Annotated in this window: 231 protein-coding genes, 2 tRNA genes, 1 other RNA gene and 2 pseudogenes (1 of these 236 only partly in view); 104 read left to right on the top strand and 132 right to left on the bottom strand. The window is 62.6% G+C overall.

The features are described from left to right. Together ACEPP2_RS15220 and ACEPP2_RS15215 are read right to left on the bottom strand one after the other, a co-directional pair. Positions 1-1,298 carry the 5' portion of a putative bifunctional diguanylate cyclase/phosphodiesterase gene (locus ACEPP2_RS15220; RefSeq protein WP_395517066.1) on the bottom strand. Its footprint begins 670 nt before the window's first position, so 1,298 of the gene's 1,968 nt are visible here — the first part of the coding sequence; it begins with the start codon at positions 1,296-1,298; its stop codon lies beyond the left edge, outside the window. A 249-nt stretch (positions 1,299-1,547) separates the two neighbouring features. Beyond that, positions 1,548-1,913 carry a response regulator gene (locus ACEPP2_RS15215; RefSeq protein ID WP_395517065.1) on the bottom strand — a complete coding sequence of 122 codons (366 nt, stop codon included), beginning with the start codon at positions 1,911-1,913 and terminating at the stop codon, positions 1,548-1,550. Positions 1,914-2,080: 167 nt separating this feature from the next. Between ACEPP2_RS15215 and ACEPP2_RS15210 the strand changes: the two genes are divergently transcribed. The 3 genes from ACEPP2_RS15210 (at position 2,081) to ACEPP2_RS15200 (ending at position 3,095) form a co-directional block, all read left to right on the top strand. After that, complete coding sequence (locus ACEPP2_RS15210) at positions 2,081-2,263, top strand: hypothetical protein (protein ID WP_077549460.1); 183 nt, start codon at positions 2,081-2,083, stop codon at positions 2,261-2,263. Between the two features lie 69 nt (positions 2,264-2,332). Continuing rightward, a complete protein-coding gene (locus tag ACEPP2_RS15205) occupies positions 2,333-2,722 on the top strand; it encodes a group II truncated hemoglobin (protein ID WP_395517064.1) in 390 nt (129 codons plus the stop codon). Positions 2,723-2,765: 43 nt separating this feature from the next. Next, positions 2,766-3,095: a DUF423 domain-containing protein gene (locus ACEPP2_RS15200; RefSeq protein WP_395517085.1), complete on the top strand. Its 330-nt coding sequence runs from the start codon at positions 2,766-2,768 to the stop codon at positions 3,093-3,095. Positions 3,096-3,106: 11 nt separating this feature from the next. Here ACEPP2_RS15200 and ACEPP2_RS15195 read toward each other — a convergent pair whose 3' ends face one another. Continuing rightward, positions 3,107-3,328: a hypothetical protein gene (locus ACEPP2_RS15195; RefSeq protein ID WP_052639044.1), complete on the bottom strand. Its 222-nt coding sequence runs from the start codon at positions 3,326-3,328 to the stop codon at positions 3,107-3,109. Continuing rightward, positions 3,309-3,716 carry a DUF2325 domain-containing protein gene (locus ACEPP2_RS15190; protein ID WP_052639045.1) on the bottom strand — a complete coding sequence of 136 codons (408 nt, stop codon included), beginning with the start codon at positions 3,714-3,716 and terminating at the stop codon, positions 3,309-3,311. Before ACEPP2_RS15190 ends, ACEPP2_RS15195 begins: the two co-directional genes overlap by 20 nt. Positions 3,717-3,926: 210 nt before the next feature. On the opposite strand from ACEPP2_RS15190, the gene ACEPP2_RS15185 reads away from it, so the two are divergent. From ACEPP2_RS15185 to ACEPP2_RS15170, 4 genes are all read left to right on the top strand, one after another. Then, positions 3,927-5,288 (top strand): NAD(P)-dependent oxidoreductase, encoded by a 1,362-nt coding sequence (locus tag ACEPP2_RS15185; RefSeq protein ID WP_395517063.1) that lies wholly within the window; start codon positions 3,927-3,929, stop codon positions 5,286-5,288. Positions 5,289-5,302: 14 nt separating this feature from the next. Further along, positions 5,303-6,619, top strand: a complete 1,317-nt coding sequence (gene preA / locus ACEPP2_RS15180; protein WP_077549464.1) for an NAD-dependent dihydropyrimidine dehydrogenase subunit PreA — start codon at positions 5,303-5,305, stop codon at positions 6,617-6,619. Between the two features lie 233 nt (positions 6,620-6,852). After that, positions 6,853-8,766, top strand: coding sequence for a HAMP domain-containing methyl-accepting chemotaxis protein (locus ACEPP2_RS15175; protein ID WP_395517062.1), 1,914 nt, complete (start codon positions 6,853-6,855; stop codon positions 8,764-8,766). A 145-nt stretch (positions 8,767-8,911) separates the two neighbouring features. Further along, positions 8,912-10,573 (top strand): alpha-amylase family protein, encoded by a 1,662-nt coding sequence (locus ACEPP2_RS15170; RefSeq protein WP_395517061.1) that lies wholly within the window; start codon positions 8,912-8,914, stop codon positions 10,571-10,573. Between the two features lie 13 nt (positions 10,574-10,586). Here ACEPP2_RS15170 and rutR read toward each other — a convergent pair whose 3' ends face one another. After that, positions 10,587-11,231, bottom strand: a complete 645-nt coding sequence (gene rutR / locus ACEPP2_RS15165) for an HTH-type transcriptional regulator RutR (RefSeq protein WP_152337843.1) — start codon at positions 11,229-11,231, stop codon at positions 10,587-10,589. Between the two features lie 268 nt (positions 11,232-11,499). Between rutR and ACEPP2_RS15160 the strand changes: the two genes are divergently transcribed. The 4 genes from ACEPP2_RS15160 (at position 11,500) to ACEPP2_RS15145 (ending at position 14,967) form a co-directional block, all read left to right on the top strand. Beyond that, complete coding sequence (locus tag ACEPP2_RS15160; protein ID WP_395517060.1) at positions 11,500-12,753, top strand: Zn-dependent hydrolase; 1,254 nt, start codon at positions 11,500-11,502, stop codon at positions 12,751-12,753. A gap of 40 nt (positions 12,754-12,793) precedes the next feature. Further along, positions 12,794-12,916 (top strand): hypothetical protein, encoded by a 123-nt coding sequence (locus ACEPP2_RS15155; protein WP_395517059.1) that lies wholly within the window; start codon positions 12,794-12,796, stop codon positions 12,914-12,916. Positions 12,917-13,124: 208 nt separating this feature from the next. Beyond that, positions 13,125-14,579: a dihydropyrimidinase gene (gene hydA, locus ACEPP2_RS15150; protein WP_395517058.1), complete on the top strand. Its 1,455-nt coding sequence runs from the start codon at positions 13,125-13,127 to the stop codon at positions 14,577-14,579. Between the two features lies 1 nt (position 14,580). Continuing rightward, the gene (locus ACEPP2_RS15145; protein WP_281976658.1) at positions 14,581-14,967 is read left to right on the top strand and encodes a hypothetical protein; all 387 of its coding nucleotides are present in this window, start codon (positions 14,581-14,583) and stop codon (positions 14,965-14,967) included. Positions 14,968-14,969: 2 nt separating this feature from the next. On the opposite strand, the gene ACEPP2_RS15140 is transcribed toward ACEPP2_RS15145, so the two are convergent. Then, positions 14,970-15,383: a cupin domain-containing protein gene (locus ACEPP2_RS15140; protein WP_077549472.1), complete on the bottom strand. Its 414-nt coding sequence runs from the start codon at positions 15,381-15,383 to the stop codon at positions 14,970-14,972. Positions 15,384-15,492: 109 nt separating this feature from the next. Here ACEPP2_RS15140 and ACEPP2_RS15135 point away from each other — a divergent pair, with 109 nt between their 5' ends. The 7 genes from ACEPP2_RS15135 (at position 15,493) to ACEPP2_RS15105 (ending at position 24,996) form a co-directional block, all read left to right on the top strand. Next, complete coding sequence (locus tag ACEPP2_RS15135; protein ID WP_077549473.1) at positions 15,493-16,284, top strand: ABC transporter ATP-binding protein; 792 nt, start codon at positions 15,493-15,495, stop codon at positions 16,282-16,284. Then, positions 16,274-17,158, top strand: coding sequence for an ABC transporter permease (locus ACEPP2_RS15130; RefSeq protein WP_077549474.1), 885 nt, complete (start codon positions 16,274-16,276; stop codon positions 17,156-17,158). The genes ACEPP2_RS15135 and ACEPP2_RS15130 overlap by 11 nt, the downstream gene beginning before the upstream one ends. Further along, positions 17,155-18,282: an ABC transporter permease gene (locus tag ACEPP2_RS15125; RefSeq protein WP_395517057.1), complete on the top strand. Its 1,128-nt coding sequence runs from the start codon at positions 17,155-17,157 to the stop codon at positions 18,280-18,282. The genes ACEPP2_RS15130 and ACEPP2_RS15125 overlap by 4 nt, the downstream gene beginning before the upstream one ends. 61 nt (positions 18,283-18,343) lie before the next feature. Continuing rightward, a complete protein-coding gene (locus ACEPP2_RS15120; protein ID WP_152337850.1) occupies positions 18,344-19,315 on the top strand; it encodes an ABC transporter substrate-binding protein in 972 nt (323 codons plus the stop codon). Positions 19,316-19,595: 280 nt separating this feature from the next. After that, complete coding sequence (locus tag ACEPP2_RS15115) at positions 19,596-20,792, top strand: efflux RND transporter periplasmic adaptor subunit (RefSeq protein ID WP_395517056.1); 1,197 nt, start codon at positions 19,596-19,598, stop codon at positions 20,790-20,792. A gap of 13 nt (positions 20,793-20,805) precedes the next feature. Further along, complete coding sequence (locus tag ACEPP2_RS15110) at positions 20,806-24,141, top strand: efflux RND transporter permease subunit (RefSeq protein ID WP_395517055.1); 3,336 nt, start codon at positions 20,806-20,808, stop codon at positions 24,139-24,141. A 171-nt stretch (positions 24,142-24,312) separates the two neighbouring features. Further along, the gene (locus tag ACEPP2_RS15105; RefSeq protein ID WP_077549860.1) at positions 24,313-24,996 is read left to right on the top strand and encodes a Crp/Fnr family transcriptional regulator; all 684 of its coding nucleotides are present in this window, start codon (positions 24,313-24,315) and stop codon (positions 24,994-24,996) included. A 19-nt stretch (positions 24,997-25,015) separates the two neighbouring features. Here ACEPP2_RS15105 and ureG read toward each other — a convergent pair whose 3' ends face one another. The 16 genes from ureG to ACEPP2_RS15025 all read right to left on the bottom strand — a co-directional run bounded on the left by ureG (position 25,016) and on the right by ACEPP2_RS15025 (position 37,894). Continuing rightward, entirely contained in the window at positions 25,016-25,627 is a 612-nt protein-coding gene (gene ureG, locus ACEPP2_RS15100) for an urease accessory protein UreG (RefSeq protein ID WP_052639062.1), read from the bottom strand. A 29-nt stretch (positions 25,628-25,656) separates the two neighbouring features. Beyond that, the gene (locus ACEPP2_RS15095; protein ID WP_395517054.1) at positions 25,657-26,328 is read right to left on the bottom strand and encodes an urease accessory protein UreF; all 672 of its coding nucleotides are present in this window, start codon (positions 26,326-26,328) and stop codon (positions 25,657-25,659) included. Between the two features lie 5 nt (positions 26,329-26,333). Next, positions 26,334-26,810 (bottom strand): urease accessory protein UreE, encoded by a 477-nt coding sequence (ureE, locus tag ACEPP2_RS15090; RefSeq protein ID WP_395517053.1) that lies wholly within the window; start codon positions 26,808-26,810, stop codon positions 26,334-26,336. Between the two features lie 21 nt (positions 26,811-26,831). After that, positions 26,832-27,284, bottom strand: a complete 453-nt coding sequence (locus tag ACEPP2_RS15085; RefSeq protein WP_395517052.1) for a GNAT family N-acetyltransferase — start codon at positions 27,282-27,284, stop codon at positions 26,832-26,834. Positions 27,285-27,292: 8 nt separating this feature from the next. Next, positions 27,293-29,002, bottom strand: a complete 1,710-nt coding sequence (gene ureC / locus ACEPP2_RS15080; protein ID WP_395517051.1) for an urease subunit alpha — start codon at positions 29,000-29,002, stop codon at positions 27,293-27,295. Between the two features lie 43 nt (positions 29,003-29,045). Further along, complete coding sequence (locus ACEPP2_RS15075; RefSeq protein ID WP_077549483.1) at positions 29,046-29,453, bottom strand: lysozyme inhibitor LprI family protein; 408 nt, start codon at positions 29,451-29,453, stop codon at positions 29,046-29,048. After that, positions 29,450-29,755, bottom strand: coding sequence for an urease subunit beta (locus ACEPP2_RS15070; RefSeq protein WP_395517050.1), 306 nt, complete (start codon positions 29,753-29,755; stop codon positions 29,450-29,452). Before ACEPP2_RS15070 ends, ACEPP2_RS15075 begins: the two co-directional genes overlap by 4 nt. Positions 29,756-29,774: 19 nt before the next feature. Further along, entirely contained in the window at positions 29,775-30,077 is a 303-nt protein-coding gene (locus ACEPP2_RS15065; RefSeq protein WP_052639069.1) for an urease subunit gamma, read from the bottom strand. A gap of 19 nt (positions 30,078-30,096) precedes the next feature. Beyond that, a complete protein-coding gene (locus tag ACEPP2_RS15060; RefSeq protein ID WP_395517049.1) occupies positions 30,097-30,918 on the bottom strand; it encodes an urease accessory protein UreD in 822 nt (273 codons plus the stop codon). After that, a complete protein-coding gene (locus ACEPP2_RS15055) occupies positions 30,858-32,051 on the bottom strand; it encodes an alpha/beta hydrolase family esterase (RefSeq protein WP_395517048.1) in 1,194 nt (397 codons plus the stop codon). Before ACEPP2_RS15055 ends, ACEPP2_RS15060 begins: the two co-directional genes overlap by 61 nt. Before the next feature lie 320 nt (positions 32,052-32,371). Further along, entirely contained in the window at positions 32,372-33,490 is a 1,119-nt protein-coding gene (locus ACEPP2_RS15050) for a branched-chain amino acid ABC transporter substrate-binding protein (RefSeq protein WP_077549487.1), read from the bottom strand. Positions 33,491-33,632: 142 nt separating this feature from the next. Next, positions 33,633-33,986 carry a DUF6867 family protein gene (locus ACEPP2_RS15045; RefSeq protein ID WP_395517047.1) on the bottom strand — a complete coding sequence of 118 codons (354 nt, stop codon included), beginning with the start codon at positions 33,984-33,986 and terminating at the stop codon, positions 33,633-33,635. A gap of 24 nt (positions 33,987-34,010) precedes the next feature. After that, entirely contained in the window at positions 34,011-34,739 is a 729-nt protein-coding gene (locus ACEPP2_RS15040; RefSeq protein WP_077549489.1) for an ABC transporter ATP-binding protein, read from the bottom strand. Continuing rightward, positions 34,739-35,602: an ABC transporter ATP-binding protein gene (locus tag ACEPP2_RS15035; RefSeq protein ID WP_077549490.1), complete on the bottom strand. Its 864-nt coding sequence runs from the start codon at positions 35,600-35,602 to the stop codon at positions 34,739-34,741. The genes ACEPP2_RS15040 and ACEPP2_RS15035 overlap by 1 nt, the downstream gene beginning before the upstream one ends. Beyond that, a complete protein-coding gene (gene livM / locus ACEPP2_RS15030; RefSeq protein WP_395517046.1) occupies positions 35,602-36,990 on the bottom strand; it encodes a high-affinity branched-chain amino acid ABC transporter permease LivM in 1,389 nt (462 codons plus the stop codon). Before livM ends, ACEPP2_RS15035 begins: the two co-directional genes overlap by 1 nt. Position 36,991: 1 nt before the next feature. Beyond that, the gene (locus ACEPP2_RS15025; protein WP_052639077.1) at positions 36,992-37,894 is read right to left on the bottom strand and encodes a branched-chain amino acid ABC transporter permease; all 903 of its coding nucleotides are present in this window, start codon (positions 37,892-37,894) and stop codon (positions 36,992-36,994) included. 380 nt (positions 37,895-38,274) lie between these two features. Between ACEPP2_RS15025 and ACEPP2_RS15020 the strand changes: the two genes are divergently transcribed. The 3 genes from ACEPP2_RS15020 to ACEPP2_RS15010 all read left to right on the top strand — a co-directional run bounded on the left by ACEPP2_RS15020 (position 38,275) and on the right by ACEPP2_RS15010 (position 40,249). Continuing rightward, a complete protein-coding gene (locus ACEPP2_RS15020) occupies positions 38,275-39,300 on the top strand; it encodes a DUF2793 domain-containing protein (RefSeq protein ID WP_395517045.1) in 1,026 nt (341 codons plus the stop codon). 204 nt (positions 39,301-39,504) lie between these two features. Continuing rightward, positions 39,505-39,780: a CtrA inhibitor SciP gene (gene sciP / locus ACEPP2_RS15015; protein ID WP_007769470.1), complete on the top strand. Its 276-nt coding sequence runs from the start codon at positions 39,505-39,507 to the stop codon at positions 39,778-39,780. A gap of 187 nt (positions 39,781-39,967) precedes the next feature. Beyond that, a complete protein-coding gene (locus ACEPP2_RS15010) occupies positions 39,968-40,249 on the top strand; it encodes a GNAT family N-acetyltransferase (RefSeq protein WP_077549493.1) in 282 nt (93 codons plus the stop codon). A gap of 69 nt (positions 40,250-40,318) precedes the next feature. Here ACEPP2_RS15010 and ACEPP2_RS15005 read toward each other — a convergent pair whose 3' ends face one another. Then, entirely contained in the window at positions 40,319-40,669 is a 351-nt protein-coding gene (locus tag ACEPP2_RS15005) for a flagellar export protein FliJ (RefSeq protein WP_077549494.1), read from the bottom strand. A gap of 419 nt (positions 40,670-41,088) precedes the next feature. Between ACEPP2_RS15005 and ctrA the strand changes: the two genes are divergently transcribed. Next, on the top strand, positions 41,089-41,790 hold the full coding sequence (gene ctrA / locus ACEPP2_RS15000) for a response regulator transcription factor CtrA (protein ID WP_052639081.1): 702 nt from the start codon (positions 41,089-41,091) through the stop codon (positions 41,788-41,790). A gap of 145 nt (positions 41,791-41,935) precedes the next feature. Here ctrA and ACEPP2_RS14995 read toward each other — a convergent pair whose 3' ends face one another. Together ACEPP2_RS14995 and chpT are read right to left on the bottom strand one after the other, a co-directional pair. Further along, positions 41,936-42,298 carry a response regulator gene (locus tag ACEPP2_RS14995; protein ID WP_281976641.1) on the bottom strand — a complete coding sequence of 121 codons (363 nt, stop codon included), beginning with the start codon at positions 42,296-42,298 and terminating at the stop codon, positions 41,936-41,938. A gap of 96 nt (positions 42,299-42,394) precedes the next feature. Further along, positions 42,395-43,042: a histidine phosphotransferase ChpT gene (gene chpT, locus ACEPP2_RS14990; RefSeq protein ID WP_281976640.1), complete on the bottom strand. Its 648-nt coding sequence runs from the start codon at positions 43,040-43,042 to the stop codon at positions 42,395-42,397. A 168-nt stretch (positions 43,043-43,210) separates the two neighbouring features. Here chpT and ACEPP2_RS14985 point away from each other — a divergent pair, with 168 nt between their 5' ends. Beyond that, on the top strand, positions 43,211-43,798 hold the full coding sequence (locus ACEPP2_RS14985; RefSeq protein ID WP_281976639.1) for a DUF1134 domain-containing protein: 588 nt from the start codon (positions 43,211-43,213) through the stop codon (positions 43,796-43,798). A gap of 146 nt (positions 43,799-43,944) precedes the next feature. Then, complete coding sequence (locus ACEPP2_RS14980) at positions 43,945-45,150, top strand: coiled-coil domain-containing protein (RefSeq protein ID WP_395517044.1); 1,206 nt, start codon at positions 43,945-43,947, stop codon at positions 45,148-45,150. A gap of 1 nt (position 45,151) precedes the next feature. Here the strand turns inward: ACEPP2_RS14980 and ACEPP2_RS14975 are convergent, their stop codons facing one another. Further along, entirely contained in the window at positions 45,152-45,979 is an 828-nt protein-coding gene (locus ACEPP2_RS14975; RefSeq protein WP_281976637.1) for a TrmH family RNA methyltransferase, read from the bottom strand. Positions 45,980-45,982: 3 nt separating this feature from the next. Further along, positions 45,983-46,363 carry a hypothetical protein gene (locus tag ACEPP2_RS14970; RefSeq protein WP_281976636.1) on the bottom strand — a complete coding sequence of 127 codons (381 nt, stop codon included), beginning with the start codon at positions 46,361-46,363 and terminating at the stop codon, positions 45,983-45,985. Positions 46,364-46,398: 35 nt separating this feature from the next. On the opposite strand from ACEPP2_RS14970, the gene ACEPP2_RS14965 reads away from it, so the two are divergent. Beyond that, positions 46,399-47,424 (top strand): RluA family pseudouridine synthase, encoded by a 1,026-nt coding sequence (locus tag ACEPP2_RS14965; RefSeq protein WP_281976635.1) that lies wholly within the window; start codon positions 46,399-46,401, stop codon positions 47,422-47,424. A gap of 210 nt (positions 47,425-47,634) precedes the next feature. Beyond that, positions 47,635-48,537 carry an RNA polymerase sigma factor RpoH gene (rpoH, locus tag ACEPP2_RS14960; protein WP_142589773.1) on the top strand — a complete coding sequence of 301 codons (903 nt, stop codon included), beginning with the start codon at positions 47,635-47,637 and terminating at the stop codon, positions 48,535-48,537. A gap of 63 nt (positions 48,538-48,600) precedes the next feature. Here the strand turns inward: rpoH and ACEPP2_RS14955 are convergent, their stop codons facing one another. After that, on the bottom strand, positions 48,601-50,910 hold the full coding sequence (locus tag ACEPP2_RS14955) for a hypothetical protein (protein WP_395517043.1): 2,310 nt from the start codon (positions 50,908-50,910) through the stop codon (positions 48,601-48,603). Between the two features lie 61 nt (positions 50,911-50,971). Further along, a complete protein-coding gene (locus tag ACEPP2_RS14950; RefSeq protein WP_281976633.1) occupies positions 50,972-52,270 on the bottom strand; it encodes an adenylosuccinate synthase in 1,299 nt (432 codons plus the stop codon). Between the two features lie 187 nt (positions 52,271-52,457). Here ACEPP2_RS14950 and ACEPP2_RS14945 point away from each other — a divergent pair, with 187 nt between their 5' ends. Continuing rightward, positions 52,458-53,345: a DMT family transporter gene (locus ACEPP2_RS14945; RefSeq protein ID WP_281976632.1), complete on the top strand. Its 888-nt coding sequence runs from the start codon at positions 52,458-52,460 to the stop codon at positions 53,343-53,345. 39 nt (positions 53,346-53,384) lie between these two features. On the opposite strand, the gene ACEPP2_RS14940 is transcribed toward ACEPP2_RS14945, so the two are convergent. Continuing rightward, positions 53,385-53,939 carry a transglutaminase-like cysteine peptidase gene (locus tag ACEPP2_RS14940; protein WP_281976631.1) on the bottom strand — a complete coding sequence of 185 codons (555 nt, stop codon included), beginning with the start codon at positions 53,937-53,939 and terminating at the stop codon, positions 53,385-53,387. Between the two features lie 276 nt (positions 53,940-54,215). Between ACEPP2_RS14940 and ACEPP2_RS14935 the strand changes: the two genes are divergently transcribed. Then, positions 54,216-54,788, top strand: coding sequence for a transglycosylase SLT domain-containing protein (locus ACEPP2_RS14935; RefSeq protein WP_395517042.1), 573 nt, complete (start codon positions 54,216-54,218; stop codon positions 54,786-54,788). 51 nt (positions 54,789-54,839) lie between these two features. Here the strand turns inward: ACEPP2_RS14935 and ACEPP2_RS14930 are convergent, their stop codons facing one another. From ACEPP2_RS14930 to ACEPP2_RS14905, 6 genes are all read right to left on the bottom strand, one after another. Then, positions 54,840-55,604 (bottom strand): ABC transporter substrate-binding protein, encoded by a 765-nt coding sequence (locus ACEPP2_RS14930; protein WP_281976629.1) that lies wholly within the window; start codon positions 55,602-55,604, stop codon positions 54,840-54,842. 137 nt (positions 55,605-55,741) lie between these two features. After that, positions 55,742-57,169, bottom strand: a complete 1,428-nt coding sequence (locus ACEPP2_RS14925; RefSeq protein ID WP_395517041.1) for an aldehyde dehydrogenase family protein — start codon at positions 57,167-57,169, stop codon at positions 55,742-55,744. Between the two features lie 77 nt (positions 57,170-57,246). After that, positions 57,247-57,861, bottom strand: coding sequence for an alpha/beta hydrolase (locus ACEPP2_RS14920; RefSeq protein WP_395517040.1), 615 nt, complete (start codon positions 57,859-57,861; stop codon positions 57,247-57,249). Positions 57,862-57,887: 26 nt separating this feature from the next. Further along, positions 57,888-58,820, bottom strand: coding sequence for a VOC family protein (locus tag ACEPP2_RS14915; protein ID WP_395517039.1), 933 nt, complete (start codon positions 58,818-58,820; stop codon positions 57,888-57,890). A gap of 134 nt (positions 58,821-58,954) precedes the next feature. After that, positions 58,955-59,644 carry a uracil-DNA glycosylase gene (gene ung / locus ACEPP2_RS14910; protein ID WP_281976625.1) on the bottom strand — a complete coding sequence of 230 codons (690 nt, stop codon included), beginning with the start codon at positions 59,642-59,644 and terminating at the stop codon, positions 58,955-58,957. An 8-nt stretch (positions 59,645-59,652) separates the two neighbouring features. Beyond that, positions 59,653-60,048, bottom strand: coding sequence for a VOC family protein (locus ACEPP2_RS14905; protein ID WP_281976624.1), 396 nt, complete (start codon positions 60,046-60,048; stop codon positions 59,653-59,655). A gap of 197 nt (positions 60,049-60,245) precedes the next feature. Here ACEPP2_RS14905 and ACEPP2_RS14900 point away from each other — a divergent pair, with 197 nt between their 5' ends. Further along, positions 60,246-60,611: a YbaN family protein gene (locus tag ACEPP2_RS14900; RefSeq protein WP_152339618.1), complete on the top strand. Its 366-nt coding sequence runs from the start codon at positions 60,246-60,248 to the stop codon at positions 60,609-60,611. Positions 60,612-60,626: 15 nt separating this feature from the next. Here ACEPP2_RS14900 and ACEPP2_RS14895 read toward each other — a convergent pair whose 3' ends face one another. From ACEPP2_RS14895 to ACEPP2_RS14885, 3 genes are read right to left on the bottom strand one after another with little or no spacing between them, the layout of a single operon-like run. Continuing rightward, positions 60,627-61,418 carry a heme ABC transporter ATP-binding protein gene (locus tag ACEPP2_RS14895; protein WP_395517038.1) on the bottom strand — a complete coding sequence of 264 codons (792 nt, stop codon included), beginning with the start codon at positions 61,416-61,418 and terminating at the stop codon, positions 60,627-60,629. Beyond that, the gene (locus ACEPP2_RS14890) at positions 61,415-62,500 is read right to left on the bottom strand and encodes a FecCD family ABC transporter permease (RefSeq protein ID WP_395517037.1); all 1,086 of its coding nucleotides are present in this window, start codon (positions 62,498-62,500) and stop codon (positions 61,415-61,417) included. The genes ACEPP2_RS14895 and ACEPP2_RS14890 overlap by 4 nt, the downstream gene beginning before the upstream one ends. Beyond that, positions 62,500-63,369 carry a heme/hemin ABC transporter substrate-binding protein gene (locus ACEPP2_RS14885; RefSeq protein WP_395517036.1) on the bottom strand — a complete coding sequence of 290 codons (870 nt, stop codon included), beginning with the start codon at positions 63,367-63,369 and terminating at the stop codon, positions 62,500-62,502. The genes ACEPP2_RS14890 and ACEPP2_RS14885 overlap by 1 nt, the downstream gene beginning before the upstream one ends. Before the next feature lie 163 nt (positions 63,370-63,532). On the opposite strand from ACEPP2_RS14885, the gene ACEPP2_RS14880 reads away from it, so the two are divergent. From ACEPP2_RS14880 to ACEPP2_RS21175, 3 genes and pseudogenes are all read left to right on the top strand, one after another. Next, the gene (locus ACEPP2_RS14880) at positions 63,533-63,880 is read left to right on the top strand and encodes an antibiotic biosynthesis monooxygenase family protein (RefSeq protein ID WP_395517035.1); all 348 of its coding nucleotides are present in this window, start codon (positions 63,533-63,535) and stop codon (positions 63,878-63,880) included. A gap of 7 nt (positions 63,881-63,887) precedes the next feature. After that, positions 63,888-64,412, top strand: coding sequence for a heme utilization cystosolic carrier protein HutX (gene hutX / locus ACEPP2_RS14875; RefSeq protein ID WP_395517084.1), 525 nt, complete (start codon positions 63,888-63,890; stop codon positions 64,410-64,412). A 47-nt stretch (positions 64,413-64,459) separates the two neighbouring features. Then, positions 64,460-64,864: pseudogene (locus ACEPP2_RS21175) on the top strand (GFA family protein). A 6-nt stretch (positions 64,865-64,870) separates the two neighbouring features. Here ACEPP2_RS21175 and ACEPP2_RS14860 read toward each other — a convergent pair. Both ACEPP2_RS14860 and ACEPP2_RS14855 read right to left on the bottom strand, forming a co-directional pair. Beyond that, the gene (locus ACEPP2_RS14860; protein WP_395517033.1) at positions 64,871-65,101 is read right to left on the bottom strand and encodes a hypothetical protein; all 231 of its coding nucleotides are present in this window, start codon (positions 65,099-65,101) and stop codon (positions 64,871-64,873) included. A 116-nt stretch (positions 65,102-65,217) separates the two neighbouring features. Next, entirely contained in the window at positions 65,218-65,403 is a 186-nt protein-coding gene (locus ACEPP2_RS14855; protein ID WP_395517032.1) for a DUF3008 family protein, read from the bottom strand. A gap of 126 nt (positions 65,404-65,529) precedes the next feature. Here ACEPP2_RS14855 and ACEPP2_RS14850 point away from each other — a divergent pair, with 126 nt between their 5' ends. From ACEPP2_RS14850 to ACEPP2_RS14835, 4 genes are all read left to right on the top strand, one after another. Next, a complete protein-coding gene (locus tag ACEPP2_RS14850; protein ID WP_395517031.1) occupies positions 65,530-65,790 on the top strand; it encodes a hypothetical protein in 261 nt (86 codons plus the stop codon). Between the two features lie 102 nt (positions 65,791-65,892). Beyond that, a complete protein-coding gene (locus ACEPP2_RS14845) occupies positions 65,893-66,672 on the top strand; it encodes a nucleotidyltransferase family protein (protein WP_395517082.1) in 780 nt (259 codons plus the stop codon). An 86-nt stretch (positions 66,673-66,758) separates the two neighbouring features. Continuing rightward, positions 66,759-67,445, top strand: a complete 687-nt coding sequence (locus tag ACEPP2_RS14840) for a metallophosphoesterase family protein (RefSeq protein ID WP_142590131.1) — start codon at positions 66,759-66,761, stop codon at positions 67,443-67,445. Positions 67,446-67,496: 51 nt separating this feature from the next. Then, a complete protein-coding gene (locus ACEPP2_RS14835; protein WP_156157143.1) occupies positions 67,497-67,658 on the top strand; it encodes a hypothetical protein in 162 nt (53 codons plus the stop codon). A 9-nt stretch (positions 67,659-67,667) separates the two neighbouring features. Here ACEPP2_RS14835 and lpdA read toward each other — a convergent pair whose 3' ends face one another. The 4 genes from lpdA to ACEPP2_RS14815 are packed head-to-tail and all read right to left on the bottom strand — an operon-like array spanning position 67,668 to position 72,601. Beyond that, a complete protein-coding gene (gene lpdA, locus ACEPP2_RS14830; protein WP_395517030.1) occupies positions 67,668-69,062 on the bottom strand; it encodes a dihydrolipoyl dehydrogenase in 1,395 nt (464 codons plus the stop codon). Between the two features lies 1 nt (position 69,063). Continuing rightward, positions 69,064-70,350, bottom strand: a complete 1,287-nt coding sequence (locus ACEPP2_RS14825) for a dihydrolipoamide acetyltransferase family protein (RefSeq protein WP_395517029.1) — start codon at positions 70,348-70,350, stop codon at positions 69,064-69,066. A 1-nt stretch (position 70,351) separates the two neighbouring features. Then, a complete protein-coding gene (locus ACEPP2_RS14820; protein ID WP_052639111.1) occupies positions 70,352-71,365 on the bottom strand; it encodes an alpha-ketoacid dehydrogenase subunit beta in 1,014 nt (337 codons plus the stop codon). A gap of 3 nt (positions 71,366-71,368) precedes the next feature. Beyond that, positions 71,369-72,601, bottom strand: coding sequence for a 3-methyl-2-oxobutanoate dehydrogenase (2-methylpropanoyl-transferring) subunit alpha (locus tag ACEPP2_RS14815; RefSeq protein WP_281976612.1), 1,233 nt, complete (start codon positions 72,599-72,601; stop codon positions 71,369-71,371). 229 nt (positions 72,602-72,830) lie between these two features. Here ACEPP2_RS14815 and treZ point away from each other — a divergent pair, with 229 nt between their 5' ends. The 4 genes from treZ to ACEPP2_RS14795 all read left to right on the top strand — a co-directional run bounded on the left by treZ (position 72,831) and on the right by ACEPP2_RS14795 (position 79,186). After that, complete coding sequence (gene treZ, locus ACEPP2_RS14810) at positions 72,831-74,660, top strand: malto-oligosyltrehalose trehalohydrolase (RefSeq protein WP_395517028.1); 1,830 nt, start codon at positions 72,831-72,833, stop codon at positions 74,658-74,660. Further along, positions 74,657-77,185, top strand: a complete 2,529-nt coding sequence (gene treY / locus ACEPP2_RS14805) for a malto-oligosyltrehalose synthase (protein ID WP_395517027.1) — start codon at positions 74,657-74,659, stop codon at positions 77,183-77,185. Before treZ ends, treY begins: the two co-directional genes overlap by 4 nt. 403 nt (positions 77,186-77,588) lie before the next feature. Further along, positions 77,589-78,905 carry an NAD(P)/FAD-dependent oxidoreductase gene (locus ACEPP2_RS14800; RefSeq protein WP_395517026.1) on the top strand — a complete coding sequence of 439 codons (1,317 nt, stop codon included), beginning with the start codon at positions 77,589-77,591 and terminating at the stop codon, positions 78,903-78,905. Continuing rightward, positions 78,902-79,186, top strand: coding sequence for a hypothetical protein (locus tag ACEPP2_RS14795; RefSeq protein ID WP_077549531.1), 285 nt, complete (start codon positions 78,902-78,904; stop codon positions 79,184-79,186). Before ACEPP2_RS14800 ends, ACEPP2_RS14795 begins: the two co-directional genes overlap by 4 nt. Positions 79,187-79,234: 48 nt before the next feature. Here ACEPP2_RS14795 and ACEPP2_RS14790 read toward each other — a convergent pair whose 3' ends face one another. The 6 genes from ACEPP2_RS14790 to ACEPP2_RS14765 form a co-directional block, all read right to left on the bottom strand. Further along, positions 79,235-80,092 carry an SDR family oxidoreductase gene (locus ACEPP2_RS14790; RefSeq protein WP_395517025.1) on the bottom strand — a complete coding sequence of 286 codons (858 nt, stop codon included), beginning with the start codon at positions 80,090-80,092 and terminating at the stop codon, positions 79,235-79,237. A gap of 184 nt (positions 80,093-80,276) precedes the next feature. After that, positions 80,277-80,531, bottom strand: a complete 255-nt coding sequence (locus tag ACEPP2_RS14785) for a hypothetical protein (protein ID WP_139346356.1) — start codon at positions 80,529-80,531, stop codon at positions 80,277-80,279. A gap of 87 nt (positions 80,532-80,618) precedes the next feature. Then, positions 80,619-81,017 carry a DUF983 domain-containing protein gene (locus ACEPP2_RS14780; protein ID WP_077549534.1) on the bottom strand — a complete coding sequence of 133 codons (399 nt, stop codon included), beginning with the start codon at positions 81,015-81,017 and terminating at the stop codon, positions 80,619-80,621. A gap of 114 nt (positions 81,018-81,131) precedes the next feature. Beyond that, positions 81,132-81,416, bottom strand: coding sequence for a hypothetical protein (locus ACEPP2_RS14775; protein ID WP_152339603.1), 285 nt, complete (start codon positions 81,414-81,416; stop codon positions 81,132-81,134). A 67-nt stretch (positions 81,417-81,483) separates the two neighbouring features. Then, positions 81,484-82,434, bottom strand: coding sequence for an NAD(P)/FAD-dependent oxidoreductase (locus tag ACEPP2_RS14770; protein ID WP_152339602.1), 951 nt, complete (start codon positions 82,432-82,434; stop codon positions 81,484-81,486). A gap of 100 nt (positions 82,435-82,534) precedes the next feature. Further along, positions 82,535-83,365 (bottom strand): universal stress protein, encoded by an 831-nt coding sequence (locus ACEPP2_RS14765; RefSeq protein ID WP_152339601.1) that lies wholly within the window; start codon positions 83,363-83,365, stop codon positions 82,535-82,537. A 214-nt stretch (positions 83,366-83,579) separates the two neighbouring features. Between ACEPP2_RS14765 and ACEPP2_RS14760 the strand changes: the two genes are divergently transcribed. From ACEPP2_RS14760 to ACEPP2_RS14740, 5 genes are all read left to right on the top strand, one after another. Further along, positions 83,580-86,219 (top strand): cation-translocating P-type ATPase, encoded by a 2,640-nt coding sequence (locus ACEPP2_RS14760; protein WP_395517081.1) that lies wholly within the window; start codon positions 83,580-83,582, stop codon positions 86,217-86,219. 105 nt (positions 86,220-86,324) lie between these two features. Beyond that, on the top strand, positions 86,325-87,503 hold the full coding sequence (locus ACEPP2_RS14755; protein WP_395517024.1) for an HPP family protein: 1,179 nt from the start codon (positions 86,325-86,327) through the stop codon (positions 87,501-87,503). Positions 87,504-87,648: 145 nt separating this feature from the next. Continuing rightward, on the top strand, positions 87,649-87,858 hold the full coding sequence (locus tag ACEPP2_RS14750; RefSeq protein ID WP_077549540.1) for a hypothetical protein: 210 nt from the start codon (positions 87,649-87,651) through the stop codon (positions 87,856-87,858). A 144-nt stretch (positions 87,859-88,002) separates the two neighbouring features. Further along, a complete protein-coding gene (locus ACEPP2_RS14745) occupies positions 88,003-88,488 on the top strand; it encodes a DUF421 domain-containing protein (RefSeq protein WP_077549541.1) in 486 nt (161 codons plus the stop codon). 138 nt (positions 88,489-88,626) lie between these two features. Continuing rightward, positions 88,627-89,835 (top strand): DUF3422 domain-containing protein, encoded by a 1,209-nt coding sequence (locus ACEPP2_RS14740; RefSeq protein WP_395517023.1) that lies wholly within the window; start codon positions 88,627-88,629, stop codon positions 89,833-89,835. A 42-nt stretch (positions 89,836-89,877) separates the two neighbouring features. On the opposite strand, the gene ACEPP2_RS14735 is transcribed toward ACEPP2_RS14740, so the two are convergent. From ACEPP2_RS14735 to ACEPP2_RS14695, 9 genes are all read right to left on the bottom strand, one after another. Continuing rightward, complete coding sequence (locus ACEPP2_RS14735; RefSeq protein WP_395517022.1) at positions 89,878-91,023, bottom strand: c-type cytochrome; 1,146 nt, start codon at positions 91,021-91,023, stop codon at positions 89,878-89,880. Further along, a complete protein-coding gene (gene soxC / locus ACEPP2_RS14730) occupies positions 91,007-92,269 on the bottom strand; it encodes a sulfite dehydrogenase (protein ID WP_395517021.1) in 1,263 nt (420 codons plus the stop codon). The genes ACEPP2_RS14735 and soxC overlap by 17 nt, the downstream gene beginning before the upstream one ends. 86 nt (positions 92,270-92,355) lie before the next feature. Continuing rightward, the gene (gene soxB, locus ACEPP2_RS14725; protein WP_395517020.1) at positions 92,356-94,056 is read right to left on the bottom strand and encodes a thiosulfohydrolase SoxB; all 1,701 of its coding nucleotides are present in this window, start codon (positions 94,054-94,056) and stop codon (positions 92,356-92,358) included. A gap of 68 nt (positions 94,057-94,124) precedes the next feature. After that, on the bottom strand, positions 94,125-94,979 hold the full coding sequence (gene soxA, locus ACEPP2_RS14720) for a sulfur oxidation c-type cytochrome SoxA (protein ID WP_395517019.1): 855 nt from the start codon (positions 94,977-94,979) through the stop codon (positions 94,125-94,127). A 75-nt stretch (positions 94,980-95,054) separates the two neighbouring features. Beyond that, on the bottom strand, positions 95,055-95,384 hold the full coding sequence (gene soxZ / locus ACEPP2_RS14715; RefSeq protein ID WP_142589810.1) for a thiosulfate oxidation carrier complex protein SoxZ: 330 nt from the start codon (positions 95,382-95,384) through the stop codon (positions 95,055-95,057). 26 nt (positions 95,385-95,410) lie between these two features. Beyond that, complete coding sequence (gene soxY, locus ACEPP2_RS14710) at positions 95,411-95,860, bottom strand: thiosulfate oxidation carrier protein SoxY (protein ID WP_077549547.1); 450 nt, start codon at positions 95,858-95,860, stop codon at positions 95,411-95,413. A gap of 25 nt (positions 95,861-95,885) precedes the next feature. Next, positions 95,886-96,350, bottom strand: a complete 465-nt coding sequence (gene soxX, locus ACEPP2_RS14705; protein ID WP_281976603.1) for a sulfur oxidation c-type cytochrome SoxX — start codon at positions 96,348-96,350, stop codon at positions 95,886-95,888. Between the two features lie 122 nt (positions 96,351-96,472). Then, positions 96,473-97,063, bottom strand: coding sequence for a SoxW family protein (locus ACEPP2_RS14700; protein WP_395517018.1), 591 nt, complete (start codon positions 97,061-97,063; stop codon positions 96,473-96,475). A gap of 11 nt (positions 97,064-97,074) precedes the next feature. Further along, on the bottom strand, positions 97,075-97,809 hold the full coding sequence (locus tag ACEPP2_RS14695; protein WP_152339595.1) for a cytochrome c biogenesis CcdA family protein: 735 nt from the start codon (positions 97,807-97,809) through the stop codon (positions 97,075-97,077). Between the two features lie 67 nt (positions 97,810-97,876). Here ACEPP2_RS14695 and ACEPP2_RS14690 point away from each other — a divergent pair, with 67 nt between their 5' ends. Genes ACEPP2_RS14690 through ACEPP2_RS14680 form a run of 3 tightly spaced genes read left to right on the top strand, consistent with a single transcriptional unit; the run spans position 97,877 to position 99,813 of the window. Continuing rightward, the gene (locus ACEPP2_RS14690) at positions 97,877-98,251 is read left to right on the top strand and encodes a thioredoxin domain-containing protein (RefSeq protein WP_395517017.1); all 375 of its coding nucleotides are present in this window, start codon (positions 97,877-97,879) and stop codon (positions 98,249-98,251) included. A gap of 53 nt (positions 98,252-98,304) precedes the next feature. Then, a complete protein-coding gene (locus ACEPP2_RS14685; RefSeq protein WP_077549552.1) occupies positions 98,305-98,661 on the top strand; it encodes an ArsR/SmtB family transcription factor in 357 nt (118 codons plus the stop codon). A 60-nt stretch (positions 98,662-98,721) separates the two neighbouring features. Further along, on the top strand, positions 98,722-99,813 hold the full coding sequence (locus ACEPP2_RS14680; protein ID WP_077549553.1) for a YeeE/YedE family protein: 1,092 nt from the start codon (positions 98,722-98,724) through the stop codon (positions 99,811-99,813). Positions 99,814-99,820: 7 nt separating this feature from the next. Here ACEPP2_RS14680 and ACEPP2_RS14675 read toward each other — a convergent pair whose 3' ends face one another. Then, positions 99,821-100,711: an MBL fold metallo-hydrolase gene (locus ACEPP2_RS14675; protein WP_395517016.1), complete on the bottom strand. Its 891-nt coding sequence runs from the start codon at positions 100,709-100,711 to the stop codon at positions 99,821-99,823. 140 nt (positions 100,712-100,851) lie between these two features. Here ACEPP2_RS14675 and ACEPP2_RS14670 point away from each other — a divergent pair, with 140 nt between their 5' ends. The 3 genes from ACEPP2_RS14670 to ACEPP2_RS14660 all read left to right on the top strand — a co-directional run bounded on the left by ACEPP2_RS14670 (position 100,852) and on the right by ACEPP2_RS14660 (position 102,447). Continuing rightward, a complete protein-coding gene (locus ACEPP2_RS14670) occupies positions 100,852-101,310 on the top strand; it encodes a DUF302 domain-containing protein (protein WP_281976599.1) in 459 nt (152 codons plus the stop codon). 156 nt (positions 101,311-101,466) lie between these two features. Further along, positions 101,467-101,832, top strand: coding sequence for a hypothetical protein (locus ACEPP2_RS14665; RefSeq protein ID WP_395517015.1), 366 nt, complete (start codon positions 101,467-101,469; stop codon positions 101,830-101,832). Further along, on the top strand, positions 101,833-102,447 hold the full coding sequence (locus tag ACEPP2_RS14660; RefSeq protein WP_395517014.1) for a DedA family protein: 615 nt from the start codon (positions 101,833-101,835) through the stop codon (positions 102,445-102,447). An 81-nt stretch (positions 102,448-102,528) separates the two neighbouring features. Here ACEPP2_RS14660 and ACEPP2_RS14655 read toward each other — a convergent pair whose 3' ends face one another. Both ACEPP2_RS14655 and ACEPP2_RS14650 read right to left on the bottom strand, forming a co-directional pair. Continuing rightward, the gene (locus ACEPP2_RS14655) at positions 102,529-103,335 is read right to left on the bottom strand and encodes a DUF2243 domain-containing protein (RefSeq protein ID WP_395517013.1); all 807 of its coding nucleotides are present in this window, start codon (positions 103,333-103,335) and stop codon (positions 102,529-102,531) included. Further along, positions 103,332-103,784 carry a hypothetical protein gene (locus tag ACEPP2_RS14650; RefSeq protein ID WP_077549559.1) on the bottom strand — a complete coding sequence of 151 codons (453 nt, stop codon included), beginning with the start codon at positions 103,782-103,784 and terminating at the stop codon, positions 103,332-103,334. The genes ACEPP2_RS14655 and ACEPP2_RS14650 overlap by 4 nt, the downstream gene beginning before the upstream one ends. 117 nt (positions 103,785-103,901) lie before the next feature. Between ACEPP2_RS14650 and blh the strand changes: the two genes are divergently transcribed. Genes blh through ACEPP2_RS14625 form a run of 5 tightly spaced genes read left to right on the top strand, consistent with a single transcriptional unit; the run spans position 103,902 to position 107,152 of the window. Beyond that, on the top strand, positions 103,902-105,200 hold the full coding sequence (blh, locus tag ACEPP2_RS14645) for a bifunctional sulfur transferase/dioxygenase Blh (protein WP_077549865.1): 1,299 nt from the start codon (positions 103,902-103,904) through the stop codon (positions 105,198-105,200). Next, the gene (bigR, locus tag ACEPP2_RS14640) at positions 105,197-105,532 is read left to right on the top strand and encodes a sulfite-sensing transcriptional repressor BigR (RefSeq protein ID WP_077549560.1); all 336 of its coding nucleotides are present in this window, start codon (positions 105,197-105,199) and stop codon (positions 105,530-105,532) included. Before blh ends, bigR begins: the two co-directional genes overlap by 4 nt. A gap of 2 nt (positions 105,533-105,534) precedes the next feature. Further along, the gene (locus ACEPP2_RS14635) at positions 105,535-105,945 is read left to right on the top strand and encodes a YeeE/YedE family protein (protein ID WP_395517012.1); all 411 of its coding nucleotides are present in this window, start codon (positions 105,535-105,537) and stop codon (positions 105,943-105,945) included. Next, a complete protein-coding gene (locus ACEPP2_RS14630; RefSeq protein WP_077549561.1) occupies positions 105,942-106,373 on the top strand; it encodes a YeeE/YedE family protein in 432 nt (143 codons plus the stop codon). The genes ACEPP2_RS14635 and ACEPP2_RS14630 overlap by 4 nt, the downstream gene beginning before the upstream one ends. After that, positions 106,355-107,152: a sulfite exporter TauE/SafE family protein gene (locus ACEPP2_RS14625; RefSeq protein WP_077549562.1), complete on the top strand. Its 798-nt coding sequence runs from the start codon at positions 106,355-106,357 to the stop codon at positions 107,150-107,152. The genes ACEPP2_RS14630 and ACEPP2_RS14625 overlap by 19 nt, the downstream gene beginning before the upstream one ends. Here ACEPP2_RS14625 and arsK read toward each other — a convergent pair. The 12 genes from arsK to ACEPP2_RS14565 all read right to left on the bottom strand — a co-directional run bounded on the left by arsK (position 107,149) and on the right by ACEPP2_RS14565 (position 117,420). Next, a complete protein-coding gene (gene arsK / locus ACEPP2_RS14620) occupies positions 107,149-108,390 on the bottom strand; it encodes an arsenite efflux MFS transporter ArsK (RefSeq protein ID WP_395517011.1) in 1,242 nt (413 codons plus the stop codon). The two genes, ACEPP2_RS14625 and arsK, sit on opposite strands and share 4 nt — an antisense overlap. Beyond that, on the bottom strand, positions 108,387-109,790 hold the full coding sequence (locus ACEPP2_RS14615) for an FAD-dependent oxidoreductase (protein ID WP_395517010.1): 1,404 nt from the start codon (positions 109,788-109,790) through the stop codon (positions 108,387-108,389). Before ACEPP2_RS14615 ends, arsK begins: the two co-directional genes overlap by 4 nt. A gap of 54 nt (positions 109,791-109,844) precedes the next feature. After that, positions 109,845-110,165: an ArsR/SmtB family transcription factor gene (locus tag ACEPP2_RS14610; protein ID WP_395517009.1), complete on the bottom strand. Its 321-nt coding sequence runs from the start codon at positions 110,163-110,165 to the stop codon at positions 109,845-109,847. Positions 110,166-110,226: 61 nt separating this feature from the next. Beyond that, on the bottom strand, positions 110,227-110,937 hold the full coding sequence (gene arsH, locus ACEPP2_RS14605) for an arsenical resistance protein ArsH (protein WP_395517008.1): 711 nt from the start codon (positions 110,935-110,937) through the stop codon (positions 110,227-110,229). Beyond that, positions 110,930-111,358 carry an arsenate reductase (glutaredoxin) gene (gene arsC / locus ACEPP2_RS14600; protein WP_395517007.1) on the bottom strand — a complete coding sequence of 143 codons (429 nt, stop codon included), beginning with the start codon at positions 111,356-111,358 and terminating at the stop codon, positions 110,930-110,932. The genes arsH and arsC overlap by 8 nt, the downstream gene beginning before the upstream one ends. Continuing rightward, positions 111,355-112,410 carry an ACR3 family arsenite efflux transporter gene (arsB, locus tag ACEPP2_RS14595; protein ID WP_395517006.1) on the bottom strand — a complete coding sequence of 352 codons (1,056 nt, stop codon included), beginning with the start codon at positions 112,408-112,410 and terminating at the stop codon, positions 111,355-111,357. Before arsB ends, arsC begins: the two co-directional genes overlap by 4 nt. Before the next feature lies 1 nt (position 112,411). Continuing rightward, complete coding sequence (locus ACEPP2_RS14590; RefSeq protein ID WP_395517005.1) at positions 112,412-112,939, bottom strand: arsenate reductase ArsC; 528 nt, start codon at positions 112,937-112,939, stop codon at positions 112,412-112,414. Positions 112,940-113,016: 77 nt separating this feature from the next. Beyond that, positions 113,017-113,367 (bottom strand): ArsR/SmtB family transcription factor, encoded by a 351-nt coding sequence (locus ACEPP2_RS14585; RefSeq protein ID WP_395517080.1) that lies wholly within the window; start codon positions 113,365-113,367, stop codon positions 113,017-113,019. A 231-nt stretch (positions 113,368-113,598) separates the two neighbouring features. Then, on the bottom strand, positions 113,599-114,546 hold the full coding sequence (locus ACEPP2_RS14580; protein WP_395517004.1) for a DUF2971 domain-containing protein: 948 nt from the start codon (positions 114,544-114,546) through the stop codon (positions 113,599-113,601). A gap of 203 nt (positions 114,547-114,749) precedes the next feature. Further along, positions 114,750-114,826, bottom strand: a tRNA-Met gene (locus ACEPP2_RS14575). A gap of 133 nt (positions 114,827-114,959) precedes the next feature. Next, positions 114,960-116,156, bottom strand: a complete 1,197-nt coding sequence (mnmA, locus tag ACEPP2_RS14570) for a tRNA 2-thiouridine(34) synthase MnmA (RefSeq protein ID WP_281976587.1) — start codon at positions 116,154-116,156, stop codon at positions 114,960-114,962. A 136-nt stretch (positions 116,157-116,292) separates the two neighbouring features. After that, a complete protein-coding gene (locus tag ACEPP2_RS14565) occupies positions 116,293-117,420 on the bottom strand; it encodes a mechanosensitive ion channel family protein (protein ID WP_077549571.1) in 1,128 nt (375 codons plus the stop codon). A gap of 100 nt (positions 117,421-117,520) precedes the next feature. On the opposite strand from ACEPP2_RS14565, the gene ACEPP2_RS14560 reads away from it, so the two are divergent. Then, entirely contained in the window at positions 117,521-117,940 is a 420-nt protein-coding gene (locus tag ACEPP2_RS14560) for a DUF1810 domain-containing protein (RefSeq protein ID WP_395517003.1), read from the top strand. A gap of 2 nt (positions 117,941-117,942) precedes the next feature. Here the strand turns inward: ACEPP2_RS14560 and ACEPP2_RS14555 are convergent, their stop codons facing one another. After that, on the bottom strand, positions 117,943-118,953 hold the full coding sequence (locus ACEPP2_RS14555) for a TIM44-like domain-containing protein (RefSeq protein WP_395517002.1): 1,011 nt from the start codon (positions 118,951-118,953) through the stop codon (positions 117,943-117,945). Positions 118,954-119,123: 170 nt separating this feature from the next. Here ACEPP2_RS14555 and ACEPP2_RS14550 point away from each other — a divergent pair, with 170 nt between their 5' ends. Continuing rightward, the gene (locus tag ACEPP2_RS14550) at positions 119,124-119,573 is read left to right on the top strand and encodes a DUF305 domain-containing protein (RefSeq protein WP_395517001.1); all 450 of its coding nucleotides are present in this window, start codon (positions 119,124-119,126) and stop codon (positions 119,571-119,573) included. Between the two features lie 58 nt (positions 119,574-119,631). On the opposite strand, the gene serA is transcribed toward ACEPP2_RS14550, so the two are convergent. From serA to ybgC, 13 genes are all read right to left on the bottom strand, one after another. Continuing rightward, the gene (serA, locus tag ACEPP2_RS14545) at positions 119,632-121,227 is read right to left on the bottom strand and encodes a phosphoglycerate dehydrogenase (RefSeq protein ID WP_395517000.1); all 1,596 of its coding nucleotides are present in this window, start codon (positions 121,225-121,227) and stop codon (positions 119,632-119,634) included. A gap of 80 nt (positions 121,228-121,307) precedes the next feature. Then, complete coding sequence (locus ACEPP2_RS14540; protein ID WP_395516999.1) at positions 121,308-122,489, bottom strand: phosphoserine transaminase; 1,182 nt, start codon at positions 122,487-122,489, stop codon at positions 121,308-121,310. A gap of 189 nt (positions 122,490-122,678) precedes the next feature. Next, a complete protein-coding gene (locus tag ACEPP2_RS14535) occupies positions 122,679-123,527 on the bottom strand; it encodes an outer membrane protein (RefSeq protein ID WP_395516998.1) in 849 nt (282 codons plus the stop codon). Positions 123,528-123,703: 176 nt separating this feature from the next. Then, positions 123,704-125,059, bottom strand: a complete 1,356-nt coding sequence (gene glmM / locus ACEPP2_RS14530) for a phosphoglucosamine mutase (protein WP_395516997.1) — start codon at positions 125,057-125,059, stop codon at positions 123,704-123,706. Between the two features lie 212 nt (positions 125,060-125,271). Then, a complete protein-coding gene (gene ftsH, locus ACEPP2_RS14525; protein WP_281976578.1) occupies positions 125,272-127,206 on the bottom strand; it encodes an ATP-dependent zinc metalloprotease FtsH in 1,935 nt (644 codons plus the stop codon). 99 nt (positions 127,207-127,305) lie between these two features. Beyond that, the gene (gene tilS, locus ACEPP2_RS14520; protein ID WP_395516996.1) at positions 127,306-128,640 is read right to left on the bottom strand and encodes a tRNA lysidine(34) synthetase TilS; all 1,335 of its coding nucleotides are present in this window, start codon (positions 128,638-128,640) and stop codon (positions 127,306-127,308) included. 8 nt (positions 128,641-128,648) lie between these two features. Next, a complete protein-coding gene (gene ybgF, locus ACEPP2_RS14515) occupies positions 128,649-129,623 on the bottom strand; it encodes a tol-pal system protein YbgF (protein WP_077549580.1) in 975 nt (324 codons plus the stop codon). Between the two features lie 176 nt (positions 129,624-129,799). Then, entirely contained in the window at positions 129,800-130,339 is a 540-nt protein-coding gene (gene pal / locus ACEPP2_RS14510) for a peptidoglycan-associated lipoprotein Pal (RefSeq protein ID WP_077549581.1), read from the bottom strand. Positions 130,340-130,513: 174 nt separating this feature from the next. Beyond that, the gene (gene tolB / locus ACEPP2_RS14505) at positions 130,514-131,818 is read right to left on the bottom strand and encodes a Tol-Pal system beta propeller repeat protein TolB (protein WP_052639202.1); all 1,305 of its coding nucleotides are present in this window, start codon (positions 131,816-131,818) and stop codon (positions 130,514-130,516) included. A 20-nt stretch (positions 131,819-131,838) separates the two neighbouring features. Beyond that, positions 131,839-132,960, bottom strand: coding sequence for a hypothetical protein (locus tag ACEPP2_RS14500; protein WP_395516995.1), 1,122 nt, complete (start codon positions 132,958-132,960; stop codon positions 131,839-131,841). A gap of 9 nt (positions 132,961-132,969) precedes the next feature. After that, positions 132,970-133,422 (bottom strand): protein TolR, encoded by a 453-nt coding sequence (gene tolR / locus ACEPP2_RS14495; RefSeq protein WP_052639206.1) that lies wholly within the window; start codon positions 133,420-133,422, stop codon positions 132,970-132,972. A gap of 21 nt (positions 133,423-133,443) precedes the next feature. Continuing rightward, positions 133,444-134,163 (bottom strand): protein TolQ, encoded by a 720-nt coding sequence (tolQ, locus tag ACEPP2_RS14490; protein WP_077549584.1) that lies wholly within the window; start codon positions 134,161-134,163, stop codon positions 133,444-133,446. Between the two features lie 210 nt (positions 134,164-134,373). Then, positions 134,374-134,844 (bottom strand): tol-pal system-associated acyl-CoA thioesterase, encoded by a 471-nt coding sequence (gene ybgC / locus ACEPP2_RS14485; RefSeq protein ID WP_395517079.1) that lies wholly within the window; start codon positions 134,842-134,844, stop codon positions 134,374-134,376. A 122-nt stretch (positions 134,845-134,966) separates the two neighbouring features. On the opposite strand from ybgC, the gene ACEPP2_RS14480 reads away from it, so the two are divergent. The 3 genes from ACEPP2_RS14480 to ACEPP2_RS14470 are packed head-to-tail and all read left to right on the top strand — an operon-like array spanning position 134,967 to position 137,946. Next, positions 134,967-136,187 carry an NAD-dependent epimerase/dehydratase family protein gene (locus ACEPP2_RS14480; protein WP_395516994.1) on the top strand — a complete coding sequence of 407 codons (1,221 nt, stop codon included), beginning with the start codon at positions 134,967-134,969 and terminating at the stop codon, positions 136,185-136,187. Next, on the top strand, positions 136,187-137,044 hold the full coding sequence (locus ACEPP2_RS14475; RefSeq protein WP_395516993.1) for a glycosyltransferase: 858 nt from the start codon (positions 136,187-136,189) through the stop codon (positions 137,042-137,044). The genes ACEPP2_RS14480 and ACEPP2_RS14475 overlap by 1 nt, the downstream gene beginning before the upstream one ends. Beyond that, a complete protein-coding gene (locus ACEPP2_RS14470) occupies positions 137,041-137,946 on the top strand; it encodes an NAD-dependent epimerase/dehydratase family protein (protein WP_395516992.1) in 906 nt (301 codons plus the stop codon). The genes ACEPP2_RS14475 and ACEPP2_RS14470 overlap by 4 nt, the downstream gene beginning before the upstream one ends. On the opposite strand, the gene ACEPP2_RS14465 is transcribed toward ACEPP2_RS14470, so the two are convergent. From ACEPP2_RS14465 to ruvC, 7 genes are all read right to left on the bottom strand, one after another. Then, entirely contained in the window at positions 137,933-138,148 is a 216-nt protein-coding gene (locus tag ACEPP2_RS14465; RefSeq protein WP_077549589.1) for a hypervirulence associated TUDOR domain-containing protein, read from the bottom strand. The genes ACEPP2_RS14470 and ACEPP2_RS14465 overlap by 14 nt on opposite strands. A 39-nt stretch (positions 138,149-138,187) precedes the next feature. Next, positions 138,188-139,093, bottom strand: coding sequence for a metallophosphoesterase (locus tag ACEPP2_RS14460; RefSeq protein ID WP_395516991.1), 906 nt, complete (start codon positions 139,091-139,093; stop codon positions 138,188-138,190). Beyond that, positions 139,094-140,134 (bottom strand): Holliday junction branch migration DNA helicase RuvB, encoded by a 1,041-nt coding sequence (ruvB, locus tag ACEPP2_RS14455; RefSeq protein WP_077549868.1) that lies wholly within the window; start codon positions 140,132-140,134, stop codon positions 139,094-139,096. Positions 140,135-140,206: 72 nt separating this feature from the next. Next, the gene (gene ruvA / locus ACEPP2_RS14450; protein WP_395516990.1) at positions 140,207-140,824 is read right to left on the bottom strand and encodes a Holliday junction branch migration protein RuvA; all 618 of its coding nucleotides are present in this window, start codon (positions 140,822-140,824) and stop codon (positions 140,207-140,209) included. A gap of 15 nt (positions 140,825-140,839) precedes the next feature. After that, positions 140,840-141,256: a type II toxin-antitoxin system VapC family toxin gene (locus ACEPP2_RS14445; RefSeq protein ID WP_395516989.1), complete on the bottom strand. Its 417-nt coding sequence runs from the start codon at positions 141,254-141,256 to the stop codon at positions 140,840-140,842. A gap of 1 nt (position 141,257) precedes the next feature. Next, positions 141,258-141,509: an AbrB/MazE/SpoVT family DNA-binding domain-containing protein gene (locus ACEPP2_RS14440; protein ID WP_395516988.1), complete on the bottom strand. Its 252-nt coding sequence runs from the start codon at positions 141,507-141,509 to the stop codon at positions 141,258-141,260. Positions 141,510-141,555: 46 nt separating this feature from the next. After that, entirely contained in the window at positions 141,556-142,080 is a 525-nt protein-coding gene (ruvC, locus tag ACEPP2_RS14435) for a crossover junction endodeoxyribonuclease RuvC (RefSeq protein WP_395516987.1), read from the bottom strand. 202 nt (positions 142,081-142,282) lie between these two features. Between ruvC and ACEPP2_RS14430 the strand changes: the two genes are divergently transcribed. Next, entirely contained in the window at positions 142,283-143,299 is a 1,017-nt protein-coding gene (locus ACEPP2_RS14430) for a hypothetical protein (RefSeq protein WP_395516986.1), read from the top strand. A 102-nt stretch (positions 143,300-143,401) separates the two neighbouring features. Continuing rightward, entirely contained in the window at positions 143,402-144,400 is a 999-nt protein-coding gene (locus ACEPP2_RS14425) for an LLM class flavin-dependent oxidoreductase (protein WP_395516985.1), read from the top strand. A gap of 22 nt (positions 144,401-144,422) precedes the next feature. Here the strand turns inward: ACEPP2_RS14425 and ACEPP2_RS14420 are convergent, their stop codons facing one another. The 8 genes from ACEPP2_RS14420 to ACEPP2_RS14385 form a co-directional block, all read right to left on the bottom strand. Next, positions 144,423-145,169 carry a YebC/PmpR family DNA-binding transcriptional regulator gene (locus tag ACEPP2_RS14420; RefSeq protein ID WP_142590138.1) on the bottom strand — a complete coding sequence of 249 codons (747 nt, stop codon included), beginning with the start codon at positions 145,167-145,169 and terminating at the stop codon, positions 144,423-144,425. A gap of 100 nt (positions 145,170-145,269) precedes the next feature. Continuing rightward, entirely contained in the window at positions 145,270-146,121 is an 852-nt protein-coding gene (locus ACEPP2_RS14415; protein ID WP_395516984.1) for an MBL fold metallo-hydrolase, read from the bottom strand. Positions 146,122-146,219: 98 nt separating this feature from the next. Beyond that, positions 146,220-147,044 (bottom strand): TIGR00282 family metallophosphoesterase, encoded by an 825-nt coding sequence (locus ACEPP2_RS14410; protein ID WP_139346360.1) that lies wholly within the window; start codon positions 147,042-147,044, stop codon positions 146,220-146,222. Between the two features lie 15 nt (positions 147,045-147,059). Beyond that, positions 147,060-147,635, bottom strand: coding sequence for a 5-formyltetrahydrofolate cyclo-ligase (locus ACEPP2_RS14405; RefSeq protein WP_142590139.1), 576 nt, complete (start codon positions 147,633-147,635; stop codon positions 147,060-147,062). Beyond that, on the bottom strand, positions 147,635-148,924 hold the full coding sequence (locus ACEPP2_RS14400; RefSeq protein ID WP_142589906.1) for a hemolysin family protein: 1,290 nt from the start codon (positions 148,922-148,924) through the stop codon (positions 147,635-147,637). Before ACEPP2_RS14400 ends, ACEPP2_RS14405 begins: the two co-directional genes overlap by 1 nt. A 208-nt stretch (positions 148,925-149,132) precedes the next feature. After that, complete coding sequence (locus ACEPP2_RS14395) at positions 149,133-150,167, bottom strand: sensor histidine kinase (RefSeq protein ID WP_152339554.1); 1,035 nt, start codon at positions 150,165-150,167, stop codon at positions 149,133-149,135. Positions 150,168-150,176: 9 nt separating this feature from the next. Further along, positions 150,177-150,620 (bottom strand): response regulator, encoded by a 444-nt coding sequence (locus ACEPP2_RS14390; protein WP_052639238.1) that lies wholly within the window; start codon positions 150,618-150,620, stop codon positions 150,177-150,179. Further along, positions 150,617-152,116, bottom strand: a complete 1,500-nt coding sequence (locus ACEPP2_RS14385; protein WP_152339553.1) for a sensor histidine kinase — start codon at positions 152,114-152,116, stop codon at positions 150,617-150,619. Before ACEPP2_RS14385 ends, ACEPP2_RS14390 begins: the two co-directional genes overlap by 4 nt. A 549-nt stretch (positions 152,117-152,665) precedes the next feature. On the opposite strand from ACEPP2_RS14385, the gene ACEPP2_RS14380 reads away from it, so the two are divergent. Further along, positions 152,666-153,484: an ion transporter gene (locus ACEPP2_RS14380; RefSeq protein ID WP_395516983.1), complete on the top strand. Its 819-nt coding sequence runs from the start codon at positions 152,666-152,668 to the stop codon at positions 153,482-153,484. Between the two features lie 81 nt (positions 153,485-153,565). Here ACEPP2_RS14380 and ssrS read toward each other — a convergent pair. From ssrS to ACEPP2_RS14365, 3 genes are all read right to left on the bottom strand, one after another. Beyond that, positions 153,566-153,724, bottom strand: a non-coding RNA gene (gene ssrS / locus ACEPP2_RS14375) — 6S RNA. A gap of 49 nt (positions 153,725-153,773) precedes the next feature. Then, complete coding sequence (locus ACEPP2_RS14370) at positions 153,774-154,148, bottom strand: cell division protein ZapA (protein WP_142589911.1); 375 nt, start codon at positions 154,146-154,148, stop codon at positions 153,774-153,776. A gap of 23 nt (positions 154,149-154,171) precedes the next feature. Beyond that, positions 154,172-154,444 (bottom strand): DUF4164 domain-containing protein, encoded by a 273-nt coding sequence (locus ACEPP2_RS14365; protein ID WP_052639244.1) that lies wholly within the window; start codon positions 154,442-154,444, stop codon positions 154,172-154,174. 317 nt (positions 154,445-154,761) lie between these two features. Between ACEPP2_RS14365 and tkt the strand changes: the two genes are divergently transcribed. From tkt to ACEPP2_RS14340, 5 genes are all read left to right on the top strand, one after another. After that, entirely contained in the window at positions 154,762-156,744 is a 1,983-nt protein-coding gene (gene tkt, locus ACEPP2_RS14360) for a transketolase (RefSeq protein WP_077549603.1), read from the top strand. 64 nt (positions 156,745-156,808) lie between these two features. After that, positions 156,809-157,813: a type I glyceraldehyde-3-phosphate dehydrogenase gene (gene gap, locus ACEPP2_RS14355; RefSeq protein ID WP_077549604.1), complete on the top strand. Its 1,005-nt coding sequence runs from the start codon at positions 156,809-156,811 to the stop codon at positions 157,811-157,813. Positions 157,814-158,039: 226 nt separating this feature from the next. Then, positions 158,040-159,890, top strand: coding sequence for a potassium/proton antiporter (locus ACEPP2_RS14350; protein WP_395516982.1), 1,851 nt, complete (start codon positions 158,040-158,042; stop codon positions 159,888-159,890). Positions 159,891-159,977: 87 nt separating this feature from the next. After that, positions 159,978-161,174 (top strand): phosphoglycerate kinase, encoded by a 1,197-nt coding sequence (locus ACEPP2_RS14345; RefSeq protein WP_395516981.1) that lies wholly within the window; start codon positions 159,978-159,980, stop codon positions 161,172-161,174. Positions 161,175-161,393: 219 nt separating this feature from the next. Next, positions 161,394-162,290: a fructose bisphosphate aldolase gene (locus ACEPP2_RS14340; protein WP_395516980.1), complete on the top strand. Its 897-nt coding sequence runs from the start codon at positions 161,394-161,396 to the stop codon at positions 162,288-162,290. A 114-nt stretch (positions 162,291-162,404) separates the two neighbouring features. Here ACEPP2_RS14340 and ACEPP2_RS14335 read toward each other — a convergent pair whose 3' ends face one another. Then, the gene (locus tag ACEPP2_RS14335; RefSeq protein WP_172972456.1) at positions 162,405-162,566 is read right to left on the bottom strand and encodes a hypothetical protein; all 162 of its coding nucleotides are present in this window, start codon (positions 162,564-162,566) and stop codon (positions 162,405-162,407) included. 185 nt (positions 162,567-162,751) lie between these two features. On the opposite strand from ACEPP2_RS14335, the gene ACEPP2_RS14330 reads away from it, so the two are divergent. Then, on the top strand, positions 162,752-164,029 hold the full coding sequence (locus ACEPP2_RS14330) for an MFS transporter (protein WP_152337925.1): 1,278 nt from the start codon (positions 162,752-162,754) through the stop codon (positions 164,027-164,029). Further along, complete coding sequence (locus ACEPP2_RS14325; protein WP_395516979.1) at positions 164,026-164,217, top strand: DUF1192 domain-containing protein; 192 nt, start codon at positions 164,026-164,028, stop codon at positions 164,215-164,217. The genes ACEPP2_RS14330 and ACEPP2_RS14325 overlap by 4 nt, the downstream gene beginning before the upstream one ends. A 95-nt stretch (positions 164,218-164,312) precedes the next feature. Here the strand turns inward: ACEPP2_RS14325 and ACEPP2_RS14320 are convergent, their stop codons facing one another. After that, entirely contained in the window at positions 164,313-164,516 is a 204-nt protein-coding gene (locus tag ACEPP2_RS14320) for a hypothetical protein (protein WP_395516978.1), read from the bottom strand. Between the two features lie 35 nt (positions 164,517-164,551). On the opposite strand from ACEPP2_RS14320, the gene rcdA reads away from it, so the two are divergent. After that, positions 164,552-165,061 (top strand): protease adaptor protein RcdA, encoded by a 510-nt coding sequence (gene rcdA, locus ACEPP2_RS14315; RefSeq protein WP_281976554.1) that lies wholly within the window; start codon positions 164,552-164,554, stop codon positions 165,059-165,061. Positions 165,062-165,182: 121 nt separating this feature from the next. Here rcdA and rpmE read toward each other — a convergent pair whose 3' ends face one another. After that, on the bottom strand, positions 165,183-165,404 hold the full coding sequence (gene rpmE, locus ACEPP2_RS14310) for a 50S ribosomal protein L31 (protein ID WP_052639260.1): 222 nt from the start codon (positions 165,402-165,404) through the stop codon (positions 165,183-165,185). A gap of 63 nt (positions 165,405-165,467) precedes the next feature. On the opposite strand from rpmE, the gene ACEPP2_RS14305 reads away from it, so the two are divergent. Beyond that, positions 165,468-167,390: an ABC transporter transmembrane domain-containing protein gene (locus ACEPP2_RS14305; RefSeq protein WP_345742142.1), complete on the top strand. Its 1,923-nt coding sequence runs from the start codon at positions 165,468-165,470 to the stop codon at positions 167,388-167,390. On the opposite strand, the gene ACEPP2_RS14300 is transcribed toward ACEPP2_RS14305, so the two are convergent. The 3 genes from ACEPP2_RS14300 to ACEPP2_RS14290 all read right to left on the bottom strand — a co-directional run bounded on the left by ACEPP2_RS14300 (position 167,371) and on the right by ACEPP2_RS14290 (position 170,354). Beyond that, a complete protein-coding gene (locus ACEPP2_RS14300) occupies positions 167,371-168,402 on the bottom strand; it encodes a peptidoglycan -binding protein (protein ID WP_142589918.1) in 1,032 nt (343 codons plus the stop codon). The two genes, ACEPP2_RS14305 and ACEPP2_RS14300, sit on opposite strands and share 20 nt — an antisense overlap. 3 nt (positions 168,403-168,405) lie before the next feature. Next, positions 168,406-169,449 (bottom strand): flagellar motor protein MotA, encoded by a 1,044-nt coding sequence (locus ACEPP2_RS14295; protein WP_395516977.1) that lies wholly within the window; start codon positions 169,447-169,449, stop codon positions 168,406-168,408. A 104-nt stretch (positions 169,450-169,553) separates the two neighbouring features. Continuing rightward, positions 169,554-170,354, bottom strand: a complete 801-nt coding sequence (locus ACEPP2_RS14290) for an inositol monophosphatase family protein (protein ID WP_281976551.1) — start codon at positions 170,352-170,354, stop codon at positions 169,554-169,556. Between the two features lie 200 nt (positions 170,355-170,554). Between ACEPP2_RS14290 and ACEPP2_RS14285 the strand changes: the two genes are divergently transcribed. After that, positions 170,555-170,893: an SdpI family protein gene (locus ACEPP2_RS14285; RefSeq protein WP_395516976.1), complete on the top strand. Its 339-nt coding sequence runs from the start codon at positions 170,555-170,557 to the stop codon at positions 170,891-170,893. Here ACEPP2_RS14285 and ACEPP2_RS14280 read toward each other — a convergent pair whose 3' ends face one another. Together ACEPP2_RS14280 and ACEPP2_RS14275 are read right to left on the bottom strand one after the other, a co-directional pair. Then, positions 170,894-172,000: a tetratricopeptide repeat protein gene (locus ACEPP2_RS14280; protein WP_395516975.1), complete on the bottom strand. Its 1,107-nt coding sequence runs from the start codon at positions 171,998-172,000 to the stop codon at positions 170,894-170,896. Between the two features lie 8 nt (positions 172,001-172,008). After that, on the bottom strand, positions 172,009-172,662 hold the full coding sequence (locus tag ACEPP2_RS14275) for a thiamine phosphate synthase (protein WP_395516974.1): 654 nt from the start codon (positions 172,660-172,662) through the stop codon (positions 172,009-172,011). 95 nt (positions 172,663-172,757) lie between these two features. Between ACEPP2_RS14275 and ACEPP2_RS14270 the strand changes: the two genes are divergently transcribed. Then, positions 172,758-173,519: a sulfite exporter TauE/SafE family protein gene (locus ACEPP2_RS14270; protein ID WP_281976548.1), complete on the top strand. Its 762-nt coding sequence runs from the start codon at positions 172,758-172,760 to the stop codon at positions 173,517-173,519. Here ACEPP2_RS14270 and ACEPP2_RS14265 read toward each other — a convergent pair. Next, positions 173,508-173,876, bottom strand: coding sequence for a hypothetical protein (locus tag ACEPP2_RS14265; RefSeq protein WP_395516973.1), 369 nt, complete (start codon positions 173,874-173,876; stop codon positions 173,508-173,510). The two genes, ACEPP2_RS14270 and ACEPP2_RS14265, sit on opposite strands and share 12 nt — an antisense overlap. Before the next feature lie 135 nt (positions 173,877-174,011). Here ACEPP2_RS14265 and ACEPP2_RS14260 point away from each other — a divergent pair, with 135 nt between their 5' ends. Continuing rightward, positions 174,012-174,272, top strand: a complete 261-nt coding sequence (locus ACEPP2_RS14260) for an ArsR/SmtB family transcription factor (protein ID WP_052639280.1) — start codon at positions 174,012-174,014, stop codon at positions 174,270-174,272. A 103-nt stretch (positions 174,273-174,375) separates the two neighbouring features. Here ACEPP2_RS14260 and ACEPP2_RS14255 read toward each other — a convergent pair whose 3' ends face one another. Next, complete coding sequence (locus ACEPP2_RS14255) at positions 174,376-174,552, bottom strand: YdcH family protein (protein WP_152339536.1); 177 nt, start codon at positions 174,550-174,552, stop codon at positions 174,376-174,378. A 231-nt stretch (positions 174,553-174,783) separates the two neighbouring features. Between ACEPP2_RS14255 and ACEPP2_RS14250 the strand changes: the two genes are divergently transcribed. From ACEPP2_RS14250 to ACEPP2_RS14225, 6 genes are all read left to right on the top strand, one after another. After that, positions 174,784-174,987: a YdcH family protein gene (locus ACEPP2_RS14250; RefSeq protein ID WP_052639282.1), complete on the top strand. Its 204-nt coding sequence runs from the start codon at positions 174,784-174,786 to the stop codon at positions 174,985-174,987. A 13-nt stretch (positions 174,988-175,000) separates the two neighbouring features. Continuing rightward, complete coding sequence (gene purE / locus ACEPP2_RS14245; protein ID WP_052639284.1) at positions 175,001-175,498, top strand: 5-(carboxyamino)imidazole ribonucleotide mutase; 498 nt, start codon at positions 175,001-175,003, stop codon at positions 175,496-175,498. After that, entirely contained in the window at positions 175,498-176,577 is a 1,080-nt protein-coding gene (locus ACEPP2_RS14240; protein WP_395516972.1) for a 5-(carboxyamino)imidazole ribonucleotide synthase, read from the top strand. The genes purE and ACEPP2_RS14240 overlap by 1 nt, the downstream gene beginning before the upstream one ends. Before the next feature lie 129 nt (positions 176,578-176,706). Next, positions 176,707-176,832 (top strand): type B 50S ribosomal protein L36, encoded by a 126-nt coding sequence (gene ykgO / locus ACEPP2_RS14235; protein WP_003497670.1) that lies wholly within the window; start codon positions 176,707-176,709, stop codon positions 176,830-176,832. Positions 176,833-176,930: 98 nt separating this feature from the next. Continuing rightward, complete coding sequence (locus ACEPP2_RS14230; RefSeq protein ID WP_395516971.1) at positions 176,931-177,521, top strand: tetratricopeptide repeat protein; 591 nt, start codon at positions 176,931-176,933, stop codon at positions 177,519-177,521. Between the two features lie 14 nt (positions 177,522-177,535). Beyond that, entirely contained in the window at positions 177,536-178,546 is a 1,011-nt protein-coding gene (locus ACEPP2_RS14225; protein ID WP_395516970.1) for an alpha/beta fold hydrolase, read from the top strand. Between the two features lie 6 nt (positions 178,547-178,552). Here the strand turns inward: ACEPP2_RS14225 and pyk are convergent, their stop codons facing one another. Together pyk and ACEPP2_RS14215 are read right to left on the bottom strand one after the other, a co-directional pair. Beyond that, positions 178,553-179,992, bottom strand: a complete 1,440-nt coding sequence (pyk, locus tag ACEPP2_RS14220) for a pyruvate kinase (RefSeq protein ID WP_077549614.1) — start codon at positions 179,990-179,992, stop codon at positions 178,553-178,555. After that, a pseudogene (locus tag ACEPP2_RS14215) lies at positions 179,992-180,384 on the bottom strand (DUF1036 domain-containing protein); the annotation flags it as partial. The gene pyk and the pseudogene ACEPP2_RS14215, both read right to left, overlap by 1 nt. A gap of 271 nt (positions 180,385-180,655) precedes the next feature. Between ACEPP2_RS14215 and ACEPP2_RS14210 the strand changes: the two are divergent. The 3 genes from ACEPP2_RS14210 (at position 180,656) to ACEPP2_RS14200 (ending at position 182,134) form a co-directional block, all read left to right on the top strand. Further along, positions 180,656-181,447, top strand: coding sequence for an N-formylglutamate amidohydrolase (locus ACEPP2_RS14210; protein ID WP_139346363.1), 792 nt, complete (start codon positions 180,656-180,658; stop codon positions 181,445-181,447). A 19-nt stretch (positions 181,448-181,466) separates the two neighbouring features. After that, complete coding sequence (locus tag ACEPP2_RS14205) at positions 181,467-181,775, top strand: DUF1244 domain-containing protein (protein WP_077549617.1); 309 nt, start codon at positions 181,467-181,469, stop codon at positions 181,773-181,775. 86 nt (positions 181,776-181,861) lie between these two features. Next, a complete protein-coding gene (locus ACEPP2_RS14200; protein WP_052639299.1) occupies positions 181,862-182,134 on the top strand; it encodes a DUF2312 domain-containing protein in 273 nt (90 codons plus the stop codon). Between the two features lie 144 nt (positions 182,135-182,278). Here the strand turns inward: ACEPP2_RS14200 and ACEPP2_RS14195 are convergent, their stop codons facing one another. Further along, positions 182,279-184,093, bottom strand: coding sequence for a DUF882 domain-containing protein (locus ACEPP2_RS14195; protein WP_395516969.1), 1,815 nt, complete (start codon positions 184,091-184,093; stop codon positions 182,279-182,281). A gap of 187 nt (positions 184,094-184,280) precedes the next feature. After that, positions 184,281-185,858: a sigma-54-dependent transcriptional regulator gene (locus tag ACEPP2_RS14190; RefSeq protein ID WP_152339528.1), complete on the bottom strand. Its 1,578-nt coding sequence runs from the start codon at positions 185,856-185,858 to the stop codon at positions 184,281-184,283. Positions 185,859-186,016: 158 nt separating this feature from the next. Between ACEPP2_RS14190 and ACEPP2_RS14185 the strand changes: the two genes are divergently transcribed. Genes ACEPP2_RS14185 through ACEPP2_RS14175 form a run of 3 tightly spaced genes read left to right on the top strand, consistent with a single transcriptional unit; the run spans position 186,017 to position 189,666 of the window. After that, the gene (locus tag ACEPP2_RS14185) at positions 186,017-187,864 is read left to right on the top strand and encodes a M3 family oligoendopeptidase (RefSeq protein ID WP_152339527.1); all 1,848 of its coding nucleotides are present in this window, start codon (positions 186,017-186,019) and stop codon (positions 187,862-187,864) included. Positions 187,865-187,897: 33 nt separating this feature from the next. After that, on the top strand, positions 187,898-189,055 hold the full coding sequence (locus ACEPP2_RS14180; RefSeq protein ID WP_152337938.1) for an aminodeoxychorismate synthase component I: 1,158 nt from the start codon (positions 187,898-187,900) through the stop codon (positions 189,053-189,055). Next, the gene (locus ACEPP2_RS14175) at positions 189,004-189,666 is read left to right on the top strand and encodes an aminotransferase class IV family protein (RefSeq protein ID WP_395516968.1); all 663 of its coding nucleotides are present in this window, start codon (positions 189,004-189,006) and stop codon (positions 189,664-189,666) included. Before ACEPP2_RS14180 ends, ACEPP2_RS14175 begins: the two co-directional genes overlap by 52 nt. Here ACEPP2_RS14175 and ACEPP2_RS14170 read toward each other — a convergent pair. Beyond that, on the bottom strand, positions 189,663-190,001 hold the full coding sequence (locus ACEPP2_RS14170; protein ID WP_281976536.1) for an Atu4866 domain-containing protein: 339 nt from the start codon (positions 189,999-190,001) through the stop codon (positions 189,663-189,665). The two genes, ACEPP2_RS14175 and ACEPP2_RS14170, sit on opposite strands and share 4 nt — an antisense overlap. A 10-nt stretch (positions 190,002-190,011) precedes the next feature. Further along, positions 190,012-190,734 (bottom strand): SDR family oxidoreductase, encoded by a 723-nt coding sequence (locus tag ACEPP2_RS14165; RefSeq protein WP_077549670.1) that lies wholly within the window; start codon positions 190,732-190,734, stop codon positions 190,012-190,014. 110 nt (positions 190,735-190,844) lie between these two features. Here ACEPP2_RS14165 and ACEPP2_RS14160 point away from each other — a divergent pair, with 110 nt between their 5' ends. From ACEPP2_RS14160 to ACEPP2_RS14130, 7 genes are all read left to right on the top strand, one after another. Continuing rightward, a complete protein-coding gene (locus ACEPP2_RS14160; RefSeq protein ID WP_142587166.1) occupies positions 190,845-191,741 on the top strand; it encodes a LysR family transcriptional regulator in 897 nt (298 codons plus the stop codon). A gap of 191 nt (positions 191,742-191,932) precedes the next feature. Further along, positions 191,933-193,378, top strand: coding sequence for a homospermidine synthase (locus ACEPP2_RS14155; protein WP_395516967.1), 1,446 nt, complete (start codon positions 191,933-191,935; stop codon positions 193,376-193,378). A 143-nt stretch (positions 193,379-193,521) separates the two neighbouring features. Beyond that, positions 193,522-193,887 (top strand): hypothetical protein, encoded by a 366-nt coding sequence (locus ACEPP2_RS14150; RefSeq protein WP_395516966.1) that lies wholly within the window; start codon positions 193,522-193,524, stop codon positions 193,885-193,887. Positions 193,888-194,091: 204 nt separating this feature from the next. Next, positions 194,092-196,074, top strand: a complete 1,983-nt coding sequence (locus tag ACEPP2_RS14145) for a 5'-nucleotidase C-terminal domain-containing protein (RefSeq protein WP_281976533.1) — start codon at positions 194,092-194,094, stop codon at positions 196,072-196,074. A 120-nt stretch (positions 196,075-196,194) separates the two neighbouring features. Next, a complete protein-coding gene (gene hemH, locus ACEPP2_RS14140) occupies positions 196,195-197,229 on the top strand; it encodes a ferrochelatase (RefSeq protein ID WP_281976532.1) in 1,035 nt (344 codons plus the stop codon). A gap of 70 nt (positions 197,230-197,299) precedes the next feature. After that, positions 197,300-198,349, top strand: a complete 1,050-nt coding sequence (locus ACEPP2_RS14135; RefSeq protein WP_281976531.1) for an SPFH domain-containing protein — start codon at positions 197,300-197,302, stop codon at positions 198,347-198,349. Positions 198,350-198,351: 2 nt separating this feature from the next. Then, positions 198,352-198,810, top strand: a complete 459-nt coding sequence (locus tag ACEPP2_RS14130) for an NfeD family protein (protein WP_077549676.1) — start codon at positions 198,352-198,354, stop codon at positions 198,808-198,810. 1 nt (position 198,811) lies between these two features. Here the strand turns inward: ACEPP2_RS14130 and ACEPP2_RS14125 are convergent, their stop codons facing one another. Then, a complete protein-coding gene (locus tag ACEPP2_RS14125) occupies positions 198,812-199,807 on the bottom strand; it encodes a KpsF/GutQ family sugar-phosphate isomerase (protein WP_281976530.1) in 996 nt (331 codons plus the stop codon). Positions 199,808-199,940: 133 nt separating this feature from the next. Between ACEPP2_RS14125 and ACEPP2_RS14120 the strand changes: the two genes are divergently transcribed. Beyond that, on the top strand, positions 199,941-201,449 hold the full coding sequence (locus ACEPP2_RS14120) for an outer membrane beta-barrel protein (RefSeq protein WP_281976529.1): 1,509 nt from the start codon (positions 199,941-199,943) through the stop codon (positions 201,447-201,449). 54 nt (positions 201,450-201,503) lie between these two features. On the opposite strand, the gene galU is transcribed toward ACEPP2_RS14120, so the two are convergent. Further along, the gene (galU, locus tag ACEPP2_RS14115; RefSeq protein ID WP_077549679.1) at positions 201,504-202,388 is read right to left on the bottom strand and encodes a UTP--glucose-1-phosphate uridylyltransferase GalU; all 885 of its coding nucleotides are present in this window, start codon (positions 202,386-202,388) and stop codon (positions 201,504-201,506) included. A gap of 206 nt (positions 202,389-202,594) precedes the next feature. Here galU and ACEPP2_RS14110 point away from each other — a divergent pair, with 206 nt between their 5' ends. Both ACEPP2_RS14110 and ACEPP2_RS14105 read left to right on the top strand, forming a co-directional pair. Then, complete coding sequence (locus ACEPP2_RS14110; protein WP_395517078.1) at positions 202,595-203,809, top strand: lytic murein transglycosylase; 1,215 nt, start codon at positions 202,595-202,597, stop codon at positions 203,807-203,809. A gap of 63 nt (positions 203,810-203,872) precedes the next feature. Next, complete coding sequence (locus ACEPP2_RS14105) at positions 203,873-205,087, top strand: SGNH/GDSL hydrolase family protein (protein WP_077549680.1); 1,215 nt, start codon at positions 203,873-203,875, stop codon at positions 205,085-205,087. A gap of 79 nt (positions 205,088-205,166) precedes the next feature. Here ACEPP2_RS14105 and ACEPP2_RS14100 read toward each other — a convergent pair whose 3' ends face one another. Genes ACEPP2_RS14100 through gltB form a run of 3 tightly spaced genes read right to left on the bottom strand, consistent with a single transcriptional unit; the run spans position 205,167 to position 211,499 of the window. Continuing rightward, positions 205,167-206,621, bottom strand: a complete 1,455-nt coding sequence (locus tag ACEPP2_RS14100) for a glutamate synthase subunit beta (protein WP_395516965.1) — start codon at positions 206,619-206,621, stop codon at positions 205,167-205,169. Between the two features lie 13 nt (positions 206,622-206,634). Then, positions 206,635-206,802, bottom strand: coding sequence for a hypothetical protein (locus tag ACEPP2_RS14095; protein WP_172972337.1), 168 nt, complete (start codon positions 206,800-206,802; stop codon positions 206,635-206,637). Further along, the gene (gene gltB / locus ACEPP2_RS14090; protein WP_395517077.1) at positions 206,799-211,499 is read right to left on the bottom strand and encodes a glutamate synthase large subunit; all 4,701 of its coding nucleotides are present in this window, start codon (positions 211,497-211,499) and stop codon (positions 206,799-206,801) included. Before gltB ends, ACEPP2_RS14095 begins: the two co-directional genes overlap by 4 nt. Positions 211,500-211,853: 354 nt before the next feature. Between gltB and ACEPP2_RS14085 the strand changes: the two genes are divergently transcribed. Then, positions 211,854-212,900 carry a threonine aldolase family protein gene (locus tag ACEPP2_RS14085; protein WP_395516964.1) on the top strand — a complete coding sequence of 349 codons (1,047 nt, stop codon included), beginning with the start codon at positions 211,854-211,856 and terminating at the stop codon, positions 212,898-212,900. Between the two features lie 62 nt (positions 212,901-212,962). Here ACEPP2_RS14085 and ACEPP2_RS14080 read toward each other — a convergent pair whose 3' ends face one another. Beyond that, positions 212,963-213,445, bottom strand: a complete 483-nt coding sequence (locus ACEPP2_RS14080; protein WP_052639338.1) for an Hsp20 family protein — start codon at positions 213,443-213,445, stop codon at positions 212,963-212,965. Between the two features lie 386 nt (positions 213,446-213,831). On the opposite strand from ACEPP2_RS14080, the gene ACEPP2_RS14075 reads away from it, so the two are divergent. Further along, complete coding sequence (locus tag ACEPP2_RS14075; RefSeq protein ID WP_281976525.1) at positions 213,832-214,800, top strand: alpha/beta fold hydrolase; 969 nt, start codon at positions 213,832-213,834, stop codon at positions 214,798-214,800. A gap of 4 nt (positions 214,801-214,804) precedes the next feature. Here ACEPP2_RS14075 and hisN read toward each other — a convergent pair whose 3' ends face one another. Both hisN and ACEPP2_RS14065 read right to left on the bottom strand, forming a co-directional pair. Continuing rightward, positions 214,805-215,581 (bottom strand): histidinol-phosphatase, encoded by a 777-nt coding sequence (hisN, locus tag ACEPP2_RS14070; RefSeq protein ID WP_395516963.1) that lies wholly within the window; start codon positions 215,579-215,581, stop codon positions 214,805-214,807. Positions 215,582-215,824: 243 nt separating this feature from the next. Beyond that, the gene (locus tag ACEPP2_RS14065; RefSeq protein ID WP_395516962.1) at positions 215,825-216,709 is read right to left on the bottom strand and encodes an N-formylglutamate amidohydrolase; all 885 of its coding nucleotides are present in this window, start codon (positions 216,707-216,709) and stop codon (positions 215,825-215,827) included. 179 nt (positions 216,710-216,888) lie between these two features. Between ACEPP2_RS14065 and cpdR1 the strand changes: the two genes are divergently transcribed. The 3 genes from cpdR1 (at position 216,889) to ACEPP2_RS14050 (ending at position 217,768) form a co-directional block, all read left to right on the top strand. Next, positions 216,889-217,251: a response regulator CpdR1 gene (gene cpdR1, locus ACEPP2_RS14060; RefSeq protein WP_052642173.1), complete on the top strand. Its 363-nt coding sequence runs from the start codon at positions 216,889-216,891 to the stop codon at positions 217,249-217,251. Positions 217,252-217,354: 103 nt separating this feature from the next. Continuing rightward, positions 217,355-217,429, top strand: a tRNA-Val gene (locus ACEPP2_RS14055). 165 nt (positions 217,430-217,594) lie between these two features. After that, the gene (locus ACEPP2_RS14050) at positions 217,595-217,768 is read left to right on the top strand and encodes a DUF1328 domain-containing protein (protein ID WP_065814535.1); all 174 of its coding nucleotides are present in this window, start codon (positions 217,595-217,597) and stop codon (positions 217,766-217,768) included. A gap of 27 nt (positions 217,769-217,795) precedes the next feature. Here ACEPP2_RS14050 and ACEPP2_RS14045 read toward each other — a convergent pair whose 3' ends face one another. After that, positions 217,796-218,536 (bottom strand): DUF1003 domain-containing protein, encoded by a 741-nt coding sequence (locus ACEPP2_RS14045; RefSeq protein WP_244665695.1) that lies wholly within the window; start codon positions 218,534-218,536, stop codon positions 217,796-217,798. Between the two features lie 75 nt (positions 218,537-218,611). Between ACEPP2_RS14045 and ACEPP2_RS14040 the strand changes: the two genes are divergently transcribed. After that, a partial coding sequence (locus tag ACEPP2_RS14040; RefSeq protein ID WP_395516961.1) for a mannose-1-phosphate guanylyltransferase/mannose-6-phosphate isomerase occupies positions 218,612-219,966 on the top strand: 1,355 nt, incomplete at its 3' end.

Below are 219,966 nucleotides of genomic sequence, written 5' to 3'. Positions count from 1 at the left end.
AGCGCCTCGAAGCCAATGGCACGCCCGTCGCGGTCGACGATCGGCTGGTATTCGAGGTGGAACGCGTCCTCGCTCTCCACCGCCCGCAACCGGTGCGCAACGGCCGCGGCCTGGCGGTTTTCCTCGGCGTGCAGGTCGGAGAAGATCGTGACCGCGCCCCGGTCGTTCTGCTTCAGATAGTAAAGCGCAAGGTCCGCCTTCTCGTACAGCTCGCCGGCGGTGCCGCCCGCTTCGGGGAAGCGGGAAAGCCCGCAGGTGGCAGAGACGGTGACGCTCCCCTCCTCGAACACGAAGGCCGGCACGAGCGCGTCCAGCGCCTCCCGGCAGGTCTTCTGCAACTCCTCGTCGGAGCCAGGGGCCGGAAGAATCAACGCAAACTCGTCGCCGCCGAGCCTTGCCAGCAGCGCGCTCTCCGGAAGGCTCGACGACAGCCGGGAGGCGACCTCCTGAAGCAGGCGGTCACCGACGCTGTGGCCGAAGATGTCGTTGACGGGCTTGAAGCCGTCGAGGTCGAGAATCCCGACCGCAAAGGGTTCGTTGCCGGACGCCGATGCCGTGATCTGCTGCTCGAGTCGCTCGAAGAAACAGCGCCGGTTGGCCAGTCCTGTCAGCGCATCCTCGTTCGCCATCTGGCAGATGGTCCCGTTGAGCGACTGCAACTGCCGATGCTGTGCGGCAAGTTCGATCTCCTTCTCGACCCGCTGGCGAAAATCGGAGTGTGACCGCTGCATCACCACCATCATGCCGCCCATCACCAGCAGCATGTTGAGCGCGATTGCCCGGAAGACCTCATGCTCCTGGATCCCGAGGAAGACGATCGTCGGGATCACGACGAGCATGAATATGGCAGGCGCCACCTGCTTCAACGGTCTCAGACAGGTGATAACCGCAATGATGGTGATTCCGGTAAAGAAGGTATTCTGGCTTCTCGCATAGGCATCGCCGTAGCCGAAGAGCAGCAGTGACCAGACGGAAATGGCGACGCCGAGCGTGCAGGCAAGCCAGACCACGGTACGCAACGACCGCTCGATCACCTCGTCGGTGGGGATCCTCTTGCGCGCCCGCATCATCTTGATGGCACGCAGAACACAGATCACGACGAAGGCGGCGGGAAGCCAGATTGTCAGGACTGCGGGAGCCTTGTCCACATGCGTGAGCGCGAGCATCACCATGTTGATGACGACGATGCCGTACATCAGGGGAACCTGGCGGGAAAGCTCCGCATACTGAGCTCGCCGGAACTCCAGGCTGTCGGAACTCGTATCGAAGAAGGCAATGACCTTACGCAAGAACTGCATCAGCTGCTCCCGAGCCTATCCGCTTGGGATCCTAAGGCCCGACAAGGATGAAAGAGAGGGAGGAACACTCTCGATGCCACCCGGGCCAAGCGTCATCTGCCGCCGGCCCTCATGGCACCTTGCAGCCCTGGGGGGAGAACATCAGACAAACGTTAAAAAAGCAGTTTGCGATATGTCGCAAAAGTCGACGAATTCGTCCGAAAAATGTTCGCTTGAGGATCGTTGATGCAGAAAAGCGGTCGATGGGCGCTAGTTTGCAAGCATCCTGTGCATGGTGCTGACGATCTGGGCGGGGTCATAGGGTTTGCTGAAAAAGCAGCTCTCGGCGGGAATCTCCTCGAGCGTGACCTTCCGGTATCCGGACGTGACGATGATCTTCAAGGGCGGCCAGCGGTCGAGGATATAGGCGGCCAACTTGATCCCGTCCATGCCGCCGGGCATGTCGACGTCGGTGAAAACGAGGCGGATGCCCGTGTTCTGTGTCAGGATCTCGATTGCCTCGGTGGCATTGCCGGCTTCATGGACATGGAAGCCCGCATCGTTGAGCGTATCGACGATATCGAAACGGAGAATGGGTTCATCTTCGACGACGAGCACGGGTATGCGTGAAGGCATTTTTTAGCGGTCCCCTCAGATCTGACCGAGGCCATCTTTGCGCCTCCGTCCTGCCCTGAAACCGCCGGTTCAGTCTTACGTTCCTCCTCAAGCGGAAAAATCACCGCCTCTCTCGCCCGGAACCAAGCGTGGTGGGATGCGGTTGATGGGACCGGAAGGAGACCGTGATGAACAAGGACAGACAGGCGCAGGACGCTATCGAACAGCGTGAGCCGACGACCAACGACAAGACCGACAAGAACCCGGAAGGGCCGCACGCCCGCAAGGGTCTGACCGATCCGGAAAAGACGCCCGGTACAGGTTCGCTGCCCGACGATGCCGCCAAGGAGGCCGATGTCGGACCCGACTGACTGCGACGTCCCGGCGCTTGCCTCACCCCGACCTGACGGCTAGAGGAAGGCGAACGGACAGGAACCGGGATGTCGCGCGAGACAGTTACCCTTTACGAGGCAATCGGCGGCGAGCCGACCGTCAGGGCGCTGACGCGGCGCTTCTACCATTTGATGGATACGCTGCCGGAGGCGGCCCGCTGCCGCGCCGTGCATCCCCCGAGCCTCGAGGGCAGCGAAGCCAAGCTCTATGACTATCTGACCGGCTACCTTGGCGGGCCGCCCGTCTATGTGCAAAAGCATGGGCATCCGCGGCTGCGCTCCCGGCATTTCGCAGCGCCCATCGGCCCCGAGGAAACGGCGGAATGGCTCCTCTGCTTCCGCCGTGCTCTGGACGAAACGGTCGACAACCCCAAGCTCTGCGACATTATCTGGCCGCCGATCGAGCGCCTTGCATACCATATGCAGAACAAGGAATAGGCCATTGGAAAGATTCGACAATCTGCGGCCGTTGATTCTGTTCATGAGCGGCATCTTCGGGGCAGCCGGCGTGGGATTGGCGGCCGCGGCGAGCCATGGGAGCGACGCGCGGCTGCTTGGCACGACGTCGATGATGTGTCTGGTTCACGCCCCCGCCCTCGTCGCGCTATATGCGGTTGGGCGGCGGGTCAGAACTGCCACGCTCGCAGCCTTGGTGATCGGGCTCGGTACGCTCGTCTTTGCCGGTGACCTGCTCGCGCGGCACTTCCTCGGCAGCGGACTGTTTCCCATGGCCGCACCGACCGGCGGCACGACCATGATCCTTGGCTGGTTGATCGTCGCCGCCGGAGCCTTCCTTCGTTCCGAAGGATAGCTCGCAGCCACCTATCGGCGGAAGGCGAGAATCCGGGCGGGTGCGTCCGATGCAACCTCACGTTCGACATCGCGGCGTTGGCGGTCTCGCAAGGTGACGACATTCGTCATGTCGGACGTCGGCTCATTCTGCGTCAACAGCGCATAAAGCTCGGGCACCAGACCGTCACCGGTCTGTTCGGCGAGCTTGTGGAGCCCGATGAACAGGCTTGCGTCAGGACGTTCTTCTCTCATCATTGCGTTCCTTCATGGTCTGCAGCGCGCGCTCCAGGCTCGACTTCGAGCCATTACGCAGCGGGACGAAGGTCTTTCCGAACTTCTTGCATCCGGTCTTCACCCTCAGACACGCATCGTGGCTGATACAGTCGATGGGGCAGAAGACGCAGTCGACGGAGGGCAGCACCGTATCGATGCGCGAGACGGCTTCCCTCAAGCCCCCGTCATGATGAATGAGTTCCGCGCCGTGTTTGCTGGCGATCTGGCGAAGGTGGGCGACCTGGCAGTCGCGCCCGCCGACATAGAGAAAGCTGCGGATATCGAGAGCGGATTGCTCCTGCGCGGCCTGGACGCTGGCGCCATCGCTATTGCCGCTGTTGCCCTTGCGCTTCTGCTTCTTCGCCATGCTCACATCCCTCTCGATTCAGTGGCCTCAGCCCCCTCGACGGCGGGACCTTATTTAACTTGATAATCACAGGCAAGATTAAAGTTGATAACAGTCGTCAAGTTATAGAACTGCTCGCTCCCGCCGATTTATTTACCGTTTGATAAAAATTCGGCCTGTGGTAGCCTGCTTCCAATAGTTGTCCATAAAGCCATAAAAGAGGGAACTCAGATGGAACGACTGGGAAGCGGGATACAGGCTGGCCGCCTGTCGCCCGACGAATACGCATCCAATTTTTCCGACCTCCACCCGCGCCTCGACAAGCATGAGGCGCTGGTCGCAGCCGACCGCTGCTACTTCTGCTACGACGCGCCGTGCATGACGGCCTGTCCCACCGCCATCGATATCCCGCTGTTCATCCGGCAGATATCGACCGGCAACCCCCTCGGCTCCGCCAAGACCATCTTCGACCAGAACATCCTCGGCGGCATGTGCGCCCGCGTCTGTCCCACCGAAACGCTGTGCGAACAGGCCTGCGTGCGCAATACCGCAGAGGATCGGCCGGTCGAGATCGGCAAGCTGCAGCGCTACTCAACCGACATCGCGATGGAGATGAACCGCCAGTTCTACCACCGCGCTGCCCCGAGCGGGCGACGGGTGGCGGTGGTCGGTGCCGGCCCTGCAGGCCTTGCCTGCGCCCACCGGCTTTCCATGCATGGCCACGACGTCGTAATCTTCGACGCGCGTGAGAAGGCCGGCGGCCTCAACGAGTACGGGATCGCCACCTACAAGGCGACCGAGAACTTCGCCCAGCGCGAGGTAGAGTATATCACCGCGATCGGCGGGATCGAGATCCGAACGGGGCAGATGCTCGGGCGTGACTTCACCCTGGGGGAACTGACGAGCAATTTCGACGCCGTCTTCCTCGGCATGGGCCTTGCCGGCGTCAACGGCCTCGGCATCGAGGGCGAGGATCTCGCGGGCGTGGAGGATGCGGTCGACTTCATCGCGGCACTGCGCCAGGCCACTGACAAGGCACAGGTTCCGATCGGCCGCAGGGTCGTCGTCCTCGGCGGCGGCATGACGGCGATCGACGCCGCGATCCAGGCAAAGCTGCTCGGCGCCGAAGAGGTGACGATCTGCTACCGCCGCGGCAAGGAGAACATGAACGCCTCCGGCTACGAGCAGGATCTCGCCACCGCCAACGGCGTCATCATCCGTCACTGGCTGGCACCGAAGCGCATCATCGGCAAGGACGGCCAGGTGGCCGGTATCGAGGTGGAATATACGGCGATCCGCGACGGCCGGCTCGTCGGCACCGGGGAGACCGGCGTCATCGCGGCCGACCAGGTGATGAAGGCGATCGGCCAGACCTTTGTCGGCGCGACGCTGGGTGCGCTGCGGATGGAAGGCGGCAAGATCGCCGTTGACGTCGAAGGCCGCACCTCGATCGACGGTGTCTGGGCCGGCGGCGACTGCACCGGTCACGGAGAAGACCTCACGGTGTCCGCAACCGCGCAGGGGCGCGATGCGGCAGAGAGCATCAACCGAGCCTTCGCTGCCGCCGCCCGTCCGGCTGTAGCGGTCGCCTGAGGGGAGGAAGAACCATGGCAGACATCCGCAACAACTTTGTCGGCATCAAGTCGCCCAACCCCTTCTGGCTGGCGTCGGCTCCGCCGTCCGACAAGGCCTATAACGTCGAGCGCGCCTTCAAGGCCGGCTGGGGTGGCGTCGTCTGGAAGACGCTGGGCGCCGAAGGCCCGCCGGTCGTCAACGTAAACGGCCCCCGCTACGGCGCTATCTGGGGTGCCGACCGGCGCCTTCTCGGACTGAACAACATCGAGCTGATCACCGACCGCGACCTCTACGTGAACCTGCGCGAGATGAAGGAGGTCAAGAAGAACTGGCCGGACCGGGCGATCGTCGCCTCCATCATGGTGCCCTGCGAGGAGGAGGCCTGGAAGGCGATCCTGCCGCTCGTCGAGGAAACAGAGGTGGACGGCATCGAGCTCAACTTCGGCTGTCCGCACGGCATGTCGGAACGCGGCATGGGTTCCGCGGTCGGGCAGGTCCCGGAATACATCGAGATGGTGGTGCGCTGGTGCAAGCAGTACACCCGCATGCCGGTGATCACCAAGCTGACGCCGAACATCACCGACATCCGCTACCCTGCCCGCGCTGCGAAGGCGGGCGGCACGGATGCCGTGTCGCTGATCAATACCATCTCGTCGATCGTCTCGGTCGACCTCGACAACTTCGCCCCGGTTCCGACCATCGACGGGCGAGGCAGCCACGGCGGCTATTGCGGCCCGGCGGTGAAGCCGATCGCGCTCAACATGGTGGCTGAGATCGCCCGCGACCCGGAGACTTACGGCCTGCCGATCTCCGGCATCGGTGGAGTGACGACCTGGCGCGACGCGGCGGAATTCCTGGCGCTCGGGGCGGGCAATGTGCAGGTCTGCACGGCAGCAATGACCTACGGCTTCAAGATCGTGCAGGAGATGATCACCGGTCTCTCCGACTGGATGGATGCCAAGGGCCACCGGACCCTCGACGACATCTGCGGCCGCGCCGTCAGCAACGTCACCGACTGGCGCTACCTCAACCTCAACTACGTGGCAAAGGCCCATATCGACCAGGAGCTCTGCATCAAGTGCGGGCGCTGCCACATTGCCTGTGAGGACACGTCCCACCAGGCAATCACCTCTCAGGTGGACGGCATCCGCCATTTCGAGGTGATGGAGGACGAGTGCGTCGGCTGCAACCTCTGCGTCAACGTCTGTCCGGTCGAGAACTGCATCACGATGGAGCCGCTGGCGGCGGGCGAGCTGGACCAGCGCACCGGCAAGGTGGTCGAACCCACCTACGCCAACTGGACGATGCATCCGAACAACCCGATGGCCGCCCCGGTGGCCGCGGAATAGAACCTCCCGCGACGGGAGAGGTTCGCGGCTTGTCGCCGCGGCCTCTCCTGCTCGTCGCGCCGGAACAGGCAGCAGCACACGGCCATGCCGCCCAAGGTTGTTGCAGTGCGAAGCATGTCCTCCCGGTTTTAACCAAGGCTTAGGCCAAACCTGACATCCGTTGGCTGAACTCTGCGGCAGGCTCCAATCCCGCCGGCAGGCTTCGCGCGTCAACGCCTGTGCAGGATCACGCCATGTTTTTCAAGGACCTAAGCATTTCCAAGAAGATTGGTCTTCTTGTCGTCGTCATGGGGATTTCGTCCCTGATCATCGCCACCGTATCCGGCAGCGGCCTCTACGGGCTGCAGCGGGATCTGATTGCCGTGGGCGCTAAGGAGGAAGTCGCCCGTGAGGCCATGGACCTGCGGGTCGACATCATCGCCATCAGCCGCATGACCTACCAGCTGGCAGCCGCGCCGGAGAAGGCCGCGGACTTCCGGGCTGAAACCGACAAGCGGACAGCCGAAATGCTCGCGCGGCTCCCGAAGATCGAATCGACCGCCGACGCGGCCGAAAAGGAACAGCTGAAGACGATCCGCGCGGCGCTGGACAATTACTTCAACGAAATCCGCTCCATGGTCGCGACCGCAGAAGCCAACCCGGGCGACACAGCAGCGATTGGCTCGGCGCTTGCTAAGGCACTGGCCGGACAGAAGGTGGTGACGGACACGGTCAAGGTCTACAGCACCTATTCCGGCGAAGCGCTGGCAAAGGAACGCCTCGAAGCGGTCTCCTCCTCCACCACCGCAATGATGCTCGCTGCAGTGGCCGCCGTCCTCTCCATCGCGGTCGGCGCGGGTTTCAGTATCCTAGTGGCGCGCAAGGGGATCGTCTTGCCCATCCGCTCGTTGACGCAGGCGATGAGCCGCCTTGCCCAAGGGGACCTGCAGGGCACGACGATCGATGCCGAGCGCAAGGACGAGATCGGCGAGATGGCACGCGCCGTCGATGTCTTCCGCAACAATGCGCTTGCCATGCAGGAACTGAAGGCACAGGAAGCGGCGCTTCACGAGCGCAGCAGCGACCTGCAGTCCAGCATTGCCGCCGTCGTGGCCTCCGCCGTCGCCGGCGACTTCTCCGGCCGCATCAGCAAGGACTACCAGAACGAGGATCTCAACCGCTTCGCCGGCAGCGTCAACCAGCTCGTTGCCAGCGTCGACAGCGCCGTCACGGAGGTCCGCCGCGTGATCGCCGCACTCGCCGATGCCGACCTGACGCAGAGCATGAATGGCACCTTCCACGGCGCCTTCGCCGAACTGCAGGCCAATGTGAACGCCACCATGGTGACCTTGCGGGGGACCATGAACAACGTCCGCGGGGCTGCAACGACGATCAACGACAACTCCGCGGAGCTCAGCTCTGCCGCAACCGACCTTTCCAAGCGCACGGAGCAGCAGGCGGCGGCGCTGGAGGAAACGGCGGCGGCGCTCGACGAAATCACCGCGACCGTGCGCGCTGCCTCCTCGCGGGCAAACGAAGCCCGCGACATGGTCTACGAGACGCGCCAGAGTGCGGCCAAGTCCGGCGAGATCGTTCGCAGCGCCGTCGATGCCATGGGACGCATCGAGGATTCCTCCAACAGGATCAGCCAGATCATCACCGTGATCGACGAGATCGCCTTCCAGACGAACCTCCTGGCTCTCAACGCCGGCGTGGAGGCGGCCCGTGCGGGTGAAGCCGGTCGAGGCTTTGCCGTCGTCGCCCAGGAGGTCCGCGAACTGGCACAGCGCTCCGCCAATGCCGCCAAGGAGATTAAGACCCTTATCACCGCTTCGGCATCGGAAGTGGAAGGCGGCGTCTCGCTCGTCCGCTCCACGGGCGATGCACTCTTGGAGATCGAGAACCTCGTCAACCGCGTGAATGGCCACGTCGAGTCGATCGCCACCGCCGCCCGCGAACAGGCGACCGCCCTTGCGGAGATCAACTCCTCGGTCAACCACATGGATCAGATGACGCAGAAGAACGCAGCCATGGTGGAAGAGACGACGGCCGCCAGCGCAACATTGGCGCAGGAGAGCGCGCAACTGCAGTCGATGCTGGCGAACTTCCGGCTCGAAGGCCAGCACCAGCCGGCCATTGCAGGCCGCCGGATGCGCAACGCAGCCTGATTCCGCGGAAGATCAGCAAACCACGGCCCGGAGCACCGCTTCGGGCCGTTTGCGTTTGTGCCCCCAGGCAAGTGGCTTCCGAACAGACGGGAACAAACCTCCCCTGCTCCACATTGCCACGAGGTCTGCCTCAAGGAGAGCAATCGTGATCAGCGACCTCTGGTACAAGAACGCCGTCATCTACTGCCTGTCGGTCGAGACCTTCATGGATTCCAACGGCGACGGCGTCGGGGATTTCGAGGGACTGTCGCGCCGGCTTGACTACCTCGCGGGACTTGGCGTCAATGCGATCTGGCTGATGCCGTTCCAGGTCTCTCCCGGGAAGGATGACGGCTACGATGTTGCAGATTACTACAACATCGACCCGCGCTACGGTACGCTGGGTGATTTCGTCGACTTCACCCATGGCTGCAAGCAGCGCGGCATCCGGGTACTGATCGATCTCGTCGTCAACCACACCTCCGACCAGCATCCCTGGTTCCAGTCGGCCCGTAGCGATCCGGATTCGCCCTATCGCGACTGGTACCTGTGGTCGAAGAAGAAGCCGGCAAATGCCGACGAGGGAATGATCTTTCCCGGCGTCCAGGAAAGCACATGGACCTATGACGAGAAGGCGGGCGAATACTACTTCCACCGGTTCTACGAGTTCCAGCCGGACCTGAATACCGCCAATCCGCACGTCCAGGCGGAGATCCTCAAGATCATGGGCTTCTGGATCCAGCTCGGCGTCTGCGGCTTTCGCATGGACGCTGTCCCCTTCGTGATCGCCGAGAAGGGTGCGGACATCAAGAAGCCGAAGGAGCAGTTCGAAATGCTGCGTACCTTCCGCGAGTTTCTGCAGTGGCGGAAGGGGGATTCGATCATCCTCGGGGAAGCGAACATACTGCCGAAGGACAACATCAAGTACTTCGGCGACGATGGCGACCGCATCCAGATGATGTTCAACTTTCCGGTCAACCAGTCGCTGTTCTATGCGCTGGCGAGTGGCGACACGGAACCGATGGTCGCCGCCCTGGAGCAAACGCGCGAGAAGCCGCACACTGCGCAGTTCGGCATGTTCCTGCGCAACCACGACGAACTCGATCTCGGGCGTCTGAGCGAGGATCAGCGGCAGGCGGTCTTTGCGGCCTTCGGGCCCGAGAAGCACATGCAACTCTACGACCGCGGCATACGCCGGCGGCTCGCGCCGATGCTGGGCGGCGACCAGCGCCGTCTGGAGCTTGCCTACAGCCTGATGTTCTCGCTGCCGGGAACGCCCGTCATCCGCTATGGCGACGAGATCGGCATGGGCGACGACCTGGACCTGCCGGAGCGCAACTGCGCGCGGACACCGATGCAATGGTCTGACGAACCCCAGGGCGGCTTCACCACAAGCGACAAGCCGGTACTGCCGGTGATCTCCAAGGGACCTTTCGGCTTCGAGCACATCAACGTCGCGGAGCAGCGGCGCGATCCGGAATCCCTTCTCAACTGGATGGAGCGGCTGATCCGCATGCGCAAGGAGGCGCCGGAGATCGGCTGGGGTGACTATACCGTCCTTGATCCCGTAAAGCCGGGTGTCCTCGCCATACGTTACGACTGGCGCAACAATTCCGTCCTGATCGTCCACAACCTGAAGCCGGAGCCGGTGGAAATCCATCTCGACGTCGGCTGTGGCGAGCACGGCAAGCTGCTGATCGATATTGCCGATAGCGAAAGCAGCGAGGCGGACGGCAAGGGACGCCACCGCCTGCTGCTGGAGGCCCATGCCTATCGCTGGTTCCGGGTCGGCGGCCTGGACTATCTGCTGCGCCGAACGGAGCTTTGAACACCGTCCCTGTTCAAGCCTTCTTCGGGCGAAGCCCTTCGAAGAACAGCTGTTCCAGGAACCGCGCCGCGTCCTCGAAACGCCCCTCGCCCGCGCGGCTTTCGCCTAGAACGGCACGCACCTGGACATCGAAATCGGCATAGTGCTGCGTCGTCGCCCATATCGCGAAGATCAGGTGATAGGGATCGCAGCGCGCAATCTTGCCGTTCTTGATCCAGCTTCGGATCACCTCCGCCTTCTCGTCGACCAGCGCCTTGAGCGGCCCGGTGAGATCGTCTTCGATATGGGGAGCGCCCTGCAGCATCTCGTTTGCAAAGAGCCGGCTCTCGCGCGGGAAATCCCGCGACATCTCGAGCTTGCGGCGGATATAGGACCGGATTTCCGCCTCCGGATCGCCTTCCGCGTCCAGCGCCTTCAGCGGCTCCAGCCAGGTGAACAGCATGCTCTCCAGGAGCGTCCGATAGATCGCTTCCTTCGTGCGGAAGTAATAGAGGAGGTTCGGCTTCGACATTCCGGCCGCTTCGGCGATCTGGTCTATGGTGGCACCGCGGAAGCCATTCGAGGAGAATACCTCCAGTGCGGCGTCCAGGATTCGCTCCTCCTTTTCCTCCTGGATCCGCGTCCGCCGCTGCGTCTTCGCCGCCCTCGGTACTGCCATGCTCTCGCTGCCCCCAGTCCCGCCACGATCCCCCGCCACGATCCCCACGTCCCGACGCACATCACCTTTTCACCCATCGGTGAGATTCGCGATTTTTCGTCTTGAGTGGCGGCGCGGAAATTGTATGTTTTTACCAACCGGTCAAATTATCAGCGACAAGTCCAACAAAGGCAATGCTGAGTTTCACTGTCGACGGGGCAGGAAATAAAGAACCGGCGGGAACAGAATAGGCCGCAAGGGCGGTCCAAAACAGGTGAGGATGTAGCTGATGGTGGCAGCACCCGGCGAGAACCTGCGTATCAATGGCGACAGGTTGTGGGATTCGCTCATGGAAATGGCGAAGATCGGCCCCGGCATTGCCGGCGGCAACAATCGCCAGACGTTGACGGACGCGGATGCCGAGGGACGCAAGCTGTTCAAGGCGTGGTGCAACGACGCCGGATTGACCATGGGTGTCGACCAGATGGGCACCATGTTCATGACCCGCGCCGGCACCGATCCCGACGCCCTACCGGTCTATATCGGCTCGCACCTCGATACGCAGCCGACCGGCGGCAAGTATGACGGAGTCCTCGGCGTGCTCTCCGGCCTTGAGGTCGTTCGCACGCTCAACGACCTCGGCATCAGGACCAAGCATCCGATCGTCGTCACCAACTGGACGAACGAGGAAGGCGCACGCTTCGCGCCCGCCATGCTCGCCTCCGGCGTCTTTGCCGGTATCCATGACCTCGACTATGCCTATGCGCGCAAGGATCCGGACGGCAAGACGTTCGGCGACGAACTGAAGCGCATCGGCTGGGTCGGCGAGGAAGAGGTCGGCGCGCGCAAGATGCACGCCTATTTCGAATATCATATCGAGCAGGGTCCGATCCTTGAGGCCGAGAACAAGCAGATCGGCGTCGTCACCCACTGCCAGGGACTCTGGTGGCTGGAGTTCACGCTGACCGGCCGGGAGGCTCATACGGGCTCCACGCCAATGAACATGCGCGTCAACGCCGGGCTTGCCATGAGCCGCATCCTCGAAATGGTGCAGGACGTGGCGATGGCCGAGCAGCCGGGCGCCGTCGGCGGTGTCGGGCAGATGTTCTTCTCGCCGAACTCGCGAAATGTGCTGCCGGGTAAGGTCGTCTTCACGGTCGACATCCGCACCCCGAGCCAGGAGAAGCTCGACCGGATGCGCGCGAAGATCGAGAAGCAGGCGGCCGAGATCTGCGACAAGCTCGGCGTCGGCTGTTCGGTCGAGGCCGTCGGACATTTTGATCCGATAACCTTCGATCCGGTTCTCGTTGGTCGCGTCCGGGAAGCGGCGGAGAAGCTCGGCTACAGCCACATGGATCTCATCTCCGGTGCGGGCCACGACGCATGCTGGGCCGCCAAGGTGGCACCGGCCACGATGATCATGTGCCCCTGCGTCGGCGGCCTGTCGCACAACGAGGCGGAGGAAATCTCGAAGGAATGGGCGAGCGCCGGCGCGGACGTGCTGTTCCACGCGGTGCTGGAAACCGCGGAGATTGTCGAGTGAACGGCGCTTCTCTATATTCGCATCGTGGAAGGATGACGCGATGTCCGACAAGGTTACGAACGGGCTTATCTTTGAAACGCTCAAGCGGATCCAGGAAACGCTCGCGCTGCACACCCAATATCACCTTGAGACCAAGGAACGGCTGGGACTGGTCGAGTATTAGGTGGGGGGCCTCACCGCGCAGTACGCAAGCCTTTCGAAGCGCTTGGATCATGTGGATGAGCGCCTTACCCGAATTGAGAAGCGCCTCGACCTCGTCGAGGTCTGAGCGAGAAGACAACCACAGCAGACGACGAAGACGACGATAGCATAGGGCCTCCGGCCCGATGCGGCCGGTGGTCCCCCAAGAAAAAACCAGAGGGAACGGGACCATGAGCACAGTGATCAAGGGCGGAACCATCGTCACCGCCGACCTGACCTACAAGGCCGACGTCAAGATCGACGGGGGCAAGATCGTCGAGATCGGCCTCAGCCTGTTCGGCGACGAGGTTCTGGACGCGACGGGCTGCTATGTCATGCCGGGCGGCATCGATCCCCATGTCCACCTCGAAATGCCCTTCATGGGCACCTACTCGGCCGACGATTTCGAGAGCGGCACGCGGGCGGCGCTTGCCGGCGGCACGACGATGGTCGTCGACTTCTGCCTGCCTGACCCGGGCCAGTCCCTGCTTGATGCGCTGAAGCGCTGGGACAACAAGTCGACCCGCGCCAATTGCGACTATTCCTTCCACATGTCGGTCACCTGGTGGGGCGAACAGGTCTTCAACGAGATGAAGGCGGTGGTGCTGAACCACGGCATCAACACCTTCAAGCACTTCATGGCCTACAAGGGCGCACTGATGGTGAACGACGACGAGATGTTCGCCTCCTTCCAGCGCTGTGCCGAACTCGGCGCCCTGCCCCTCGTCCATGCCGAGAACGGCGACGTCGTCGCCGCCATGCAGCAGAAGCTGATGGATGAGGGCAATGACGGGCCGGAGGCGCACGCCTACTCGCGCCCGGCTTCGGTCGAGGGCGAGGCAACCAACCGTGCCATCATCATTGCCGACATGGCCGGCGTTCCGCTCTATGTCGTCCATACCTCCTGCGAGCAGTCGCACGAGGCGATCCGTCGGGCCCGGCAGAACGGCATGCGCGTCTACGGCGAGCCGCTGATCCAGCACCTGACGCTCGACGAGAGCGAATATTTCGACAAGGACTGGGACCATGCGGCCCGCCGCGTCATGAGCCCGCCCTTCCGCAACAAGCAGCACCAGGACAGTCTCTGGGCAGGCCTTGCTTCGGGCTCGCTGCAGGTCGTGGCGACCGATCATTGCGCCTTCACCACAGACCAGAAGCGCACCGGCATCGGCGACTTCCGCAAGATCCCGAACGGCACCGGCGGGCTGGAGGATCGCATGCCGATGCTCTGGACCTATGGCGTCGCGACCGGCCGCATCACCATGAATGAATTCGTCGCGGTGACGTCCACGAACATCGCCAAGATCCTCAATGTCTATCCGCGCAAGGGCGCCATCCTCGTCGGCGCCGATGCCGATATCGTCGTCTGGGACCCGAAGCGCTCGAAGACGATCTCCGCGAAGACCCAGCAATCCGCGATCGATTACAACGTCTTCGAAGGCAAAGAGGTTACCGGCCTGCCGCGCTACACCCTGACACGCGGTGTGGTGGCCATCGAGGAGAGCACGGTCAAGACACAGGAAGGCCATGGCAAGTTCGTCAAGCGCGAGCCCTTCCAGGCGGTCAACAAGGCGCTCTCGACCTGGAAGGAACTGACGTCGCCGCGCAAGGTGGAGCGCACGGGCATTCCGGCGAGCGGGGTGTGAGATGACCTCCCCCACTCGCCGTCCGATCACCATCGCTGGGGCCTGCGTCCTTCTTGGCGGATCGGCAGTGGCCGCAGAGCTACCGATCACCGGAAGCTACGGCAACGTTGAAAGTTGCGCCTATGCGCTTCGCGGCGAAAGCTCCGGCTCGGATGACTTTTTTCTACTGACGAAAGACGCCGTCACTACGGCCGTTGCCCATTGCAGGTTCCTCGACGTCAGGCCCAGAAGCGACAAAGGCTTCGACGTCACGGCACAATGCGAGGAAGAAGGATGGACCGAGGATCTGGCGCCGTTTGAGATCGAGATCGAGATGGTGGAACCGGAGAGCTACGTCCTCAACATCGATGACGGTTCGCAGTGGGGGCCGCTGGCACTATGCAGATAGCCTCAAATCTCCACCAGCCCATCCAGTTCCGGGAGGAGCACAACGCTCTCCTGCTCGTTGGGATCTGTCCGGGCGATGATCGCCGTGCAGGGGGTGTTGGAGAGATTAGCGGGCAGATGCGGCACGCCGGCGGGGATGTAGAAGAGTTCGCCGGCATGGACGACGACGTGGTGCTCCAGCCGGTCGCCGTACCAGGTGTGCGCCGAGCCGGAGAGCATGTAGATCGCCGTCTCGTGGCTCTGGTGCAGATGCGCCTTGGCGCGCCCGCCCGGCGGAATGGTCAGGAGGTGCATGCAGATGCCTGTCGATCCGACTGTCTCCGCCGCAATGCCTTCGAAGTAGCTGAGCCCCTGCTTGCCGTCATAGGTGGAGCCCGGCTTCACGATCCGGCAGGTGGGCTTCGATGACGCGTCCATGGACTTCCTCCCTTGACCGGCAGCCGGCATCGCCAGGCGCCCTCTCGCCTGCAATCATAACACGCACTCGCGTTTTCGCATCCACAGAACTCATGACTGGCCGCATCCCATGAATGCTTCTCCCGCCTCCGTCGTATCCGCCAGGAAACTCGGCCTCACCTTCCAGACCAGTGACGGGCCGGTGCACGCGCTTTCCGACGTCGACCTGGAGGTGGAAAAGGGAGATTTCGTCTCCTTCATCGGCCCCTCCGGCTGTGGCAAGACCACCTTTCTACGGGTCATCGCCGACCTTGAGAAGAATACGGCGGGAGAGATCACCATCAACGGCATGACGCCGGAGGAGGCCCGCAAGTCGCGTTGCTACGGCTATGTTTTTCAGGCCCCAGCGCTCTACCCCTGGCGGACGATCGAGAAGAACGTCGCCCTGCCGCTCGAGATCATGGGTCATGGAAAGACGGAGCAGCAGGAGCGCGTCCGCCGCACGCTCGACCTCGTCAACCTCTCCGGTTTCGGGAAGAAATACCCGTGGCAGCTGTCGGGTGGCATGCAGCAGCGTGCCTCCATCGCCCGCGCGCTCGCCTTCGACGCCGACCTGCTGCTGATGGACGAACCTTTCGGGGCCCTCGACGAGATCGTCCGCGACCACTTGAACGAACAGCTCCTTAAGCTCTGGGCGGCAACGGAAAAGACCATCTGCTTCGTCACCCACTCGATCCCGGAGGCGGTCTACCTCTCCACCAAGATCGTCGTCATGTCGCCGCGGCCCGGCCGGGTGACCGACGTGATCCACTCGACCCTGCCGCGTGAACGGCCCCTGGAAATCCGCGAGACGCCGGAATTCCTGGAGATCGCCCATCGCGTGCGGGAGGGACTGAGGGCGGGGCACAGCTATGAGGAGTGAGACGTTCGCCTCCCGCGTCGGCCCCGTTCTGACCATCGTCGCGACCATCATCGTGATCTGGTACGCAGCTGCGGTCTGGATGAACGCGCCTTTCCAGCGCGATCTGGACCGGCGCGGCGACGTCACCTCCACGACCATGGAATTCATCGTCAAGACGCTGTCGCAGCCGAAGCCGATAGTACCGGCGCCGCACCAGGTGGCGCAGAATGTCTTCGAGAATACCTTCCTGCGCAAGGTGACCAGCAACCGAAGCCTCGTCTACCATTCGTGGATAACGCTATCATCAACGCTCGCGGGGTTCGCCTTCGGAACGCTGCTCGGCGTCCTGATCGCGGTCGGCATCGTGCATGTGAAGGCGCTCGACCGCAGCCTGATGCCGTGGATCATCGCTTCTCAGACAGTGCCGATCCTTGCGATAGCCCCGATGGTGGTCGTCGTGCTGGCGGCAATCAACGTCACCGGTCTGATCCCGAAGGCGCTGATCTCCACCTACCTGTCGTTCTTCCCGGTGGCCGTCGGCATGGTGAAGGGCCTCCGCTCGCCGGACATCATCCAGCTCGACCTGATGCGGACCTATAATGCCAGCCGGTGGCAGACCTTCTGGAAGCTTCGGGTGCCCGCCTCCATGCCCTTCCTTTTCACCTCCATGAAGGTCGCGGTTGCCGCCAGCCTCGTCGGCGCGATCGTCGCCGAGCTTCCGACGGGTGCCGCCGCCGGCATCGGCTCGAAGCTGCTCGCCGGTTCCTATTACAGTCAGACGATCGACATGTGGGCCGCCTTGATCGCGGGCTCCCTGCTGGCGGCGATGCTCGTCACCATCGTGGGGGTCGGCGCCCGGTTGATCGACCGGAGAATGGGAGTGAGGCCGGCATGACCTACCTCCTCCGCTCCTGGCAGGGCAGCATTGCCCTTCTTCTCTGTCTTCTCGCAGTAGCGCGATTGCCCTTGCTCGCGACCGGCGCATCGACACCATTCGCTGCCGGAGGGACGATACCCATCCTGTTGCTGATCGCGGTCGGCGCCCTCGCCTCCTTCATGCGTATCAGCCGAGGTGCAAGGGCATTGATCCTGTTCGTCACGGCGCATACCGCTGCCTGGCTGCTGATCGGCGGCATTTCCGGCAACGAGGGCGATGCCCGCCTGTCCTATTTCCTGCTGATCGCGGCAAGCTGGCTCCTCGGCTGGCGGTGCATTTCGGAACTGGCGGAAATCCGGCCGTACAGCCGGCAGACCATGATGGCACTGCGGCTGCTGATCCCGGCGATCTTCGGCGCCTGGGTCCTCATTCTGTGGGAAGCCATCACCCGCGGTGCCGGCGTTCCCTTCATCCTGCTACCTCCACCGTCGGCGATCTGGGACCGGATCGTCAGCTCTGTGCCGATCCTCGCGGCGGACGTGCGACAGACCATCTTCAAGGCCGTGCTGTTCGGCTACGTGGTCGGATGCGCCGCCGGCTTCGCGGTCGCAATCCTCGCCGACCGGATCTCCTTCCTGCGACGTGGCCTGCTGCCGATCGGGAACCTCATGTCGGCGCTTCCCATTATCGGCGTGGCACCGATCATGGTCATGTGGTTCGGTTTCGACTGGCAGTCGAAGGCCGCCGTCGTCATCGTCATGACCTTCTTCCCCATGCTGGTGAACACGGTGGCCGGGCTCGGCGCCTCCGGCTCCATGGAGCGCGACCTCATGCGTTCCTATGCCTCGGGATACTGGCAGACGCTCGTCAAGCTGCGCCTGCCCGCCGCCATGCCCTTCATCTTCAATGCGCTCAAGATCAACTCCACCCTGGCGCTGATCGGCGCGATCGTGGCGGAGTTCTTCGGCACGCCGATCGTCGGCATGGGCTTCCGGATCTCGACCGAGATCGGCCGCATGAATGTCGACATGGTCTGGGCGGAAATCGCCGTTGCGGCGGTCATCGGATCGGTCTTTTATGGTGTCGTGGCGCTCGCGGAGCGAGCAACGACATTCTGGCATCCGTCTAACCGTGGTGGCTAGACGCATCCGCCTTCCGCAACGACGGAGGGCGGCAAAACCTCAGAGGGAAAGGATAACAACAATGAGAAATATCCTTGTTGCATTGATGGCGAGTGCGATGTCGCTTGCAGCCGTTCAGGTGGCTTCGGCCGCCGACATCACCCTGCAACTGAAGTGGGTGGCCCAGTCGCAATTTGCTGGCTACTACGTCGCCGAAGACAAGGGCTTCTATGATGAGGAAGGCCTTGACGTCGAGATCAAGGCCGGCGGCCCCGACATCGCACCGGAACAGGTGATCGCCGGCGGCGGTGCCGACGTCATCGTCGCCTGGATGGGCGGCGCGCTGGTCGCCCGCGAAAAGGGCGTGCCGCTCGTCAACATCGCCCAGCCCTACCAGAAATCCGGCCTGCAACTGATTTGCCCGAAGGACGGACCGATCCAGACCGAGGCCGACTTCAAGGGACACACGCTAGGTGTCTGGTTCTTCGGCAACGAGTATCCGTTCTTTGCCTGGATGAACAAGCTCGGCCTCTCCACCGAAGGTGGTCCGGACGGGGTGACGGTCCTGAAGCAGAGCTTCGACGTGCAGCCGCTCGTCCAGAAGCAGGCGGACTGCATCTCCGTCATGACCTATAACGAGTACTGGCAGGCGATCGATGCCGGCTTCAAGCCGGAGGACCTGGTGGTCTTCAACTATACGGAGATGGGCAACGATCTGCTGGAGGATGGCCTATACGTTCTGGAGGACAAGCTTGCCGATCCGGAATTCAAGGAAAACATGGTGAAGTTCGTCCGCGCCTCCATGAAGGGCTGGAAATACGCCATGGAGAACCCGGACGAAGCTGCGGAGATCGTCATGGACAACGGCGGCCAGGACGAGAACCACCAGAAGCGCATGATGGGCGAGGTCGCCAAGCTGATCGGCGACGGCACCGGCAAGCTTGACCCGGCCGTCTATGAGCGAACCGCAAAGGCGCTTCTCGACCAGAAGATCATCACCAAGGAACCTGAAGGCGCCTATACCGCCGAGATCACCGACGCGGCCATGCAATAACGGCTAAGGTATACTTTATGACAGACAAGCAACGCGCGGCCTCCGCCGCGCGTTGTTACGTAATACATAACAAAATGTAATGAGAACAATAACCGAACAGGCTTGATTTGCGGGCTGGAGGATCATAGAAACGTCAGCCGATGAAACTTCCGGGCCGCTCTTGCAAGCCTTTCTGCCCGGCACCAATTGTAAATCGATTTTGACCGTCGAGGGTCAGAAAAATTCTTCCCGCATGATGGCGGGGCCGATTGAACCCATTGCCTAACTGGATCCCGTACGCATGCTTCGCACGTCTCTTCGCCTGGCCTGTATCATACCGGCTGCCCTGTTCTCTCTTGCTGCACTCCCCGGTGCGGCACAGGAGAACGCTCAGCCGGCAGCCACACCCGAGGCTACCCTGCCGTCGATCATCGTCACCGAGGCGGTAGAGCGGGAACTGACCGACCGCGTTATTGCTACAGGAACGATCCGGGCCGTGCAGGAGGTCTACGTCCAGCCGCTCGTGGATGGCTTGTCGATCCGCACGCTGGAAGCCGATGTGGGCGACGAGGTCGAGGCCGAGCAGGTTCTCGCGACGCTGAATGAAGACACGCTGATCCTGCAGAAGAGCCAGTTGGAAGCCAACAAGGCAAAGGCCGAGGCCGGGCTTGCGCAATACCGCGCCCAAGTCGTCGAAGCCCAGGCCAACCTGGATGACGCCATACGCCAGCGTGACCGCGCAACGAGGCTGGGGAAGACCGGCACCAGTTCGGTCGCCGAAGTCGAACGGGCGACGGCGGCCGCCGAAGTGGCCGAAGCGCGCCTCCAGGCAGCACAGCAGGCCATCTCGGTGGGCGAGGCGGACATCAAGGTTGTCGAGAGCCAGATTGCCGACATCGACCTGAAGCTCGCCCGGACCGCGGTGAAGACCCCTGTTGCCGGGATTGTCTCGGCGCGCAATGCAAAGATTGGCGCGATTGCCAGCGGCGCCGGCGAACCCCTCTTTACCGTTATCCGCGACGGTGCTCTCGAACTCGTCGCCGAACTGACCGAAACGGACATCCACAGAATCGAGCCCGGCCAGCGGGCGATGATCGCTATTGCCGGCGGCCGCACCAAGATCGAGGGCGAAGTGCGCCTCGTATCGCCGACGGTCGATCCTGTCAGCCGGCTCGGCTATGTGCGCATCGACATTGACGAGAAGAGCGGCGCGCGCGCCGGGATGTATGGCAACGCCGAAATCATCATCGATGAGAAGACCGCCCTCGCCTTGCCTCTTTCCGCAGTGACAACAGCACGTGACGGCTCGTACGCCCGCAAGGTGGAAGACGGGGTCGTGAAGCAGGTCGAGGTAGCCATCGGCATTCAGGATGGCGGCTTCGTCGAGGTGACAAGCGGGCTGGCAACTGGCGACATGGTCGTCGAGAAGGCCGGTGCCTTCGTGCGGGATGGTGACCGGATCAAGCCGGTGCCCGCTGCATCGACCGTGTCGAACTGATCGAGGACGAAAGATGAACTTCTCCGCCTGGTCGATCCGCAATCCGATCGCGCCGCTGCTCGGCTTTGCGCTGCTGCTCTTCATGGGGCTGCAGTCCTTCTACTCGCTGCCCATCACGCGCTTCCCGAACATCGACGTTCCTGTCGTCTCCGTCACCGTCGCACAGAGCGGCGCGTCGCCGGCCGAACTCGAGATGCAGGTGACGAAAGAAGTCGAGGACGCCGTCGCCTCCATCAGCGGAGTGGACGAGATACAGTCCACAGTGACCGACGGCCAGTCCCAAACCGTCGTGCTCTTCCGCATCGAGAAGCCGACGGACGAAGCCGTTCAGGACACGAAGGATGCGATTGACCGCATTCGCAGCAATCTTCCTGCGAGCGCCGAGGAACCGGTGGTCTCGAAGATCGACGTCGAAGGCCAGGCGATCCAGACCTTCTCCGTCACCTCCCCGAACATGACGCTCGAGGAGCTGTCCTGGTTCGTCGATGATACGATCAAGCGTGAACTGCAGGGACAGCCGGGGATCGGCCGTATCGACCGTTATGGCGGCGCTGACCGCGAAGTCCGCGTCGCGCTCAACCCCGCGAAACTGGATTCCTACGGCATCACCGCAGTCGACGTGAACAGCCAGCTTCGCGGCACCAACGTCGATCTTGGGTCCGGCCGCGGCCAGGTGGCTGGCAACGAACAGACGATCCGTACGCTCGGCGATGCCCGCACCGTTACGCAGCTCGCAGATACCACGATCGCGCTTTCCGGCGGCCGCTTCGTCAAGCTGTCTGAACTTGGCGCCATCACCGACACCTATGAGGAACCGAAGTCCTTCTCACGCTTCAACGGCTCCCCGTCGGTGACGTTTGCCGTCTTCCGCGCCAAGGGTGCAAGCGAGGTCTCGGTTGCGGAGACGGTGGCGGAAAGTCTTGAAACGGTTCGCGCCGCCCATCCCGGCGTCACGATCGAGATGGTCGACGATTCCGTCTACTTCACCTACGGCAACTACGAGGCCGCGCTTCATACACTGATGGAGGGCGCGCTTCTCGCCGTCATCGTCGTGATGCTCTTCCTCCGCAACTGGCGGGCGACGATCATTGCAGCCGTGGCCCTGCCCCTTTCCGCCATCCCGACCTTCTGGGTGATGGACCTGCTCGGCTTCTCGCTGAACCTCGTCAGCTTCCTGGCGCTGACGCTCGCGACGGGGATCCTCGTCGACGACGCGATCGTCGAGATCGAGAACATTGCCCGTCACATCAAGATGGGCAAGACGCCCTATCGCGCCGCGCTGGAGGCCGCCGACGAGATCGGTCTTGCGGTGATAGCGACGAGCTTCACCATTATTGCCGTCTTCGTGCCCGTGTCCTTCATGCCGGGCATTCCGGGCCAGTACTTCATCCAGTTCGGCTTGACGGTCGCCTTCTCCGTCTTCTTCTCGCTGATGGTGGCGCGTCTGATCACACCGCTGATGGCCGCCTACTGGATGCGCGCCGAAGACGCGATGGAGGACCACCAGGACAATGACGGCCGGTTGATGAAGGCCTATACGCGCCTCGTCACCGGCACGACGCGCAAGTGGTATATGCGCTATGCGACGCTGCTTGGCGCCATTGCCTTCCTGGTTGGATCGATTGCGTTGCTGAGCCAGGTGCCGGGCAGCTTCATGCCGCCGGAGGACTCATCGCGCATCGTGCTCTCCGTCGAACTGCCGCCGAACGCGACACTGGACGAGACCGCCGCAACCACCGACGTCATCTACGATGCCGTCCGCGACATCGACGGCGTCGAGAGCGTCTTCATCCTCGGCGGCGCGTCGCCCAAGGGTGATCTGGAACTGCGCCGGGCGACGGTTCGCGTGATCCTGCAGAACATCGACCACTCGCTTCTGAAGACCCTGGTTAACAAGGGCCTTGGCGGCATTCCGCTGCTGGGCGACCTGGTTCCCAAGATCCCGGACCACGGCCGCACCCGGCCGCAGTGGGAGGTCGAACGGGAATTGTTCGAGAAGGTGCGGACCATTCCGGACGTCCGCATCTCCAAGCTCAATGACCGCGCGGAGCGCGAACTCAGCTTCAACTTCCTCTCGTCCAGCGAGCAGGACCTGAACGAAGCCGTGAGCCTCCTGGAGTCGCGGCTGCGCGCCTCGCCGATCCTCGCCAATGTCAGCTCGGAAGGTGCTCTGCCGCGGCCGGAACTGCAGATCCGCCCGCGCAAGGATGAAACGGCCCGGCTCGGCATCACGCCGCAGCAGATCGCCGAAACGGTCCGCGTCGCAACCATCGGCGACATTGACGCGCAGCTTGCCAAGATGTCGATCGACGACCGGCAGATCCCGATCCGAGTCCAGGCATCGCTCGACCTGCGGCGGGACCTCGCGTCTATCCGCGCGCTGAAGATCAAGACCGCGTCCGGCGAGACGGTACCGCTCTACAGCGTGGCCGACATCGACTATGCGGAAGGCCCGAGCTCGATCAAGCGCAACGACCGAAGCCGCGTCGTGGCGATCGGCTCCGACGTTCCCTTCGGGACCGCGCTCGATACCGCAACGGAGGAGTTCAAGCGCATTGTCGATGCGACGGAGCTTCCGGCGACGGTGCGGCTGGCGGAGAGTGGCGACGCCAAGGTTCAGGCCGAGATGGTCCAGAGCTTCGGCAATGCCATGCTTCTCGGCCTGCTGATGGTACTGGTGGTGCTGATCCTGTTGTTCAAGGACGTCATCCAGCCGTTCACCATCCTCTTCTCGCTGCCGCTCGCCATCGGCGGCGTGGCGGTGGCTTTGATCATCACCCAGAACTCGCTCTCCATGCCGGTTCTGATCGGCATCCTGATGCTGATGGGGATCGTCACGAAGAACGCCATCCTGCTGGTGGACTTCGCGATCGAGATGCGCCGCCACGGGATGGAGCGGGTTCATGCCATGGTGGAAGCCGGCCGCAAGCGTGCCCGGCCGATCATCATGACGTCCATCGCCATGTCGGCCGGCATGCTGCCGTCCGCGCTCGGCGTCGGCGAAGGTGGCTCCTTCCGTTCCCCGATGGCGATTGCGGTGATCGGCGGCATCATCGTCTCGACCGTCCTGTCACTGGTCGTGGTGCCTGCCTTCTTCCTGATCATGGACGACGTATCGCGACTGCTCGGCCGCATCTTCGGCGGCATGTTCGGCAAGAAGGAGGAGGAAGCCGTGAGCCTCTCGACTGAGGAGCTCAGCCGCCGTGCGCACGAGGCCGCCTCTTCGATTGCGACGCTCGAGGAACGCCTCGCTTCCATCGAGAAGCAGAAGGGCGCCAATGACGACAAAGCGTCCGGTACCTCACCCGGGTCGAACGTCATGCGAATGACGCCATGGGCTGCAGAATAGCCTAAAGAGCGATACCAACTGAAAAGGCCGGGTGAGAACCCGGCCTTTTCCGTTCATGGGAACCGCTTTCCTGTTTGATCGATGTCAAAGGCATTCTTGTCGCAGATGCTAGATTTGGTTCCAGGATTCCACGAGCAACCGCCTATCGCGATGGAAAAACCGACGGTCACCATGAACAAGAGCCTGAGAGTGAATAGCCGCGACAAAGCCGTTCTGGTTCGGGCGCCGTTCATGGCCGGCCTGAGTGGGGAAGCGCTGGTGAAGATGCTGAACGCGGCGTCCATTTCCAGCGCCCCCGCCCGCCATATCGTCTTCCGCGAAGGCATGACCGCCGACCATTTCTACTGCGTGCTTTCGGGCTACGTCCGCCTCTACCGCCTGAACCGGGAAGGCCGCGAAGCGGATATCCGTATCTGCGGTCCGGGCGACACCTTTGCGGAATGCCTGATCTACGGCGACGACATCTACCGCTTCAATGCACAGACGGCCGAAAACACGACACTTGCCCGTTTCGAGATTCGCACCGCGCGCCACTTGGCCGAGCAGGAGCCCGATATCGCCAAGGCTCTGATGTCCTGTCTGTCACACCATCTGCTGACGACGATGGACTGCGTTGCGAATGACCGTCTACACACCGCTCCGCAACGCGTGGCCGAATACCTGCTGAAGGCCTGTCCCGTAGATGGCGGTCCGGCATCCGTCCGCCTGCCGTTCCAGAAGAGCCTTCTCGCCGGCATGCTGGGCCTGGCGCCCGAGGCCCTGTCACGCGCCTTCTCATCCCTGCGTCGCGCCGGTGTCACCGTCCGCGGTCGCATCATCCAGATCAGCGACGTGAAGTCGTTGCGGGACGTCTGAAGGATGGGCTACGCCGCCTTCAGAGGCCACCGTTCTCCTTAAGGAACCGTACCACGTGATCGACGCCGTCGCCGCGCTTCAGGTCAGTGAAGAGATGCGGCTTGGCCTCCCGCATCCTGTGGGCGTCACGGTCCATCACGTCTAGATCGACGCCGACATAGGGTGCCAGGTCCTTCTTGTTGATCACCAGCAGGTCTGAACGCGTGATCCCCGGCCCGCCCTTGCGCGGGATCTCCTCGCCCTGGCAGGTGGAGATCACGTAGATGGTAAGGTCGGCGAGATCCGGTGAGAAGGTGGCAGCCAGGTTGTCTCCGCCGGACTCGATGAAGACGACATCCAGGTCGGGGAAGCGCTCGTTGAGACCTGCGATTGCCTGCAGGTTGATCGTCGCATCCTCTCGGATAGCGGTGTGCGGGCAGCCTCCGGTCTCCACCCCGACAATACGGTCGGAAGACAGCGCCTGCATCCGCACCAGCGCCTCGGCGTCTTCCCGCGTGTAGATGTCGTTGGTCACCACAGCGACGGAATAGTCCTCGCGCATCGCCTTGCAGAGCTTTTCCGTCAGCGCGGTCTTGCCGGAGCCAACAGGGCCGCCGATGCCGACGCGCAACGGTCCGTTCGCAGATTTCATCATCTTGTCCTTTCCTCGACAGGCCTTCGTCAGGATCGAAAGAGCCTGGAATGCTGGGTCTCGTGCTTGAGCGAGGCGATCTCCGCCTGGATGGCTGCGGTGCCGAGCGCATCCAGCGTGCTGGCGGAGGCGCGACGGCAGACATCTAGGATGCGCCGCTCCCGTTCAGCCAGTATCGCCAGCCCCTGTGCCTGCCCGCAGGCACCCAAGCGGATAGCGGCCGAAATGGCCTGCGAAATTGCTGCATGCAGGAAAGCCGCCAGCGCGTCCTCAAGCGGCACGGCATGGGCAGCGGCAATCGCACCCACCGCCACCGGAAACGGCACGTCTTGCGGTAGCCGTCCGAGAACCTCATGGGACCAGGCGGTTGCAGCTGCAGCAAAGGCCTTTCCCAGCGACAGCGTTTCAAAGTGTCGCTCGCTTGAACCGGCAAGTGCCAGCCCCAGTTCGGATAGCTCCCGTAGCGCTTCTGTGTCAGCATGGCTCCGCCAAGCCTCGGCGAACAGGATCGCGTCATTCCAGAGGCTGCCATGGCCGAGGATCGTGTCGAGCCAGGGCGCCAGGTCGTCCGCATCCTTCACCAGTCCGTCATGCACGGCCCGCTCGAGCCCGCCCGACCAGGCAAAGCTGCCGATCGGGAAGGCGGGCGACATCCACGCCATCAGGCGAAGCAGTGCCTGCGTCTGCAGCCCCTCACCCATCTGGCTCAATCGTGCGCATGGGGATGATCATGTCCGTGCGAGTGCCCGCCTTGGGCGTGGTAGGCACCGCGAACAGGATGGAAGGGTTCCTCGACCTCGCCGACCGTCGCACCAAGCCCCTCCAGCATCTTGCGGATGACATGGTCGCGCAGGATGAGGATGCGCTCCTCCTCGATCTGCGCCGATAGATGCCGGTTGCCCAGGTGCCAGGCGAGCTCCGTGAGATGCAGGCGGTCCCGCGCGGTGATCTCGAAGAGCTTCTCCGGCGCGGCGGCGATCGCAACATTGCTGCCGTCCTCGAGGATCAGCCGGTCGCCTTCGGCAAGCAGCACCGGCTCCTTGAGGTCCAGCATCACCATCTCGCCGTTGGTAAGGTGAAGCACCTTGCGGCGGAGATGCCGCAGGTCATGCGGCAAGGCGATCGTGTCGACCGGAGGATCGGTGATGACACCGGCATGGTGGTAGGCGGTGATGCGTTGCATGCGTTCATCCTTGAGCGAGGATCATGTGCCCAGTGGCTTGCGGAAGTAAATAACCCGTTCTGTCTCGACAAAGCCCCACTGTCGATGGGCAAGATGGGAGGAGGTGTTGTGCATCTCGGCGTCCGAACAGAGCTCGATGAAACCTCTGGCCCGAAGATCGGACTCGATCTGGGCCAGCAGCAGGCCAGCAATTCCCATTCGCCTGCTGCGCTCTTCAACGAATATTCCTTCGAGAAACGGTACCGGCGTTGAGGTACAGCCATTGGCATAGGCACGGATCGAGACCTCCGCAAAGGCTACGAGCGCGCCGTCGGGGCTGAACGCACCGTAGCCGGCACCGACCTGCCCGCCCAGCATCTCCTCTATCTCGACCAGATGCGCGTCAGCCGGTTGATCCGGCCACAGGGCTTGCCGCAGCTTTGACCACGGCTCCCCGTCGAGGGACGTCAACGCTCTGACAGATACAGGTTTCAAGGTCATCCTCAGAACAGGAAATAGCGCTGCGCCATCGGCAGGACGGTCGCCGGCTCGCAGGTCAAGAGCTCGCCATCGGCACGCACCTCGTAGGTTTCCGGGTCGACCTCGATATTGGGCGTCAGAGAATTGTGGATCATCGACGCCTTGGAGATGCCGCCACGTACGTTCTTCACCGCGACCAGCTTCTTTGCCACGCCGAGGCGTTGCGCGAGCCCGGCATCGAGCGAAGCCTGCGAGACGAAGGTGACGGAGGAATTGGTCCTGAGCTTGCCGTAGGCGGCGAACATCGGCCGGTAGTGCATCGGCTGCGGCGTCGGAATGGAAGCGTTCGGATCACCCATCGGGGCCGCTGCGATGGACCCGCCGAGCAGCACCATTTCCGGCTTCACGCCGAAGAAGGCGGGGTTCCACAGTACCAGATCCGCCCGCTTGCCGACTTCCACGGACCCGATCTCGTGGGATACGCCATGGGCGATCGCCGGGTTGATCGTGTACTTGGCGATATAGCGACGGACGCGGAAGTTGTCGTTCTCGCCCGTCTCCTCCTTCAGTCGGCCGCGCTGGCGCTTCATCTTGTCGGCCGTCTGCCAGGTGCGGATCGCCACCTCACCGACACGGCCCATGGCCTGGCTATCGGAAGAGATGATCGAGAAGGCACCGATATCGTGCAGGATGTCCTCCGCCGCGATCGTCTCCTTGCGGATGCGGCTTTCTGCGAAGGCGATATCTTCCGGGATCGACGGCGACAGATGGTGGCAGACCATCAGCATGTCGAGGTGTTCGGCAAGCGTATTGACCGTGTAAGGCCGGGTCGGATTGGTCGAAGATGGGATGACGTTCGGTTGACCGCAGACCTTGATGATGTCCGGCGCGTGGCCACCGCCCGCCCCTTCCGTATGGAAGGCGTGGATGGTGCGTCCCTTTATTGCCGCCACCGTGTTCTCGACGAAGCCGGACTCGTTCAGCGTGTCCGTGTGGATCATCACCTGCACGTCGTATTCGTCGGCGACCGTCAGGCAGTTGTCGATCGCCGCCGGTGTCGTGCCCCAGTCCTCGTGCAGCTTCAGCGACGAGGCGCCAGACAGGATCATCTCCTCCAGCGGCGCCGGCAGCGATGCATTGCCCTTGCCGGCGAGCGCAAGGTTCATCGGGAAGGCATCGAAACTCTCGATCATCCGTTCGATGTGCCAGGCGCCGGTGCAAGTCGTGGCGAGAGTGCCATGGGCAGGACCCGTGCCGCCGCCCAGCATGCAGGTGAAACCGCTCATCAGAGCTTCCTCGATCTGCTGCGGGCAGATGTAGTGGATATGCGCGTCCATGCCGCCGGCGGTCAGGATCTTGCCTTCACCAGCGATGGCCTCGGTCGAGGGCCCGACAATGATGCTCACGCCCGGCTGGGTATCCGGATTGCCGGCCTTGCCGATCGCGTGGATGCGGCCGTCCTTGAGGCCGATATCGGCCTTGTAGATGCCTGTGTGGTCGACGATCAGCGCATTGGTAATGACGGTGTCGACAGCGCCTTCGGCGCGGGTCGCCTGGCTTTGCCCCATGCCGTCGCGGATCACCTTGCCGCCGCCGAACTTCACCTCCTCGCCATAGGTGGTGAAGTCCTTCTCCACCTCGATGAAGAGTTCGGTGTCGGCGAGCCGCACCTTGTCGCCGACGGTTGGGCCGAACATGGAGGCGTAAGCGGCGCGGGAGATCTTGTGGGGCATGAAGAGACCTTTTGAGGACGTGTTGAGCCGGCCGGATTGCGCGTCAGTTGCCGCCCATGAGATCCGTCTGTTCCTTCAATTGCAGCGTTCGCTGCCGTGTCAGTTCCGCCTGGCAGCCATAGATGAGCATGGGTTCCATGCTGCCGCCCCGCGCTTGGTAGCCACGGAAGGTACACTGAGCATCACGGAAGGCGATCCACGCGCGCTGCGCCCTTACCAGCGCCTCCTCGGCTCCGGCCATATCCGAAGCTTCCGCATCCCAGGCTTTCATGACTCGGCGCGATTCCTGATATTGTGCATTCAGCTGTTCATCAGCCTCCTGCCATGCCTGAGCCTCGCACTCGTTCAGCTGCCACTGTACCGAGGTATTCGCACAGTCGAACTCGGCATCCTCCTGGGCGAGCGCGGATGCCGCCATCAGCATCGCCGACAACATCACCAGCTTCTTCATAGCGGCCCCATGACCTTCTGCTGGAAACCGAAAACCTTACGCGATCCGGACAGCGGGATCAGCGTCACCTGCCGGGTCTGGCCCGGCTCGAAGCGGACCGCCGTGCCGGCGGGGATATCGAGCCGCATGCCGCGGGTCATCTCACGCGGAAAGGAGAGCCCTTCATTGGTCTCGAAGAAATGGTAGTGGCTGCCGACCTGGATCGGGCGGTCGCCGGTATTCGAGACCTCGATTGTGATCGTTGGCGCACCGGAATTCAACTCGATTTCACCAGCAGCAGCAATGACTTCGCCCGGGATCATGAATCAGCCTCGCACCTGTTTAACGTATCGGTTCATGTACGGTGACGAGCTTCGTACCGTCAGGGAACGTCGCCTCGACCTGCACGTCGTGGATCATCTCCGCGACACCTTCCATCACCTGGCTGCGGGTGATGACGTGGGCGCCCGCCTCCATCAGATCCGCCACGGAGCGGCCGTCGCGTGCCCCTTCTACGACAAAATCCGTGATCAGCGCGATCGCCTCCGGATGGTTGAGCTTGACGCCGCGCTCCAGCCGCCGCCGCGCCACCATGGCGGCCATGGATATCAGCAGCTTGTCTTTTTCCCTGGGGGTGAGGTTCATCTTGGTCCTGCGCTTGCCGTCAAATGTTCCAGACCTTCGGCACCGGCGCGCCGTTTCGCAATACGGCAATTACCGGTACCAGCACTTTTCTGAGTTCGAAGCCGCTCGGAGCGATCATCCGGACAATAAGCTTGCCTTGCCAACAACTGGCACCGCCATTGCCGTTGCCGAGCACCTCGCGCACCTTGGCCAGCATAGCCTCCGCCAGAGGTCCGGCATAGAGGATCGTGGCAAAGGCAGTCTCGCCACCGAGGGTGGCATTCGCGGAGCCGACCAGATCGATCTCGCCATCAAGCCGCATCTCTTCCGCGTGCAGCAGGCGACCGCCCTGCCGCACGCGCCAGCGATCCCGGAAGAGACCGTGACGGAGCCGCTCGCCCATCGCCTGCCGTCCCATGAGGACGGCTTCGACGGCGAGGAACTCTGCCGTCTCGTGAAGATCGACGTCAAGCCGCCGGCTGAGGGAGGATTGGTCGAATAGGATGGTTTCCTGCGGCAGCCAGTGAAGGCTCGCATTGGCGCCGGCGGCGAGCCGGGTGGTCACGGAGGCAGTGCCGGCAGAGGCCTTGTAAACCTTCTCATTCGCCTGTGTCGTGACTGTCAATCGGGTGGAATCAGAGGCGGCGACGGACCATTCGATCACGTCGCCGCCCGTCAGTCCCCCTGACGTATTGATGAGGATCGCCTCCATATCGGGCGAGAATGTTTCGGGAAGGCGAATTTTTGCGCAGCCTTCCTGGTAGAACTCGGAAAGCCGCGTCCGCCCGTCGAGAGGCTTGGTTACAAGGCGTCCCTTACCCCCTGCGCGCTGCGGCGCATATTGCTCGGCTGGCTGCTGCAATTCGTCCCCTGAAGATCACCGTTCACAGCACAATCGGAAGCAACAGCCGTGCCAGTCTTCATGATGGCCGGCGCTGCCTCCGCGACGATATTGCGCTTGTCGGCTTCAAGGAAGAATTCCCACATCCGCGGAGCCGGATCAACAGACGGATCGAAGGCTGACGCCTTGACCACCGACGCGACCTGCACGACGCCGGACTGCGAAGAGGAGGACGAGGCCGAAGCCATCATGCCTTCGGCAGGCGCAGTCTTCGGCCAGGCATGCGTACCATTGGCGTAGACATAGGCAGCAATGCGCGCGCCGGCCTTACAGGTATCGTAGAGGCGCTGCGTGACGTCGCCGACCGTATGGGTCACGGCGTCGCCCGTGCAGCCATCCATCTGGCTCCAGCGCTGCAGGGCAGTGAGGAAACCGTATTGCCAGTAGGGTTTGCCGCCACCAGCATAGGGATTGGCATCGTCCTTCTCGCCGGCGAAGGCAATGATCGACATCGGCCGGGACGGAGCGCAGGTTGCCCCATCAGGCTTCCACTGCCCGTCCACGTTCACAGGCGCCCCTGCCCTCAAGGAATGGACGAAGCCGGCGGCCGCGAAATCGCTGCGGCCACTGCAGATGTATTGCGAGAGCATCCGCCCGCCGCCCGAATAGCCGGAAGCATAGATGCGGCTGCGGTCGACGCAAGCCGCCTGCTCGACAGCCTTGACCGCGGCACCAATGAAGGCGACTTCGTCAAGTCCGCCCTCCTGCGTCGTCACCAGCGGCACGTTCCAGGCGTGGGTTCCATCAAAGGCCCCCGCAAGGCTGCCCTGCAGGGCCACGACGATGAAACCCTCCTTTTCCGCCACCTGGTCCCACGAACTGCGCTTCAACTGCCCGACGGGGTTGCTGTGACTGCCGTGGAAGTCGAAGACCACCGGAACCTTCTCGGTCCCGGCATAGGACGACGGTACGAAGATGACACCGGTACGATCAGCGTCCGTCGACTGGACCGTGAACTCATGCCGGCCCGGCTGGATTGGCTGGCCGCATCCATCAGCAAGCGCGGCGTTTGCGCCCAAGAAAAACGCTCCTGCGGCGATCAACCTGGCAAGAGCGGCGGAACCGGAAAAACCATCAATGCGTGCAAATGCCATCAAGCGCCTCGCTAGCGGGGTGCAGGGTTTCAACTCTCTGCGGCCTGTTGGATAACTGACGCGGTGATAGCATTCATTAGGGAATGGTGAAACGATTAAAACGAATGGAAGCTATGCGAATATTGACCCGCTAACAGTAATAGCTCGCCATTCTTTCGCCTCAACTTGGACATTGGAGAAACTGGAACTCAGATTGGTCAAATTCATCGATGACCGGCGGAACTGCATCTGCCGGCTCCAGACTCCGAGCACTAACCACATGAAACCGAAAGGCCCAGCTTGCGCCGGGCCTCCAGAAATTCGGGAACTGCGTGCTACGATCAGTCTTCCTTCTGGAAGTAGCTGTAGTTGCCGTCGTCGCCCTTCTTCCACTCGTACATGACGTAGCCCGGAAGCTTCGGGTCGCCCTTCTCGTCGAAGCCCATGTCGCCCAGAGCGGTCGGGAAGGTATTAGCCTTCATCGCTTCGGCAACGGCTTCCGGATCGTTGGAGCCAGCGGCCTTGGCTGCGCCTGCGATCACCTGCATGGAGGCATAGGAGTAGAGTGTGTAGGCTTCCGGTTCGAAGCCCGAAGCACGGAACTTCTCGACCAGTTCCTTGTTCTGCGGCGCCAGACGCGGGTCGGGGCCGAAGGTGTTGAGCGTGCCTTCGACGGCATCGCCGGCGATCGAGGCGAGCTCGTTGGAGACGATGCCGTCACCCGAAACGAGTGTGGCGTCGAGGCCCTGGTCGGCAGCCTGGCGGATGATCAGGCCGGCTTCCGTGTGGAGGCCGCCCCAGTAGATGATCGAAACACCGGCTTCCTTCATCTTGGCGATGAGGGCGGAGAAGTCCTTGTCGCCGGTGTTGACGCCTTCGCGGACGACTTCGGTGACGCCGGCAGCATTCATTGCCTTCTTCGTTTCTTCGGCAAGACCCTGACCGTAGGGGGTCTTGTCATCGATGATCGCGATCTTGGCGTCCTTGAACTTTTCGGCAAGGTAAGCACCGGCGATCGAGCCCTGCTGGTCGTCACGGCCGCAGGTGCGGAAGGTGTTCCAGAGGCCGCGCTCGGTGAAGGTCGGGTTGGTCGATGCCGGCGAAATCTGCAGGATGCCGTTCTCGGCATAGACTTCCGAAGCCGGGATCGAGACGCCGGAGTTGAAGTGACCGACGACGAACTTGACACCATCGGCGACGAACTTGTTCGCCACGGAGATACCCTGCTTCGGGTCGGAGACGTCGTCGCCGAGGACGATGCGGACCTGTTCGCCGTTAAGGCCGCCGGCAGCATTGATCTCTGCAGCCGCCTGCTCGGCACCCTTCTGGAGCTGCGCACCAAAGGCAGCGTTCGGACCGGTGAACGGACCACCGACGCCGATCAGCACGTCAGCCCATGCGCTGCCGCCAAAAGCGACCACAGCTGTCAGTGCGACGGCCGAAAGAAGAGACTTCTTCATCATGTTACTCCCAGTTTTTATAAGCGGGTTGGGTTGAGAAAGCCTGCGCGATACCCACCATTATCGCGCCGGAAACTGTTCCACTCTAAGGTCTTGTCACGGTTGAACCTTTCCCCAATGTGAGGCCAGTTTTCCGTGACTGTCAATCTTTCTTCTTCCATGAGAAAGCTGAGGTGCGTTCGTAGAGCCAGTAGTAGTTGTTGACCATCTGGCGGGTGCGAAAAACGCGGAATCCGATCGTCGAGAATACCAGCAGCAGCACCACGTCGATGACGTAGAAGAAGGGGCTGATAAACGGTCCCTGGAACAGGGCGTAGTGAAGGAACCGCATCACGATCGCGAGCAGCAAGGTGTAGACGATGACGGTGGGATAATTGTCCCACCCCTCGGCCACAGCCTTTCCAGTCCGCCACGCGGTCCAGAAGCCGATCAGCAGGACCAGTCCGCGCAGGACGTAGCGAACGCCGGTATCCGTTTCAAAGAATAAACCTTGCATTTCAATCTCTCCCAGTCGCGCCGATCAATGCCGGCCACCCTCGAGGTAGGCAGCGCGCACTTCAGGATTCGTCAGCAGTTCCTTGCCGGTTCCAGACATGGTCACCTTTCCGTTGACCATGACATAGGCACGATCCGACAGCTTCAGCGCGGCAAAAGCGTTCTGCTCCACGAGGAAGACCGTCAGTCCCTCTTCCTGGTTGAGTTTCTTGATGGCTTCGAAGATCCCCTTGATGATCAGCGGCGCGAGCCCGAGCGACGGCTCGTCGAGCAGGAGGAGCTTCGGCCGCGCCATCAGCGCGCGCCCGATCGACAGCATCTGCTGCTCGCCGCCGGAAAGCGTGCCGCCACGCTGGCTCTGCCGCTCCTTCAGGCGCGGGAACAGGGTGAAGATCTTCTCGACGTCCTCGTTGAAGTATTTGAGGTTGTCGAGCCCGGCGCCCATCTGCAGGTTCTCGTAGACCGTCATGCGCGGGAAGATGCGCCGGCCTTCGGGTGACTGCGCAATGCGACGCCGTGCAATGAGATGCGTCGGCTGCTGCGTGATATCCTCGCCATCGAAAATAATCGAGCCGTGGCGGGCCTGCGGGCTGCCGCAAATCGTCATCATCAACGTCGACTTGCCGGCGCCATTGGCGCCGATCAGGCTCACGATCTCGCCACGGTTGACATGCACGTCGACGCCGTCAAGCGCGCGGATATTGCCGTAGAACGTCTGTACGCCCTGGACTTTGAGGAGAGGTTCATCAGCCATCAGATGGTCCCCTCATCCAGTTTTTCCTCGATTTCTTCAACTTCATCATCCTCGACGCCGAGATAGGCCGCGATGACCTTCGGGTCGTTCTTTACGTGGTCCGGCGTGCCATCGGAAATCTTCTGGCCGTATTCCAGCACCACGACATGGTCCGAGATCTCCATCACCACCGACATGTCGTGCTCGATCAGCAGGATCGAGACACCCTCGTTGCGGATGGAGTGCAACAACGCGTTCAACGCCGCCGACTCGCGCGGATTAAGCCCCGCGGCCGGCTCGTCCAGGCACAGAAGCTCCGGTCCCGTACACATGGCGCGGGCTATCTCCAGGCGACGCTGAGCGCCATAGGGTAGATCGCCCGCAGGATCATCGGCTCGCTCGGTGAGATCCGCCTTGTCCAGCCAGTACTTTGCCTTGTCGATCGCCGCAGCCGATGCCTTGGTATAGGCGGGCAGGCCAAGAAGACCGAGGATCGTGTAGCCGGATGCCTTCATCAGCGCGTTGTGCTGCGCCACGAGAAGGTTCTCCAGAACCGTCAGCCCGGAGAACAGGCGGATGTTCTGGAAGGTGCGGGATACCTTCGCGACCTTGGTGATCTCGAAGTCCCGAAGCCGCTCGAGAAGATAGGTCTCGCCGTCCTTCTGCTGCAGGGTGATCATGCCCATGGTCGGCTTGTAGAAGCCGGTGATGCAGTTGAAGACGGTGGTCTTTCCCGCCCCGTTGGGGCCGATCAGGGCGGTGATTTCGCCCCGGCGGGCCTCGAACGAGAAGTCATTGATGGCCATCAGGCCGCCGAACTTCATCGACAGGTGGTCGACCTTGAGGATCGTGTCGTTGTTCATGCTGTTCGTTCCGAGGGTCATCAGCCGTGGCCCTCCTTGGTAAAGCTGCCTGAGACCGCCTTGCGCTCCTTGAGGAAGGCCGTCGGCTGACGCGAACCGACCAGACCGCGTGGCTTGAAGACCATGACGGTGATCATCGCCAGTCCGAACAGCAGCATGCGGTAGAGTTCCGGCGTGAAGTCCGGCCCGAAGACATGCTTCAGGAACTCCATCTCGCGCAACAGTTCCGTACCGCCGACCATGACGACCGCGGCGATGGCGATGCCGGTGAGCGAGCCCATGCCGCCAAGCACGACGATCGCGAGGATGACCGCCGATTCCAGGAAGACGAAGCTCTCGGGTGAGACGAAGCCCTGCCGGGTTGCGAAGAAGGCGCCGGCGAAGCCACCGAACATGGCACCGATGGCAAATGCCGTCAGCTTCGTGGTCACGGTGTTGATGCCGAGCGAACGGCAGGCGATCTCGTCCTCACGCAAGGCTTCCCACGCGCGGCCGATCGGCATGCGGCGCAGCTTGATGCTCACATAGGCGGTCAGCAAGCAGAGCGCCAGGATCAGGTAGAACAGGAAGATCTTGTAGTAGGCAGAGGACATGGAGAGTCCCCACGCCTTGGTGAAATTGTTCGCTGCTCCGACGTCGAAGGACCAGATGCCGAAGAAGGATGCTTTCGGGATACCGGAGATACCAAAGGTGCCCCTGGTCACGTCCGTCCAGTTGATCAGCACGAGGCGGATGATTTCGCCGAAGGCGAGCGTCACGATGGCAAGGTAATCGCCCCGCAGGCGGAGCACCGGAAAGCCGAGGATGATGCCCCAGAAGGCGGCAAGGATGCCCGACAACGGCAACAGGACCCAGAAGGACAGGCCGAAATGCTGGGAGAGCAAGGCGTAGGAATAGGCGCCGACGGCATAGAAGGCGACATAGCCGAGGTCGAGGAGGCCGGCGAGGCCAACCACGATATTCAGGCCCCATGCCAGCATGACGTAGATGAGGATCTGGATGCCGAAGTTGTCGACATATTTGAGTGATCCCTGCGTTCCGGCGAGCGTCACCGCCACAAAGGGATAGATCAGCATGCCGGCGAGCGCGATCTTGAGGAAGTGCGTGTGGAAGAACCCCTTCTCGTCGGATACTTCCGGGACCCCCGCCTTGGCTTTGGCGAGCTTTCGCTTGTCAAGGTGCGGCTTCACGAAGGCCACGACGACGAAACGGCTAACCGCGGCAACGATAACGAAGATCGCCAGCAATCCCCACCGGGTGCGCCAGACCAACTGGTTGTTGATGTTCTGGTAGGTCTCGATGCCGACATAGAGAAGGAAGAGGCCGAAGGCCATGGCGCCCGCGAAGAGCGCTTCCTTCAGGGCCTTGCTCATGAGGCCCGTGTTTTCGGAAGTGGAAGCCTGCGACATGTCAAACCTTCTCCACTTCCGGACGACCCAGAATGCCGGTCGGCTTGAAGATCAGCACGAAGGCGAGCAGCGCGAATGTTGCGACGTCCTTGTAGGCGATCGTGAAATAGGCAGACCAGAGCGATTCAATGAGACCGATCAGCAGGCCGCCGAGGACAGCACCCGGAAGGGATCCGATCCCGCCGAGAACGGCAGCCGTGAAGGCCTTGACCCCTGGGATAAAGCCGTCGTTGAACGTCGCGACACCGTAATACATGAGGTACATCGTGCCGGCGACGGCAGCGAGTGCGGCACCCATCACGAAGGTGATCGAGATCGTGCGATCCACGTCCACGCCGAGAAGCGCCGCCATTTTGCGATCCTGCTCCGTGGCGCGCTGGGCACGCCCGAGTGGCGTCTTGTTGACGATGTACCAGAAGATCGTCAGCAGAACCGCAGTGACGGCGATGATGATGATCTGTTTCAAGGAGATGGTGATCGCGCCGAAATGGTAGACATCGGTCACGAGCGACGGGATCGGCTTGTTGCGCGGTCCCTGCGTCACCTGGATGAAGTTGGACAGCACGATCGACATGCCGATCGCCGTGATCAGCGGCGCCAGGCGGAACGAGCCGCGAAGAGGCCTGTAGGCCACGCGCTCGATCGTCCAGTTCCACAGGCTGGTCATCAGCATGGCGACCACCAGCATCACCAGCAGCGCCAGCGCGACGGGCACGCCAGCGATGAATGAGGTGAGGATAAGGAAGACGATCAGTGCGGCGAAGGCGCCGAGCATGAAAATGTCACCATGGGCAAAGTTGATCATGCCGATGATGCCGTAAACCATCGTATAGCCGATTGCGATCAGGCCATAGATGGATCCAAGCGTCAGCCCGTTAGCGAGCTGCTGGATAAAGTACTCCATCAATTTTCCCCTGGATGCGGTTCCCGAAGGCCGCATCTTCTCTATTCCCGCCCCGGCGAGTCTCCCGGGCTCCGGCGCGCATCCAATACCGGTTTCGGGTCAAATGTGAAGACAAAAAGCCGAGAACGAGGCGAAAACGCGTCTTTCTCAACAGCCTGCCTATTGAAAAGGCGCAGTTTTCGGTTCTGAGGCAGCCATCCGCCCAAAATTGCTGCGCCTCGCGTCCGAGGCTGTTCCTTCCGGCGCGCGCACCTGGCAGGCTCGCTGGAGCGGGTGCGAGTTTGCGCATGCAGCATCAGAAAAACAACGAGTTGTTTGATGCGCCATCCCCGCTGTCTCCACCCCGCCTATTCTGAAGCTCTATCAGCGGAGCAAAGACAATGGCCGACAGGACTACCAATCTGGAAATGCCTTTCATCCTTCCCTCTCAGGCACAGAAGCATGTCACCCACAATAAGGCACTGCTTGTTCTGGATACGATGGTGCAACTGACCATTGCCGAAGATCGTGCCGATCCCCCGGCCAACCCACCGGAGGGCACCTGCTTCCTGGTCAAAGAAGCAGCTTCCGGCGAATGGTCTGGCAAGGATGGAAAGATCGCGGCATGGCAGGATGGTGGTTGGACCTTCCACCAGCCGCTTTCCGGCTGGCGCGCATGGTTTGCAACGACCGGTGCGCTCAAGGTCTTCTGGGAGGACGAGTGGCGGTCTGTCCTGCCTCTCTCGCCAAGGTTCGAGGGCATCGGGATCAACGCCGACAGTAACGCCACCAACCGGCTGGTTGTCGCCTCCCCCGCCTCGCTTTTCGACCATACGGGAAGCGGCCACCAGTTGAAGATCAACAAGGCTGCCGCCGGCGATACTGGATCGCTGCTCTTCCAGACAGCGTATACGGGCTATGCGGAACTCGGCCTCGCCGGAGGAAACGCCTTCTCGATCAAGGTAAGCGACGGAAACATGTGGAAGACCGCGCTCGCCATCGACGCCGGTGGTCGCCACACTCGACCGAACCAGCCGGCGATGAGGGCCTACCGGACAGGCACCAGCATGACACCGGCGGACGGACAGCAAACGGGCTTCACTCATTTCGGCGTCAATCGCGGCGGCTTCGAGCTATCGGGCTCGACCTCCGGCGGTGGCAGCGCAATCCTGGTGCCGGCAAGCGGAACCTACCTGGCGAGCCTGCAGGTCAGGACTGCCTCTTCCTCCGGCCATGTGACCGCCGTCGCCGCGAACGGAAGTGCGAGTGCCCTCCAGGTCGCAGGCCCCTCCGGCTCATCGGGAACACTTTCCGCCAGCATGATCATGGAACTGGAAGCCGGGGACATTCTATCCCTTCATCACAGCGGGACCGCTACGGTCATGCTGGGCGATGGCAGCACGAACCTGTCGCTGGCGATGTTGTAAGCGCTGCGAACGGCAGCATTTGCCGACAGAACCGTGCAGGTGGACGAGGTGCGCAGACACGTTTCAAGGGCGTAAATCCCAAGGCCGCAGACCGATTTCAACTGCTGGCAGCTTCTGGAACAATTGCTTCGCCACATTTAGGTAAATGTTAAAACTGCGGGTCTAGGCTCCCCTCCGTGGTCTTGTGTTTGTGTAGAGAGTCCCATGACCGAATTGATACGACCCCGAGTTAAATATGTCATCGGCCCCGATGGCAGTCCGCTGACGATCGCCGACCTGCCGCCGGCCAATACCCGCCGCTGGGTCATCCGCCGCAAGGCGGAGGTGGTTGCCGCGGTTCGGGGCGGTTTGCTCAGCCTCGAAGAGGCGTGCGAGCGCTATACCCTGACGGTCGAGGAGTTCCTCTCCTGGCAGTCCTCCATCAATGATCACGGGCTTGCCGGTCTGCGGACAACGCGGATACAGCAGTACCGGCACTAGGCCCGGTACGGAACCACTTGCAACTTAGGCGCCGAACGGGAGACCACACCGCGGCGCCTTTTCGCATTGGCGACCTTGTTCGATGCCTGCCATGGGGTCTTGGAGCCGTCGCCAACCTTTCCTTCGGGGCCGGCCTCCCTATGTGCGCCGATATGCGGTCTGTTACCCAGCGTGTAGGGGGGAACCAATGGACATCGAACACGAGCCGGCGAAATCCGGCGGCCGTTACGTGGCACGGATCGACGGACACGAGGCGGAGCTCACCTACTCGCGCGCGTCAGCCTCGCTTGTCATCGTTGATCACACCGGCGTTCCGGATGCCTTGCGCGGCCGGGGCGTAGGGCAGGCGCTGGCGTTGCACGCCGTAGAAGAGGCGCGCCGCGGCGGCTGGAAGATCCTGCCGCTCTGCCCGTTCATGCGTGCCCAGGCTCTACGGCATTCGGATTGGAAGGACGTGATAAGCACATAGGCGACCGTCGGCAGAAAGCCGGCGGACGTTCTCAAAAGGCCAGGAGTGAGATGCGCAAGAACCGCTCGTTCAGGCGCGGGCGCGCATTACACCGTCTCGCTCTTCCAGGGCTGCCGCCTTGGCGAATTCGGCCTGGGCCTCCTCCAGCGCCAGTTCCGCAGCCTCCTGCTGCACCTTCAACTCGCGGATCGAGACCTGCAGGTTGTCTGCTCTCTGGCGAGCCGCCTTCGCAAAGGTGGGATAGGCGAAATGGGCCGGATCAGAGATACCGGACTTCTTCTCCTCGAGCCCGATCTGGTGTTCGAGTTCCTTCGCCATCCGCTCGAACTCAGACATCATCATCTGTAGCTGCTGCAACTGGCGGCGTTTCTCATTGACCTGAAATTCCTTCAGGCGAACTAGGCTGTCACGCGACTTCATACGCAATACTCCGTGGGTAGCGGCACCCCGCCTGTAACCGGATCGATACACTGCCGGTCAAAAATATCCGGTTGTGTTAATCCGAACTCCTTCCGCGTTAACCTTTCGTTTACGGGCATCATTAACAATACGGGTGATCATTTAAGGGTCGGTAAATGCCGAGGCCGAAATTGGGCGCGACAATGGAGAGTCGCATGAATCACTTAGCGGGTTTTCTTCACGCGATGGTTCAAGTCAGGCGATGACCAATCCTCATGGTAAATCAGTTGGCTGAGCTTTATGCTTAATAAGTTCGATATCTCTTGCCAGAGTGAATCAGAATTTGTTAACCATTTGGTGGCAGCTTCCAAATCAGGCGCGGCTGGATCCGTATCGCTCAGGTGGGACGGACTGCCTGAGCGGCGGTAAAGGGGAAAAACATGCGGGTTCTACTCATCGAAGATGACAGCGCGACAGCGCAGAGCATCGAACTGATGCTGAAATCGGAAAGCTTCAACGTCTACACGACAGACCTGGGCGAAGAAGGCGTCGATCTCGGCAAGCTGTACGACTACGATATCATCCTCCTCGACCTGAACCTGCCCGACATGTCGGGTTACGAGGTTCTCCGCACGCTGCGGCTTTCCAAGGTCAAGACACCGATCCTTATCCTCTCCGGCATGGCCGGCATCGAGGACAAGGTGCGCGGTCTCGGCTTCGGCGCCGACGACTACATGACCAAGCCTTTCCACAAGGACGAACTGGTAGCCCGCATTCACGCCATCGTCCGTCGTTCCAAGGGCCACGCGCAGTCGATCATCATCACCGGCGAACTCATCGTGAACCTCGACGCCAAGACGGTGGAAGTCGGCGGCCAGCGCGTTCACCTCACCGGCAAGGAATACCAGATGCTGGAGCTGCTCTCGCTCCGCAAGGGCACGACGCTCACGAAGGAAATGTTCCTGAACCACCTTTATGGCGGCATGGACGAGCCGGAGCTGAAGATCATCGACGTCTTCATCTGCAAGCTGCGCAAGAAGCTCGCCAATGCAGCCGGCGGCGCCAATTACATCGAGACGGTCTGGGGCCGCGGCTATGTGCTGCGCGAGCCGGAAGGCAACGAATACGCCGACATCGCCTGAACAGGCACCCCGCCCAATCGCCTTGACGACGCCCGCGCTTGCCGCGGGCGTTTTTGTATGTGGCAACAGGTTGCGGTCACGCTCCATGCAGCGCTCGTACAATCGCAGCCGTGTAGCCGTCGATATACGCTTGTCGGAGGGGATATCAGGCGGCGACCGCCAGGCCACCGAAGACCGAGGTGAGGATCTTACGGTCGAAGGGCTTGAGCAGGAAGTCGTTCGCGCCCGCCCGCTTGCCGAGCATCATCTTCTTCAGGTCTGCCTCGATGACGCAGTAGAAAATGCGGACATCCTTGCCGTTCGGCAGGCCCCTGACCGCCTGGATCACGTCCAGGGCGCCTTCCAGTGCGGCATCCACGATGAGGAAGGCTGGCAATTCGGCCTGGCAGCGATTGATCGCCTCCCGGGCGCTCTCGGCCTCGACGACCACGAACCCGAGCTCGGACAGGATGCGCTTTCCGACCTTGCGAACGACATCCGAACCATCGGCAATCATCAGGCGCTGCATTGACCACTCCCATCAATGGCCCTGCCTTTGGACAGGGACAAGCTCCAGCATAGGCCTATGCCGCTAAGGAATGGTTACCGGACGTCTTAAAGTCGATCAGGTCACGCGGGCTTCGGCGATGAAGACGATCTTGTCCTCGGACACCACATGCCGCAGATCCATGCCGCATTCCTCTGCCAGAAGCACGGTATAGTAGGGCTGGATGGTGTGAGCGTCGACCGGCTCCTCCAGCGTGCCTTCCGCAATCTCCACGAACTTTGCCGGCACACGCATCATCCGGCCCTTGATGGTGATGATGAACCGGGCATCGTATTCTGGGTTCTCCAGCGTGACGTCAATTGAGCCGCCGCGCGGGATGCCGCCATAGGCCACCAGGAAGAGGTTGAGCAGGAGCTTGACCCGGTTCTTGGCGACGATGGCGCGCGGCCCGTTCCACGTTACCTCCGTCTTCTTCTCTGCCGATGCGAAATCCTTCGCCGCCTTCTCCGCCTCGCCGGTGTCGATTGACGCACCAACGGAACCGGATGCACCGAAGGCAAGCCGCGCAAACTTGAGGCGAACGGCGGCATTGAGCGCCGAGGTGCGGATCAGGTCCAGCGCATCACTGTCGGACGCGCCCTCGTCGAGAAGTTCCAGACCGTTGTTGATCGCGCCGACGGGCGAGATGACGTCGTGGCAGACGCGGCTACACAGGAGCGCCGCAAGATCTGGCCCTTCGAGGGTGAGATTGGGGTTCTTGGGCATATTTCTCTCCTGATGCTGGTCACGCGACCGCTGATGCCTCAGCAAGGTTGCGCGAACATGGCGTGACCCCGGCCATAATGACAACATATTTGGTAAACCGATTGTTAAGACCCCTCGACCCAATATGGGAAATCCGCACCCGTACCGACAAACAAGACGGACCGAACGATGCGCCTTTATAATAACTCCTCCCTCGCCCGCCTCGCTGCGACGATGCTCGCCCTGTTCGTGATCACCGCGGCAACCGTGCGGCCAGCGCTGGCGCAGGACAGTAGCCAGTACACGGCGCAGGAGGTGGTCGACGCCGGCCACAGCTTCTTCGGCAACACCAGCGGCGGCCTGGCCAAGGTCGTGGAGAGAGCCTTCGAGCAGTATGGTCTTCCGAACGGCTATATCCTGGGCCAGGAGGGCTCCGGCGCCTTCATCGCCGGCCTGACCTATGGCGAGGGCGAACTCTACACGAAGAATGCAGGCCAGCACCCGGTCTTCTGGCAGGGCCCCTCGCTCGGGATTGACTATGGCGGACAGGGTTCACGCGCAATGATGCTGGTCTACGACCTGCCGGCGATCGAATCCCTCTACGCCCGCTTCGGCGGCGTCTCCGGCTCCGCCTTCGTGGTCGCCGGTGTCGGCATGACCGTAATGCGCAACAATGATGTGGTCCTGGTGCCGATCCGCACCGGCGTCGGCGCCCGGCTCGGCATCAATGTCGGCTACCTGAAGCTGACACGGTCGCCAACGTGGAACCCATTCTGATCCAGCCGATTATCCTCCCGGGCCAGAGGGAGGGATTTCATGCATTCCGAACCATTCGACGACGCTGCACTCGCTTGCGGGCGAACAGGGGTTATGCTTAAAGGCTTGGCAATCCCTCAACCCATCCAGGCCGGCGGTACCGCATCGTGATCCAGTTCGCCCTTCTCTTCGGCTTGGGTTTCCTAACCGCCGCACTCCTTGCAATGCTGATCGCGCCTGCCATTCACGGCAGGATTGTCCGGTACACGGAGAACCGTCTCAAGGCGACCATGCCGATCAGCCCGCAGGAGGTGCGTGCCCAGCGGGATCTTGCACGCGCTGTCTATGCGGCCGAGAACGCCCGCACCAAGCAGGAGCTGGTGGACGAGCGAGACAAGTCGCTGGCTTTGAAGCTGCGCCACGAAAAACTGGCGGAAGAGGCGCGCCGACTTCAGTCCGAGAACCACGACCTGCAGATGCAGATCAACGACATGGACGTCGAGGCAGCGGATCTGCGTTCGCGCCTGCGCCAGGAAGATAGCTACATCCAGCAACTGAAAGCGGCTGTCGAGGCGGCCGAAGAGGCGGATGCGGCAAAGGGCATGGAAATCGAGACCCTCGAGCGGCAACTCGCGAAGATGACCACCGACCTGGATGGTCTGCGGATCGACGTTTCGGCGCGCGATACCGAGATTGAGAACCTTAAGTTCCGCATCACTTCACTTCGGGACGAGCGCGACGCACTACGGGCCGACATCAAGCTGCAGACCTCGCGGGCCAAGGATGCGGAGACGCGGCTGTCTCAGGAAGAGCACCGCGCCATGCGCCTGGAGGACAAGCTCGCCCGCGAGATCGCCGCCCGGAGCGACAAGGAGAATGCACTCGAAAGACGGCTTCAGGAGATCGAGCGGCTGAAGGAGAAGCTTAGGAACTCCGGATCGGAAACGCGTGAAGTGTCCCGCGTTTCAAGAAAGTCTGGTAAGTCCAATGGCGTGTCATTGAAGGACGTCTCGACTCCCAGAAACGAAGCTGCCGAACTGCCTGAAGCGAATGGTACCGCAGACGCTTCGATTTCCGATGTGATCGCGGCCTCGCCCGAACTGTCCGCCATGGCAGACGAGGTCCATAACCGCTCCAGGGCGCTTTCTGACCGGCTGCTGAAGGCGAAATCGGATGCTCATGATGAAGCCTTGCGAGACGAACTTGCGTCGATCGCCGCGACCATGGTTGCGCTGACGGCGAAGGCGGAAGGACCGGAGTCGCCGATCTTTCCAATCCTTGCCACCACGACGTCCACGTCATCGTCCGACCGGGAAAGCCTGGCTGCGCGCGCAGCAGCGGCGATCGGAGCGCCCCAGGAGGCCGCAAGCTGACCTAGATGCGGCCCTGTCCTGCGGCGATCTGGTAGAGAGCCACGGCAGTTGCGGTTGCCGCATTGAGGCTGTCCAAGCCCGGCGCTTGGGCGATCCTCGCCGTATCGAACCTCTCCAAAACATCCTGGGGAAGGCCCGCCCCTTCCGTCCCAGTCGCAAGTGCGACACGGGGAGCCGCAGGAATATCGCGGACGTCGGTCGATCCGGAAGGCGACAGCGCCCACACATGAAAACCGGCCTCCACGAGCGCCGAGAGATTGTCCGCGATCGTGCCACTTCTCGCATAAGGCACCTTGAGCACCGTCCCGACGGACACTCGCAAGGCCTTCCGGTAGAGCGGATCGCAGCAGGTCTCGTCCAACAGGACGGCATCGGCTCCAAAGGCCGCCGCATTGCGGAAGATCGCGCCGATATTGTCGTGGTTCGAGATCCCGCAGGCGGCCACCACGAGCGAGCGCTCCGGCAGCCCCTCCAGCAGTTGTGCAGGCTCTAAGCAACTGAGACGCCGGCCAAGGGCGAGCACGCCGCGATGCAAGTGGAAACCCGCGATCGCGTCGAGAACGTCGGCCGACGCGACATAGACAGGCACATCAGCGGGGAAGGCCGACAGTTCCTCGGACAGTCCGGCGACCCTGTTCTCGAGAAGCAGGATCTTCCCCGCAGCGAAAGCACCTTTCCGCGAATGCGCGGCCGCAAGCATCCTCAGCACCACCGTGCCTTCGGCGATGAACCGGTGCTCGCGGCCGGTCAGGTCGCGCTCACGGATGTTCCGGAACTCGGCGATGCGCACATCGTCCGGATCGCAGATGCGGATCAGGTCAGCGGCCACGGTTCAGGGTGCAGTCCCGACCGAAACGTCGGCCACCATCCGGCCAAGCGAAAGGTCATAGATCAGCGCCTTCTGCGCTCCCGCGACGCGCCCGTAGAACAGAAGCTGCGAACCGGAGATCGAGACCGACTGGACCTCGAACCCTGCAGGAAGATCGACGGAAGAGGTGAGCGGCTGGTCCGACGGCACTGCAAAGCCAGACGAGGCAACAGGAGCCTCCTCCGGCCTCTGCGAGACCTTGTAGACAACCGCTGCGAGGACCGCCATAAAGCAGACGAACAGAATGCCGCCCGAGACGAGTTGCAGAAGCACCATCTTCCGGCGGATCCTTTCCATTGCCGGATCAAGCGGTTCTTCCTGTTCCTCGGGATCAGGATGGGCCATTGCTGAACGTCCTCGCTGCTTTCGGATTACCGTGAATGAACGACCCCTTTAAACAAGCCGATGCGCCAAGGAAAGTGCTCGTTGCCGATGAAGACGCGCACGGCCGGCTGGACGCCTGGCTGACGACGGCGCTTGAGGGAGAGTTTTCGCGCAGCCGCATCAAGGCCCTGATCGAGCAGGGAGCCGTCTCGCTGAAGGGGACCGTCTGCACCGAGCCGAAGCGGAAGATTGCGCCGGGCGATGCGGTGGAGATTGTTCTGCCCGAACCGGAGGATCCGGAACCGAAGGGCGAGGACATACCGCTCGACGTGCTCTACGAGGACGAGGACGTCATCGTCATCCTGAAACCTCCGGGCCTCGTCGTCCATCCCGGCGCCGGCAACTGGACCGGGACCCTGGTCAATGCGCTGATCCACCACTGCGGGGAGAGCCTGTCGGGAATAGGCGGCGTCCGGCGACCGGGCATCGTCCACAGACTGGACAAGGATACCAGCGGGGTGCTGGTCGCTGCCAAGAACGACATTGCCCACCGGCACCTGGCCGCGCAGTTCGCCGATCACGGACGGACCGGGCCACTGGAACGGGCCTATCAAGCGGTCGTTTGGGGCCGGCCGAAGCAGTTGAAGGGAACAATCGATGCGCCGCTCGGCCGCGGAGGCGGCGATCGTACGAAGCGCGCGGTGAAGCGCGAGGACAGCGACGACGCGCGTGAGGCAATCACCCATTACGAAGTGGTCGAGCGCTTTCACGAGAAACCCGATGCAACCGCCCTCGCCTCGCTTGTGGAATGCCGTTTGGAAACAGGGCGTACGCATCAGATCCGGGTCCACATGGCCCATATCGGATGCCCGCTTATCGGAGATTCGGACTACAGCGGCGGCTTTCGGACGAAGGTGAACCTCCTGCCGGAGCCGGCCAAAACGATCGCCGGCCGCTTCAATCGGCAGGCCCTTCACGCGTTCCTCCTTGCCTTCGAGCACCCCCGTTCCGGGGAAGTCATGGAGTTTGAGGCTCCAATGCCGGAAGACATGCAGGAACTGGTCGACGCCCTTCGAAGTTAGGCCCCATATCGAAAGCGCAGCTTCATTACAGAAATGTAATGAAATAACGTTCAAGTGATGCCGGCCCGCCGCTTGCATCAATGTTCTGCCGTACTTATCTGTCAATTGGGTCGGTGCGGGATCGGAAATGATCCGTGCCGTTTGGCTCGCCTCAGCGCCTGTCGCTCGTGAAGAGGGAGCCAGGAGAAATCTATCGGAAGGGGGTGCTTTATGGCCCGCAATACACTGCCGTCGATTACGGCCGGCGAAGCCGGTCTCAATCGCTATCTCGACGAAATCCGCAAATTCCCCATGCTTGAGCCGCAGCAGGAATACATGCTCGCCAAGCGGTACGCCGAACATGGGGATCGCGATGCCGCACATCAACTGGTGACGAGCCACCTTCGCCTCGTGGCGAAGATCGCCATGGGCTACCGCGGCTACGGTCTCCCGATCGGCGAAGTCGTCTCCGAAGGCAATGTCGGCCTAATGCAGGCCGTCAAGAAGTTCGATCCGGAACGCGGCTTCCGTCTCGCCACCTATGCGATGTGGTGGATCAAGGCCTCGATCCAGGAATACATCCTGCGCTCGTGGTCGCTCGTGAAGATGGGCACCACCGCCAACCAGAAGCGCCTGTTCTTCAACCTGCGCAGGCTGAAGGGCCGTCTGCAGGCGATCGAGGAAGGCGACCTGAAGCCCGAGCAGGTAGCCGAGATCGCCACCAAGCTGAATGTCTCCGAGGAGGAAGTGGTTTCCATGAACCGCCGGCTCTCCGGTGATGCCTCCCTGAATGCGCCGATCCGCGCGACGGAAGGCGAATCCGGACAGTGGCAGGATTGGCTCGTGGATGACCAGGACAGCCAGGAAGAAGTGCTGATCGAACAGGACGAACTGGATACGCGCCGGCGCATGCTCGCCAAGGCAATGGGCGTCCTGAACGAGCGCGAGCGCCGCATTTTCCAGGCCAGGCGTCTGGCCGATGATCCGATCACACTGGAAGAGCTCTCGGCCGAATTCGACATCAGCCGCGAGCGCGTCCGCCAGATCGAAGTTCGTGCCTTCGAGAAGGTTCAGGAAGCGGTTCAGAAGGAAGCACTGGCCCAGGCCAATGCACTGCGCGTCGTCGACGCCTGATCGCGATACGATTTTGTGACATCCAAAGAAAAGGCCGGCGGATCGCTCCGCCGGCCTTTCCTGTCACTGCCCCGCTGGTGCCGGGGCTGGGGCCGGTGTTGTGCTTCCGCTGAGCGCGCTCCACTCGCGGATTGCTTCGTTGAAGGCCTGGGTTCCCGCCTCCCCCTTCTGCATGGTCAGGAGCGCCCGTCGTCCGTTGCGGTAGGCAAGCGGAATATCGATCCAGTTCCGCGTCCGCAGAAGTTCGATATTGGTCGCTCGGGCATCGGGGAAATCGTTCAACGCGATCATGTGGAAATCGTCGGTGATCTTCGCCGGCACGGCGATCAGCGCATCGCCACGATCCTGCTCCGTCTGCTTCATCGCGATCCGCTGGACGCTGTCGATCGCCCCGCCTTCGAAGCCGGGCGGAACCGCAAAGACGATCTCGACCAGATGGCTGGCGGGAAGCGATGGATCGGTATTGCGCTTGAACGTCAGGAGCGCAGTCAAGCCACGGCCAGGTATGTTGATGCGGCCCTGAACCACAGGCTCCTGTCGGCCATTCTGGCCGGCCTCCTGCTGAAGGGTCCAGGACACGGCACCCTCGATCGCCGTCGGCGCCGTCTGGCCAAGACGCTCCTCGTAGAGGAACATCTTCTCGCCAGCGAGCGCCGCGGTATCCGCCGGAGTCGCGGACGGTTCGGCCGGCGCCTCGGCAGCAGCACCCGCTTCCGCAGGCGTTGCAGGTGGAGCGTTCAGTTGCGCGACCGATTGTCCTTCCCCGGTGGCACCTGCCGCTGCGGGACCTTCGTCTACCTCTGTGCCATCGGGCAGCAGCCGCTGCGTGAACTTCGCGTCCGCGGCAACACCGTCTTCCGGCGCCGCAGGAGCGGTAGCGGTTTCGGCGGCTTCACCTTCAGGGGGAGCAGCCTCCTGTGCCGTTTCCGGTGGTTCTGCAGCCGGCTCCTCTGTCGTTGCCGTCGGGGCCACAGCGGGTGTCGACGTGCCGGATAGGCCCGCAACGTCCGTGATCGCGTCTCTGTTGATCCAGAGCGCGTAACCACCGGCGGCAACGATCAGCAGGCCGATCAATGCCAGGATCGGCCCGGTATAGCTGCGCTTCTTGGGCGCGACGCGGTAGGTGCGCGGCGGCGGCGGAACCACGTCCTCGTCGGCCTCGGCGCCGATAGCAGCCGCACCGGCCGCAGGAAGCGCGTCCTTGTTGTAGCCGATAAGCTCCTCAAGGTCGCTCCAGGGATCGCTTTCGTCCTTCCGGGGCGGCTGGTCGGTGGCAACCGGCGAGGCGTAAGCGGCCTCATCTTCCGGCCGCCCCAGGCCCGCGTGCTCGGCCTGCCCAAGGGTCGGGAAGTCGGCAACCGACGGCATCCGCACGGAGTCGGCGGAGACATGCGTCTCCTCGCCAAAATGCGCCTCGACCGGCTCGATCGGGCGCTGGTGCTCTGGCGTTGCATCTGCAGGCTCAGCGCTGGTCTCGAATGCCTCCGCCTGATCCCAGGCAGGCGTGGCATCCTTGCGAGGCTCCTCCGGCGGCCAGATCCACTCGTCCGCGGCAGCGGGTGCGGCGGGCTGAACCTCCTCGGGATGCCATCCTCGGTCCTCTTCCACCGAGGGTGCCGGGGAAACAGTCTCCAGCGGCTCGTGCTCAGCCCGCGGCTCTTCGTGGGCGGGATACGCGTCCTCTTCTGCCGGCCAAGCGGCGGGCTGGATCTCCGTTTCCACATGAGGCGGCTCGCCGGCCTCCGCGGGTTCGCCCGCAAATTCTGGATACTGGTCGTGCTGGGTACGAGCCTCGGTCTCCTGCGCCCACGGCTCCTCTGGGGCTTCGGCGAATCTATGGGGTTCCTCCGACGGCGCCCCGTAGTCGTCTACCTGCGCAGCAAGAGGCTTTGCCGCATGCGGATCCGCGACAGACTGGTCGTACTCGTGAACAGGCTCGCCGTGGTCGACCTGACTTTCCACCGCCTCGCCAGCAGGACCTTCGGTATCTTCGGACCGCGTCGTCGGAACCTCGTCGTCCTGCCGCCACTCCGTCGCGGATGCCACCGGAGCTTCCGGTTCGGCCTCGGCAAAGGGCGGCTGCTCGGGCACCGGCTCCTGCTCATCAACGACATCAGGCGCCAGTGGTATCGGCGCGGCGGAAGGTTCGTCGGCCGGCAGTGCCTCGGCATGCTCCGCCTCGACCGATTCGATTGCCGCCTCGAGCTTGCCCATCTGCCTGAGGATCATGTCCTCGGACGGCGTGGGCTTCATGTTTTCGAGCTGCCGCCGAACCGCACCGCGCGCCTTGTCGTACACCTTTGCACGCATGTCCGGCGTGTTGTTCGCCAGACCGTCCACAGCGCGGCGGATAACCGCTACAAAATCTGCCATCAGCACTTTCTCATGGTCACCGGTCGATTAACCGGCTGGTAACGATAACGTGGCCGGAACTTTAATCCTCAAACGGATCGGTCACAAGTATGGTGTCGTCGCGTTCCGGGCTCGTGGAAAGTAGGGCGACAGGGGCGCCGATCAACTCTTCCACCTGGCGGACATACTTGATCGCCTGCGCCGGCAGGTCCGCCCACTTGCGCGCCCCGACGGTCGATTCCTTCCAGCCTTCCAGCGTGATGTAGACGGGCTCGACACGGGCCTGCGCCGCCTGGCTTGCCGGAAGGTGGTCGATGTCTTGTCCATCGAGCTTGTAGCCGACGCAGATCTTGAGCTCGTCGAGACCGTCGAGGACATCGAGCTTGGTCAGGGCGATCCCCGTTATTCCATTGGTCGCCACCGACTGGCGCACCAGAGCCGCATCGAACCAGCCGCACCGGCGCTTGCGACCGGTGACCGTACCAAACTCATGGCCCTTCTCGCCCAGGAACTGACCGATCTCGTCGTTGAGCTCCGTCGGGAACGGCCCCTCGCCGACGCGCGTCGTATAGGCCTTGGTGATACCGAGGATATAGCCGAGCGTGCCGGGCCCCATGCCCGAGCCGGCAGCCGCCTGTCCGGCGACGGTGTTCGACGAGGTCACGAAGGGATAGGTACCGTGGTCGATGTCGAGCAGCGAACCCTGCGCGCCCTCGAACAGGATGCGCGCGCCCGTGCGGCGCTGCTTGTCGAGAAGCAGCCAGACAGTCTCCCGGAACGGCAGGACGCGCTCGGCAACCGAGGTCAGTTCCTCCATGATCGTCTCGTGGGAAACCTCCGGCGCACCAAGACCGCGACGGATGGCATTGTGATGGGTCAGGATGCGGTCGACCTTGCCGCCCAGCGTATCGAGATCGGCGAGATCCATCACCCGGATCGCACGGCGTCCGACCTTGTCCTCGTAGGCCGGACCGATGCCGCGCCGCGTCGTGCCGATCTTCGTGCCGCTGTTGGAGGCCGCATCCTCGCGCATGCCGTCCAGTTCCCGGTGGAGCGAGAGGATCAGGGTCGCATTGTCAGCGATGCGCAGGTTATCCGGGGTTATCGTCACGCCCTGCTTCGCCAGCTTGTCGATCTCGGCGATCAGCGCATGCGGGTCCACCACGACCCCATTGCCGATGACGGCCATCTTCCCGGGACGCACGACGCCCGAGGGCAGCAGGGACAGCTTATAGCTGACGCCGTCGATCACGAGGGTATGACCGGCATTGTGCCCGCCCTGGAAGCGCACGACGATGTCGGCACGCTCCGAGAGCCAGTCCACGATCTTGCCCTTGCCCTCGTCACCCCATTGGGAGCCGACTACCACGACGTTCGTCATCTTTCGCTTTCCTGTTTCCGCGCAAGCTCTTGCGCCAACTCAAACCGGCGCATCTATAAGGCCTAGTTTCGAGGATTGCGATCTGTTTGTGCCTCCAAAAGAGGTTTTTACGTGACAAAACCGCAGGCCGCGGTCTATCTGCGATCCGCCCACGCTGCATCCACCCTGCTCTCCGACGGAGATGATCTTGCACAGAACCGCATATCTTTGTCTCGTGATCGCGACGCTGTCATGGGGTGGCAACGCCGTGGCCGGCAAGCTTGCTCTCGGGCATATCAGCCCGATGATGCTGACCTTCTGGCGCTGGGCAATCGCAGTCGCAATCATCTTCGCGATCTCCCTGCCGCAGTTGAGGAAGGACTGGCCTGTCGTGCGCAAGCGGCTGCCGATCCTGATCTTCTACGGAGTCATCGGCTACACGACCTTCAACGCAGTCCTCTACACTGCCCTGAAATACACCACGGCCATCAATGTCGCGATCGAGCAGGCCGGCATTCCGATGCTGATCTTCCTCATCAACTTCGTGCTGTTCAGAACGCGGGTATCGCTCGCGCAGGTATTCGGCTTCTCCCTGACGCTCGTCGGTGTCGCACTGACGGCATCGCATGGCGACCTCGCCAGCCTCCTCGACCTCACGCTCAACTTCGGCGACGCGCTCATGCTGATCGCCGTCGTCGCCTATGCCGTCTACACCGTATCGTTGCGGTGGAAGCCGGTCATCGACTGGCGCACGCTGATGGCCATCCCGGCACTTTTCGCGCTTCTGACGACCGTTCCGCTGGTCCTGTGGGAACATGCCGGTGATGCTGCAATCTGGCCCGATACCCGCGGCTGGGTGATCGCCCTCTATACCGCGCTATTTGCGTCGCTGCTCGCCCAAGTGCTCTACATCAAGGGTGTCGAAGGGATCGGCCCGAACCGCGCGAGCCTCTTCATCAATCTGATTCCCGTCTTCGGGACCCTGCTTTCCGTGGCGATCATCGGGGAGGAGCTGCAGTTCTTCCACATTGCCGCGCTCGTGCTGGCGCTGGGCGGCATCGCGATCGCCGAAAAGGGAAAGCCCGCCTCCCCCTGAAGGAAGGCGGGTGCGGAGAAGGACCGGCTCCGCAGAAGATCAGATGTCGGCGTATGCCGGACGGATCGCCCGCTGCGCCCAGGTGCTTGCCGAAGAACGGGAACCGGCCGTGACGCGCTTGCCGATCATCGTCAGGCGCTCACCGAGGATCACCTGCCCCCGGTCGGTCGAGACGACGAGGACCCGCTCCACACTGCCGGAGCTGGTCAGCGCGTAGGAAATGCGCATGGAACCGGCAGGCCAGCCAAGCGCAGCGAGACGTTCGCGCTTCAGATCCGCACAATCGTGGCAGCGCTCGCTGCCGATTGCGCTGGCGAGATCCGGCGCAAAGCCGTCGAGGTAGCTGTCGATGGCTCTGATGGACGTGTTGACGCTGCGGTTGATGCGTGCCAGCTCCACGGCGCGGGACCTGGTCAGGGCCGGTACTTCCGCTGCGACACTGGACCGGATCGGACCGTTCATCGCCAGGTCGTACTGGACGGCAGGCGACGAGGCAAAGGAGCGGGCAAACCCGCCGGGGCCGCCAGCTTGCGCGGAGCCCCCAGAGACGAGAGCTGCCATGAATGCCGCAGCCAGGAGAGTTTTCATCGGCATGTTCGAAACCCTGTTTTGATGGACAGCGTTTTCCGCCGTCTCGCTTGATGTTCCGAAGTCATCTCGGATCTATGGGCTTCATGCCGCCTATGCCCTCACCATAGCCGAACGCCTTTTCGGGGCGCTTAAGTCGAAAGATGCAATTTTACGGAAATCAGATTTTTTCCTGTCTTGGCACAGGTCGCGACGGGACGCCTTTCGGGCACGGGACCGAGGTCATGAAACCTTTCATTAAATTTTACGCGTCATTAATCTTCCGAAACGAGAGGTTAAGCGATGCGTATTGCGTTCTCCATCGCGCTCCTGTTGCTGCTGTCTGCCTGCGCATCGGCACCGAGCCGGATCAACAATGCCTGTGCAGTGTTCGAGCAGAAGGACGGGCTGTTCAACAACTGGTCGCGAGAGGCGAGGAAGGTCGAGCGCGAGTTCGGCGTCCCGGTCCCGGTGCTGATGGCGACGATCTACACGGAGTCAGGTTTCAAGGCGCATGCCCGCCCGCCCCGCACCAAGCTGCTCGGTTTCATCCCGTGGAAGCGGCAGTCGTCTGCCTATGGTTACGCGCAGGCACTCGACGGCACCTGGTTGGAATACCAGCGATCCACCGGACGCTGGTCGGCCCGCCGCAGCGACTTCGGCGACGCGATCCACTTCGTCGGCTGGTACCACAACCGCAGCAGCGTCAAAAACGGCATTCCCCGCAACGACACCTACAACCTCTACCTCGCCTATTATTCCGGCCATGCCGGCTATTCCCGGGGGAAGTTCACACCGACGGCGAGGAAGGCGGCCCAGCGCTCCGCCGGCATTGCCCAGAAATACGAAGGCCAGTTGCGCTCCTGCGGCTACTGACAAAAAAGCCGCCGGACAAGCCGGCGGCCGCCTAAGATCGTTTCAGCCCGATCAGTAGATATCGAAGGGGAAGTATTTGGCGACGATCTTGCCGTAGGTGCCGTTGGCAACAATCGCGTCGATCGCCTTGTTGAAGCGCTCCTTCAACTCTTCCTCGCCCTTGCGGATGCCGATACCGGCCTCTGTCTCCGTGCCCGGCACGTCGCCCACCATGGCGCAGCAATCCTTGCCGTCGCCGTTCAGCCAGTCGACGACGACGAACTTGTCGGAGATCAGCGCGTCTATACGACCGTTCTGCAGATCGGCTGCCGCTTCTTCCTGCGTCGGGTAGAGCTTCACCTCAATGCCGGCCTTCTCATAGACGTCGCTTGCATAGTTGGCCTGGGTCGTGGAGGCCTGGGCACCGACGACCTTGTCCTTCAGGTCCTCGACCGACACGCCCTTCACGTCGCCATCCTTAGGCGCGATGACGGCAAGCGGTGTCGTATAGTACTTGTTGGTGAAGTCGATCTGCTGCTTGCGCTCCTCGGTGATGCTCATCGACGCGATGATGGCGTCGTACTTGTTGGCCATCAGTCCGGGAATGATGCCGTCCCAGTCCTGCGCCACGATGGCGCACTTCGCCTTCATCTCCTCGCAAAGCGCATTGGCGATATCAACATCGAAGCCCTTCAGCGACCCATCCGTATCCGTGAAGTTGAAGGGCGGGTATGCTCCCTCGGTCGCAATGCGAATTTCGGCGTCCTGCGCTGCGGCGAAGGACGTAAAGGCGGCGGTCATGGCGAAGACTGTCGATGCTAGCAGTGTTTTTTTCATGTGTTCCATCCTCTGTGACGGCACAGGGCCGTACGGCATCCTAGCGGCAGGAGGCGCCGCTTGAGAAGCCGTTTTCGTGTCCATCGAGCGGTCATTGGACGTCCTCACCGACTGCGACAGGCGCTGACCGTCGGCGCTCACCCGCCGTAGCCGACGATGCCCTTGATCTCGATGAAGTCGTGGATGCCCCAGTCGGCGTACTCACGGCCGTTGCCGGACTGCTTGTAGCCGCCGAAGGGAGCTCGGGTATCCCAGTCCGGATAGTTGACGTAGACAGAACCTGCTCGCAACCGGGCCGCAACATCGCGGGCATGCTCCAAATCTCCGGATTGGACATAGGCTGCGAGACCGTAGAGGGTGTCGTTGGCGATGGCGATCGCCTGCTCCTCGTCATTGTAGGGTAGGATGGACAGGACAGGGCCGAAAATCTCTTCGCGGGCAATCGTCATGTCGTTGGAGACGTTGCCGAAGACGGTGGGCCGGACGTAATAGCCGCGATTGAGCCCCTCGGGTCGCCCGGAACCGCCGGTCACGAGCGTCGCCCCCTCCTTGGTGCCCGCTTCGATCAAGCGCTGGATCTTTTCGTACTGCTGTTCGCTGACGACCGGGCCGAGATCCGTGTCCGACGCCTGCGGGTCGCCCACCTGCATCCGCTCCGCAGCACGCCGTGCGGCCGCCATCGCCTCGTCATGCCGATCTGCCGGGACCAGCATGCGGGTCGGGGCATCGCAGGACTGTCCGGAATTGCCGAAGCAGGAGACGACGCCTTCCGAAACGGCGTGTTCAAGATCGGCATCGGGGAGAATGATGTTGGCAGACTTACCGCCGAGTTCCTGCGCCACACGCTTGACGGTATCCGCTGCGGTCTTGGCAACGATGACGCCTGCGCGCGTGGAGCCGGTGAACGAGATCATGTCCACATCGGGATGACCAGCCATCACCTGCCCGACGTCTGGTCCCGTGCCGTTGACGAGGTTGAAGACGCCCGCGGGTGTTCCGGCCGCCTCCATGATCTCGGCAAAGATGATGCCGCTGACGGGCGCGATCTCGGACGGCTTCAGCACCATGGTACAGCCGGCGGCGATCGCCGGGGCAACCTTGCAGACGATCTGGTTCAGCGGCCAGTTCCACGGGGTTATCAATGCGCAGACGCCGATCGGCTCGCGCACCACCATGGTCGTGCCGCGCCGCTCGGTGAAGACGAAGTCCTCCAGCGCCTCGATCGTCGCGATGAGGTGCGCCTTGCCGGCGGCCGCCTGACTGTCGCGCGCAAAGGCGATTGGTGCGCCCATTTCACGGCTCACCGCCCGGGCAATCTCTTCGTAGCGAGCCTTGTATTCGGAAAGAATGCGGCGGAGCAGCGTCAGCCGTTCCTGCTTAGACCAGAGCGAGAATGCGGGAAAGGCCGATTTCGCGGCAGCCACAGCGCGGTCAACATCCTCGGACGAGCCCAGCGCAATCTGCGTGAACGGTTCTTCCGTGGCAGGATTTATGACATCGAGGGCCACCGGAATGGCCGGCTCCACCCAGCGACCGTCGATGAAGAGTTTGAGGTGATTGCTCATGGGCGAGGCTCCGCTGCGGAAGGCGGCCCCACTATCGGGCACACCCGATCCGTCCGCAAGCGGAATGCCTCGCCTTTCTAGCTGCCGTAGCGGGCGAGAAAACGCTTGGCCGCATCGATCTCGACCGCACGGATCTCGTGCCCGCCCGGATGCCATTCGAGCTCCACCTCGTCGCCCGACCGCCGGAAATAATCGGCGAGCGACTGAGTCAGTTCTACGGAGGCGATCGGATCGCGCTCTCCCGCGGTAATGAGGACCCTTCCACCCACCTTCTCCGTCCTTTCCCTTGGCTCGAACGGGATGAGCGGATGCATGAGCACGGCGGCCTCGAAGAGGCCCGGCTTGTGGATCAGCATGCTCGCAAGGATATTGGCGCCGTTGGAAAAGCCGAGCCCGACTACCGGGCCTGCCTTGTAGAACTCCCGGTTCGCGGCGACGAATTCGCTCATGCGGTTCGTCGCCCGGGCCAGATCCTCGCAGTCATAGACACCTTCCGCCTTGCGACGGAAGAAGCGTGCCGCTCCGTGTTCCGATATGTCGCCGCGCGGCGAAATCACCGTCGCCTCTGGCAGCAGGTGGCCACCGAAATCGAAGAACTGGTTCTCGTCGCCGCCGGTCCCGTGGAACACGAAGAAGATCGGCGCACCGGCTGCACCGGGCCGCGCCCGGTGCACGTAACTGTCATGGCTCATGATTGCCTCCTTGCGCGCCTAACACCCTAAGCGTCCAACGGTTCGAGATGTTCTTCGAGCATTGCGCGCAGATGTGCGTGCTGCGTGGGCAGTTTCAACGCTTCGCCGAGATGCGCGGTGTCTTCGTCGCGATCGAAGCCGGGTTCGTTGGTGGCGATCTCGAACAGAACGCCGCCGGGCGTGCGGAAGTAGATCGCCCAGAAATAGTCCCGGTCGATAACCGGCGTGACGTTGTAGCCGGTATCCATCAATGCCTTTCGGACCTCGAGCTGCGTCTCGCGGTTTTCGACGGCGAAGGCGATGTGGTGGACGGACCCCGCACCGAGCCGGGCGCCGTTGATGTTCGGCATCGTCTCGATGTCGATGACATCGGCACCGTTGCCACCCGGAATACCCAGGCGCAGGACACCGTCCTTTGCATCGACCTGGTCATAACCCATGAACTTCAGGAGTTCCGCCGTCGCCCCCTCGTCCCGTAGCCGCAGCGAGGCCGAGTGGAAGCCGCGGATCGCGTGATCCTCGCCGACACCATTACCGGTCCAGGCTTCCCGCGGATCATCCCTGACTTCGACGAGAGCAAACCCGTCACCGTCGGGACCTGCGAAATGAAGCCGCTCTTCGCCAAAGGCGCTGTCGGTCTTCAGACCTTCGACGCCGGCCTTTGTCAGCCGCTCTGTCCAATAGCCGAAGGAACCCTCAGGAACGGAAAACAGCGTCGTACCGACCTCGCCGCTACCGGGACGGCCGCGGGCGATGTGCGGGAAGGGAAAGTACGTCATCACCGAGCCGGGCGTGCCCACTTCGTCCCCGTAATAGAGGTGGTAGACGTCCGGCGCGTCGAAGTTCACGGTCTTCTTCACCCGGCGCAGGCCGAGCGTATCGGTAAAGAACCTGTTGTTGGTGCGGGCGCTCGCCGCCATCGACGTGACGTGATGCAGCCCCTTGATCTGGTCGAGCATGTGAAAACCCTTTCTGGCTCCGTGAGCCTTTCTTGGGGCTATATTTGGCCATTGCGCCCGCCTTCGCATAGAGAGACGAAACGAACGCATTGTTCACATTTCCTACGAAGACTCCCCAAGGGGCGTTCAAGAAATTATACCCGATCCGGCAGTTTCCAGTCGATCGGTTGCTTGCCCCGCGAGACGAGGAAGGCATTCGCCTGCGAAAAATGCCGGCTGCCGAAGAAGCCGTTATGCGCCGACAAGGGCGATGGATGCGGCGCGCGCAGGACGAGATGCCGGTCGCGGTCGACAAAGGCCGCCTTCTTCTGTGCATAGGAACCCCAGAGCAGGAAGACGACGCCGTCGCATTGGTCGTTGACGGCGCGGATGACGGCATCCGTGAACCGTTCCCACCCCCTGCCCTGGTGTGACGCCGCGCGCGCCTCCTCCACCGTCAGCACGCTGTTCAGGAGGAGAACGCCCTGCCTCGCCCAATGCTCGAGGAAGCCATGACTGGCGGGCGGGATGCCGAGATCGCTCTGCAGTTCCTTGTAGATGTTGACGAGCGACGGCGGGATCCGCACACCGGGCTGGACGGAGAAGCAGAGGCCATGGGCCTGGCCAAGGCCATGGTACGGGTCCTGCCCAAGGATCACGACCTTGACCTGGTCGAGCGGGGTCAGGTCGAGGGCCCGGAAATAGTCCCCTCCCTTGGGGAAGATACGCTTTCCCGCTTCCTTCTCGCTCAGCAGGAAGCGGCGCAGTTCGCTCATGTACGGATTGCCGAACTCGGGCGCCAGCGCCTGTCTCCACCTCTCCTCCAGTCTCACCCCCTCCACCATGGCGACCTCTACTGGAACCGGCCGCCGCGCTGCAGCACCTCGATCTTGTAGCCATCCGGATCGGTAGCGAAGAAGAAGCGCGCGAACGGCTTGCCGTCGCGCGGCATGTCGACGAGCTTGCCCACGGTGAAGCCAAGTTCACTGAAGCGCCTGTGTTCGGCCTCGACGTCCTCGACCGTCACCGCGAGATGGCCATAGCCGTCACCCAGGTCGTAGGGTTTGTCGCGTCCGGCATTGACCGTGAGCTCCAGTTCGAAGCCGGTTTCGGCGTTCGAGAGATAGATCAGAGTGAAGCCGTCGAAGGGTACACGCTCGGCAACGGAGAGGTCGAACGCCTTCTGGTAGAAGTCCAGTGATCGCTGCTCGTCCAGCACCCGGATCATCGAATGGATCATCTTTGCCACGTCACAACTCCTCTGGTGCATCGGATGGCTTTATCGGAAATCCCGCGCCCTTTGCCAATCGCGCTATCGTGCAATTCACATGAAGCTTGCTGCGTCACGGCTGATTGAAATAGGCGGGCGGGATGATCATATGGCGCTGTGCCCCGCGTCGGCACCGCCTGGCAAGGATGGAACCGGCTGGTCCGGAAAGGGACTTCATGCGCATCGTCTATCTCAGCCTCGGCTGGCTCCTTCTTACGATCGGCATCCTCGGCGCCTTCATGCCGATCCTCCCGACCACGCCCTTCCTGATCATGGCGGTCGCCTGCTTCGCCCGATCCTCGCCGCGCTTGGAGGCATGGCTGCTCGACCACCCGAGGTTTGGCGGCCCCTTGCGGGATTGGCGAGAACGGGGAGCGATACCCCGACGAGCGAAGATTGCCGCCGTGGTTATGATGTCGATCAGCTACGCGTTCTTCTGGTTCGTCACCTCGCCGCCGGCAACGCGCGCGGCCATCGTCGCGGCGGTCATGATCCTGCCAGCCATCTACGTCGTGACACGACCCGAGCCACCATCCGCATGAAGCTCCGCCAGGCTGTCAGGCGCTCGGCCGATGCCGTGCCTGCGGCAGGACAAAGGGAATGTGTTCTGCCGGAAGCCGCCCGACGGCGCCGGCAATCCCATAGACGCTGCCGATCGTGGAATCTTTGACCGTGTCGAGGCACGCGCCCTGCGACACCACCCTCCCCTTGTCGAGTACCAGCAGGTGATTTGCGAATTCGGCCGCGAGGTTCAGGTCGTGAAGGATGGCAAGCACGATGCCGCCGGCCTCTGCGAAATCGCGGGCGACCTCCAGCACGGAGATCTGGTGGCCGAGATCGAGGCTTGCCGTCGGCTCGTCGAGGAAGAGCGCGCGCGGCACGCCATCGATGACAGGTTCCGGAACCTGGGCCAGCGCTCTCGCAAACTGGACGCGCTGCTGCTCGCCCCCGGAGAGCGAGGGATAGGGCCGCGCCTCAAAGCCCCGCAGGCCGACGCGCGACAGCGCCTGCCTCGCCTGCTCCGTCGGATGGCGGGAGCCTTGGGCGACCGCGCCCATGCGGACAATCTCCAGGGCTGTAAAGGGAAAGGAGAGCTGCACAGATTGCGGCAGAACGGCCCGCAGGCGTGCAAGCTGCACCGGTTGGTAACCGCCGATTTCCCGACCGTGATAGGCGACACTGCCGACATCCGGCCGCATCTCGCCCGAAAGCGCCTTCATCAGGGTGGACTTGCCAGCGCCGTTCGGCCCGATGATGACAGTGAAGCGTCCAGGTTGCAGGTCTACGACGACATCGTCCAGAAGCTTCCGGTCGCCTCTCGTGACACTGATGGACTGGGCGGAAATCATGGCATTTCTCCTATCCGGATGCCGCCCTTGCCGAGCAGCAGGAAGAGGAAAACGGGAGCACCAAACAGCGCCGTTATCACGCCGATCGGCAGTTCCGCGGGTGCGGCGACGGTGCGCGCGACGCTGTCGGCGATGAGCAGCAACGCCCCGCCCCCGAGCGCCGACGCGGGTAGCAGGAAGCGGTGCGAGGGGCCCGTGACGAGACGCAGGAGATGCGGCACGACGATGCCGACGAACCCGATCGACCCCGCGACGGCGACGGTCGAACCGCAGGCTGCTGCCACCGCGACGATGACGATCCGCTTCAGCCGCTGTACCGGCACGCCCATGTGGAAGGCGGCCGCGTCTCCGAGCACGAGCGCATCCAGGCCGCGTGCCACGAAGGGGGTCATCGCCATCACGAAGGCGATGAACGGCAGGATGGAAAGCACCCGCCCAACGGTGGCGCCTCCAAGCGACCCCAGGCTCCAGAAGGTGATGTCGCGCAACTGCCGGTCATCGGCGAGAAAGATCAGGAGCCCCATCAATGCTGCCGCCAACGCACCGATGGCGATCCCCGACAGGATCAGTGCGGTCGTGGACGTGCGCCCGTCCCGCGTCGCGATGACGTAGAGTACCCACGTGTTCAGGAGGCCGCCCAGGAAGGCCATCAAGGGCAGGAAATGATTGCCCAACACAATCGCGATCGGGGCAAGCAGCGTCGGGCCGAGCACGATCGAGACGACGGCCGCAAGTGCTGCACCCGACGTAACCCCGACGATGCCCGGATCGGCCAGTGGATTGCGAAACAGGCCCTGCATCATGGCACCGGAAACGGCGAGCCCTGCCCCGACCAGCAAGCCAAGCGCCGTGCGTGGCAGACGCACTGCCTCCAGCACCACGATGTCCTGGTCCGACAATTCTCCCTTGCCAAGCAGGTAGTCAAAGAAATCGCCCAGGCCGACGCCGGTAGGCCCGCTGGACAGAGAGATCAGTGACGCCACAGCCACCAACGCGACCAGCGCTGCCAGTGTCAGATAGCCATGTAACGTCCGGTCTCCCTCCACCCGCGAGGTCTTCGTGGGCAATACCATCGTGCTCATCAGTTCGTTCCGGCGGGATAGAGCTCCTTCATCACCGTGCGCGCAGCTTCCGGCGTGCGGGGACCGAAGCCCAGAAGCAGCAGGCCATCTAGCGACACAAGCGCCTTTGCCTGGGCCGCGGGACTGGTCTCCAGCGCCGGAAGCGTGAATACATCCTCCGGCTTCAGTTCATGGTTTCCACGTGTCATTACGAGAATGACGTCGGGCTTCGCAGCGATCACCGCCTCGTCCGACAAGGGCTTGTAGCCGGAGATTCCGGAAGCGGCGTTGATGCCGCCCGCCATTTCAATGATGGCGGCTGCCTCCGTCTCGGCCCCGCCGGCCATGACCCGCCCGTTTGCAAGCGACAGCACGAAAAGAACCCGTTTGCGCGGCTCAGCGATTTTCGCGACATCCTCTGCAAGCGCTGCAAGTTCGCCTTCGGTCTTTGCGGCGAGCGCTTCCGCTTCGCTGTCCAGGCCGACCGCCTTCCCGATGTCGCGGATCTTCTGCCCGATCGCCGTGCCTTCCGGAGGCGTGGGCACCGTCACCGTCGGGATCTTGCTGGCATTCATGATTTCAATGACCGGTGGCGGTCCCGAGCCTTCCTCTGCCAGCACCAGGTCTGGCTGCTGCGCCAGGATTCCCTCAGCCGAAAGCGCCCGCATATAGCCAATGTCCGGCTTGGACATGGCCTCAGCCGGATAGGTACTGGTCGAATCCACGGCAATGACCCGATCCTGCGCGCCCAGCGCGTAGAGCACCTCGGTGATCGTCCCGCCGATGGATACGATGCGTTGCGCCGAAGGGTTGCCTTCGCTCGCCGCTAGGACCGGCAAAGCCGACATCAAAACCGTGGCCGCAGCCGCAAGAAAATTCGTCCTCAACATTTCGACATATCCCGTCATGTGCCACTTTGCGCCCTATTGTGGGGCCGGTGGCGCCCTTGCCCAGATAACTTGAGTTGACTACGCAAGTTTTTTCAGCTTTTCAAGCGGCCGGCCAAGAGATATCTTGAGCGTAAAGTGAAACTTTAGAGAGGGATTTTGGAGAATGTACATCGCGATGAACCGCTTCCGCGTGGTTCCAGGCTATGAAGAGGCTTTCGAGGCCATCTGGCGCGGCCGCGAAGGCCGCCTAGCCGAGATGCCGGGCTATATCGAGTTCCACATGCTGAAGGGGCCGAAAGCAGAGGACCATACCCTCTATGCATCGCACACCGTCTGGGAGAGTTTCGAGCATTTCCAGGCTTGGACGAAGTCCGAGCAGTTCCGTGCAGCCCATGCCAAGGCCGGCGAGAATCGCGGCAAGGTAGAATATCTCTCCGGCCCCCACTTCGAAGGCTTCGAGGTCATCATCCACGAAGACCGCAGTGGCACCCGCAAAGCCGATGCTGCGTGAGGGCGGCATGAGCGCACTCGCACAATCCTCTGATGATCGCCGCGAACGAGCGCTTGCAGCGCTTGCGGAAAAGCCCGATGGCGTCGTGGAAGCGCTTGCAGCCAAGGCCGAGGTCACCCCCTCCGAGATTCTCGGCCTCCTGCCCGAAGGCGCGGCGGTCACTGTCCCCAAGGATGCATTCGCTGACATCTGGACCGACATGACCGGCTGGGGCGAGATCCTCCTCATCGTGCACACCGAGGATATCGTGCTGGAGGCGGAAGGTAGTCTGCCGCAGGGATCGGAGGGCCATGGCTGGTTCAACATTCACGGCGACAGCCCGATCGGGGGTCATATCCGCAAGGACGATTGCGCCGCGATCACCTTCGTCGACCGCCAGTTCCATGGACGCCGCTCCTGCTCCGTCTGGTTCATGAACGAGAAGGGCTCGGCCATGTTCAAGATCTTCGTCCGCCGCAACGAGCAGCGGGAACTGGTTGGTGAGCAGTTGGCGAAGTTTGAGGCGCTGCGCGACCGATACGCCGACGCCTGATTTTCTTACCCGTGGAACATCCGGCCCATGCCGGATGTTTGCCCGTCATGAGCGACAACGACTGGACCGGCGGATGTCTCTGCGGCAAGCGCCGCTATCGCTTCAGGCAAGCACCTTCCAACGCGGGCTACTGCCATTGCAGCATGTGCCGCCGCGCAACCGGCGGGCCTTTCGCCTTCCTGGTGAGGGTGGACGAGGCAGCGCTTGAATAGACCGCCTCCCCTCCAGCCGTCTATCGCTCCTCACCGATTGCGGAGCGCGGCTTCTGTCCGGATTGCGGCAGCCCGCTTTTCCTCCGCTATGACGATGACAACAGGATCCGCCTTACGGGCGGCTCGCTGGATCATCCCGAACGCGTCAGGCCGCAGTATCACTACGGCGTCGAAAGCCGGCTTCCCTGGATGGACTGCGGCCAAGGGCTTCCGGAGCAGGAAACGGAAGAGAGCTTCTGAGCCCTATCAGATCGCGGGAACCCACTTCCAGAACACGCCCTCCTGGCGCTCCGGATAATACTTGAACTCGCATTCGAAGCGCCGGCCATAGGCCTCCGCTGCCTTCAGCGCCTCCGCGCTGACCGGATTCATACCGGTTCCCGGCGCAAACCAGTCCTCCAGCAGATCATCCGGCACATACGTCCCTACCCGAAGCGGGAGGGCGGTCAATGTACTGTCGAGTTCCTCGGGCGGCATCGGAAAGTCCTCCTGTTGCAGCGCAACGCCGCCATCCGCTTGGTAGATGGCGGCGTCAGGTTCACAGATCGCAATATAGCGCGCGCATTGCGCATCGCTACGGCTGAACCTTTGCTTTATTGCGAGGCGTGCTCCGGTTTTCCCTTCCGCTTGGTCGAAGCCATGTCGTGGAGTTCCTTCTCGCTCATCGACTTCTCCATGCTCTTCGACGCGCCGTTCAGTTCGCTCTTCTTGATGTCGCCGCGCTTGGCGGCGAGCGCAGCACCCGCCGCCTTCTGCTGTGCCTTGGATTTTGCCGGCATGTCTGCCTCCTTCGGTTGCAACTGCAGGATTCAACCGGCGTCGGCGCGACTGGTTCCGCTTCATGCAGGGAACCAAGCGGATTGGCTGCCGTTGGAAGGCGGCATAGCGATGAAAGGACCCCGGCCATGGACGCCAAGGACAAGATTGCCGACCAGAAGAACTCCTCCGCCCGCTTCGAACGGGAGGGTCGCGAGCGAGCGGAAGACGCCCTTCACGCCACGACCGACATGACCAGCCTCGACGCCGTCCGAGAGGCATCACGGCTCGGGAGCGGTGATACCTACCTGGTCGAGAGCGATCTGGAGGAGCTCGAAGACCGTGAGGACATCGAGAACGACGACGGCAGCATCAGTGCGCTGGCAAATGCCGACAATCCGGAGCGCTGAAAGGCGCTTCCAGGCAGGAACCCTCTGGAGAACGTAATGGACGCCGAAATCGCACCGCCTCCGGAGCGGGCCCAGCGAGACATGATCGACACCATGCCGCACATGGAGGCGAAGGCGGCACCGACGCTGGTCGATGCCGATGCCGAGGCGTTCGTCAGCGAAGCCCTTGAGGAACTGACGCGGGCCGATATCCCCTTCCTGCTTGCCGGCACCTATGCCGTAAGCGCCTATACGGGGATTTCGCGACCAACGAAGGACCTCGACATCTTCTGCCGCGCCGGCGACTACGCCCGCATCCTCGCCCACTTCAAGGCGAAGGGCTACGACATCGAGGTTGAGGACGACCGCTGGCTGGGCAAGGTGATCAGGGGAAAGCACTTCTTCGACGTCATCTTCGCGGGCTCCAACGGCACCATGCCGATCGGCGATGCCTGGTTCGACAATGCCCGCCAGATCGACATGAACGGCCGTGCGGTGAGGATCGTCGCCCCGACGGAACTCATCTGGTCGAAATGTTTCGTGCAGCTTCGCCACCGGTACGACGGCGGCGACGTCGTGCATATCATCCTGCGCGCCCACGACCAGATCGACTGGCAGCGGCTGCTCAACCATATGGAAGTCCACTGGGAGGTGCTCCTGATCCACCTCCTGAACTTCAGGTGGATCTATCCGACCGAGCGCGACAAGGTGCCTGACTGGCTGCTCGACGAACTACTCGATCGTCTGCAGGCGCAGCGCCAGCTGCCCCTGCCGCAGATGAAGATCTGTCGCGGCCGCATGTTCAGCCGGGTGGATTTCGAGATCGACGTCAAGGAATGGGGGTTTGCCGACGTCGGCGGCGAAGGCGAATGGCGCGAAGGCGTAAACGAGGAACCGGCATAAGGAGGTCTGGCGTGGCAAAGGCGACGACCGAAGACGCGGTGGCGAAGGCGCCGCAGAAGGGTAACGGCAAGCAGAAGATCGCGGCGATGGGGGACCTGCACGTCAAGGAGAATGGCAGCAGTTCCTACAAGGAGCTGTTTGCCGAGATCTCGCAGGCTGCCGACATCCTCGTCCTGACCGGCGACCTGACCGACCTTGGCAAGCCGAAGGAGGCCGAACTGCTGGCGGCGGATATGCGCTCCTGCTCCATCCCGATCGTCGCCGTCCTCGGCAACCACGACTACGAATGCGGCCATGTCGAGGAGGTAAAATCGATCATCAAGGATGCCGGCGTACAGCTGCTCGAGGGACAGGCGGTGGAAATCAATGGTGTCGGCTTTGCCGGCGTGAAAGGCTTCGCCGGCGGCTTCGGCCGGTACATGCTGGGCTCCTTCGGCGAGCCGGCGATCAAGGCCATGGTGGCCGAAAGCGTTGAGGAGACCATGCGGCTCGAAAACGCCCTCCGGCAGGTCCGCTCCGAGCGGGCCATGGTGGTGCTGCACTACGCTCCCATTCCCGAGACGGTCGTCGGCGAGCCACAGGAAATCTATCCCTTCCTCGGATCTTCGCGCCTCGCGGAAACCATCGATCGCTTCCCGGTCTCCGCCGTCGTCCATGGCCATGCCCATCGCGGCACCTACGAAGGCCGGACGCCGGGCGGCGCGCCCGTCTACAACGTCGCCTCCCACATCGAAAAGCCGACCGGTCGCCCCTATGCGCTGCTGGAACTCTAGGAACAAGCCGGCGTGCCGGCGGTTCGGATGACAAGGAAGGAGACCGTCACCATGACAGACCCGAAGAACCACCCGGAGCAGGATCCCGCAGAAGGCTCCCGCGAGACCATCGATCGCGAACTGGCGCGGCAGGACAGCAAGGACCGGAACGCAGAACAGGAGAAGACGAGCCGCGAGTCCGGCACGAGGGGCAGCCCGGCACCGGGACCTTGAACGCAGGCTCTAGATATGCAGGGCGTGCCCGAGCGCCTTTAGCGAGGCCTCCGCAAATGCCTCCGACTGGGTCGGATGGGCGTGGATCGTTCCGGCGATATCCTCCAGTCGCGCGCCCATCTCGAGCGCCAGCGCAAAGGCGGCGGAGAGTTCTGATACCCCGGCCCCGACAGCTTGGATGCCAAGGACCAGGTGGTTGTCGGCCCGCGCGACGACCCGCACAAAACCATCTTCCGATGCCAGCGTCATCGCTCGGCCATTTGCCGTGAAAGGAAATTGGCCGACCTTCGTCTCGTGGCCCGCTCGCCGCGCTTCTTCCGGTGAAAGCCCCACCGAGACGATCTCCGGGTTCGTAAAGCACACCGCCGGGATCGCCACCTTCTCCCAGCTCCGTCGCCTGCCGGCAACGATTTCCGCCACTATCTCGCCCTGCGCCATCGCCCGGTGCGCCAGCATGGGCTCGCCCGTGACGTCGCCGATCGCGTAGATCCCGCGCATGGAGGTCCGGCACTGGCCGTCAATCCGGATGAAGCGGCCCTCCATGTCGAGTTCAAGCTCCTCCCGCCCCCAGCCTTCCGTGACCGGACGGCGTCCAACGGTGACGAGGATCTTGTCGGCAATAATGCGCCGCTCGCCACCACTGTGCTCCACCACGAGACCGTCGCCATCCGGGGAGAGCGCCTTGACCGACGTCGTCGTCAGCACCTCGATCCCGAGCGCCGCCATCCGCTTGGCAACCGGCTGCGTCAGCGCGGCGTCGTAGAGGGGCAAGATGCGTTCCTGCGCCTCCACGATCGTAACCTTCGATCCCAGCTTGGCGAAGGCGGTGCCGAGCTCCAGGCCGATATAGCCGGCTCCAACGACGGCGAGGCTCTTCGGCACCTCCGTCAGCGACAGTGCCTCGGTCGATGAGATCACATTGCCGTCGAAGGGCAGCGCTGGCAGTTCCACCGGCGCCGATCCGGTGGCGATGACGACATTCTCGCAGCGGACAACCTGCAGCCCCGTTTCCGTTTCCACCTCCACCGTCTTGCCGTCGCGAAAGCGTGCCCGGCCGACGAGTGCCTTCACGCCCGCCTTCTTCAGGAGATTGACGACCCCCATAGACAGGCGTCCGGTAATGCCCTCCTTCCAGGCAATCGTCTTGCCGAAATCGATGGCCGGATCGGCAGCGCCTATCCCCATCGGGTTTCGCCCCGCCGCCATGCCGACCGCGGCGGCGAACTCGTCTGCCGCATGGATGATGGCCTTGGAGGGAATGCAGCCGACATTGAGGCAGGTGCCGCCGGCTTTCGTCATCTCGACGATCATCGTGTCGATGCCGAGCTGTCCGGCCCGGATGGCGCAGACATAGCCGCCGGGACCGGCACCGATGACGAGAAGCTTGCAGGTGATGTCCTTCATCTCATCCCTCGACGAATATCATGGCCGGCGCCTCCAGCAGCGCCTTGAGGCGTTGCACGAAAGTGGCGGCGTCCCAGCCGTCGATCACCCGGTGATCGAAGCTGGAGGACAGGTTCATCATCTTGCGCGGCACGAACTGGGTGCCGTCCCACTGCGGGCGCATTGCGATCTTGTTGACACCGATGACCGCCACCTCCGGATGGTTGATCACCGGCGTGGAGACGATGCCGCCCATGGCACCCAGCGAGCTGATGGTGATGGTGGATCCGGTCAGTTCCTCCCGCTGCGCCGTGCCGTTACGGGCGGCCTCGCTTAGCCGCGCAACCTCGCGGGCGCAGCCGAAGAGGTCTCGCGCCTCCGCATGCTTGACCACGGGTACGACCAGTCCCGCCGGCGTCTGCGCCGCAATACCGATATGGACACCGCCATGCTGGCGGATGATCCCGGCGTCGTCGTCATAGAGCGAATTGACCATGGGTTGCTCGGCCACCGCCCTGACGATCGCCCGCATCAGGAAAGGCAGGATCGTCAGCTTCGGGCGTCCCGGCTTCTGGTCGGCATTGAGGCGGGCACGCAACTCCTCCAGCGCCGTCATGTCGACCTCCTCCACATAGGTGATGTGTGGGATGCGCGACTTTGACAGCGCCATTCGCTCGGCAATGCGGCGGCGCAACCCGACAACCTTGATCTCCGTGATGGCCTTGTTTGGCTGCAGACCGCCCCTCACCGGGGCGGCACTTCCCTGCTGGAGAAAGGAATCCAGATCGTCGTGGGTGATTCGCCCCGCGGGTCCGCTGCCGGATAGCTGCCGCAGGTCGATCCCTGCCTCCTTCGCCCTGAGGCGCACGGCCGGCGAGGCGAGCGGCTTTTCGCCCTGCGCCCGCGGCGGACCGCTGCTGGTTGTCGATTGAGGCATCGGAGATTTCTGTTCCGGCTGCCGCACAGGCTCCGAGACATCTGCCGACACAACCGCGGCAGGCTTCTCGTCGGCAACGACGGGTTCTTCAGGAGGGGCCGCTTCCGCTGCCTCTTCGTCGCCGCCATCGCCGGCGACCTTGATCTTGAGGATGACGGTACCGGTGGCGATCACGTCCCCGACTTCACCGCCTCGCCAGACGACCTCGCCCTCCACGGGCGACGGGATCTCGACGGTCGCCTTGCCGGTCATCACTGCGGCGAGCACCATGTCCTCGCGAACCGGATCCCCCACATTGACATGCCACTCCACCAGTTCGGCCTCGGCAACGCCTTCGCCGACATCCGGAAGTTTGATCGACTGAATTCCCATCCTACGCCTCCATCAGGTCGCGAAGCGCTTCGCCGAGCCGCGCCGGACCCGGGAAATAGTCCCATTCCTGGGCGTGCGGATAAGGCGTGTCCCAGCCGGCCACGCGCGCGATCGGCGCCTCGAGATGGTAGAAGCAGTGCTCCTGCACCAGGGCCACGAGTTCGGCGCCGTAGCCGGATGTCAGCGTCGCTTCGTGCACGACCATGCAGCGGCCGGTCTTCTTCACCGACTGTAGTATCGTCTCCAGATCCAGCGGAACCAGCGTCCTGAGGTCGATGATCTCTGCATCGATGCCGGTCTCCTCCGCCGTGGCCTCTGCGACATGCACCATGGTGCCATAGGCGAGGATGGTCGCGGCCGAACCTTCGCGTCGCACCACCGCCTTGCCGAGCGGGACGGAGAAATAGTCCTCCGGCACCTCGCCGAGCCTGTGACCTGCCCAGGAGGTCACCGGCCGCTCGTGATGACCGTCGAAGGGCCCGTTGTAGAGACGCTTCGGCTCCAGGAAGATCACCGGGTCGGGGTTTTCGATCGCCGAGATCAGCAGGCCTTTTGCATCATAAGGGTTGGACGGCACGACGACCTGCAGGCCGCAGACATGCGTGAACAGCGCCTCAGGGCTCTGGCTATGGGTTTGGCCGCCGAAGATGCCACCGCCGGTCGGCATGCGCACCACCATCGGGCAAGTGAAGTCGCCGTTGGAGCGGTATCGCAGGCGCGCCGCCTCCTGGGTCAACTGGTCGTAGGCCGGGTACATGTAGTCGGCGAACTGAATCTCGATGCAGGGCTTCAGCCCATAGGCCGCCATGCCGATCGCCGTGCCGACGATGCCGGACTCCGAGATCGGCGCATCGAAGCAGCGAGTTTTGCCGTACTTCTGCTGGAGCCCCTGCGTGCAGCGGAAGACGCCGCCGAAGTAGCCGACATCCTCGCCATAGACCACCACGTCCGCGTCGCGCCCCATCGCAACGTCCATGGCGCTGCGGATCGCCTCGATCATCGTCATGCGTGCCATGGCTCAGACCCCCGCCTTCTGGCGCTGGCGCCTCAGATGGGCCGGCATCTCCGCATAGACGCCCTCGAACATGTCGCGCATCGACGGCCTACCGCCTGAATGCAGCGTACCGTGCCGTTCCGCCTCCTTCTGGGCGGTGACGACGGTGTCGCGGATCTCCGCCTCCATCTGGGTGTGGCGTTCTTCGCTCCAGGCACCGATGCGGATGAGGTGGTTCTTCAGCCGGATGACGGGATCGCCGAGGGGCCAGGCTTCCGATTCCTCCTTCGGCCGATAGGCGGACGGATCATCGGAGGTCGAATGGGCGCCAACCCGGTAGGTGACATATTCGACGAGCGTAGGCCCGATATTGCGTCTAGCGCGTTCCGCCGCCCATTTCGCCACCGCATGGACGGCGAGGTAGTCGTTTCCGTCGACCCTGAGCGACGGCAGGCCGAAACCGAGGCCGCGGGCGGCGAAGGTTCCCGAGCCGCCGCGGGCGATCCCCTGGAAGGTCGAGATGGCCCACTGGTTGTTGACAACGTTGAGGATAACGGGCGCGCGGTAGGTAGAGGCGAAGACGAGTGCCGCGTGGAAATCCGATTCCGCCGTGGAACCATCGCCGATCCAGGCGGCGGCAATCTTGGTGTCGTTCTTGATCGCCGAGGCCATGGCCCAACCCACCGCCTGTACATATTGCGTGGCGAGGTTGCCGGAGATCGAGAAGAAGCCGTGCTCCTTGGAGGAGTACATGACCGGCAACTGACGACCCTTCAGCGGATCGGCATCGTTCGAGTAGATCTGGTTCATCATGTCGACCAGCGGATAGTCGCCGGCGATCAGGAGGCCCGCCTGCCTGTAGGTCGGGAAGTTCATGTCTCCGGGCTGCAGCGCGCGCCGGAAGGCACAGGAGACCGCCTCCTCTCCGAGATGCTGCATATAAAAGGAGGTCTTGCCCTGACGCTGCGCCATCAGCATGCGCTGGTCGAAGGCGCGAAGCACCATCATGTGCTTCAGCCCTTCCATCAGTTCCTCGGTTGTCAGGGTTCCGGCCCAGGGGCCGACAGCCTCGCCCTCGCGGTTGAGGACCCGGATGATGGAAAACGCAAGGTCGCGAATACTCTCGGGGTCGGCTTCGACCTCAGGCCGCCGCACGGAGCCCGCCTTGGGAATGGTGACATGGGAAAAGTCAGGCTTGTTGCCCGGCCGCACTTCCGGTTCCGGCACATGCAGACTGAGCCTCGGGGCTTCGGTCATTCTCGCTTCTCCTCCCTGAGAACCGATCGGCAGGCTTGTTTCCTCCTCGAAACGAACCTTCCGATAATCTAGGGCCGACAAGCTGGTTGAGCAATTTTATTGCGTGACGCTAAACTGCGAATTGTATTGCGGACCGGCAATTTTCTTGCGGCTTTAGCGCCGCCTGCGACAGGAGCGGAACCCGCGGCCATTTCGCCCGTTTGGCGCACTCTCTCTCAAAGGGTGATACATGACTTCCGCTATCCAAGCAGCCGACGAGTTCCATGCCTTTCCCCGCACATGGGGTGCCGAGTACATCGCCGTCGGCGAAGTGCGTTTTCGGCTATGGGCGCCTGGGCAGGAGCAAGTCGCGCTCCGCCTCAACGGCAGCGAGACGCCGATGACCCGGGATGCCGACGGCTGGTTCGAGCTTCTGGCCGTCGGTGTCTCCGCCGGAAGCGAGTATTCCTATGTGCTGGCAGATGGCACCGCCCTGCCCGATCCTGCCTCCCGAGGCCAGAAGGATGACGTCAACGGGCCTTCACTGGTCATCGACCCAACCTCCTACGAGTGGCGGAACGCCGAGTGGCGCGGCCGCCCATGGGAAGAGGCCGTGATCTACGAAATGCATGTCGGCACCTTCACCGAGGAAGGCACGTTCCGCGCCGCGATCGAGAAGTTGCCGCACCTTGTTGACCTCGGCATTACTGCAGTCGAGGTCATGCCCGTCGCCCATTTCGGCGGCAATCGCGGCTGGGGCTACGACGGCGTGCTGCTCTATGCGCCGCACAGTGCCTATGGCGCGCCGGAGGACTTCAAGGCATTCATCGATGCCGCTCACGGCCATGGCCTGATGGTGTTGCTGGATGTCGTCTACAACCACTTCGGCCCGGAAGGGAACTACCTGCCGCTCCTCGCACCGGAGTTCTTCCACCCCGACAAGCACACGCCCTGGGGTGCTGCGATCGCTTACGAACTGCAGCCGGTCCGGCGCTTCTTCGTCGAGAACGCCCTGTACTGGCTGCACGAATTCCAACTCGACGGGTTGCGGTTCGATGCCATCGACCAGATCGGGGACGAGGAGTCGGACCAGCACATACTCCTGGAGATGGCCGAACGGATTCGCCGCGAGTTCCCGGACCGCCACATCCACCTCACAACCGAGGACTCCCGCAACGTCACCTTCCTGCACGAGCGAGGCGAAGACGGCAGCGTGCCGCGCTTCACCGGCGAATGGAACGACGACTTCCACAACGCCATCCACGTCTTCGCAACCGGCGAGACCGATGGCTACTACAAGGATTTCGCCGTGGAGACCGAGCGACTTGTCGCCCGCACGCTTGCGGAAGGCTTCGCCTATCAGGGCGAGGTCTCGCAGCATTCTGGCGAGAAGCGCGGGGTGAAGAGCACCGGCCAACCACCCGTCGCCTTCGTCGACTTCATCCAGAACCACGACCAGGTCGGCAACCGCGCCTTCGGCGAGCGGCTGCTCACCCTGGCCGGCCCGGAGAAGACGAAGGCCTTACTTTCGGCTCTCCTGCTGTCACCGCATATCCCGCTCATCTTCATGGGCGAGGAATTCGGCGAGACCCGGCCCTTCCTGTTTTTCACCGACTTCCATGGCGATCTGGCCAAGGCTGTGCGCGAGGGACGGCGGAAGGAATTCGAGGGTCATGCCGGGCACGGCAGGGAGGATGAGGAGATTCCCGACCCCAATGCGGGAGCAACGTTCACGGACTGCAAGCTCGACTGGCGCAAGCCGGCCTCGCCGGATGGAGCCGAATGGATGGACCTGATCCGCGACCTGCTGGCGCTGCGCCGCGAGGTGATCGTGCCCATGCTGGGATCAGCGCGGGCAGCAGGCGGTCGCGTTCTGAAGGCAGAGGATGGACAGGTCGCGGTCGCGTGGGACTTCCCCAAGGGAGAGATCGGCATGGCGATAAACCTTGGCGACAAGCCGAAGCCGCTGCCGGAGCTCCCGGGCGAACGCGTCCATCGTCTGCCTGCGGATGCGGGCGCGGGCAGCGAGCTTGGTCCCGCCGGCATCGTGGTCACCATCAGGGCCGGAGAGCGAGCATGACGATTCCGACCTCCACCTACAGGCTCCAGTTCCGCAACGGCATGACCTTCGATCGCGCGGCTGGCCTGGTGCCTTACCTCCAGCGGCTCGGCATAAGCCATCTTTACGCCTCGCCGATCTTCTCCGCCACCAGCGGCTCCACCCATGGCTACGACGTGACCGATGCCAACGAGTTCGACCCTGTCCTCGGGGGCCGCGACGGCTTTCTGAGGATGTCGGACGCGCTGCGGGAGCACAGCCTCGGGCTGATCCTCGACATCGTGCCCAACCACATGGCCGCCTCGCTTGAGAACCCATGGTGGCGCGACGTGGTGGAGCACGGGCAAGAGAGCCGCTACGCCCGCTATTTCGACATCGACTGGAGCCGCAGGCTGACCCTGCCCTTCCTCGGCGACACCTTCGAGGAGGTGTTGGCGAGGGGCGAACTCTTGGTGAAGGCAGATCCGCGAACCGGCAAGCCGGCGATCGCCTATTACGAGAGCTTTTATCCCCTCACCCCCTCCTCCTATGAAGGACGGGAGCGAGAGGTCCTGGAAGCCACGAGGCCGGATCAGATTGCGGCACTTCACGACCGCCAACCCTGGCGGCTGATGTCCTGGCGGGACGCTCCGCGCGAACTGAGCTATCGACGCTTCTTCGAGATCACCGGTCTGGTCGGGCTGCGGGTGGAAGATCCCCATGTCTTCGATGCAGCGCACCGGACGGTGCTCGATCTGGTTCGGGAGGGTCGCGTGGATGGCCTGCGCATCGACCATGTAGACGGCCTCGCCGATCCGAAGAGCTATCTAGACCGGCTGCGGGCAGCGGTCGGGCCGGATACATACATCGTCATCGAGAAGATCCTCGGCGAAGGCGAGCAGATCCCGCAGGACTGGCCGGTTTCCGGAACCACCGGCTACGAATTCATCACGGCACTGGGCAACGTGTTCGTGGACGGCAGCACGCATGAAGCGCTGACGGCAGCCTACCGGAGCGTGGCCGGCGACGTTGCGACACCAGAAGATGAGTTGCGCGACGCCAAATTATCCATGGCTAACAACAACTTCGAAGGCGAAGTCGCAACGCTTCTGAAGCTTGCTCTCAGACTGCATGAAGCAGAGGACGTCACGGCCATTCCATCCGAGGCGATGCATGAGGCCCTTCGGGAACTGCTGGTCGCCTTTCCCGTCTACCGCACCTATGGCACGACGGACGGCATGCCCGCCGAAGGAAAGGCGCTTCTGGATCGCATCGTGGGCGACGTCAGAGGCGGCAGCCACGCACCGGACGATCAGGCGCTCACCTTCCTGCATCGCCTGCTTGCAGGAACCGCCGGCGACGACAGTGATGAGGCGCGCCTCTTCCGTACCCGCTTTCAGCAGCTTACCGGGCCGCTGATGGCAAAGTCGCTGGAGGATACGCTTTTCTTCCGCAATCACCGCCTTCTGGCGCTGAATGAAGTCGGCAGCGAAGCCGATCCGTACCCCGCATCCTTCGCCCGTTTTCACCAGGAGATGAAGGCTAGGCTGCAGCATCAGCCGGATGCCTTGTCGGGCACCTCTACCCATGACACGAAGCGCGGCGAGGACGCCCGCGCCCGCCTCTATGCCATCAGCGAGGCTCCCGATCACTGGGCGGAGTCGGTGAACCGCTGGTGCGAGATGAACCGGGCCGCAGTCAAGGCGCTGCCGGATGGGCCGGCACCCGAGCCGGCGACCGAATGGATGCTCTACCAGGCGCTCGCTGGCGTCTGGCCGACGGATCTTGCGCCGGATGACGCAGACGGGTTGAAGGCACTGGAGGAGCGCTTTCTGCAATATGTCGAGAAAGCCCTGCGGGAAGCCAAGCAACGAACGACATGGGGAGATCCGGACGAAGCTTACGAGGGAGCGGTTCGCGCATATGCAAGCCACCTGCTTTCGTCGAAAAATAGATCCTTCCTCGAAGACTTCCGGGCAACGCTTGAACCTTTCGTCAGAGCTGGCCTCGTCAACGGCATCACGCAGACGCTCATCAAGCTCGTGGCACCGGGAGTACCCGACATCTACCAGGGCAGCGAGCGGCTGGACCTGAGCCTGGTCGATCCCGACAACCGGCGGGAGCCGGACTTCGACACCCTGACGACAGGACTTGCGGAAGGTAGGCTTCCCACGGAAGAGGAGGATTGGCGATCAGGGCGGCTCAAGCAGCAGATTGTCCGCCGCGTCCTTAACTTGCGCCGCAACCACCCGCTCCTGTTCCGCACCGGCGATTACCTGCCGCTGGCGCCTGAGGGCAAGCGGGCCGAGCACCTTGTCTCCTTCGCCCGGCAAACCGAAGACAAGTCACTTATTCTGATCGCGCCCCGTCTTGTGCTGGGCGCATTCCGGCAAGGGGATCGACCACTGTCGGACCGGTGGCAGGAAACCCTGCTGCCACTGCCAGGCTCGGTCGGCGGCCGGGCCTATCGGGACGTCTTTACAGGTCGGCGGTTCGATCCTGCCGAAAGACTGCCGGTGGCCTGGGCATTCGTCGACCACCCGTTCGCGCTGCTTCTCTCGGCATAAGGCGTGAAGCCACGAAAAAGGGCGCCGATCGCGAGATCGGCGCCCTTTTTCGTGTCGATTATAGTTCCTCTCAGCCGAGGCCGATAAAGGACAGGATGGCGAGAACGATAACGACCGCTCCGACAAGCCAAACAATGCTGTTCATGTCTCTCTCCTTGTTGATCAGATCTCTGGGAAGTGGGGGATCAGGCGAAGCCGACCAGGTTGAGAATGGCGATGACGATCACGACGGCGCCCACCAACCACACGATGCTGTACATAGCGTTCTCCTTTGTTTCTCGGGGAAGGGAACGGCGGCTCGTGGAAAAGGTTCCGTCTGTCGAATGACCCTGGAACATTTTGGCGACAGGCGATGTTGACTTTCGCCAGGGCAAGGAACCAGCGTCAACGAGGGGATCAGCACGTGCTTCAAGCAACGGATCAGAATGCTGCGGCGGCCAGGCGTCACGTCGTGATCGTCGGTGGTGGCTTCGGCGGTCTGGCCTGCGCTCGCGAGCTCGGCAACTCCGACATCGAGGTCACCGTCATCGACCGGCGCAACCACAACCTGTTCCAGCCATTGCTCTATCAGGTGGCGACCGCTGCCCTGTCGCCCGCCGATATCTCTGAACCGATCCGCAGGACGCTGGGGCGCTACCGCAACATCCGGGTGCTGCTGGGAGAGGTCATTGGTCTGGACCTTCCGACCAAGCGTATCCTGCTCGATGAGGGCGAGCCGGTCCACTATGACATCCTCGTCCTCGCCACCGGCTCAGAATACAACTATTTCGGCCACGAGGACTGGCGTGCCTGGGCGCCCGGGCTGAAGACCATCCACGAGGCACGCCTGATCCGCCAGCGACTGCTTCTCGCCTTCGAGAAGGCGGAACTCTCGACCTATCCCGAGGAAAAACAGGCACTGCTGACCAGCGTCGTGATCGGCGGCGGACCCACTGGCGTCGAGATGGCGGGCGCCATCGCGGAACTCGGGCATTTCATGATCTCTCGCGATTTCCGCCGGCTGCAGCCGGAGCATTTCCGGGTCATCCTGGTCGAAGCCGGCCCCCGCATTCTCTCCGCCTTTCCCGAGGAACTGGCGGACTATGCGCGCAAGGAATTGGAGAAGGCTGGCGTCGAGGTACTCACGAACCTGCCGGTGGAGTCGATCAGCAAGGAGGTTGTCGTTGCAGGCGGCCGATCCATCAGGACCGGCAGCGTCATATGGGGTGCCGGCGTCAAGGCATCGCCTGCTGCCTCATGGCTCGGGATCGAAGGAAAGTCCGGGGGCCGGATTCCCGTCAACCCGGACCTGAGCGTCACAGGCCACCCCGACGTCTACTCGGTGGGCGACACCGCGCTCGGCCTGGCGGAAGACGGCAAGCCCCTGCCCGCACTGGCGCAGGTCGCCAAGCAGCAGGGCGAATACCTCGGGAAGGCGCTGCGTCTGCGCCTGACGCAGGACCGGCAGCCTGAATCCTTCCGGTTCAACGACCGCGGCAACACCGCTGTCATCGGCCGAAACGCCGCCATCTTCGACTTCGGGAAACGGCGCCTGAAGGGGCGGTTCGCCTGGTTCCTCTGGGCGATCGTGCACGTCTACCTGCTGGTCAACTTCGAAAAACGCCTGCTCGTCAGCATCCAGTGGATTTGGCGCTATGCCACGAGGCAACGCGGGGCGCGGATCATCGACGAGAATGCCGCCGCGGCAGTTCCCGCATCGACGGAAAGGACAGAGACATGAACACCGCCAATCCTCAACTCGAGGGCCTCTATCTTGCCATTGCGGCCATCAACAGTCTCTTGGTCAGCAAGGGGATCGTCAGCCACGAGGAAGTCGAGCAGGCACTGCAGGCCGCCGAGCAGACCGTGCTCGACGACAGCAAGCCGCTGACTGTCTCGCAGTCGCATCAGAAGGCGGTGGCTTTCCCGATCCGTATCCTGCTTCTCGCCAACGAGGCCGCACAACGGGGCGAGAGCTTCGACTTCGAGGACCTTGCACGAGAGGTCGGGCGCCGTACCTGAGCGAAACCGATGAGACGGCACGGCGCCCGCCGGCGCCGCGCCCGGACGTCAGATGATGGGCTTGCCGCCGGTCACGGCGATGGTCGCACCCGAGACGTAGCTCGATAGCGGCTCCGCAAGCATCACATAGGCTGTGGCGAGTTCCGCTGGCTGGCCGGGGCGCTGCATCGGCACCTGCTTGCCGAAGTTCTTCACCTTGTCCGCCGTCATCGTGGAAGGGATGAGTGGCGTCCAGATCGGACCGGGCGCCACGGCATTGGCGCGGATCTCCTTCTCCGCCAGCAACTGCGCGAGGCCGGCCGTGAAGTTCTGAATCGCGCCCTTGGTGGTCGCATAGGCGAGCAGGCTCGGATTGGGACTGTCGGAATTGATCGATGCAGTATTTATGATCGCGCTGCCAGGCTTCATGTGGGGCACCGAGGCCTTGGTGAGGTAGAACATGGCGTGGATGTTGACGCGGAAGGTAAGCTCCCACTCCTCGTCGCTGATGTCGCCGATATCGGCGAAGGTTGCCTGGTGGGCGGCATTGTTGACGAGGATATCGACGCCACCGAGTTCGCTGACCGCCGTGTCTATGATCTTCCGGCAGTGCTCGGCCGACTGGATGTCGCCCGGAACGAGAACGGCCTTGCGACCCGCTTCCTCGACCCAACTCTTCGTTTCCTGCGCGTCCTGATCCTCGTCGAGGTAGGAAATCAGCACATCCGCGCCTTCTCGAGCATAGGCGATCGCCACAGCCCGGCCAATGCCGCTGTCGGCGCCGGTGATGATCGCCTTCTTGCCGGCAAGTCGGCCGGATCCCTTGTAGGACTGCTCGCCATGGTCAGGAATCGGCTGCATCTTGCTCGTGTAACCCGGCATCGACTGCTGCTGGTCGGGAAAGGGCGGTTTGGGATAGTGGCTCATGATGTCCTCTTTGCTGGGAGTTCAACGTCCGAACGGTAACGCTGGAGCTAAGTTCCCGGCGGATCGAGGAGCAGCCAGCCAAGGGGTGAAACAAAAATGCCGCCGCATCCATGAGATGCGGCGGCATGAAATTGATATTGCTGGAGTGTCTCCGAGAGAGCGGCCGCAGAGCTGCAGGCACTGGTCAAGCGCCCGGGGTCACCTGACCGTCGCCACCGCGCAGCCGCCGCAAATGATCGATGATGCGGAGCGAACCGGAAGCACGTGCCGCCGAAAAGTCAGAACTCTTCGAGAGTATGCGCAACATGTCTTCAGCCTCATCGGCTGAGATCGTGCCGCGCGCCGCCAGCCCATCGATCAGCATGAGCATCGCTCCTTCAACGGCGAGAGCGCGGCGGTGGGTTTCGTCATCGTTGTTGTTCTCGACATTCAGCATCATCAGGCTCCGTCCTTATCTGTACCTGACGAATTGTTTCAGGCGGGAAAGGTTCCTTGATCTTCGTGGAGCCCGCGCCGCCCGCGCCCGTCAGACAGGATGTCGCCCATGCTCCCGGTCGATCCGTCCCTGCTCCGCCTTGTAGAAATACTGGCTTGCCACCAGCCACCCCTTCAGCGGCCTCAGTGGCGGAATGCATGTCAGCAGCATGAATGGCAGCGAGGTCAGCAGGTGCACCCAGAAAGGCGGCTGGAAGGCCACTTCGATCCAGACCGCGAGCGCGACGCTCGGGACGCAGGCGAAGCACATGACGAAGAAGGCAGGGCCATCCGCAGGATCAGCGAAGGAATAGTCGAGGTCGCACACCTCGCATTTCTGCCGGAGCGTCAGAAAGCCGTTGAACAGGTGGCCTTGGCCACAGCGCGGGCAGCGTCCCCGAACACCGGTGCTATAGGGAGACAATGGGGGCCACTGGGCGTCAGATGACATGCTATTTCCTTTCCCGAACCGGTCCCTTAAACGCCCAACCCCGGCAGGCGGCAAGGGTTTCGTGCCGTGCGCGTCAAAGTGACCCGATGTGGGGAGGTTTCGAATGCCGGCCAATCAAAGATCGTCGAAGGGCCAGCCGCGGTAGATGCGCCGCGAGACGAGCTTGAGGCTGCGATCAGGCTGGATCACGTAGCGCTCCTCGACCCGCTGGCCGAGATTGTTCGTAAACTGATGGTTGACCGAGCTTCCGACCGGCGCCTTCGTCAATCGTGTGCGCGGCTGGCCGCCATAGGTGATGCTGCCGGGAATCGGCTCCAGACCTGGCGCATCGCTGAGCGAGCCGGATGTGCACCCGGAGACGGTCAGCGCCAAGGCTGCGATGATCAGCAAGTATCTCATAGCCCACTCTCCCTGGTCGGCGTGCTTCACCGGAAAACGAGGAGCGACCGCACCGGTTCCTCCGGCGTCAGACGCCCCGCAGCCGATTGTGGACGGCGACCGCAGCGATCTCGCCCTGAGCCATGGCCACTCCCAACTGATTGAGCCCTGTCACTACGTCGCCGACCGCGAAGCAGCCGTCAACCGCCGTCTCCTGATGGGCGCCGGTACCGATCCGTCCGTCTTCCTCGAGGACGATCCCGAGGCCGGCGGCAAGGCGCGAGCGCGGACGCACCCCGAGAGCGGAGTAAAGAACCACCTGTTCGAGCCGCCTACCGTCAGAAAATGTCAGCGACGTCTCACTCTCGCCTGCCCGCTCCACCGATGAAAGGGCGGCCGTGATCACGCCGATCCGCTCCTCCATCAGGGACGCTTCAGTGTCCCCGTCCCACTCCGGACTTTCGCCGAGTGTGGCGATGCAGACAGTATCGCTGAACGTCTGCAGGAAACGGGCTTCGGCCACTGCCCGCAGGCTATTGCCGATCACGCAGACCGGCCGGCCGGCGATCTCGAACCCGTCGCAGATCGGGCATATCCGCAGATAACCGCCGGCGATCATGTCTTCCGCGTCCGCAAAGGGCGGGAGGTTGTCCTTCAGCCCGGTGGCCAGGATGATGCTCTGCGCCGTCAAGCCGGAACCGTCATCGAGGCGGACTCGGAAGAAACTGTCCTCTGTCTTTTCGACGCTCGACGCCGCGGCTTCGACCACCGGGACCCGCAACAGTGCCAATTGCTCGCGCATTCGCGCCAGAAGAGCCTCGCCCCTGATACCGCCGGGAAAACCTGGATGGTTGTAGGATCGCGGAATGAGTGAGGCACGGCTTGCTCCGCCATCGACAACGAGCGTCTTCCGGTTCATCCGGGCAAGGTAGATGGCGGCCGTCATGCCGCCGGGCCCACCGCCGACAACCACGCAGTCGAACGGCGTCCCTGACAAGTCCTGCCGCGCAGAACCTGCGCCTGTCGTACCGCTTTCCATACTGTTCTCGCTACCACGCCTTCAGGCGGCGACAACTCATCCGGAAGACCAGGGTTCCCAGAGTTGTTCGACGCGACCCTCTCGCGACATGGGCCTGCGATCAGCGGACCAGAAGCGTGGGCAGTCTGACACCCTTCATCATCGAACTGGTCACGCCGCCGAATATCCGCTGCCTCCAGCGGGCATGGCCATAGGCACCGAGAACCAGCATATCCGCCGATACTTCGAGAGCACGTTGGTTCAACACGTCTTCGACGGGCCGCCCGCCGCTTGGTATCTGGTCCACGGTCACATTCACCCCATGCCGCGCCAGGAATGTCGCAAGTTCGGCGCCGGGCTCGCCATCATGATCCGCATAAGGGCTCGTCGGATCGACGACGGCCACATCGACCGCTTCGGCGGCCATCAGCATGTCCATCGATTCCCGAACCGCCCGTATCGCCTCGATCTTGTTGTTCCAACCCAGCATGATCCGTTTCGGGCGCAGGCTTGCCTGATCTCCCTCGGGCAGCAACAGCACCGGCGACATGGCGTCGAACAGCCCACCGTTGACGACGATGCCGATCAGAGAAGCATTTGTCATGACCCGGGGGCCTACCGTTATGAGGTCGGCATAGAAGGCGCGGCGGGTCAGTTCCTCGGTCAGGAACACAGGCTCGTCGTAGAAGCTGGCGAAGTCATAGGAGATCCCGCTGCCAGCGCAGGCCGCATCGTGCGCCTCGGCGGCCGCCTTGAAGTCGTGCTGGTGATGGTGCCGGCGATCCAGCCAATCCGTATCTACAGGATAGTCGCTCAGTGTCGGCGACAGCGCCACCTGCAACGCCAGGACCGAAAGATGCGCCTCGCTCCCGGCGCAAAGCGATATCGCCTGCTGAAGGTCAGCGACAGTGTCCTTGCCCCCGACAACGGCCAAGACAGTCTTGAACGGCATTCCAATCTCCTCTCGTAACGATCCCGAAGCCGTTCACCGGCATCGACAGTCTCCCAGGAACTGCCCCAGGCATGCTGATCCTTGCACAGGGAGCGGAACCGTTGTTGACATATATCAACCTCGGCTTGGTTATCTCGAATAGGCTGGCGGACAACCCGCACGTCTCTCTGACAATGACCGGAAAAGCCGAGTGAGCGACCCGACCTCTGCCAAGATGGGATTGACAGCGCTCGAAGCTGAGGAACGACTGGCCCGCTTCGGCGCCAACCTCCTTCCCGAGCCGAAGATCCCTTCATTCCTGATGACTTTCCTGCTGCAGTTCCGCAGCCCGCTCATCTACATCCTGCTTGTCGCGGCGGCCCTTTCGGCGGCCCTGGGAGACCTTGAGGACAGCTTCTTCATCGGGTTCGTGCTCGTCTTGAACGGCATCGTCGGCGGAGTGCAGGAACATTCCGCCGGACGGGCCGCCGCGGCTCTGCGGAAGCTCGAGGAGGCGACCGCGACGGTGCTGCGCAACCAGGCCGTAGTGACGATCCCGGCCCGGCTCGTCGTGCCGGGTGATATCGTCCTGCTGGAGGCCGGCGCGCGGGTGCCTGCAGACGTCAGCGTGTTCCAGGCCACCGACCTTCAATGCGACGAGTCCCTGCTGACGGGAGAATCCGCTCCCATGAAAAAGATCATCCCGCCCGGGCAGGAGAATGCCGTTCCCGCCTTTGCCGGCACCCTCGTCACGAGGGGGCGTGGGCGGGGCGTGGTCGTCGCGACGGGCATGTCGAGCGAGATCGGCAAGATCGCGGCGGAACTTGGAAAGAAGTCCTCCGCCAAGCCGCCGCTGATGATCCGGCTTGCCAAGTTCTCCAACCTGATTGCGTGGCTCGTCGGCTTTGCCATGCTCTTCCTCATCCTGGTGGGCCTGATCCGGGGGCTCGCCTGGGGGGACCTCTTCCTGATGGCCGTCGGCCTCGCCGTCAGCGCGATACCGGAAGGATTGCCGGTGGCCATTTCCGTCGCCCTGGCAATCAGCATGCGCCGCATGGCGAGAGAGAACGTGATCGTGCGCCGCATGCCCGCCGTCGAAGCGCTCGGCTCCTGCACGATGATCGCGACCGACAAGACCGGCACGCTCACCCTGAACGAACTGACGGTGACGGATATCGTGCTTCCAGGCGGCAGCCGTTTCGAGTGCGAGACGGGAAGCGAGATCGACGCCTGCCGGATCCTCGGTGACACAGGACATGACCTTTCGGCAAACGACCGTGTCTCCCGTCTGTTCAAGGCAGCCTCGATGCCCAACGAAGGCGCGCTGATCCGGGATGAGAATGGCTGGGCTGGGGTCGGTGACACCGTCGACGTCGCCCTGCTGGCCGCCGCACGCAAGGCAGGCCTGGAGCATCAGGCGCTGGCGGAGCACTACCCGCTTCTCACCCGCATCCCCTACGAGCCGGACCTGAAATACGCCGCCTCCTTCCACCAGCGCGGCGATGTCGTGCGCGTCTTCGCCAAAGGTTCCCCGGAGACGCTGATCGGCATGGCGGACCGGATGGACATGGGTACGGAATTCGTGCCGATCGACCGGGATGCCCTTCTGCGACAGAAGGAGGAGATGGCGGCCCGAGGTCTTCGCGTGCTGGCATTTGCCGACGGCGAGATTTCCTCGGGAGAGAGCAGCGACCTTGGGGCTCACCACCTCGTCGATCTCGTCTTCCTCGGGATGGTCGGGATGCAGGATCCCGTCCGTCCCGAAGTGCCCCAGGCGGTTGCCGACTGCCGTTCCGCAGGCGTCGAGATTGCCATGGTTACGGGCGATGACCCGCAGACGGCCGCCACCATTGCACGGCACGCAGGACTCTCCTTCAAAGAGGACCAGGTGGTTACTGGCCACGATGTCGAATCGGCCGAGGAGACTGGAGAAGCCGGCCTCGATGCACTGACTGCGCGCGCCCGCATCTATGCTCGCGTGGCGCCGGCACAGAAGCTTGCCATCGTTCGGTCGCTTGCCCGCAACGGGCACTTCGTCGCCGTCACGGGGGACGGCATCAATGATGCACCGGCGCTGAAGCATGCGCATGTCGGCGTCGCCATGGGCCGGAAGGGGACGGACGTCGCAAAGGAGAGCGCCGATATCGTTATCACCGACGACAACTTCTCGTCCATCGTCAGAGGCATCCGCGAGGGGCGTGTGGCCTACAGCAACATCCGCAAGGTCATCCTGATGCTGGTGACGACCGGGATTGCCGAGGTCCTGCTGTTCCTGCTGGCGATCCCGCTCGGGCTGCCCATGCCGCTCCTTCCCGTCCAGTTGCTCTGGCTGAACCTCGTAACCAACGGCATCCAGGACGTGGCCCTGGCCGGCGAAAAGCGGGAAGGAGACGAACTCCAACGCCCTCCGCGACGCCCCCGGGAGCCGATCTTCGATGCCATCATGATCCGGCGCATCCTTGTCACCGTCGCAGTAATGGGCTTCGGTGGCTTTGGCCTGTTCTACTGGCTGCTCGCGCAAGGATACGAGGTGTCCCAGGCGCGCAACCTGCTTCTCCTCCTCTTCGTGATGTTCGAGAACGTTCAGACCTTCACCAGCCGGTCCGAGCGGCGCTCTATCTTTTCGATCCCCCTCCTCGGTAATCCGCTCCTGGTGGTGATCATCATCATTGCCCAGGCGCTCCACATTGCCGCGATGTACATACCCTGGCTGCGCGACACCCTCGATCTCGCCCCGATCAGCCTGGCGGAATGGGCCCTGATGCTTCTTGGCGCGGCATCGATTATCGTGGTGACGGAACTGGACAAGTTGCGCCTGCGCCGCACCGAGGCACGGCGGTCACGTGACATCGTGGAGCCGGTTACCAAACGCTGACCGCCACGGATTTTCTAGCAGAGAGGCGAAGTTTGGAGGAATTTGCCTCCTGCATCATCGCTCGGCCTGTTAGTCGTCTGCTCCCGCAGTCGAGTACCGCTCCCCATGTCTCTCCTCCGACGTCTCAACCCTTCGATCGTGCCGGTCAGTTCGGCAGAACGCATGCGAGCGTCCGTCGGCGCGCTGGTCGGCATCATGCTGACGGGTCTCCTGTCGCGGATGGCGCTTGGCGATAGCGACGCGCTCCCCCTGCTCATCGCGCCGATGGGCGCCTCTGCCGTTCTGCTGTTCGCGGCGCCGAGCAGCCCGCTCGCCCAGCCCTGGTCGATCCTTGGCGGCAATCTCGTCTCGGCCGTCATCGGCGTCACCTGCGCACTCGCCATTGCGGATCCGGTGATCGCCGCCGGAAGTGCGATCGCGCTCTCGATCGCGCTCATGCTGCTCCTCAACTGCCTGCACCCACCGAGCGGCGCCGTCGCGCTCACCGCCGTCGTCGGCGGAGCCTCCATTCATGAGTTGGGCTATTGGTTCGTCCTCTCGCCGGTCGGCTTGAACACGATCCTGCTGCTCGTCAGCGCCTATGCGTTCAACAATGCGACAGGGCGGCGCTATCCGCATGTCGCGCCCCCAGCCACGCAGAATTCCCATGGCACCGTCGATGCCACCCCCTCCCACCGCATCGGCGTCGTTCCCGACGATCTCCGTGCCGTGCTGGAGCAGTATGACGAGGTCGTCAACATCAGCCTCGAAGATCTCGATGCTCTCCTCCACCAGGCGCAGATCCGCGCCTACGAGCGCCGCTCCGGCGAGATTACCTGCGCCGAGGTCATGTCCCGCGACGTCCTGACCGTCACACCGGAAACCAGCCTGAAAGCGGCATGGGAAGTGCTGGTCCGCGCAAAGATCAAGGCGCTCCCCGTGGTCGCGCCGGACCGCCAGCTCGTCGGCATCGTGACACAGACCGATTTCATGCGCATGTCCGTCCTCAACCAGAAAGGCGGGCTGAAGCTCGCAACGCGCGCCGGCGGGCTAGTCCGCCGGCCGGGCGTGCCCCGAACCGTCTCCGACATCATGACGCGGCGCGTCCAGTCCGCCCTTCCAGAGACCATGATCGCCAAGCTTGTGCCCCCGATGGCGGACATGGGCCTCCACCACATGCCGGTGGTCGACCACGACAATCACGTGGTCGGCATCATCACCCAGTCCGATCTTATCGCCGCACTCTTCCAGAATGGTCGAACAGGAATGGCGACGTTTGCGTCCGACTACGCTGAAGCCGGGTGACTGAGCGTAGTATTTTCGAACCTCTGAATTTAACCAAGGTACGAAAATACTTCTGGGGCAGCTTGAATGCAGCGCAACGTGAGTAGAGGATACAATACGCACATAAACAACTACGTTGAATGCGTATCCATCCAGTGGGAGCGTCATGCAAGACCCAATAGCAGTGATGGCAAGGAGACTGGCAGGCGACGATACTGTGTGCAGTGAGGAGATCGCTGAGGCGCTCGACTATGTGGAGGAGCAGATTCGCTCTGCCCGGGATGGTCAGGGGCCACTGCCGATGGCTGCCTTCCGGACGAGATCGCTCCTTTCCGCCGCGCTGAGGCTACGGCAGGAAGCCGGACACTCACTCTAGAGAAATGCGATAGCGAGCGAGTTGGCCTTCCGGACGTCTAGCCGCACCGCGTTTGGATCAACGCCGAACTGTTCAAGTGTCCCGCGCGGCACATGGAACCAAGGTCGCGCCCACCGGTTCAAGCCTCTTTAGAAGGAGAACGTTTTGAACTGGAGCGACATGTTCTTCCAGGAATGGGAGAACATATTCAGGACTATCATGGTGGGGCTGTTGGCTTACGTCTCGGTCATCCTGTTTATCCGGATCTCCGGCAAGCGGACCCTTGCCAAGCTTAATGCCTTCGACCTGGTAGTGACGGTTGCGCTCGGATCGACCTTGTCATCCGTCCTCCTGCAGAAGTCGATATCCCTGGCCCAGGGTGTCACCGCACTTGGGTTGCTCATTGCCCTTCAGTACCTGGTGACGTTCCTCTCCGTGCGCTCCACACGGTTTGCCAAGCTGGTCAGGTCCCAGCCGAGCCTCCTCGCCCGCCACGGGATCTTCTATGGCGATGCGATGGTGAGGCAACGGCTGACAGAGGACGAGGTCTTGTCGGCCGTTCGTGCGCAGGGCCTGCAAGGGCTGGAGAACGTGGAAGCAGTGATCCTGGAAAGCGACGGTTCGCTCAGCATCATCCCGCGGCAGGACTGAGCAACCACGGTCTTAATTTTCGGGGCCGCACATCTGCCGGACGCAGCAGCGACTTGCTGTCGCAGACGATGCTGCGATCTGAGAGGGACTGAAAATAGCTGCTAGAACAGTCGGATTGCGAAGCGAGGACCGGGTTCAATGGCCAACGACTGCAATGCCGAACTGCATGCGCGTCCCTCCATCAAATTTCTTGGACCCGCGATTGTCGAGCATGTTGCGCTCATGCCGGCCAAGTTCCTTGGCCAGCATAGTACGCAGGCGGTTGTCGGTGCGCCTGTTGCTGGCGACAGGCATGTTCGCAGCCAGATCGAGTATCATACAGAATTCATCACCATCACCGTGGTGACGCAACTGGACACGCAGCCGGTGGAATGGCCTGAAAGCCAGCTTTCGGTCGCAGACTTTCAGGAACTGGCGGCGACGCCCGATGCTGAGCTTATCTGCCGGACGTCCATCCTGGTCACAGGTCCGGCCCCGCCTGAAATCGCGCCGGTCCTCTCGAAGCTCGGTTTCGGCGACACCGCCGTCTCCTCGGTCGGCCGAGGTTCTGCCCATGTCTGCTCCGACTTCCGTCTTCACGGCGACGGGTCGATCCGCGTCGTTCTCTTCAATCAGGACCTGAACGCACCCCGCCTGGGGCGTATGGTGAGGAGAATCTACGAGATCGAGACCTACCGTGCCATGGCACTGCTGGGCCTGCCTGAAGCGCGACGCCTCGCACCGCTTCTGGGAGATTATGATGCGAAGCTGGTTGAACTGAGCAATCGCAACCTGGCGACCCCGAGGTCCGAGCACAAGAGATTGCTGGACGACATTACCGCGCTTTCGGCCGAGGTGATCTCGGCGACGGCAGAGACACGCAACCGGTTCGGCGCAACAGCCGCCTATGCGGCAATCGTCGATGAACGGATCGCGGAGCTTCGCGAAGAACGCGTCGAAGGCTTCCAGCGCTTCGGCGTCTTTGTTGACCGGCGGTTCAAGCCTGCCGTGCGCACCTGCGCCGCGACAGCCGTGCGCCTCGATCAGCTGTCACGCGCGACCATGCATCTCATCGACCTCCTACAGACGCGCATACAGGTCGAGATCGAATACCAGAACTCTCTGCAGATAAAGGCGATGGCCGAGAGGACCGCCACCCAGATCAGGATTCAACGGGCAGTCGAGGGCTTCTCGATCATCGCCATCAGCTACTACCTCCTGAGCCTCCTGAAGGTGGTGACGGAGAGCATGAAATATGCCAGCTACAGCGTAAGCCCACTGGTCATGCTGATATCCATACCTGTCGTCGTCGGCGCCGTGGCACTGACAATCCTGCGGGTAAGGCATGCCCTCACGTCCGGAAAATGAAGGAGGTCCAGGGGTCGCAGACGCGTTCTGGGCCTCCGCAGCTCAGTCGATACCGCCACCGGCTGACTGGTCGTCTTCGCCGGCGTCCTCCGGAGTGACGTCGAGAATGGCAGCGTGCATGCTGATTTCTGCCTTGCCGGGACGGCAATTTTCCATGCACGGCTCTTTCTTCTCCGCATAGAACGGCTCTTCCCGGCGATCGTCGTCGATGAAATTGGGTTCATTCGGCAACTGGATCTCGGTGAAGTTCTCCTTGGACAGCTCGAATTCCTCGTCCGTCACGACATCGTTGAGGTAGAGGAGATAGGCGGTGAGCGCGTAGACGTCGTCGTCGGAAAGGGAGCGTGCGTTGCCGAATGGCATGGCCCGACGCACATAGTCATAGACTGTGGACAGATAGGGCCAATAGGAGCCGATCGTCTTTTCCGGACGTTCCGCCTGAAGCGTTCCCTGGCCACCGGCGAGAACCGGCCACCGTCCGACCGCCTCGCCGAAATCGCCATGGCAGGAGGCACAGTTCTCGTCATAGATTTCCATGCCATGGGCCACGGTTCCGCGACCCTCGGGCAGACCGAGGCCGTCCGGGCGCACGTCGATATCCCATGCAGCGACCTCTTCCGGCGTTGCGGCGCGGCCGAGCTTGAAGTGCTTACCCGCCCCGGGCTCCGTGCCCGCCGGTATCTCCGCAGTGTCGGAAGCATCCTGCGGGGCCGCGGAAGGCGTCGCTTCCGCCACATCCTGTGCCGCTTCTGCCTCGGGCTCCGTTACCGTCTCTGGTGGCGTGGCGGCTGACGCCTGCTTCTCCGAGAACGTCTCGAGATAAGCGATGACATTGCTCAGATCATCTTCGGACTTGAGGCCGGCAAAGGCCATCTTCGTGCCTTTGACGAGCCCGCGCGGATTGGCGAGATAGGCCTTCAGATTGTCCTCATCCCAGACTAGTCCGCCCGCGCCGGCTTCCATCATCGCCTTCGAGTACTTGTAGTCCTCGATCGCCCCCGCCTTGCGACCGATCACGTCATTGAGATGCGGGCCAACCCTGTTCTTTGCCCCCTCTCCCACCGCATGACAGGCCGCGCACTTGGCGAAGACCTTCTTGCCGGCTTCCGGATCGTCCGCCAGGACGCTGGTCGCGCCTGCGAATGCGGCGAAGCCCAGAACCGCGATCGTCTTAAAAGATCTCGACATTTTCGATGCCTCCGTCCTTGTTGACGTACCACGTCTGGATGCCGTTGTTGTGGTAGATGGAATTCGACCCGCGGACCGATCGCAGCTCGTCCTTCGTCGGCTGAACAAATCCATCCTCGTCGATGGCACGCGACTGCAGAAACAGTTCAGAACCATCCCAGTCGAATTCGTAGTAGAAACGGTGAAGCGCCTTCGGCAGGGCCGGCCCGTCAATCCGGGCGGTGTGCCAGTTGCGGCCGCCATCCGTCGTCACGTCGACGCGCTTGATGCGGCCATTCCCGGACCAGGCAAGCCCGCTGATCACCAGTGGCCCCTTGCCGTGCGTGATGGGCGCCTGCGGGCTGGGATTGGTGATGACGGACTTCACATCCATCACGTAGGTGAAGCGGCGAGCCTTCCCATTGGGGAGAAGATCCGTGTACTTCGACGTCTCCTCGCGCTGATGCCACGGCTCGTCACCGATCTCCAGCCGGCGCAGCCACTTGACCCACATATTGCCTTCCCAACCGGGAACGACGAGGCGGATCGGGTAGCCCTGCTCGGGACGCAGAGCCTCACCGTTCATGCCGAAGGCAACCATGCAGTCCTCCATCGCCTTCTCCAGCGGGATGGAGCGCGTCATCGCGGAGGCGTCCGCACCCTCGGCGAGCAGCCACTTGCCCTCCGGCTTGACCCCGGCTTCCTCCAGGATCGTCCGCAGCGGCACGCCCGTATACATGACGCAATGGATCATGCCATGGGTATACTGGCAGCCATTGAGCTGCGCGCCCCGCCATTCCATGCCGGAATTGGCAGCGCATTCCAGGAAGTAGAGCTTGTTTTCGCGCGGAAAACGCTTGAGGTCCGCCATCGTGAAGACGAGCGCCTTCTCGACCATGCCATTGATCATGAGGCGGTGCTGCGCCGGATCGATTTCTGCAATCCCGCCATGGTGCCGCTCGAAGCAGAGCCCGCTCGGCGTGACAATGCCGTCCAGTTCATGCAGCGGCGTGAAGTTGACGGAGGAAACCGCATCCGACGTCAGCCAGGGGACGTTCTTGCGAACGACGTGTGCCTCGAACTGCGATGGGGAACCATAGGGACGGGCATCCACCCCCTCACCGAGGTAACGGTTCCAGTCCTGGATCTCGGTGATCAGCGGATCGCCGGCTGCGAAGGCGCCGCCTGCGCCCCCCGCGATCGCAGCGCCGCCTGCAAGCCCTGCTCGCAGGAAGGATCGGCGGGTGGGATTGGTGTCAGATTTCATCAGTTCCTCCCGAACAGATGACACAGATAAACATTCAATTTTTCCTATATATCAGGGCGCGCTACTCCTGCCAATGCGGCATGAGCCTAGATTTTGCGGCTTTCCACCTTGACCGACTGATTTTCCTCGACCGTCACGACGGGATTGCGGGCAAGAAACTCCTCGACCACATCCCAGATTGCCGGCCCTTCAGTTGCCTCGTTAATGGATGCCCAGCCGGCCACCGTATATTCCTTCGACGCCTCGATCGGCTCGCCGGTCTTGAGCAGCGTCATTGCGGAAATGCGCGAACCCATCTCGCCTTCCGGATTGATCGCATAGCCCATACCGCCGACACGGACCATGTCGCCACCCTGCTGATAGTAGGGATCCTTGTTGAACAGGTTGTCGGCCACGTCCTCCAGCACATCCTTCAGCGTCTGGCCGGTCATCGTGTTACGGTAGGCGCTGGGATACGTCATCGAACATGCGTTGTGCACATCCTCCACCGTGATCTTCTGGCCGGGCAGCACCGACGTGCCCCAGCGGAAGCCCGGGGAAAGTGAGATGTCCGCCTCCCGGACATCGAGCAGGGCCTGGCAGATGAGATCGTCAAAGGTGCCGTTGAAATTGCCCCGGCGGTAAAGCAGGCTCTCCGTGGTGGCCAGCTCGCGCGACAGCTCGGCCTCATAGGGCGCCCGGATGTCGGCGATGAGCTTCGCCATATCGGCGTCCGGCTTGATGACGTCGGAAAAGACCGGGATCAGCTTGTGGCGATATCCCTTGAGAGCACCATCCTGCACGTCGAGGTCCAGGCGCGTCACGAACTTGCCGTGCGATCCCGACGCGATCAGCAGGGTCTTGCCGACGATGACCGGCTCCGGGATCGCGTCATGGGTGTGGCCCGTGAGGATGACATCGATCCCTTCGACACGCGCGGCAAGCGCGCGATCCACGTCGAAGCCGTTGTGGGAGAGCAGCACGACGATGTCGGCTCCCTCCTCGCGGGCCGCGGCGACATTTTTCGCCACCTCCTCCTCGCGGATGCCGAACGACCAGTTGGGAAACATCCAGCGCGGGTTCGCGATCGGCGTATAGGGGAAGGCCTGACCGATGACGGCAATCCTGGCGCCGCCCTTCTCGAACATCTTGTAGGCCTCGAACGCGGGCTCGTCCCATTCGGCGTCGAAGATGTTGCTGCCGAGGAAGGGGAACGGCAAGCCGTCGATGAGTTCCTGGACTTGCTCCGTGCCGTAGGTGAACTCCCAGTGTCCGGTCATGGCGTCCGGCGAAAGGCTGTTCATGGCATCGACCATGTCCTGCCCCTTGGTCTGCAGAGAGGTGTAGCTCCCCTGCCACGTATCGCCACCGTCCAGAAGAAGCACGTCCTCGCCACGCTCGGCGCGCACCTGCTTCACGATGGTGGCGATCCGATCAAGACCACCCATCTTGCCGTAGCTTCTCGCGAGCGACACGAAGTCTTCCGACGTGAAGGCATAGGCTTCCGGGGTGCCCGGCTCAACGCCGTAGAGCTTCAGGAAATCCGCTCCCGAAACATGCGGCGGCAAGCCGGCGACGCCACCGACGCCGAGGTTGACCGAAGGCTCCCGGAAGTAGACGGGCATGAGCTGGGCGTGGATGTCTGTGAGGTGCAGGATAGTGACATTACCGAGGGGCTCGAAGGCCAGCAGGTCCTGCTCGGACAGGGACTGTTGCGCCGCGACGCGCGACCACCGGCCGGCAAGGCCGGACCCGAGGATCGCCGACAGGGCAGCTGCGCCCATGAGCATCTCTCGACGTGAAAACATTCATGCACTCCTTGGCGGGTGCAGCCCATGCTGCACCTCTACAAAATGATTTGTGTTTGTATCGCCGACTACTGGCGAACGGCCGGCGTCTCGACGGAGAGGCCCGTCCCACGCCAGGTCACGTAAACCTCGAGCGCCATCAACTCATCGGAGAATGCAGCAGGCATCTCGGCACGGGTGTCGCGAATGCAGCCCCGGAAACGGTTATGCAGGGAGACCATGCCGCCGGTATTGAAGCGATAGGTCGGGAAGCCGTTGTTTTGGCCTTGGCTGAGATGGTCCGCCCGGATGTACTTGCCCATGCTCTGTTCGTGGCAGGAGGCACAGGAGAAGTCGAGCTGGCCGGTGCGCGTGTAATAGAGCTCCTTGCCCTTGTCCCACCAGGACTGCATCTCGCCTTCCTTGAGGTCGATCGAGACTGGTGTGCCGAGAGATTGGTGCTTGATGTAAGTGGTCAGCGCCACCTGCCCCTCGGCATCGAACTTGTAGGGCTCCGCACCCATCTGTTCGGTGCGACAGTGGTTTATCTGGAGCTCGAGGTTCTTCGGCTTGTTGGCTGCGGCGTCCCATTTTGGGAAATGCGCGCCAACATCCTTCATCGTTTCCGACGCGTCGTTGTGGCAAGAGGCGCAGGATTTCCCCGCGGTGCCTTCCACCGTGTTCCAGATTTCCTCACCCCGCTCGACCGACAACATGCCTGGATTGGCGAAGGAATCGGCTTCCGTCGCCCGCGTCTCAGCTTCCCGGAACAGCCAGCCCGACAGCACTTCGTCGAAGGGATGCCCTTCGGGTGCCTTGGCCCGCGTGATGATCGGCGTCCCGTCGATCTCCAGGCTGTCGTCGACCGGGTCGGCATAAGCGACCATGGCCAAGCTCGAAATCGATGACATTCCGGCCAGCACCAGGACAGAAATTTTCCTCATCGTTACCCCTCCCAAGATAACACCGCCCTCAGGCGAACCGGATTGCGAAGCCCGCCGGATTCCGGCGGGCATGTCTCAGTTGACGGTGATCTCGTGCTCGTCCGTGTAGACAGAGCCGTCGTCATCGGTCCAGGTGAACTTGAACGTGCCGCTTTCGCTCACCTTGGCGGTGAACTCGAAATAGGGGTTCGCCGAGATTGCCGGGTCGATGTCGCACGAGAAGACCGGTGCACCATTGAACTCGCAGGCGAACTTGTTGATGATCTTGCGCGGGATGACGTTGCCGTCCTTGTCCTTCCGCTGACCCGATTCCATTTCGTGGCTGATCAGGGTCTTGAGCGAGATCACCTCGCCTGCCTTGGCTTCCTTCGGCACCTTGATCCGCGGCTTTGGTTTTGCTGCCATGTCAATCTACTCCCTTGTCGATCCCGTCAGCCGCCGCAGCCGCCGATGGTGACCTTGACTTCCTTCTTGTCCATGAAGACCGAGCCGTCTGCCATCTTGGCGACGGCGATCACGTTCTGCGTCTTCGCAAGGCGCATGCGAGTGGTGGCTGCCGCAGTTCCGCTCATCGCAGTGAAATGGAAGGTCGCAACGTCTGGGTTGGGATTGCCGTCTGCAACGAGCAGGACCGACTCCACCAGATCACCGTCGGTCATTGCGCTTTCCACCTCGACCGACACCGGCACCGTATTGCCGTTCTCCGCAATCTCCGGGGCGGTAAGGGTGATCTTGCCGGTCTCCGGCTTCTTGCCGCCGGTAAACTCCATGATGAACTTGTCCGTTGCCTCGACATCGGCCAGGGCAATGCGCGTGCCCGCCACCGACATCAGCGCGAAACCGGCTGAAACGCCGAGCATCTGACGCCTGCTGATACTCATAATTCTTCTCCTCTTTCCGGAAATCTCACTCGGGTTCCTTCAGCGTACCGAGATACGCGACCACATCTTCGACCTGCTGCGCCGTCAGTATGGTCTTGCCCTCCAGATCCTTGCGGGGGTTGATGCCGTATTCGAGACTGTAGAAGGCAGGCATGACGGTTTGCTCTGTGAAGATGTGCTTGGCATTCACGACGATCGCCCGCAGTTCCTCGGCCGACCACCGATCAGCCACACCGTCGAGGGATGGCCCGACATTGCCATGGAATTGCTCGCTCTCGAGCGGCGTCACCGCATGACAGGCGAGACAGTTGCCGAGGCCTCGATTGGCGAGCACCTTGGCGCCCTCCTCCGGGTTGCCCGGCACGCCCGTCAGCGACTGACCAATGCTCATGTCCTCGAATTTCACATCAGTGGGCGCGATGTCGGACGCTATCGCGACCTGCGTGCCGAGAACACCGGCCATGGCGGCACAGACGAAGAAGCGATGCATGTGTCGAGTCCTCCCAAACTCGTCGAACCTGAACGGCGGCTCGAGTCTTGGCCGAAACGATAGCTTCATGCCCTGCAGCTATCAATAGATAAATATGAATTCTTGAATGTTTCTGTCGGCAGCTATTCCTCAGCACCCAGCCTGCCCGCTGCCCGCAACTCCTGGATGATGCGCGCGTGATAGGTCTGGAAGTGCTCGTCCCCCTCGTAGCCCTTCTCGCGCACCCACCGGAACATGTTGAGGAACGTCCATTTCCCGAAGGCGCCCGGCATGGTCGCAACGGCGGCCTCGCTGACGGGAACATCACTGGTCACCTCCTCGGGGAAAAAGACGATGGTCGGCGTGAAGACATAGCCCCACTTGCGCGCAGCACTTTTCTCGGTCAGCGTCTCTCCGTCGAGATCCGTCACCTCCTCGTCGCCGAACATGTTGTACTGGACCACCATGAAGTTCGCCTTGATGTAGTCGCGAACCTCCGGGTCGGAGAGGATCTTCTCGTGCATCTCCCGACAGTAGATGCAGCCGCGCTGTTCGAAGACGATTGCGAGCCGTTTTCCCGCAGCCTTCGCGTCCGCAACATCTTCCTTGATGTCGCGGAACGTCATCGAGAACCAGTCCTCCTTGTGAAGACCGTCTTCGCCCACAGTCACTGCACGGGCAGGCAGGCTCGCCACCATGACTGCGAGCAGGGTCAGGCCCAGAAACTTCAACATTTTCTCTCCTCCTATCCGATGGACTGGAAGACCGGGAAGGTCTCCAGCAGCCAGAATGCTATCGCCGACATCTGGCCAGTAACGAACAGGATGCCGGTCATGATCAGGAACAGGCCGAGCGCAATCTCCACCTTGCGCATGTGCCTCCGGAACCGTGCCACCCAGTCCAGAAAGCGGCTGGCGAAGACGGCCGATGCAATGAAGGGAAGGCCGATGCCCAGCGAGTAGGCCGCGAGCAGCAAGCTTCCCTTTGCCGCCGTCCCCTCCCCGCCCGCGACGAAGAGAATGGCGGCAAGAACCGGGCCGACACAAGGGGTCCAGCCGAAGGCGAAGGCCAGGCCCATGACGAAGGCACCGGCGAACCCGGCAGGCTTCGACGCCACCTGGACGCGCGCTTCCCTGTAGAGCAGGCCGATCTGGAAGACTTTCAGGAAGTGCAGGCCCATCAGGATGATGAGGACGCCGGCGATGACGGAGAGCACATCGAAATATTGCGCGATCGTCTTGCCGATGACGCTGGCAGTCGCGCCAAGCGCAACGAAGACCGTTGAAAAGCCAAGCACGAAGAACACCGCCGACAGCACGATCTGGCGACGTTCGGCTGCACCCGGATTGCTGTCCTTGAGGCGATCAAAGCTCACGCCGGCAAGCCATGCGAGGTAGGGCGGCACGATGGGCAGCACGCAAGGCGACACAAAGGAGAGAAGCCCCGCCAGGAAAGCCCCCCACAGACCGACGTCAAGCATGCAATTCCTCCCGAACACGCCGCACTAATGACTGTCCTATGTATTCAGAAATTGCTATGTATTGCAAATGACGCTTTCGATCCTTCACCGCTCAATTCTCCTGCTGGCACTTCTTTCGGCTCTTGCACTGCCGGTGCAAGCGGATGCCCAGACGCAGCTCATCATGCTGGAGCAGCCGGGCTGCCCCTGGTGCGCAAAGTTCAACGCCGAGATCGCGCCGGCCTGGCCGCACACTGCAGAAGGCGCGCGCGCACCGCTTCGCCGGGTCGACATCACGCAGCCGTGGCCGGAGGACCTTCCGAAACTTGAACCGGAGCGGTTCACGCCAACCTTCATCCTCATGGATGACGGCAAGGAAATTGGACGTTTGCGAGGATATCCCGGCGACGAGTTCTTCTGGTTTCAGATCGGTGAACTCATTGACAGGCTTCCCGAAGACTAGCTATCCACGAAAACAAGCCGCGGCACCGGAGACGTGACCCCAGGAGCATTCGCATGAGCCTCCCCAAGTTCAGCACGCTGCAGACGCAGGAGGAGCGGGAGAAGCTCTTTGCCCAGGCGCGCAAGGCCAGCGAACTCTTGAAGGCGCTGTCGCACGAAGACCGACTGGTCATCCTCTGCCTTTTGACTGAGGGGGAAAGGTCCGTGTCGGAGCTTGAAGAGATTATGGGCATGACCCAGGCCGCCGTCTCCCAGCAGCTGGCGCGCCTGCGATTTGATCGACTGGTGAATACGCGCCGGGATGGCCGCGTGATATACTATTCGCTCGCCAGCACGGAAGTCGCCCCGGTTATCGGCACCCTATACGACCTGTTCTGCGCACCTGTCAGGAATAGCGAAAGCGAAGCCTGACGGCCTCGACAGAGCGGCAATCGCCGAGAAAGGCAGATCGCGGTCTGCAGGAGGAGTTCGATGGAGGAAATCGCCTCATCAGCCTGGTCCTTGCCGCTGGCTGGCCTGCTCGCCGGCACCCTCCTCGGCTATGTCGCCAGGAGCCAGCGCTTCTGCACGATGTCGGCACTTGAGCGATACTGGTATGTCGGCGACGGAACCGGCCTGCGCACCTGGATCCTGGCGGCCACCGCGGCGCTGCTGCTCAGCCAGACGCTGCAGGCACTTCAACTCGCCGCCATCAACGAGAGCTTCTATGTCCATTCTAGCTTTGCCTGGACGGGCGCCATCCTCGGAGGGTTGATGTTCGGGATGGGCATGGCTCTCGTCGGCACTTGCGGCTTCGGTGCGCTCGTGAGGCTCGGCGGTGGAAGCCTGAGATCCCTCATCGTCCTTCTCGTGCTGGCCGTGACTGCCCTTTCAGCCCAGAAGGGACTGATTGCACAGGGGCGGGTCTACATCATCGACAATCTCGCCATCGATTTCGGCTTTGCCGGCGGCCAGTCGCTGGGTCTGATCGCCAGCTATTTCGCCGGGGTCGATCTCAGCATCCTCGTCACACTCCTGGTGGCGGCACCTCTTCTCTTCTGGATCTTCTCCGATGGCACCTATCGACGTCGGCCAAGATCAATCGCAGCCGGTGTCGTGATCGGCGCCATCATCAGCTTCGGCTGGGTCGCCACGACCCTCGCCTCGGAGCAATCTTTCGAGATCGTCCAGATCGAGGCTGCCTCTTTCGTCGTTCCGGTTGCCGATACCCTGATGCAGCTGGTGGCGTTTACCGGCACCGTCCCCGACTACGGCGTCGGTCTCGTCGTCGGCGTGGTACTCGGCTCCACCATCCATGCGTTGGCGCATCACACCGTGCGCTGGGAAGCCTGTGACGATGCCCGCGAACTGGGCAGGCATCTGTCAGGCGCAGCCTTGATGGGGATCGGAGGCGTGTTTGCGATGGGCTGCACCATCGGTCAAGGCGTCACGGCCGTGTCGGCGTTGGCACTGTCAGCGCCGCTGGTCTTCATCTCGATCGCATTCGGAGCCCGAGTTGGACTAGCCTACCTGATCGAAGGCTCCGGCCTGGCCGCCTTCCGCTCCAACACCGCCGGAGCCTGACGGCGGCCTATGCAAGCGGCACGAAGGCGTAGGCTCCATCCTTCGCCTCGACGGCACCTGCGCCGGAATAATCGAAGTGATACCCGATCAGGTGCAGCTTGTCGGCGACGAGCCGGTCAAGCAGGCGGCGACGCATCTCCACTCCCTTGTCGGGATCCTGATCGCTGCCGGATCGCCATTCCGGATGCTGAAAGGAGATGGTGGCGTGGCTCAGCGCATCGCCGCCGATCAGCGTACCCGCTCCCTGGCCATGCACCAGGAACGAGAGATGACCCGGCGTGTGACCGGACGTGTCGATCGCCTCCACTCCGGCCAACACCTCCTGCCCCGGCTTGATCATCTCCACCTTGTCCTCGATCGCGGCGAAGCGGTTCTGCGCCCCGACCACGAAGGTCTGGCGGTCCGCTGGGACGCTTTCCAGCGTATCCTTGGACGACCAATAGGCCCATTCCGCCTCACCGATCTGGTAGCGTGCTTCGGGAAACACGAGCTCGTCGAAGTCGTCCGTCACCCCCCAGAGGTGATCGGGGTGGGCATGCGTGAACAGCACGTCCGTGACCTCGGCCGGATCGATGTCCGCAGCAGCCAGGTTTTCGAGAAGCTTCCCCGCCGTCGGCATGAAGTTCGCTCCCGACCCGACGTCGAAGATGGCGAGCCGGTCGCCCTGGCGCAGCAGGGTGACGTTGCAGGGTGGCTGCAATGCGTCCGTGGGCAGGTCGTTTGCTTTCAGGAAGGCCTCGAGCTCCTCCTTCGGGACGTCCGGGTAGAGAAAGTTCATCGGCAACGAAAGCGCCCCGTCGCTGATGACGATCAACTCGCCGTCGCCCACCTGCTGCCGCGTGACCGCAAGACTGCGGAACGGCATGAGCGTGGAACCTGCGGCCAAGGCAGTGGCCATGAGAAAGTGGCGTCGGCCAAGAGCGCTTAATCTGTTCGGGGTCACTTCATATTCCTCCACCATCAATACATATATATTTTTGCATATTTAAATTCGTTGAGCTAGAGTGTCCTCAGCGGTCTCGCGAGCGGGAGGAACTCATGACCAGGTGGATGTACGCATGTGTTGTTGCCGGTTTGGCGCTGTCGCCAATGGGAGCGAGTGCTCAGGATTCTCCTTTGACGATTCGCGAGACGGACGCGGCGTTTGAAGACGTCGTGGCTGACCTGCAGGATGCAATCGTCAATCGAGGCTATGTGGTGGACTACCATGGCCGGATCGGCGATATGCTGGCGCGGACAGCTGATGATGTCGGTGCCGCAAAAGCACTTTATCGCAATGCCGAGTTCATGCAGTTCTGCTCGGCGACGGTCTCTCGCAAGGCGATGGAAGCTGATCTGGAGAATATCGGCTTCTGCCCCTATGTCCTCTTTGCCTACGAAGCCGAGACGGCTCCGGGAACGGTACGCGTCGGCTTCCGCCGCTTGCCCGCCGGTGACGGCCGCGACGAGGTGAATACTCTTCTTGAAGAGATCGTGGACGAAACGACCGGCGATTAAGCATGCGCTCGATGATCGGGAAAACGACCAGCGATCGACAGCCTGGGTTGCCTAGGCTATCACTTATTCTAACGGAGTAGGCGGTAGGCTCGGCTCCTTCACGCCGGGCTGGAGCGAGGCCTTATGGCATCGCGTGGAGTATCTCGTGGGGGCAGCTTGAGAGCGAACCTCAGCCGTCGACGGCTCCTTCTCCTGGCCGGAGCATTCCTGCTGGCGCTCGCAGCAGCGATATTTTTCGGAGTTCGGCTTCTCATCCACACCCTTTACTGGGCGTCCCATCGCGACGAGCCCATCGAGGAATGGATGTGGGTGGGCTATGTCGCGCGCTCCCATCAGGTCGCCCCCGCCGTGCTCCTCGCCGCGCTCGGTCTGCCGACCGATATACGGGATCGCCGTCCGCTGGGAGAGATTGCACATGAACAGAACAAGCAGTTCGGAGACATCCGTACACTGCTGGAAGCGGCGATCGCCGAGGAGAAGCGGAAGGCCACGGAAGCGCCTGCCTTGGGACAGGAGCCGTAGGTGCCGGAACAGCTCATCGCCATCGTCCAGGACTATGGCGCGCTAGGCCTTGCCGCGATCCTGATGGCAAGCTGCGTGGGTCTGCCCATTCCCAGTTCGCTCGTGATGATGGCGCTCGGATCCTTCATCCAGCATGAAGACATGGACATCCTCCCCTACTTCCTTATCGGCTTCGGTGGAGCGGTCGCCGGAGACCAGGCCGGCTACATGATCGGCAGGCTTGGTTCCGGCCTTCTTGAGCAAGGGAGCGGCGGACCGGCCTGGCTGGCGACATCGCTTGCCAGAGCCGCAGCCTTCCAGAATCACTGGAGCGATCTCGGCATCTTTCTCAGCCGCTGGCTGCTCAGCCCGCTCGGGCCCTGGGTCAACCTCTATTCGGGCCTCACCCACTACTCGTGGGTCAGGTTTTCCCTTCTTGTGATCGCAGGGGAGTTCGTCTGGGTTTCCGTCTATCTTGGACTGGGGATGCTCTTCAGCAGCAGCGTTGCAGCACTGGCGGATATCCTCGGATCCCTGACGTGGTTCCTGGTTACGGGGACCGTCGCCATCGCACTCGGCTGGAAGCTTGTGACTACGCTTCGCTCGAAGTCGAATCCCGACAAGGTACGGAGCTAGCGCTATCGCCGGTCCCGTTTGCAGGAGCTAATGGACCGTCTCGTTGGTTCTCGCGGAAACACACGCGCCTCATCGACGGCCTTAGAGCCGAGTCCAGTCGAGACATCCTGCCGGCAGGATCGAATTGCTGATCAGGAGGGCTCCATGGTCGTAGAACCGGTTCGCATCCCCTCCACCGGAAATGTCGACAGCCCAGACCGTCTCGGACGCGTGGGACCAAAGGAGGCGTCCGCCGCTCGCCTCAAGTCCCTGCATGGCCTGTGCCGGAGTGGCGCCGGGACCGAACACGACCATCACGGTCCCGTCGTCTGGGGCAGGCAGCGCTGCGAGGGCGCCTGCGATGAGGACCGCCAAGGCCAGTCCGGCCGGTCCCTTCGGCACCCGGCGCCCGGCGCCTCCCTTGCCGTTCCCGCGGAAGTAGGCGCCAAGGGCCAAGGGGACGAGGCCGAAGACGACAAACCAGAGAAGGTCCCAGAACAACTGGTTATCGACGTCCATCCGGATCCGGTGAATTCCCAGTATCCAGTGGGAAAGGACACTGTCGAGGATGTGCCAGGAGCCGAAACCGATCATCGCGTTCGCGAACAGAAGCCTGTCTGCACCGCTGACAGCGAAGGCAGCGCGAGAACGCCGCAGCAGCCACAACCCCGCCGCGGCGATGACATACATGAGAGCGTGGAAAAGACCGTCTGTCAGGATCAGAAGGCGGATGTCCTGACGCGCCTCCTCCAGGCCGCTCAGGAGATGATGCCATTGCAAGATCTGATGCAGCAGTATCCCGTCGAAGAACCCACCCAGCCCGAAGCCCAGCGCGTATCCGGCCCAGATCAGCGTTGCGGGCGAACCGCCGCGACCAGCCTCTTCCGGACCGACGGACGCCGTCGTCATGGGCTACCTCGTCTCAGGCCCACGGCACGCAGGACAGCATCGAACCTGTTGCCATCCTTGGCCTCGAAGTCACCTCTCAGTGCCTTCAGTGCATAACGTTCCTGATTGATCTCCTCCGCTGTGCGGAAGCCAAGCCTGCGGAGGATCGGCAGCGGTGGGCACCAACCCTGGACGGCGTGCTGGAAGAGGAATCCCGTGACAACGGCGGGCAAAGCCAGCCATCGACGATCCACTGTGGCAGCCAGGACCGTGCCCGTGAAAGCCAAGGTGGAAGCATTCGCCTCCAGCGTTCGTTCGACATCCCACTCCCTGTCGAGCTCCGCCAGCCGCGCATCGATCTGGTCGGGATGAGCCTCGTAGTAGGCGAGCCTCTCTTCCATCTGCCAGCGCAGGCGTCGATTGATTTCGTCTGATGTCTGGGCGCTCACCCGGTTCGCTGTCGTGGCCATGATCGTTCTCCTCTGCCCGGGAACTATAGGAGGAGCACAAAGTTCCGAGCCTGACCTTGAAGGATATTATTTTTACAATATATAATTCCATATAATGATGTGAACACGGAGCTGAACGTGAAGATTACCACCATTTCCGAAAAGTTGTCGGTCTCGTCGCAGCCGAGCCTTGATGAGATCCAGTCGCTTCGCGAGCAGGGGTTCAAGACGCTGATCAACAATCGTCCGGACAAAGAAGATTCCGAACAGCCGGGAACGCAGGCTGAAGCGCAGGAAACGAAACACTGCGGCCTGTCCTATGCCTTCATCCCCGTTACGGGCGACACGATCACCGAGGCGGACGTACGGGCTTTCCGACGTGCCGTCGATGAATCCGATGGTCCCGTCTTTGCCCATTGCAAGAGCGGCACTCGATCGCTGAACCTCTATCTGATCGGCGAAGTTCTGGGCGGCCGCATGCCTGCCGACGAGGTCGTCGGATTCGGGCGCAGCCGCGGCTTCGACACCAGCGCCGCTGCGCAGTGGCTCGAGAAGCACGCTGCTCGCCGGCCGCAGGTGAAGGGCTTCTTCGACAAGCGCACCTGGAGTGTCCAGTACGTCGTCTCCGATCCCACGACCCGCAAGTGTGCCATCATCGATCCGGTGCTCGACTTTGACGAGAAGTCAGGCGCGACGGCGACCATCAACGCAGATGCAATCCTGGACTACATCCGCGACGAAGGGCTGACGGTCGAATGGATCCTCGACACCCACCCGCATGCCGACCACTTTTCCGCAGCACACTATCTGAAGGAAAAGACCGGCGCCAAGACGGCCATCGGAGAACGCGTCGTGGACGTCCAGAAGCTCTGGAAAGGCATCTACAACTGGCCCGAACTTGCCACCGACGGCTCGCAGTGGGATCAGCTGTTTGCCCATGGCGAGACCTTCAAGGTCGGGTCGATCGACGCGAAGGTGCTCTTCTCTCCGGGACACACGCTGGCATCCATCACCTATGTGATCGGCGATGCTGCCTTCGTGCACGACACGCTCTTCATGCCCGACAGCGGAACGGCGCGCGCCGATTTCCCGGGAGGTGATGCACGTATCCTTTGGAAGTCGATCCAGGACATCCTGGCACTTCCCGATCAGACGCGGGTCTTCACCGGCCATGACTACCAGCCGGACGGTCGGGCACCCCGCTGGGAAAGCACCGTGGCCGAGCAGGAAAAGGCCAATCCGCATCTTGCAGGCGTGACGGAAGAAGAATTCGTGGCGCTCAGGACGAAGCGCGACAAGACGCTGCCAATGCCGAAGCTCATCCTGCATGCGCTGCAGGTCAACATTCGTGGCGGCCGTCTTCCAGAGCCGGAATCGAATGGCAAGCGCTACCTCAGGTTCCCGCTCGATGCCTTGCAGGGAGCAGCCTGGGAATGAACGCCGAGCTTGATGGACTTGTGAAGCCGGGAATGTCCCCGGCTGATCTCCCCCTGCCCGCGGCGGAGGTGGCAAACCTCCTGAAGACGCTCTCCCACCCAGCGCGCCTCATGATCGTGTGCACGCTGGTGGAAGGGGAGTATTCGGTCGGCGAACTGGAAGACAAGATCGACGTCCACCAGCCGCATCTGTCGCAGCACCTGACCGTGCTGCGCGGCTCCGGCATCGTCGAAACCCGTCGGAAGGGAAAGCAGATCTTCTATCACCTGACGGAAGAAAAGGCAGCCCAGTTGGTTTCCGCCCTCTATGACATCTTTTGCGTGAAAGAATAAGAATGAACACCTATCTCCTCTCCCTGGGCGGAGGACTGCTGATCGGCGCGTCGGCCGTCATGCTCCTGCTCCTCAATGGACGGATCGCCGGCATCAGCGGGATCGTCGGTCGCCTCGCGCAGGGCATCGGACTGACCACCAATCTCGCCTTCGTGCTTGGGCTGCTGCTCGGACCAATCGTCTACATGCTCGCCTTCGGCGGCTTTCCGGCAGTCGAGATCACCGTCGGCTGGCCGCTGATCATCGTCGCAGGACTGATGGTCGGCTTCGGGTCGAGGATGGGCTCAGGCTGCACCAGCGGCCACGGCGTGCTCGGCCTCGCGACCCTGTCCCGCCGTTCCATGGCGGCAGTTGCCACCTTCCTGACGGCTGGTGTTGTTGCCGTGGCGACCTTGCGAGGGCTGGGGATATGAGCAGGAATGTCTACCAGTTCGCCGCAGCGCTCGCTTCCGGTATCGTCTTCGGCTTCGGACTTTCCCTGTCCGGCATGTTGAATCCGGCTCGCGTCCAGGGGTTCCTAGACGTCTTCGGAGCATGGGATCCGAGCCTCGCCTTCGTTCTCGCAGGGGCCGTGATCGTCGCCTTTGTCGGAGTGCAGGCAATGAAGCGAATGCGGCGTCCGGTCCTCGGTGACCGCTTTCACCTGCCGGTGAACAACCGGATCGACGCGCCGCTCCTGATCGGCTCGGCCCTGTTCGGCCTGGGGTGGGGGATCGGCGGCTTCTGCCCGGGTCCGGCCGTCGCGTCGCTGTCGATCGGACTTCCCCAGACGGCGCTGTTTGTCGTCGCCATGATGGCCGGCATGACCTTGCATGACCGGGTATGGAGAAACCGGTCGTGAGCACTTCGGTTCTTGCAGCCGTCGGCTCCGGCGGGATCGTCGGCTTCATGCTCGGCCTGCTCGGCGGCGGCGGATCCATTCTGGCCACCCCACTCCTCCTCTACGTCGTTGGGGTGGCGCAGCCGCATGTGGCCATCGGAACCGGGGCCCTTGCCGTATCGGTGAACGCGTTTGTGAACTTCGCAAGTCACGCATTCAAGGGTCACGTCTGGTGGCGGTGTGCCGCCGTCTTCTCCGCACTCGGCGTCATCGGCGCGCTTGCCGGCTCCAGCCTCGGCAAGGCGATGGATGGCGACCGGCTGATCTTTCTCTTCGGCATCCTGATGGTCATTGTCGGCGTGCTGATGCTGAAGCCAAGGAAGGCGCTGACGGCGGAATGCCGGCCAGTCGATCTCAGGATGTGCCTTAGCACTGCGGCAGTGGCACTCGCCGCTGGCGCAGCATCCGGCTTCTTCGGTATCGGCGGGGGCTTCCTGATCGTTCCCGGGCTGATGCTGGCGACGGGCATGCCGATGATCAACGCCATCGGCACCTCGCTCCTTTCGGTCGGCGCCTTCGGATTGGCGACCGCTTTGAATTATGCGAGTTCGGGTCTTGTGGATTGGTGGCTTGCAGCGGAGTTCATCGGCGGCGGCATCGTCGGAGGCGTGCTGGGCATGCTCCTCGCCACACGACTAAGCGCCTACAAGAATGTCCTCAATCGCCTGTTCGCAGCCCTGATCTTTGTCGTCGCGGCCTACATACTCTACCGGAATCTGGGGGCGGTGGTGCCGGGCTAGCGCGCCACCTGTTCCGACCCGGGGACCGATGCCGTGACCAGCACCCTCCCCCGTCGAACAGAAACGGCAATCGCGAAGAAGGCTGCGGCCGCTGCGATCCCGATCACCGCCGTCAGCCAGATCGAGCCGCCGACGCCAATCCCCGCCAGCGAAAGCGACATGGCGATCGGCGCGATAGCCGACGTCATCTGCTTCGCCGACGTCACCCAGCCGATGCGCCCCCCGTAACCCTCCTTTCCGAACAGCTCCAGGGGAAGGGTCCCGCTGACGATGCTGATCAGCCCGGATCCGAGACCGAAGAAGATGGCGAAGACGGCAGCACCGGATATCGATGGCGTCGTCATCATCAGGATCGCGAGGCCGAGCGGGATCAGCGATGCCGCAATGATCGCGAGCCACCTCTGCGGCAACTCACGGCCGAAGACGAGGTTGATCAAGCGACTGGCGACCTGCGACGGCCCGAACAGCGACGCGACGAGAAGCCCTGCGGCGCCCATGCCCAGCGCCTGCGTCAGCGGAACCATGTGGACCAGGATGGCCGACAGCACATATCCCTCGATAGCGAAGCCGAACAGCATCAGCAGGAAGAGGCGGTTCCTGTTGCCGGCCGGTGCCGTCGGCAAGCCGGACGGGGTTGCGGGTGCCGAACCTTTGACGGCGCTGGTGGTCAGCCGCGAAAGAGCAAGATGGACGGGAACGCAGACGATGAGGTTCATGGCGGCAAAGACGAGATAGACCTCACGCCAGGAGAGAGACCCGTGCATCCAAGACGTCAACGGCCAGAACATCGATGACGCGAAGCCGGCAATCAGCGTCAGGTGCACGATGGACGTCTGCGCCTTCCTGCCGCCCGCCTGAACGATGGCGGTGAAGGCCGTCGCGTAGAGAACCGCTGACGATACCACCTCCGTCAATGTCAGCGCGACCGCGAAGGTAAGCGGTCCCGACGACATGGACATCGCCACCAGGAAGGCAGCCGCAAGGAAGGAGCCGAGGGCCATGAGACGTCCTGCTCCAATCCTGTCCGCAAGACGTCCGGACAAGGGTGCTGCAAGGCTCCCGACGAGCAAGGCGACCGAGAACGCGCCGAACACCCATTGCTCCGACCTGCCAATGTCATGGGCAATATCGGGGACCAGAACGCTGAAGGCGTAGTAGAGCGTGCCGTAGCCGATGTTCTGTGATGCGCCGAGGCCGACAAGTGCCCATATCGGCAGCTTCTGCCCCTCCGGCATCATGCTCGCTCGACTTCGACCGTCGCCGATCCGCAGCCGCAGCCCGAACTGCCTTCGGCTTTCGCTTCCGCATCGGCAACGCAGCAGGCATCCACGGCCGATGGAGCCGGGCCACCGCAGCATCCGGTAGAAGTAGAGGACGTGGACGGGGATGGAGAGGCCGAACAGACGCCCGTCTCCGGCAGCACCAGTTCAATACGGCGTGCAGCAACGGGATCACCCGCCAATTCGGTAACGACCGAGCGGACCTGTTCATATCCGGTTTTCATGAGGAAGGTTGGTGCCCTCCCGTAAGACTTCGAGCCTACAATGTAGAAGTTCTTTTCCGGGTGCGTCAGTTCATCGACGCCATGCGGAGGTACGGTACCGCAGGAGTGCAGGTTTGGGTCGATGAGTGGAGCCAGTGCCGGGGGAGCTTCGACCGCAGGATCAAGCGCGATGCGCACTTCGCGCAGGAAGGAAAAGTCAGGTCGGAAGCCCGTGGCGACGACGATCCGGTCCAGGTCCAGTTCCACCGGGCTGCCCTCGGCCATTGCCGCCACGACGATCTTGTCATTCGTGGTTGTCACCTTGGTCGCCGAAAAGGAGGTCAGCATCCGGAGCCGACCTGCGTCCATGGCAGCCTTCGCTTTCAGGCCGAGGGCTCCCCGCTCCGGAAGCTGATCATTCAATCCGCCTCCGAGCAGTCTCTCGACGCCGTGACGTCGAAGCGCCCAGTAGATGACGGTGGATGGATCAGCCTCCTGGAGCGCGAGCAAGGCAAGGGCGACATTGATGGCCGAATGGCCGCTCCCGACGACGAGCGTCCGCTTTCCGAGGAACTCCGAGCGCCTCTCCCCCGCAACATCCGGAATGCCATAGGAAATCCGGTCGCAATTGCCTTCCCCGAGCACCGGCAGGCCGTTCACACCCATCGGATTAGGCTGCGTCCAGGTCCCCGAGGCGTCGATCACCGCCCGCACGGCGGCCTCCTGCTCGCCGCTTTTGCCTCGGTATCGAATGACGAAGGGGGTATTTAGCCGGGTCGGTGACGACACCTTGTCCAGCCCCTGACGAGCAATGGCGGTAACCGTCGCCCCGAGCTTCAACGTGCGCGCGATGGCGGGAACACGTGACAGAGGCACCAGATACTCCTCGACGATCTCGCGCCCAGTCGGCAAGGCGTCCGGGGAAGGAGCGGTCCATCCTTCTGCGTCGAGGAGCCGTCGTGAAGCGTCATCGACATTGTATTTCCACGGCGAGAACACCCGCACATGACCCCATTCGAGGAGCGATGCGCCGACCGAGCTGCCGCGCTCGAGGATCAACGGAGTGAGACCGGCCTCGATGATCCGGGCAGCGGCCGCCATCCCGACAGGACCTGCTCCAAGCACCGCGATAGGAAGAGTATCAGTAGACGTCATGGCTTCACTCCGGCGGTGTTTCTAGAATTACGGAAATAACATCTAAAAAAAGCCTCAGACAGCGACTCGCGTTGCTGCTTGTCCACATCCCTGATCGGCGCAGCACTCATTGACGAGATAGCCGATCAGATCGTTCATGTGCTTGTAGTTTGCAGTACAGATGAGCGTCGTAGCCTGACGGTCCTGGACGACCAGTCCGGTGTCGACGAGACGCTTCAGATGGTGTGACAGCGTCGATCCCGGAATGTCGAGCTTCTCCTGAAGGCGGCCGACAGGCAGACCCTCTTCACCAGCCCGTACCAGCACACGGTAAATCCGCAGGCGCGTGACGTTTCCAAGGGCTTCAAGTTGCGATGCTGCTTTTTCGATAATCATGGAAATAAGCTAGCATCGACATGACCCCTCGTCAACGATATTTCCACAATCATCGAAATAGTCAGATCGACTTCAGCTTCACTCTGCTTTCAAGCTTGGCCTCATCTTCCTTGCGCTCGCTATAGCGGTCGGTCAGGTAGGACGACGCGTCTCTCGTCAGGATCGTGAACTTCACCAGTTCCTCGCAGACATCCACGACACGGTCGTAATAGGAGGAAGGCTTCATCCTGCCGTTGGCATCGAATTCCTGATAGGCTCGAGCCACGGACGACTGGTTGGGGATGGTGATCATCCGCATCCAGCGCCCGAGTATGCGCATCTGGTTCACGGCATTGAAGGACTGGCTGCCGCCGGAAACCTCCATCACCGCAAGCGTCCTGCCCTGCGTCGGGCGTATTGACCCAAGCGACAGGGGAATCCAGTCGATCTGCGCCTTCATGATGCCGGTCATTGCACCATGCCGTTCGGGGCTGACCCACACCTGCCCCTCGGACCACTCGGAGAGTTCCCGGAGCTCCTGGACCTTCGGATGGCTCGCAGGCGCTTCGTCCGGAAGCGGCAGCCCCTTCGGATCGAACATCCGCACTTCGCAGCCGAGGCGTTCCAGCAGGCGCCGTGCCTCGTGGGCAAGCAGCCTGCTATAGGAGACCTCGCGGAGAGACCCATAGAGGATGAGGATACGGGGCTTGTGTGTCGAGAACGGGGGCCGCAAGCTTTCGAGGTCTATTGCGTGGAGATGCCCTTCGTCCAAGGCAGGAAATGACTCAGACAATGCGCTTGCCCCTCTCGTCCAGGACCTGCTCGCCGTCCTCCTTGACGAAGGCCCCCTTGAACGTCTCCGGCAGGATGTCGAGGACAGCCTCGGAGGGGCGGGCAAGCCGCGTGCCCAAGGGTGTCACGACAAACGGTCGGTTGATGAGGATGGGGTCCTTCAGCATTGCGTCCAGCAACTGCTTATCGGTCAGGTCCGGTCTATCGAGGCCAAGTTCCGCATAGGGCGTCCCCTTTTCCCGGATCGCCTGCCTGACCGTCAGGCCTGCATCGGCAATCATCCTTGCCAGTTCGTCGCGTGTCGGAGGCGTCTTGAGGTACTCGACGACCTTCGGCTCGATCCCGGCAGCTCGGATCAGGGCGAGCGTGTTGCGCGACGTTCCGCAGGCCGGATTGTGATAGATGGTGACGTCCATGGTCATGCCCTTTCGCTGAGAGTGTTGCGGGAAACGGAGGGTGCAGCCTCGTACCAGCCCTTCGATCGGTTGACGATCGCCACCAGCATCAGCATCACCGGAACCTCGATAAGCACACCGACAACGGTGGCAAGTGCGGCCCCGGAAGTGAAGCCGAAGAGACTGATTGCGGTTGCGACGGCCAGCTCGAAGAAGTTCGATGCGCTGATCAGGGCGGAGGGACCGGCGACGCAATGCACCTCCCCCGTCATGCGGTTGAGCATATAGGCGAAGCCGAAGATGAAGATGGTCTGCAGGAAGATCGGCACGGCAAGGATCGCGATCACGACCGGTTGCGCCAGGATCTGGTTGCCCTGGAAGGCGAAAAGCAGCACCACCGTCAAAAGCAGCGAGCCGATCGACAGGGGCTGGATCTTGTCCTGGAACCGCCGCAGGGCGCGACCGTCGCCGCCCCCCAGGATACGCCGCAGCGCCTGCGCGACGACGACCGGAACCACGATGAACAGGGCGACCGAGATCAGCAGGGTTTCCCACGGCACGACGATCGACGATACCCCGAGCAGGATCGCGACGATGGGCGCGAAGGCGAGAACCATGACGGCGTCGTTGAGTGCAACCTGCGTGAGCGTGAAGGGAGCGTCACCCCGCGTGAGATTGGACCAGACGAAAACCATGGCGGTGCAGGGTGCGGCTCCGAGCAGGATCAGCCCGGCGATGTAGCTGTCGATCTGGTCCGAGGGCAGCAGAGGCGCAAAAAGCCAGCCGATGAATATCCAGCCGAGCACGGCCATCGAGAACGGCTTGACCGCCCAGTTGGCGAACAGTGTCACACCCATCCCGCGCCAATGCCTTCCAACCTCGCGGATCGCCGCGAAGTCGATCTTCATCAGCATGGGAATGATCATCAGCCAGATCAGGACGGCGACCGGCAGGTTGACCTTTGCGATTTCGGCCGCGCCGATCAACCGGAACAGATCGGGAAAGATTGAGCCAAGAGCGATGCCCGTACCAATCGCGAGGGCAACCCAGAGGGTGAGATATCGTTCGAACGTCGACATGTCAGGACGCCTTTCCTTCCAGGTTCGTGCTTCCCTCCATGGAGCCGATCTGCCGCAGCTTCGCCTCCAGGGCCATCCGGTCGATGGATTGGAGCGGAAGGGCGAGGAATGCCGTGATGCGGTTCTTCAGGAAGCGGGCAGCCCGAGCGAAGGCACGCTGCACCTCTGCTTCCGTTCCAACAGCGGATGCCGGATCCTCGACGCCCCAATGGGCGGTTACCGGATGGCCGATCCAGACCGGGCATGCTTCGCCGGCCGCGCTGTCGCAGACCGTGAAGATGAAATCCATTTCGGGAGCGCCAGGTTCGGCGAAGACGTCCCAGCTCTTCGACGAATACCCTTCCGCCGGATAACCTAGAACGGCCAGTTCCTTCAGCGCATGCGGGTTTACCTCTCCCTTCGGCTGGCTTCCGGCAGAGAATGCCCTGAAGCGCCCACGACCTTCCTTGTTCAGGATGGCTTCGGCGAGGATGGAGCGGGCGGAATTGCCCGTGCAGAGGAACAGAACATTGTAGAGGCGGTCCGACATGACTTTGCCCTCGGTAAAGGTGGATGACAGACATCTGGTTTCCGGCTCAGCACTGGCAGCCGGATGACTTCATGAGCTCACGACGTGGCTTGAAAGGGCGTTCTGCAGGAGGCCGCCTGAACGGCTGGGGCGCATATTTCCGGATGCCCGGCACAGCAATCCTCCATCAGGAAGCGAACCAGGTCTCCGAGCATCCCGATATTCGCGCGGTAGATCATCGACCGGGACTCCCTTCGCTGGGACACCAGCCCTGCATGTTCGAGTTCCTTGAGGTGGAAAGAGATGTTGGAGGGCGAGACGCCTGCCTTTTCGGCGAGCAAACCCGCTGCCATGCCGTCCGGCCCCGCGACGACGAGCAATCGCACGATCGAGAGGCGGGTCTCCTGTGAGAGGGCACTGAAGGCCCCAAGAGCCTGCTTCTGATTCAACATTTCTATGATCCTTGAAATATTGAAGAGTAAGTAGCGCAGCCGGATGGAGATTGCAACCGGGCGTGCGGAGAAGTGGTGATCGTTAGGGGCGCCGCAGGCGATGCAGCGATGTACTGCGGAGGGGCCGGCCAGTTGAACTGGTCCGGAGGAGATTGCCGTTAGAGCTTGAACACTCTGACTATAGCTCTGTAGTTACAGATTTTCTTGGTCGTACTCTCCGTCGAAGAATCAAAAGGTGCCGGAGGCTACGATGGCATCCGAAATTCTACTATCCTCGAAGAGATGATATGATGCCTCTCTCGGAAGACGACCTACCCGCTCGGGATCGACAATCAAGAGACGAAATTCGTCCTCGTGCTGGTACTCCATAGCCTTCACGAAGGTTGTTCCTAGCCATATTGCCAAGGGGTCCCGCTGCTCCTTGTGCTGAAACTGCTCTTCTACCAACCAAACTCGATCCTTCGTTCCGTAGGTCACGGAGCGCCCAATCACAGTGTATCCACGGAACTCATCAATCTCCGAGATCAACGCACGCAGGGCTGCCTTGAGGCGCCCGAGATCATAGGTAACGTATGCTCCTAAATCTCCATTGCCCTTCGACCGGAGAACTTCCGCCCGGGTTGAATCGAAATCGCCTCTGGAAAGACATGAGCAGTGGTCGTTCACAGAGTACTCTATGGCCACACTCCTGTCGCGACCCACCAGCTTTACGTTTTCAAGCTTCAAGCCGGCGATACTTCCGTCGGCGACGAAGCCCGAGCGACTGGCGAAGACCTCACGCTGTGTGCTTTCTCCCACATCACCCAGTCTTCCCGCGAGAAGCGCTTCGTCCTTGGGCTTATAAATATACGTGGTGCCGAACCGAAATTGGCCGGCCTTGGCACCCGGAAGATATGCTGGGTCTAGATGTCTAGTTACGGTGTCTGCATCATCCGTTTCGATTTCTGATATCGCTTCAGCGTCTAGGCGCGGGCACTGGATCTCCTGTTGAACCACGACAAGTGGCTGACGTCGAAGGCCTGAGGGAGCCTTCACTCTATCTGGCCCTACCAATGTAAAGCCGGAGGATATTTGGGCGCTTGGCGCAGCAACGAACGGATTTCTTCCCCTGCCGGCAAATAAAGCGGCTAGAGAGACGGATGACTTCAAGGCCTGAGCCCAAGCACTCTCCTTCATGGACACGCCCGTAACGTGTCAAATTTGCATAACGATGATCGCGAATTACTGCCAATAGATTTTTATGTGAGATTATCACGTATTGAACCACACGGATACGGTATTGTGAGGACCAGCATAGCGTCGGGCGACGGTCTTACGGACGGTAGATGCTTTTCGGCGGACAATCCGAAATACATGAACTACTGAGATTGAAGAAAAAGTGGTAGCGGGAGAGGGACTTGAACCCCCGACACGCGGATTATGATTCCGCTGCTCTAACCACCTGAGCTACCCCGCCACACGATGACCGGCCCTTTGTCTTCAGCGTGCTGAAAAGGCGGCTCCGTTCGGATGTGCGGCTTATAAGACCGGTGCGATGGAAGTGTCAAGCGCGGTCTCTCGCGTTTTTGCACGAGGAACGATCCGTGGCCTCAGGCAGCTACGGGCTCTGCAAGCAGCGCCTTGAGCGAAGCCTCGGCTTCCGGCGCACGTTCCGAGCGCTCGATGAAGCCACCGCCCCAGACGCGCGCATCTGCGCCTTGCGCGGAATAGAGGACACAGGCCTGTCCCGGCGCGACGCCAGCCTCCCCTTCGAGGAGATCGACATAGATGCCGCTTTCGTCACTGTGGAGCACGACCGGGGTCGGCGGCCGGCTGGAGCGCACCTTTGCGAAGCAGGAAAAGCCGTTAGCGGCGTCTTCCGCCAGCGTGCCGTCGCCCAGCCAGTTGACGTCGCGCAGATAGACGCGGCGCGTATCCAGCGCTTCCTTCGGGCCAACGATGACGCGGCGGCCGCGGGCATCGAGATAGACCACGTAGAGCGGTTCGCCCGTCGCCACGCCGATGCCGCGGCGCTGGCCGATCGTGTAGTGGAGGATGCCTTCATGCTGCCCGAGCACCCGCCCGTCCATGTGGACGATGTCGCCACCGAGTGCTGCGTTCGGCCGCACCTTGTTGATGACGTCCGTGTAGCGGCCCTGCGGCACGAAGCAGATGTCTTGGCTGTCGGCCTTTTGGGCGACGACGAGACCCATCTCCTCGGCAAGCGCCCTCACCTCCGCCTTCGACATGCCGCCGAGCGGGAAGCGCAGGTAATCGATCTGCTCCTGGGTGGTGGCAAACAGGAACCAGCTCTGGTCGCGATCGGCGTCGATCGGCCGATAAAGGGCGCGGCGGCCGGGATTGCTTGCCGAAGGGTTGGACTGCGAGCGGATATAGTGACCCGTGGCCAGCGCATCCGCGCCGAGCTCTTTCGCCGTCGCCAGAAGGTCCGCGAACTTGACTGTCTGGTTGCAGGCGACGCAGGGGATGGGCGTCTCGCCCATGGCATAGGCTTCGGCAAAGGGATTGATCACGGCATCGCGGAAGCGCTTCTCGTAGTCGAGCACGTAGTGGGGAATGCCAAGCGTCTCGGAAACGCGGCGTGCATCGTCGATGTCCTGGCCGGCACAGCACGAGCCGGCGCGATGGACCGCAGCACCATGGTCGTAGAGCTGCAAAGTGATGCCGAGCACGTCATAGCCCTGCCGCTTCAGAAGACCGGCGACCACCGAGGAATCCACGCCGCCGGACATGGCGACCACGACGCGCGTATCTTCCGGCCTCTTGTCGAAATCCAACGTATTCACGGAACTCTCTCACTCGGTCGCTCGCCTGCGGTGATCGCGGCAAGCAGCAGAACAGGCTCGGAGGGATCGTCCGTCGCGGCCCGGATGGCCCGGATATAGAAAGGAATGCCCCTCCACGCAAGGTCGCACGGCTTGATCAGGATTGCAGCGACCGGGCCTGCGCCCCATCCACCACAGCGGCATCGGCGCCGGAACCGGCTACTCCTTCCGCCCGCACCCTCGGCAGCCCGGACGGGTAATTGCGCTGGATGAAATCAATCAGCTTCTCGCGCACCTCGCAGCGCAGGTCGAAGGCCCTGCCCGCATCAGCGGCCGACACGAGGATGCGCACCTCCATTACGTTCTCCCGGAAGTCGGTGACGGCGATATTTACCACCTGCCCGTCCCACAGCCTGGAACCTCGCGCAATCTCCTCGACCTTTCGCCGGATCTCCTCCACCGGGACGCTGTAGTCGAGATAGATCATCACGGTGCCGATCAGCGCAGCTCCCTCGCGGGTCCAGTTCTGGAACGGCTTTTCGATGAAGTAGCCGAGCGGCAGGATTAGCCGGCGCCAGTCCCACAGGCGAACCACGACATAGGTAGAGGTTATTTCCTCTACCTTGCCCCACTCCCCCTCCACCAGCAGCGCATCGTCGATGCGGATCGGCTGGGTGATGGCGAGCTGGATGCCGGCGAACAGGTTCTTCAGGACGGGCTGGAGGGCAAGACCAAGGACGATACCCGCAACACCCGCGGAGGCGAGCAGGCTGACGCCGTACTGGCGGGCGGCGGGGAAGGTCATGATCACAGCCGACAGGGTCAGCGCGATGATCAGCGTCGCGGCGACCCGCTCCAGTATCCGGGACTGCGTCACATGCTTGCGCGCAAGCAGGTTGTCTTCGGCATCAAGCTTGAACCGTCGAAGGTAGACCGTGGTCCAGATGTGCAACGTCGTCCGCGCCATCCAGCCGACGACGACGATGAAGCAGAGAAGGAGGATATGGCGGAGGGTGCTTTCACCTTCATTGCTGAGTGGCGCGATCACCACGCCAAGCGAGAGCGTCCAGGTGAGGATCGCGAGCCGCAGCGGACGCTTCGTCCGCTGCACCAGAGAGCGCCAGAAAAGGTCGCGCTTCTCCGTAAGCCGTGTGAGGATCCGGGAAATGATATTGTGCAGGAGCCATCCGGCCCCGAAGCTCGCGATGAGGATCAGGATGCTGAGGATAGGATCCGGCAGCCAGCGGATGATGGCGTGGATATATTGTTCCAGACGTGCTTCCATGGCCCCTAGGTTAGGGTGCATTGCAGCAGAGAAAAGACCGGTCGCCACAATTTCACATATACGGCACACTCGCGGCAGCCAGAGAAACGAGGAGAAGGCGGTGAGCGATCCATTCGACCTGCAACGCTTCATCGACGCGCAAAGCAGCGTCTATGGTCAGGTAACGACCGAACTGAGGAATGGCCGCAAGCGGTCGCACTGGATGTGGTTCATCTTCCCGCAGGTGCAGGGGCTGGGATCATCTCCCATGGCGCAACGCTACGCCATCGCCTCACGCTCAGAGGCTGAGGCCTATCTGGAGCACCCCGTGCTCGGTCCACGACTGCTCGAATGCACGCGGCTGATGCTGGATCACGCAGACCGGAGTGCCAACGAGATCCTCGGTTCCCCCGACGACATGAAGTTCAGGAGTTCAATGACGCTGTTTGCCGCCGTCAGTGAAAAGGGCTCGCCATTCGAGCGAGCCCTTCATTCTTTCTACGATGGTGAAGAGGATCCCCTCACCCTCGCCCGCCTCTGATCTCAGGCAGCGTTCTGGATCGCCGAAAGCTGCCAGTCCTGGGCAGGTTTCCGCACGAAGGTCCAGACCTCTACCGTCTCAGTGGCATTATCCGGATCTCCCTGAACGACAGTTCCGGTGTTCCGGTCGCGCATGACGTCGATACTGGAATAGCGCATGGCCACAGTCGCATATTCCTGACCATTCTCGCGCCATGCCTCCGATAGGTCTCCCTGCAGCAGCGTCACGTCGCGAACCTCGTTCTTGAGCCCGCTGGTCGCGTTCTCACCGAGTTCTTCGGCCAGGTAGGACATGGCTTCGGGCGTGGTGATGGCGCGGAGGGCCGCATAGTCTTCCGCCGCATAGGCCGCCTGCACGTCGGCCAGCAGCTTCTCGAACTGGCTGAGGTCACGCTGGGTGATGCCGATCTCGTCGGTCGCATCCGATGCGTGGCGCACCGCTTCCGAAGCCGCGGCTGCACCGCCAGTCAACCCGCCAATCTTGGGGATCTGGAACGAAGGTCTGCCCTGCTGCTGAGGCGCCTCATAAGCGTTGTTCGGGCTGACACCTGCCGGACCGGAGGCTGCAGGCTGCTGCCGCCGTGCGAAGAACCGCATGGCGAGCATCACCAGGCCGCCGATCAGCGCGATCTGCAGCAGCATCCCGAGGAAGCCGGCCGCGCCGCCGAAGCCCGACCCCATCAACATCCCGAATAGGCCACCGAGGAAGAGGCCACCGAGCAGGCCGCCGGCAAGGCCACCGAACAGCCCGCGATTCTGCGGCGCATTCTGCTGGCGCGCGGCGTTCGGCGTCGTCGCATTCTGCTGCGGACGCGGCGCCATGGTCCGATCCACCGGTGCGGCCTGGTTGGGCGCAGTCCGGGTCACGGGAGGCGCACTGAACGTGCGAGTTCCACGGCTGCCAAAGCCTCCGCCACGTCTGGCCTCTGCGAAGTCGACGGCAACCAGTGAAACCGCCATGGCGATCGCCGCGATCGCGAAGACGTGCCTGAAGCGGCGGATGGATGAAAGCATTCTTGTCTCCTCTCGATCCGCAACGTGCGGACATTGTCCAGCATATAGCGACCCCGCCTCCGGAATATAAGTCCTCTGCCTATACATACACGCTGCACTTCGCCACGCCCGTTCGGGAACCAGGGCGTCCTTGCCGCCGTTCCAAATGCAGCAAGGAAAGGAGTCCCGCCATGTCCTATATCCGCTTCCTGACGATGGTGACCGTCTCCACCGCCATCATGTTCGGGCTGATGTACCTGAACGTCTTCAGCTTCGATCATGTCTTCTTCAGCGAGACGCGGCTGTTCATGGCGCTGATCATGGGATCTGTCATGGCCGTTGTGATGCTCTCCTTCATGTTGAACATGTATACCAACATGGCTGCGAACCTTGCGATATACGCCGGCGCGGCCATCCTGTTTGCTGGCTCGCTCTATCTGGTCCGCAGCCAGGACACCGTTGGAGACGTGGCCTGGATGAAGGCGATGATCCCGCACCATTCGATTGCCATCCTCACGAGCGAACGGGCGACCATCACCGATCCGCGAGCCCGGAAGCTCGCAGACGAGATCATCGAGGCCCAACGCCGAGAGATCAGCGAAATGAAGGGACTTATCACCGACCTTGAAAAAGGCGGCTAACGAAAAAGCCCGGTCGGATCTCTCCGGCCGGGCTCCGCACTGGTCCTTGGGAGGACGATCAGTCGACGTTGAATACGAGGGGCTTGGCCTGGCGGATCGCCGGATTGGCGGTCAGCTTGTCGAGCACCTCCTGCTTCACCGGCTCGTCAACGTAGAGAAGCGCGATCGCGTCGCCGCCTTGCTTGTCGCGGCCGAGCTGGAAGTTGGCGATGTTGACGCCGCCTTCCCCGAGCGTCGTGCCCATGAAGCCGATCATGCCGGGCACGTCGGTGTTGGAGATGTAGATCATGTTCGCCCCGACATCCGCATCCATGTTGATGCCCTTGATCTGGATGAAGCGCGGCTTCCCGTCGGAGAAGACGGTACCGGCGATCGAGCGCGTCTGGTTCTCCGTCGTCACCGTCAGCTTGATGTAGCCGTCATAGACGCCGGTCTTGTCGCGCTTGACCTCCGACAGCACGATGCCCTTCTCCTTCACCATGATCGGGGCCGAGACCATGTTGACGTCCGACACCTGGTTGCGGATGAGCCCGGCCAGAAGGGCGCTGGTGAGCGCCTTGGTGTTCATCTCGGCGGTCGAGCCATCGTAGAGGATCTCGATTTCCTTGATCGCGCTTTCCGTGACCTGCCCGACGAAGGCGCCCAGCACGTCGGCGAGCCGGATGAAGGGCTTCAAGATTGGCGCTTCTTCCGCAGTGATCGACGGCATGTTGATGGCGTTCGAAACGGCACCCTTGACGAGGTAGTCCGACATCTGCTCGGCCACCTGCAGGGCGACGTTCTCCTGGGCTTCGGTCGTGGATGCGCCGAGGTGCGGGGTGCAAACGACGTTGGGCAGGCCGAAAAGCGGGCTCTCCGTGGCGGGTTCTACCTCGAAGACATCGAAGCCGGCACCGGCGACGTGGCCCGACTTGATGGCTTCCGCCAGTGCGGCCTCGTCGACCAGCCCCCCACGGGCGCAGTTGATGATGCGCACGCCAGGCTTCGTCTTGGCAAGCGCCTCCTTCGACAGGATGCCGCGCGTCTTGTCGGTCATCGGCACGTGCAGCGTGATGAAGTCCGCCTTGGCAAGCAGTTCGTCGAGCTCGACCTTCGTCACGCCCATTTCCTCCGCGCGCTCGGCGGAGAGGAATGGATCATAGGCGATGACATGCATGCCGAGGCCGATCGCCTTCCTGCAGACGATTCCGCCGATATTGCCGGCACCGATGACGCCGAGCGTCTTGCCGGTGATCTCGACCCCCATGAACTTCGACTTCTCCCACTTGCCGGCCTGGGTAGAAGCATCGGCGGCTGGGATCTGCCGGGCAACGGCGAACATCAGCGCAATGGCGTGCTCGGCCGTGGTGATCGAGTTGCCGAACGGCGTGTTCATCACGATGATGCCGCGCTTGGAAGCCGCCGGAATGTCGACGTTGTCGACGCCAATACCGGCGCGGCCGATCACCTTGAGGTTGGTGGCGGCGGCGATCAGCTTCTCCGTCGCTTTGGTTGCAGAGCGGATGGCGAGGCCGTCGTAGTTGCCGATGATTTCGGCGAGCTTTTCCTTGTCCTTGCCGAGCTTCGGCTGGAAATCGACTTCGACGCCGCGGTCGCGGAAGATCTGGACGGCGGTTTCGGAAAGTTCGTCGGATACGAGAACGCGAGGTGCCATTGTTGGGCTCCTTGAAAGAGGTTCAGTCTCTGGATCGGGATGAGCCGATCCCGCTCGTGCGGGATCGGAAGCACGTCAGGTCAGGCTGCGGACTTCTTCAGTGCCGCCTTCTGGGTCTGGTATGCCCAGGTGAGCCACGGCATCAGGGCTTCCATGTCCGCCGTCTCGATCGTGGCGCCGGCCCAGATACGAAGACCGGATGGCGCGTCGCGATAGGCGCCGATGTCGAGGGCCACGCCCTCTTTCTCCAGCAGCGAGACGATGCCTTTGGCGAAAGCCGCCTGTGCATCGGCATCGAGTGCCACGATCTCGGGATCAACGATCTTCAGGCACACCGACGTATTAGAGCGCGTCTCGTCCTTGACGGCGAGATTGGCGATCCAGCCGTTCTTTGCCACGAAATCGAAGATCACTTTCGCATTGGCATCGGCACGGGCGATGAGAGCCTTCAGCCCGCCAATGGACTTCGCCCAGTTGAGGGCATCGAGATAATCCTCGACGCACAGCATCGACGGCGTATTGATCGTCTCGCCGGTGAAGATGCCTTCGATCAGCTTGCCGCCCTTGGTCATGCGGAAGATCTTCGGCAGCGGCCAGGCCGGTACATAGCTCTCGAGCCGTTCGACAGCCCGCGGCGACAGGATCAGCATGCCGTGGCCGCCCTCCCCGCCCAGCACCTTCTGCCAGGAGAAGGTGACGACGTCGAGCTTGGAGAAGTCCATGTCCTGCGCGAAGGCCGCCGACGTGGCGTCGCAAATGGTCAGGCCCTTGCGGTCCGCCGGAATGAAGTCGGCATTTGGAACACGGACGCCTGAGGTGGTGCCGTTCCAGGTGAAGACGACGTCGCGGTCGAAGTCGACCTCGGCGAGGTTCGGCAGCAGACCGTAGTCGGCCTCGAACTTCCGCACGTCCTTGAGCTTGAGCTGCTTGACGACGTCAGTCACCCAGCCGGCGCCGAAGCTTTCCCAGGCCAGCATGTCGACGCCGCGCTCGCCGAGCAGCGACCAGAGCGCCATCTCGACGGCGCCGGTATCGGAAGCCGGCACGATGCCGATGCGGTAGTCCGCCGGCACGTTGAGGATTTCACGGGTGAGATCAATGGCCTGCTTCAGCTTTGCCTTGCCGATCTTGGCGCGGTGCGAACGACCGAGCGGGGCATCGGAGAGAGCTTTGAGCGACCAGCCAGGACGCTTCGAGCAAGGACCAGAAGAAAAATGAGTATTGTTCGGACGTACGTCCGGCTTTTGTGCGAGATCCGCCATATGGCTATCCTTCCAGATAGAAAGCCTCTCGTTGGGGAGAGGTGTCCCGCCGCCGTGGGTATTCCTTGATCGATTCGTAGTCAAGGGAAGAAATGTCCCGGGACGCCATTCCGGTGGTGCCCGAGGACATGACAAAGGGCCGCGCGGGGAAATCCCGCGCAGCCCTTTGCGATCGGATAGATGAGCGCGTTACTTGTAGACGATCGGCTCCGGCGCCGGTTCATAGGCAACCGGGGTGTCGCAGCCGCCGAAGACGTAGCGGGCGCCCACCCGGGCCTCATGGCTGTAGAAGCCCTTGTCGTATCCGGGACCGCCTCTGTCGAGGTAGCCGAACATGTCGCCGCCCGCGATGTGACGGAAACGGTAACCGACGTCCGCCTTGAGGGCACAGGTGATATCGACGGTGGCACCAGCCATCAGCGCATAGGTGAAGCGCCAGCTCTTCTCGCCGTCGTGATCGCCGCCGTAGCATCCTCCGGGCTGATAGGGATCGTCGCAGATTCGGTTCTTCAACTTGCCCCATTTGACATAGGTGCCGCCGATGCCGGCGCCGACATAAGGCGTGACATAACCGTACGTGCCGAGATCGACATAGGCGTTCGCCATCAGCGAGTAGGCGTGCATGTAGGATCTGTCGGTGGACGAGCAGGCAACGAAGGGATTTCCTGCCCCGTCACCGCAAACCCCGCTCGTGCTGCCGCGGAAATCCGCCGAGGTCAGGTAGTCGAAGGTCACGTCCGTACGCAGGTAGCTGTTGATCTGGTAGCCGACGCCACCGCCGATCAGGAAGCTGTCCTTCAGGGAAGCGGTGTCGAAGTCGTTGAAAAACTCGTTTGAGCCCTGATAGTATTTGGCCCCACGAATCTTGTTGAACGAATAGCCGACATCTCCCCGGAGATACCAGCCACTGGCTTCCTGGACGGTGATCTCAGGCGCGTCCATGAACGGCATCGGTTCGGCAGGTTGGTAAAGGTCGGCGGAGTGGGCAAAACTCGCCGTCAGCAACAGCGCAGCCGCGCCGGGCAGACACCATTTCATAGCTTCATCTCCAAGCTAGCATCGTCATTGCCGGCGACGCCATAACCATCGGGTTGATCCGTGATGGATAATGAAGAGGAAAGGTAAAGACCCGCTTAACTATATCGCTTTACCAAGAATCAAATAGAAAAAGCCGGCGCTGTGGCCGGCCTTTCATTCCAGGGATAGCTGCCAACTTAGGCAGCCGCCGCCCGTACATTGGCTATGACGTCGACCAGTTCATTGACGATCCGTTCGATCTGACTGCGGTCGTCGCCTTCCGCCATGACGCGGATCAACGGTTCGGTGCCGGATGGCCGGATCACGAGCCGTCCCTTGCCTGCGAGCTCTGCTTCGGCATCGGCAATCGCCTGCTGGACGATCATGTCTTCTAGAGGCTTGCCGCCTCCGAAGCGGACATTCTTCAGCAGTTGCGGCACGGGCTCGAAGCGGCGGCACAGTTCGCTGACCGGCAGCCCCGTCCGCTTCACACGAGCGAGAATCTGCAGAGCGGCCACCAATCCGTCGCCAGTCGTGCCGAAATCGGACAGCACGATGTGCCCGGACTGCTCGCCGCCGAGGTTGAAGTTGTGCGCACGCATGTGCTCGACGACATAGCGGTCGCCAACCTTCGTACGCGCCAGCCCGAGCCCCTTGGAGGTGAGGTAGCGCTCCAGCCCGAGGTTCGACATGACGGTTGCGACAATCCCGCCGCCCTGGAGACGATCCTCGGCCAGCCAACTTTCGGCGATGACTGCCATCAGCTGGTCCCCGTCGACCACCTCGCCCAGTTCGTCGACGATGATGACGCGGTCGGCGTCACCATCGAGCGCGATGCCGATGTCGGCGCGAACCTCGTGGACCTTCTTCTGCAGCGCGCCGGGGCTCGTGGAGCCGCAGTCTAGATTGATGTTCTGGCCGTCCGGCTCGTTGCCAATGGTTACCACGTCGGCGCCGAGTTCCCAGAGGACGGCGGGCGCAACCTTGTAGGCAGCGCCGTTCGCACAGTCTATGGCGACCCGGAGCCCCTGCAGTGTGGCATCGCGCGGCAGCGTCCGCTTCGCATGCTCGACGTAACGGTCGTGGACGCCGTCGACGCGCTTCGCGCGGCCGATGTCGCCGGCCTTTGCCAACTGCCCGCCAAGGTCCTGCTCGATCAGATCCTCGATCTGCATCTCGAGCTCGTCCGAAAGCTTGTAGCCGTCCGGACCGAAGAGCTTGATGCCGTTGTCCTGGTAAGGGTTGTGCGAGGCGGAGATCATTACCCCTACATCGGCGCGCAGCGATCGAGTCAACATCGCCACTGCAGGTGTCGGGATCGGCCCAAGGATGAAGGCGTCAAGACCAGCGGCGGTAAAGCCTGCGACCATGGCGTTCTCGAGCATGTAGCCCGAAAGCCTGGTGTCCTTGCCGATCACCACGCGGTGACGATGGCTGCCATTGCGGAAGATCTTCCCGACTGCGATCCCGACGCGCATCGCCAGGTCCGGGGTCATCGGAAATGCGTTAGAATGCCCTCGGATTCCGTCGGTGCCAAAATAGCGGCGTGTCATGCATGCTCCTTCGTGCCGCGCCTCCATGGCGCGCTTCGCGGCATCTGCCGCGGCCAAACGGGCTCATCCGTCCCTCAGGGGCTGCGGTCATGCCATATTTCACAGGTCCTGACACATAAAATAGCGTCAAAGACCATTACATCCCGTTACCAACAGAAAAGAGCCGCCCAAAGGGACGGCTCTTTCCAGAGTTGATCTCGATGGCCGGATCGCTAGTGGGGCTGCGGCTCCATTCCGCCTTCGGCTTCGCCGCCCTTGGGCTCGTCCTTCTTGCTCCCGGCAGTCGGGACAGCGGACCCGCGGGCCGGCGGAGCGTCGTCGCCGAGATCCCGGCTGGGCTTCTGCCCCTTGATCAGCGCCTTGATCTCGTCACCCGAAAGGGTCTCGTATTCGAGCAGACCCTCGGCAATCGCGACGAACTCGTCATGATGGTCCGTGAGGATTCGACGGGCCTCGTTATAGGCCTCGTCGATCAGGCGCCGAACCTCGACATCGATCTTCTGTGCCGTTGCCTCGGAGACATTCTTAGACTGAGACACGGAGTGGCCGAGGAAGACTTCCTGCTGGTTTTCACCATAGGCGACCTGGCCGAGCACGTCGGAGAAGCCCCACTGTGTGACCATCGCCCGTGCAAGCTTGGTGGCCTGCTCGATGTCGGACGAGGCGCCGGAAGTGATGTTCTCCTTGCCGAAGGTGAGCTCCTCGGCAACACGCCCGCCCATCATGATGACCAGACGTGAGACCATCCACTTGTAGCTCATGGAATAACGGTCGCCTTCCGGCAACTGCATGACCATGCCGAGCGCACGGCCACGCGGAATGATCGTCGCCTTGTGCAGGGGATCCGCGACGGGCACCCGGAGCGCGGTGATGGCGTGACCTGCTTCATGATAGGCGGTGAGCTTCTTCTCCGCCTCGGTCATGGCCGAGGAACGGCGCTCCGCGCCCATCATGATCTTGTCCTTGGCGTCCTCGAACTCGCTCATCGTGACCAGGCGCTTGTTGCGGCGCGCGGCCATCAGGGCGGCTTCGTTGACGAGGTTCATCAGGTCGGCGCCGGAGAAACCAGGCGTCCCGCGGGCGAGCACCTTGAGGTCGACATTCGGCGCAAGCGGCACGTTGCGGACGTGCACCTTGAGGATGCGCTCCCGGCCGACGATGTCCGGGTTCGGCACCACGACTTGGCGGTCGAAACGGCCGGGACGCAGCAGCGCGGGGTCGAGAACGTCCGGACGGTTGGTGGCAGCGATCAGGATGATGCCCTCGTTCGCCTCGAAGCCGTCCATCTCGACCAGCAGCTGGTTCAAGGTCTGCTCCCGCTCATCATTGCCGCCGCCGAGACCGGCGCCACGATGGCGGCCGACGGCGTCGATTTCGTCGATGAAGATAATGCAGGGTGCGTTCTTCTTCGCCTGCTCGAACATGTCGCGGACACGGCTCGCGCCAACGCCGACGAACATTTCCACGAAATCCGAACCGGAAATGGTGAAGAACGGCACATTCGCCTCGCCGGCAACGGAGCGCGCGAGCAAGGTTTTGCCGGTACCGGGAGGACCAACCAGCAGGACACCCCGGGGAATGCGGCCACCGAGACGCTGGAACTTCTGCGGGTCACGCAGGAACTCCACGATTTCTTCGAGGTCCTGCTTGGCCTCGTCAACACCAGCGACGTCGTCAAAGGTCACGCGTCCATGCGCTTCCGTCAGAAGCTTCGCCTTCGACTTGCCGAACCCCATCGCGCCGCGGGAACCACCCTGCATCTGTCGCATGAAGAACAGCCAGACGCCGAGGATGAGCAGCATCGGCAGGAGGGTTCCGAGATAGCTCAGGAAACCGGAGGAGCCGTCGCTCTCCGGCCGCGCCACGATGGTGACGTTCTTCGACTGGAGGCGCTCCATCAGGGAGTCGTCGATCACCGGAGAATAGGTCTGGAAGCCAGCGCCGTTCTCGACATAGGTCCCCATGACGCGATTGCCCGTCACGACAACCTCGCGAACGCGACCGCTCTCTACATCACTGAGGAACTGCGAGTACGCGATCTCCCGAGAGCTCGTCTGTGACGGCGCCGTCTGGAACATGCTGAACAACGCGATCAGCAGAAGCGCTATGATCGCCCAGAGGGCGAAATTGCGAAAGTTTGGGTTCATCGAACTCCCCGGAAGTGAGAGGTGGCCTGAGAGCCGCCTGTGCTTGCGGCTAACATAGGGGTGCACCTGGCCCTTGCCAAGGCAAAGCGGCTGGACTGGTTATCTTTTCCGAACCGAATCCTCGATGGGAACGGGCGCGAAATGGTCGCATCCCATCAGCTTTGCGAAAGCGCCCGCGACACTAAGGTCGAACTGAGGCAAAAAGCGGTCGAATGGGGCAAGCAGCGGCCTGCTGAAGAAGCCTTCCGTCGCCGTGCCCATAAAACCTTCGGCAGGCTCGGGAGGCAATACCCCCGCTGCCCGCAGTGCGATGGAGGGTGGGACCTCCCCAAACAGTCCTGCGGCGCCTTCGGGGTTTCTCGCCGGAACCAGCGACAGCGGCTCAGCACCGCGATTGACGAGCCGGAATCGGCCGTCCCAGACAGCTATCTCGCCGGCATTAAGCGTCAGCGAAGGAAGATTGCGGCTCTCGCGGCAAAGATAGAGCCCGGATCTGCGGCGGTCGATCAGCACCCGTCCTGCCGTCATCTTCCAGGGCGTCTCGAGCCGGCATGCGTCAACCAGCTTGTCGAGCGTGTGACCCGCCGGTCCCTGCTCGCGTCCGCCGAGAACGGCAATCGACGTGGACAGGGCATAGCGCAGAACGATCCGGTCCACGGAAAGCCCCTCGCCCGGTACTCGCATCAGCACCGAGCGCTGGACAGTGGCGTAGGTGGAAAGCCATTTGGCCACAGAGTCGGCGATGTCCTGGCGTCGGCGGGAGACGGCATCGATCTGGTCGAGCAGGACCGCTGGCTTCTCCGCCAGTGCAAGTCGCGTGCGGACCCGCTCAGAACGGCGATCGGCATTGGAAGGATCCTCGAGCCAGTCCTGGCCAAGTCTGTTCAGAAAAATCCGGATTTCTTCCCGCCTCGTCCGAAGGAACGGCCGCAACAGCCAGTGGCGGCGATGGAGAAGCACGGCCTCAGCCATACCGGCGAGTCCGGGGGCATCGGGTTCGCTCGCCCGGGCCGCCCGCATCGTCACCGTCTCGATCTGATCATCAAGCGTGTGGCCGGTGAGGATGGCGGTTGCTCGAACCTCATCCGCCGCCTCGCAGAGCAGGCGATAGCGCGCCTCGCGGGCCGCGGCCGCAACACCGGTGGCGGGCTTGTCTCCGAGCCACCTCTTCGTCGCATGCGGGATGCCAAGTCCCTGGCAGATGCGGCTCACCTCAGCCGCCTCCTGCGCCGATGCCTCCCTCAGGCCGTGGTCGACGGTCACCGCAAGGAGCGTGATGCCTTCATGTGGATGGCGGGCCAGGGAGAGCAGGAGACCGAGTGAATCGCTCCCGCCGGACACGGCGACGAGGAGCCGGGCCGGCCTTGCCAGTCGGGCCAGCAGGCTGCGGATGGCTTCGTTAGGCGAAATGGCTGGCTGAGTTCCGATTTGCACGGCCGCGATCAGCAGCCGAGACGCTTCTGCTCGGAAGAAACCTTGGAAAGGACGGCGCGAGGGGCCTTGGGATAGCGCTTCGTCACTTCCCGCAGGGTGGCACAGGCCGTCTCGCTATTGTCGAGGGCAGCAAGGGACATGCCGAGCTTCAACAGCATTTCTGGGGCCTTCGCTGATGTGCCGTAGGTCTGGTGGGCGTTCAGGAAGGTCTGCGCCGACTCGTTGTACTTGCCCTGCGAATACTGCGCCTCACCCAGCCAGAAGCTCGCATCTGCCGAGCGGGAGCCTTCCGGGAAACTGGCGAGATACTGCGTGAATTCCTGCTCCGCCAGTGCATAGTCGCCGGAGAGAATGTGATTGTAGGCAACCTGGTAGACATCGCTCTCGCTCCCGAGCGACGCGGTCTGCTGGGGATCCTGCGCCTGCGGCAGGCCGGGTCCCGCGTCGACACCGGGGAGGCCAGCCGAATTGTCTGCCTCGTTACGAGTGACCGTCTTCGGGTTGCCGCTCTGGTCGAACTCGATCGAGCCGAGAACCGTTTCGCCGGGAGCGGCCCCGGATGGTTCCGTTGCCGGCGGGGTCTCGATGATACGCGCTACGTCGTCAGCTGGCGGCTCGGGGACCGTTTGCGACGAGCCTGAAGCGGCGACGGCCGGTTTCCCGGCCGCTCCGTTTTCGCTTTTCTCGAGCTCCTGGAAGCGGAACTCATTGTCTTCCTGCGTCTTTCGCATTTGCTCCTGCATCTGCAACAACTGGAAGCTCATTTCCTCGATCCGGCCATTCAACTGCCGGATCTGTTCCTCCAGCTGCTGGACGCGGATCGATGCATCGCCGCTCTGCGCAAGAACCATGGGCTGTTCCGAGTCATCCGGTTGCTGCGGGGCCTGTCTTCCCCCCGGCAGAAGTTCGGGCAATGAGAATGCCCCGGCAGGGCCGCCCGCCACCATCAGCCCCAGCATTGCTGCCAAGACAAGTTTCTTCATATCGTCCGTCCTGCTTTGATCTGCGCCCCTTTGGCGCGAGTGGAGATTTTGTCAATCCGCGCCAAAATGCAACTGAACTCTCAACCTTAATTGGAGCGAAGTTCGGCCAAACTATGAAAAAGCGAAAAGGCGGCCACCTGGACCGCCTTCACGAAATCGTTTGTCGTCGCTGACGACTACATTCCGGCGCCGCCGAGGACGGTGACTGCCCGGCGATTCTGCGACCAGCAGGAAATGTCATCGCAAACCGCCACCGGCTTTTCCTTACCGTAGGAGATCGTGCGCATTCGGTTGGCCGGAACGCCGCGGGAGGCAAGATATTCCTTCGTGGCGGCGGCACGGCGCGCGCCGAGGGCCAGGTTGTATTCGCGCGTGCCGCGTTCGTCGGCATGACCCTCGACCGTGATCGCGTAGTTCGGGTAGCGCTGCAGCCACTGCGCCTGCCGGTCAAGCGTCTGCTGGGCATCGGCACGGATGGAGGTGGAGTCGGTATCGAAGAAGATCCGGTCACCGACATTGACGGTGAAGTCCTGGCTGGAACCGGGAGTCGCAGCGCCACCGGCGCCGCCACCGAGGCCGAGGTCGCCCGCATTGTTCGGAAGGTTCTTCTTGTTGGCGCAGCCAGCAAGCGCGAGTGCCAGCGTCAACGCAATGACGGCCGGGTTGCGAGCGAGTGTCTGCATGCGGCTCATCGCCGGGGTAACGGTGCGGCTCATGGCCGGTCTCTCCTTAGATCAACGTATCAGAGTTGCTGAACTCTAACTGGTCTCGGTTAACCCACCTGAAAGGTATATGGTTAACAAACCGATTCGACGTCCCTTAAGTCGCTCCTTTTTCAGGAGAATGGGGCGGCAAAGAGGCAGCAATCTGCCTCTGTCCGCATTCCGCCATTATTCAAGCAGCGGCGACCACGCCGGGTCGGATGCATAGGCCGGCGTCTTGATCTGCTGCTCGTTATAGCCGGTCAGGTCGATCGAATAGAGCTGCGGCCCACCTGCCCCGGCGTTCTGCCGGAAGAACATCAGCACGCGGCCATTCGGCGCCCAGGTCGGGCCCTCATTGTGGAACCCGGTGGTCAGGATGCGCTCGCCGGAACCGTCCGGCTTCATGACACCGATCGAAAACTTGCCGCCGGACTGCTTGGTGAAGGCGATGAGGTCGCCACGAGGGGACCAGACCGGGGTGGAATAGGACCCGTCGCCGAAGGAGATGCGAGTCTGCCCAGAACCGTCGGCGCCCATCACGTAGAGTTGCTGGCGTCCACCGCGGTCGCTTTCGAAGACGATGCGGCTGCCGTCCGGCGAGTAGGAGGGCGAGGTATCGATGGCTGCCGTGTTGGTGAGCCGGGTCGTGGTCCGCGAGCGCAGGTCCATGGTGTAGATGTTGGAGTTACCCTCCTGCTGGAGGCTCATGATGACCTTCTGGCCGTCGGGCGAGAAACGCGGCGCGAATGTCATGCCGGGGAAATTGCCCACGACTTCGCGCTGCCCGGTTTCCAGCTGCAGCAGGTAGACGCGCGGCTGGTCGCCCTCGAACGACATGTAGGTGACTTCCTGCCGGTTGGGAGAGAAGCGCGGCGTCAGGACGATGTCCTTGCTGTTCGTCAGCTGGCGGACGTTGAAGCCATCCTGATCCATGATGGCCAGCTGCCGCTGGCGGGCGTTCTTCGGACCGCTTTCGGACACGAACACGACACGGGTGTCGAAATAGCCCTTCTCCCCGGTGATGCGCTCGTAGATCGCGTCCGCGATGATGTGGGCGACCCGACGCCAGTTCTCCGGCTGGGTGAAGAACTGCTGCCCGGTCATCTGCTGGCCGGCGAAGGTGTCCCAGAGACGGAATTCGGCACGCAGACGACCGTCGGCCTCACGGGTGACGCGGCCGGTGACGAGCGCCTGCGCGTTGATCACCTTCCAGTCCTCGAACCGAGGCTGCTGGTCCGGATTGGAGATCTTCTCGATGAAGGCACTCTTGTTCACCGGGGCGAACAAGCCGGAGCGCTGAAGGTCGGCGGCGATTACCTGGCTGATCTGCGCGCCGAGCTCATTGCCCGATTGGAAGTCGGTGATCGCAATCGGCAGCGGCTCGACATTGCCCTTGTTGATGTTGATCTCCACCAGCGCGTGAGCCGGAGCGAAGGACATCGCCATCCCGGCAAACGCGATCATCAGGCGGATGAAAGAACGTTTCATCATAGTGTTCAGCCTTTCAGCTTTTACAGCATTTCGCTGGGGTCGAAGTTCACGACAACCTCGCTCCAGGCATCGTATTTCTCGACAGGGAGGTTCTTGAACGGGGCCGAGCGCATGACGGCTCGAAGGGCGCTGCCTTCCAGCGTGCGCCGCGCCGTGTCGGAGCCGCCGGTCGCCGAAACCTGTGGCCGGCCAACGATCTGGCCGCTCTCGTCGAGGTTCATCCTGACCGTGATGATAACCCCTTCGGCGCCCTCGATGCCGGCAATGATCGACCAGTTGTTCTGGATCTGGCCGCGCAGGGCGTCCATCTCGCTCTGGCTGAGTGTGGAGCCGCTGGTGGTTTTCTTGCCGCCCAGCGAGGCCGTTTCCGTCGAGCGCTTGGCACCGCCACCGGCGGCGTCCTGCTTGTTGAGGAGGGCGGCGATTTCATCGGCGTTGAAGTCGCTTTCCTTCGAGGAGGTCGACTTGGCCGTCTCCTGCTTCTTGTCAGCAACCTTCTTGTCCGTCGGCTTCTCGACCGCCTTTGGCGCTTCCGGCTTTTTCTCGGCTGGCTTCTCAACGGGCTTCGCCTGTTCCTTCGGCGGCTCCGGTTTCGGCCGCGCAGCAGGCACCGGAACGGCGTCGGGCAGAGGCAGTTCCTCGGCGGCGGCCTCTTCAGGCACCGGCTCGGGGGTCGGCTCAGGTTTCGGCTCGGGCGCGATCTCGGGCTTTGACTCGGGAAGTGCTGCGACCTCGGTCGGCTTCGGTGCCGTTTCCTCCGGCACGATCTCCTTGACCTGGTTTGTCTCGGTCGTGGGGTTGGGCAGCGGCTTTTCGGTCTTCTCCGGCGCCGCGGCAACCTCCGTCTCGACCGGACGCTTCGCGGGTGTCGGTGGCGCCTTCAGGTCGATATCGTTGTCGCCGGCGTTTTCGGCGTGCTCGACGATGTTCGGCTTCGTCGTCGGCACCGGCGCAGCTTTTTCAGCCATCGGCGCGTTCTTGTCGCCCTGCTGGATTTGGGTGATCGATTCCACCGGGATGATATCGACCGGCAGCGCCTCGACTTCGGCCACATCGAATGACGCCGGGGAGCCGATCGACACGAGCGCCCAGCCCAGCACCAGCGAGTGCACTACCAGAGATGTCCCGAGACTTCCCTTCATCGCGACCTGTTACTGCTCCTGTTCCTGCAGGGTGACGAGCCCGAGATTCTTGAAGCCGGCAGCCGAAATGCGCGCCATCACCTTCATGACCACGCCGTAAGCCGCAGCGGTATCTCCGCGCACATAGATGCGCTCGTTGTATCCGGTGGTGGCAATGGCCTCGAGCTTCGGCACGACCTCATCGAGGGCGATCGCGGTTTCCTGGAGATAGATCTCGCCCGCGGGATTGACGGAGACGGTGATCGGCTGCGTGTCGGCGTTCATCGCCTTCGCCTGCGTTTCCGGCAGGTCGATTGGCACGCCGACCGTCATCATCGGTGCCGCGACCATGAAGATGATCAGGAGCACAAGCATGACGTCGACGAGAGGCGTGACGTTGATCTCACTCACCAGGCCGTTCTTGCGTCCGCCGCGCCTTCTGCGCCCGCCGCTACCACCCTTGGCTCCAACCGACATACCCATGGACGTGTCTCCTTCGGCCGCTTACTGAGCCGCAGCGCGCGGTTGCAGCTTCTCGTCGATCTGCCGCGACAGGATGGCCGAGAACTCGTCGGCAAAGCCTTCCATGCGACCGGTGAGCTTGCCAGCCTCGGCGGAGAACTTGTTGTAGGCGATGACAGCGGGGATAGCCGCCACGAGACCGATCGCCGTTGCGAGAAGCGCTTCGGCAATACCCGGCGCAACGACGGCGAGGTTGGTCGATTTTGAGCCGGCGATCGCCTGGAAAGAGGTCATGATGCCGACGACGGTACCGAAGAGGCCGATGAACGGCGCAGCCGATCCGATCGTCGCCAGCGAGCCGAGGCGGGACTCGTAGGTTTCGCTCTCGCGCGCCATGGTCACGTCCATGGCCCGGTCGATACGCATCTGCAGGCCGATCGGAGACCGCGCACCGCGCTCGAAGCTCTTCTTCCACTCACGCATGGCGGCAACGAAGATGGCGGCAAGGCCGCCGTTCTGCCGCTCGGCAAGTGTCCGGTAGAGCTCTTCCAGCGACTGGCCGGACCAGAACACCTGCTCGAACTGGTCGAACTGGCGCTTGGCTTTGCTGTAGCTGACGTACTTGTCGATAACGATCGCCCAGGTCCAGACCGAGGCTCCGAGGAGACCGATCATGACCAGCTTGACGACGAAACCCGCCTGCATGAACAGCGCCCAGAGACTGACGTCGTGGGTCGCTGCCGCCAAACCTACCTCTTCCATCTATCCAATATCCCCGAATCCAAACGCCCGGCACAGGACCGGGCGGGTTCAAAAGCGCTCTCGCGAGAATCCATGGTCGCTGGTTGCTCTCTATCCCAAGGTGCCCTGAGCTTTCAGCATGGCTTCTCGCTTTCAAATTTGGTCAAAGGAAGGCGTGCGTTGCACAACTTCCTCGCGTTTCAGTAAGCGCTTATTATGGTTAAGGATCGGTTACCGGAGATCAATCGCGACCTCGTTCGATGACTGTAGAAACTTCTCCGCCACGCTTTCCGGCAACCGCCGCGGCCGGCCGTGGCGGTTGATCACCGCAATTACCACCTTGGCGGCGATCAGCAACGTCTCTCCGCGGCGGATTTCCTGGCTGAGAACCATCTTGGCGCCGCCGGCTTTCTCCGTCGTCGTCAGGATGGTCAGGGCATCATCCATCTTCGCCGGCATCTTGAAGTCGATCTCCATCCGGTGGACGACGAAGACCAGACCCTCCTCGTCCGCCGCGAGAAGATCGCTCTGCTGGCAGCCGAGGCATCGCAGATAGTCTGTCCGTCCCCGTTCCAGGAAATGCAGGTAGCGGGCATGGTAGACAAGCCCAGAGAAATCCGTGTCCTCATAGTAGACCCGCTGAACCAGCCGGTGCCCGGTCTTGGTCAACTGCCCCGAAAGAAGAAAAACCTCGTCTGTCATAGTCATGCCTTAGTGGATCGACGTGATGCCCCGATGGCCGCCGGGCCGTTGGGGAGGTATTGTGTTCCTGTCACATATCCGCCCTATCTGGAACCCGGACGGACAACCAGCGGAGTTGATTCATGAAGATTGCAGTGCTTGGTGGCGACGGTTTCGTAGGCTGGCCGACCTCCCTCCACCTTTCCGACGCGGGCCACGAGATCCACATCCTCGACAACCTCTCACGCCGCTGGATCGACACGGAACTGGGCGTTCAGTCGCTGACGCCGATGGATTCCATCCAGGAGCGGACGCGCGTATGGCATGCGGAGACGGGACGGCGCATCCACTTCCACCTGATCGACCTCGCCAAGGACTATGAACTACTGAAGGGTTGGCTCGCCAGGCATCGGCCGGACGCCATCATTCACTTCGCCGAGCAGCGCGCCGCGCCCTACTCCATGAAGAGCGACCGCCACAAGAACTATACGGTCAACAACAACGTCAACGCGACGCACAACCTGCTGAACGCAATGGTGGAACTCGATCTCGACGCCCACCTCATCCATCTCGGGACCATGGGCGTCTACGGCTATTCCACCGTCGGCGCGGCAATTCCCGAAGGTTACCTGCCGGTCGGCATCGAAACCATGGACGGCCGTACGGTCAGCCAGGAGATCCTTTACCCGAGCAATCCGGGCTCCATCTACCACATGACGAAATGCCTGGATCAGCAGCTCTTCGCCTTCTACGCGAAGAACGACGGCCTGAGGATCACCGACCTGCACCAGGGGATCGTCTGGGGCACCCATACCGAGCAGACCCGCCGCCATGCCCAGCTCGTCAACCGCTTCGACTATGACGGCGACTACGGTACGGTCTTGAACCGCTTCCTCATCCAGGCAGCGATCGGCTATCCCCTGACGGTACATGGCACCGGCGGCCAGACCCGCGCCTTCATCCACATCCAGGATTCCGTCCGCTGCATCGAGATCGCCCTGAAGAACCCGCCCCAGGGCGGTGGCCGCGTCGAGATCTTCAACCAGATGACCGAGACCCATCGGGTGCGTGACCTCGCCGAGATGGTCGCACGGATGACCGGATCGCAGATCGCCTGGCTGCCGAACCCTCGCAAGGAAGCGGCGGAAAACGACCTTGTGGTGAAGAACGAGAAGTTCCTGAACCTCGGGCTTGCGCCGACGACGCTCGGCGAAGGGCTGCTTGAAGAGATCGTCGACGTGGCGAAGAAGTTCGCCTATCGCGTCGACCGCTCCCGCGTCCCGGCCGTCTCCGCCTGGACCAGGGACATCGCCGCCAAGGTCGAGCACGATCCGGAGGGCAAGCGGCTGAAGTCGGTGTCCTGATGACCGAGCGACCTGGAGCGGATACTCGCGCCGCCCCTCCCCGCACCCGACACGCCTTCGTTACCCTGGTCACCAATGCCGACTACGCTCTCGGTGCGAAGGTGCTGGCGCAGTCGCTGCGTCTCACCGCCACGTCCGCAGACATCGTCGTCCTGCATACGGGAGGCGTGGACGCAACCACGCTCGCGCCGCTGGGGGCTCTGGAATGCCGGCTTGTGGAGGTCGACCACCTGCCGCTGTCGGACGGGTTCAACGCCCGCCATGCCCGCAAGGCGGTCCATGGCGCAGCGCCCTTCGCCAAGGGCCGGAAGCCCGACTTCCATACGCCGCTCGACAACTTCTGCAAGCTGCGCCTCTGGCAGTTGGAGGAATACGATACCTGCGTCTTCATCGATGCCGACGCGCTCGTGCTGCGCAATATCGACAGGCTGTTCGACTATCCGCAATTTTCGGCAGCCCCAAATGTCTATGAGAGTCTTGCAGACTTCCACCGGCTGAACTCCGGCGTCTTCGTTGCCAAGCCATCCGCTGAGACCTTCGGGCGAATGCTGGAGCGGCTGGATGAGCCGGACGCCTTCTGGCGGCGCACCGACCAGACCTTTCTCGAGACATTCTTTCCGGACTGGCACGGCCTGCCCGTCTTCATGAACATGCTGCAATATGTCTGGTTCAACCTGCCGGAGCTCTGGGACTGGAACAGCATCTCGATCCTGCATTACCAGTACGAGAAGCCGTGGGAGGAGAACCATCCGAAGGCGGAGAGGCTCCGGCCGCTGATCGAGCTCTGGAACTTCGTTCACCGGAACGGAAAGCTCCCGGACCTTTCGACGCTCCCACGACCGGGATCAGCCGGATGAGGGTGCTGGTCTCCGGCGGAGCCGGCCTCGTCGGCCGCTACATCGTCAAGGGGCTGCAGGGCGCGGGACATGAGGTCGTGGTGGGCGGCCGGACCGCGCCACCGCCGGACTGGTTCTTTCATACGGTCCCGTTCGTGCCGCTGTCACTGAATCCCGATCTCGACCAGCGAGGCGCGTTTGCCGGCATCGATGCGTTCGTTCATGCCGCCTTCGATCATCTGCCCGGCCGATATCGTGGCGGCGAAGGTGGCGATCCCGAGCGCTTTCGCCGGCTCAACCTTGAAGCCAGCATCCGTCTTTTCGAGGAAGCCAAGGCAGCCGGCGTTCGGCGGACAATTTTTTCCTCCAGCCGTGCCGTCTATGACGGCATTCCCCCCGGCCAGAAACTCGACGAAGACGCGTTTCTCTCCCCGACGTCGCTCTACGGGCAGGTCAAGCTGGAGGCAGAATGGGCGCTGGCACGCCTCGATGGGCCCGGCTTCGTCACCTCCAGCCTGCGCTTGACCGGCGTCTATGGCGAGCTTCGTCCGAACAAATGGGATGACCTGATTGCCAACTACCTCGCGGGAAGAGCGGTCTTCCCGCGCGCCGGTAGCGAAGTGCATGGGCAAGACGTCGCGCAGGCGGTGCGCCTGATGATCGAATCCGACGCGAACCTCGTCCGCGGCGCCTTCAACATATCCGACATCGTCACCGATACCCGTGCAATCCTGGAGCCGATCCAGCACATCACAGGCTCCATCCACCCATTGCCGCGGGAGGCCGAGACCGCACAGGTCGCTGTAATGTCAACAGACCGAATCCGCAGCCTCGGCTGGGAGCCCGGCGGATTCGCGCTTCTTGCTGCAACGGCCGAAAAGCTCGCAAGGGGCTATCTCGGACCGAACGCTACCGCTTCTTGAGTTCCGACTGGCTCTTCAGCGCCCGGTCGCCGTCCTCCTGCTTGATCAGGAAGGCCGGCTCTTCCTCGTTCGCCTTGCGCTTCACCTTTGTGCCCTTGATGGTGCGCTCGACGTCGCTCGTAAACTTCTGATCCGCCTTGCCCTGGGCCTTGTTGGCACCCCACGTCCACTCGACGTCGTCGCCCTTGTTGATCTTCGCCATCTCGTTCTCCCTGTTGCGACGGCGAAACTGCTAGGAGGATCACTCGTTCCCAAGTTCCAGAAGAACAAGCTCAGGTCGGTTACCGATGCGAACGGGAATGGCGGAGCACCCCAGGCCGCGGGAGACCACAAGATGACATCTTCCCTTCTGATAGACGCCCCCGGGATAGAGTGCGGATCCCGGCGAGGCAGAAAATGGCCGCCAGCCGAAGAGATTGATCTGACCGCCATGCGTGTGGCCGCTCACTGTAAGCGCGACCCTGTCATCCACGGCGTTGAAGATGTCCGGCTCGTGCGCCAGCAGTATCACGGGCTCACTGCCCGCGACCTGAGCCAGCGTCGCCTGCAGGTCATCGACACCCTTCATATGCGGTCGGCCGAATTCCGCGCTGGGCAGTAGTGCCATCTGGTCTCCCAGGCCGGCCAGCCAGAAGCGCTTCCCGTCCTTCTCGATTGGCACTGCACGATTGATGTGCACCATCACCCCTGAGCCTTCCAGTGCACGCACTACGAGCGGCACCATCGTCGGATCCTGCTGGAACGCGCTATCCTCCCAGTAGTCGTGGTTGCCAAGAACCGCATGCACGCCCAGAGGTGCTGCGAGGCTTCTTAGCGCGGGAGCCCATTCTGATGGTGCAAGGTGATCGGTGCTGAGCGTCATTCCCGAAAGGTAGTCACCCAGCAGAAGGATGATATCAGGTTTCAGATTCAGGGCTTGAGCGCAGATTGCCTCGATCCGGCGGCGATCCATCCAGGGTTCACACGCATGGATGTCGGCAACGACGCAAGCACGCAGCCGGAGACCTTCCGGCCACCCATTCGGCGTCAGCCGGTACTGTTCGATGCGGGGCCGCGCCAGTACTTCAGTAAAAGGATATGCAACGGCCGCTGCCAGGCCCGCCAGCCCCGCACCAGCCAGCTTCAGCAAGCTTCGGCGCGTGAGCAACTATTCATCCTCGAGCGTCAGGCGGAATTGTGCTGTCTCAAGGTCCTTTGGCGGCTGCAGGCCGAGATGCTTCCATGCGGTCGCGGTCAGGACGCGCCCGCGCGGCGTGCGCTGGATGAAGCCCTGCTGTATCATGTAGGGTTCGATGATGTCCTCGATCGCGTCGCGCGGTTCGGAGAGGCCGGCAGCAATGGTCTCGATGCCGACCGGACCGCCGCCGAAGTTCATCGCGATCATCGTCAGATAGCGGTTGTCGAGCTGGTCGAGGCCGCGAGTGTCGACGAGCAGCCGCGTCAGTGCCTCGTCAGCGATCTCCCGTGTCACCGCCTCGGCCCGCGCCACCTCGGCAAAGTCGCGAACGCGCCGCAGCAGCCGACCGGCAATGCGCGGCGTTCCACGGGCACGGCGGGCGATCTCGCGTGCGCCGTCATCGGTCATCGGCAGGTTCATCAGCCGCGCTCCACGGCGCACGATGAGTTCCAGTTCCTCGACCGTATAGAAGGCGAGCCGGACGGGAATGCCGAACCGGTCGCGCAACGGCGTGGTGAGCAGCCCGAGACGGGTGGTCGCCGCGACGAGGGTAAATTTCGAGAGGTCGATCTTCACCGAACGGGCGGCGGGTCCTTCGCCGATGATCAGGTCGAGCTGGAAATCCTCCATGGCCGGATAGAGGATTTCCTCCACCGCCGGGTTGAGCCGGTGGATCTCGTCGATGAAGAGCACGTCCCGCTCCTCGAGATTGGTCAGGAGCGCTGCGAGGTCGCCGGCCTTCGCGATCACCGGGCCGGAGGTCGAGCGGAAGTTGACGCCCAGTTCCTTTGCCATGATCTGCGCCAGCGTCGTCTTGCCGAGGCCTGGCGGCCCGACGAAGAGGACATGGTCGAGCGCCTCGCCACGGTTCTTCGCCGCCTCGATGAAAACCTTGAGATTGGCCCGCGCCTCCGCCTGGCCCGTGAACTCCTCCAGAGACTGCGGGCGCAGCGTCGTGTCCAGGTCTTCGCCCCGCTTTTCCGGCGATATGAGGCGGGCGGCATCACTCATCATTCATGTCCGTCAGAAACTCCTGGCCGATCCATACACGAAGGCGGCAGACTTGGCACCCGCACAGAACTCTCACCGCGCCAGTTCCTTGAGCCCCAGCCTGATCAGCTTTGCGCTGTCTGCCCCCTCGCCCGCTGTCTTCAGCGCGGCGGCAACAGCATTGGCGGCCTGGTCGCGGGAATAGCCGAGGTTGGTGAGTGCCGACACGGCATCGGCAACGGGAGCCGAGGCCACGCCCTCTCCCAGTTCCTGCTTCAGACCGATGTTCGCGACGGCCTCGCCGCCGAATGCAGGAGCCTTGTTCTTGAGTTCGGTGACGATCCTGACCGCCACCTTGGGTCCTACGCCCGGCGCCCGCGACACGGCCGTCTTGTCCTGCAGCGCGATGGCGTTCGCCAGTTCCGACGGCGTCAGCGTCGAAAGCACGGCGAGCGCCACCTTGGCGCCGACGCCCTGCACGCTTTGGAGCAGGTTAAACCACTCCCGCTCCAGCGCCGACAGGAAGCCGAACAGCTTCAACTGGTCCTCGCGGACATAGGTCTCGATGAAGAGCACCACCGCCTCGCCGGCTGACCCCATCCGGGAAAGAGTGCGGGACGAGCAGAATGCCTCGTAGCAGACGCCATGCACATCCACGAGCACATAGTCGTCGCCGATCTCGTCGATGGTGCCTTTGAGCTTGCCGATCATGGGTGGGTTTGTCCGTTAGAGGGGATGGGTTTCGGGGGTGATAAGGCGAACGTCGGGAAAGTAGCGGCGATAGCCCTTCGGATCGCGCGTGACGATGGAATAACCGCGGATCAAGGCGTGCGCCCCGATCAGGAAGTCCGGCAGCACTCGCTCCCGCGCTCCGCCAGCCTGCCGGTACGCGCCGAACGCCGCACCGGCCGCGAAGGCGGCGGCCCACGGCAAGCCCTCGCGCCGGAATTCCTCCGCCGGCAGCAACGCTTCAACCTCGTTCATATCGCGATAGCGCACGGAGAATTCGGCATAGATGATCGGATTGATGATCAGCGGCACCCGACCTGCGAGCTTCGCGAGCGCTCCCCGCGACCACTCGAGCCAAATCGGGTCGCGTACGGCGATATCGACGAGGATGTTGGTGTCGACCAGAACGGCCATTTCAACGGTCTCTCGTCATACCCATCAGGGCGTCCGCATCGATAGATGGATCCCCGGTCCCTTCGAGACGCCGCAGCGTCGCCATGAAGCCGTCAAGCCGCTGCCGCTCCTGCTCGTGCAACGGATCGTTCTTCGGCGCGACAACCAGCTTGCCGTTCTCGATGGTGAAGACCACTTCTGAATTCGGTTCGATGCCAACCAGTTCCCGCAGATCCCGCGGAATGGTGACCTGTCCCTTCGATGTCACGCGCATGTTCGTGCTCCTGATCGGTAATACTTACTATTACCGACGGAACAAGTCAAGAACATGGTCGAGCGGTCGCCAGCACCTTTCGCATTCGGTCGCCGCCGCGATTGTGGGCGTGGCAGATGGCGATCGCGAGCGCATCCGCCGCGTCGTTCCCCACGAAGGTGGCTTTCGGCATCAGGATCTTCAGCATCATGTGGATCTGCTGCTTCTCGCCATGCCCCACCCCGATCACGGCCTTCTTGACTGCATTGGGGGCGTATTCCGAAACCGGCAGACCTGCGCGTGCCGGAACAAGCATCACCACACCTCGCGCCTGCCCAAGCTTCAGTGTCGCGACCGCGTCCTTGTTGACGAAGGTCTGCTCCACCGCCGCCTCGTCGGGTTGATAGGCATGAACGACTTCTGCCAGCCCATCATGCAACTGGCACAGGCGTGAGGCGAGATCCATGTCGCCGTCCGATGTCACCGTGCCGGATGCGACGAAACGAAGACTGTTGCCGAGCGTTTCGATGATACCCCAGCCTGTTCGCCTGAGGCCGGGGTCGATGCCGATGATGCGAATCGTATCTGTCATGGACGTTATCCTAGGGCTGGAGCATCAGCATTGCCATGCAAGATGTGAACAAAACAAAAACAAAAGGCGAGCCAGACTGCTGATCGGCCGTTAACCATGTTGGCCAAGTTCGGTGCAAAAGGCCTGCCTTGCATGCAACACTCTTCCTCATGGTGAATTAGCTCGCCAGAACATGCGCATACGGAATCATGAGGAGGCCGACATGCGGGATCGAGACAGGCTCGAGAACGAACTGCTGGAACTACGCGCGGTGGCGGACGCCCTTGACGGCAGCCTCCGCAGATTTGCCGCCGGCGACATCTACCAGAACATGGACATCGCCTTTCCCCGCACCTTCGATGGCATGCGGAAGGATTTCAACCGGGGACTGAGGTCGCTGACCGCCAGCCTCGACGAGATCATCAGCCGCACCCGTGAACTGCGATCGGAATCGACCGAACTGCGTTTCGGCCTCCACCTCAACGGGGAAGACGACGCCGCGCGAACCGCTGCCGTATCCGCGGCACTTGCTTCTCTCGCCGGCGGCTCGAACGCCACGCGCAGCCAGTCCGGCCGCGCAGAACATGTCGCGACCATCCTGCACAATGCCCGTCTCGACCTCGACCGGCCCCGCCAGGCGGCGACGGCAGCCGGAACCGCGACAGGCGATGCCACCCGCTCTCTTGCCCAGTTGAAGGCGCTGGTGGAGGACATTCGGCCGGTCGTGCGGGAAGCAGCCCTGCTTGCCCTCAACAGCGGCGTCAATGCCGCGCAAGCCGGCCCCGCGAGCGGTGACACTCTTGGTGCTGCGAAAACGCTACATGCTCTGACCCAGCAGATCGGCACCACGCTCGAAGCGATCGACCGCGAAGCGGATGGGGCAATTCAATCCGTCGACGCTTCGAAGAATGCGATCGGCGAACTGGATCGGGAGTTTCAGGCGCAGCATCTTTATCTGGAGGCAGCCGGCACGCAGGCGCAGGCACTCGGTGAAGATGCCCGTCGGCAGGTAAGAGAACTGGAGACAATCCGGTCAGAGCTCGGCTCGACCTCCCGCAGGGTTCAGGATCCGGACCGGATGCCACACCCGCCTCTTTTCCATCTGGACGCCATCGACAGGGCAGCCGCGGAGATCGAGCGGCAAGCGGACCGCTTCAAATCTGCGGGAGAAAGCTACCCGCCCATCACGCCGAGCCCCGGAAGCGGCCGACGCAATCATCTGAAGCTCGTCAAATCCTGAACGAACCGGGCCGCCGGGAAGGATCGCCTGTCAGCGGCTCGCATCGGCTGATCGAATGCCTATATGAGGCGGACCTCCCGTTCCGTTCTTTCAGGATTGCAGATGATTCCGTTCTCCATTCTCGACCTTTCCCCCGTACCTGACGGCCTCGAGGTCGGCGACGCGCTCGACCAGTCGCGGCAGATGGCACGAACGGCAGAGGAACATGGCTACAAGCGCATCTGGCTCGCAGAACATCACGGCATGCCGGGGATCGCCAGTGCCGCCACCTCCGTCGTCATCGGCCACATCGGCGCAGCGACCAGCCGCATCCGCATCGGCTCGGGGGGTGTCATGCTGCCCAATCACTCGCCGCTGGTGATTGCCGAGCAGTTCGGTACCCTTGAGGCGCTCTTCCCCGGCCGCGTCGACCTCGGCCTTGGTCGCGCTCCCGGCACCGACATGCGCACCACCCGGGCGCTCCGCCGCAACCTCGAGGCGGGCGCGGAGAATTTCCCGCATGACATCGTCGAATTGCAGCGTCTCCTCGGTGCGCCGACGGACGACCAGCCGATACTCGCCATACCCGGCGCCAACTCGAATGTGCCCCTCTGGCTGCTCGGGTCCAGCATCTACAGCGCCCACCTCGCCGCAGCTCTTGGCCTCCCCTACGCCTTCGCCTCGCATTTTGCGCCGGACATGCTGATGGACGCCATCGCCATCTATCGCGAGCGCTTTCAGCCTTCGGAGACGCTTGAAAGACCTTATGTCATGGTAGGGGTCATGGGCGTGGCGGCCGATACGGACGAACAGGCCGCCCGGCTCTTCACCTCTTCGCAGCAGCAGTTCATCAATCTTCGTCGCAACGTCCGCGGCAAGTTCCCGAAGCCCGTGGACACGATGGACGGCCTCTGGTCGGACATGGAACGGATGAGCGTCGAGCACACGCTGCGATATGCTGCGGTCGGCTCGCCCTCAACGCTGGAGGCGAAGCTCAAGCCCTTCCTGACTGAAACGGGAGCCGATGAACTGATCGTCTCGATGCCGATCCACGACATCGAGGCGCGGCTGAGGTCGGTCGAGCTCTTCGCCGGCCTGCCGATGATGGAGAAGGCGCTCTAGCGGGCGCCTCCTCCCAATTAGCTTAGGCCGAGAGCCGTGCCATGACTTCGTCGGAGACTTCGAAGTTGGAGTAGACGTTCTGTACGTCGTCATCGTCTTCGAGCGTGTCAATGAGCTTCATCAACGACTGCGCCTTCTCCTCGTCCACCGGAACGGTGTTCTGAGGCTTCCAGACCGTCTTCACGGTTTCGGCTTCGCCCAGGCTTGCTTCCAGCGCCTTGGTCACTTCGCCCAGACTTTCGAAGGCGCAGGTGATGACGTGCGCGTCCTCGTCGGTAACGACGTCGTCCGCGCCCGCCTCGATGGCTGCTTCCATCACCTTGTCCGCATCACCGGCCGAAAGTTTGTAGGTAATTTCGCCGACATGGTCGAAGGAGAAGGATACCGAGCCTGTCTCACCGAGTGCGCCGCCGGCCTTGCTGAAGGTCGAGCGGACGGAAGATGCGGTGCGGTTACGGTTGTCGGTCAGCGCTTCGACGATGACGGCGACTCCACCCGGGCCATAGCCTTCGTAACGCACGGCGTCGTAGTTTTCCGCATCGGCGCCTGAAGCCTTCTTGATCGCCCGGTCGATATTGTCCTTCGGCATCGACTGCGCCTTGGCATTCTGGATCGCCAGCCGCAGCGCCGAGTTCGCCGCGGGATCGGGCAGTCCCGACTTCGCGGCGACGGTTATCTCGCGCGCAAGCTTGGAGAACATCTTGGAACGGATCGCGTCCTGCCGTCCCTTGCGGTGCATGATGTTCTTGAACTGTGAATGGCCGGCCATGACACCCCTGATCACGTCTATTTCGTGGAATGCCGCGGGTTATAGTTTCGATGAGCCGCCGGTTCAAGCGCCCGTCACCGTTTCACGCATCGCAGCCGTCTCACATCCCCTGGGGCACGAGGATGGTCGGCCGCCTGGGGAGCGTGCGCATGGAAACCCGTATGGTCGGCTCCCGCGCATAGGTGACATCAAAGCCCTCGCCGAGCATGGAAATGAACCGGTCGAGCGCGCCGGGCCGATGCATCGGCAGGATGATGGACGACCGCAAGCGGTCGACGACCCGGCTCATGCTGTCGGCACCGAGCGTCAATCCGCCGTCGACAGGGACCATGAGGATATCGAGCCGCCCGATCTCGCTATAGTGGCTGTCGGTGAGTTCGTGATGCAGGTGGCCCAGATGCCCAATGCACAGGCCCGCGATCTCGAAGATGAAGATGGAGTTGCCGTTCTCCTCGAAATCGCCGCCCCAGGAGCGGATATCGGTCGCGACATTGCGGATATAGGCATCGCCAACTACCACGCTGTGCTGCGCCTTCTCACCGGGCATGTCGCTCCATCCGGCAAGGACATGTTCGATGCCGGCATCCGGAGCGAGCGTGAAGTGTGTGGAATGCGCCTTGTTCATCGTCACCACATCGGGAAGCCGCGAGGGCCTGTAGACGCCGCTGTAGTCGGTCGCGATGCCGATGCCGCCGGGGCTTTCGATGAAATAGGTGGAATGACCGACATAGGTGATCCTCACCGTCTCCCTGTCGACAAGTTCCGAAGGCTGTTCGGTCTGGGCAAGGATAACCGGCAGCGCATCCTGGGGGGACCAGCGGGCGAAGCGCGTGTCCGGCAGTGACTGCGCGATCGCCTGGCACTGGCTGACCGCCGCTGCAGAATCCTGACTAGCGGCCGGCGCGGCAATCGAAAGTCCGAACATAAGGAAGGCGACAGTCCGCAGCATCATGCCACTCCCTGACCCGTTGCACGGGAGAGAATGCGGCAACAACAAAAGGCGGTCCAGCGGCTTTGACCGCCACCTTCCTCACATTTGTGTCATGTGGGTCAGGCCCAGAAAGCCGGTATCGTCTCGTCCAGGCGCGGACCAATTCGCAATGGTGCAATCTTCTCTGCCAATCCACTGGAATCGGAGATCTCGATGCCGACACCGCAGATGGTCGCCGGACCGCTCGCAGCTTCGAAGCGGCCCTTCGGCATCTTCGAGATGAAGCGGTTCAGCGGCTCCTCCTTGTCCATTCCGAGCGAGGAGTCATAGTCACCGCACATGCCGGCATCCGACATGTAGCCGGTGCCGCCGTTGAGAATCTGGCAATCGGCGGTCGGCACATGGGTATGCGTTCCGACGACGAGGCTGGCGCGGCCATCGACGAAGTGGCCGAAGCACTGCTTCTCGCTGGTCGCCTCTGCATGAAAGTCGAACACGATCGCATCCGCCTGTTCCTTCAGCGGACAGGCATCGAGAATCGCTTCGGCGCTCTTGAACGGGTCGTCGAGTTCCGGATGCATGAACACCCGCCCCATGATGTTGGCGACCAGGATTCTCGCCCCGTTGCGGCCGTAGTAGATGCCGGAACCCCGACCCGGCGTTCCGGACGGATAGTTTGCGGGGCGGAGGAACTGCTCGTGGCGATCAGCAAAGACCACCGCCTCCTTCTGGTCCCAGACATGATTGCCGGTCGTCACCACATCGGCACCGGCGTTAATGGTTTCGAGGAAGATGTCTTCGGTGATCCCGAAGCCGCCTGCTGCGTTTTCGCCATTGACGATGACGAAATCGAGCCGCAGGTCCGAGATGAGGCCAGGAAGGCGTTCCCACACCGCCGTGCGCCCGCTCTTGCCAACCATGTCGCCGAGAAACAGAAGCCGCATGCTTGTCCAATCAAATCAGTCGAGGTGGCGCAGGCCACTTTCGGTCAGCACGGCCGGCAGTCTCACGTCGTGCGGTTCGGCGGGGACTGATGCCACTTCCTGGCAGTCGAAGGCAATCCCGATAAGACGCGGCTGCAGGTCTTTTTCGCGAAACCGGGCGATGGCGCGGTCATAATAGCCGCCTCCATAGCCGATCCGCTGACCGGTCGCATCGAAGGCGGCGACCGGCACCAGCATGATGTCCGGCTCCAGTTCGGCGGCATCCGGTCCCGGTGCTGATGTACCGAAACCGCAGTCGAGCAGTGGCGCACCGGGCACGAGTTCCCGGAATACGATCCGCTCCTTGTCGAGAATGACCGGCACGCAGATCCGCGCACCGCGCTGCCTCAGGCCCGCCATCAGCGGGCGCAGGTCCACCTCCGATCGAATAGGAAGGAAACCGGATACGATGTCGCCGGGGCTGACTGGGATTGTCGCGAGACCGTGATCCGCCAGTTGCAGGCTCTTCTCGATACGCTCCGCCATCGGGATCGCATCGCGGGCCGCCAGTCGGCCGGCCCTCAAGCGTGGTTTGCTTGCACTGTCGTCCATCATTCAGCCGGTTCTCCGGCTTTGCTGACAAGAAGCTTGTCGATCCGCCGGCCGTCGAGGTCGACCACCTCGAACTTCCAGCCCTGGCGTTCGAAGCATTCACCGAGTTCAGGCAGGTGCTTGATCTCATCGAGCACGAACCCGGCGACAGTCTCGTAATCCGGGTGCCCGTCTACTCGAAGGCCCATCTCATGAGAAAATTCATCGATCGGCATCCAGCCCGCCACCAGGAAGGAGCCGTCGTCGCGGGCGACGATGGCCGGCTCCTCCGTCTCGTCCTCCTGGAAGACACCGGTGATGGCCTCAAGAATGTCCCCCGAAGTGATGATGCCCTCGAAGTGCCCGTACTCGTCATAGACCAGGACCATGTGCGACGTCGTGCGCCGCAGTGCCTGTATTACGTCCAGCGCACCGGTCAGGTCGGAGACAACGGGCGCGTCCCGCATCAGGGACCTGATGTCGAAATTCTTGCCGGTGGCGATGAAGTCAAAGGCGTCCTTGACGAAGAGAACGCCCAGGATTTCGTCGGAACTCCCGTTGCGAACGGGCAGACGCGAACGCTGAGTAGCTCTCAACTGCTCCCGGATTTCCGCCGCATCGTCCTCGATGTCCACCACCTCGACGTCGCGGCGCGGGGTCATCAATCCGCGCGCCGTGCGGTCTGCAAGTCGCATGACGCCGGAAATCATCGCCGATTCTTCGGTCTCGATGACGCCGGCGCTTTGCGCCTCGGCAAGAACGGTCCGGATTTCCTCGTCCGTCACCCGATCGGCAGACGCGCCCTTCTGCCCCAGCAGGCCGAGAACGAGCTTGCCGGAAATGTCCAACAGCCAGACGAGCGGCGCGCCGATCTTGGCGACCAGCGTCATGGCCGGAGCAACGCGGGCCGCGACCGTCTCCGGAGCCCGCAACGCAATCTGCTTCGGAACCAGTTCACCGACGATGAGAGAGAGATAGGTGATGGCGACAACCACCGTACCGACGCCGATGGCGTTCGCCGTGCCGACTGCCAGACCCTGCGTCGCCAGCCATCCCGCAAAGCGCGATCCAAGCGTTGCGCCGGAGAACGCACCGGACAGGATACCGACCAGCGTGATGCCGATCTGAACCGAGGACAGGAACCGGCCCGGGTCATCGGCGAGGCGGATCGCCATCCTGGCACCCTTGTTCCCCTGCTCGGCCATGACCTTCAGCCGTACTGGGCGCGACGAGACGACGGCAAGTTCCGACATGGCAAGAACGCCGTTGAGGACGGTAAGCGCGAGGACGATCGAAATTTCGACTAACAAGAGAAGCTCTCTGTTGGGACGGAACCGACCCGCTTGCGCGCTGCACCGGCAACGCGACTGGGCGCAGGTCGCCCAGAAACTTCCGTCCAGGGATTTCGCGGCCGTCTCGTGCCAACATCGCACCGGCAGAGGTCGCTTATCCAGGTAAAGAAAATGATAGGGCTCGGGAGCCCCGGTGGCAATGGCAGCCAACTGGTCGACATGGGCGTCAGGACTGGAGCGACAGAAGGAGTTCGGCGCGGGTCCCGCTGGCTCTCGGCCTGTACTGGACGGCTGAGCCGAGCGTCGCAGCCATGGACTTGACGATGCGGCTGCCAAGGCCCGTGCCCTTGGGCGCATCGTTCTGCGTCCAGCCGATTCCGTCATCCTCGACGCTCAGGAGCACCTTCTCGCCTCCCTGCTGCTGCAGGGCGACACGAACCTCTCCCTCGCCTCCCTCGGGATAGGCATACTTGATCGCATTTGTCAGCAGCTCGGTGACGATCATCCCGACGGACACGGCGCGGTCGGAGGCAAGTGACACCGGGTCGGCCTCAAGCCGGATTACCGGCCCCTGCTGTTCCATGTTGACCGAATTCTGCACTTCCTTGACGAGTGTCCCGAGATATTTGTCCATCTCCACCTGCCGCACATCGTCGGACGTGTAGAGGCTGCGGTGCATGCCGGCGATCGCCGTGATGCGGGCCTGCGTCTCGGTCAGCGCCTCCTTCACCTCTTCGCTCTTGCTGTTGGAGACCTGCAGGCGGATAAGGGCGGCGACGAGCGCCAGGCTGTTGGCGACGCGATGGTTGACTTCGGCCAGCAGGACCTCCGCCCGTTCCTTGCCGAGCCGGATCTCCTGGTCGGCCTTTTCCTTGGCCTGCCGCAGCTCGGCATTGGTGATGGCCTGGCGCAACGCGCTTTCCATCAGCGGCCAGAATTCCTCGCCGACCGTCTTGATGACATAGTCGGAAGCACCGCTCTTCAGCGCCTCGATGGCGATGGTCGCCTCGCTTGAGCCGGTGACGTAGATGACGGGAAGCGAGATATTGCGCTGCTTCAGCGCGGCCAGGATCTGCAGCCCGGTTTCCGAACGCAGGTAGTGGTCCAGCACGATCGCTGAGAACGATCCGTTCTCCAGCGCCTCCAATGCCGAAGACGAATCCGCGGCATGCACGACGTCATAGCCGGCACGCCCCAGATATCTCTGCGCCAGGCGAGCCAGCGCGAGATCGTCGTCGACATAGAGTATGGTCTGCGGCATCTGCTTCCGTTATTGCCCCGGCACTTGCATCACAGAGAAAAACAGACCGAGCTGACGGATCGCATGGGCGAAGCTGTCGTAGTCGACGGGCTTCGTGATGTAGACGTTCGCACCGAGGTCATAGCACCGCTGGATTTCCCGCTCGTCGTCCGTGGTGGTCAGTATGACGACCGGCAGGCGCTTCGCATGCGGGTTGGACTTCACCTTCTCCAGGATGTCAATGCCTGACATGTCAGGCAGGTTGAGGTCGAGGAGGATCAGCAGGTGACGGTCCTGAGTACTGACGCCGGTGCGATCGCTGCCGAGGATGTAGTCCAGCGCAGCATTGCCGTTCATGAATGGAACGATCTCATTGTTGACGCCGGCGCGCCGGACGTTCTTCTCGATGAGGCGCGCATGGCCCTCATCGTCTTCCACCATGACGATGGTGACTTCCTTCGCTGCAGCTTTCATGACCCGCTACTCCTGACATACTGGGACAGATCCGTGGGCAGCCGGATGATGAAAGTGGATCCGCCCCCCAAGGTCGACGTCACGGTAATCTCGCCGCCTAAATTTCTGACTAACGATCGTACGTGGGCAAGGCCTATACCTTCTCCCGCCTTGTCTTGCACGCCCGATCTGCGGAAAAGTTCGAAGACCCGCTCGTGATCCTCCGGCGCAATACCGCGCCCATTGTCCTCCACCTCGATCCGCACGCCATTACGCTTCGCCGGCATGGCCCGCACAGCAAGATGCAGCGGACGGTCCGGATGCCGATACTTCACGGCGTTGTCGAACAGGTTGCCGAATATCTGTTCCAGAGAGAAACGGTCCGAGACCATGCCCCGCGCGCCACCGACCGCGATGCGGATCTCGCCCCCTGCCTCGTCGACTTGATGGTATATCGCGGCCGCCGTGTTCTCCAAGAGCTCTGCAAGGTCCACTGGCTCAGGCTTCAGCTCACGCCGCCCGTCCCGCGAGATCTTCAGGATTGCATTGATCAGTGCGTCCATCTTCTTGGTCGATGAACGGATGAAGGAAATGGCCTCTGGCAGGTCCTCCTCCACCGCGAGCCGTGCATCCCTGATCTCCTCCTCCGTCAGCGCTCCGCCTTCGGCCAGCACATAGGCTTTGACCGCGGCGAGCGTGGTATCGAGTTCGCTGGTAAAGCCCATGATATTGACGAGTGGCGCGCGCAGGTCATGCGAGACGATATAGGCGTAGCGCTGGATTTCCCGGTTTGCCTGCATGAGGTCCTCGGTACGCTCTTCGACCCGTTCCTCCAGGCTTGCATTGAGTTCCTCGACCGCGGTGCGGGCTCGCGAAAGCTCCCGAACATGCTGGGCGACAATGAGAATCGCACCGCCGACCACCGCAATGATGACAATGCCACCGCCGATTGCAAACCATTGCATCGAAGCAGCGGAATCCGACAACTCTTCAGCACCGGTGTCCAGCCTGACCTGGAATGAGTCGATGAAGCCCTGGAGCAAGTCCCGGAGTTCGTTCATGACCTGCCGACCATAGCTGGAGCGAACGACCTCGATCGCTCCGGCGACGTCACCTGCATCCACCATCGCCACAGTCTGTCTCAGCTCTGAAAGCTTCTCGTTGGTCAGATGCTCGACCCGGCCGATCTGGTCGGCCATCGAAGCCTCTGCCTTAAGCGCATCTCGCAATTTCTCCATTCGCAGGGGGAGCTCACGCAGGGACTGCTGGTACGGCTCCAGAAACGCCTTGTCCTGACTTAGCAGGTAACCGCGCTGGCCAGTTTCCGCGGCATGAAGCAGGATCAGCATGTCGGCAGAAGCCGCGCGAGCCGTCCGCAACTGCATGACGTTGTCGAAATAGGCCTGCGTCATCCTCGCTTGAATGAGAGACGAGAGCACGATGCCGACGAGGATGATGGCACCGACCAGAAGCATCAGGATCGATGAACGTGCGAAGGTATTCGTATTGAGCGGCATGGCATCCCGGCGTTTTGAGGCAGCGGGAAACTCGGGCTTGCGCCAGCCAAAGTCAAGGATTCGACTTTCGTCTAATGTATTCTTTAGTCAGTGCTAATTCTCGCACTGTTCCAAGGATTAAAACGCGCTATCGTCGCATTTCGGGGATGGGGATCATACGATGGAAGCGAACAGCGTCGTCCTGACTACAGACAACGAGCGTTTCAAGGTTCACGTTATCGAGAATGGCGTCACGACCGAGAGGCAGTTCCGGGTTCGCGCCTTTGCGGCTTCTTGGGCAGAAGGCCAAAGTCTCCGCTTGGGCGTCCATGTGGTCCAGGACATATCGCCGGCCACGGAACCGAGAACCTCTGCCCCCTCCGATTGCTACTCTCGACTTTGATCCAGAGGCGCGTCGTGCCCTCTGAGGCACCGGCTCTGGAACGTCGACGATTGCAGCAGACGCCCACGCTGTATTCACCGGGCTAATGCGGGCCGCAGGCATAGACGCCCTTGACGAAACAAGCTCGCTGGCATCTTCCTCTCCGCGATTTCAGGGGAAGATTCCAAATGCGTGAGAAGCTCGTCCGATTGCTCGCCACCCGGCTATGGGAACAGGTAATCATCACCATCATCGTATTGAACTCGATTGTCCTGGGTTTGATGACCTACCCCGGGATCGTCGCAGCCTATGGACCGGTCCTGCGGTTCCTCGACGCCGTGATCCTCGCCATCTTCGTGGTGGAACTGGTGGTGCGCATCTACGCGTTTGGCCCACGGTTCTTCCGCGATCCCTGGAGCCTGTTCGACTTTTCGGTCGTGGCGATTGCACTCATTCCCGCCACTGGTCCGTTCCAGGTGCTCCGCGCCTTGCGCATCCTGAGGGCGCTGCGGCTGATCTCGACAATGCCGGCGCTGCGCCGGGTGGTCGGAGGTCTCATCTCCGCCCTGCCCGGCATGAGTTCGATCCTGGTTCTGATGGCAATGCTGTTCTACGTCGCTGCAGTCATGGGCACCAACCTCTTCGGCCAGAGCTTTCCCGAGTGGTTTGGCACCCTGTCGGCTTCGCTCTACACCCTTTTCCAGGTGATGACTTTGGAGAGTTGGTCCATGGGCATTGTCAGACCGGTGATGGAAGTCCATCCGCAGGCCTGGGCCTTCTTCGTGCCGTTCATCCTGCTGTCTACCTACGCAGTCCTGAACCTTTTCATCGGTGTCATCGTGTCCGCCATGCAGCAGGAATCCGAAGCCTCCGCCTCCGCCGACCGGCAGGTACTTCACGACGATACGGTTACGATACTGGCGGAGATCAGGGCGCTCCGCAGCGAGGTGGAAGCCCTGCGGGCCGAAGGCGCCATCAGGCATGGCCGCGATGGTGAAACTGTCTGATGGCGAAACGGCGCCCATGGGCGCTTCTGCCCGAAACGTCGCCAACGGGGTATATGCGCGATCTGGAAAGACATTAGAGAAGTGCGATCCACGGCAACCGATGGAGAGTTACGATCCTGGGTGCCTACAAACGTAGGTGGGCGCCATATGTCCAAGCCCACGGGCCTGGTCAGGGACAGCTCCCTTTGGATCGAGTATGGCCCCAGGGATTGTGGTTCCTGTCGTGAGGCGCAGACCGCATCCAAGATATAGGCGCAAAATCGACCTTGCGCCAGTGGCGGTCGCGGTTTCAATTAAGTGAAGTCGTCCGGCCCGTCAGCTTGGCCGCCAGCGAGTCCAGTCGGCCGGTCAGCTCGCTGAGCGTCGACACCAGGACCTGCTCATTTTGGTCGCGGTCCTCGAGAGCGCCTGCCCGGGCAGAGTTGAGCTTCTCCACCTCCGCCTCCAGGTTTGCCACCTTGCGCGACAGCTCCGACAGCTCATCCATGACCATGATGCCGGCCATGACCGTAATCCGCAGGTCACCGATCTCGCCGAACTGGGATTTCAGATGGCCCACATATTGGTCGAAACGGGCGGCGAGCCCGGTCAGGTGGTCTTCCTGCCCCTCCTCGCAGGCCATGCGGTAGGCCTTGCCGTCGATCGTAACCGTCACCTGGGCCATGTCTCACTTCCCCTGTCGTGCCGTCAGCGATCCAGAACTGCGCGGATCGTTTCCATTGCGGTGACGAGCCGACGGGAGACCTCGCGGTTGACCTCTTCCAGGCGGTTCGCGCGGAACTGCGACTGGTCGAGCTCCTGCGCCAGGCGCGCCCGGTCCTCGTGCACCCGCCTTACCTCGCCCTCGATCTCGCTGTTCTGGCGCTGGTGCTCGATGCGCATGTCGACCGCATTCTCCAGGCGGCCGATGACAGCAGCCAGTTCCGCGAGCGCCTGATCCAACGTCTTGTCCGCCGGCATCCATGTCTTCCGTTGAATATGGCCCATGCGCCGACTCGGAACGGCGTCATCAGCCGAGAATGTCGTCAGCCTATTCTTGCCGATCCGAGGGGTCAACAAAACCGCGACCTGGTGCGCGTCAATCCTGTGAATCGTCCAGTATGCCGGAACCGTGGTACTGGTCGCGAAGCCCTTGCGGGACTTGCGATCGCTGGTCTCTGCGGCATCCTGGGAATGCCGGGTTTGTTGACTTGTGCGGCGCACCTGCTAAGGATCAGCCCGCTTTCATCCGGTCCCCGTCAGGACCGTGAACGACACCCGGAAACAGCGGAATAGCCATGATCTCTCGCGAAAAACACAATCGGATGGCGAACGCGATCCGCTTCCTCTCCATGGATGCAGTCGAGAAGGCCAATTCCGGCCATCCGGGCCTGCCCATGGGCGCCGCTGACGTCGCGACCGTCCTGTTCACCCGCTACATGAACTTCGACCCGAAGAACCCGCTCTGGCCCGATCGCGATCGGTTCGTGCTGTCGGCGGGCCATGGGTCGATGCTCCTCTATTCGCTGCTCTACCTGACGGGCTACGACGACATCACCATCGAGGACCTCAAGGAATTCCGCCAGCTCGGTTCCAAGACGGCCGGCCATCCCGAATACGGCCATATCTCGGGGATCGAGACCACCACCGGTCCGCTTGGGCAAGGACTGGCCAATGCCGTCGGCATGGCGATCGCCGAGCGCAAACTGGCTGAGGAATTCGGCCCGGAACTTCAGGATCACCACACCTATGTGCTCGCTGGCGACGGTTGCCTCATGGAGGGGATCAGCCAGGAAGCGATTGCGCTTGCCGGGCACCTGAAGCTCAACAAGCTCATTGTCTTCTGGGACGACAACTCCATTACCATTGACGGTGCCGTCTCACTGTCGGATTCCACCGACCAGATCGCCCGCTTCAAGGCGGTCAACTGGAACACGATCCAGGTGGACGGCCACGATCCGGACGCCATCGGTGCAGCCATAGAGGCGGCTCAGATCTCCGACAAGCCGACCCTCATTGCCTGCAAGACCGTGATCGGCTTCGGCGCCCCCAACAAGCAGGGGTCGCACAAGGTGCATGGCAGCCCGCTCGGCGCCGACGAGATCGCAGCGGCACGCAAGTCACTGGAATGGGAGGCGGAAGCCTTCAGCGTTCCGGCCGACGTCCTCGATGCATGGCGCCTCGCCGGGCTGCGCTCCACGAAGGTTCGCAAGGAATGGGAGGAGCGCCTCGCGGCCTCCCCCACCGAAAAGCGCGCAGAATTCGTCCGTCGTTTCGCCGGTGACCTGCCGGGAAGCTTCGACAGCACGATCGACGGCTTCAAGAAGAAGCTTGCCGAGAACAATCCGACGGTCGCCACTCGCAAGGCCTCGGAAGATGTCCTCGAAGTCGTCAACGGGCTTCTGCCGGAAGTGCTGGGCGGGTCGGCGGACCTGACGCCGTCGAACAACACCAAGACCAGCCAGATGAAGGCGATCACGCCGACCGACTTCTCGGGGCGCTATATCCACTACGGCATCCGCGAACACGGCATGGCGGCGGCGATGAACGGTATCGCCCTGCACGGGGGCCTGATCCCCTATGGTGGCGGCTTCCTGATCTTCTCGGATTATTGCCGGCCCTCCGTGCGCCTGGCCGCCCTCATGGGCATCCGCGTCGTTCACGTGTGGACGCATGATTCCATCGGCGTCGGCGAAGACGGCCCGACCCACCAGCCGATCGAGCATCTCGCGTCGCTGCGGGCGATCCCTAACCTGCTCCTCTTCCGTCCCGCCGACGAGACCGAGACCGCCGAATGCTGGCAACTCGCGCTGAAGGAAAAGAAGCGTCCGTCCGGTCTGGCCCTGACGCGCCAGAACCTGACGCCCGTCCGCAAGGACTATGAGGAGAAGAACCTCTGCGCCTACGGTGCCTACGACCTCATCTCGGCCAGCGATGCCAAAGTGACGATCTTTGCATCGGGTTCCGAGGTCGAGATCGCCGTCAAGGCTGCCGGACAACTCAATCAGAAGGGCGTCGCGACCCGTGTTGTCTCGGTGCCCTGTGTGGAACTGTTCATGGAACAGCCCGACGATTATCGCGAGGCGATCATCGGCACCTCGCCGGTCAAGATCGCCGTGGAGGCGGCTGTCCGGGAAGGCTGGGATGCCCTGATCGGTTCCGACGGCATCTTCATCGGCATGAAGTCCTTCGGGGCATCCGCGCCGGGCAAGGATCTCTACAAGCATTTCGGCATAACGGCGGAAGCCGTGGTGGCGGCGGCCGAGAAGCGACTTTCCTGAAGCCGTTCCTTCGCGTCAGCAAGGTTGAACCATACGTTACGACAGTCAGACGGGAGTATGTGAAATGACAGTGAAAGTGGGCATCAACGGTTTTGGCCGCATCGGCCGCAACGTCCTGCGCGCGATCCAGGAATCCGGCCGCACCGACATCGAAGTCGTGGCCATCAACGATCTGGGCCCGGTCGAGACCAACGCCCACCTGCTGCGCTATGACAGCGTGCACGGCAAGTTTCCGGCCGAGGTGCGGGTGGACGGTGACTCGATCGTCGTCGGCGGCGGCAAGCCGATCAAGGTGACCGCGGTCAAGGACCCGAAGGAACTGCCCTGGGGCGATGTCGATATCGCCATGGAGTGCACCGGCATCTTTACCTCCAAGGAGAAGGCCTCGCTTCACCTCTCCAACGGCTCGAAGCGGGTACTCGTCTCGGCCCCGGCCGACGGTGCGGACAAGACCATCGTCTACGGCGTCAACCACGACACGCTGACGAAGGACGACCTCGTCGTCTCCAACGCGTCCTGCACGACCAACTGCCTGGCACCTGTCGCCTATGTCCTGCACAAGGCATTCGGCATCGAGAAGGGCTACATGACGACGGTTCACTCCTACACGGGTGACCAGCCGACGCTCGACACCATGCACAAGGATCTCTACCGCGCCCGCGCCGCGGCCCTGTCGATGATCCCAACGTCCACGGGTGCTGCCAAGGCTGTCGGCCTCGTCCTGCCGGAACTGAAGGGCAAGCTCGACGGCTCGGCGATTCGCGTGCCCACCCCCAACGTCTCGGTCGTCGACCTGAAGTTCATCCCGTCGCGCAACGTCACCAAGGAAGAAGTCAACGAGGCGATCAAGGCTGCCGCCGAAGGCGAGCTGAAGGGCATCCTCGACTACGTCACCGGGCCGCTCGTTTCGATCGACTTCAACCACGATGCCCATTCTTCGAACTTCGCGGCTGACCAGACCAAGGTTCTGGAAGGCAACCTGGTGCGTATCCTCACCTGGTACGACAACGAGTGGGGCTTCTCGAACCGCATGTCCGATACGGCTGTTGCCATGGGCAAGCTCATCTAGGCTTGCCATAGATCGAGATTACGGAAAGCGGCGACCGGCATCGGTTCGCCGCTTTTTCTTTGCCTGCCCTTCTGTTGCCGGATTTGTTCCCGCCTTATCTATTGCTGGTACGATTCTTTCCGTTCACGGAAAATCCACGACAATATGCTGCTTGGTGGCTCGGGCCCGCGCCGTCAGTGACGGTGCAAGCGGGACTCGAGCCGTACGGAAAGGGGTGAAGGCGAAGATGGTGGAGGCATTCTATATATTCTTGCTGGTGGGCACGATCCTCGTGCTGGTCGCCGCCTTCTCCAGCTTGATTGCCTTCCGCTTTGGTGCGCCGCTGCTACTTGTCTTCCTGTCGATCGGCCTCATCGCCGGGGTCGACGGTCTCGGCATTTCCTTCGACAACTTCGCGTTCGCCTACATGCTGGGATCGCTTGCGCTCGCGGTCATCCTGTTCGATTCGGGCTTCGGGACATCGGTTCACTCATTCCGTGTCGCCGCATGGCCTGCGCTCACCCTTGCCTCGATAGGCGTGGTCCTGACCGCCTCCCTCTTCGCATTCGGCGCCATGCTGCTGCTCGACCTCTCCTGGCTCGAAGGTCTCCTGCTCGGTTCGATCGTCGGCTCCACCGATGCGGCGGCCGTCTTCTTCTTGCTGCGCATCGGCGGCATCAACATTCGTGACCAGGTCCGGTCTACTCTGGAAGTCGAGTCCGGCACAAACGACCCAATGGCGATTTTCCTGACCATCGCACTCGTCGAGGTTTTGGCCAGCGGTGAGGGCATTTCTGGCCTCAACGCAGACTTCCTGATGCTGTTCATAGAGCAGATGGCGCTCGGCCTGATCTTCGGCCTGCTGGGCGGCATGATGATCGTCTGGATCCTCAACCGCTTTACCTCCGACCGCAGCCTCGCACCCATCTTCGCGCTCGCCCTCGGCCTTCTCGTCTTCGCCTTCACCGGCGCGATCGGCGGCAGCGGCTTCCTCGCCGTCTATGTCGCTGGCATTTATTCCGGCAACCGCAGGATCTTCGCGCGGGAAGCCATCGCTCGCTTCCACGCCGGACTGACCTGGCTTGCCCAGATCATCATGTTCATCGTACTCGGACTGCTTGCCACCCCCTCTCAGTTTCCCTCGATCGCCATCCCGGCGATACTCCTCGGGCTCTTCCTGGTCTTCATCGCACGCCCGCTGGCAGTCTGGCTGAGCCTCCTGCCATTCCAGATGACGCAGCAGGAGACGGGCTTCGTGGCTTGGGTAGGCTTGCGCGGCGCGGTCTCGATCCTCCTCGCCATCCTGCCGCTGCTCGGCGGCATGGAAAACGGCCTCCTGTTCTTCAACACTGCCTTCATCATCGTCATGGTCTCGCTGGTTCTGCAGGGCTGGACCATCAAGCCCGTGGCGCGCAAGCTCGGGCTGATCATTCCGCCGCGCATGGGCGAGGTCGACAAGATCGAGCTCGACCTGCCGGGCAAGTCGACCCATGAACTCATTTCATATCGAGTCATGAAGGAGAGTCCTGTCCTGCGGGGCGAACGAATCCCGCGCTGGGCCATGCCGTCTCTCGTCATCCGCGACGGTCGCAGCATGCGCTATCAGTACGCGGGCCGCCTGCAGGAGGGTGACCAGGTCTACCTGTTCGTCACCCCGAACTACACCCGCTTGCTGGACCGCCTTTTTGCCAGTCGCGCACCGGTGGAAGAGGACGACGAGGATTTCTTCGGTGCCTTCTCGATTTCGCCGTCCCGACCCGCCAAGGAACTGGACGCCGCCTATGGCCCGGGCCTTTTGTCCCCGACCGAGCAGCACATGACCATCGCGGACCTCTTGACGCATCGGCTCGGGGGAAGAGCAGAGTATGCGGATCGCGTCCGCTTCGGCTCCGTGGTGCTGATCGTGCGGGATCTGGACGAGCAGAATGTCATCAAGAGCGTCGGCGTTTCACTCGAGCCGGTAGAACCGGCCACGGCCCTGCCCGTGTTCATCAACATGCGCGAGATCGCCCACCGAGTCCGCGATCGGCTCCGGCAGTATCGCGGTAAATCGGCCAAGGCGCCGGAGGCAGGGCACCGCGGCGAGGAGAGTGACTGAGGCGGGACGGCGCTGCGGCTCAATGCCTTGCGCGACGGATCAGGAATAGTATGGTCCGTCGCGACCCAGTGCCTACGAGGATCATCCATGCCTGCTTTCAAGACTCTTGACAACCTCACCGACATTGCCGGGAAGCGTGTGCTCCTGCGCGTCGATCTCAACGTTCCGGTTGCAGACGGTGAAGTGACCGATGCAACCCGTATCGAGCGCGTCGCGCCGACAATCCGTGAGCTCTCCGACAAAGGGGCCAAGGTGATCCTGCTCGCGCATTTCGGCCGTCCCAAGGGAGCAGTGGTCCCGGATATGTCCTTGTCGGTGATCTCGTCGGCGGTCGAACAGGTTCTGGACCACGCCGTCTTTTTTGCCTCCGACTGCATCGGCGCGCCGGCCGAGGAGGCCATCGCCAAGATGAATGACGGCGATATCCTGCTCCTGGAGAACACGCGCTTTCACAAGGGCGAGGAGAAGAACGATCCCGACTTCACCGCGGCACTTGCGAAGAACGGGGACATCTACGTCAACGACGCCTTCTCCGCCGCGCACCGCGCCCATGCATCGACCGAGGGGCTGGCCCATCACCTGCCCTCCTATGCCGGCCGCACGATGCAGGCGGAACTGGAGGCTCTCGAAAAAGGTCTCGGCAACCCCGCCCGCCCCGTGGTCGCGATCGTCGGCGGCGCCAAGGTTTCGACCAAGATCGACCTCCTGATGAACCTCGTGAAGAAGGTCGACGCGCTGGTCATCGGCGGCGGCATGGCGAACACCTTCCTGGCCGCCCGCGGCGTTTCCGTTGGCAAGTCGCTGTGCGAGCACGATCTTGCGACGACCGCGAACAACATCATGGCAGAAGCGGAAGCCTCCGGCTGCGCCATCGTCCTGCCGGTAGACGGTGTCATCGCCCGGGAGTTCAAGGCGGACGCCGAGAGCGAAGTGGTGGCCATCGACGCAATCCCGGCCGATGCGATGGTGCTGGACGTGGGACCGGAGTCCATCGAGAAGGTCAATGACTGGATCTCCAAGGCGCAGACGCTGGTCTGGAACGGGCCGCTTGGGGCATTCGAGATCGCGCCCTTCGACAGGGCAACTGTCGCGGCTGCCCGTCACGCTGCGGAGGAGACACGGTCCGGCAGGCTCGTGTCGATCGCTGGTGGCGGCGATACGGTCGCTGCCCTGAACCACGCCGGCGTCGCAGACGACTTCACCTATATCTCGACGGCGGGCGGCGCCTTCCTCGAGTGGATGGAAGGCAAGGAGCTTCCGGGCGTCGCGGTGCTCGCGAAGTAAGAGAAGCATTGAAAGCGCGTAAGCTAGGGGCCAGCGCGCCTTCATCAACCACGTTTAAAACATTTAGAGATTTTAAACGATTGAAATAATTTCAATCGTTTCAAACAATTAGAGCGGGATTTGCCTCTCAGGCAACTTCTGATATCGCCCGATCACGGTTTACGGCTAACGGAAACAGCGGTGTGTGCGTATCGCGCCGTTTTGGGATAGGAGTAAGACATGGTCCACGCGAAGATGTTGGAAAAGATCAGTTCGGCACCGGGCTTCATCGCGGCTCTGGACCAGAGCGGCGGCTCGACTCCGAAGGCGCTGAGCCTCTACGGCATCTCGGACTCCGACTATCAGGGCGACGAGGAAATGTTCCGCCTGATGCATGCCATGCGCGTCCGCATCATGAAGGCACCTGCCTTTACGGGTGAGAAGATCATCGGAGCCATCCTCTTCGAACGCACCATGGATGGTGACGTCGACGGGCAGCCCGTCCCCTCCTACCTCTGGGAAAAGCGCGGGGTCGTTCCGTTCCTCAAGGTAGACAAGGGCTTGGAGGCGGAGCAGACCGGCGTCCAGATGATGAAGGCCATGCCTGATCTTGATGCGCTCTTGGTCCGCGGTCGCGAAAAGGGAATCTTCGGCACCAAGATGCGCTCGGTGATTGCCGAGGCCGACAAGGCAGGAATCGCTGCCGTGGTGAAGCAGCAGTTCGAGGTGGGTCGCCAGATCATCGGCCAGGGCCTCATGCCGATCATCGAGCCTGAAGTCTCGATCAAGAGCCCGACGAAGGAAGAGGCCGAGGCGATCCTGCGGGACGAGATCGCGCAGCAGCTCGACAAGCTCCCGGCGGGTGAGAACGTCATGCTGAAGCTGACGATCCCGACGGTGGCGGATTTCTACGCGCCGCTCATCGCCCACAAGTCGGTGATCCGCGTCGTTGCCCTTTCCGGCGGCTACACCACCGCGGACGCCTGTGAGAAGCTGAGCCATAACCGTGGCATGATCGCCAGCTTCTCGCGTGCGCTGACGGAAAAGCTGCGCGTTTCCATGAGTGACGCGGAGTTTAATTCCAGCCTGGCCGAGACGATCGATCAGATCTACGCCGCAAGCGTCAACAAGGCCTGAGGCCAGGCCGAAGCCAGCGGCAGGAATGCGAAGGCTTCTTGGCGGACCACCCGCACATATCGTAGGCCGCGCCGTCATCGGCGCGGCCTTTTCCGTGATCGATCCAGGAAGCGGCTAGGTCAGATCCCTCGCCAGCAGGGTCACGGCCCAGATCACGATCGCAGCCACGGCGATCTTCCAGAAATCGGCTCTGCGCCTCAGCCCCGGCAGCCCGAGCGGCCTGATGATATGGACCAGCATGGCCAGCAGCAGAAGGAGACCGATCGCCTTCGTCATTGAATATCTCCCAAGCACCAGCTCCGTCACAGGCTGGTCATCTTTGCTGGCCACCAATGCGCAGCACCGAATCGGCTATGCCGGAACGTTGTCACCGCCCGTTAATCCTCGATTGACGGCAGACGCAACATATAATCCCCTGTCCCTCCCGAAGCCTGCTGGATGGAAGAAGCTGGTCATGAACGATGCGACGTAATCTCCTCCCCATTCTGGCGCTCCTGACGAGCACGCTCTTCCTGTTCCTCGGCAATGGCCTGCAGGGTCTTCTCCTGCCGGTCCGGGGCTCGGCCGAAGGTTATTCGAACGAAATCCTCGGCTTGATCGGCACCACCTGGGCGACGGGTTTCGTCGTCGGCTGCTTCGTCGCTCCCAACCTCGTGCGCCGCATCGGCCATGTCCGTGCCTTTGCGGGATTCGGCGCCCTCATCTGCCTCAACGTCCTGCTCACCGGCATCCTGGTTGACCAGACGGCCTGGCTGATCCTGCGTGCCGTTACCGGCTTCTGCACCGCCGGCACCTCGATGATCATCGAAAGCTGGCTGAACGAGCGCGCCACGAACGAAAGCCGGGGTGCGATCTTCTCCTTCTATATCTCCATCACTTTGTTTGGTGTTGTCGGCGGCCAGATGATGGTCCCCTTTGCCGACGTGTCGACGCCCATCCTGTTCATGATCTGCGGCATCCTCTACTGCCTTGCGATCATCCCGACAGCCGTGTCCAGGGCGGCGTCACCGCAGCCGCTGAAGCGGGTGCGGCTTGACCTCAAGGGCCTTTACCGGAACTCGCCCGTTTCCTTCATCGCCATCCTGCTGATCGGAACCGCCAATGGCGCCTATGGCACGCTGGTGGCGGTTTTCGGTGCCCGCGCCGGACTGACGGAAGACATGATCGCGATCATGGTCAGCGTCACGATCCTTGCCGGTGCCGTGGCGCAGTTCCCTGCGGGCCGTCTGTCGGACCGCATGGACCGCCGATATGTCCTCGCAGGCCTGGCGGGTCTTGGAGCGGTCGCCGGCGTGGGCTTGAGCCTCTTCCAGCCCGCAAACGTCTACATGATCCTGATCCTGGTCAGCCTCTATGGAGCGGCAGCCAACGCCCTCTACCCCATCGCTGTCGCCCATGCGAACGACCATGCCTCATCCGAGGATTTCGTGAAGATTTCAGGTGGCCTGCTCCTCCTCTACGGGGTGGGCACGATCATCGGACCGACCCTCGGCGGTCCGGTCATGACCTGGCTCGGCCCTCACGCGCTCTTCGCCGTCACCGCGCTTTCCCATATCCTGGTGACCGCCTATGCGATCTTCAGAAGCCGGATCAGGGCGCCGGTACCGGTGGAGGAACGCGACAGCTATGCCGGCTCGCCGGCACTTGCGCCTTCCTTGACGACTCCCGAGAGCCTGCTGCTTAATCCTCGTGCGGCCGAAGGCGGCAGTGATCAGGATCAGGAGAGAACAGCGTCATGAGCTTCATGGATGACGACAGACCGAAGAAGCCGGTTTCCCACGAGATCGGTTGCGAACTGGACGCCCTGTCGGCCGATGAACTGGACAGGCGGATTGCACTCCTGCAGGACGAAATCCGCCGCCTGGGGGCGGAAAAGCAGAAGAAGGCAGCCGGCCGACGCGCTGCGGACAGTTTCTTCCGCTCCTGATGTCCAAGAACGGGAATTTATCCTGAATACTTTCTTTCTTTAACCGGATGTTAATCATTAACGTAGAGGATGATGAACATCCGGGCTTCCTGGATTCAGACGGTTTCACCGCGTGGCGAATAGGTCTGACTTTCTCCCTGTTTTACCTTGAGAGCCGCTTTTGCGGCTCTTCTTTTTGGCGTGGTGAGCAAAGGTGTGGGTATTAACCCTTCCTTAAGAAACGCCTTGCGGTTTGACGCTATAAACTCCATCTTAACTTCGAGAAGAGGCGCCAGGGAACTTTCCTTTCCCGCGGTCATTGCCTGTATTGTGATGCGTTAGCAGGATGATTTCGATGTCCGAACACGGATTGAACACTGTCAACTTTGCAGGCCGCGCCGCAGCCTCGTCGCAGTTCAAGGCGCTTTATACCGAGGGTATGTCGCTGGTCGAAGAAACCGCGAGCTACCTCGACGGCCCCGGACGCGCCGCCTCCAAGGTTCTGCCGCGTGTGGCTTCGGTCCTCTACGCAGCCGAATCCATGCGCCTGACCACCCGCCTGATGCAGATGGCCTCGTGGCTCCTGCTGCAGCGCGCCGTCAACAATGGCGAGATGAGCCGCGATCAGGTCCTTGCAGAGAAGAACAAGGTCCGCCTCGATGGCTTCAACGTCGACAAGAACGCGCCGGGCTGGCTCGACCTGCCCGAAGGTTTCCGCGACCTCGTCGAGCGCTCCCTGAGGCTGCAGAATCGCGTCGCCCTGCTCGATCGTGAAATCTACCGCCCGGGCGACACCCCGGTGCCGAGCAACGAGAATGGCGTTCGTGCCCAGCTGAACCTGCTGCACACAGCCTTCGGCGCCTGAAAATACTGACGCTTTCGCGAAAGGCGGGTCTTGGCCCGCCTTTTTTTGTTTTGCGCCAACCGCTGGGGCATAAAAAAACCCGGCCGGAGCCGGGTCTTTCCAAACTGATTCAGCGCAAGGCTTAGAGGCCGAGGCCGCCGAAGCGCTTGTTGAACTTGGAAACGCGGCCACCGCGGTCCATGAGCTGCTGGTTGCCGCCGGTCCAGGCCGGGTGCGACTTCGGATCGATTTCAAGGTTCATGGTGGCGCCTTCCGAACCCCAGGTCGAGCGGGTTTCGTACTCGGTGCCGTCGGTCATGACGACCTTGATCGTGTGGTATTGCGGATGGATGTCAGCCTTCATGTCGATAATCCTGCGCTGCGAGGTCCATATGTCGCAATTGCGATCGCAGACCCTCTTCAATAAATGAAGCCGCAGACCGGCTGGCCACGGCTTCCCAATTCGATGCGGAGCCTATACAGGAAGGGCGCCGGGAGCACAAGTGGCGCCGGTCTCAGAAAAGAGTCCGATCGCTCTGGGGGTAAAGTGGCGAATTCAGAAGACAGACAGCCGAAAGGCAAGGCCATCCGACCGCTGGCAAGGCTTCTTCCCTATCTGTCCCGTTATCGCGGCCTCGTCATGGGGGCCCTCTTCGCCCTCGTCCTTTCCGCCGCGACGACCCTTGCCCTTCCACTCGCAGTGCGGCGTATGGTGGATCACGGCTTCGCCGCCGCCGACGGAAGCTTTATCAACAACTACTTCGGCATGCTGCTCGGGCTGGCCACGCTTCTCGCACTGGCGAGCGCACTTCGCTACTATTTCGTGATCACAGTGGGAGAACGCGTGGTTGCGGATCTTCGCCGCGACGTCTTCGCGCGCGTGACCAGTCTTTCGCCAGCCTTCTTCGACGTCAATCAATCTGGCGAAATCGTCTCGCGCCTCACCGCCGACACCACGCAGATCAAGTCCGCCTTCGGATCGGCGGCCTCCCAGGCGCTACGCAACACCATCCTCTGTCTCGGGGCGATGGCCATGATGATCTATACGAGCCCGCAGCTCTCGGGGCTCGCGCTCGGTGCCATTCCGGTGATCGTCTTCCCGCTGGTCGCCTTCGGGCGCTCCGTCCGCAAGCGCTCGCGCGCTGCCCAGGATACGCTCGCCCGCACCTCCGCCTTCGCATCCGAGACGATCGGCGCGACCCGCACGGTCCAGGCCTTCAACGGCGAGGCCGCAGCCACCGCCCGCTATGCGGCAACGGTCGAGGATGCGTTCGGCGCGGCCCGGGCCGCCATCCGCTCGCGAGCACTTCTGACGGGCTTTGCGATCTTCATGGTATTCGGCAGCATTGTCGGGGTGTTGTGGTACGGCGCCCAGAACGTGCTGGCCGGTACGATGACGGCAGGGACGCTTGGCCAGTTCGTTCTCTACTCGGTGATTGCCGCAAGCGCGCTCGGTCAGTTGTCGGAAGTCTGGGGCGAACTTTCGCAGGCAGGCGGCGCCGCCGAACGCCTGACGGAGCTGCTGCACGAGATCCCCGCCGTCCGCGAGCCAGCCTCGCCCATTCCCTTGCCGAGGCCGCCGCGCGGTGCCGTCACCTTCGAGAACGTCTCCTTCGCCTATCCGTCCCGCGAAAACAGCGTGACGCTGAACGGCCTCTCGCTCGATGTCCGCCCCGGCGAGACGGTCGCGATCGTCGGCCCTTCCGGCGCCGGCAAGAGCACGATCTTCTCTCTTCTGCTCCGCTTCTACGATCCCGTCTCCGGAACCGTACGGCTGGACGGTATCGACCTGCGGGAGGCGTCCCTCTCGGACATCCGCAGCCGTCTCGCGCTCGTACCGCAGGACGTGACGATCTTTGCCGCCTCTATCCACGACAACATCGCCTTCGGCAGAACCGGCGTCAGCCGCGACGCCGTGCGTGCCGCCGCCATTGCCGCACAGGCGCACGAATTCATCGAGAAGCTCGACAGCGGCTATGACACGCTTGCCGGCGAGCGCGGCGTTACCCTCTCCGGAGGTCAGCGGCAGCGCATTGCCATCGCCCGCGCCATCCTGCGCGACGCGCCGGTCCTGCTGCTCGACGAGGCAACCTCTGCCCTTGACGCCGAAAGCGAGACGCTGGTGCAGAAAGCGCTCGACGGTCTGATGAAGGAACGGACGACGCTGGTGATCGCCCACCGACTTGCGACCGTCCTCAAGGCAGACCGCATCCTCGTCATGGACGAGGGTCGGATCGTCGAGGAAGGAACGCATCAAAGCCTCGTTGCCAAGGGTGGCCTTTATGCGCGGCTGGCGCGGCTGCAGTTCCACGACATCAATCGCGAAGCCGTCAGCGCTCCGTTAGCTTGAGTTCGATGCGCCGGTTCTGGTTGCGGGCCTCCGTGGCATCGCCCTCGGCTATCGGCTGGAACTCGCCGAAACCGGCAGCAACCAGCCGGTTGGCCGGCACGCCCTGCTCGATCAGGTACTTCACCACGGACGTCGCACGCGCCGAGGATAACTCCCAGTTGTCGCGATAGCGTCCGGTGCCGGAAAGCGGCGCATTGTCGGTGTGCCCATCGACGCGAAGCACCCAGTTGATCTCCGCCGGGATCTCCTTGGCAAGATCGAGCAACGCTTCGGCAAGCTTGGCCATTTCCGCGCGCCCCGCCTCGTCCAGTTCGCTTCCCCCGACCGGAAACAGCACTTCCGACTGGAAGACGAAACGGTCGCCGACGATGCGGATGTTCTCGCGGTCGGAGAGGATTTCACGCAGACGGCCAAAGAAGTCTGAGCGATAGCGGTTGAGCTCCTGCACCCGCTGCGCCAGCGCCACGTTCAGGCGTCGGCCGAGGTCGGCGATCTGCGCCTGCGAAGCCTGGTCCTTCGCCTCCGAAGCCTGTAGCGCCTGCTCCACCGCCGCAATCTGCGCCCGCAAGGCGGCAATCTGCTGATTGAGAAGCTCGATCTGGCTCATCGCCCGCGCGCTGACCTGCTGTTCCTCGTTCAGATCCTGCGTCAGCTGGCCGATACGCGCATTAGCGGCGTCGCTCGTGCCGGCACCCTGGTCGAGCAGCGCCTGCAGTCGTGACCTCTCGCTCTCGGAACTCGCTAGCGAGGATTGCAGGTTGGCCAGCGTATCTTCGAGATCCTGCGCATTGCCCTTCTCGAGAGCCAGCAACTCGGTGAGTTCCGCAATCTGGCTGTTCAGCCGGTTCAGCACCTCGTCGCGTCCGGTGATCTCGCGGCTGAGCAGGAACTGCGCCAGCACAAAGACGGTAAGCAGGAACATGATGGCAAGCAGCAGGGTCGACAGGGCGTCGACAAAACCTGGCCAGTAGTCGACGCCGCGCTCGCGACGGCGGTTTTTGACGAGCGCCATCGGCTACTTGCTCCCGATCTTCTCGGAAAGACGGTCCAATGTCCGGCGCAGCGCCTTCGCCTCCTCCTGCTGCGCCTCGATCCAGTCGCGCAGCATCTGCTGCTCGTTGCGCATGTTCTTCACGAGCCCCTGAATGCCCTCGGCGAGGTTCGCCATTGCCGACAGCGACTTCTCGTTGACCGCTCCGTCCGGCGACCTCGACTGGACGGCGGACAGCTTCCGCAACTGCTCGGTCAGAGCCCGCAATTCCTCGTTCTGTCCAAGCGCGGACGTCGCGGCCGGCGAGATATCGGACCCCATGTCGGTGACCGACGACAGCCAGTTTTCCAGTTCGGTATAGAAGCGGTTCTGGGCGCGGCCGGCCTGGATATCGAGGAAGCCGAGAATCAGCGAGCCGGAGAGGCCGAGAAGCGACGAGGAAAAGGCCGTCCCCATGCCGGAGAGCGGCGCCGTGAGGCCGCTCTTGAGCGCGTTCAGCACGTCGTTCGTGTCCCCGCCATTGGGATCGAGCGTCTGGATCACCGTGCTGATCGAGCTGATCGTGCCGATCAGGCCCCAGAAGGTTCCGAGCAGGCCCAGGAAGACGAGGAGCCCGATCAGGTATCGCGAAATCTCGCGCGACTCGTCCAGCCGGGTGCCGATCGAATCGAGGATCGAGCGCTGCGAGGAGGGAGACAGCGACATGATCCGGCGGCGGCTGACAAGAGCCCGCATCGGAGCAAGCAGGCGCGGCTCGCGGCCGACCTTGTCTGCGCTTCCGGCTGCCCGGAACGAGTTGAACCACCGGACCTCCGGGATGAGGCTGATCACCTGGTTGAAGACCAGCACGATGCCGATGATCAGGACGCCGAGGATGAAGCCGTTCAATCCCGGATTGGTCATGAAGGCAGTGTGCGCCTGGCGGTACAGGATGGCGGCGATGAACCCGACAAGGATGAGGAAGATCAGCATCGTCCACAGAAAGGGGACGGGATTGGAGAGCTTGTGGCTGTAGCCGGCCCGGCCGGTTTCCGCCTCATCCAGATCGTCCACTCTCGCATCCACCATGTCGTGACTCGGCCTCCGGTACTGTTTGCCGGAGGCTAGTGGAAAAATGAGACGAATTGAAGTGCGTAACCGTCCACAGCCGGGGATGGCGGCCCGGCTTGCGGCTATCGCGTCGGCACGGGCCGGTTGGCAACCTCGAGCAGGGCCTTCTGGATGTGCTCGTTGCCGGCGACGACGGTACGCTCACCGAACATATCGGTCCCGCCCCTAATGTCGCTGACGAAGCCGCCGGCCTCGCGGATCAGCACCAGGCCTGCCGCCATGTCCCAGGGAGAAAGCTCGGCTTCCCAGAAGCCGTCGAGCCGTCCGGCCGCCACATAGGCAAGATCGAGCGCTGCCGCACCCATGCGACGGATGCCGGCTACTTCGCCCATCACGTGGCGAAGCTCGACCAGGAACTTGCCGTGGTTTCCGCGCCCGAGATGCGGAACGCCGCAGCCGATCACGCAATCGGACAACACGCGCCGCGCCGCAACCCGCAGACGGCGGTCGTTCAGGAACGCGCCGCCACCCTTCTCCGCCGTGTAAAGCTCATCCGTCGCTGGATTGAAGACGACGCCGGCGACGATCTCGCCGTTGCGCTCCAAGGCGATCGAGACCGCAAATTGCGGAATGCCGTGCAGGAAGTTCGTCGTTCCGTCGAGCGGATCAACAAGCCAGCGATGGGCGCCGTCCGTTCCCTTGATCTCCTCGCTTTCCTCGCCGAGGAAGCCGTAGGTCGGCCGCGCCTTGAGCAATTCGTCCCGCACGATCTTCTCCGCCTTCAGGTCGGCCTGGGAGACGAAGTCGCTCGGTCCCTTCACCGAAACCTGCAGGTTCTGCACCTCGCCGAAGTCGCGCGACAGCGACTTGCCGGCCTTGAGGGCAGCCTGAACCATGACGTTGAGAAGGGCGGAACGTGCCATGCGGGAAGGTCCTTGGATTGCGGAAGCCTGTCCCGCATGTGAATTGCCGCGGGACGCCTTGTCAGGCAATGTAGTGATCGGCGGGTTCAAGACCACAAAAACGAGGGAAATTCAAGTCGTCCAAGGACCCCGCTCTTGCGACGATCCGCGCTACCTCTAGATGATGACTACCATTTGGACCGCATGCGTCGGAGAGACAGATGAAGATGACCCTACCCCTGACCGCAAGCGCCGCTCTCCTGACAGCGATGGTGGCCGCATCGATCTGGGGATGGTGGCTCCGGGGATCCGAAGTCGAGTTGGCTGTCCACTTTTTGTTGGACGGCACGCCGAACCGCTATGCGCCGGCTCCATTCGCATTCTCGATAGTCCCGCTGGCCGCAGCCTTCGCCACGCTGCTCTTTGCAGTCACGCCGCGTTTCGATCCGAAGGCTTCGGCCTCGCCGCGACTTTACAAGGGCCTTTGGCTCCTCGTCCTCCTGACGCTGGCAACCGGACACGCACTCATCGTCTGGCACGCGCTTACAACCGTCCGCTGATCAGCTTCGCCGGAACCGGTTGGCAGCCTCGATCGCCTTCTTCTGCTGCTCCTCGTTGATGCCGAGGAAGAAATCCTCGAGTTCCGGGTCGGCCAGGCCGGCGCGACGCGACAGCACGTACCACTTCGCCGCCTCCACAGGGTCAGGCCGGGTACCGAGCGCATTGATGTAGAGATGGGCGAGCTTGTTCTGCGCCACGACATTGCCGCGCAGTGCCGCCACCCGCATCCACTGGAAGCCTCCGTCGAAGTCACGTTCGCCGGCGACACCGTTCACCAGCCAAAGCCCGAGATCGAGCTGCGCCGTATCATAGCCGGCCTTTGCGGCGCGCAGCAGCCACATCCGGGCCTGAGCCTTCTTCTCCTGCGGAGTGTCGGCAAGCGTCACGTAGAGCTGGGCTACGGCATATTGCGCGTCCGCGAGCCCCTGCGCCGCCGCCTTCTCATAGAACGGCAGCGCGAGCTTCAGCCCCTTTTCACCGGGATTGTCGGAAACCAGGATCTGGGCCCAGTTGAACTGCGCCGACGAGTTGCCCGCCTCCGCCGCCCTGCGCATGTAGTCGTCCGCCTTCGCCTTGTCGCGCTCCACATGACGGCCCGTCATCAGCATCAAGGCGTATTCGAACATCGCGGCCGGATCACCCCGCTCCGCGGCCTGCCCGTACCAGAAGGCTGCCGTCTTCGGATCCCGCTTGATCCCCAGTCCCTTGGACATCATTTCCGCGACCAATGTCTGGGCGGCGGCATCGCCCGCCTCTGCCCTCGGCAGTGCCTCCGCCAGCGCGGTCACGTAGAGGCCGCGCTGGTAAGCGCCATAGGCCTCGTCCACGGGCCTGTCACTTGGCTTTTCTTCCGGTGCGGGAGGAAGGGCTGCCCCCATCCGCTGATAGAGCTCGACCCCCCCGGAAGGCACAATACCATCCGGTTGCGCGTTCTCGCCGCCTTCCCCTACCCTGCCCCTCTTCATCGGCTGGGCGTCGGGTTCGACGGGTCGCGTCATCGCCCGCTGCGCCTGCTGCGCGGCGGCATCGGCCGCCGGTGCGGAGGCCACCGCCGCAGTGGCGAGGAGGAGCCGGGTAACAAGATTAAAAAGCGAAAACGGGCGCATGCCGTTCATCAAGCGTCAAACCGTGGCGCTTTTTCGTCGAGAAGCCGGTTGGCTTCCGCGACCGCCTGTTCCGCCGCTTGGGATCCCCCAAAGACGGCCTCCCGCAGGGCCACGAATTCCGCACCGGTTTCGGCGACGGCCACTACGGAGGCGACGTCGTTGCCACCCATAACGATGCAGGGGATCTCCACCATCGACGCCCACCACTCGCCTAGCGCCAAATTCTTGGGATGTGGCTCTGGCTTGATGTCGCCTTCGAACTTGCCGAAGAAGATGTAGTCGGGCTGCAGTTCGCCGATCTCCAGCGCCGTGTGGCGCTCGGCAGCGCCGCCTGCGCCGACGATCATCTTCGGCGTGAACTTGACGATGGCATCGTCCAGTTCCTCCTTCTTTCCTGCCACATGAAGGCCGTCGGCCTTGGCGCGCCCGGCGACACGACTGTCGCCCGCCACCAGCGCGGCGGCCCCCGACGCCTGGATGATGGGCACCACGGTCTCGGCCAAGGCCTGGAACGCATGGTCATTCCGGTCGTACTGCGGGATGATGACGGTCGCCACGTCACCGCCGGCCAACGCCGATCGAAGCTGGTCCGCCAGGGTCTGCACATCGCCCCCGGCAGGAAGGATCAGGACGAGGCGGCAGCGGTTCTCGACGTCGGTCATGGTGTTTCCTGTACCGCGAAATTGTGAGACGAGTAGTTTCTCGCCTTTTCCTCCCGTTCGATAGACCGGACCGATTGCTGGATCAACCATCTGCCATGCCTCTCGATCTCACCTTCTTCCTGGCGGCCATCCCGGCCGTCATCCTCGTCGGCCTGTCCAAGGGCGGCTTCGGCGGCGCCTTTGCGCTGATGGGCGTGCCGATCCTGGCGCTCGTCGTCGATCCGCTACAGGCTGCAGCGATCTTCCTTCCCATCCTGATCGTCATGGATATCGTCGCCCTCTGGGCGTGGCGCAACGACAATGACAGGCGTACGCTGCTGATACTCCTGCCGGGCGGCATCCTGGGGATTGCGCTCGGTTGGGCAACCTCGGCCTATGTTTCCCCGAACGCCCTGAAGTTCGTGATCGCCGTCTCCACCATCCTCTTCGCCGCCCGATACTTCTACCAGGCGTGGTGGCCGCATGCGGGGGGCGAGGCGCCACCGCTGCCGCACCGCCCCGTCCGCGCGACCCTCTGGGGCACGCTTTCCGGCTATGCCAGTTTCGTGGCCCATGCGGGCGGCCCGCCCTTCCAGATCTACGTCCTGCCACTCAAGCTCGATCCGCGATCCTATACCGGCGCCAGCGTGCGCTTCTTCGCCCTGGTGAACGCGATCAAGCTGATACCCTATTTTGCGCTCGGCGCGCTCGACACGGAAAACCTCGTCGCATCCGCCACGCTGTTTCCCGTCGCCCTCGTCGCCACCATGCTCGGAGCCTGGATCATCCGCAACCTGAAGACCGAGGTCTTCTATCCGCTCACCTACGGCCTCGCCCTCGTCACCGGCCTGAAGCTTCTCTGGGACTCACTGGCCTGAGGCATCAGGCTCGATCAGACCTTCGCCGAAGCGTCGCCCCCTGATTCGGCTTGATATCTCGAGGTGGAACACGAGTCGGCAAAGCCAGTAGACCAGGACCGAGACCGCGAGCAGGCTTCCGGTGACCAACAGGCCCGTCGCGAGGGATTGCGGTAGATCCAGAAGATAGACCGGCGGCAGGACGACGAGTGAGGCGACCGCCACCGCGATCCCTGCGAAGACGCGGCGGAGCGCCAGCCACAGGACCTCCTCCACCCGCAGCATCTGCCCTCGCACCATGGGCAACTCACGGGCCGACGTTAGCGCCTGACATGCGTCCTCGAACGCCTGATCATAGTCTTCTCTGGCGTAGCCCATCGCCCACCTCCCGTCTCAAGAGCGAACCCTAGGTCGGCTCCTGGTCTCGGGCAAGCTGCATCACCTTTTTCGGCGGCCTTGCTGCAGCGCACAAACAGGATTGTCTCCCGGCAAGGCTTGGGCTAGCCTGCGGTCATGACGAGCACCGACCCCTTCGCTGCCATCGCCGATCCGCACCGGCGCCACCTGCTGGAGGAGCTTCGTCGCGCACCGAGAACGGTTGGGGAACTTGCGGAGGGTCTTCCAATCAGCCGGCCCGCGGTTTCGCAGCACCTGAAGGCCTTGCTCGACTGCAATCTGGTCGTGGTGAATGTCGCGGGAACGCGCCGGATCTATTCCGTCAACAACAGCGGGTTCGACAGGTTGAACCTCTGGCTGGACCAGTTCTGGTCGTGACCAGCAGATGGCCACGACCAGAAGGCTTGGGTGGATGATTTCGTTGCCGCCTTGCGTGGCACCGCTATGGCTGGCGCCGGCGGCGGGACATTCTCCTTGAGGGTTAGTGGCGCGTCGACGCCTTCAGACGTTGCAATTCGTCCTTGAGACGAAGCTTGCGGCGCTTGATGTCTGCGATCTGGCGATCGTCAGCAGAGGGAGACGCAAGAACGCTCTGGAGCTCCTCTTCGAGAGCACCGTGCTTCTTTTCAAGCGATGCAATATGAGCCTGAATGGTCATGCGGCATGTCCTCCTTGGCAACCTGCCCCGGCTATCCCTTTGAGCCGGAGGCTTCAGGTTTACGTAGAAATTGTGACATGAACCGCGGCGTTTGTCGAAGGTGAAAACAAGGCTTCAGCGCGGCAAATTGGTGGCCGTGCATAACTTCCAGTTAATGCCGTTTGGTGGTAGGAGCTTGCGCACATTACCGACGATCGGGCACAGGTTTCGAGTTGAATGGGGACAGTGGAAATGGCGGACCAGGAACAGGCGGATATTCGGCTGGCGCTTGCGAGGCTCCGTCAGGAGCACGAGGATTATGACGCCGCGATCAACGCGATGATCCAGGTTGGCAGCGAAGCCCTGCGCATCCAGCGCATGAAGAAGAAGAAGCTGGTCATCAAGGACAAGATCACCCAGTTGGAAGACCAGATCCTGCCCGACATCATCGCCTGAGGGGAATATGCGGATGACATCCGAGAGACCTGCAGTCGCCATCATCATGGGAAGCCAGTCCGACTGGGAGACGATGAAGAATGCCGCCGATACGCTCGACGCGCTCGATGTCGACTATGAAGCGAGAATCATCTCCGCCCACCGCACGCCGGACCGGCTCGTCAGCTTCGCCAGGGGCGCCCGCGACGAGGGGTTCAAGGTGATCATCGCCGGTGCCGGCGGAGCGGCGCATCTCCCCGGCATGACGGCGGCCATGACACCCCTTCCGGTCTTTGGCGTTCCCGTGCAATCCAAGGCGCTCTCCGGGCAGGACAGCCTTCTCTCCATCGTCCAGATGCCCGCGGGCATCCCCGTCGGCACACTGGCGATCGGGCGCGCAGGCGCCGTCAACGCTGCGCTGCTGGCCGCCGCGGTCCTCGCGCTCGGCGACGAGGATCTTGCCGACCGGCTCGACGAATGGCGCGCCGACCAGAGCGCCAGCGTTGCCGAATACCCTATGGACGAAGGCTGATGAGCGCCACCACGATCGGGATCATCGGCGGCGGGCAGCTGGGCCGGATGCTGGCCATGGCAGCTGCCCGTCTCAACTTCCGCATCATCGTGCTGGAACCGCAATCCGATTGTCCGGCCGCGCAGCTTGCCAGCGAACAGATCGTTGCTCCCTATGACGATCCGGATGCGCTCAACGCGCTCGCCCGCGCCTGCCAGATCGTCACCTATGAGTTCGAGAACGTGCCGGTCGCGGCGGCAGCGAGGCTCCAGCAGTTCGTGCCGGTCTATCCACCGCCGAGAGCGCTCGAGGTCGCCCAGGACCGGCTGACCGAGAAACGCTTCCTGAACGACTGCGGCATAGCCACCGCCGATTTCCGAGCGGTCGACAGCCAGGACGACTTGGAGAAGGCACTCGCGGACTTCGATGATCGTGGCGTGCTCAAGACCCGCCGCCTCGGCTATGACGGAAAGGGCCAGCGTCTCTTCCGCTCGCAGGAGTACGATCCGGCGGGTGTCTTCGATTCGCTCGGCCGGGTGCCACTGATTCTGGAGAGCCTGGTTGCCTTTGAGCGGGAGATCTCCATCATCGCCGCTCGCGGCCGGGACGGTACCGTCGCCTGCTACGATCCTGCCGAGAACGTCCATCTGAACGGCATCCTCCACACCTCGACCCTGCCCGCCCGCATATCGGACGCGACCGCGGCCCATGCCGTCGAGGCGGCTCGCAGGCTTCTCGAAGCCCTCGACTATGTCGGCGTCATCGGCATCGAATTCTTCGTCATGCCAGATGGCAGCGTCGTCGCCAACGAGATCGCCCCCCGGGTCCACAACACCGGCCACTGGACGGAGGCCGCCTGCGTCGTCTCGCAGTTCGAACAGCACATTCGCGCCGTCTCCGGCCTGGCACTCGGAAATCCTGAGCGCCATTCCGATTGCGTGATGACCAACCTGATCGGCGACGACATCCGCAATGTTCCAGAATGGCTCGCGCAACGGGACGTTCTGGTGCACCTCTACGGCAAGACGGAGGCCCGCGAGGGCCGCAAGATGGGTCACGTGACGCAACTCACCGGCCCCAAAAAGCAGCGGAATGGTTGACAGGCGCGATGCGTCGCGGTATCTGCACGCCAACCTTGAGAGCGCGCCCTTCTTCCCGGGAAAAAGCGGCGCGCTTTTGATTGTAATGACAAGCGGGCCCAAACGCTCGTAAACCTGCGGACAAGAGCAATGAAGATCAAGAATTCGCTGAAAGCGCTGAAGGCCCGCCATCGCGACAACCGTCTGGTTCGCCGCAAGGGCCGCGTTTACATCATCAACAAGCAGAACCCGCGCTTCAAGGCCCGCCAGGGCTGATCGACACTGCGGCATCGGCCAGGCCGGTACCGTTCAATTTGTCGAGCGCAGGCTTATTCGGGTTTGACCTTCGGCGCATGCGGATTACATATTTCCGCATGCGCCATTTTCGTTTCAGCCTGCTCCTTGTTTCCGTCCTTGCCGCGGCCTCTGCGGCATCGGCGCAGCCTTCCGAACCTGCCGCCGCCCCGGCCACGCAGGCCTCACCGGAAGCCAGGCTAGCCGGTCTCTTCGATTCGCTGAAGCGCGAACGCGACCCCGACAGGGCCCGCGGCATCGCCAGCCAGATACTGGCCGAGTGGGATGATTCGGGCAGCGCCACCGTCAACCTTCTGATGCAGTGGGCGACGAAGGCCGCAAACGAGAAGCGCAATGCCGCCGCCCTCGACTTCCTCGACCAGGCGACCATCCTCAAGCCCGACTATGCGGAGGTCTGGAACCGCCGCGCCGGCCTTCACTTCACCATGGGCGATCGCCGCAAGGCAATGGCAGACATCAACCAGGTCCTGATCCGGGAGCCGCGTCATTTCGGTGCTCTTTCAGGGCTTGCGGGAATACTCGCCGAGAATGGTCAGGACGAACTGGCGCTGAAGGCGTGGCAGCGATACCTCACGGTCTATCCTGCAGACCGGGAGGCCCAGGAGGCGGCGATCAAGCTTGAGGAAAAGCTTGCCGGCAGCCGCACCTGAGGATTCCTCGCCCGATGGTCATCCTTCCCCTCGCCATTGCCGGACTGTTCGCGGCCGCCTTCGGGTTCACCGCCTGGAAGGCGCGCGCCATCGAGCAAAGCTATCCCAATCACGGCGAACTGATCGATGTCGGCGGCTTCCGCATGAACTCGCTGTTCGTCCCTGCGGGCGAGGATGCGGACCTGCCGCCGATCGTCTTCATCCATGGGGCAAGCGGCAACCTGCGCGATCAGGAGACGGCGTTCCGCAGTCGGCTTGAGGGCCGCGCCGACCTGCTCTTCGTCGATCGTCCCGGGCACGGCTATTCGGAGCGCGGCAGCGAACGGAATGCCTGGCCCGATGGCCAGGCAAATGCCATTGCGCGGCTGATGGAACTGCGTGGCATCGAGAGTGCCATCATCGTGGGTCACTCCTTCGGCGGCGCGATCGCTGCGAGCTTCGCACTGGAGCACCCCAAAAAGACGGCTGGACTGCTCTTCCTCGCGCCCGCTACCCATCCCTGGCCGGGCGGCGTCGACTGGTATTATGACCTGGCAAAGAAGCCCTACATTGGATGGCTTTTCAGCCGCCTTGTGGCCCTGCCGGCCGGCTTAGTGCGCATCGATGGAGCGACCCACTCCGTCTTCCATCCGAACCCCCGTCCGGAGAAATACGTGACGGAAGGCGCGCCGGCGCTCGTCCTTCGCCCCCGCAACTTCCGCAACAACGCGATCGACGTCGCCAATCTCAACGAATACGTGAAGCAGGTGGCGGCCCGATACAGCTCGATCACCGCACCGACCGTTGTGATTACCGGAAACCGCGACGCCATCGTCGCCGAGGAGATTCACTCGGTCGGCCTGAAGCGAGATATCGAGCATGCCGACCTCGTCTGGATCGATAGCCTCGGACATAAGCCTGACTATGTCGTACCGGATGTGGCCGTGGCAGCGCTGGAAAAGCTGGCGGGGCAGGACCGCGATCTCGAGGCTATCGCCCGCGCGGCCGAGGCTCGCTTAAGGGGCCAGAGCGCCCCTCGCTCCTGACCGGAATCAGATGCCGCTCTGTCCGTCCGCCCCGATATAGGCGATGCGCAGCATGTTGGTCGCGCCTGGCGTGCCGAGCGGTACACCGGCCGAAATGATGATGCGGTCGCCCGGAGCGCCAAAGCCTTCCGACACGACGATCCGGCAGGCACGATTGACCATGTCGTCGAGATCCTCTGCGTCATGGGAGACGACGCAATGCAGGCCCCAGCAGACCGAAAGCCTTCGCGCAGTCTGGACGATCGGCGACAAGGCGATGATCGGAACCTGCGGCCGTTCGCGCGAGGCGCGCAGGCCCGTATTGCCGGACGAGGTATAAGTTACGATGGCGGATAGTCTCAGCGTCTCGGCGATCTGCCGGGCCGCAAGCGAGATGGCGTCTGCGCCCGTTGCTTCCGGCGTCGGCCGCTGCGCGTAGATGATGTTCGAATAATAGGGATCCTGCTCGACCGTGCTGGCAACCGAGGCCATGGTCGCCACCGCTTCGACCGGATAATCGCCGGAGGCGGATTCTGCCGAGAGCATGACGGCGTCGGCGCCTTCGAAGACCGCGGTTGCAACGTCGGAGACTTCCGCACGTGTCGGCACCGGCGAACTGATCATAGATTCGAGCATCTGCGTTGCGACGACCACCGGCTTGCCGGCCCGGCGGCAGGCGCGGGTCAGCTGCTTCTGCAGGCCTGGCACCGCCTCGAGCGGCATCTCCACGCCGAGGTCTCCGCGGGCCACCATCAGCGCGTCGGACAGTTCGATGATTTCGTCGATCCGCTCGATCGCCTGTGGCTTCTCTATCTTCGACATCAGGCCGACGCGGCCGCGGGCAATCTTGCGCACTTCCGCGAGGTCCTCCGGCCGCTGCACGAAGGAGAGCGCCACCCAGTCCACTTCTCCCGTCGCGAGAACAGCGTCCAGATCGGAGCGATCCTTGTCGGTCAGCACGCCCACCGGCAGAAGCGTATCGGGCAAGCTGATCCCCTTGCGGTCGGAGATCTTGTTGCCGGATACGACGGTACAGACGATCTTCTTGCCGTCAGTCTTTTCGGCGCGCAGCATGAGCTTGCCGTCGTCGATCAGCAGGCGGTCGCCCGGCTTCACGGCCGACAGGATTTCCGGATGCGGAAGGAAGACGCGCGTGGCATCGCCCGGCTCGTCACGATTATCCAGCGTGAACGTCTGCCCCGGCTCCAGCGCCACCTTGGTGTCGGCGAACTTCCCGACGCGCAGCTTCGGCCCCTGGAGGTCGGCCAGAATGCCGATCGGTCGGCCGCACTTTGTCTCGACCGCCCGGATACGCTGGATCAGCATGCGCATCGTGTCGTGGCTGGCATGGCTCATATTGATGCGGAAGAGGTCTGCGCCCGCTTCATGCAACTTCTGGATCGTGTCTTCCTCGGATGACGCAGGCCCCAGTGTCGCAAGGATTTTAACTTTGCGGTTACGCTTCATCAATTCTGGCCTTCCTGCGTGCTCGGCGCGTCCGACAGCTGTACCATCCAGCTGCCCTGGCGCCCGGTATCGTATTCCTTGAAGCCCATGCGCTGGTAGCCGCGGGCGAAGCAGTCCTGGACGCCGACGATCTTGAACTCGTTCTCGGCGACGCACATGTTGACCTCACCGGTCCAGCGGCCACCGCGTGCCGCATCTTCGGCATAGAGGTAGTAGTAGCGGGACTGCAGTTCGCCTTCGATCAGCGTGGCGCAGGTCGAGGCCGGGACCTGCCACCAGCCTTCCGTCGTCCACCCTTCCTCCGCCCGATAACCGATCGCGACGCCGACCAGATTCTGCGTGCCGTTGCAGACCCGGAAGTCCGCTTTGGCGGCGCCGGCGGCAAACAGCGGGATGCACAGCGAGGCGAGGAATGCGGCAGCGGGGACGTAACGCAGCGGCAAGGTGAGGGAAAGGCGGGATGATGTCGACACGGCTTCCGATGGAACCCCATGGTTATTCGCGAAGCACTTTCTTCGCCCTTCGAGGGTGGAAAGTCAACGCAACTCTAATCGATTATAGCGGCCGGACTCATCGTTCGGCGAGCCCACGCTTGCGCCCTCGCTGCCTGCATGCGATCAACCGGAGCCTACCTCCAGCACGATGCCGGGACCCGCAACTGCCATGCCAGACTTCGTACCGTTCGAGATCATAGAAGGCGATTATGACGCCGCCATGGTGCTGCTCGCCGACCATGCGATGAACCGCCTTCCGCCTGAGTATGGAAGCCTCGGACTGCCGGACAGTGCGTTTCGACGCCACATCGCCTTCGACATCGGCATCGAAGGGCTGACCCGGCAATTGGCGGCGAAATTGGGCGTCCCCGCGGTGCTCGGATGTTTCTCGCGGCTGCTGATCGACCCCAACCGGGGCGAGGACGATCCGACGCTGATCATGAAGATCTCCGACGGCGCCATCATCCCCGGCAACTACCCGATCACGGACGAGGAATGGTCGAAGCGCCTCGATACCTACCACCGTCCCTACCACCGCGCGGTGGAACGCACGATCGCAAAGGCGGGCGCGGGTGGACGCGCGCCGCTCGTCCTCTCGCTGCATTCCTTCACGCCGGCCTGGAAGGGCGTCCCCCGCCCCTGGCACGCCGCCGTCCTCTGGGACAGTGATGACAGGGCGGTCCGGCCCCTGCTCGAAATGCTGCGCCGGGAGGAAGGCCTCGTCATCGGCGACAACCAGCCCTATGATGGCGCGCTTCGTGGTGACACCATGTACCGTCACTGCATGACGTCCGGCCTGCCGCATGCCCTTCTGGAGGTGCGGCAGGACCTGATCGGCGACGAGACCGGCATCGATGAGTGGGCCGGTCGTCTCGCTCCGATCTTCGCAGCGCTGAACGACGATCCGGCACTGCACGAATACCGGGTCTTTGCCTCGCGGACCGGCCCCTATGGAAGCTGATATTTAAAGGAAGAACACCATGAACGGACTGACGGAACAGCAGAAGACGGAATTCGAGGCAGCCGCCTTCCGCCGGCTCGTCCAGCACCTGCGCGAACGCAGCGATGTACAGAACATCGACCTCATGAACCTCGGCGGCTTCTGCCGCAACTGCCTTTCCAACTGGTATCGCGACGCCGCCATCGCTGCGGGCGTGGAAATGAGCAAGGACCAGTCGCGCGAGACCATCTACGGCATGCCCTACGAGGAGTGGAAGAAGCTCCACCAGAACGAAGCATCCCGCGATCAAAAAGCCGCATTTGAGAGAAACAAGCCTGTTGATCACTGAGGCCGCCGTCGATTCGGCTTGACCTCGGCCGCCCTTCGCGGCAGGTGACGAACCAATCTGCAGAACCCGCACTACAGGAGACCTCGATGTCTGATGCTCATGGCGTCGCCCGCGACCAACTCCGCGCATTTGTCGAGCGCATCGAAAGACTGGAAGAAGAAAAGAAGACGATCGCCGATGATATCAAGGACGTCTACGGCGAAGCCAAGTCCATGGGCTTCGACACGAAGATCCTCAAGAAGGTGATCGCGCTGCGCAAGAAGGACGATCAGGAGCGGATGGAGGAGGAGCTTATCCTCGACACCTACCTGCAGGCCCTCGGAATGATCGAAGGCGCACCGGAAGCCGACGCCGCCTAAGCGCAACTTCTCCGATCCTATGCAGCCTCATGGCCCCGGCGTTGTAACCCAGCGTCGGGGCTTTCGCTTTTTCTACGACTGGCAAAAACCGAGCGCGAAAAAGCCGCCCTGAAGGCGGCCTTTCTATCACATGGTGATTCTGAGCTACTGGCTGATCGGCTTCTTCGGGCTGAACCGGCTTGGGTCGATCGAGGCGGTCTTGGTGACCGGCTTGAAGCCGCTTGAGGCATAGGCCGTGGTGTAGGCGGTGCTCAACGTGCGGCTGACGACCCGCGGCGCCTTCACCGAAGCCACCTCGGCCACGCGGTTATTGCTCACGGCCCACTTTGCCAGCATCTCTCCCGTCAAGGCAGGGCCGACGTCCTGTTGGACATCGCGGTTGCCGAGCGCGGCATTGCGGCCGCCCTTCGTCGGAACAGGAACTTGCGTCGGCGCGTCGAAACCGTCGCCGAAACGCCGGTTTGCAGCTGACACATCGGCCGCTCCGGCAGGAAGGGCAGCGACATCGACGGACCTTTCCGCCGCAACAGGCGCGGACGGAGCAAGCGTCGAGCGGGCATAGGCGCCGCTTTCTGCCAGGGCGGCGACCACCGCCGGCGCAAGCGCCTGCTCTTCGCCAAGATCGCCTTCGCTCTCGGGTTCAATCTGTGCGGATGCAAGCAGGGCCTCCGCACCCGACGGCCGGGCCGCGGGAAGCGGGACCGAGGACAGCGCGGCTTCGGGCAGCGCACTGTCGATCGAGGCGGTCATCACGCCAGCTTCAGCGTCACCCTTGAGGCCCCGGGGACCAAGCAACGTGGGAACCGGGATCGCATATTCCTGCAGGTCAGCGAACGCCTCCCCTTCCGGCTGCGTGGCAGGCATCGTCGGGGTCGGCAGCGCTGCGGCGAGCGCCTCCTGTGCGGTGCTGCGAGCCGGCGAATAAAGCGCCGTCGCCAGTCCGCCCGGTCCGCCGTCGTTGCGGAAGGAGGGACGGTTCTGCGGCACGGGAGCCGCTATCGTTTCTACGCCAGGAAGATCCTGTGGCTCGGCGGCTGCGACCATGACCGGCTCCTGGGCACGAGCCGCAGGCACGGAAGGCGCCGGACGCTCGACGGGTTCCGGTGCTGCGATTGCATCGGCATCCTCGTCCTCGTCGCCACCACCGAAGAGCATCGCGAGCAGGTTCGGGCGCTTCTTGGCGGAACCGCCGCCCGACGTGCTGGCGATCTCGATCTGCTGACCCGAGCTCAGGCGCTTCTTGTAGCTTGCAAGAGCCTGCTGGTAACCAGGCAGCGGCTTTCCGTCAGCCGGAAGATGGACTGTATTGCCGTCGGGGAAGAGGCTGACCAGTTCTTGTCGGCTCATGCGCGGCCACGCCCGCACGCCGCCGACATCAAGGTGCACGAAGGGTGAACCGGATGTCGGATAGTAGCCGACGCCGCCCACCTGCATCTTCATGGCCAGTGCCCGAAGGGTAGAGAGCTTGACGCCGGGGATATAGAAATCCATCGCCTTGCCGAGCATGTGCTGGCTGTTCTTGGCCACGCCCTTGCTGCGCGAACGAAGCATGCCGTTCGTTGCCGGCGAGCGGTAGGCGGAGACCACATGGATATAGTCGTTGGCGCCGCTGCGCCGATAGACTTCCCAGACGAGATCGAGAAGGCGCGGGTCCATCTTCGTCGGCTCGTTGCGACGCCAGTCGCGCAGCAGGTTGTTGACCTGCTGCAGGCCCTTCGGATCGAACTTGCCATTGCGCTTGAACACAATGTTCGCGCGCTCTTTCGTATGAACGAAATAGAGCTTCAGGCTGCGGGTCTCGGCAGCCGCCTGCGTGGCGGAAACGGACAGTAGCGGCAGCGCGAGACAGGCTGCGACGGCAAGGGATGCGGCACCCTTGATCAGAGACTTGACGAAAGCGCTCACGTAGCCGTGCTTGCCGGCGCCATGGGGCGTTTTGTTCGCATTCAGATCCTGCAAGGCTGTCCCCGTCCTGTCGACAACTTCCCTCGTTGTCGTGATGACTGTCAATTGCGGTGAGACGATGGCAAATTTGCCACACAATCACAAGCATCTCTCGAAGAGTCAACAAATCGCTACCAAGAGATTGACAGAGGGTGACAGAACATCCTTGCGCGAAGGTTAACGATCTCTAATGGAGCTTGGCTCAGGCGGCCTCCTTCAGCGGGTTGTCCGGATCGATGCCGTAGTCCTTCAGCTTGCGATAGAGCGTCGAGCGGCCGATGCCCAGCTTCCTCGCCACCTGGCTCATCTGGCCGCGGTAGAATTTCAGTGCAAAACGAATGAGTTCCTCCTCAACCTCGGCCAGTTTGCGGACCTCTCCGGCAGTATCCGTCGTCGGTATCACGTTGGCGGAAGCGGGATAGGCGGCAGCCAGCAGGGCGCGGGGGTCCGGACGGGCCGGCTGGATCGGCACACCGATGAAGCCGTCCGGGGTGGGCAGCACCACAGGCGAGGACGCGGGCTGGGGCATTTCAGCCGCCCTCGGCGCAGCCGTCGCAACCGTTTCCGCATGCCGCAATTCCTCCGATCGGAACTCAGGCAATTGTGCGGCAATTTGTGGGAAATCCGCGTCTGTCAGTTCGTCCGTCTGTGCCAGGACGGCCGCCCGGAAGATGGCGTTCTCCAGCTCCCGGATATTGCCCGGCCAGTCATGAGCGGTGAGCAGAGCCATTGCCGTCGGCCCGATGGTCACCGGGCGCGGCAGCTTCTGTTCGAGCGAGAACCGGTCGGCGAAGACCCGGGCGAGATGCGGGATGTCCTCCTTGCGGCGGCGCAAGGCTGGGATCGTGATCGGGAAGACGTTGAGACGGTAGTAGAGATCTTCCCGGAAGCGTCCTTCCCTGACTTCCTCGATAAGGTCCTTGTTCGTGGCCGAGATCAGGCGGACATTGACCTTCTGAACCTTGGCCGATCCGACCGTCTCGATCTCCCCCTGCTGCACGGCGCGCAGGAGCTTCACCTGTACGTCCAGCGGGAGATCGCCGATCTCGTCGAGGAAGAGCGTCCCGCCATCGGCCTCGACGAACTTGCCGGCATGCCTATCGGTTGCACCCGTGAACGCGCCCTTCTCGTGGCCGAAAAGGATGCTTTCCACCAGGTTCTCCGGAATGGCTCCGCAGTTGACGGTGATGAAGGGCTTACCGGCGCGATCGCTCGCAGCCTGGATCGCCCGCGCGACCATTTCCTTGCCGACACCCGATTCGCCTTCCAGGACGACTGGGATGGACGAATGGGCAGCCCGCTGCGCCAGTTCTATGACGCGTAGCATTTCCGGGCTTGCGGATACGATGTCGCTGAAGGTCACGGCGCCGCTCCGTGACCGGCGCGCAGTTCGGCTGCGGCCTTCCTTGCGGTCGACCGTTAGCGCATTGGCCACAGAGGCTGCAATGCGTTCGGGAGAGACGGGCTTGACGACGAAATCGAACGCGCCGGCCCGCATGGCCTCCACTACCGTCTCGATGCCGCCATGACCTGTCTGGACGATCACCGGCGTCTCGATGCCAACTTCGCGGATCGCCTTGAGGAAGCCGAGCCCGTCGAGGCCCGGCATCATCAGATCGAGGACGATGACATTGATCTGGTCGCCGCCATGCTTCAGAAACTCCAGGCCACCCAGACCGTTCTCGGCTGTATGAACCACATGTCCATGACGTTCGAGCGCGTTCTTCAACAGGCGGCGCTGAACGGGATCGTCGTCAACTACAAGGATTTGGGCAATCATGCTCGGCTCCCGACATCATTCATAATGTCCAACAAGGGCTTCGTATGCCGGGGGTTGTGCCAGAAAGGCTTGAACATCCTCTTTTGAGAAAGTCTTGCATTTTAACGGCCGCCACGGAAAACAGGGCGGCGACACGAGGAATGAAAAGGAACTGGTCGATGCTCCGTCACACCCTACCCACGGCCCTGCAGACGCCCGCAGAACATGCGGCCACCGATCCGGCCCTCGGATTGCTGCCGGTCTGGAAGCTTTCCGATCTCTATCCGTCCCGTGAGGCCCCGGAGTTCAAGGCCGACATGGAGCGGGCCGGCATGCTCTGCAGCGATTTTGAAACCAAGTGGAAGGGCAAGCTCGCCGACGCCGCTTCGAAGACAGGTACCGACGGGCTCGGGCAGGCGCTCGCAGATTACGAGACGCTGGAGGACCTGCTCGGCAGGATCGGCTCCTTTGCCGGCCTCACCTATTTCTCCGACACATCCAACCCCGCCAACGGCAAGTTCTATGGCGACGTGCAGTCGAAGCTGACGGACCTGTCCGCCCATCTCCTGTTCTTCGCGCTGGAACTCAACCGGATCGACGATGCAGTCGTGGACGCGGCCATGGAGCGCGACCCGCAGGCGGGACACTACCGTCCCTGGATCGTCGACCTGCGCAAGGACAAGCCCTACCAGTTGGAGGACAAGATCGAGCAGCTCTTCCTGGAAAAGTCGATGACGAGTGCAGCTGCCTTCAACCGTCTGTTCGACGAGACGATGGCGGAGCTTCGATTCGAGGTCGACGGGGAGAAGCTGCCGCTCGAGATCACCCTCAACATGCTGCAGGAGCCGGAAGAACCGGTGCGCCACAAGGCCGCCGAAGCCCTGTCGAAGACCTTCCAGCAGAACATCCGCGTCTTCACGCTGATCACCAACACGCTCGCGAAGGACAAGGAAATCTCCGACCGCTGGCGCGGCTTCGAGGATATTGCCGACAGCCGCCATCTTGCCAATCGGGTGGAGCGCGACGTGGTCGATGCGCTGGCCGCCGCCGTTCGCGACGCCTATCCGCGCCTGTCGCACCGCTACTACGCCATGAAGGCGAAATGGCTCAGCATGGACGAGATGAACTTCTGGGACCGAAACGCACCGCTGCCGGAGACACCGAAGGCGCTCATTTCCTGGCCGGATGCGAAGGAAACTGTGCTTTCCGCCTATGCCGGCTTCGCCCCGGAAATGGCCGACATCGCCCGCCGCTTCTTCGACGAGGAATGGATCGATGCGCCAGTCCGTCCCGGCAAGGCGCCGGGCGCCTTTGCCCATCCCACCGTGCCCTCGGCCCACCCTTACGTGCTCGTCAACTACATGGGCAAGCCGCGCGACGTGATGACGCTCGCCCATGAGCTCGGTCATGGCGTGCATCAGGTGCTGGCGGGCGAACAGGGTGCGCTGATGGCGCAGACGCCGCTGACGCTGGCCGAAACCGCATCCGTCTTCGGGGAGATGCTGACCTTCCGCGCCCTTCTCGACAAGACGAAGGACAAGCGCGAGCGCAAGGCCATGCTTGCCCAGAAGGTCGAGGACATGATCAACACGGTCGTGCGACAGATCGCCTTCTACGAGTTCGAGCGCAAGCTCCATACCGCCCGCAAGGAAGGCGAACTCACCTCGGAGCAGATCGGCGAGCTATGGCTATCGGTCCAGGAAGAAAGCCTGGGGCCGGCGATCCGCATCTCGGAAGGCTACGAGACGTGGTGGGCCTATATTCCCCACTTCATCCACTCGCCCTTCTACGTATACGCCTATGCCTTCGGTGACTGCCTGGTGAACTCGCTCTACGCGGTCTACCAGAACGCAGAACCCGGCTTCCAGGCGAAGTACTTCGAACTCCTGAAGGCCGGCGGCACCAAGCACCACTCGGAACTGCTCGCCCCCTTCGGCCTCGACGCCACCGATCCGTCCTTCTGGTCCAGGGGCCTGTCGATGATCGAGGGACTGATCGACGAGTTGGAGGCGCTTGACAAGGCGTGAGGCGCGTCGGGCAGCCTGGGCACACGTAGCCACATGACGAAGCACGGGTCCTACGTCCTCTTCCGCGACGACAAACGGTCGCAAAGCCTGCTGTTCCGCGAACCGAGCGACCTCGTCGTGGCGCGGACGGCGGACGAGGTGCTGCCGGCACTCGCCCGGCTGGAAAAGGCGCGGCAGGAGGGCTACTGGCTCGCCGGCTATCTCTCCTACGAGGCGGGTTTCGTCTTCGAGGAGAAGCTGAGGCCACTGCTCGTCGACAACCGCGAGACACCGCTTCTGGCCATGGGCATCTTCGATGGCCCGGCCAGCGGCGGCCATCCTCTGGCGGAGCCCCCTGAGATCCAAGAAGAACACTGGCTGACAGAGCCCCGCGCCGCCTGGGATCTCGACACCTACCGGGAGCGCTTCGACCGGCTGCACGGGCACCTCCGCCGCGGCGACATCTATCAGGCAAACCTCACCATGCCCGTCACCGCCCGCTGGCGGGGTGATCCGCGTGCGGCCTTCTGGTCTCTCGTCGCGCGCCAGCCGGTCCATTACGGCGCGCTGGTCGATCTAGGGGGACCCGTCATCGTCTCGCGTTCGCCGGAACTGTTCTTCAGGATCGATGACGATGGTTGGATCGAAACGCATCCGATGAAGGGCACCGCTCCGCGCGGCGCCTCCCCCCGGGAAGACGAAGCAATCCTCGCCGCCATGCTGGCAGACGAGAAGACGCAGGCCGAGAACCGGATGATCGTCGATCTCCTGCGCAACGACATCTCGCTGATCAGCGAGGTCGGAACCCTCTCCGTCCCAAAGCTCTTCGAGATCGAGACCTATCCGACCGTGCACCAGATGGTGAGCCACGTTCGCGCGCGTCTGAGGCCGGAGATCGGCCTGCCGGAGATCATGGCCGCCCTCTTCCCTTGCGGCTCCATCACCGGAGCCCCGAAAATGTGGGCGATGCGCATCCTGCACGAACTGGAGGATCGTCCGCGCGATGCCTATTGTGGCGCGATCGGCTGGTGCGATCCCAAGGGGCCCATGCAGTTTTCCGTCGCCATCCGCACGCTCACCCTTTTCAACGGCGGCGATGCCGTCTTCAATGTCGGCGGAGGAATCGTATTCGATTCGACAGCCGAGGCGGAATATCAGGAATGTCTTCTCAAGGCGCAGTTCGCAGTCGGCAATCAGGCGATCTCTCGCTGATCGAAACTCTGCGCTGGGAGCCGGAACAGGGTTTTCTGCGCCTCGACCAGCACCTTCGCCGACTGAAGCGCTCCGCCGATGCCCTTGGGTTCCTCTCCCCGGCCGAGCCCGAAACGGCGCTGAAGCTTGCCGTCAGCGGTGACCGCCCGCTGCGGGTCCGGCTCACCGTCACCTACCGGGGACGGACGGAGGTCACCACCGCACCGTTCGGGCCGGAACCGGAGGACAAGGTCTGGCGCTTGCGCATAGCCGCGCAGCGGCTTTCTTCCTCCGACGCCTTCCTGCGCCACAAGACGACCCGCCGCGACCTCTACGAGACCGCCCGCGCCGAATTCTCTCGGGATGAGGCGGACGAGGTGCTGCTTCTGAATGAGCGCGGCGAAGTCTGCGAAGGCACGATCACCAATCTCTTCGTCCAAGCCGATGGCGGCATGCTGCTGACCCCTGCCCTGTCGAGCGGCCTCCTGCCCGGCATCCTGCGCGCCGAGCTGATCCGCGAAGGCAAGGCTCGTTCCGAGGTGCTGAAGCCGGCGGCCCTTGCGAACCGCCGGCTCTTCGTCGGCAATGCCCTGCGCGGGCTGATCCCTGCGGAACTGGTGGAAGGCAGCTAGCGCTTCCGCCGCAGGATCATGCCGCCATGGTGCAGCGTATTGTCATCGACGAACTCTCCGTCCGCGGTGAAGCCGGTATCGTCCCAATAGTCGATATGATTGCCGGAAACGACATATCGGCCTTGGTAGGCGTTCTCGCGCGTGCCGCGGGCTTCGTCGTAGCGGCCATCCGGCAGGAGTTCGTGTCGGACACGATTGTCGTCCGTCACCCACATGCCGACATAGGGATGCGTCTGTCTTTCAGTCGTGATGGTCATCTTGTCCTCCGCCTTGACGGTACCGAGAGCCGCGCCTGCAAGCGCGGCTGTGATCAGGATGGCGTGCTTTCGTGGCACGTCAGTCTCCTCAATTTGAAGAACGCAGGGGCCTCACGACGATCTCGTTGACGTCGACGTCCTCAGGCTGCTCTATGACAAACCGGACGGCGCGGCCGATGGCGTCGGGCGTCAGCGCTATGGCGCGATAGTCCTTCATCGCCTCGGCGGCGGTCGGATCGGTGATGGTCAAGGCGAGCTCGCTTTCCACCACGCCCGGATGGATACAGGTAACGCGGATGTCGTCGCGCTCCTGCCGCAACCCGTCGGAAATCGCCCGGACGGCAAACTTGGTGGCGCAGTAGACCGCCGCAGTCGGAGCGACATAGAGGGCGCCGATCGAGGCGATGTTGATGATGTGGCCGGAGCCGCGCTCGGTCATTTCGGGCAGGACCGCGGCGATACCGTGCAGCACGCCCTTGATGTTGACGTCCACCATACGATCCCATTCCTCGACCTTCATGGAGGCCATCGGCGAAAGCGGCATGATTCCGGCATTGTTGACGATGACATCGACGCGGCCGAACTTTTCGCGCGCAGCATCCGCAAAAGCGGCGACATCGGCACGATCCGCGACATCGAGCCGGCGGATGGCGACGGTCCCGCCGCCACTGCGGATTTCTTCTGCCAGTTCCTCGAGACGGTCCGTCCGGCGCGCGCCGAGCATGACCGTCGCACCAGCACCGGCCAGTTCGCGCGCGATGCCGGCGCCGATGCCGCTGGAAGCGCCTGTAATGAGAACGATTTTGTTCATGTTGCTTTCTCCTGTTTCGCCCGAAGTCCAGGCTTGAACGGAAGGTAGGCCCCTGCCATTGTTGTCGGTAGCCACCTCAAGCTTTGCAGATTGGTAAGGAACGCTAACCAATGACGCCCGACCTAAACGCCCTGGCTGTCTTCATCACGGTCGCTGAGGAAAAGAACTTCCGTGCCACCGCGGATCGGCTCGGCGTTACCCGCGCCGCCGTCAGCCAGATCATGAGAAAGCTGGAGGAAACGATGGGCATTGCCCTCGTCAACCGCACCACCCGCAGCGTCTCGCTGACGGAGGCGGGAGAGCGGCTTTACGCCGAGGCCGCGCCCGCGCTCGCTGGAATGCGTGCGGCCATCGAGGCGGCGGGTAATCTTGGCGACAGTCCACGCGGTCAGCTGAATCTCGCCGTTTCCTCGATCGCCGAAAGCTTCCTGTCCGGGCCGCTGCTGGCCTCCTTTGCCGAAGCGAATCCGCAGGTAAAGATCCACGTCACCGTGACCGATGACGAGTTTGACATTGTCGAAGAGGGGTATGACGCCGGCGTGCGGCTTGGCGAGGTGATCGCCCAGGACATGATCGCCATTGCGGTCTCCGGCGACCAGCGGCAGGTGGCGGTAGCATCGCCGGACTATGTCGCGCGCTGCGGCACCCCGCAGCATCCGAGGGACCTGACGAACCACCGCACGATCGGCTGGCGTACCGGGCCAGGCCGCGCCTCCTACCGGTGGGAATTCGCCGAAGACGGAAAGGAGTTTACGGTCGCCGTTGGTGACCACATCACCACGACGGACATGGCTCTGATGGTCCGGCTCGCGGTTGCCGGAGCGGGCATCAGCTTCGGCATGGAGGAAAGCTTCCGGCCCTTCATCGAACGCGGTGAACTGGTGACGCTTCTTGAGGATTACTGCCCGCGCTTTCCAGGCTTCTATCTCTACTATCCAGGCCGCCGCAACATGGCACCCAAGCTGCGGGCACTCGTTGATCATTTGCGACGAAACCGGGCGGGCTGACCCCCGTTTCTCAGGTCCGTCAGGCCTACGGTCCGCAACCGGATGCGGCTTTTTGAGCCTCCGTTCGCAACCTCTTTATTGTGACGGGGATTTATGATCTAGAGCGCCGGCATTGCGATCAGCGCTCCCATCCGTTCCCTGTCGGCCAAGCGGCGCAGCGGCGTGATGCCGAGGCGGCGAAGGAGAGAGATATGTCTGAACAGAACTACCCGGTGCATGGCGAAATCACGGGCCCGATCGTGATGATCGGCTTCGGCTCCATCGGTCGCGGAACCCTGCCGCTCATCGAACGTCACTTCAAGTTCGACAAGAGCCGGATGGTGGTTATCGATCCGCGCGACGACGGAGCGGAGATCCTTGCCAGGCACGGCGTCAGACATGTCCGGGCACATGTCACGAAAGACAACTACAAGACCCTCCTGAAGCCGCTTCTCACCAATGGCGGCGGCCAGGGTTTCTGCGTCAATCTCTCGGTCGACACCGGGTCTCTCGACCTGATGAAGTTCTGCCGCAAGCTGGACGTGCTCTATATCGACACGGTCATCGAACCTTGGCTCGGCTTCTACTTCGACACCTCGGTGAAAAACGCCGAACGCACCAACTACGCGCTGCGCGAAACGGTCCGCCGCGAGAAGGCGAAGAACCCCGGCGGCACGACGGCCGTCTCCACCTGCGGCGCCAATCCCGGCATGGTCTCCTGGTTCGTCAAGCAGGCCCTGGTGGACCTTGCAAACGAGACGGGGCTGAGTTTCGAGGAACCCTCTGCCGAGGATCGCGAAGGCTGGGCCAAGCTCATGAAGAAGCTGGGCGTCAAGGGTATCCACATCGCGGAGCGCGACACGCAGCGCACCAAAAACCCCAAGCCGCTCGACGTCTTCTGGAACACCTGGTCCGTTGAGGGCTTCATCGCCGAAGGCCTGCAGCCGTCCGAACTCGGCTGGGGCACCCATGAAAACTGGATGCCGAAGAACGCCAAGAAGCACAAGAAGGGCTGCCAGGCGGCGATCTACCTCGAGCAGCCAGGTGCCAACACACGCGTACGCAGCTGGTGCCCGACACCCGGCCCGCAATACGGCTTCCTCGTCACCCACAACGAGGCGATCTCGATCGCCGACTACTATACGGTGCGCGACAAGCATGGCGAGGTGAGCTACCGCCCCACTTGCCACTACGCCTACCATCCCTGCAACGACGCCGTCCTCTCGCTGCACGAGATGTTCGGCAATGGCGGCAAAGCGCAGCCCGTCCAGCACGTGCTCGATGAGGACGAACTGGTGGATGGCGTCGACGAACTCGGCGTCCTGCTCTACGGCCACGAGAAGAACGCCTACTGGTACGGCTCGCGCCTGTCGCTGGAGGAGACCCGCCGCATCGCTCCCTACCAGAATGCCACCGGCATGCAGGTGACCTCCGCCGTCCTGGCCGGCATGGTCTGGGCGCTGGAGAATCCGAAGGCCGGCATCGTCGAGGCCGACGAGGTGGACTACAAGCGATGCCTCGAAGTACAGCGGCCCTACCTCGGCCCGGTCGAAGGCCACTACACGGACTGGACGCCTCTGGAGGGACGCCCGGGCCTCTTCCCCGAGGACATCGACACCTCCGATCCCTGGCAGTTCCGCAACATTCTGGTGCGCTGACCGGTGCTTGCGCAGGGGGGAGGCCGTGGTTTTCGCCTCTCCCTTGTTGAAAGAGCCGGAAAAGGGCTGCGAAACTTTCGAATCTGCATTAGATACGGTTCACAAAGTACATCACCATCGGCCGAACCGCGGGAGACACCGACATGAAACTGAAAGCGAGCATCGTGCTGATTGCCGCCGCCACGCTGACTGCCTGCGTCTCCAATCCGCCGCCGCGGCTTCCGCCGCCGCAGGCGCAGCCTCAGGGCGTCGAAGGTGTGTGGGTGGACCCCAATGGAATCGTCTCCACCTTCCAGGGCGGAACAATGACTACTCGAGCAAGTGACGGTTCCAATGCCGTTCTCGCTTCCGGCACGTATGTCACACAACCTAATGGGCTGATTGAAATCACGCTCTTCTCGAACCTTAAGCAGACAACTTCGCGGTCAAACTGCGCATTGGCCACCCAGAGCCAATTGAACTGCACGCAGGACAGCGGCGCCCAGTTCTCGCTGACCCGCCGCAGCTGACACACTCTTGATACCTTCCGTAAGGCCCCGCCCATGGCGGGGCTTTTTCGTTCCGGAGGAGGCGTAGTCCGTGCCTCCCGCACTGCACATTTCCCCTTGCAGTCGCCCTGCCTTGATGAAACCATGCCCCGTCGCCGATCGTGGGACAATGGGATCGGACGCCACCGGATCGTGATCCGACCGCGACAAAAGGAGAGAGACACAATGATGAAAACGTTGAGACTGGGGCTGATGACCGCCTCGGCGATTGCCCTCTTTGCCGGCAGCGCGCTGGCCGATTACGAGCTCAATATCCTCCACATCAACGATCTCCATTCGCGCATCGAGGCGATCAACAAGTACGATTCCACCTGCTCGGCTGAAGAAGCATCGAAGAACGAGTGCTTCGGCGGCATTGCGCGGGTAAAGACCGCCATCGACACCCGTCGCGGCGAACTCACCGACGCCAACGTGCTTGTCCTCGATGCGGGCGATCAGTTCCAAGGCTCGCTCTTCTACAGCATGTTCAAGAGCGGCCCGATCGCCGACTTCATGAACGGCATCGGCTTCGACGCCATGGCGATCGGCAACCACGAGTTCGACGATGGCCCGGAAGAATTGCTGAAGTTCATCGAGGCATCGGAATTCCCGATCATCTCCGGCAACACGATTGCCGCCGAGGGCAGCCCGGTCGCAGGCAAGTTCGAGCCTTACATCATCAAGGACATCGGTGGGCAGAAGGTGGCGGTGGTCTCCGTGCTTGCAACTGACACCGACGAGACGTCCTCGCCCGGCGACCAGATCCGCTTCGAGGACGAGGTGGAATACCTGAAGAAGGCGGTTGCCGACCTCGAAGGCCAGGGCATCAACAAGATCGTCCTTCTCTCGCATGTCGGCTATCACCGCGACCAGGAGATCGCCGCAGCCGTGGACGGCATCGACGTCATCGTCGGCGGCCACAGCCACACTCTCCTTTCCAGCACCGACGAAAAGGCTGCCGGTCCCTACCCGACCCTGGTGAAGAACCCCGGCGGCACGGACGTGCCGATCGTGCAGGCCTATGCCTATTCCAAGTATCTGGGCGACCTGAAGGTGATCTTCGACGACAACGGCGTCGTGACGTCGGCCGAAGGCGCGCCGCAACTGCTCGACTCCTCCGTCGTCCCCGACGCAGGCTATGCCGCCAAGGTGGAAGAGCTCGGCAAGCCACTGGAGGAACTGAAGCAGAAGGTGGTTGGCTCGACGCAGGACACGATCGTCGGCGATCGCGATGTCTGCCGTGTCGAAGAGTGCTCCATGGGCAATCTCGTTGCCGATGCACAGCTCGATCGGGTCAAGGATCAGGGCATCACCATCTCGATCGCCAACAGCGGTGGATTGCGTGCTTCGATCGATTCTGGCGACGTGACGATGGGCGAGGTCCTGACCGTCCTGCCGTTCCAGAACACCATTGCCACCTTCCAGCTCAAGGGATCCGACCTTCGCGCCGCACTCGAGAACGGCGTCAGCCAGATCGAGGAGGTCGCTGGCCGCTTCCCGCAGGTGGCGGGCATGAAGTACTCCTTCGACAAGTCGAAGCCGGCTGGCGAGCGGATCACCGACGTTCAGGTCAAGGAAGGCGATGCCTTCGTACCGCTCGATGCCGAAAAGACCTACGGCGTGGTTACCAACAACTATGTTCGCGGCGGCGGCGACGGCTACAAGATCTTCGCGACAAACGCCGTCAATCCCTACGACTTCGGCCCGAACCTCGAGCAGGCAGTGGCTGACTATCTGGGCGCCAATAGCCCTTATGAGCCCTACACGGACGGCCGCATAACCGAAGTGGCCGCTGCTGGCGAGGCCGCTCAGCCGGAGGCGCCGGCCACCGAGGCTCCGGCAACACCTGCAGCCGAGGCACCCGCAGCCGAGGCACCCGCAGCTGCTACACCGGCCACGCCGGCGCCCGCTGCTCCGGCTGACACGGCGGCACCAACGACGCCTGCGCCGGCGGAAACGGCACCGGCCGCCGAAACCGCTGCCCCTGCCGCGACGGAGGCTTCGCCGCAAGAGCAGACGCATACCGTTGCCCGTGGCGACTCTCTGTGGAAGATCGCCGAGTCGGTCTATGGCGACGGGACGATGTGGAAGAGGATCGCCAAGGAAAACGCACTGCGCAATCCGAATGTCCTGACGGTCGGGACCGAGCTTCGCCTGCCGCCCCGCTAAGACGATTTGTCTCGCAAATGCCGACGGTCCGGGGCTTCCCCGGACCGTTTTTTGTTTCTAGATAGAACCAAACGTGTTGCGGTGCCGTATAAACCGCTGAACAGCAATCGGATCATTGAAATGGACGCCATCACGAGCCACCTCCCGGCCGGTCATCCCCCAGTGAAGTTCGGCAAGGTCGGGGTCCTCCTCGTCAATCTCGGCACACCCGACGGCACCGATTACTGGCCAATGCGCCGCTACCTGGCGGAGTTCCTGTCAGACCGCCGCGTGATCGAATGGTCCCGCCTCTACTGGTACCCGATCCTTTACGGCATCGTCCTGAACAAGCGCCCGCAGAAGGTCGGCAAGGCTTACGAGGAAATCTGGAACAAGGATCTCGACGAGAGCTATCTGCGGACCTACACCCGCAACCAGGGTGAACTGATGGCCGAGCGCCTGAAGGACCTGCCGAACGTCGTGGTCGACTGGGCCATGCGCTACGGCAACCCCTCCATCGCCTCGAGGATCGACGCGCTCCATGCCCAGGGTTGCGAGAGGATCCTGCTCTTCCCGCTTTACCCGCAATACGCTGCCTCGACGACGGCGACCGTCAACGACAAGGCCTTCCAGCACCTGATGAAGATGCGCTGGCAGCCGGCGGTCCGGACTGTCCCGCCCTACCACGACGACCCGGCCTATATCGAGGCGCTGGCGGTTTCCGTCGAGAAGGCGCTGGCGCAGGTGGACTGGGAGCCGGAAATGCTGGTGGCCTCCTTCCACGGCATTCCCCAATCCTACTTCAAGCAGGGCGACCCCTATCACTGCCACTGCCAGAAGACCGGCCGCCTGCTGCGCGAGCGCCTCGGCCTTCCGAAAGAGAAGTTCATGGTCACCTTCCAGTCCCGCTTCGGGCCGGAGGAATGGTTGCAACCCTATACGGACAAGACCATGGAGAAGCTCGGCGACGAAGGCATCAAGCGCATCGCCGTCATGAACCCCGGCTTCGTCTCCGATTGTCTTGAGACCCTGGAGGAGATCGCTGGCGAGGCCGGAGAGATCTTCCAGCACCACGGCGGCGAGAAGTTCCTGCATATCCCCTGCCTCAACGACAGCCCGGAGGGCATGGGCGTGCTGGAAAAGGTCGTTCGCCGCGAGCTTCAGGGCTGGGTCTGACCTCTTTCGTTTGATCCGCGGCGGGAACATGATACTCCAGTCTCAGACTTCTTGAGCTGGAGGGTCAGCCATGTTGGGCGGCTTCGATATTGTCGTTATTGCCATCGTTCTACTCGTCATCCTGGTCCTGTTCGCCGGGATCAAGACAGTGCCGCAGGGATATCGCTACACCGTCGAACGGTTCGGCCGCTACACCCGCACCCTCGATCCGGGACTGAACCTGATCACGCCCTTCATCGAGCGCATCGGCGCGCGCATGAACGTCATGGAGCAGGTGCTGGACGTACCGACCCAGGAAGTCATCACCAAGGACAATGCCAGCGTCTCGGCGGACGCCGTCGCCTTTTACCAGGTCCTCAATCCGGCTCAGGCCGCCTATCAGATCGCCGACCTCAAGAATGCCATCCAGAACCTGACGATGACCAATATCCGGTCGGTCATGGGATCGATGGACCTCGACGAACTCCTCTCCAACCGCGAAGTGATCAACGAGCGGCTGCTCCGCGTGGTGGATGAGGCCGTTGGCCCGTGGGGCATCAAGGTGACCCGCGTCGAGATCAAGGACATCCAGCCGCCGGCTGACCTTGTCCAGTCCATGGGCCGGCAGATGAAGGCCGAGCGCGAGAAGCGCGCCCAGGTGCTGGAAGCCGAGGGTGCACGGAACGCGCAGATCCTGCGGGCGGAAGGCGCGAAGCAGGCTGCCGTCCTGCAGGCGGAGGGCGAGCGCGAAGCAGCCTTCCGTCAGGCGGAGGCCCGGGAGCGTCTGGCGGAGGCAGAAGCAAAGGCCACACAATCCGTGTCGCAGGCGATAGCCCTCGGCGACGTTCAGGCAATCAACTACTTCGTCGCCCAGAAATATACGGAAGCCCTGACGGAGATCGGCAAGGCTCCCAACTCGAAGATCGTCCTGATGCCGATGGAGGCTTCTTCGCTCATCGGCTCGCTTGGCGGCATCGGCGCGATCGCCAGGGAGGTTTTCGGTGATGGCGACGGCCCCACACGCATTCGCTCGTCAGTGCCGCAACAGCCGGCCACGCCCTCCTCCCCGCGACCGGCGACCACGCCCTCACCCCGCACGACGACGCCGGTCAATCCGTTCGCTCCGCGGAACGAGACCTGACCATGCTGCAGACGCTCGCCGCCAATCTCGGCCCCTGGAGCTGGTGGATCATCGGCATCGTTCTACTTGCCGCCGAACTTGTCGCGCCCGGCGTCTTCCTGATCTGGATCGGTGCGGCCGCCGTCGTCATCGGCCTCCTGTCGCTCCTGCTCTGGGATGCCGCCTTCTGGTCCTGGCAGCTGCAGTTCGTGCTGTTTGCGGTTCTGGCCGGCGCTTTCGCGGTCGCCGGACGCCGCTTCTATGGCCGGCACGAAACCAGCGACCAGCCATATCTCAACCGTCGCGGCGAAAGCCTGGTCGGCCGCACCGCAACGCTCCATGAACCGATCCGCGAAGGCCGCGGCCGCATCCGCCTTGACGACACCTGGTGGCCCGTCATGGGCCCGGACCTGCCGGCAGGAACGCGCGTGACGGTAGTCTCCGCTGACGGGCGTGATCTGAAGGTAGAGGCGGCCGCCTAGATCAGGCGACGCCGACGCGCAGAAGATCGTGGAAGTGGACGATGCCGATCGGATGGCGTTCGTCGTCCACCACGATGAGCGCCGAAATATTGTGCTGGTTGAGAAGGGCCATGGCGCTCGTGGCGAGCGTCCTTTCCTTCACCGTCTTCGGATCGCGCGTCATGATGTCGTCGACGATCATTGCACCGAGATTGAGGTTGAGCCCGCGGGCGAGGTCACCATCGGTGACGACGCCGCAGAGGCGACCATCCTCGTCGGTGATGCCGACGCAACCGAAACGCATCTCCGCAAGCGTCATGACCGCCGTCGGAACCGGTGTCCCCTTCTTCACCAGCGGCACACGGCTTCCGGTATGCATGATGTCACCGATATGGCTCAGCATGGCGCCCAGCTTGCCGCCGGGATGGAAGACACGGAAATCGAGCGCGGTGAAGCCGCGAGCCTCGAGAAGCGCCACCGCAAGCGCGTCGCCGAGTGCCAGCTGCAACAGGGTGGAGGTAGTGGGCGCCAGTCCGTGCGGGCATGCTTCCTGAGCCTTGGGCAGGAGAAGCACGATGCTCGCCTCTCGCGCCAGCGTCGAAGCCTCGCCCGCCGTCAGGGCGAGCAGCGGGATCGAGAAGCGCCGGCAATAGCCGACAATGCTCTGCAGTTCGGCCGTCTCGCCGCTCCAGGAAACCGCGATGACCGCATCGTCCCTGGAGATCATCCCGAGATCGCCGTGGCTTGCCTCGGCAGCATGCACGAAGGATGCAGGGGTACCGGTCGACGCCAGCGAAGCGGCGAGTTTCGCGCCGATGTGCCCGCTCTTGCCGACGCCGGAGACGATCACCCGCCCCTTCAGCCCGAGGATCAGGTCGACAGCCTGCCGAAAAGGGTCGGAAAGCCCGTTCTGCAGGGCCTGCTCCAGGGCCTCCAGCCCTTGCCTCTCAACCGAGATCGTGCGCAGCGCGGACTCGATGACGGCCGTCTCGCTCACCTTGAGTGCTTCCTGTGTCATGGCGCGGCATCTACCGCTTTTGCCGGGCGAAGTCCATCGGGACGATAGCGCCGCCCCCCGCTAGAACCAAGTGTTAACCACATGGCTTTACGTTTGCGTAACCCCTGCGCACTCGGGCATCTGGATGGAGAGAATGGACAAGCAAGGCGAAAGACCTGTGCCGCGCCTGCCGGCGCTGGCCGTGCTGCTTGCCTGCACGTCCCTGCTGGTGCCTGTTACCACGGGTGCGCAAACGCTCGATCCGGCACGCTCCGCAACAAACAATGCCAATCCGGAGCCGCTACCAACCTCTGCCAATGCGCTCCCTTCCGGGGCTTCGGCGGCCCCCTCCGCCTATGGCGTCGTGACTGGTTCTGCTCCGGCCGGCGGCGCAGATCCTTCGGCGAATTCAGAGATGCTTGCGACCGGTTCGATCCCCACACCGGCGCCTCTCGATCCTCCCTACGAGGAAGACCTGTCCCTCTCCTACGAGGAGAACCTGGACGTAGGCGCCGCCATCGACCCGGGTGAGGCGCCTCTTCCTCCTGGCGATCCGACCGGCATCCGCCTCGGCACCTTCATGCTCCGCCCGTCCGTAAGCAATACGGTGAACCGCGAGACGATCCGCACCGGTGATACGAAGACCCAGCGCGACTATCTCTCAACCGCCATTCGCGGCACCCTCACCTCTGACTGGTCACGCCACGAACTTACGGTGAATGGCGAGGGCACATTCGAGCGCGATATCGGCGGCCGCGACGACATCGAGCCCGAAGGCCGAGTGGATGCGAACCTGCGCCTCGATCTCGCCGACGAGACCATTGCCAACATCAGCGCCGGCTACAGCTTTGAGCGCGAGGATAATAACGACCCCAACGCCATCGGCGGTGCCAGCGTCCAGTCCGGCGTTCACCAGTTTGACGGCGGCCTGACGCTCGAACGGAATGCTGGCCTGATCCACGGGCTCGCCGGCGTCGGCGTCAGCCGGGAACTCTATTCGGACGCCGAACTGCAGGATGGCTCCTCCCTCGATCTCAGCGACCGCAATCGAACGACGGTCGATGGCAGGCTGAGGCTCGGCTACGAACTCTCGCCGGCGCTTGTGCCCTTTGTGGACGTGGCCGGCGGGCGCAGCTTCTATGACGATCGCTACGACTCGGCAGGATACGAGCGCTCGTCCTGGCGTTACGCCGGTCGGGCTGGCGTGGAATTCGATCTCAGCGAAAAGCTGCGCGGTGAGCTCGCCGCCGGATACACGCGCGCCGACTATGATGACGCGCGGCTTGAGGACCTTGGCGGCGTGACCTTCGATGGACGGACCGTCTGGTCTCCGCAGCGGGGAACCGATGTCGAACTGGCACTACGAACGACGCTCCAGGACGCAACGGCCCCCGGCGCAAGCGGCTGGACGGAATATGATGCCACCGCGGTGGTGACGCACCAGCTGCGCCATAGGCTGGTCGGGCGCCTCACCGGTGGCGCCACCCTGCGGGACTTTCCCGAGGGCGAGAGCGAGACCACCTGGCTTGCCGGCGCCGGCCTCGCCTGGAGCATCAACCCCTATCTCGATCTCACCGGTGATCTCGAATACGAGCGTACGCTCCGCAGCGGCGACGATACCGACACCTGGCGTGCCGGCATGGGCCTCACCCTCCGCAGATGACAATGCCCGGCGCGAACCGGGCATCTCGGTCTTGTAGCTTCAGGCTCTGCGTCCTTAAGTAAGACGCGCCACCATGTCCTTCAGCGGTCCTTCGATCGCCGGGCGGATGTCGCCGCGCTGGAGCGCGAATGCCAGGTTGGCGAGGATGAAGCCGTCCTTGGCGCCGCAATCGAAGGTCTCGCCCTTGAAATGATAGGCCGCGAATTCCTGTTGCCGGGCAAGCGCCAGCATGCCGTCCGTCAGCTGGATCTCGTTGCCCGCGCCCCGCTCCTGCGTCTCAAGGATGCTGAAGATTTCCGGCTGCAGGATATAGCGGCCGTTGATGTAGTAGTTGGAGGGTGCCGTGCCCTTTGCCGGCTTCTCGACCATCTCGGTGATCTTGAAGCCTTCGCCCACCTTGTCGCCGACACCGACGATGCCGTACTTGTGCGCCATCTCCGGGTCGCACTCCTCGACAGCCAGCACGTTGCCGCCGGTCTGCTCGTAAAGCTCGACCATGCCCTTCAGGCAGCTCTTCTCGGACGACATGATCATGTCGGGAAGCAGCACGGCGAAAGGCTCGTTGCCGACGATGTCGCGGGCGCACCAGACGGCGTGGCCAAGTCCGAGCGGCACCTGCTGGCGCGTGAAACTCGCCGTGCCGGCGGTCGGCAGCAGATCCGCAAGCAGGCTGAGCTCGGCGTTCTTGTTGCGCTCGCGCAGCATCTGCTCTAGTTCGTACTGGATGTCGAAATAGTCCTCGATGACACCCTTGCCGCGACCGGTGACGAAGACGAAGTGTTCGATCCCCGCTTCCGCCGCCTCATCGACGACATACTGGATCACCGGCTTGTCGACGACCGTCAGCATTTCCTTGGGCACGGCCTTCGTGGCCGGCAGGAACCGCGTTCCTAGCCCGGCTACCGGAAACACTGCCTTGCGTATCTTCTTCTGTGCCACGCACACCTCCTGAAGTACTCCGTCGGGAGCCAACTCACAATCGCGTCATCTAGTCAAGAATTGCTACGATTTCCTCACCGATGACGCGAGCTGCTTCATATGGTAAAGGGTTTGTTGACTCTGTTCTGTTATCCATTCGTTAAGTCGAACATCACGTTCGATGAAGGATGAACCTGAAGAACGACGGACACGATTTGCCGATGACCATGTTTCGCACCTATCGCCTTCGCGGTTTGATTTTCGCCCTGGCCGCAGGAGCAGCCCTGGCGACCAATCCGTTAGATGCCAGAGCCGATGCCGGTTTCAAGTCCTGGATCTCCGATTTCTATGCAACGGCCGCCAAGGCTGGCATCAGCCGTTCGACCTATGAGAAGGCTTTCGCCGGCGTCTCTGCACCGGACCGGGCAGTCCTCGAAAAGGCCGCCTATCAGCCCGAATTCAAGTCGCAGATCTGGGATTACCTGGATTCGCGCGTCAATCCCTACACCGTGAAGGTCGGCCAAGAGATGCTGGCGCGCCATGGCCGCACGCTCGCGGCTCTTGAAAACCACTTCGGCGTCGACAAGCACGTTCTCCTGGCCATCTGGTCCATGGAATCGAACTACGGTGCGGTGCTGGAGAAGCGGGATCGCCTGCATCATGTCCCGCAGGCCTTGGCTACCCTCGCCTGGGGCGATCCCAAGCGCGCCAAGTTTGCACGGACCCAGCTCATTGCCGCCCTCAAGATCCTTCAGTCGGGCGAGATCTCCCCGAACCACCTGACTGGTTCCTGGGCAGGCGCCATGGGACACACCCAGTTCATTCCCACAAGCTATCTGCTCTACAAGGTCGATGCCGACGGCAACGGCAGTGCAGACATCTGGAACTCCGTACCGGATGCGCTCGCCACGGCCGCCAACCTCCTGAAGAAGAACGGCTGGCAGACCGGCAAGACCTGGGGTTACGAGGCGGTGCTGCCGCAGGGCGCGGCGAAGTATGACGGACAGACCAAGACGCTGGCACAATGGGCGGCGCTGGGCTTCACGCGCCCCAACGGCAAGCCGTTCCCGCGAGGCGGCGATCGCGCCGAGCTGAAGCTCATGGCGGGTGCGAATGGTCCGGCCTTCCTGATGACCCGCAACTTCTTTGTCATCAAGCGCTACAACGCCGCTGACAGCTATGCCCTCGGCGTCGGCCTTCTTGCAGACCAGATCGCCGGATACGGTGGCGTTCATCAGCGCTGGCCACGGCCGAATGGCACGCTCGACATCGTCGAGAAGTTCGAGCTGCAGACAAAGCTCAAGCAGCTTGGCTACTACGAGGGCGAGATCGACGGCAATTTCGGTTCCGGCTCCAAGGCGGCGATCACCGCAATCCAGCAGCGGCTTGGCATGCAGGCGGACGGTCAGCCGTCGCAGTCCCTGCTCAACGCGTTGCGTTGACAACTCGCGCATTCCGTCCCACATCGCCTGCATGAGCAGGCGGGCGGGAAGCCCCGCGCGGACATGAGGTTTGATGTGGTCGGCGGCAAAGGCATTATCGGCCGTTTCCTGGTGATCTTGGTCACCGTGGCTCTTGTCGTGCCGGCGTCACCGGCGCCGGCAGAGGCACAGGAACGCGTCCAGCGCCGCAATCTGCTCGACATGCTGTTCGGCGGCGGGCGTCGCTATATCGACCCGGAACCGTCCATCATCGACGTGCAGCCGCGGCGCCAGAGGCAACTGAGGCAACAGCAGCCGCGCCCCCGCGGCCGCGCGCCGGCCGCACGGGCAGCCGCGCCACGGCCAGCCGCTCCAGCCGCACCGCCGAAGCCGGAGCCGGTGGCCAAGTTGGAGAATGCACGCCAGATCCTCGTGGTCGGTGACTTCCTCGCCGGAGGATTGGGCGACGAACTCTCCACCGCCTTCGAGGAATCGCCCGGCGTCGTCGTCGCGGAACGGAGCAATGGCTCTTCCGGCTTGGTGCGCCAGGACTACTACAACTGGCCGGAACAGCTTCCCACCTTGATCGACGAGGTGAAGCCCGCACTGGTCGTGGTGATGATCGGTGCCAACGACCGCCAGCAGATGAAAACGGCCGATGCGCGCCTCGACTTCCCGAGCGACGGCTGGTTCAGTGAATATGAACGACGCATCCGCGAACTTGGCACCATCGTCACCAGCCGGAAGATCCCGCTGCTCTGGGTCGGCCTGCCTTCCTTCCAGTCGCCGTCGCTGATGCGCGACGCCGTGAAGCTGAACGGCCTTTACCGGACGGAAGTGGCGAAGCTCGGCGGCGAGTTCGTCGATATCTGGGATGGTTTCGTCGACGAGGAAGGCCGCTTCATCGTCACCGGATCCGATATGAACGGCCAGCAGGCTCGCCTGCGTGGCTCCGACGGGATCAACTTCACCAAGGCCGGCAAGCGCAAGCTTGCATTCTATGTCGAGAAATATGCCCGGCGGCATCTGGGAGAGATGGCAAGCCCGGAACTGGTCAAGCTCGATGCCAGCAACCTGCCGGAACTGCAGGTCCTGCCCCCCTCACTGACCACGGCCGTGCCCGTCCAGCCCATCAGCGTGATGGACCCGGAGCTCGACGGTGGAGCCGAGCTGCTGGGTGCCTCCCCACCGCCGCCGCCGCTCGTGGAAACCCCGCGCGACATGCTGGTGAAGCGTGGCGAACTGCCTCCAGCCCCGAAGGGGCGCATCGACGACTATCAGCGAAGCACCACGCAGTAAGGCTTTCACCGCAAGGGTCGCCTCCCTCATCTGCCATGATGGATGAGGAAGGCGCCGCCTTAATCCAGGATTGCAGGCTTTACCTCGGAAGAACCGAACTGCCCATCAGGGCCTCGTCGATCGCGCGTGCAGCCTGGCGGCCTTCGCGGATCGCCCAGACCACCAGTGACTGGCCACGGCGAACGTCGCCCGCGACCCAGAACTTGTCCACCGACGTCTTGTAGTCGCGGTCATTGGCGACGACGTTCGCGGAGCCGCGCCGGTCAACATTGAGTTCGAGCTTGCCGTCCATTTCCGAGAGCACGCCGTCCTTCAGCGGTCCCGAGAAGCCGATGGCGATGAAGGCAAGGTCGGCCTTGATGATGAAGTCGGTGCCGGCGATCGGCTGGCGGCGCTCGTCCACCTCGCAGCAGCGCACGCCCGTCAGATGCCCGTCTTCTCCGACGAACTCTAGAGTGGCGACCTGGAACTCGCGGACCGCACCTTCGGCCTGTGAGGACGATGTGCGCATCTTCGTGGCCCAGAAGGGCCAGACGGCAAGCTTGTCTTCCTTTTCAGGCGGCTGCGGGCGGATATCGAGCTGTGTGACCTTCACCGCGCCTTGGCGGAATGCAGTCCCGACACAGTCGGATGCGGTATCGCCACCGCCGACAACGACGACGTGCTTGGCGCCCGCCAGGATCGGCTCGGCCGGCCAGCCGACGCTGTCGATGTTTTCACGGCCGACGCGGCGGTTCTGCTGCACGAGATAGGGCATGGCATCGTAGACGCCCTGCAGGTCGACACCAGGGATTCCGGCGGCGCGCGGCGTCTCCGACCCACCGCAGTAGAGCACCGCATCATGCTCCGCGAGCAACTGTTCAACGGGCATATCGACGCCGACATTGACGCCACAGTGGAAGGTGACGCCCTCGCCTTTCATCTGCTCGACGCGACGGTCGATGAAGTTCTTCTCCAGCTTGAAGTCCGGGATGCCGTAGCGCAGCAGGCCACCGGGCTTCGTCTCGCGCTCGTAGACATGCACCTCATGTCCGGCGCGGCCGAGCTGTTGGGCCGCCGCCATGCCGGCGGGACCGGAGCCGATGATGGCGACCTTCTTGCCGGTCTTTTCAGTCGCCGGCTGCGGGCCGACCAGGCCGAGCTCATATGCCTTGTCGGCGATCGCCTGTTCGATTGTCTTGATCGCGACGGGCGCATCCTCGAGGTTCAGCGTGCAGGCTTCCTCGCAGGGCGCCGGGCAGACACGGCCGGTGAACTCCGGAAAGTTGTTGGTGGAATGGAGGTTGCGGATCGCCTCTTCCCACTTGTTGTTGTAGACGAGGTCGTTCCAGTCCGGGATCTGGTTGTGCACCGGACAGCCGGTCGGGCCGTGGCAGTAGGGGATGCCGCAGTCCATGCAGCGTGCCGCCTGCTTGGTGACTTCCGCATCCGACATCGGAATGGTGAATTCCCGGAAATGGCGGATACGGTCCGATGCCGGCTGGTACTTCATGACCTGCCGGTCGATTTCCATGAAACCCGTTACCTTGCCCATGTATCGTCCCTTTTCAAAGTGAGGCGCCTGTCGGCCCCCAGTACCAGTAGGCAAGACCGATGACCGCCCCCAGCACCCAATGTTCTGCTGCGATAGTGCCATTTGCCACGAACACAACCGCCGGCACGGCGGCTGCTACTCCCATGGCAAGCAGCCTATGAATAAGGCGAAGACGGCTCACTCCGCCGCGACACCCATGCGCATACGTTCCATCTCTTCCAGAGCACGGCGGTATTCCACCGGCATGACCTTGCGGAATTTCGGCCGGAACTCGGTCCAGCGGTCGAGGATTTCCTTCGCCCTCTCCGAACCCGTGTAGTGCAGGTGGTTGGAGATCATTTGGTAGAGGCGCTCCTCGTCGTGGCGCGTCATATCCTCGGACACGTCGACCCGGCCCTTGTGCATGATGTCGCCGCCGTGGTGGTGCAGCTTCTCCAGCATGTCGTCCTCTTCCGGCACCGGCTCGAGTTCGACCATCGCCATGTTGCACCGCTTGGCAAAGGTCCCTTCCTCATCGAGCACATAGGCGACGCCCCCCGACATACCGGCCGCGAAGTTGCGGCCGGTCTCGCCGAGCACGACCACGATGCCGCCCGTCATGTATTCGCAGCCGTGGTCGCCCACGCCCTCGACGACGGCGATCGCACCGGAGTTGCGGACCGCGAAGCGCTCACCCGCGACGCCGCGGAAATAGCACTCGCCAGTGATCGCACCATAGAGCACGGTATTGCCGACGATGATCGCCTGCTCCGCCTTCAGCTTCGAGTTCTCGGGCGGACGAACGATGATCCGGCCACCGGACAAGCCCTTGCCGACATAGTCGTTGCCGTCGCCCACCAGGTCAAAGGTGATGCCGCGGGCCAGGAAGGCACCGAAGGACTGGCCGGCCGTGCCGCGCAGCGTCACATGGATCGTGTCGTCCTTCAGCCCCTTGTGGCCCCACCGCTTGGCGAGCGCTCCCGACAGCATGGCGCCGACGGAGCGGTCGACGTTCTTGATCGGCACCTCGAAGACCACCGGCTCCTTGCTTTCGAGCGCCGGCATGGACTTCTCGATCAGCTTGCGATCGAGAATGTCGTCGATCGGGTGCTTCTGCCGCTCGGTCCAGTAGGTCGCTTCCTTCGGCGCCTCGACCTTGTGGAAGATCCTGGTGAAGTCGAGGCCCTTCGACTTCCAGTGCGCGATCATCTCGTCCTTGGACAGAAGCTCGGACATGCCAATGATGTCGTCGAGCCTGGTGAAGCCGAGCGAGGCGAGGATTTCACGCACCTCTTCCGCAACGAAGAAGAAGTAGTTGATGACGTGTTCCGGCGTGCCCTTGAAGCGCTTGCGCAGCACCGGATCCTGGGTCGCAACGCCGACCGGACAGGTGTTGAGGTGGCACTTGCGCATCATGATGCAGCCGGCCGCGATCAGCGGCGCGGTGGCAAAGCCGAACTCGTCGGCGCCCAGCAGCGCACCCACGATCACGTCACGGCCGGTCTTCAACCCGCCATCGACCTGCAGCGCAATACGCGAACGCAATCCGTTCAGCACCAGCGTCTGCTGGGTCTCGGCGAGACCGATCTCCCACGGGCTGCCGGCGTGCTTCAGCGAGGTGAGCGGCGACGCACCCGTGCCGCCGTCGAAGCCCGCGACCGTTATATGGTCGGCGCGTGCCTTGGCGACACCGGCGGCAACCGTACCGACGCCGACCTCGGACACGAGCTTGACCGAGACGTCCGCCTCCGGGTTGACGTTCTTCAAGTCGTAGATGAGCTGTGCTAGGTCCTCGATCGAATAGATGTCGTGGTGCGGCGGCGGCGAGATCAGGCCGACGCCCGGCGTCGAATGCCGGGTCTTGGCGACAGTTGCATCCACCTTGTGACCGGGCAGTTGGCCGCCTTCACCGGGCTTCGCCCCCTGCGCCACCTTGATCTGCAGCATGTCGGCATTGACGAGGTATTCGGTTGTGACGCCGAAGCGACCCGACGCGATCTGCTTGATCGCCGAACGCTCGGGGTTCTGCGACCCGTCCGCCAGCGGCGTGTAACGATCGCTTTCCTCGCCGCCCTCGCCCGTGTTCGACTTGCCGCCGATACGGTTCATGGCGATCGCCAGCGTCGTATGCGCCTCGCGGGAAATCGAGCCGAAGGACATGGCGCCGGTCGAGAAGCGCTTGACGATGTCCACCGCCGGCTCGACTTCGTCGATCGACACTGGCTTGCGACCGATCTCCTCCGCCGACTTGATCTTGAACAGCCCGCGGATGGTGTTCATCCGGCAGGCGGTGTCGTTCACCATCTGCGCAAATTCGCGGTAGCGATCCTGGCTGTTACCGCGCACTGCATGCTGCAACGATGCCACCGCATCCGGCGTCCACGCATGGCTTTCGCCGCGCATGCGATAGGCGTACTCGCCGCCGATATCGAGCGTGCGGGCCAGCACCGGGTCCTTGCCGAAGGCCGCCTGATGGCGCGCCACGGTTTCCTCGGCGATCTCCGTCAGACCGACGCCCTCGATGGTCGTCGCGGTGCCGAAGAAGTACTGGTTAACCAGCTCGGACGACAGGCCGACCGCATCGAATATCTGCGCGCCGCAATAGGACTGGTAGGTCGAGATGCCCATCTTGGACATGACCTTCAGAATCCCCTTGCCGACCGCCTTGATGTAGCGGCTGACGATTTCGCTCGCGTCGACTTCCTTCGGGAATTCGCCGCGGGCATGCATGTCGGTCAGCGTGTCGAAGGCCAGATAGGGGTTGATCGCCTCGGCGCCGAAGCCCGCGAGACAGCAGAAGTGATGGATCTCGCGCGGCTCGCCGGATTCGACGACAAGACCGACCGAAGTCCGGAGCCCCTTGCGGATCAGGTGATGGTGGACGGCAGCGGTCGCAAGCAGCGCGGGGATCGCGATCCGGTCCGGGCCGATCTGGCGGTCGGAGAGCACGATGATGTTGTAGCCGCCGCGGACGGCAGCCTCCGCCCGCTCGCACAACCGGTCGAGCATCTCCGGCATGCCTTCGGCGCCGCGCTCAATGTCATAGGTGAAGTCGAGCGTCTTGGTGTCGAAGTGATCCTCCATGTGACCGATGGAGCGGATCTTTTCGAGGTCGCCATTTGTCAGGATCGGCTGGCGCACTTCCATGCGCTTCGCCTTCGCCATGCCCTCGTGGTCGAGGATGTTCGGCCGCGGCCCGATGAAGGAGACGAGGCTCATCACCAGTTCCTCGCGGATCGGGTCGATCGGCGGATTGGTGACCTGGGCGAAGTTCTGCTTGAAGTAGGTATAGAGCAGCTTCGACTTGGCGGACATCGCCGAGATCGGCGTATCGGTCCCCATTGAGCCGACGGCTTCCTGGCCGGTCGTCGCCATCGGCGACATCAGGATCTTCGTGTCCTCGGACGTGTAACCGAAGGCCTGCTGGCGATCGAGCAGCGACACGTCACGGCGCAGCGCCCGCGGCTCGACAGGTCGCAGGTCCTCCAGGATCAGCTGTGTGCGGTCCAGCCAGTTGCGGTAGGGATGCTTGGTGGCAAGTTCGCTCTTCACTTCCTCGTCGGAAATGATGCGACCCTTCTCCATGTCGATCAGCAGCATCTTGCCCGGCTGTAGCCGCCACTTCTTGATGATGGTCTCTTCCGGCACCGGCAGCACGCCCGCTTCCGAGGCCATGATGACGCGGTCGTCGGAGGTCACGACGTAACGCGCCGGGCGCAGGCCGTTGCGATCGAGCGTCGCGCCGATCTGCTTGCCATCGGTGAAGGCGACCGCAGCTGGCCCGTCCCACGGCTCCATCAGGGCGGCATGATATTCGTAGAAGGCCTTCCGCTCGGGGCTCATCGACTGGTTGCCGGCCCATGCCTCCGGGATCAGCATCATCACGGCGTGCGCCAAGGAATAGCCACCGCGGGCCAGGAACTCGAGCGCGTTGTCGAAGCAGGCGGTGTCCGATTGCCCCTCGTAGGAGATCGGCCACAGCTTGGAGATATCGTCGCCGAAGAGCGGCGAGGAGACCGAAGCCTGGCGGGCCGCCATCCAGTTGACGTTGCCGCGCAGCGTGTTGATCTCGCCGTTATGGGCGACCATGCGGTAGGGATGCGCCAGCTTCCACGAGGGGAAGGTGTTGGTCGAGAACCGCTGGTGGACGAGCGCCACGGCCGATTCGAAACGCGGGTCGGACAGGTCCTTGTAATAAGCGCCCACCTGATAGGCGAGGAACATTCCCTTGTAGACGATGGTCGAGGACGAGAGCGACACGGGATAGAAACCGGTCTCCTGTCCGCCGAACTGGTCGTAGATGCGGTTGGAGATCACCTTGCGGACGAGGAAGAGCTTGCGCTCGAACTCGTGGTTCGTCGCGGCATCGCGGCCCGCGCCGATGAAGACCTGCAGGTGATAGGGCTCGGTCGCGGCGATCTCGGGCGCCTTGGAAAGCGAGGAATTGTCCACCGGCACTTCGCGGAACCCCAAGAACTGCTGCCCCTCCTCGGCGATCACGTCGACAATCACCTTCTTGAAGTGGTCGATCTGCTCGGCATCGCGCGGCAGGAAGAAGTGGCCGACGGCATATTCACCGGCCTTTGGCAGCGTTACGCCCTGCTTCGCCATCTCCTCGCGGAAGAAGCGGTCCGGGATCTGGACGAGAATGCCTGCGCCATCGCCCATCAACGGGTCGGCACCGACAGCACCGCGATGAGTCAGGTTCTCGAGGATGAACAGCCCGTCCTTGACGATCTGGTGCGACTTCTGCCCCTTCATATGGGCAATGAAGCCGACGCCGCAGGCATCGTGCTCGTTGCGCGGGTCGTAAAGGCCCTGCGCGGGCGGAAGACCGGAGGCTGCGACAGACGTGCGTTTCTCGGGCGCTTTCGCAGCTTCGCGAGCAGCGGCGCGCATTTCAACAATCTTCGTCATCGTCATCCTCCTTCGGTCCGGCGGACAAGGTGGTTGTTCTTGCGGAATTCGCTTCAAGCCTCCTCCTCAAAGAGAGGGGAGATCCGAAATTAGGTCAACTGTTCTGACCTAATTCCCGCGTGGTATGACATACTCGCCCCCGCCTCACAAGACCCGCCGGCTCACAAATTGTGTCGTTCGCGACCGAAGCTTTCGCCAGGCAGGCAATCTGCGAAACTTAGTTGTCAGAAGGATGTCGATTTCGTCTCTTGCTTGCCAATTGAGAATTTGGAAATGCGCTCGATTGAGTGGCGGCCGAAAAGCGATAGGTTTCGGTGGCATACGAAAGGGCCGTTCATGTTCTTTGCCTCCGACAACTGGGCCGGCGCTCACCCGGCCATCAACGAGCGCCTGCTGCACGAATCCACCCGCTTTGCCGCCGCCTATGGAACGAGCGACCTCGACCGTGCCGTCGAGGCGCGCTTCAACGAAATCTTCGAGCGTGAGGTCTCGGTCTTCTTCGTCGCCACCGGCACGGCCGCCAATTCGCTGGCCCTTGCAAGCGTCGCCCGCCCCGGCGGCGTCGTCTTCTGCCATTCCGAGGCGCATGTCATCGAGGACGAATGCGGCGCGCCGGATTTCTTCAGCGGCATGCGCATGGTTCCGGTGGAGGGACCGCTCGGCAAGATGAATATGAAGAACCTGGAGGCCAGGATGGCCCGCTACCCCGAGGACGCTGTCCACCACGGCCGAGCCGCGGCGATCACCATGACCCAGGCGACGGAAGTTGGCAGCGTCTACACGCTGGACGAGATTGCGGCGATTGCGCAGACGGCCCGGGCGCACGGACTGCCGCTGCACATGGACGGCGCCCGCTTCGCCAATGCGCTCGTTGCGCTCGACACCACTCCGGCTGAGATGACGTGGAAGCGCGGTGTCGACATCCTCTCCTTCGGAGGCACGAAGAACGGCTGCTGGTGTGCGGAAGCCATCGTCTTCTTCAATCCAGAAATGGCCAAGGAACTGCCCTTCATTCGCAAACGGACGGCACAGCTCTTCTCCAAGTCGCGCTTCATCGCGGCACAATTCGAAGCTTATCTTAAGGATGGGCTGTGGCTGGAGCTTGCCACCCACGCCAATGCCATGGCCGACCGCCTTCGCGACGGTATCTCCGGCTCCAACAGCGCCCGCCTCGCTTGGCCCACCCAATCCAACGAGGTCTTCGCGATCGTGCCGATTGACACGATGAAGAAGGCTCATGAGAAAGGTGCCAAGTTCTACGACTGGCTCGAGCCGCGCGACATGTCTGAACCGGCGGGCGAAGGCGAGATGCTGATCCGCCTCGTTACGAGCTTCGCAAGCACGGCCGACGACGTCGACGCCTTTTTGGCGGCTATAGGCTGACCTAAACGAATACGGCCCCTCCGCAAGGAGGAGCCGTCCAAGCCTTGGGAGAGGCAGAGGCCTTAGTTGACCTGCTGCGGCGCCACCTGCGCTTCGATCGTCTTTGGCGCCTCGCCTGCCTCGGCGGCGATGGCGATGCGGCGCGGCTTCATCGCTTCCGGGATGTTCCGGAGAAGGTCGATATGAAGCAGGCCGTTCTTCAACGAGGCAGACTGGACCTCGACGTGATCGGCGAGTTGGAAGCGGCGCTCGAAGGCGCGCTTGGCGATGCCGCGATAGAGGTATTCGCTCTGTTCGGCCTTGTCTTCCTCGGTCTTTTCACCCTTCACCGTCAGCACATGCGCATGCGCTTCGATCGAGAGTTCCTTCTCGTCGAAACCGGCAACGGCCATGGTGATGCGATAGGTGTTCTCGCCGGTACGCTCGATGTTGTAGGGCGGATAGGTCTGCGCCTGCTCCGGCTGGCCGCGGGTGTCCAGCAGGTTGAAGAGGCGGTCAAAACCGACGGTAGACCGATAGAGGGGGGAGAAATCGACGTGACGCATTATTGTCCTCCTGGGAAGCGACGTGTTGCGATTTTTTGTTCTCCTGCCTCGTCCCGGAATGGCGATGAGGCAGGGGTTTAACGGGCCCTTCCGGCGCCCGCAAAATGAAGATGGGAATTCCGCCGCGACGCTTCAAGAGCCCTGCGCAACCACCTCCTCACCGCATGAACTTCCCATGAACACGAGGTTTCACGCGGGTTCATGATGGGGCGCGTAAACCTCCTTCCATCGGCGGACATAAGCACCGTCGACGACTGAAGCACGTCCCTTCTCTTCAGTCTACTGGCCGGGTCGATGCTTGTCCTCAGGTGTCGATCCGGCTTTTTTCCTTGACCTTGCAGCATGAGCACCTATCGCTGTGGGATCGCCAACGCTCCCGTGGGACCATGCCCGACATACTTTATCCGACGCCCGAAAACCCCGCGCCCGAGAACTACACCGCCGGTCATTTCACCGGCTACAGGGGCGCGAAGCTGCGCTATGCGATCTTCCGGTCGCAGATCTCGCCGGCGCGCGGAACCGTGGTCCTCATGCAGGGGCGCAATGACTTCATAGAGAAGTATTTCGAGACGATCTGCGACCTCAATGCGATGGGGCTGTGGGTGGCGACCTTCGATCTGCGCGGCCAGGGCGGCTCGGACCGGCTGCTGAAGGATCCCCGCAAGGGTCACGTACGCCGCATGTCCGACTACGAGCGAGACCTGGAGATATTCCTGGAGCAGATCGTGCTGCCGGATACGCGCCTGCCCTTCTTTCTCGTCGCCCACTCGACGGGTGCACTGATCGCGCTTTCCGCGGCACCCAGGCTGTCGAACCGCATCAGCCGCATGGCCCTGTCGGCGCCCTATGTCGGGCTGCGTCACGATACCTGGCCGGTCGCCGTAATCCGCCAGGTCGCCGCGCTTGCGTGCTGGACCGGGCTTGGTCGGCTATCGGCCGAGCAGGAACGCATCGACAGACCCTTCCCCGGTAATCCGCTGACCTCGGACACCGCCCGCTTCGCCCGGAACGCAGCCGTTATCGCGGCTCACCCGGAACTGACGGTCGGGCCACCCACCTATCGCTGGCTGCATGAGACGCTGAAAGGCGTTGACCGGGTCAGGCGTCAGGAGCACCTGACCCGCATAACCATCCCGACCCTCATCCTCGCGCCTGTGCTCGACGGCATAATCCCCTATGCCGAGCAGGAAGAACTCTCCCGCAACTTCCGGGCCGGCCAGTTGGTGACCATCAACGGCGCGCGGCACGAACTCTTGCAGGAGCGCGACATCTATCGCGCCCAGGCGCTGGCTGCGATCGAAGCCTTCATGCCGGGCCTGGATGGCGGACTTGACCTGTCCGAGACCGCAGCCTGACCCGTCAGGCGCCGTTGAGAATGCTCATCGCCTGTTCATGCAGCGCACGGCTTCCAGCGGCGATAATATTGCCACCCATTTCCGGACGACCGCCATCCCAGGTGGTGATTATCCCGCCTGCATGTTCGATCAGCGGTATGAGCGCGCCCACGTCGTAGGGCTTGAGCGAATTCTCGATCACCAGGTCCACATGACCCGACGCGAGAAGCGCATATGCGTAGCAGTCTGTGCCGTAGCGGAACAGGCGCACATGCCGCTCCACCGCATGATAGCGCTCGGCATCCTCGCCCGTGAATATGTGTGGAGAGGTCGTGAACAGGATGGCGTCCGACAACCGCTCGCAGTCGCGCGTCCTAATCTGCCGCTCACCGTCCGGCCCGCTATACCAGGAGCGTTTCCCATCGGCGAAGTATCGTTCGCCGGTGAAGGGCTGGTCCATCAGCCCCATCACCGAACGCCCACCGCTCTGGAAACCGATCAGTGTGCCCCAGACCGGCACGCCGGAGATGAAGGCACGCGTGCCGTCGATCGGATCGATCACCCAGATGTGCTCCCGATCCAGACCGATGTTCTCGTGCTCTTCCCCCAGTATGCCGTGTTCGGGGAAGCGATCCTCGATGAGCCCCCGGATCGCAGCCTCTGCGGCCTGGTCACCTTCCGTGACCGGATCAAATCCACCCTCGAGCTTGTTGGTCACGTAGCCGCCGGTCCGGAACCGTGGCAGCGTCTCCGCCTTGGCGGCGTCGGCAAGCGCATAGAAGAAGGCACGGTCGGGAAGCATGGAAACCTCGTGGCGGCAGGGTCTGAAAGCTGCTTGTAACCGCAAGAGCGCAGGAAGCAATGTGGGAAGCGTGCAACAGCGCCTGATCAAAATGTGGACAACGTCAGGATCTGCTTGACAATTGTGCACTGCAATAATAGTGTCATATTACAGTCTCTGACTGTAATGCCCTCCTTGGGTGTTTCCTCCCTAGACTAGCCGCGCTTCGGCGCGGTTTTTTTTTGCCTATCAGTTCCGGCAAGCTTATTCGGCCGCGAGAGCCGTGGTGCCGGCAAGCTCGTCGGCGACTTCCGCCAACTGCCGCATGAAGGTGAAGAGATTTCCGGCGACCGCCTCGAAGTCCCGCCTCTTCTCGAGCGTCACTTCATCCACGTAGAGCGCCCGGTTTATCTCGATCTGCAGCGCATGCAGCCCGCGTGTCGGTCGACCGTAATGTTCGGTGATAAAGCCGCCGGCATAGGGCTTGTTGCGCACCGCCGTGAAACCGAGTTCGCTCAGGATGCAGATTGCCGCCCGCGACAGATCCGCCGATGCGCTGGTGCCATAGCGGTCGCCGATGATGAAGTCGGGCCTGACATCGGAACCGGAAAGGCGAATATTGCCGGGCATCGAGTGGCAATCGATCAGGATGCTCGTGCCGAACCGCGCATGGGTACGGGCGATCAGCCGGCGGAGCGCCGTGTGATACGGCTTGTAGATCCTCTCGATCCGCGCCAGTCCCTCCTCGACGCTGAGGCGACGGCGATAGATTTCCATGTTCTCGGCAACGATTCGCGGAATAGTCCCTAGCCCGCCCGCCACCCGGAGCGAGCTGATATTGGCGAACGAGGGAAGCGGTCCGTCGAACATCTTCGGGTCGAGCTCGTAGGGCTCGCGGTTCACGTCGAGATATGCGCGCGGAAAATTGGCAGCGAGGAGAGGTGCGCCGAGTTCAGGCGCGGGTGCAAACAACTCATCGACATAGTGATCGGCGGAGCGGCGGATGGCGACCGAATCAAGCCTCGAATCGGCGAGGAAAGTTGTCGGATAGCAGCGCCCGCTATGGGGGGAATTATAGACGAAGGGAATGGTCTGGCAGGTGGGCTCTCTGATCTCGAACTGCTCGAATTCGCCTGTCGCCCGGTCCATCTAGCCTTTACCATGTCATGAACTTCCAGAACGGGCATGTTGCCAGTTGCCCCCGCCGAAGTCCATACTATCTATGTCCTGCCAGGATCCGCGCCTGCCGCCGTTAAATGGGTTTTTACCAGCTATTGGCTAGGCTGACGCTCCGAAAATTCGAAAATATGGAACACGGCCCCCGAACGATGCAAAAAATCCTTCTCGCCGAAGACGACAACGACATGCGGCGCTTCCTCGTAAAGGCGCTCGAGAAGGCTGGCTACAACGTCGCTTCCTTCGACAATGGCGCGAGCGCCTATGACCGGTTGCGTGAGGAACCGTTCTCGCTCCTTCTCACCGACATCGTCATGCCGGAGATGGACGGGATCGAACTCGCCCGTCGCGCCACCGAGCTCGACCCCGACCTCAAGGTGATGTTCATCACCGGCTTCGCCGCCGTCGCCCTGAACGCCGATTCGAAGGCACCGAAGGATGCGAAAGTCCTTTCCAAGCCGTTCCATCTGCGCGATCTGGTGGACGAAGTGAACAAGATGCTCGCCGCCGCGTGACGGCATTTTCGGGATGATGCGAAGCCGGTGAAAAAGCTTCGCATTCCGCATCAAAACCAGTTGACGGCCCGGCCACCTTATGGTCTATGCGCCGACATCGGATGGGCGTGTAGCTCAGCGGGAGAGCACTACGTTGACATCGTAGGGGTCACAGGTTCAATCCCTGTCACGCCCACCATCCAATCCCTCACCTTGGTAGATACTTGCGGACGCGAGCATGGCTCGCGCTGGTCGCCGCGACCGCTTCTGGCCCATCTACTGGATTGACCCGCCGCTGCTTACAAGACCGCGGAACATTCGTTTCTCGCCTGCGTTTTCCGGCTTCAAGCGAAAGGGACACGCCATGCTGAAATGGGCACTGATCTTCCTCGTCATCTCGATTGTTGCAGGCTTCCTGGGCTTCTCGGGAGTATCGGCGGCGACCGCGTCGATTGCCAAGGTACTGTTCTTCCTTGCACTGCTTGTGTTCGTGATCTTCCTGGTCCTCGCCATTATCGGCGGCAGCCTGGTCTTCTGATTCGATCGGATACTCGGTAGGCGACGATCAGTTCCGTTCGCCCTGCCATGGATCGTTTCGCTCCAGCAGCTCGATCTGGATCTGCTGGAGCTCGGTCAGCCGTTCCCACTGCTTCGCCATCTGGTGGTCGATCTTCTCGTGCAACTGGCGGATTTCCAGTTCGGCCCGCAGGTTGACCATGTAGTCGCTCTCGGCCCGCTGCCTGTCCTTCGCCTCCTGCCGCTTCTGGCTCATCATGATGATTGGCGCCTGCAATGCGGCTACGCAGGACAGCACGAGGTTGAGCAGGATGAACGGATAGGGATCGAACGGCTCGGCAAACAGGCCCGAGATGTTGACACTCATCCAGAGGAGAAGAACGGCGCAGAAAAGGAGAATGAAGCTCCAGGAGCCGCCGAAGGATGCCACCGCATCGGCGGCCCTTTCCCCGAAGCTGCGCGGCGGTTCCAGCACCAGGTCGGCACTCGACTGCACCGTTGAGCCGCCCGTCACGAAGCTGTCGAGTACCCGCCTGTCCAGCTCCGACAGTTCCCCTCGTTCATCGTTCAGGAGCTTCTCGACATAAAGCCGCCGGTAGCGGGAAAGATCGCGCTCGCAGATCAGCGATTGGTCGTCAATGTCACCGACCTGCTCCGCGATCATCGCCTGCAGGGCCGGCCTCAGCTCGTGAATTTCATGCATCTGCCGAAGGGGCAGGTTGCGACCGCACACGGCGCAATGCGCCGTCTTCGCGTCCATCTTCTCTTGTTCGTCCAACACTGTCGTCATCTTGTCCTGTCGCCGGCAGCCGCTAAAGATATAGACTGACAGTCTGCGCATCGGCACGTGAATTCAAGGACGGACATGACTCAGAAGATCATCCCCGTGATCATGGCGGGCGGCAAGGGAACGCGCCTGTGGCCGCTGTCGCGCGCAAGTGCTCCGAAGCAGTTCATCCAGTTCGTGGGTAACCGGACGCTCTACCAGGCGACCTTGGCACGCCTTGCCGACCCCACGCTCTACGAGGCGCCGATCGTCGTTACGAACGAGGATTTCCGCTTCCTCGTTGCGGAGCAGGCCCGAGAACTCGACGTCGAACTGGCGGGCACGCTGCTGGAGCCGGTCGCCCGCAACACGGCCGCCGCAATCGCCGCCGCTGCCGCCCTGATCCTTGATCGCCATGGTCCTGATGCCGTCATGCAGGTTCTCGCATCGGACCATGAGATAATTGCTGATCAGCGCTATTTCGACGCCATCCGGTCTGCACGGGACGCTGCGATTGCCGGCAGGCTCGTGACCTTCGGCATCACCCCGACCGAACCCGCCACCGGCTATGGCTATATCGAAGCCGGCGAATCCCTCGGAGGCGGCGCCCATGCCGTCAGACGCTTCGTCGAAAAGCCGCCGCTAAAGGAAGCGGAGCACATGCTGGCGGATGGCGGCTTCTACTGGAACTCCGGCATCTTCATGTTCACGGCCGGCAAGTTGATGGAGGAAATGGAGGCTCACGCGCCGGAGGTGGCCGAAGCGGCTCGCGAAGCCGTCGCGAACGCGGTCACGGACCTCGATTTCATCCGTCTCGATGCTGCAGCCTTCATCAGGAGCCCGGACATCTCCATCGACTACGCCGTCATGGAGAAGACCTCGAACGCCGCTGTCGTCCCCTCGTCCTTCACCTGGTCCGATCTCGGCAGCTGGGATGCAGTATGGAAACTTGGCACGCGCGACGAGGCCGGCAACATGGTTTCCGGCAACGCGACGCTGATGGATACGCGAGACTCCCTCGTCATGTCCCGCACCAGCCACCTTGCGGTGCAGGGACTGGAAAACGTCGTCGTCATTGCCAGCGAGGATGCGGTCTATGTCGGGCGGCTGGAGGAGAGCCAGAATGTCGGCCGCATGGTCAAGAAGCTCGCTGCCGACAAGGCGACGTCGCCACTCACCGAGACCCACCCTACCTCCTACCGCCCCTGGGGCGGCTATACCTCCATTCTCAACGGCGACCGCTTCCAGGTGAAGCGCCTGTTCGTCTCGCCGGGCAAGAAGCTGTCTCTGCAGAAGCATCACCACCGTTCCGAGCACTGGATCTGTGTAAAGGGCACGGCGGAGGTCACGATTGGCGACGAGGTGAAGACAGTGCGGGAGAACGAAAGCGTCTACATCCCGCAGGGCGAGGTCCATCGCCTCGCCAACCCGGGCAAGATCCTGCTCGAGATGAT

Source organism: Pseudorhizobium flavum, from assembly GCF_044142885.1.
Lineage (GTDB): Bacteria > Pseudomonadota > Alphaproteobacteria > Rhizobiales > Rhizobiaceae > Neorhizobium > Neorhizobium flavum.
This window is presented reverse-complemented; position numbering and strand designations above follow the sequence as displayed.

What these genes read in the sequence shown, in the direction of transcription:
- ACEPP2_RS14840 (WP_142590131.1), top strand. Translation starts at nt 66,759, where the DNA reads ATGGGGGACCTGCACGTCAAGGAGAATGGCAGCAGTTCCTACAAGGAG.
- soxC (WP_395517021.1), bottom strand. Translation starts at nt 92,269, where the DNA reads ATGAAATCTGACACCAATCCCACCCGCCGATCCTTCCTGCGAGCAGGG.
- ACEPP2_RS14785 (WP_139346356.1), bottom strand. Translation starts at nt 80,531, where the DNA reads ATGATGCTGAATGTCGAGAACAACAACGATGACGAAACCCACCGCCGC.
- ACEPP2_RS14230 (WP_395516971.1), top strand. Translation starts at nt 176,931, where the DNA reads ATGCGCCATTTTCGTTTCAGCCTGCTCCTTGTTTCCGTCCTTGCCGCG.
- ACEPP2_RS14045 (WP_244665695.1), bottom strand. Translation starts at nt 218,536, where the DNA reads ATGACGACAGTGTTGGACGAACAAGAGAAGATGGACGCGAAGACGGCG.
- ureE (WP_395517053.1), bottom strand. Translation starts at nt 26,810, where the DNA reads ATGCAACGCATCACCGCCTACCACCATGCCGGTGTCATCACCGATCCT.
- ACEPP2_RS15020 (WP_395517045.1), top strand. Translation starts at nt 38,275, where the DNA reads ATGGCCGACAGGACTACCAATCTGGAAATGCCTTTCATCCTTCCCTCT.
- ACEPP2_RS15055 (WP_395517048.1), bottom strand. Translation starts at nt 32,051, where the DNA reads ATGGCATTTGCACGCATTGATGGTTTTTCCGGTTCCGCCGCTCTTGCC.
- ACEPP2_RS14325 (WP_395516979.1), top strand. Translation starts at nt 164,026, where the DNA reads ATGAGCTTCATGGATGACGACAGACCGAAGAAGCCGGTTTCCCACGAG.
- ACEPP2_RS14180 (WP_152337938.1), top strand. Translation starts at nt 187,898, where the DNA reads ATGACGAAGCACGGGTCCTACGTCCTCTTCCGCGACGACAAACGGTCG.
- ACEPP2_RS14685 (WP_077549552.1), top strand. Translation starts at nt 98,305, where the DNA reads ATGAGCCTCCCCAAGTTCAGCACGCTGCAGACGCAGGAGGAGCGGGAG.
- arsC (WP_395517007.1), bottom strand. Translation starts at nt 111,358, where the DNA reads ATGACCATGGACGTCACCATCTATCACAATCCGGCCTGCGGAACGTCG.
- ACEPP2_RS14240 (WP_395516972.1), top strand. Translation starts at nt 175,498, where the DNA reads ATGAGCGCCACCACGATCGGGATCATCGGCGGCGGGCAGCTGGGCCGG.
- ACEPP2_RS15135 (WP_077549473.1), top strand. Translation starts at nt 15,493, where the DNA reads ATGAATGCTTCTCCCGCCTCCGTCGTATCCGCCAGGAAACTCGGCCTC.
- ACEPP2_RS14150 (WP_395516966.1), top strand. Translation starts at nt 193,522, where the DNA reads ATGAAACTGAAAGCGAGCATCGTGCTGATTGCCGCCGCCACGCTGACT.
- ACEPP2_RS14250 (WP_052639282.1), top strand. Translation starts at nt 174,784, where the DNA reads ATGGCGGACCAGGAACAGGCGGATATTCGGCTGGCGCTTGCGAGGCTC.
- ACEPP2_RS14270 (WP_281976548.1), top strand. Translation starts at nt 172,758, where the DNA reads ATGCCTCTCGATCTCACCTTCTTCCTGGCGGCCATCCCGGCCGTCATC.
- ACEPP2_RS14690 (WP_395517017.1), top strand. Translation starts at nt 97,877, where the DNA reads ATGACGCTTTCGATCCTTCACCGCTCAATTCTCCTGCTGGCACTTCTT.
- ACEPP2_RS15200 (WP_395517085.1), top strand. Translation starts at nt 2,766, where the DNA reads ATGAGCGGCATCTTCGGGGCAGCCGGCGTGGGATTGGCGGCCGCGGCG.
- ACEPP2_RS14850 (WP_395517031.1), top strand. Translation starts at nt 65,530, where the DNA reads ATGGACGCCAAGGACAAGATTGCCGACCAGAAGAACTCCTCCGCCCGC.
- ACEPP2_RS14735 (WP_395517022.1), bottom strand. Translation starts at nt 91,023, where the DNA reads ATGTCGAGATCTTTTAAGACGATCGCGGTTCTGGGCTTCGCCGCATTC.
- ACEPP2_RS14110 (WP_395517078.1), top strand. Translation starts at nt 202,595, where the DNA reads ATGTTTCGCACCTATCGCCTTCGCGGTTTGATTTTCGCCCTGGCCGCA.
- ACEPP2_RS14615 (WP_395517010.1), bottom strand. Translation starts at nt 109,790, where the DNA reads ATGACGTCTACTGATACTCTTCCTATCGCGGTGCTTGGAGCAGGTCCT.
- ACEPP2_RS14680 (WP_077549553.1), top strand. Translation starts at nt 98,722, where the DNA reads ATGGAGGAAATCGCCTCATCAGCCTGGTCCTTGCCGCTGGCTGGCCTG.
- ACEPP2_RS14755 (WP_395517024.1), top strand. Translation starts at nt 86,325, where the DNA reads ATGTCTCTCCTCCGACGTCTCAACCCTTCGATCGTGCCGGTCAGTTCG.
- ACEPP2_RS14790 (WP_395517025.1), bottom strand. Translation starts at nt 80,092, where the DNA reads ATGAGCCACTATCCCAAACCGCCCTTTCCCGACCAGCAGCAGTCGATG.
- tolR (WP_052639206.1), bottom strand. Translation starts at nt 133,422, where the DNA reads ATGGGTATGTCGGTTGGAGCCAAGGGTGGTAGCGGCGGGCGCAGAAGG.
- ACEPP2_RS14330 (WP_152337925.1), top strand. Translation starts at nt 162,752, where the DNA reads ATGCGACGTAATCTCCTCCCCATTCTGGCGCTCCTGACGAGCACGCTC.
- ACEPP2_RS14835 (WP_156157143.1), top strand. Translation starts at nt 67,497, where the DNA reads ATGACAGACCCGAAGAACCACCCGGAGCAGGATCCCGCAGAAGGCTCC.
- ACEPP2_RS14845 (WP_395517082.1), top strand. Translation starts at nt 65,893, where the DNA reads ATGGAGGCGAAGGCGGCACCGACGCTGGTCGATGCCGATGCCGAGGCG.
- ACEPP2_RS14815 (WP_281976612.1), bottom strand. Translation starts at nt 72,601, where the DNA reads ATGACCGAAGCCCCGAGGCTCAGTCTGCATGTGCCGGAACCGGAAGTG.
- ACEPP2_RS14770 (WP_152339602.1), bottom strand. Translation starts at nt 82,434, where the DNA reads ATGGAAAGCGGTACGACAGGCGCAGGTTCTGCGCGGCAGGACTTGTCA.
- ACEPP2_RS14275 (WP_395516974.1), bottom strand. Translation starts at nt 172,662, where the DNA reads ATGACCGACGTCGAGAACCGCTGCCGCCTCGTCCTGATCCTTCCTGCC.
- ACEPP2_RS14205 (WP_077549617.1), top strand. Translation starts at nt 181,467, where the DNA reads ATGAACGGACTGACGGAACAGCAGAAGACGGAATTCGAGGCAGCCGCC.
- ACEPP2_RS15175 (WP_395517062.1), top strand. Translation starts at nt 6,853, where the DNA reads ATGTTTTTCAAGGACCTAAGCATTTCCAAGAAGATTGGTCTTCTTGTC.
- ACEPP2_RS14930 (WP_281976629.1), bottom strand. Translation starts at nt 55,604, where the DNA reads ATGAAAAAAACACTGCTAGCATCGACAGTCTTCGCCATGACCGCCGCC.
- ACEPP2_RS14345 (WP_395516981.1), top strand. Translation starts at nt 159,978, where the DNA reads ATGCCTGCTTTCAAGACTCTTGACAACCTCACCGACATTGCCGGGAAG.
- rutR (WP_152337843.1), bottom strand. Translation starts at nt 11,231, where the DNA reads ATGGCAGTACCGAGGGCGGCGAAGACGCAGCGGCGGACGCGGATCCAG.
- soxZ (WP_142589810.1), bottom strand. Translation starts at nt 95,384, where the DNA reads ATGGCAGCAAAACCAAAGCCGCGGATCAAGGTGCCGAAGGAAGCCAAG.
- ACEPP2_RS14580 (WP_395517004.1), bottom strand. Translation starts at nt 114,546, where the DNA reads ATGAAGGAGAGTGCTTGGGCTCAGGCCTTGAAGTCATCCGTCTCTCTA.
- ACEPP2_RS14500 (WP_395516995.1), bottom strand. Translation starts at nt 132,960, where the DNA reads ATGAAGGGAAGTCTCGGGACATCTCTGGTAGTGCACTCGCTGGTGCTG.
- ACEPP2_RS15115 (WP_395517056.1), top strand. Translation starts at nt 19,596, where the DNA reads ATGCTTCGCACGTCTCTTCGCCTGGCCTGTATCATACCGGCTGCCCTG.
- ACEPP2_RS14970 (WP_281976636.1), bottom strand. Translation starts at nt 46,363, where the DNA reads ATGGCCCATCCTGATCCCGAGGAACAGGAAGAACCGCTTGATCCGGCA.
- tolB (WP_052639202.1), bottom strand. Translation starts at nt 131,818, where the DNA reads ATGATGAAACGTTCTTTCATCCGCCTGATGATCGCGTTTGCCGGGATG.
- ACEPP2_RS14895 (WP_395517038.1), bottom strand. Translation starts at nt 61,418, where the DNA reads ATGATTTCCGCCCAGTCCATCAGTGTCACGAGAGGCGACCGGAAGCTT.
- glmM (WP_395516997.1), bottom strand. Translation starts at nt 125,059, where the DNA reads ATGACACGCCGCTATTTTGGCACCGACGGAATCCGAGGGCATTCTAAC.
- ACEPP2_RS14880 (WP_395517035.1), top strand. Translation starts at nt 63,533, where the DNA reads ATGTACATCGCGATGAACCGCTTCCGCGTGGTTCCAGGCTATGAAGAG.
- ACEPP2_RS15120 (WP_152337850.1), top strand. Translation starts at nt 18,344, where the DNA reads ATGAGAAATATCCTTGTTGCATTGATGGCGAGTGCGATGTCGCTTGCA.
- ACEPP2_RS14405 (WP_142590139.1), bottom strand. Translation starts at nt 147,635, where the DNA reads ATGGACGACAGTGCAAGCAAACCACGCTTGAGGGCCGGCCGACTGGCG.
- treZ (WP_395517028.1), top strand. Translation starts at nt 72,831, where the DNA reads ATGACTTCCGCTATCCAAGCAGCCGACGAGTTCCATGCCTTTCCCCGC.
- ACEPP2_RS14955 (WP_395517043.1), bottom strand. Translation starts at nt 50,910, where the DNA reads ATGGCAGATTTTGTAGCGGTTATCCGCCGCGCTGTGGACGGTCTGGCG.
- ACEPP2_RS14125 (WP_281976530.1), bottom strand. Translation starts at nt 199,807, where the DNA reads ATGACACAGGAAGCACTCAAGGTGAGCGAGACGGCCGTCATCGAGTCC.
- ACEPP2_RS14480 (WP_395516994.1), top strand. Translation starts at nt 134,967, where the DNA reads ATGAAGATTGCAGTGCTTGGTGGCGACGGTTTCGTAGGCTGGCCGACC.
- rpoH (WP_142589773.1), top strand. Translation starts at nt 47,635, where the DNA reads ATGGCCCGCAATACACTGCCGTCGATTACGGCCGGCGAAGCCGGTCTC.
- ACEPP2_RS15035 (WP_077549490.1), bottom strand. Translation starts at nt 35,602, where the DNA reads ATGACCCTCGGAACGAACAGCATGAACAACGACACGATCCTCAAGGTC.
- hemH (WP_281976532.1), top strand. Translation starts at nt 196,195, where the DNA reads ATGGACGCCATCACGAGCCACCTCCCGGCCGGTCATCCCCCAGTGAAG.
- ACEPP2_RS14985 (WP_281976639.1), top strand. Translation starts at nt 43,211, where the DNA reads ATGCGCCTTTATAATAACTCCTCCCTCGCCCGCCTCGCTGCGACGATG.
- ACEPP2_RS14920 (WP_395517040.1), bottom strand. Translation starts at nt 57,861, where the DNA reads ATGAGCCATGACAGTTACGTGCACCGGGCGCGGCCCGGTGCAGCCGGT.
- ACEPP2_RS14210 (WP_139346363.1), top strand. Translation starts at nt 180,656, where the DNA reads ATGCCAGACTTCGTACCGTTCGAGATCATAGAAGGCGATTATGACGCC.
- livM (WP_395517046.1), bottom strand. Translation starts at nt 36,990, where the DNA reads ATGTCGCAGGCTTCCACTTCCGAAAACACGGGCCTCATGAGCAAGGCC.
- ACEPP2_RS14675 (WP_395517016.1), bottom strand. Translation starts at nt 100,711, where the DNA reads ATGGCCACTGCCTTGGCCGCAGGTTCCACGCTCATGCCGTTCCGCAGT.
- ACEPP2_RS14655 (WP_395517013.1), bottom strand. Translation starts at nt 103,335, where the DNA reads ATGACGACGGCGTCCGTCGGTCCGGAAGAGGCTGGTCGCGGCGGTTCG.
- ACEPP2_RS15025 (WP_052639077.1), bottom strand. Translation starts at nt 37,894, where the DNA reads ATGGAGTACTTTATCCAGCAGCTCGCTAACGGGCTGACGCTTGGATCC.
- ACEPP2_RS15160 (WP_395517060.1), top strand. Translation starts at nt 11,500, where the DNA reads ATGGTGGCAGCACCCGGCGAGAACCTGCGTATCAATGGCGACAGGTTG.
- ACEPP2_RS14260 (WP_052639280.1), top strand. Translation starts at nt 174,012, where the DNA reads ATGACGAGCACCGACCCCTTCGCTGCCATCGCCGATCCGCACCGGCGC.
- ykgO (WP_003497670.1), top strand. Translation starts at nt 176,707, where the DNA reads ATGAAGATCAAGAATTCGCTGAAAGCGCTGAAGGCCCGCCATCGCGAC.
- arsB (WP_395517006.1), bottom strand. Translation starts at nt 112,410, where the DNA reads ATGTCGACGTTCGAACGATATCTCACCCTCTGGGTTGCCCTCGCGATT.
- ureG (WP_052639062.1), bottom strand. Translation starts at nt 25,627, where the DNA reads ATGAAATCTGCGAACGGACCGTTGCGCGTCGGCATCGGCGGCCCTGTT.
- ACEPP2_RS14825 (WP_395517029.1), bottom strand. Translation starts at nt 70,350, where the DNA reads ATGGGAATTCAGTCGATCAAACTTCCGGATGTCGGCGAAGGCGTTGCC.
- serA (WP_395517000.1), bottom strand. Translation starts at nt 121,227, where the DNA reads ATGGCACCTCGCGTTCTCGTATCCGACGAACTTTCCGAAACCGCCGTC.
- ACEPP2_RS14120 (WP_281976529.1), top strand. Translation starts at nt 199,941, where the DNA reads ATGGACAAGCAAGGCGAAAGACCTGTGCCGCGCCTGCCGGCGCTGGCC.
- ACEPP2_RS14820 (WP_052639111.1), bottom strand. Translation starts at nt 71,365, where the DNA reads ATGGCACGCATGACGATGATCGAGGCGATCCGCAGCGCCATGGACGTT.
- ACEPP2_RS14130 (WP_077549676.1), top strand. Translation starts at nt 198,352, where the DNA reads ATGCTGCAGACGCTCGCCGCCAATCTCGGCCCCTGGAGCTGGTGGATC.
- hutX (WP_395517084.1), top strand. Translation starts at nt 63,888, where the DNA reads ATGAGCGCACTCGCACAATCCTCTGATGATCGCCGCGAACGAGCGCTT.
- ACEPP2_RS14995 (WP_281976641.1), bottom strand. Translation starts at nt 42,298, where the DNA reads ATGCAGCGCCTGATGATTGCCGATGGTTCGGATGTCGTTCGCAAGGTC.
- ACEPP2_RS14775 (WP_152339603.1), bottom strand. Translation starts at nt 81,416, where the DNA reads ATGAGATACTTGCTGATCATCGCAGCCTTGGCGCTGACCGTCTCCGGG.
- ACEPP2_RS14390 (WP_052639238.1), bottom strand. Translation starts at nt 150,620, where the DNA reads ATGAAAGCTGCAGCGAAGGAAGTCACCATCGTCATGGTGGAAGACGAT.
- treY (WP_395517027.1), top strand. Translation starts at nt 74,657, where the DNA reads ATGACGATTCCGACCTCCACCTACAGGCTCCAGTTCCGCAACGGCATG.
- ACEPP2_RS14590 (WP_395517005.1), bottom strand. Translation starts at nt 112,939, where the DNA reads ATGTCGGACCGCCTCTACAATGTTCTGTTCCTCTGCACGGGCAATTCC.
- ACEPP2_RS14470 (WP_395516992.1), top strand. Translation starts at nt 137,041, where the DNA reads ATGAGGGTGCTGGTCTCCGGCGGAGCCGGCCTCGTCGGCCGCTACATC.
- ruvC (WP_395516987.1), bottom strand. Translation starts at nt 142,080, where the DNA reads ATGACAGATACGATTCGCATCATCGGCATCGACCCCGGCCTCAGGCGA.
- ACEPP2_RS15155 (WP_395517059.1), top strand. Translation starts at nt 12,794, where the DNA reads ATGTCCGACAAGGTTACGAACGGGCTTATCTTTGAAACGCTCAAGCGG.
- ACEPP2_RS14295 (WP_395516977.1), bottom strand. Translation starts at nt 169,449, where the DNA reads ATGGTGGATGCGAGAGTGGACGATCTGGATGAGGCGGAAACCGGCCGG.
- ACEPP2_RS14340 (WP_395516980.1), top strand. Translation starts at nt 161,394, where the DNA reads ATGGTCCACGCGAAGATGTTGGAAAAGATCAGTTCGGCACCGGGCTTC.
- ACEPP2_RS14765 (WP_152339601.1), bottom strand. Translation starts at nt 83,365, where the DNA reads ATGCCGTTCAAGACTGTCTTGGCCGTTGTCGGGGGCAAGGACACTGTC.
- tkt (WP_077549603.1), top strand. Translation starts at nt 154,762, where the DNA reads ATGATCTCTCGCGAAAAACACAATCGGATGGCGAACGCGATCCGCTTC.
- tolQ (WP_077549584.1), bottom strand. Translation starts at nt 134,163, where the DNA reads ATGGAAGAGGTAGGTTTGGCGGCAGCGACCCACGACGTCAGTCTCTGG.
- ACEPP2_RS14650 (WP_077549559.1), bottom strand. Translation starts at nt 103,784, where the DNA reads ATGGCCACGACAGCGAACCGGGTGAGCGCCCAGACATCAGACGAAATC.
- ACEPP2_RS14370 (WP_142589911.1), bottom strand. Translation starts at nt 154,148, where the DNA reads ATGGCCCAGGTGACGGTTACGATCGACGGCAAGGCCTACCGCATGGCC.
- chpT (WP_281976640.1), bottom strand. Translation starts at nt 43,042, where the DNA reads ATGCCCAAGAACCCCAATCTCACCCTCGAAGGGCCAGATCTTGCGGCG.
- ACEPP2_RS14135 (WP_281976531.1), top strand. Translation starts at nt 197,300, where the DNA reads ATGTTGGGCGGCTTCGATATTGTCGTTATTGCCATCGTTCTACTCGTC.
- soxX (WP_281976603.1), bottom strand. Translation starts at nt 96,350, where the DNA reads ATGCATCGCTTCTTCGTCTGTGCCGCCATGGCCGGTGTTCTCGGCACG.
- pyk (WP_077549614.1), bottom strand. Translation starts at nt 179,992, where the DNA reads ATGAAGCGTAACCGCAAAGTTAAAATCCTTGCGACACTGGGGCCTGCG.
- ruvA (WP_395516990.1), bottom strand. Translation starts at nt 140,824, where the DNA reads ATGATCGGCAAGCTCAAAGGCACCATCGACGAGATCGGCGACGACTAT.
- ACEPP2_RS15105 (WP_077549860.1), top strand. Translation starts at nt 24,313, where the DNA reads ATGAACAAGAGCCTGAGAGTGAATAGCCGCGACAAAGCCGTTCTGGTT.
- ACEPP2_RS14080 (WP_052639338.1), bottom strand. Translation starts at nt 213,445, where the DNA reads ATGCGTCACGTCGATTTCTCCCCCCTCTATCGGTCTACCGTCGGTTTT.
- ACEPP2_RS14550 (WP_395517001.1), top strand. Translation starts at nt 119,124, where the DNA reads ATGTCCTATATCCGCTTCCTGACGATGGTGACCGTCTCCACCGCCATC.
- ACEPP2_RS14280 (WP_395516975.1), bottom strand. Translation starts at nt 172,000, where the DNA reads ATGCGCCCGTTTTCGCTTTTTAATCTTGTTACCCGGCTCCTCCTCGCC.
- ACEPP2_RS14425 (WP_395516985.1), top strand. Translation starts at nt 143,402, where the DNA reads ATGATTCCGTTCTCCATTCTCGACCTTTCCCCCGTACCTGACGGCCTC.
- ACEPP2_RS14190 (WP_152339528.1), bottom strand. Translation starts at nt 185,858, where the DNA reads ATGATTGCCCAAATCCTTGTAGTTGACGACGATCCCGTTCAGCGCCGC.
- ACEPP2_RS14365 (WP_052639244.1), bottom strand. Translation starts at nt 154,444, where the DNA reads ATGCCGGCGGACAAGACGTTGGATCAGGCGCTCGCGGAACTGGCTGCT.
- hisN (WP_395516963.1), bottom strand. Translation starts at nt 215,581, where the DNA reads ATGCTTCCCGACCGTGCCTTCTTCTATGCGCTTGCCGACGCCGCCAAG.
- ACEPP2_RS14855 (WP_395517032.1), bottom strand. Translation starts at nt 65,403, where the DNA reads ATGCCGGCAAAATCCAAGGCACAGCAGAAGGCGGCGGGTGCTGCGCTC.
- ACEPP2_RS14475 (WP_395516993.1), top strand. Translation starts at nt 136,187, where the DNA reads ATGACCGAGCGACCTGGAGCGGATACTCGCGCCGCCCCTCCCCGCACC.
- ACEPP2_RS14290 (WP_281976551.1), bottom strand. Translation starts at nt 170,354, where the DNA reads ATGGCACGTTCCGCCCTTCTCAACGTCATGGTTCAGGCTGCCCTCAAG.
- ACEPP2_RS14740 (WP_395517023.1), top strand. Translation starts at nt 88,627, where the DNA reads ATGGCCAACGACTGCAATGCCGAACTGCATGCGCGTCCCTCCATCAAA.
- ACEPP2_RS14200 (WP_052639299.1), top strand. Translation starts at nt 181,862, where the DNA reads ATGTCTGATGCTCATGGCGTCGCCCGCGACCAACTCCGCGCATTTGTC.
- ACEPP2_RS14300 (WP_142589918.1), bottom strand. Translation starts at nt 168,402, where the DNA reads ATGGCGCTCGTCAAAAACCGCCGTCGCGAGCGCGGCGTCGACTACTGG.
- arsK (WP_395517011.1), bottom strand. Translation starts at nt 108,390, where the DNA reads ATGATGCCGGAGGGGCAGAAGCTGCCGATATGGGCACTTGTCGGCCTC.
- ACEPP2_RS15140 (WP_077549472.1), bottom strand. Translation starts at nt 15,383, where the DNA reads ATGGACGCGTCATCGAAGCCCACCTGCCGGATCGTGAAGCCGGGCTCC.
- gap (WP_077549604.1), top strand. Translation starts at nt 156,809, where the DNA reads ATGACAGTGAAAGTGGGCATCAACGGTTTTGGCCGCATCGGCCGCAAC.
- ACEPP2_RS15065 (WP_052639069.1), bottom strand. Translation starts at nt 30,077, where the DNA reads ATGAACCTCACCCCCAGGGAAAAAGACAAGCTGCTGATATCCATGGCC.
- ACEPP2_RS15010 (WP_077549493.1), top strand. Translation starts at nt 39,968, where the DNA reads ATGGACATCGAACACGAGCCGGCGAAATCCGGCGGCCGTTACGTGGCA.
- ACEPP2_RS14430 (WP_395516986.1), top strand. Translation starts at nt 142,283, where the DNA reads ATGCGGGATCGAGACAGGCTCGAGAACGAACTGCTGGAACTACGCGCG.
- ACEPP2_RS15190 (WP_052639045.1), bottom strand. Translation starts at nt 3,716, where the DNA reads ATGGCGAAGAAGCAGAAGCGCAAGGGCAACAGCGGCAATAGCGATGGC.
- gltB (WP_395517077.1), bottom strand. Translation starts at nt 211,499, where the DNA reads ATGCGCGCCGCTGCTCGCGAAGCTGCGAAAGCGCCCGAGAAACGCACG.
- ACEPP2_RS14155 (WP_395516967.1), top strand. Translation starts at nt 191,933, where the DNA reads ATGTCTGAACAGAACTACCCGGTGCATGGCGAAATCACGGGCCCGATC.
- soxB (WP_395517020.1), bottom strand. Translation starts at nt 94,056, where the DNA reads ATGTTTTCACGTCGAGAGATGCTCATGGGCGCAGCTGCCCTGTCGGCG.
- ACEPP2_RS14065 (WP_395516962.1), bottom strand. Translation starts at nt 216,709, where the DNA reads ATGGACCGGGCGACAGGCGAATTCGAGCAGTTCGAGATCAGAGAGCCC.
- ACEPP2_RS14860 (WP_395517033.1), bottom strand. Translation starts at nt 65,101, where the DNA reads ATGCCGCCCGAGGAACTCGACAGTACATTGACCGCCCTCCCGCTTCGG.
- ACEPP2_RS14285 (WP_395516976.1), top strand. Translation starts at nt 170,555, where the DNA reads ATGAAGATGACCCTACCCCTGACCGCAAGCGCCGCTCTCCTGACAGCG.
- ACEPP2_RS14050 (WP_065814535.1), top strand. Translation starts at nt 217,595, where the DNA reads ATGCTGAAATGGGCACTGATCTTCCTCGTCATCTCGATTGTTGCAGGC.
- ACEPP2_RS14305 (WP_345742142.1), top strand. Translation starts at nt 165,468, where the DNA reads ATGAAGCCGCAGACCGGCTGGCCACGGCTTCCCAATTCGATGCGGAGC.
- ureC (WP_395517051.1), bottom strand. Translation starts at nt 29,002, where the DNA reads ATGCCCCACAAGATCTCCCGCGCCGCTTACGCCTCCATGTTCGGCCCA.
- ung (WP_281976625.1), bottom strand. Translation starts at nt 59,644, where the DNA reads ATGGTGGAGGGGGTGAGACTGGAGGAGAGGTGGAGACAGGCGCTGGCG.
- ACEPP2_RS14535 (WP_395516998.1), bottom strand. Translation starts at nt 123,527, where the DNA reads ATGAAATGGTGTCTGCCCGGCGCGGCTGCGCTGTTGCTGACGGCGAGT.
- ACEPP2_RS14165 (WP_077549670.1), bottom strand. Translation starts at nt 190,734, where the DNA reads ATGAACAAAATCGTTCTCATTACAGGCGCTTCCAGCGGCATCGGCGCC.
- ACEPP2_RS14915 (WP_395517039.1), bottom strand. Translation starts at nt 58,820, where the DNA reads ATGCTCGACCAGATCAAGGGGCTGCATCACGTCACGTCGATGGCGGCG.
- ACEPP2_RS14635 (WP_395517012.1), top strand. Translation starts at nt 105,535, where the DNA reads ATGAACACCTATCTCCTCTCCCTGGGCGGAGGACTGCTGATCGGCGCG.
- ACEPP2_RS14265 (WP_395516973.1), bottom strand. Translation starts at nt 173,876, where the DNA reads ATGGGCTACGCCAGAGAAGACTATGATCAGGCGTTCGAGGACGCATGT.
- ACEPP2_RS14175 (WP_395516968.1), top strand. Translation starts at nt 189,004, where the DNA reads ATGTCTTCTCAAGGCGCAGTTCGCAGTCGGCAATCAGGCGATCTCTCG.
- ACEPP2_RS14935 (WP_395517042.1), top strand. Translation starts at nt 54,216, where the DNA reads ATGCGTATTGCGTTCTCCATCGCGCTCCTGTTGCTGCTGTCTGCCTGC.
- ACEPP2_RS14890 (WP_395517037.1), bottom strand. Translation starts at nt 62,500, where the DNA reads ATGAGCACGATGGTATTGCCCACGAAGACCTCGCGGGTGGAGGGAGAC.
- ftsH (WP_281976578.1), bottom strand. Translation starts at nt 127,206, where the DNA reads ATGAACCCAAACTTTCGCAATTTCGCCCTCTGGGCGATCATAGCGCTT.
- ACEPP2_RS14440 (WP_395516988.1), bottom strand. Translation starts at nt 141,509, where the DNA reads ATGCGCGTGACATCGAAGGGACAGGTCACCATTCCGCGGGATCTGCGG.
- ACEPP2_RS15205 (WP_395517064.1), top strand. Translation starts at nt 2,333, where the DNA reads ATGTCGCGCGAGACAGTTACCCTTTACGAGGCAATCGGCGGCGAGCCG.
- ACEPP2_RS14465 (WP_077549589.1), bottom strand. Translation starts at nt 138,148, where the DNA reads ATGGCGAAGATCAACAAGGGCGACGACGTCGAGTGGACGTGGGGTGCC.
- ACEPP2_RS14950 (WP_281976633.1), bottom strand. Translation starts at nt 52,270, where the DNA reads ATGACGAACGTCGTGGTAGTCGGCTCCCAATGGGGTGACGAGGGCAAG.
- ybgC (WP_395517079.1), bottom strand. Translation starts at nt 134,844, where the DNA reads ATGACAGACGAGGTTTTTCTTCTTTCGGGGCAGTTGACCAAGACCGGG.
- ACEPP2_RS14670 (WP_281976599.1), top strand. Translation starts at nt 100,852, where the DNA reads ATGACCAGGTGGATGTACGCATGTGTTGTTGCCGGTTTGGCGCTGTCG.
- ACEPP2_RS14900 (WP_152339618.1), top strand. Translation starts at nt 60,246, where the DNA reads ATGCGCATCGTCTATCTCAGCCTCGGCTGGCTCCTTCTTACGATCGGC.
- ACEPP2_RS14695 (WP_152339595.1), bottom strand. Translation starts at nt 97,809, where the DNA reads ATGCTTGACGTCGGTCTGTGGGGGGCTTTCCTGGCGGGGCTTCTCTCC.
- ACEPP2_RS14395 (WP_152339554.1), bottom strand. Translation starts at nt 150,167, where the DNA reads ATGCCGCAGACCATACTCTATGTCGACGACGATCTCGCGCTGGCTCGC.
- ACEPP2_RS14780 (WP_077549534.1), bottom strand. Translation starts at nt 81,017, where the DNA reads ATGTCATCTGACGCCCAGTGGCCCCCATTGTCTCCCTATAGCACCGGT.
- soxY (WP_077549547.1), bottom strand. Translation starts at nt 95,860, where the DNA reads ATGAGTATCAGCAGGCGTCAGATGCTCGGCGTTTCAGCCGGTTTCGCG.
- ACEPP2_RS14255 (WP_152339536.1), bottom strand. Translation starts at nt 174,552, where the DNA reads ATGACCATTCAGGCTCATATTGCATCGCTTGAAAAGAAGCACGGTGCT.
- ACEPP2_RS14100 (WP_395516965.1), bottom strand. Translation starts at nt 206,621, where the DNA reads ATGGGCAAGGTAACGGGTTTCATGGAAATCGACCGGCAGGTCATGAAG.
- ACEPP2_RS14795 (WP_077549531.1), top strand. Translation starts at nt 78,902, where the DNA reads ATGAACACCGCCAATCCTCAACTCGAGGGCCTCTATCTTGCCATTGCG.
- ACEPP2_RS15215 (WP_395517065.1), bottom strand. Translation starts at nt 1,913, where the DNA reads ATGCCTTCACGCATACCCGTGCTCGTCGTCGAAGATGAACCCATTCTC.
- ACEPP2_RS14385 (WP_152339553.1), bottom strand. Translation starts at nt 152,116, where the DNA reads ATGCCGCTCAATACGAATACCTTCGCACGTTCATCGATCCTGATGCTT.
- ACEPP2_RS15040 (WP_077549489.1), bottom strand. Translation starts at nt 34,739, where the DNA reads ATGGCTGATGAACCTCTCCTCAAAGTCCAGGGCGTACAGACGTTCTAC.
- ACEPP2_RS15110 (WP_395517055.1), top strand. Translation starts at nt 20,806, where the DNA reads ATGAACTTCTCCGCCTGGTCGATCCGCAATCCGATCGCGCCGCTGCTC.
- ACEPP2_RS15145 (WP_281976658.1), top strand. Translation starts at nt 14,581, where the DNA reads ATGACCTCCCCCACTCGCCGTCCGATCACCATCGCTGGGGCCTGCGTC.
- ctrA (WP_052639081.1), top strand. Translation starts at nt 41,089, where the DNA reads ATGCGGGTTCTACTCATCGAAGATGACAGCGCGACAGCGCAGAGCATC.
- lpdA (WP_395517030.1), bottom strand. Translation starts at nt 69,062, where the DNA reads ATGAAGGACATCACCTGCAAGCTTCTCGTCATCGGTGCCGGTCCCGGC.
- hydA (WP_395517058.1), top strand. Translation starts at nt 13,125, where the DNA reads ATGAGCACAGTGATCAAGGGCGGAACCATCGTCACCGCCGACCTGACC.
- ACEPP2_RS14085 (WP_395516964.1), top strand. Translation starts at nt 211,854, where the DNA reads ATGTTCTTTGCCTCCGACAACTGGGCCGGCGCTCACCCGGCCATCAAC.
- cpdR1 (WP_052642173.1), top strand. Translation starts at nt 216,889, where the DNA reads ATGCAAAAAATCCTTCTCGCCGAAGACGACAACGACATGCGGCGCTTC.
- ACEPP2_RS14415 (WP_395516984.1), bottom strand. Translation starts at nt 146,121, where the DNA reads ATGATGCTGCGGACTGTCGCCTTCCTTATGTTCGGACTTTCGATTGCC.
- rpmE (WP_052639260.1), bottom strand. Translation starts at nt 165,404, where the DNA reads ATGAAGGCTGACATCCATCCGCAATACCACACGATCAAGGTCGTCATG.
- ACEPP2_RS14225 (WP_395516970.1), top strand. Translation starts at nt 177,536, where the DNA reads ATGGTCATCCTTCCCCTCGCCATTGCCGGACTGTTCGCGGCCGCCTTC.
- rcdA (WP_281976554.1), top strand. Translation starts at nt 164,552, where the DNA reads ATGTCCGAACACGGATTGAACACTGTCAACTTTGCAGGCCGCGCCGCA.
- ACEPP2_RS14160 (WP_142587166.1), top strand. Translation starts at nt 190,845, where the DNA reads ATGACGCCCGACCTAAACGCCCTGGCTGTCTTCATCACGGTCGCTGAG.
- ACEPP2_RS15185 (WP_395517063.1), top strand. Translation starts at nt 3,927, where the DNA reads ATGGAACGACTGGGAAGCGGGATACAGGCTGGCCGCCTGTCGCCCGAC.
- ACEPP2_RS14925 (WP_395517041.1), bottom strand. Translation starts at nt 57,169, where the DNA reads ATGAGCAATCACCTCAAACTCTTCATCGACGGTCGCTGGGTGGAGCCG.
- ACEPP2_RS14750 (WP_077549540.1), top strand. Translation starts at nt 87,649, where the DNA reads ATGCAAGACCCAATAGCAGTGATGGCAAGGAGACTGGCAGGCGACGAT.
- soxA (WP_395517019.1), bottom strand. Translation starts at nt 94,979, where the DNA reads ATGAGGAAAATTTCTGTCCTGGTGCTGGCCGGAATGTCATCGATTTCG.
- ACEPP2_RS15050 (WP_077549487.1), bottom strand. Translation starts at nt 33,490, where the DNA reads ATGAAGAAGTCTCTTCTTTCGGCCGTCGCACTGACAGCTGTGGTCGCT.
- ACEPP2_RS14445 (WP_395516989.1), bottom strand. Translation starts at nt 141,256, where the DNA reads ATGGCCGTTCTGGTCGACACCAACATCCTCGTCGATATCGCCGTACGC.
- ACEPP2_RS14630 (WP_077549561.1), top strand. Translation starts at nt 105,942, where the DNA reads ATGAGCAGGAATGTCTACCAGTTCGCCGCAGCGCTCGCTTCCGGTATC.
- ybgF (WP_077549580.1), bottom strand. Translation starts at nt 129,623, where the DNA reads ATGAAGAAACTTGTCTTGGCAGCAATGCTGGGGCTGATGGTGGCGGGC.
- ACEPP2_RS14885 (WP_395517036.1), bottom strand. Translation starts at nt 63,369, where the DNA reads ATGTTGAGGACGAATTTTCTTGCGGCTGCGGCCACGGTTTTGATGTCG.
- ACEPP2_RS14075 (WP_281976525.1), top strand. Translation starts at nt 213,832, where the DNA reads ATGCCCGACATACTTTATCCGACGCCCGAAAACCCCGCGCCCGAGAAC.
- ACEPP2_RS15095 (WP_395517054.1), bottom strand. Translation starts at nt 26,328, where the DNA reads ATGGGTGAGGGGCTGCAGACGCAGGCACTGCTTCGCCTGATGGCGTGG.
- ACEPP2_RS15075 (WP_077549483.1), bottom strand. Translation starts at nt 29,453, where the DNA reads ATGAAGAAGCTGGTGATGTTGTCGGCGATGCTGATGGCGGCATCCGCG.
- ACEPP2_RS14380 (WP_395516983.1), top strand. Translation starts at nt 152,666, where the DNA reads ATGCGTGAGAAGCTCGTCCGATTGCTCGCCACCCGGCTATGGGAACAG.
- ACEPP2_RS14185 (WP_152339527.1), top strand. Translation starts at nt 186,017, where the DNA reads ATGCTCCGTCACACCCTACCCACGGCCCTGCAGACGCCCGCAGAACAT.
- ACEPP2_RS15195 (WP_052639044.1), bottom strand. Translation starts at nt 3,328, where the DNA reads ATGAGAGAAGAACGTCCTGACGCAAGCCTGTTCATCGGGCTCCACAAG.
- ACEPP2_RS14335 (WP_172972456.1), bottom strand. Translation starts at nt 162,566, where the DNA reads ATGACGAAGGCGATCGGTCTCCTTCTGCTGCTGGCCATGCTGGTCCAT.
- ACEPP2_RS14540 (WP_395516999.1), bottom strand. Translation starts at nt 122,489, where the DNA reads ATGGCGGATCTCGCACAAAAGCCGGACGTACGTCCGAACAATACTCAT.
- pal (WP_077549581.1), bottom strand. Translation starts at nt 130,339, where the DNA reads ATGAGCCGCACCGTTACCCCGGCGATGAGCCGCATGCAGACACTCGCT.
- preA (WP_077549464.1), top strand. Translation starts at nt 5,303, where the DNA reads ATGGCAGACATCCGCAACAACTTTGTCGGCATCAAGTCGCCCAACCCC.
- ACEPP2_RS14420 (WP_142590138.1), bottom strand. Translation starts at nt 145,169, where the DNA reads ATGGCCGGCCATTCACAGTTCAAGAACATCATGCACCGCAAGGGACGG.
- ACEPP2_RS14350 (WP_395516982.1), top strand. Translation starts at nt 158,040, where the DNA reads ATGGTGGAGGCATTCTATATATTCTTGCTGGTGGGCACGATCCTCGTG.
- ruvB (WP_077549868.1), bottom strand. Translation starts at nt 140,134, where the DNA reads ATGAGTGATGCCGCCCGCCTCATATCGCCGGAAAAGCGGGGCGAAGAC.
- ACEPP2_RS14105 (WP_077549680.1), top strand. Translation starts at nt 203,873, where the DNA reads ATGAGGTTTGATGTGGTCGGCGGCAAAGGCATTATCGGCCGTTTCCTG.
- ACEPP2_RS14965 (WP_281976635.1), top strand. Translation starts at nt 46,399, where the DNA reads ATGAACGACCCCTTTAAACAAGCCGATGCGCCAAGGAAAGTGCTCGTT.
- ACEPP2_RS14760 (WP_395517081.1), top strand. Translation starts at nt 83,580, where the DNA reads ATGGGATTGACAGCGCTCGAAGCTGAGGAACGACTGGCCCGCTTCGGC.
- ACEPP2_RS14700 (WP_395517018.1), bottom strand. Translation starts at nt 97,063, where the DNA reads ATGTTGAAGTTTCTGGGCCTGACCCTGCTCGCAGTCATGGTGGCGAGC.
- sciP (WP_007769470.1), top strand. Translation starts at nt 39,505, where the DNA reads ATGACCGAATTGATACGACCCCGAGTTAAATATGTCATCGGCCCCGAT.
- ACEPP2_RS15130 (WP_077549474.1), top strand. Translation starts at nt 16,274, where the DNA reads ATGAGGAGTGAGACGTTCGCCTCCCGCGTCGGCCCCGTTCTGACCATC.
- ACEPP2_RS14625 (WP_077549562.1), top strand. Translation starts at nt 106,355, where the DNA reads ATGGAGAAACCGGTCGTGAGCACTTCGGTTCTTGCAGCCGTCGGCTCC.
- bigR (WP_077549560.1), top strand. Translation starts at nt 105,197, where the DNA reads ATGAACGCCGAGCTTGATGGACTTGTGAAGCCGGGAATGTCCCCGGCT.
- ACEPP2_RS14565 (WP_077549571.1), bottom strand. Translation starts at nt 117,420, where the DNA reads ATGGAAGCACGTCTGGAACAATATATCCACGCCATCATCCGCTGGCTG.
- purE (WP_052639284.1), top strand. Translation starts at nt 175,001, where the DNA reads ATGACATCCGAGAGACCTGCAGTCGCCATCATCATGGGAAGCCAGTCC.
- ACEPP2_RS14940 (WP_281976631.1), bottom strand. Translation starts at nt 53,939, where the DNA reads ATGCCGATGAAAACTCTCCTGGCTGCGGCATTCATGGCAGCTCTCGTC.
- ACEPP2_RS14320 (WP_395516978.1), bottom strand. Translation starts at nt 164,516, where the DNA reads ATGACCGCGGGAAAGGAAAGTTCCCTGGCGCCTCTTCTCGAAGTTAAG.
- ACEPP2_RS15045 (WP_395517047.1), bottom strand. Translation starts at nt 33,986, where the DNA reads ATGCAAGGTTTATTCTTTGAAACGGATACCGGCGTTCGCTACGTCCTG.
- ACEPP2_RS14555 (WP_395517002.1), bottom strand. Translation starts at nt 118,953, where the DNA reads ATGCTTTCATCCATCCGCCGCTTCAGGCACGTCTTCGCGATCGCGGCG.
- ACEPP2_RS15005 (WP_077549494.1), bottom strand. Translation starts at nt 40,669, where the DNA reads ATGAAGTCGCGTGACAGCCTAGTTCGCCTGAAGGAATTTCAGGTCAAT.
- ACEPP2_RS14610 (WP_395517009.1), bottom strand. Translation starts at nt 110,165, where the DNA reads ATGATTATCGAAAAAGCAGCATCGCAACTTGAAGCCCTTGGAAACGTC.
- ACEPP2_RS14410 (WP_139346360.1), bottom strand. Translation starts at nt 147,044, where the DNA reads ATGCGGCTTCTGTTTCTCGGCGACATGGTTGGCAAGAGCGGGCGCACG.
- ACEPP2_RS15070 (WP_395517050.1), bottom strand. Translation starts at nt 29,755, where the DNA reads ATGATCCCGGGCGAAGTCATTGCTGCTGCTGGTGAAATCGAGTTGAAT.
- ACEPP2_RS14145 (WP_281976533.1), top strand. Translation starts at nt 194,092, where the DNA reads ATGATGAAAACGTTGAGACTGGGGCTGATGACCGCCTCGGCGATTGCC.
- ACEPP2_RS15210 (WP_077549460.1), top strand. Translation starts at nt 2,081, where the DNA reads ATGAACAAGGACAGACAGGCGCAGGACGCTATCGAACAGCGTGAGCCG.
- ACEPP2_RS15125 (WP_395517057.1), top strand. Translation starts at nt 17,155, where the DNA reads ATGACCTACCTCCTCCGCTCCTGGCAGGGCAGCATTGCCCTTCTTCTC.